General features: G+C 66.7%; 223 protein-coding genes, 3 tRNA genes and 2 riboswitches. Of the genes, 94 read left to right on the top strand and 132 right to left on the bottom strand.

Features of this window, described 5'->3' with window-relative positions:
• Nucleotides 1-55: 55 nt before the first annotated feature.
• The 6 genes from KW843_RS08425 to KW843_RS08400 all read right to left on the bottom strand — a co-directional run bounded on the left by KW843_RS08425 (nt 56) and on the right by KW843_RS08400 (nt 5,265).
• Nucleotides 56-328, bottom strand: coding sequence for a helix-turn-helix transcriptional regulator (locus KW843_RS08425; protein WP_218294691.1), 273 nt, complete (start codon nt 326-328; stop codon nt 56-58).
• On the bottom strand, nt 325-1,260 hold the full coding sequence (epsC, locus tag KW843_RS08420; protein WP_218294690.1) for a serine O-acetyltransferase EpsC: 936 nt from the start codon (nt 1,258-1,260) through the stop codon (nt 325-327). The genes KW843_RS08425 and epsC overlap by 4 nt, the downstream gene beginning before the upstream one ends.
• A gap of 50 nt (nt 1,261-1,310) precedes the next feature.
• Nucleotides 1,311-1,802: a rhodanese-like domain-containing protein gene (locus KW843_RS08415; protein ID WP_218294689.1), complete on the bottom strand. Its 492-nt coding sequence runs from the start codon at nt 1,800-1,802 to the stop codon at nt 1,311-1,313.
• 141 nt (nt 1,803-1,943) lie between these two features.
• The gene (solA, locus tag KW843_RS08410) at nt 1,944-3,152 is read right to left on the bottom strand and encodes an N-methyl-L-tryptophan oxidase (protein WP_218294688.1); all 1,209 of its coding nucleotides are present in this window, start codon (nt 3,150-3,152) and stop codon (nt 1,944-1,946) included.
• A 123-nt stretch (nt 3,153-3,275) separates the two neighbouring features.
• The gene (locus KW843_RS08405) at nt 3,276-4,073 is read right to left on the bottom strand and encodes a MetQ/NlpA family ABC transporter substrate-binding protein (RefSeq protein ID WP_218294687.1); all 798 of its coding nucleotides are present in this window, start codon (nt 4,071-4,073) and stop codon (nt 3,276-3,278) included.
• 103 nt (nt 4,074-4,176) lie between these two features.
• On the bottom strand, nt 4,177-5,265 hold the full coding sequence (locus KW843_RS08400) for a DUF6817 domain-containing protein (protein WP_218294686.1): 1,089 nt from the start codon (nt 5,263-5,265) through the stop codon (nt 4,177-4,179).
• Between the two features lie 270 nt (nt 5,266-5,535).
• On the opposite strand from KW843_RS08400, the gene KW843_RS08395 reads away from it, so the two are divergent.
• The 3 genes from KW843_RS08395 to KW843_RS08385 all read left to right on the top strand — a co-directional run bounded on the left by KW843_RS08395 (nt 5,536) and on the right by KW843_RS08385 (nt 7,124).
• Complete coding sequence (locus tag KW843_RS08395) at nt 5,536-6,153, top strand: helix-turn-helix domain-containing protein (RefSeq protein WP_218294685.1); 618 nt, start codon at nt 5,536-5,538, stop codon at nt 6,151-6,153.
• Nucleotides 6,150-6,698 (top strand): GNAT family N-acetyltransferase, encoded by a 549-nt coding sequence (locus KW843_RS08390; protein WP_218294684.1) that lies wholly within the window; start codon nt 6,150-6,152, stop codon nt 6,696-6,698. The genes KW843_RS08395 and KW843_RS08390 overlap by 4 nt, the downstream gene beginning before the upstream one ends.
• A gap of 117 nt (nt 6,699-6,815) precedes the next feature.
• A complete protein-coding gene (locus tag KW843_RS08385) occupies nt 6,816-7,124 on the top strand; it encodes a hypothetical protein (RefSeq protein ID WP_218294683.1) in 309 nt (102 codons plus the stop codon).
• A gap of 108 nt (nt 7,125-7,232) precedes the next feature.
• On the opposite strand, the gene KW843_RS08380 is transcribed toward KW843_RS08385, so the two are convergent.
• The gene (locus KW843_RS08380) at nt 7,233-8,138 is read right to left on the bottom strand and encodes a LysR family transcriptional regulator (RefSeq protein WP_218294682.1); all 906 of its coding nucleotides are present in this window, start codon (nt 8,136-8,138) and stop codon (nt 7,233-7,235) included.
• Between the two features lie 126 nt (nt 8,139-8,264).
• Here KW843_RS08380 and KW843_RS08375 point away from each other — a divergent pair, with 126 nt between their 5' ends.
• The gene (locus tag KW843_RS08375; protein WP_218294681.1) at nt 8,265-9,107 is read left to right on the top strand and encodes an EamA family transporter; all 843 of its coding nucleotides are present in this window, start codon (nt 8,265-8,267) and stop codon (nt 9,105-9,107) included.
• A 24-nt stretch (nt 9,108-9,131) separates the two neighbouring features.
• Here the strand turns inward: KW843_RS08375 and KW843_RS08370 are convergent, their stop codons facing one another.
• Together KW843_RS08370 and KW843_RS08365 are read right to left on the bottom strand one after the other, a co-directional pair.
• Nucleotides 9,132-9,761 (bottom strand): DUF1566 domain-containing protein, encoded by a 630-nt coding sequence (locus tag KW843_RS08370; RefSeq protein WP_218294680.1) that lies wholly within the window; start codon nt 9,759-9,761, stop codon nt 9,132-9,134.
• A 91-nt stretch (nt 9,762-9,852) separates the two neighbouring features.
• Nucleotides 9,853-10,833 (bottom strand): LysR substrate-binding domain-containing protein, encoded by a 981-nt coding sequence (locus tag KW843_RS08365; RefSeq protein WP_218294679.1) that lies wholly within the window; start codon nt 10,831-10,833, stop codon nt 9,853-9,855.
• A 105-nt stretch (nt 10,834-10,938) separates the two neighbouring features.
• Between KW843_RS08365 and KW843_RS08360 the strand changes: the two genes are divergently transcribed.
• On the top strand, nt 10,939-12,030 hold the full coding sequence (locus KW843_RS08360) for a tartrate dehydrogenase (protein WP_218294678.1): 1,092 nt from the start codon (nt 10,939-10,941) through the stop codon (nt 12,028-12,030).
• Between the two features lie 142 nt (nt 12,031-12,172).
• Nucleotides 12,173-13,138 (top strand): tripartite tricarboxylate transporter substrate binding protein, encoded by a 966-nt coding sequence (locus tag KW843_RS08355; RefSeq protein WP_218295295.1) that lies wholly within the window; start codon nt 12,173-12,175, stop codon nt 13,136-13,138.
• 123 nt (nt 13,139-13,261) lie between these two features.
• Here the strand turns inward: KW843_RS08355 and KW843_RS08350 are convergent, their stop codons facing one another.
• Entirely contained in the window at nt 13,262-13,927 is a 666-nt protein-coding gene (locus tag KW843_RS08350; protein WP_218294677.1) for a methionine ABC transporter permease, read from the bottom strand.
• 15 nt (nt 13,928-13,942) lie between these two features.
• Nucleotides 13,943-14,998, bottom strand: coding sequence for a methionine ABC transporter ATP-binding protein (locus KW843_RS08345; protein WP_218294676.1), 1,056 nt, complete (start codon nt 14,996-14,998; stop codon nt 13,943-13,945).
• 292 nt (nt 14,999-15,290) lie between these two features.
• Between KW843_RS08345 and KW843_RS08340 the strand changes: the two genes are divergently transcribed.
• The 3 genes from KW843_RS08340 to arsB are packed head-to-tail and all read left to right on the top strand — an operon-like array spanning nt 15,291 to nt 17,276.
• Nucleotides 15,291-15,617, top strand: coding sequence for a helix-turn-helix transcriptional regulator (locus KW843_RS08340; RefSeq protein WP_218294675.1), 327 nt, complete (start codon nt 15,291-15,293; stop codon nt 15,615-15,617).
• A gap of 42 nt (nt 15,618-15,659) precedes the next feature.
• Nucleotides 15,660-16,151 (top strand): ArsI/CadI family heavy metal resistance metalloenzyme, encoded by a 492-nt coding sequence (locus tag KW843_RS08335; protein WP_218294674.1) that lies wholly within the window; start codon nt 15,660-15,662, stop codon nt 16,149-16,151.
• Between the two features lie 60 nt (nt 16,152-16,211).
• Complete coding sequence (arsB, locus tag KW843_RS08330; RefSeq protein ID WP_218294673.1) at nt 16,212-17,276, top strand: ACR3 family arsenite efflux transporter; 1,065 nt, start codon at nt 16,212-16,214, stop codon at nt 17,274-17,276.
• A 36-nt stretch (nt 17,277-17,312) separates the two neighbouring features.
• On the opposite strand, the gene KW843_RS08325 is transcribed toward arsB, so the two are convergent.
• The 6 genes from KW843_RS08325 to KW843_RS08300 form a co-directional block, all read right to left on the bottom strand.
• Nucleotides 17,313-19,379, bottom strand: a complete 2,067-nt coding sequence (locus KW843_RS08325; RefSeq protein WP_218294672.1) for a PAS domain-containing sensor histidine kinase — start codon at nt 19,377-19,379, stop codon at nt 17,313-17,315.
• 97 nt (nt 19,380-19,476) lie between these two features.
• Nucleotides 19,477-20,682: an MFS transporter gene (locus tag KW843_RS08320; RefSeq protein ID WP_255591468.1), complete on the bottom strand. Its 1,206-nt coding sequence runs from the start codon at nt 20,680-20,682 to the stop codon at nt 19,477-19,479.
• Nucleotides 20,683-20,869: 187 nt separating this feature from the next.
• Nucleotides 20,870-21,823 (bottom strand): ABC transporter substrate-binding protein, encoded by a 954-nt coding sequence (locus KW843_RS08315; RefSeq protein WP_218294671.1) that lies wholly within the window; start codon nt 21,821-21,823, stop codon nt 20,870-20,872.
• A gap of 190 nt (nt 21,824-22,013) precedes the next feature.
• Nucleotides 22,014-23,066 carry an NAD(P)-dependent oxidoreductase gene (locus tag KW843_RS08310; protein WP_218294670.1) on the bottom strand — a complete coding sequence of 351 codons (1,053 nt, stop codon included), beginning with the start codon at nt 23,064-23,066 and terminating at the stop codon, nt 22,014-22,016.
• A complete protein-coding gene (locus tag KW843_RS08305; protein WP_218294669.1) occupies nt 23,063-24,217 on the bottom strand; it encodes an acyl-CoA dehydrogenase family protein in 1,155 nt (384 codons plus the stop codon). Before KW843_RS08305 ends, KW843_RS08310 begins: the two co-directional genes overlap by 4 nt.
• Nucleotides 24,214-25,035 carry a class II aldolase/adducin family protein gene (locus KW843_RS08300; RefSeq protein WP_218294668.1) on the bottom strand — a complete coding sequence of 274 codons (822 nt, stop codon included), beginning with the start codon at nt 25,033-25,035 and terminating at the stop codon, nt 24,214-24,216. The genes KW843_RS08305 and KW843_RS08300 overlap by 4 nt, the downstream gene beginning before the upstream one ends.
• Before the next feature lie 784 nt (nt 25,036-25,819).
• Between KW843_RS08300 and KW843_RS08295 the strand changes: the two genes are divergently transcribed.
• The 3 genes from KW843_RS08295 to KW843_RS08285 all read left to right on the top strand — a co-directional run bounded on the left by KW843_RS08295 (nt 25,820) and on the right by KW843_RS08285 (nt 28,685).
• On the top strand, nt 25,820-26,503 hold the full coding sequence (locus KW843_RS08295) for a 2OG-Fe(II) oxygenase (protein WP_218294667.1): 684 nt from the start codon (nt 25,820-25,822) through the stop codon (nt 26,501-26,503).
• Between the two features lie 114 nt (nt 26,504-26,617).
• On the top strand, nt 26,618-27,436 hold the full coding sequence (locus tag KW843_RS08290) for an ABC transporter permease (protein WP_218294666.1): 819 nt from the start codon (nt 26,618-26,620) through the stop codon (nt 27,434-27,436).
• Entirely contained in the window at nt 27,426-28,685 is a 1,260-nt protein-coding gene (locus KW843_RS08285; RefSeq protein WP_218294665.1) for an ABC transporter ATP-binding protein, read from the top strand. Before KW843_RS08290 ends, KW843_RS08285 begins: the two co-directional genes overlap by 11 nt.
• Nucleotides 28,686-28,708: 23 nt before the next feature.
• Here KW843_RS08285 and KW843_RS08280 read toward each other — a convergent pair whose 3' ends face one another.
• Nucleotides 28,709-29,632 carry a bifunctional 2-polyprenyl-6-hydroxyphenol methylase/3-demethylubiquinol 3-O-methyltransferase UbiG gene (locus KW843_RS08280; protein ID WP_218294664.1) on the bottom strand — a complete coding sequence of 308 codons (924 nt, stop codon included), beginning with the start codon at nt 29,630-29,632 and terminating at the stop codon, nt 28,709-28,711.
• Nucleotides 29,629-31,005, bottom strand: a complete 1,377-nt coding sequence (locus KW843_RS26990) for a glycosyltransferase (protein ID WP_370627854.1) — start codon at nt 31,003-31,005, stop codon at nt 29,629-29,631. Before KW843_RS26990 ends, KW843_RS08280 begins: the two co-directional genes overlap by 4 nt.
• 308 nt (nt 31,006-31,313) lie before the next feature.
• Here KW843_RS26990 and KW843_RS26985 point away from each other — a divergent pair, with 308 nt between their 5' ends.
• Nucleotides 31,314-31,604, top strand: coding sequence for a cyclase family protein (locus KW843_RS26985; RefSeq protein WP_370627845.1), 291 nt, complete (start codon nt 31,314-31,316; stop codon nt 31,602-31,604).
• 365 nt (nt 31,605-31,969) lie between these two features.
• Here KW843_RS26985 and KW843_RS08265 read toward each other — a convergent pair whose 3' ends face one another.
• The 4 genes from KW843_RS08265 to wecB are packed head-to-tail and all read right to left on the bottom strand — an operon-like array spanning nt 31,970 to nt 37,084.
• Complete coding sequence (locus KW843_RS08265) at nt 31,970-33,457, bottom strand: polysaccharide pyruvyl transferase family protein (RefSeq protein WP_218294661.1); 1,488 nt, start codon at nt 33,455-33,457, stop codon at nt 31,970-31,972.
• Nucleotides 33,458-33,475: 18 nt separating this feature from the next.
• Nucleotides 33,476-34,636 carry a glycosyltransferase family 1 protein gene (locus KW843_RS08260; RefSeq protein ID WP_218294660.1) on the bottom strand — a complete coding sequence of 387 codons (1,161 nt, stop codon included), beginning with the start codon at nt 34,634-34,636 and terminating at the stop codon, nt 33,476-33,478.
• Nucleotides 34,637-34,638: 2 nt separating this feature from the next.
• A complete protein-coding gene (locus KW843_RS08255; protein ID WP_218294659.1) occupies nt 34,639-35,964 on the bottom strand; it encodes a glycosyltransferase in 1,326 nt (441 codons plus the stop codon).
• A complete protein-coding gene (wecB, locus tag KW843_RS08250; protein WP_218294658.1) occupies nt 35,939-37,084 on the bottom strand; it encodes a non-hydrolyzing UDP-N-acetylglucosamine 2-epimerase in 1,146 nt (381 codons plus the stop codon). The genes KW843_RS08255 and wecB overlap by 26 nt, the downstream gene beginning before the upstream one ends.
• A gap of 477 nt (nt 37,085-37,561) precedes the next feature.
• Here wecB and KW843_RS08245 point away from each other — a divergent pair, with 477 nt between their 5' ends.
• Both KW843_RS08245 and KW843_RS08240 read left to right on the top strand, forming a co-directional pair.
• Nucleotides 37,562-38,584, top strand: coding sequence for an ABC transporter substrate-binding protein (locus KW843_RS08245; protein ID WP_218294657.1), 1,023 nt, complete (start codon nt 37,562-37,564; stop codon nt 38,582-38,584).
• A 100-nt stretch (nt 38,585-38,684) separates the two neighbouring features.
• On the top strand, nt 38,685-39,284 hold the full coding sequence (locus KW843_RS08240) for a molybdopterin-dependent oxidoreductase (protein WP_218294656.1): 600 nt from the start codon (nt 38,685-38,687) through the stop codon (nt 39,282-39,284).
• Between the two features lie 118 nt (nt 39,285-39,402).
• Here KW843_RS08240 and KW843_RS08235 read toward each other — a convergent pair whose 3' ends face one another.
• Complete coding sequence (locus tag KW843_RS08235) at nt 39,403-40,641, bottom strand: MFS transporter (RefSeq protein WP_218294655.1); 1,239 nt, start codon at nt 40,639-40,641, stop codon at nt 39,403-39,405.
• 97 nt (nt 40,642-40,738) lie between these two features.
• On the opposite strand from KW843_RS08235, the gene KW843_RS08230 reads away from it, so the two are divergent.
• Nucleotides 40,739-41,686 (top strand): LysR family transcriptional regulator, encoded by a 948-nt coding sequence (locus KW843_RS08230; protein WP_218294654.1) that lies wholly within the window; start codon nt 40,739-40,741, stop codon nt 41,684-41,686.
• A 146-nt stretch (nt 41,687-41,832) separates the two neighbouring features.
• On the opposite strand, the gene KW843_RS08225 is transcribed toward KW843_RS08230, so the two are convergent.
• The 3 genes from KW843_RS08225 to KW843_RS08215 form a co-directional block, all read right to left on the bottom strand.
• Entirely contained in the window at nt 41,833-42,390 is a 558-nt protein-coding gene (locus KW843_RS08225; protein WP_218294653.1) for a dihydrofolate reductase family protein, read from the bottom strand.
• 286 nt (nt 42,391-42,676) lie between these two features.
• Nucleotides 42,677-43,744 carry an ABC transporter substrate-binding protein gene (locus KW843_RS08220; RefSeq protein ID WP_218294652.1) on the bottom strand — a complete coding sequence of 356 codons (1,068 nt, stop codon included), beginning with the start codon at nt 43,742-43,744 and terminating at the stop codon, nt 42,677-42,679.
• On the bottom strand, nt 43,744-44,850 hold the full coding sequence (locus tag KW843_RS08215) for an LLM class flavin-dependent oxidoreductase (protein ID WP_218294651.1): 1,107 nt from the start codon (nt 44,848-44,850) through the stop codon (nt 43,744-43,746). The genes KW843_RS08220 and KW843_RS08215 overlap by 1 nt, the downstream gene beginning before the upstream one ends.
• Nucleotides 44,851-45,051: 201 nt before the next feature.
• Between KW843_RS08215 and KW843_RS08210 the strand changes: the two genes are divergently transcribed.
• From KW843_RS08210 to KW843_RS08175, 8 genes are all read left to right on the top strand, one after another.
• Nucleotides 45,052-46,056 carry a LysR substrate-binding domain-containing protein gene (locus KW843_RS08210; protein WP_218294650.1) on the top strand — a complete coding sequence of 335 codons (1,005 nt, stop codon included), beginning with the start codon at nt 45,052-45,054 and terminating at the stop codon, nt 46,054-46,056.
• 11 nt (nt 46,057-46,067) lie between these two features.
• Nucleotides 46,068-46,565, top strand: coding sequence for a GrpB family protein (locus KW843_RS08205; protein WP_218294649.1), 498 nt, complete (start codon nt 46,068-46,070; stop codon nt 46,563-46,565).
• 39 nt (nt 46,566-46,604) lie between these two features.
• Nucleotides 46,605-47,033 (top strand): DUF1801 domain-containing protein, encoded by a 429-nt coding sequence (locus KW843_RS08200; protein WP_218294648.1) that lies wholly within the window; start codon nt 46,605-46,607, stop codon nt 47,031-47,033.
• A 128-nt stretch (nt 47,034-47,161) separates the two neighbouring features.
• Entirely contained in the window at nt 47,162-48,778 is a 1,617-nt protein-coding gene (locus KW843_RS08195) for an AMP-binding protein (RefSeq protein WP_370628464.1), read from the top strand.
• 132 nt (nt 48,779-48,910) lie between these two features.
• On the top strand, nt 48,911-50,128 hold the full coding sequence (locus KW843_RS08190; protein ID WP_218294647.1) for an acyl-CoA dehydrogenase family protein: 1,218 nt from the start codon (nt 48,911-48,913) through the stop codon (nt 50,126-50,128).
• 129 nt (nt 50,129-50,257) lie between these two features.
• Nucleotides 50,258-51,250, top strand: a complete 993-nt coding sequence (locus KW843_RS08185; RefSeq protein WP_218294646.1) for a tripartite tricarboxylate transporter substrate binding protein — start codon at nt 50,258-50,260, stop codon at nt 51,248-51,250.
• Between the two features lie 308 nt (nt 51,251-51,558).
• A complete protein-coding gene (locus KW843_RS08180) occupies nt 51,559-51,927 on the top strand; it encodes a hypothetical protein (protein ID WP_218294645.1) in 369 nt (122 codons plus the stop codon).
• A 186-nt stretch (nt 51,928-52,113) separates the two neighbouring features.
• On the top strand, nt 52,114-52,503 hold the full coding sequence (locus KW843_RS08175) for a VOC family protein (RefSeq protein WP_218294644.1): 390 nt from the start codon (nt 52,114-52,116) through the stop codon (nt 52,501-52,503).
• 121 nt (nt 52,504-52,624) lie between these two features.
• Here KW843_RS08175 and KW843_RS26915 read toward each other — a convergent pair whose 3' ends face one another.
• The 4 genes from KW843_RS26915 to KW843_RS08155 form a co-directional block, all read right to left on the bottom strand.
• A complete protein-coding gene (locus KW843_RS26915) occupies nt 52,625-53,794 on the bottom strand; it encodes a cytochrome c (protein ID WP_218294643.1) in 1,170 nt (389 codons plus the stop codon).
• A gap of 9 nt (nt 53,795-53,803) precedes the next feature.
• Nucleotides 53,804-54,607, bottom strand: coding sequence for an ABC transporter ATP-binding protein (locus KW843_RS08165; protein ID WP_218294642.1), 804 nt, complete (start codon nt 54,605-54,607; stop codon nt 53,804-53,806).
• Nucleotides 54,601-55,686, bottom strand: coding sequence for an ABC transporter permease (locus tag KW843_RS08160; RefSeq protein WP_218294641.1), 1,086 nt, complete (start codon nt 55,684-55,686; stop codon nt 54,601-54,603). The genes KW843_RS08165 and KW843_RS08160 overlap by 7 nt, the downstream gene beginning before the upstream one ends.
• Before the next feature lie 192 nt (nt 55,687-55,878).
• Nucleotides 55,879-56,907, bottom strand: a complete 1,029-nt coding sequence (locus KW843_RS08155) for an ABC transporter substrate-binding protein (protein WP_218294640.1) — start codon at nt 56,905-56,907, stop codon at nt 55,879-55,881.
• A gap of 161 nt (nt 56,908-57,068) precedes the next feature.
• Here KW843_RS08155 and KW843_RS08150 point away from each other — a divergent pair, with 161 nt between their 5' ends.
• Both KW843_RS08150 and KW843_RS08145 read left to right on the top strand, forming a co-directional pair.
• On the top strand, nt 57,069-57,734 hold the full coding sequence (locus KW843_RS08150) for a cysteine dioxygenase (protein ID WP_218294639.1): 666 nt from the start codon (nt 57,069-57,071) through the stop codon (nt 57,732-57,734).
• Nucleotides 57,735-57,765: 31 nt separating this feature from the next.
• On the top strand, nt 57,766-59,370 hold the full coding sequence (locus KW843_RS08145; protein ID WP_218294638.1) for a rhodanese homology domain-containing protein: 1,605 nt from the start codon (nt 57,766-57,768) through the stop codon (nt 59,368-59,370).
• 94 nt (nt 59,371-59,464) lie between these two features.
• Here KW843_RS08145 and KW843_RS08140 read toward each other — a convergent pair whose 3' ends face one another.
• Nucleotides 59,465-60,391 (bottom strand): aldose 1-epimerase, encoded by a 927-nt coding sequence (locus KW843_RS08140; RefSeq protein WP_218294637.1) that lies wholly within the window; start codon nt 60,389-60,391, stop codon nt 59,465-59,467.
• A 22-nt stretch (nt 60,392-60,413) separates the two neighbouring features.
• Nucleotides 60,414-61,343: an SMP-30/gluconolactonase/LRE family protein gene (locus tag KW843_RS08135; protein ID WP_218295292.1), complete on the bottom strand. Its 930-nt coding sequence runs from the start codon at nt 61,341-61,343 to the stop codon at nt 60,414-60,416.
• Between the two features lie 131 nt (nt 61,344-61,474).
• Here KW843_RS08135 and KW843_RS08130 point away from each other — a divergent pair, with 131 nt between their 5' ends.
• Entirely contained in the window at nt 61,475-62,272 is a 798-nt protein-coding gene (locus KW843_RS08130) for an SDR family NAD(P)-dependent oxidoreductase (protein ID WP_218294636.1), read from the top strand.
• 175 nt (nt 62,273-62,447) lie between these two features.
• Here KW843_RS08130 and KW843_RS08125 read toward each other — a convergent pair whose 3' ends face one another.
• Nucleotides 62,448-63,410 carry a LysR substrate-binding domain-containing protein gene (locus tag KW843_RS08125; RefSeq protein ID WP_218294635.1) on the bottom strand — a complete coding sequence of 321 codons (963 nt, stop codon included), beginning with the start codon at nt 63,408-63,410 and terminating at the stop codon, nt 62,448-62,450.
• A 118-nt stretch (nt 63,411-63,528) separates the two neighbouring features.
• Between KW843_RS08125 and KW843_RS08120 the strand changes: the two genes are divergently transcribed.
• From KW843_RS08120 to KW843_RS08045, 16 genes are all read left to right on the top strand, one after another.
• Nucleotides 63,529-64,983, top strand: coding sequence for an aldehyde dehydrogenase family protein (locus KW843_RS08120; protein ID WP_218294634.1), 1,455 nt, complete (start codon nt 63,529-63,531; stop codon nt 64,981-64,983).
• A 76-nt stretch (nt 64,984-65,059) separates the two neighbouring features.
• Complete coding sequence (locus tag KW843_RS08115) at nt 65,060-66,025, top strand: ABC transporter substrate-binding protein (RefSeq protein WP_218294633.1); 966 nt, start codon at nt 65,060-65,062, stop codon at nt 66,023-66,025.
• Nucleotides 66,026-66,183: 158 nt separating this feature from the next.
• Complete coding sequence (chvE, locus tag KW843_RS08110) at nt 66,184-67,254, top strand: multiple monosaccharide ABC transporter substrate-binding protein (protein ID WP_218294632.1); 1,071 nt, start codon at nt 66,184-66,186, stop codon at nt 67,252-67,254.
• Nucleotides 67,255-67,363: 109 nt separating this feature from the next.
• Nucleotides 67,364-69,001 (top strand): multiple monosaccharide ABC transporter ATP-binding protein, encoded by a 1,638-nt coding sequence (gene mmsA, locus KW843_RS08105; RefSeq protein WP_218294631.1) that lies wholly within the window; start codon nt 67,364-67,366, stop codon nt 68,999-69,001.
• 5 nt (nt 69,002-69,006) lie between these two features.
• Nucleotides 69,007-70,236, top strand: a complete 1,230-nt coding sequence (mmsB, locus tag KW843_RS08100) for a multiple monosaccharide ABC transporter permease (protein ID WP_255594643.1) — start codon at nt 69,007-69,009, stop codon at nt 70,234-70,236.
• Nucleotides 70,237-70,241: 5 nt separating this feature from the next.
• Nucleotides 70,242-71,777: a sugar ABC transporter ATP-binding protein gene (locus KW843_RS08095; protein WP_218294630.1), complete on the top strand. Its 1,536-nt coding sequence runs from the start codon at nt 70,242-70,244 to the stop codon at nt 71,775-71,777.
• Nucleotides 71,770-72,822, top strand: a complete 1,053-nt coding sequence (locus KW843_RS08090) for an ABC transporter permease (protein WP_218294629.1) — start codon at nt 71,770-71,772, stop codon at nt 72,820-72,822. Before KW843_RS08095 ends, KW843_RS08090 begins: the two co-directional genes overlap by 8 nt.
• A gap of 74 nt (nt 72,823-72,896) precedes the next feature.
• The gene (gene yjfF, locus KW843_RS08085; RefSeq protein ID WP_218295290.1) at nt 72,897-73,862 is read left to right on the top strand and encodes a galactofuranose ABC transporter, permease protein YjfF; all 966 of its coding nucleotides are present in this window, start codon (nt 72,897-72,899) and stop codon (nt 73,860-73,862) included.
• Nucleotides 73,863-73,897: 35 nt separating this feature from the next.
• A complete protein-coding gene (locus KW843_RS08080) occupies nt 73,898-75,631 on the top strand; it encodes an IlvD/Edd family dehydratase (RefSeq protein ID WP_218294628.1) in 1,734 nt (577 codons plus the stop codon).
• A gap of 109 nt (nt 75,632-75,740) precedes the next feature.
• Nucleotides 75,741-76,679 (top strand): dihydrodipicolinate synthase family protein, encoded by a 939-nt coding sequence (locus KW843_RS08075; RefSeq protein WP_218294627.1) that lies wholly within the window; start codon nt 75,741-75,743, stop codon nt 76,677-76,679.
• Nucleotides 76,680-76,686: 7 nt separating this feature from the next.
• Complete coding sequence (locus KW843_RS08070) at nt 76,687-77,733, top strand: 2-dehydro-3-deoxygalactonokinase (protein WP_218294626.1); 1,047 nt, start codon at nt 76,687-76,689, stop codon at nt 77,731-77,733.
• Nucleotides 77,730-78,419, top strand: a complete 690-nt coding sequence (locus KW843_RS08065) for a 2-dehydro-3-deoxy-6-phosphogalactonate aldolase (protein WP_218294625.1) — start codon at nt 77,730-77,732, stop codon at nt 78,417-78,419. The genes KW843_RS08070 and KW843_RS08065 overlap by 4 nt, the downstream gene beginning before the upstream one ends.
• Nucleotides 78,416-79,564 carry a galactonate dehydratase gene (dgoD, locus tag KW843_RS08060; protein WP_218294624.1) on the top strand — a complete coding sequence of 383 codons (1,149 nt, stop codon included), beginning with the start codon at nt 78,416-78,418 and terminating at the stop codon, nt 79,562-79,564. The genes KW843_RS08065 and dgoD overlap by 4 nt, the downstream gene beginning before the upstream one ends.
• A gap of 96 nt (nt 79,565-79,660) precedes the next feature.
• Nucleotides 79,661-80,482, top strand: a complete 822-nt coding sequence (locus tag KW843_RS08055; RefSeq protein ID WP_218294623.1) for a hypothetical protein — start codon at nt 79,661-79,663, stop codon at nt 80,480-80,482.
• Nucleotides 80,479-82,836 carry an ATP-dependent DNA helicase gene (locus KW843_RS08050; protein ID WP_218294622.1) on the top strand — a complete coding sequence of 786 codons (2,358 nt, stop codon included), beginning with the start codon at nt 80,479-80,481 and terminating at the stop codon, nt 82,834-82,836. The genes KW843_RS08055 and KW843_RS08050 overlap by 4 nt, the downstream gene beginning before the upstream one ends.
• A gap of 71 nt (nt 82,837-82,907) precedes the next feature.
• Nucleotides 82,908-83,444, top strand: a complete 537-nt coding sequence (locus tag KW843_RS08045; protein ID WP_218294621.1) for a hypothetical protein — start codon at nt 82,908-82,910, stop codon at nt 83,442-83,444.
• Nucleotides 83,445-83,481: 37 nt separating this feature from the next.
• Here the strand turns inward: KW843_RS08045 and KW843_RS08040 are convergent, their stop codons facing one another.
• From KW843_RS08040 to KW843_RS07965, 16 genes are all read right to left on the bottom strand, one after another.
• Nucleotides 83,482-84,447: a CysB family HTH-type transcriptional regulator gene (locus KW843_RS08040; protein ID WP_218294620.1), complete on the bottom strand. Its 966-nt coding sequence runs from the start codon at nt 84,445-84,447 to the stop codon at nt 83,482-83,484.
• A 215-nt stretch (nt 84,448-84,662) separates the two neighbouring features.
• Nucleotides 84,663-84,878 (bottom strand): molybdopterin-binding protein, encoded by a 216-nt coding sequence (locus tag KW843_RS08035; RefSeq protein WP_056168199.1) that lies wholly within the window; start codon nt 84,876-84,878, stop codon nt 84,663-84,665.
• A gap of 351 nt (nt 84,879-85,229) precedes the next feature.
• Nucleotides 85,230-85,937, bottom strand: coding sequence for an SDR family oxidoreductase (locus tag KW843_RS08030; RefSeq protein WP_218294619.1), 708 nt, complete (start codon nt 85,935-85,937; stop codon nt 85,230-85,232).
• 89 nt (nt 85,938-86,026) lie between these two features.
• Nucleotides 86,027-87,028, bottom strand: a complete 1,002-nt coding sequence (locus tag KW843_RS08025; RefSeq protein ID WP_218294618.1) for an NADP-dependent oxidoreductase — start codon at nt 87,026-87,028, stop codon at nt 86,027-86,029.
• Nucleotides 87,029-87,134: 106 nt separating this feature from the next.
• A complete protein-coding gene (locus tag KW843_RS08020) occupies nt 87,135-87,791 on the bottom strand; it encodes a TetR/AcrR family transcriptional regulator (protein WP_218294617.1) in 657 nt (218 codons plus the stop codon).
• A gap of 234 nt (nt 87,792-88,025) precedes the next feature.
• Nucleotides 88,026-88,241, bottom strand: coding sequence for a molybdopterin-binding protein (locus tag KW843_RS08015; RefSeq protein ID WP_007857120.1), 216 nt, complete (start codon nt 88,239-88,241; stop codon nt 88,026-88,028).
• 91 nt (nt 88,242-88,332) lie between these two features.
• A complete protein-coding gene (locus tag KW843_RS08010) occupies nt 88,333-89,142 on the bottom strand; it encodes an ATP-binding cassette domain-containing protein (RefSeq protein WP_218294616.1) in 810 nt (269 codons plus the stop codon).
• A 4-nt stretch (nt 89,143-89,146) separates the two neighbouring features.
• A complete protein-coding gene (locus KW843_RS08005; protein ID WP_218294615.1) occupies nt 89,147-90,118 on the bottom strand; it encodes an aliphatic sulfonate ABC transporter substrate-binding protein in 972 nt (323 codons plus the stop codon).
• A gap of 186 nt (nt 90,119-90,304) precedes the next feature.
• On the bottom strand, nt 90,305-91,171 hold the full coding sequence (gene ssuC / locus KW843_RS08000) for an aliphatic sulfonate ABC transporter permease SsuC (RefSeq protein ID WP_218294614.1): 867 nt from the start codon (nt 91,169-91,171) through the stop codon (nt 90,305-90,307).
• Entirely contained in the window at nt 91,168-91,542 is a 375-nt protein-coding gene (locus KW843_RS07995) for a VOC family protein (RefSeq protein WP_218294613.1), read from the bottom strand. The genes ssuC and KW843_RS07995 overlap by 4 nt, the downstream gene beginning before the upstream one ends.
• Before the next feature lie 23 nt (nt 91,543-91,565).
• Nucleotides 91,566-92,729: an FMNH2-dependent alkanesulfonate monooxygenase gene (gene ssuD / locus KW843_RS07990; protein WP_218294612.1), complete on the bottom strand. Its 1,164-nt coding sequence runs from the start codon at nt 92,727-92,729 to the stop codon at nt 91,566-91,568.
• 26 nt (nt 92,730-92,755) lie between these two features.
• On the bottom strand, nt 92,756-92,977 hold the full coding sequence (locus KW843_RS07985; protein ID WP_218294611.1) for a hypothetical protein: 222 nt from the start codon (nt 92,975-92,977) through the stop codon (nt 92,756-92,758).
• A 172-nt stretch (nt 92,978-93,149) separates the two neighbouring features.
• On the bottom strand, nt 93,150-94,106 hold the full coding sequence (locus KW843_RS07980; RefSeq protein ID WP_218294610.1) for a sulfonate ABC transporter substrate-binding protein: 957 nt from the start codon (nt 94,104-94,106) through the stop codon (nt 93,150-93,152).
• Nucleotides 94,107-94,149: 43 nt separating this feature from the next.
• Nucleotides 94,150-95,106: a sulfonate ABC transporter substrate-binding protein gene (locus tag KW843_RS07975; RefSeq protein WP_218295289.1), complete on the bottom strand. Its 957-nt coding sequence runs from the start codon at nt 95,104-95,106 to the stop codon at nt 94,150-94,152.
• A gap of 255 nt (nt 95,107-95,361) precedes the next feature.
• Nucleotides 95,362-95,952, bottom strand: a complete 591-nt coding sequence (gene ssuE / locus KW843_RS07970) for an NADPH-dependent FMN reductase (RefSeq protein ID WP_218294609.1) — start codon at nt 95,950-95,952, stop codon at nt 95,362-95,364.
• Between the two features lie 113 nt (nt 95,953-96,065).
• A complete protein-coding gene (locus tag KW843_RS07965; RefSeq protein WP_255594640.1) occupies nt 96,066-97,091 on the bottom strand; it encodes a sulfate ABC transporter substrate-binding protein in 1,026 nt (341 codons plus the stop codon).
• Nucleotides 97,092-97,257: 166 nt separating this feature from the next.
• Between KW843_RS07965 and KW843_RS07960 the strand changes: the two genes are divergently transcribed.
• From KW843_RS07960 to KW843_RS07900, 13 genes are all read left to right on the top strand, one after another.
• Complete coding sequence (locus KW843_RS07960) at nt 97,258-97,533, top strand: oxidative damage protection protein (RefSeq protein WP_218294608.1); 276 nt, start codon at nt 97,258-97,260, stop codon at nt 97,531-97,533.
• A gap of 270 nt (nt 97,534-97,803) precedes the next feature.
• On the top strand, nt 97,804-99,717 hold the full coding sequence (mnmC, locus tag KW843_RS07955) for an FAD-dependent 5-carboxymethylaminomethyl-2-thiouridine(34) oxidoreductase MnmC (RefSeq protein WP_218295287.1): 1,914 nt from the start codon (nt 97,804-97,806) through the stop codon (nt 99,715-99,717).
• A gap of 146 nt (nt 99,718-99,863) precedes the next feature.
• Nucleotides 99,864-100,667 (top strand): sulfite exporter TauE/SafE family protein, encoded by an 804-nt coding sequence (locus KW843_RS07950; RefSeq protein ID WP_218294607.1) that lies wholly within the window; start codon nt 99,864-99,866, stop codon nt 100,665-100,667.
• 10 nt (nt 100,668-100,677) lie between these two features.
• Nucleotides 100,678-102,465 (top strand): nitrite/sulfite reductase, encoded by a 1,788-nt coding sequence (locus KW843_RS07945; RefSeq protein WP_218294606.1) that lies wholly within the window; start codon nt 100,678-100,680, stop codon nt 102,463-102,465.
• A 29-nt stretch (nt 102,466-102,494) separates the two neighbouring features.
• A complete protein-coding gene (locus tag KW843_RS07940) occupies nt 102,495-102,884 on the top strand; it encodes a DUF934 domain-containing protein (RefSeq protein WP_218294605.1) in 390 nt (129 codons plus the stop codon).
• 43 nt (nt 102,885-102,927) lie between these two features.
• Nucleotides 102,928-103,551 (top strand): phosphoadenosine phosphosulfate reductase family protein, encoded by a 624-nt coding sequence (locus KW843_RS07935; protein WP_218294604.1) that lies wholly within the window; start codon nt 102,928-102,930, stop codon nt 103,549-103,551.
• 169 nt (nt 103,552-103,720) lie between these two features.
• Nucleotides 103,721-104,689, top strand: a complete 969-nt coding sequence (gene cysD / locus KW843_RS07930; protein ID WP_218294603.1) for a sulfate adenylyltransferase subunit CysD — start codon at nt 103,721-103,723, stop codon at nt 104,687-104,689.
• Nucleotides 104,689-106,056 (top strand): sulfate adenylyltransferase subunit 1, encoded by a 1,368-nt coding sequence (locus tag KW843_RS07925; protein ID WP_218294602.1) that lies wholly within the window; start codon nt 104,689-104,691, stop codon nt 106,054-106,056. The genes cysD and KW843_RS07925 overlap by 1 nt, the downstream gene beginning before the upstream one ends.
• A 114-nt stretch (nt 106,057-106,170) precedes the next feature.
• Nucleotides 106,171-106,500 carry a ferredoxin FdxA gene (gene fdxA / locus KW843_RS07920; protein WP_055393870.1) on the top strand — a complete coding sequence of 110 codons (330 nt, stop codon included), beginning with the start codon at nt 106,171-106,173 and terminating at the stop codon, nt 106,498-106,500.
• A 124-nt stretch (nt 106,501-106,624) separates the two neighbouring features.
• On the top strand, nt 106,625-107,680 hold the full coding sequence (locus tag KW843_RS07915; protein ID WP_218294601.1) for an NAD(P)/FAD-dependent oxidoreductase: 1,056 nt from the start codon (nt 106,625-106,627) through the stop codon (nt 107,678-107,680).
• 130 nt (nt 107,681-107,810) lie between these two features.
• The gene (locus KW843_RS07910) at nt 107,811-108,170 is read left to right on the top strand and encodes a nuclear transport factor 2 family protein (RefSeq protein WP_218294600.1); all 360 of its coding nucleotides are present in this window, start codon (nt 107,811-107,813) and stop codon (nt 108,168-108,170) included.
• Between the two features lie 12 nt (nt 108,171-108,182).
• Nucleotides 108,183-109,064: a helix-turn-helix domain-containing protein gene (locus KW843_RS07905; protein WP_218294599.1), complete on the top strand. Its 882-nt coding sequence runs from the start codon at nt 108,183-108,185 to the stop codon at nt 109,062-109,064.
• A 36-nt stretch (nt 109,065-109,100) separates the two neighbouring features.
• A riboswitch (TPP riboswitch) is annotated at nt 109,101-109,205 on the top strand.
• A 72-nt stretch (nt 109,206-109,277) separates the two neighbouring features.
• Nucleotides 109,278-110,558 carry a cytosine permease gene (locus KW843_RS07900; RefSeq protein ID WP_218294598.1) on the top strand — a complete coding sequence of 427 codons (1,281 nt, stop codon included), beginning with the start codon at nt 109,278-109,280 and terminating at the stop codon, nt 110,556-110,558.
• 68 nt (nt 110,559-110,626) lie between these two features.
• Here the strand turns inward: KW843_RS07900 and thiD are convergent, their stop codons facing one another.
• Nucleotides 110,627-111,475: a bifunctional hydroxymethylpyrimidine kinase/phosphomethylpyrimidine kinase gene (gene thiD, locus KW843_RS07895; protein ID WP_218294597.1), complete on the bottom strand. Its 849-nt coding sequence runs from the start codon at nt 111,473-111,475 to the stop codon at nt 110,627-110,629.
• A gap of 68 nt (nt 111,476-111,543) precedes the next feature.
• Nucleotides 111,544-111,707: riboswitch (TPP riboswitch) on the top strand.
• Nucleotides 111,708-111,761: 54 nt separating this feature from the next.
• Here thiD and KW843_RS07890 point away from each other — a divergent pair.
• The 4 genes from KW843_RS07890 (at nt 111,762) to thiE (ending at nt 114,871) form a co-directional block, all read left to right on the top strand.
• The gene (locus tag KW843_RS07890; protein WP_218294596.1) at nt 111,762-112,886 is read left to right on the top strand and encodes an FAD-dependent oxidoreductase; all 1,125 of its coding nucleotides are present in this window, start codon (nt 111,762-111,764) and stop codon (nt 112,884-112,886) included.
• The gene (thiS, locus tag KW843_RS07885) at nt 112,883-113,080 is read left to right on the top strand and encodes a sulfur carrier protein ThiS (RefSeq protein ID WP_057272784.1); all 198 of its coding nucleotides are present in this window, start codon (nt 112,883-112,885) and stop codon (nt 113,078-113,080) included. The genes KW843_RS07890 and thiS overlap by 4 nt, the downstream gene beginning before the upstream one ends.
• Before the next feature lie 83 nt (nt 113,081-113,163).
• Complete coding sequence (locus tag KW843_RS07880; protein ID WP_218294595.1) at nt 113,164-113,976, top strand: thiazole synthase; 813 nt, start codon at nt 113,164-113,166, stop codon at nt 113,974-113,976.
• Nucleotides 113,969-114,871, top strand: coding sequence for a thiamine phosphate synthase (gene thiE, locus KW843_RS07875; RefSeq protein ID WP_218294594.1), 903 nt, complete (start codon nt 113,969-113,971; stop codon nt 114,869-114,871). Before KW843_RS07880 ends, thiE begins: the two co-directional genes overlap by 8 nt.
• Before the next feature lie 39 nt (nt 114,872-114,910).
• On the opposite strand, the gene KW843_RS07870 is transcribed toward thiE, so the two are convergent.
• A complete protein-coding gene (locus KW843_RS07870; RefSeq protein ID WP_370628461.1) occupies nt 114,911-117,112 on the bottom strand; it encodes a hypothetical protein in 2,202 nt (733 codons plus the stop codon).
• Between the two features lie 72 nt (nt 117,113-117,184).
• Here KW843_RS07870 and KW843_RS07865 point away from each other — a divergent pair, with 72 nt between their 5' ends.
• The 5 genes from KW843_RS07865 (at nt 117,185) to KW843_RS07845 (ending at nt 122,955) form a co-directional block, all read left to right on the top strand.
• Nucleotides 117,185-118,705 (top strand): 3-hydroxyacyl-CoA dehydrogenase, encoded by a 1,521-nt coding sequence (locus KW843_RS07865; RefSeq protein WP_218294593.1) that lies wholly within the window; start codon nt 117,185-117,187, stop codon nt 118,703-118,705.
• A gap of 140 nt (nt 118,706-118,845) precedes the next feature.
• Complete coding sequence (locus KW843_RS07860; protein WP_218294592.1) at nt 118,846-119,625, top strand: oxepin-CoA hydrolase, alternative type; 780 nt, start codon at nt 118,846-118,848, stop codon at nt 119,623-119,625.
• 193 nt (nt 119,626-119,818) lie between these two features.
• Nucleotides 119,819-120,538, top strand: coding sequence for a Crp/Fnr family transcriptional regulator (locus KW843_RS07855; RefSeq protein WP_218294591.1), 720 nt, complete (start codon nt 119,819-119,821; stop codon nt 120,536-120,538).
• Nucleotides 120,539-120,561: 23 nt separating this feature from the next.
• On the top strand, nt 120,562-121,647 hold the full coding sequence (locus KW843_RS07850; RefSeq protein WP_218294590.1) for a phosphotransferase: 1,086 nt from the start codon (nt 120,562-120,564) through the stop codon (nt 121,645-121,647).
• Nucleotides 121,648-121,680: 33 nt separating this feature from the next.
• Nucleotides 121,681-122,955, top strand: coding sequence for an acyl-CoA dehydrogenase family protein (locus KW843_RS07845; protein ID WP_218294589.1), 1,275 nt, complete (start codon nt 121,681-121,683; stop codon nt 122,953-122,955).
• 241 nt (nt 122,956-123,196) lie between these two features.
• Here the strand turns inward: KW843_RS07845 and KW843_RS07840 are convergent, their stop codons facing one another.
• Nucleotides 123,197-123,928: a hypothetical protein gene (locus KW843_RS07840; protein ID WP_218294588.1), complete on the bottom strand. Its 732-nt coding sequence runs from the start codon at nt 123,926-123,928 to the stop codon at nt 123,197-123,199.
• Between the two features lie 228 nt (nt 123,929-124,156).
• Between KW843_RS07840 and KW843_RS07835 the strand changes: the two genes are divergently transcribed.
• Nucleotides 124,157-124,798, top strand: coding sequence for a hypothetical protein (locus tag KW843_RS07835; RefSeq protein WP_218294587.1), 642 nt, complete (start codon nt 124,157-124,159; stop codon nt 124,796-124,798).
• 77 nt (nt 124,799-124,875) lie between these two features.
• Here the strand turns inward: KW843_RS07835 and KW843_RS07830 are convergent, their stop codons facing one another.
• From KW843_RS07830 to KW843_RS07820, 3 genes are all read right to left on the bottom strand, one after another.
• Entirely contained in the window at nt 124,876-125,889 is a 1,014-nt protein-coding gene (locus KW843_RS07830; protein ID WP_218294586.1) for an asparaginase, read from the bottom strand.
• A gap of 23 nt (nt 125,890-125,912) precedes the next feature.
• Nucleotides 125,913-128,495, bottom strand: coding sequence for a penicillin acylase family protein (locus tag KW843_RS07825; protein WP_218294585.1), 2,583 nt, complete (start codon nt 128,493-128,495; stop codon nt 125,913-125,915).
• 118 nt (nt 128,496-128,613) lie between these two features.
• Nucleotides 128,614-129,543, bottom strand: a complete 930-nt coding sequence (locus KW843_RS07820) for an adenylate/guanylate cyclase domain-containing protein (protein ID WP_218294584.1) — start codon at nt 129,541-129,543, stop codon at nt 128,614-128,616.
• A gap of 347 nt (nt 129,544-129,890) precedes the next feature.
• Between KW843_RS07820 and KW843_RS07815 the strand changes: the two genes are divergently transcribed.
• A complete protein-coding gene (locus tag KW843_RS07815) occupies nt 129,891-130,259 on the top strand; it encodes a hypothetical protein (protein WP_255594638.1) in 369 nt (122 codons plus the stop codon).
• Between the two features lie 111 nt (nt 130,260-130,370).
• Here the strand turns inward: KW843_RS07815 and KW843_RS07810 are convergent, their stop codons facing one another.
• The 5 genes from KW843_RS07810 to KW843_RS07790 form a co-directional block, all read right to left on the bottom strand.
• Nucleotides 130,371-131,369 carry an LD-carboxypeptidase gene (locus tag KW843_RS07810; RefSeq protein ID WP_218294583.1) on the bottom strand — a complete coding sequence of 333 codons (999 nt, stop codon included), beginning with the start codon at nt 131,367-131,369 and terminating at the stop codon, nt 130,371-130,373.
• Between the two features lie 58 nt (nt 131,370-131,427).
• On the bottom strand, nt 131,428-132,843 hold the full coding sequence (gene tadA / locus KW843_RS07805; RefSeq protein WP_218294582.1) for a tRNA adenosine(34) deaminase TadA: 1,416 nt from the start codon (nt 132,841-132,843) through the stop codon (nt 131,428-131,430).
• 59 nt (nt 132,844-132,902) lie between these two features.
• Entirely contained in the window at nt 132,903-133,157 is a 255-nt protein-coding gene (locus KW843_RS07800) for a hypothetical protein (protein WP_218294581.1), read from the bottom strand.
• Between the two features lie 161 nt (nt 133,158-133,318).
• A complete protein-coding gene (locus KW843_RS07795; protein ID WP_370627839.1) occupies nt 133,319-134,491 on the bottom strand; it encodes a branched-chain amino acid ABC transporter substrate-binding protein in 1,173 nt (390 codons plus the stop codon).
• 207 nt (nt 134,492-134,698) lie between these two features.
• On the bottom strand, nt 134,699-135,373 hold the full coding sequence (locus KW843_RS07790; RefSeq protein WP_218294580.1) for a hypothetical protein: 675 nt from the start codon (nt 135,371-135,373) through the stop codon (nt 134,699-134,701).
• A gap of 206 nt (nt 135,374-135,579) precedes the next feature.
• Here KW843_RS07790 and KW843_RS07785 point away from each other — a divergent pair, with 206 nt between their 5' ends.
• From KW843_RS07785 to KW843_RS07770, 4 genes are all read left to right on the top strand, one after another.
• Nucleotides 135,580-137,583 carry a U32 family peptidase gene (locus KW843_RS07785; RefSeq protein ID WP_218294579.1) on the top strand — a complete coding sequence of 668 codons (2,004 nt, stop codon included), beginning with the start codon at nt 135,580-135,582 and terminating at the stop codon, nt 137,581-137,583.
• Between the two features lie 55 nt (nt 137,584-137,638).
• A complete protein-coding gene (locus KW843_RS07780; protein ID WP_218294578.1) occupies nt 137,639-140,332 on the top strand; it encodes a cation-translocating P-type ATPase in 2,694 nt (897 codons plus the stop codon).
• A 168-nt stretch (nt 140,333-140,500) separates the two neighbouring features.
• On the top strand, nt 140,501-141,784 hold the full coding sequence (locus tag KW843_RS07775; protein ID WP_218294577.1) for an O-acetylhomoserine aminocarboxypropyltransferase/cysteine synthase family protein: 1,284 nt from the start codon (nt 140,501-140,503) through the stop codon (nt 141,782-141,784).
• Nucleotides 141,785-141,869: 85 nt separating this feature from the next.
• The gene (locus KW843_RS07770; protein WP_218294576.1) at nt 141,870-142,319 is read left to right on the top strand and encodes an energy transducer TonB; all 450 of its coding nucleotides are present in this window, start codon (nt 141,870-141,872) and stop codon (nt 142,317-142,319) included.
• 27 nt (nt 142,320-142,346) lie between these two features.
• Here the strand turns inward: KW843_RS07770 and egtB are convergent, their stop codons facing one another.
• Together egtB and egtD are read right to left on the bottom strand one after the other, a co-directional pair.
• Nucleotides 142,347-143,582, bottom strand: coding sequence for an ergothioneine biosynthesis protein EgtB (gene egtB, locus KW843_RS07765; protein WP_218294575.1), 1,236 nt, complete (start codon nt 143,580-143,582; stop codon nt 142,347-142,349).
• A gap of 8 nt (nt 143,583-143,590) precedes the next feature.
• Nucleotides 143,591-144,511 (bottom strand): L-histidine N(alpha)-methyltransferase, encoded by a 921-nt coding sequence (egtD, locus tag KW843_RS07760; protein ID WP_218294574.1) that lies wholly within the window; start codon nt 144,509-144,511, stop codon nt 143,591-143,593.
• 327 nt (nt 144,512-144,838) lie between these two features.
• On the opposite strand from egtD, the gene KW843_RS07755 reads away from it, so the two are divergent.
• Complete coding sequence (locus KW843_RS07755; RefSeq protein ID WP_218294573.1) at nt 144,839-145,087, top strand: DUF1272 domain-containing protein; 249 nt, start codon at nt 144,839-144,841, stop codon at nt 145,085-145,087.
• Nucleotides 145,084-145,716 carry a LysE family translocator gene (locus KW843_RS07750; RefSeq protein WP_218294572.1) on the top strand — a complete coding sequence of 211 codons (633 nt, stop codon included), beginning with the start codon at nt 145,084-145,086 and terminating at the stop codon, nt 145,714-145,716. The genes KW843_RS07755 and KW843_RS07750 overlap by 4 nt, the downstream gene beginning before the upstream one ends.
• Before the next feature lie 125 nt (nt 145,717-145,841).
• On the opposite strand, the gene KW843_RS07745 is transcribed toward KW843_RS07750, so the two are convergent.
• A complete protein-coding gene (locus KW843_RS07745) occupies nt 145,842-146,432 on the bottom strand; it encodes an OmpW family protein (RefSeq protein WP_218294571.1) in 591 nt (196 codons plus the stop codon).
• 136 nt (nt 146,433-146,568) lie between these two features.
• On the bottom strand, nt 146,569-147,558 hold the full coding sequence (locus KW843_RS07740; RefSeq protein ID WP_218294570.1) for a DUF808 domain-containing protein: 990 nt from the start codon (nt 147,556-147,558) through the stop codon (nt 146,569-146,571).
• A gap of 248 nt (nt 147,559-147,806) precedes the next feature.
• Here KW843_RS07740 and KW843_RS07735 point away from each other — a divergent pair, with 248 nt between their 5' ends.
• Nucleotides 147,807-148,496 carry a methyltransferase gene (locus tag KW843_RS07735; RefSeq protein ID WP_218294569.1) on the top strand — a complete coding sequence of 230 codons (690 nt, stop codon included), beginning with the start codon at nt 147,807-147,809 and terminating at the stop codon, nt 148,494-148,496.
• Nucleotides 148,497-148,700: 204 nt separating this feature from the next.
• Here KW843_RS07735 and purL read toward each other — a convergent pair whose 3' ends face one another.
• Nucleotides 148,701-152,708, bottom strand: a complete 4,008-nt coding sequence (gene purL, locus KW843_RS07730) for a phosphoribosylformylglycinamidine synthase (RefSeq protein ID WP_218294568.1) — start codon at nt 152,706-152,708, stop codon at nt 148,701-148,703.
• Between the two features lie 159 nt (nt 152,709-152,867).
• Between purL and map the strand changes: the two genes are divergently transcribed.
• From map to KW843_RS07715, 3 genes are all read left to right on the top strand, one after another.
• Nucleotides 152,868-153,683, top strand: coding sequence for a type I methionyl aminopeptidase (gene map / locus KW843_RS07725; protein ID WP_218294567.1), 816 nt, complete (start codon nt 152,868-152,870; stop codon nt 153,681-153,683).
• A 99-nt stretch (nt 153,684-153,782) separates the two neighbouring features.
• On the top strand, nt 153,783-156,374 hold the full coding sequence (locus KW843_RS07720; RefSeq protein WP_218294566.1) for a [protein-PII] uridylyltransferase: 2,592 nt from the start codon (nt 153,783-153,785) through the stop codon (nt 156,372-156,374).
• Nucleotides 156,375-156,693: 319 nt separating this feature from the next.
• Nucleotides 156,694-157,131, top strand: a complete 438-nt coding sequence (locus KW843_RS07715) for a universal stress protein (protein ID WP_218294565.1) — start codon at nt 156,694-156,696, stop codon at nt 157,129-157,131.
• 27 nt (nt 157,132-157,158) lie between these two features.
• Here KW843_RS07715 and def read toward each other — a convergent pair whose 3' ends face one another.
• Nucleotides 157,159-157,698, bottom strand: coding sequence for a peptide deformylase (gene def, locus KW843_RS07710; RefSeq protein ID WP_218294564.1), 540 nt, complete (start codon nt 157,696-157,698; stop codon nt 157,159-157,161).
• A 101-nt stretch (nt 157,699-157,799) separates the two neighbouring features.
• Between def and KW843_RS07705 the strand changes: the two genes are divergently transcribed.
• From KW843_RS07705 to KW843_RS07695, 3 genes are all read left to right on the top strand, one after another.
• Nucleotides 157,800-158,222: a YbaN family protein gene (locus KW843_RS07705; RefSeq protein WP_218294563.1), complete on the top strand. Its 423-nt coding sequence runs from the start codon at nt 157,800-157,802 to the stop codon at nt 158,220-158,222.
• A 125-nt stretch (nt 158,223-158,347) separates the two neighbouring features.
• Nucleotides 158,348-158,423, top strand: a tRNA-Asn gene (locus KW843_RS07700).
• A gap of 51 nt (nt 158,424-158,474) precedes the next feature.
• Nucleotides 158,475-158,550, top strand: a tRNA-Asn gene (locus tag KW843_RS07695).
• Here KW843_RS07695 and KW843_RS26980 read toward each other — a convergent pair.
• The 30 genes from KW843_RS26980 to KW843_RS07535 form a co-directional block, all read right to left on the bottom strand.
• On the bottom strand, nt 158,509-160,077 hold the full coding sequence (locus tag KW843_RS26980; protein ID WP_370628489.1) for a recombinase family protein: 1,569 nt from the start codon (nt 160,075-160,077) through the stop codon (nt 158,509-158,511). The genes KW843_RS07695 and KW843_RS26980 overlap by 42 nt on opposite strands.
• Nucleotides 160,074-160,589 (bottom strand): hypothetical protein, encoded by a 516-nt coding sequence (locus tag KW843_RS07675; RefSeq protein ID WP_218294562.1) that lies wholly within the window; start codon nt 160,587-160,589, stop codon nt 160,074-160,076. Before KW843_RS07675 ends, KW843_RS26980 begins: the two co-directional genes overlap by 4 nt.
• Before the next feature lie 246 nt (nt 160,590-160,835).
• A complete protein-coding gene (locus tag KW843_RS07670; RefSeq protein ID WP_218294561.1) occupies nt 160,836-161,873 on the bottom strand; it encodes a tyrosine-type recombinase/integrase in 1,038 nt (345 codons plus the stop codon).
• A gap of 636 nt (nt 161,874-162,509) precedes the next feature.
• Nucleotides 162,510-165,401, bottom strand: a complete 2,892-nt coding sequence (locus KW843_RS07665; RefSeq protein WP_218294560.1) for a toprim domain-containing protein — start codon at nt 165,399-165,401, stop codon at nt 162,510-162,512.
• A 46-nt stretch (nt 165,402-165,447) separates the two neighbouring features.
• Complete coding sequence (locus tag KW843_RS07660; RefSeq protein WP_218294559.1) at nt 165,448-165,777, bottom strand: DUF4406 domain-containing protein; 330 nt, start codon at nt 165,775-165,777, stop codon at nt 165,448-165,450.
• A complete protein-coding gene (locus KW843_RS07655; protein ID WP_218294558.1) occupies nt 165,774-165,974 on the bottom strand; it encodes a hypothetical protein in 201 nt (66 codons plus the stop codon). Before KW843_RS07655 ends, KW843_RS07660 begins: the two co-directional genes overlap by 4 nt.
• Nucleotides 165,968-166,225, bottom strand: coding sequence for a hypothetical protein (locus KW843_RS07650; protein WP_218294557.1), 258 nt, complete (start codon nt 166,223-166,225; stop codon nt 165,968-165,970). Before KW843_RS07650 ends, KW843_RS07655 begins: the two co-directional genes overlap by 7 nt.
• Entirely contained in the window at nt 166,222-166,461 is a 240-nt protein-coding gene (locus KW843_RS07645; RefSeq protein ID WP_218294556.1) for a hypothetical protein, read from the bottom strand. Before KW843_RS07645 ends, KW843_RS07650 begins: the two co-directional genes overlap by 4 nt.
• On the bottom strand, nt 166,461-166,937 hold the full coding sequence (locus KW843_RS07640) for a hypothetical protein (protein WP_218294555.1): 477 nt from the start codon (nt 166,935-166,937) through the stop codon (nt 166,461-166,463). Before KW843_RS07640 ends, KW843_RS07645 begins: the two co-directional genes overlap by 1 nt.
• On the bottom strand, nt 166,934-167,302 hold the full coding sequence (locus KW843_RS07635) for a hypothetical protein (RefSeq protein ID WP_218294554.1): 369 nt from the start codon (nt 167,300-167,302) through the stop codon (nt 166,934-166,936). Before KW843_RS07635 ends, KW843_RS07640 begins: the two co-directional genes overlap by 4 nt.
• The gene (locus KW843_RS07630) at nt 167,299-167,718 is read right to left on the bottom strand and encodes a hypothetical protein (RefSeq protein WP_218294553.1); all 420 of its coding nucleotides are present in this window, start codon (nt 167,716-167,718) and stop codon (nt 167,299-167,301) included. Before KW843_RS07630 ends, KW843_RS07635 begins: the two co-directional genes overlap by 4 nt.
• The gene (locus tag KW843_RS07625; protein ID WP_218294552.1) at nt 167,715-167,936 is read right to left on the bottom strand and encodes a hypothetical protein; all 222 of its coding nucleotides are present in this window, start codon (nt 167,934-167,936) and stop codon (nt 167,715-167,717) included. The genes KW843_RS07630 and KW843_RS07625 overlap by 4 nt, the downstream gene beginning before the upstream one ends.
• Entirely contained in the window at nt 167,933-168,181 is a 249-nt protein-coding gene (locus KW843_RS07620) for a hypothetical protein (RefSeq protein ID WP_218294551.1), read from the bottom strand. Before KW843_RS07620 ends, KW843_RS07625 begins: the two co-directional genes overlap by 4 nt.
• On the bottom strand, nt 168,178-169,974 hold the full coding sequence (locus KW843_RS07615; protein WP_218294550.1) for a DNA cytosine methyltransferase: 1,797 nt from the start codon (nt 169,972-169,974) through the stop codon (nt 168,178-168,180). The genes KW843_RS07620 and KW843_RS07615 overlap by 4 nt, the downstream gene beginning before the upstream one ends.
• Nucleotides 169,971-170,549, bottom strand: a complete 579-nt coding sequence (locus KW843_RS07610; protein ID WP_218294549.1) for a hypothetical protein — start codon at nt 170,547-170,549, stop codon at nt 169,971-169,973. The genes KW843_RS07615 and KW843_RS07610 overlap by 4 nt, the downstream gene beginning before the upstream one ends.
• Nucleotides 170,546-171,172: a DnaJ domain-containing protein gene (locus KW843_RS07605; protein ID WP_218294548.1), complete on the bottom strand. Its 627-nt coding sequence runs from the start codon at nt 171,170-171,172 to the stop codon at nt 170,546-170,548. The genes KW843_RS07610 and KW843_RS07605 overlap by 4 nt, the downstream gene beginning before the upstream one ends.
• The gene (locus KW843_RS07600; RefSeq protein ID WP_218294547.1) at nt 171,172-171,423 is read right to left on the bottom strand and encodes a hypothetical protein; all 252 of its coding nucleotides are present in this window, start codon (nt 171,421-171,423) and stop codon (nt 171,172-171,174) included. The genes KW843_RS07605 and KW843_RS07600 overlap by 1 nt, the downstream gene beginning before the upstream one ends.
• Nucleotides 171,423-171,731 (bottom strand): hypothetical protein, encoded by a 309-nt coding sequence (locus KW843_RS07595; RefSeq protein WP_218294546.1) that lies wholly within the window; start codon nt 171,729-171,731, stop codon nt 171,423-171,425. Before KW843_RS07595 ends, KW843_RS07600 begins: the two co-directional genes overlap by 1 nt.
• A 4-nt stretch (nt 171,732-171,735) precedes the next feature.
• Nucleotides 171,736-172,035: a hypothetical protein gene (locus KW843_RS07590; RefSeq protein ID WP_218294545.1), complete on the bottom strand. Its 300-nt coding sequence runs from the start codon at nt 172,033-172,035 to the stop codon at nt 171,736-171,738.
• A complete protein-coding gene (locus KW843_RS07585) occupies nt 172,028-172,480 on the bottom strand; it encodes a hypothetical protein (RefSeq protein ID WP_218294544.1) in 453 nt (150 codons plus the stop codon). The genes KW843_RS07590 and KW843_RS07585 overlap by 8 nt, the downstream gene beginning before the upstream one ends.
• A complete protein-coding gene (locus KW843_RS07580) occupies nt 172,477-172,686 on the bottom strand; it encodes a hypothetical protein (RefSeq protein ID WP_218294543.1) in 210 nt (69 codons plus the stop codon). Before KW843_RS07580 ends, KW843_RS07585 begins: the two co-directional genes overlap by 4 nt.
• The gene (locus tag KW843_RS07575; RefSeq protein WP_218294542.1) at nt 172,683-172,904 is read right to left on the bottom strand and encodes a hypothetical protein; all 222 of its coding nucleotides are present in this window, start codon (nt 172,902-172,904) and stop codon (nt 172,683-172,685) included. Before KW843_RS07575 ends, KW843_RS07580 begins: the two co-directional genes overlap by 4 nt.
• A complete protein-coding gene (locus tag KW843_RS07570) occupies nt 172,901-173,056 on the bottom strand; it encodes a hypothetical protein (RefSeq protein WP_218294541.1) in 156 nt (51 codons plus the stop codon). Before KW843_RS07570 ends, KW843_RS07575 begins: the two co-directional genes overlap by 4 nt.
• Nucleotides 173,038-173,382, bottom strand: coding sequence for a hypothetical protein (locus tag KW843_RS07565; RefSeq protein ID WP_218294540.1), 345 nt, complete (start codon nt 173,380-173,382; stop codon nt 173,038-173,040). Before KW843_RS07565 ends, KW843_RS07570 begins: the two co-directional genes overlap by 19 nt.
• Complete coding sequence (locus KW843_RS07560; protein WP_218294539.1) at nt 173,379-173,837, bottom strand: hypothetical protein; 459 nt, start codon at nt 173,835-173,837, stop codon at nt 173,379-173,381. The genes KW843_RS07565 and KW843_RS07560 overlap by 4 nt, the downstream gene beginning before the upstream one ends.
• The gene (locus KW843_RS07555) at nt 173,834-174,502 is read right to left on the bottom strand and encodes a tyrosine-type recombinase/integrase (protein ID WP_218294538.1); all 669 of its coding nucleotides are present in this window, start codon (nt 174,500-174,502) and stop codon (nt 173,834-173,836) included. The genes KW843_RS07560 and KW843_RS07555 overlap by 4 nt, the downstream gene beginning before the upstream one ends.
• Nucleotides 174,503-174,649: 147 nt before the next feature.
• The gene (locus KW843_RS07550) at nt 174,650-174,865 is read right to left on the bottom strand and encodes a hypothetical protein (protein WP_218294537.1); all 216 of its coding nucleotides are present in this window, start codon (nt 174,863-174,865) and stop codon (nt 174,650-174,652) included.
• 152 nt (nt 174,866-175,017) lie between these two features.
• Nucleotides 175,018-175,479, bottom strand: coding sequence for a phage regulatory CII family protein (locus KW843_RS07545; protein WP_218294536.1), 462 nt, complete (start codon nt 175,477-175,479; stop codon nt 175,018-175,020).
• Between the two features lie 22 nt (nt 175,480-175,501).
• Nucleotides 175,502-175,750: an Arc family DNA-binding protein gene (locus KW843_RS07540; RefSeq protein ID WP_218294535.1), complete on the bottom strand. Its 249-nt coding sequence runs from the start codon at nt 175,748-175,750 to the stop codon at nt 175,502-175,504.
• Nucleotides 175,747-175,917 carry a type II toxin-antitoxin system HicB family antitoxin gene (locus tag KW843_RS07535; protein ID WP_218294534.1) on the bottom strand — a complete coding sequence of 57 codons (171 nt, stop codon included), beginning with the start codon at nt 175,915-175,917 and terminating at the stop codon, nt 175,747-175,749. Before KW843_RS07535 ends, KW843_RS07540 begins: the two co-directional genes overlap by 4 nt.
• Before the next feature lie 105 nt (nt 175,918-176,022).
• Here KW843_RS07535 and KW843_RS07530 point away from each other — a divergent pair, with 105 nt between their 5' ends.
• Nucleotides 176,023-176,370: an Arc family DNA-binding protein gene (locus KW843_RS07530; protein WP_218294533.1), complete on the top strand. Its 348-nt coding sequence runs from the start codon at nt 176,023-176,025 to the stop codon at nt 176,368-176,370.
• Nucleotides 176,371-176,379: 9 nt separating this feature from the next.
• Here the strand turns inward: KW843_RS07530 and KW843_RS07525 are convergent, their stop codons facing one another.
• Complete coding sequence (locus tag KW843_RS07525) at nt 176,380-176,970, bottom strand: hypothetical protein (protein ID WP_218294532.1); 591 nt, start codon at nt 176,968-176,970, stop codon at nt 176,380-176,382.
• Between the two features lie 109 nt (nt 176,971-177,079).
• Between KW843_RS07525 and KW843_RS07520 the strand changes: the two genes are divergently transcribed.
• The 3 genes from KW843_RS07520 (at nt 177,080) to KW843_RS26725 (ending at nt 179,790) form a co-directional block, all read left to right on the top strand.
• Complete coding sequence (locus KW843_RS07520) at nt 177,080-177,520, top strand: LexA family transcriptional regulator (protein WP_218294531.1); 441 nt, start codon at nt 177,080-177,082, stop codon at nt 177,518-177,520.
• A 28-nt stretch (nt 177,521-177,548) separates the two neighbouring features.
• A complete protein-coding gene (locus KW843_RS07515; protein ID WP_218294530.1) occupies nt 177,549-178,847 on the top strand; it encodes a Y-family DNA polymerase in 1,299 nt (432 codons plus the stop codon).
• Nucleotides 178,848-179,661: 814 nt separating this feature from the next.
• The gene (locus tag KW843_RS26725) at nt 179,662-179,790 is read left to right on the top strand and encodes a hypothetical protein (protein WP_255594637.1); all 129 of its coding nucleotides are present in this window, start codon (nt 179,662-179,664) and stop codon (nt 179,788-179,790) included.
• A 59-nt stretch (nt 179,791-179,849) separates the two neighbouring features.
• On the opposite strand, the gene KW843_RS07510 is transcribed toward KW843_RS26725, so the two are convergent.
• The 26 genes from KW843_RS07510 to KW843_RS07385 form a co-directional block, all read right to left on the bottom strand.
• Nucleotides 179,850-181,004 (bottom strand): glycoside hydrolase family 104 protein, encoded by a 1,155-nt coding sequence (locus KW843_RS07510; protein ID WP_255594636.1) that lies wholly within the window; start codon nt 181,002-181,004, stop codon nt 179,850-179,852.
• A gap of 1 nt (nt 181,005) precedes the next feature.
• Nucleotides 181,006-181,356, bottom strand: a complete 351-nt coding sequence (locus tag KW843_RS07505; protein ID WP_218294529.1) for a hypothetical protein — start codon at nt 181,354-181,356, stop codon at nt 181,006-181,008.
• On the bottom strand, nt 181,343-181,810 hold the full coding sequence (locus tag KW843_RS07500) for a hypothetical protein (RefSeq protein ID WP_218294528.1): 468 nt from the start codon (nt 181,808-181,810) through the stop codon (nt 181,343-181,345). Before KW843_RS07500 ends, KW843_RS07505 begins: the two co-directional genes overlap by 14 nt.
• A gap of 8 nt (nt 181,811-181,818) precedes the next feature.
• Complete coding sequence (locus KW843_RS07495) at nt 181,819-182,295, bottom strand: hypothetical protein (RefSeq protein WP_218294527.1); 477 nt, start codon at nt 182,293-182,295, stop codon at nt 181,819-181,821.
• Entirely contained in the window at nt 182,295-182,738 is a 444-nt protein-coding gene (locus KW843_RS07490) for a hypothetical protein (protein ID WP_218294526.1), read from the bottom strand. The genes KW843_RS07495 and KW843_RS07490 overlap by 1 nt, the downstream gene beginning before the upstream one ends.
• On the bottom strand, nt 182,735-183,979 hold the full coding sequence (locus tag KW843_RS07485) for a hypothetical protein (protein WP_218294525.1): 1,245 nt from the start codon (nt 183,977-183,979) through the stop codon (nt 182,735-182,737). The genes KW843_RS07490 and KW843_RS07485 overlap by 4 nt, the downstream gene beginning before the upstream one ends.
• Complete coding sequence (locus tag KW843_RS07480; protein ID WP_218294524.1) at nt 183,976-184,890, bottom strand: carbohydrate-binding protein; 915 nt, start codon at nt 184,888-184,890, stop codon at nt 183,976-183,978. The genes KW843_RS07485 and KW843_RS07480 overlap by 4 nt, the downstream gene beginning before the upstream one ends.
• Entirely contained in the window at nt 184,887-189,323 is a 4,437-nt protein-coding gene (locus tag KW843_RS07475) for a phage tail length tape measure family protein (protein WP_218294523.1), read from the bottom strand. Before KW843_RS07475 ends, KW843_RS07480 begins: the two co-directional genes overlap by 4 nt.
• Entirely contained in the window at nt 189,323-189,694 is a 372-nt protein-coding gene (locus KW843_RS07470) for a DUF1799 domain-containing protein (protein ID WP_218294522.1), read from the bottom strand. The genes KW843_RS07475 and KW843_RS07470 overlap by 1 nt, the downstream gene beginning before the upstream one ends.
• 59 nt (nt 189,695-189,753) lie before the next feature.
• Nucleotides 189,754-190,080 carry a phage tail assembly chaperone gene (locus KW843_RS07465; RefSeq protein WP_218294521.1) on the bottom strand — a complete coding sequence of 109 codons (327 nt, stop codon included), beginning with the start codon at nt 190,078-190,080 and terminating at the stop codon, nt 189,754-189,756.
• 62 nt (nt 190,081-190,142) lie between these two features.
• A complete protein-coding gene (locus KW843_RS07460) occupies nt 190,143-191,078 on the bottom strand; it encodes a phage tail tube protein (protein ID WP_218294520.1) in 936 nt (311 codons plus the stop codon).
• A gap of 40 nt (nt 191,079-191,118) precedes the next feature.
• Nucleotides 191,119-191,328: a hypothetical protein gene (locus KW843_RS07455; RefSeq protein ID WP_218294519.1), complete on the bottom strand. Its 210-nt coding sequence runs from the start codon at nt 191,326-191,328 to the stop codon at nt 191,119-191,121.
• Between the two features lie 24 nt (nt 191,329-191,352).
• Nucleotides 191,353-191,784, bottom strand: a complete 432-nt coding sequence (locus tag KW843_RS07450) for a hypothetical protein (protein WP_218294518.1) — start codon at nt 191,782-191,784, stop codon at nt 191,353-191,355.
• Nucleotides 191,781-192,323 (bottom strand): hypothetical protein, encoded by a 543-nt coding sequence (locus KW843_RS07445; RefSeq protein WP_218294517.1) that lies wholly within the window; start codon nt 192,321-192,323, stop codon nt 191,781-191,783. Before KW843_RS07445 ends, KW843_RS07450 begins: the two co-directional genes overlap by 4 nt.
• 2 nt (nt 192,324-192,325) lie before the next feature.
• Nucleotides 192,326-192,946: a hypothetical protein gene (locus tag KW843_RS07440; RefSeq protein WP_218294516.1), complete on the bottom strand. Its 621-nt coding sequence runs from the start codon at nt 192,944-192,946 to the stop codon at nt 192,326-192,328.
• A 13-nt stretch (nt 192,947-192,959) separates the two neighbouring features.
• The gene (locus KW843_RS07435) at nt 192,960-193,505 is read right to left on the bottom strand and encodes a hypothetical protein (protein ID WP_218294515.1); all 546 of its coding nucleotides are present in this window, start codon (nt 193,503-193,505) and stop codon (nt 192,960-192,962) included.
• 73 nt (nt 193,506-193,578) lie between these two features.
• Nucleotides 193,579-196,248: a phage protease gene (locus KW843_RS07430; protein WP_218294514.1), complete on the bottom strand. Its 2,670-nt coding sequence runs from the start codon at nt 196,246-196,248 to the stop codon at nt 193,579-193,581.
• Between the two features lie 156 nt (nt 196,249-196,404).
• Complete coding sequence (locus KW843_RS07425; RefSeq protein ID WP_218294513.1) at nt 196,405-196,764, bottom strand: hypothetical protein; 360 nt, start codon at nt 196,762-196,764, stop codon at nt 196,405-196,407.
• Between the two features lie 32 nt (nt 196,765-196,796).
• Nucleotides 196,797-197,150, bottom strand: coding sequence for a hypothetical protein (locus tag KW843_RS07420; protein ID WP_218294512.1), 354 nt, complete (start codon nt 197,148-197,150; stop codon nt 196,797-196,799).
• Nucleotides 197,151-197,157: 7 nt separating this feature from the next.
• Complete coding sequence (locus KW843_RS07415) at nt 197,158-197,358, bottom strand: DUF4926 domain-containing protein (protein WP_218294511.1); 201 nt, start codon at nt 197,356-197,358, stop codon at nt 197,158-197,160.
• Between the two features lie 9 nt (nt 197,359-197,367).
• On the bottom strand, nt 197,368-198,828 hold the full coding sequence (locus KW843_RS07410; protein WP_218294510.1) for a DUF6883 domain-containing protein: 1,461 nt from the start codon (nt 198,826-198,828) through the stop codon (nt 197,368-197,370).
• 20 nt (nt 198,829-198,848) lie between these two features.
• Nucleotides 198,849-198,956 (bottom strand) — tRNA-OTHER (locus tag KW843_RS07405).
• Nucleotides 198,957-198,967: 11 nt separating this feature from the next.
• Nucleotides 198,968-200,377, bottom strand: coding sequence for a hypothetical protein (locus tag KW843_RS07400; protein WP_218294509.1), 1,410 nt, complete (start codon nt 200,375-200,377; stop codon nt 198,968-198,970).
• 11 nt (nt 200,378-200,388) lie between these two features.
• Complete coding sequence (locus KW843_RS07395) at nt 200,389-202,059, bottom strand: NDRG family protein (RefSeq protein ID WP_218294508.1); 1,671 nt, start codon at nt 202,057-202,059, stop codon at nt 200,389-200,391.
• A 4-nt stretch (nt 202,060-202,063) separates the two neighbouring features.
• On the bottom strand, nt 202,064-202,939 hold the full coding sequence (locus KW843_RS07390; protein ID WP_218294507.1) for a hypothetical protein: 876 nt from the start codon (nt 202,937-202,939) through the stop codon (nt 202,064-202,066).
• Between the two features lie 158 nt (nt 202,940-203,097).
• A complete protein-coding gene (locus tag KW843_RS07385) occupies nt 203,098-203,607 on the bottom strand; it encodes a hypothetical protein (RefSeq protein WP_218294506.1) in 510 nt (169 codons plus the stop codon).
• A 406-nt stretch (nt 203,608-204,013) separates the two neighbouring features.
• Between KW843_RS07385 and aat the strand changes: the two genes are divergently transcribed.
• From aat to KW843_RS07370, 3 genes are read left to right on the top strand one after another with little or no spacing between them, the layout of a single operon-like run.
• Entirely contained in the window at nt 204,014-204,769 is a 756-nt protein-coding gene (gene aat / locus KW843_RS07380; protein ID WP_218294505.1) for a leucyl/phenylalanyl-tRNA--protein transferase, read from the top strand.
• Nucleotides 204,766-205,524 carry an arginyltransferase gene (locus tag KW843_RS07375; protein ID WP_218294504.1) on the top strand — a complete coding sequence of 253 codons (759 nt, stop codon included), beginning with the start codon at nt 204,766-204,768 and terminating at the stop codon, nt 205,522-205,524. Before aat ends, KW843_RS07375 begins: the two co-directional genes overlap by 4 nt.
• A gap of 56 nt (nt 205,525-205,580) precedes the next feature.
• Nucleotides 205,581-206,411: an IclR family transcriptional regulator gene (locus tag KW843_RS07370; RefSeq protein ID WP_218294503.1), complete on the top strand. Its 831-nt coding sequence runs from the start codon at nt 205,581-205,583 to the stop codon at nt 206,409-206,411.
• Nucleotides 206,412-206,565: 154 nt separating this feature from the next.
• Here KW843_RS07370 and pbpG read toward each other — a convergent pair whose 3' ends face one another.
• From pbpG to KW843_RS07340, 6 genes are all read right to left on the bottom strand, one after another.
• Entirely contained in the window at nt 206,566-207,645 is a 1,080-nt protein-coding gene (gene pbpG, locus KW843_RS07365) for a D-alanyl-D-alanine endopeptidase (RefSeq protein WP_218294502.1), read from the bottom strand.
• A 116-nt stretch (nt 207,646-207,761) separates the two neighbouring features.
• Nucleotides 207,762-209,300: a 2-isopropylmalate synthase gene (locus tag KW843_RS07360; protein WP_218294501.1), complete on the bottom strand. Its 1,539-nt coding sequence runs from the start codon at nt 209,298-209,300 to the stop codon at nt 207,762-207,764.
• 209 nt (nt 209,301-209,509) lie between these two features.
• On the bottom strand, nt 209,510-210,343 hold the full coding sequence (gene pssA, locus KW843_RS07355) for a CDP-diacylglycerol--serine O-phosphatidyltransferase (RefSeq protein ID WP_218294500.1): 834 nt from the start codon (nt 210,341-210,343) through the stop codon (nt 209,510-209,512).
• 273 nt (nt 210,344-210,616) lie between these two features.
• A complete protein-coding gene (ilvC, locus tag KW843_RS07350; RefSeq protein WP_218294499.1) occupies nt 210,617-211,633 on the bottom strand; it encodes a ketol-acid reductoisomerase in 1,017 nt (338 codons plus the stop codon).
• Nucleotides 211,634-211,712: 79 nt separating this feature from the next.
• Nucleotides 211,713-212,204 (bottom strand): acetolactate synthase small subunit, encoded by a 492-nt coding sequence (ilvN, locus tag KW843_RS07345; RefSeq protein WP_218294498.1) that lies wholly within the window; start codon nt 212,202-212,204, stop codon nt 211,713-211,715.
• Nucleotides 212,205-212,347: 143 nt separating this feature from the next.
• Entirely contained in the window at nt 212,348-214,141 is a 1,794-nt protein-coding gene (locus KW843_RS07340; protein ID WP_218294497.1) for an acetolactate synthase 3 catalytic subunit, read from the bottom strand.
• A 294-nt stretch (nt 214,142-214,435) separates the two neighbouring features.
• On the opposite strand from KW843_RS07340, the gene KW843_RS07335 reads away from it, so the two are divergent.
• Genes KW843_RS07335 through KW843_RS07310 form a run of 6 tightly spaced genes read left to right on the top strand, consistent with a single transcriptional unit; the run spans nt 214,436 to nt 218,034 of the window.
• Entirely contained in the window at nt 214,436-215,005 is a 570-nt protein-coding gene (locus KW843_RS07335; protein WP_218294496.1) for an RNA polymerase sigma factor, read from the top strand.
• Nucleotides 215,002-215,460 (top strand): DUF3619 family protein, encoded by a 459-nt coding sequence (locus KW843_RS07330; protein WP_218294495.1) that lies wholly within the window; start codon nt 215,002-215,004, stop codon nt 215,458-215,460. The genes KW843_RS07335 and KW843_RS07330 overlap by 4 nt, the downstream gene beginning before the upstream one ends.
• Before the next feature lie 20 nt (nt 215,461-215,480).
• Nucleotides 215,481-216,371, top strand: a complete 891-nt coding sequence (locus KW843_RS07325) for a DUF3106 domain-containing protein (protein ID WP_218294494.1) — start codon at nt 215,481-215,483, stop codon at nt 216,369-216,371.
• 52 nt (nt 216,372-216,423) lie between these two features.
• Nucleotides 216,424-216,978, top strand: coding sequence for an RDD family protein (locus KW843_RS07320; protein ID WP_218294493.1), 555 nt, complete (start codon nt 216,424-216,426; stop codon nt 216,976-216,978).
• 59 nt (nt 216,979-217,037) lie between these two features.
• The gene (locus KW843_RS07315; RefSeq protein WP_218294492.1) at nt 217,038-217,448 is read left to right on the top strand and encodes a diacylglycerol kinase; all 411 of its coding nucleotides are present in this window, start codon (nt 217,038-217,040) and stop codon (nt 217,446-217,448) included.
• On the top strand, nt 217,441-218,034 hold the full coding sequence (locus KW843_RS07310; protein ID WP_218294491.1) for a TIGR00730 family Rossman fold protein: 594 nt from the start codon (nt 217,441-217,443) through the stop codon (nt 218,032-218,034). The genes KW843_RS07315 and KW843_RS07310 overlap by 8 nt, the downstream gene beginning before the upstream one ends.
• Before the next feature lie 178 nt (nt 218,035-218,212).
• Here the strand turns inward: KW843_RS07310 and KW843_RS07305 are convergent, their stop codons facing one another.
• Both KW843_RS07305 and KW843_RS07300 read right to left on the bottom strand, forming a co-directional pair.
• The gene (locus tag KW843_RS07305) at nt 218,213-218,551 is read right to left on the bottom strand and encodes a P-II family nitrogen regulator (RefSeq protein ID WP_218294490.1); all 339 of its coding nucleotides are present in this window, start codon (nt 218,549-218,551) and stop codon (nt 218,213-218,215) included.
• Between the two features lie 55 nt (nt 218,552-218,606).
• The gene (locus KW843_RS07300) at nt 218,607-220,265 is read right to left on the bottom strand and encodes an NAD+ synthase (protein WP_218294489.1); all 1,659 of its coding nucleotides are present in this window, start codon (nt 220,263-220,265) and stop codon (nt 218,607-218,609) included.
• An 80-nt stretch (nt 220,266-220,345) separates the two neighbouring features.
• On the opposite strand from KW843_RS07300, the gene KW843_RS07295 reads away from it, so the two are divergent.
• Nucleotides 220,346-221,605, top strand: a complete 1,260-nt coding sequence (locus KW843_RS07295; protein ID WP_218294488.1) for a GNAT family N-acetyltransferase — start codon at nt 220,346-220,348, stop codon at nt 221,603-221,605.
• Nucleotides 221,606-221,819 lie beyond the last annotated feature (214 nt).

The raw sequence follows: 221,819 nt of genomic DNA, 5'->3' as shown, positions 1-221,819 counted from the left end.
AAAGGTGGGATGAGAGAAAAACTCCCAGCCAGTTTCCGACGGAGGCCTCAGTGCTTCAACATGCTATAGCCGCCAATCGCGTGCCATTGAGCGCATTCGCATCGCTCAATGCGTCGCAGTGCCCGAGCAGCGTGGCGCTGCGCACGCCGAAGGCCTGGGAGAGCTTGTCGATGGTGACCAGCGAGGCAATGGCGCGGCCCCGCTCGATCTCGCCCACATAGGAGCGGTTCAGGTCGGCATGCTCGGCCAGTTGCTCCTGCGACCAGCCGCGCGCCTCGCGCAGGCGCCGCACGGCCGTGCCGAAACTGCGTACCAGCACCTCACTCATGCCACGCCCACCCTGGGTTCGTCGCCGTCGTGGTGCCCGTTGTGGCGCGACAGGGCCTGGGTCACGTTGCCGCCCGCGGGCACGTCGTGCGTGATCCACACATTGCCGCCAATGGTGGCGCCGCGCCCCAGCGTCACCCGGCCCAGCACGGTGGCGCCGGCGTAGATGACCACGTCGTCCTCCACCACCGGGTGGCGTGGCTGGCCCTTCTGCAAGTGCCCATCCTCGTCCGTGGGAAAGCGCTTGGCGCCCAGCGTGACGGCCTGGTAGACACGCACGCGCTCGCCGATCACCGCGGTCTCGCCGATCACGACGCCCGTGCCGTGGTCGATGAAAAAGCCCGCGCCGATCTGCGCGCCGGGGTGGATGTCGATGCCGGTCTGCGCATGGGCCTGCTCGGCCACGATGCGCGCCAGCAGCGGCAGCTCCAGCTGGTACAGCGTGTGCGCCAGGCGGTGGTGGATCATGGCCAGGATGCCGGGGTAGCACAGCAGCACCTCGTCCACGCTGCGCGCGGCCGGATCGCCGTGGTAGGCGGCCAGCACGTCGCTGTCGAGCAGGCTGCGGATCTCGGGCAGCGAGGTGGCGAAGCTGCGGGCCGTCTGCACGGCGCGCTTTTCGATGTTCTGCTCTTCCACCGGCTGGTGGCGCAGCACATAACGCAACTCCAGCCGGATCTGCGCCAGCAGCGCATGCAAGGCGGCGTCCAGCGTGTGGCCGACGTAGAAGTCCTCGCTCTCCTGGCGCAGGTCGGGTGGGCCCAGGCGCATGGGAAACAGCACGCCCTTGAGCTTGTCGACGATATCGGCCAGCGCGTCGCGCGATGGGAACTCGCGCCCGCCCGGCTCCTGGGAGCGCTTTTGCAGGCTGCGCCAGTCGCGGCGCACGGCGTGCAGGGACTGCACGATGGGTTCGATGTTGAAGACGGCCATGGGGAAAGGGAAGCTGTGGTTCAGTCGTGGAGGCGGGCCGTGCCCCGGGGCTAGTCCTGGATCCAGGGAAGGTTGTGAAAGCGCCAGCCATCGGCATGGCCGCGCTGCTTGTGGCCATCGATCTCGCCCTCGAAGCCTTCGAGCACGTTGAAGACGCGGGTGAAGCCGGCCTTGGCCGCCGCCTCGGCCGCCAGGGCCGAGCGCTTGCCGCTGCGGCACAGCAGCAGCGCCGTGGCCTCCTTGCCGCCGTGGCTGGCCAGGCGGGCCTCCAGCTCGCGCACGAAGCGCGGGTTGCGCTGCAGGGCGGTGCCCGTGGCCCAGGGCACGTGCAGGCTGTCCGGCACCTGGCCGACGAACTTCAGCTCTTCGGCCGAGCGCACGTCCACCAGCACGGCATCGCCGGCCAGGACGAGTTTCCACGCCACGGTGGGCGCAACGCCGCCCGCATAGGGCAGGCCGGACGCCAGTGCGACCGAGCGGGCAGATTCCAATTCGTGTGCGAGCACAGCGTCCTGGGTGTCCTGGATGGCGGATGAAAGCATGGCAGGGGTCCTTGAGGCTAGGGTTTCGCAGCCCTCATGGGCGGGGCTGCCGTGAACAATGTGTTCACTCTAGAACCCTTCTCATAAAACCCAAAAGAATAAAATTTGGTTTCTATAAAACCAAAACATCCTTGAGTTTGTTCAGGCAAACCCTGTGGCTGCCAACCCGTGCAGGGCATGGCCAAAGGGCCGCAGATCCAGGCGCTCCGGCAGGTCCAGCACCTGCTGCGCCAGGGCCTCTCCCACGGCGGCCGAGTGCTTGAAGCCATGGCCCGAGCAGGCGGAGGCCACGTGCACGCCTGGCCAGCCGGGCAGCCGGTCGACGACGAAGCCGTGGTCGGGAGTCACGGTGTACAGGCAGGCGCGGGCGTCGGTGCAGCGGGCGGCCGGGGCATCAAAGCGCGGCAGCACGTGGCGCTGCAGCATGCTGTGCTTCTCGGCATCGGCCACGGTGCGGTCCACGGTGTCCGGGGTGGTGGTCTCCAGGTACTGCGCGGTGGCCACCTTGAAGGCCGGCGCGCCCGCATCCGCGATCGGGAACCCATAGATCGAGTCGTCCGGTCCGTCGCGAAAGGTCCAGATGAAGACCGGAAACACCCCGGGCTCGAACGAGGGCCTGGCGGCCCCCACGTCGAACCAGAACATCACCTGGCGGTACACCGCCAGCCGGGGTGCCCAGGCATGCCGCAGCTCCTCGCCCAGCAGGCCCGGGAGCCAGGGGCCCGCAGCCAGCACCACCTGCCCGGCGCTGTGGCGGCCCTGCGTGGTGTCCACCCGCAGGTGCCCGCCTTCGCGCGCGAGGCCGGTCACGCGCACCCCTGTCTGCACCGTGGCGCCATGCACCTGGGCCTGTTGCAACTGGGCGCTGATGGCGGCCTCGGGCCGCACGAAGCCGGCGTCGCGCTCCCAGTAGGCGAATTCGTGGTCGTTGAGCTGGAACTGCGGGTAGCGCCGGCGCAGGTCGGCATGGTCCAGCACCTCGTGGTCTATGCCATGGCGGCGCGCGATCTCGATGGTGTTGTGCACGAAGTCCAGGCGGCGTCCCTGGTGCAGCGGCGCGCCATCGCGCGGCCCGAGCACCAGGCCGTGGGTGCGGGTGTAGATGGGCTGGCCGGTCGCGGCCTCCAGTTCGCGCCAGATCTCGTGCGAGCGGCGCACCAGGGGCACGTATTCGTCGCCCTCGCCCACCGCCAGCCGGGTGATGCGGGTCTGGCCGTGCGAGGAGCCCAGGCTGTGCGGCGGCTGGAACTGGTCCAGCCCGAGCACCCTGGCCCCGCGCCGCGCCAGCTGGTACAGCGTGGCGCAGCCCACGGCCCCGAGGCCGACGACGATACTGTCGAAATGTGCCATGCAACGATCCGATGATCAGCACCGGCAGCAGGTGGCCGGGCGGCACCATGGCGCCGCGCAGGGTGCGGCACGCCCGCGGACAAGCCGTCCCGAGGCCCGTTCAGGCACCGGCAGCTGGAAGCATCAGAAGCCTGGCAGCACCGAACCCTTGAACTCGGTCTGGATGAACTTGCGCACTTCTTCCGAGTGGTAGGCCTTCACGAGCTTGGCCACCCAGGGCTTGTCCTTGTCGGCTTCGCGCACGGCGATCAGGTTGACGTAGGGGCTCTTGGCGTTCTCTTGCGCAATCGCATCCTTGCCCGGGTTCAGGCCGGCGGAGAGCGCGAAGTTCGTGTTGATGGCCGAGGCGTCCAGATCATCCAGCGAGCGGGGCAGTTGGGCGGCATCGAGTTCCACGAACTTGAGCTTCTTGGGATTGCTCACCACGTCCAGCGGCGTGGCCTTCAGGTCGGCGCCGTCACGCAGCTTGATCAGGCCCTTGTCCTGCAGCACCAGCAGCACGCGGCCGCCGTTCGTGGGGTCGTTGGGAATGCCGAACTTGGCGCCTTCCTTCAGGTCTTCGAGCTTCTTGACCTTCTTGGAATACAGGCCGATCGGGAAATTGACGGTATAGCCCACGGGCACCAGCTTGTAGCCACGGTCCTTGACCTGGGCATCCAGGTAGGGCTTGTGCTGGTAGCTGTTGGCATCGAGGTCGCCGGCCGACAGCGCGGCATTGGGCTGCACGTAGTCGCTGAACTCGACGACCTGGATCTTGAGGCCGTCCTTCTCGGCGACCTTCTTGACCACTTCGAAGATCTGCGCATGGGGACCGCCCGTCACGCCGATCTTCAGGGGCTTGTCCTGCGCCAGGGCGCCGGTCGAAAAGCCGGCGGCGAGGGCCAGGGCGAGAGTGGTTTGCAGCAGCGAGCGCTTGTTCACGGAAGACACCTTTCGTTAAGAGATGCAGGCATCCTAGGGTTTCCCCGATAAAACAGGAACGAATAAGTTTTTATGTTCTTACAATTAATATGAATAACGTTTGTCACCCTCGCAGCGCGACGTTGTTGAGCTTGTCCAGCCGCTCGGGCCAGGTGCCCTCCACCGTCGCGCCCTGAAGCAGGATGCGCGTCCAGGCCACCCAGGCGTCCCACTGCACCCGCTTGTCCCACGAATTCCCCCAGGCGCTGAACAGCTGCAGCGCGCTGTCCGCCGCCGCCCTGGCGTCCTGCCTGCGGCCCGCCGACAGATACAGCTGCGCCAGCACCATCTGCGGCTCGCCCACCCAGGGGTTGTGACGGACCGCGCTTTCCAGCACCCCGGTGGCCACGTCCAGGTCCACCAGCGGCTGGTCCTGCTGGATCACCGACCAGTACAGCGAGGCGGCCGCCGCCTCGTCCGCCGCCGCCAGCGGCTGCGTGCAATGGGCAAACACGGGCGGCGTGGGCAGCAGGCCCTGGAGGCCCGGGTGCTGCAGCGCCAGGCCCAGGCCGTTGATCTGCGAGACCATGCGTCCGCTCGGCCGCATCGGCCCGGGCCACAGCGACGCGGCCCAGTGCACCGGCTGGGGACGGTGCTGCACCGCGGGGAAGCGCGAAAAGATGTCGTCCTGCCAGCTGAACCACTGCTCGATGGTGTCGGCCATGCTCACGATGATGAACGCCGCCACCTCGTAGGGCGTGAGCACGTGGCGCACGCCGTCCTTCTCCAGCGCCAGGCTGCCATCGGGCTCCAGCTGCCCGGCCAGCACGCGCTGCACGAACTGCGTGCGCGACTGCGTGCAGAACAGGTAGACCAGGTGCTCGGCCGATTCGCCCGCGATCTCGCGCACGCGCGCACGCTCCCGGGCGGGGTCGAACTTCACCAGGTCCACGAAGGCATTGCCATACACGCTGTGCAGCAGCCCCAGAAGGCGCACATCGCGCGGCTGCCGCCACACGGTGAGCGAGCGCGCCACGCCCACCAGATGGTGGCGGAAGGTGCCCGCCTTGTGCCAGTCCTGCCCCACGTTGCGTGCGAGCACCGTGGGCAGCGCGGGCGCGAGGTCGGCGTCACGCGCCAGCCATTCTTCATCCAGCAGCGGCTGGGCACGGGCAAACAGGTCGGGGTCGAGCGTGTGAAAAGGCAGCGTCATGGTCTGAATGTCTCCGGCGGTTGTTCTGGCAGATCGAAATGCAAAGTACACACAGTATCAGCGCGGCTGGCGCGGGCCGCCAAGGCCACGTGGGTGCATCAACTCGATAAAAATGGCTGCAGCGCTTTCTGGATATACGCTTCAAGCTATCAAAACAGAAGCAAAAAGTCTCCCATATGACGCATCCCCATCCTGCGACACGCTCCTATCCGCGAGCTTGCCGCCACCAATTTCCAGTTTTATGGAATAAATTTCCATTAAACTGCCACCATGGACATCAACCACCGCATCGCCCGCCGGTTGCGCGAGCTGCGCGACACCCGGGGCTACTCACTGGACACGCTGGCCGAGCGCAGCGGCGTGAGCCGCTCCAACATCTCGCTGATCGAACGCGGCCAGAGCAGCCCCACGGCCGCCGTGCTGGACAAACTGGCCGTCGGGCTGAGCGTGGCACTCGCCTCCTTCTTCGAGGACGGCACCGATGGCGAGGGCGAGGCCCTGCCCTCGCCCCTGATCCGGGCCGCCGACCAGCCCCGCTGGCAGGACCCGGCCTCGGGCTATGTGCGCCGCCGGCTGTCGCCGCCCGCGCCCTCGCCGCTGCAGCTGGTGGAGGTGGAGTTTCCGCCCGGCCAGCGCGTCGCCCTCGACTCGGCCGTGCACGATGCCGACATCCACCAGCAGGTCTGGCTGGTGGAAGGCCGCATGGACCTGACCGTGGGCACCACCACCTGGGCGCTGGGCGCGGGGGACTGCCTGGCCATGCAGCTCAACCAGCCCATCGTGTTCCACAACCCGGGCACGCGGCCCGCGCGCTACCTGGTGGCGCTCACCACGCTGGGCCTGCCGCCTGCCCGCTTCGCATCCCCCACCCCGAGGAGAAAACCATGACCACCGACACACGGGCCCCTTCGCCCGCCGTCACCATCCGGCGCCTGGGCGCCCGCGAGGCGGCCGCGAGCGTGCCGGCGCTGGCCGACGTGCTGATCGACTGCGTGCAAGGTGGGGCGTCGGTGAGCTTCATGTGGCCGCTGCCGCGCGACAAGGCCCTCGCGTTCTGGAGCGGCGTGGCCGACGGCGTGGCCCGCAACGAACGCGTGCTGCTGGTGGCCGAGGCCCCGGGAGGCCACATCGTGGGGACCGTGCAGCTCGTCACCGCCATGCCCGACAACCAGCCCCACCGCGCCGACGTGGCCAAGATGCTGGTGCACCGCCAGGCCCGCCGCCGGGGCATCGCCCAGCAGCTCATGGCCGCCGTGGACGACGCAGCGCGCGCCGAGGGCAAGACCGTGCTCGTGCTCGACACCGTGACCGGCGGCGACGCCGAGCGCCTGTACGAGCGCGCCGGCTGGCAGCGCGTGGGCATGGTGCCCGACTATGCGCTGATGCCGGACGGCGCGTTCTGCGGCACCACGTTCTTCTGCAAGCGGATCTGACTTTTCCCCGGTCCCTCCAGGGGCAGCGCCCCCCGGCACCCGCCCCGGACCAACCCGCATGCAGCGCACTCGATAAAACTGTATATTTATACAGTCAATCATTTACGGAGAAGCGCCATGGAAGTTCTTGAATCCACTTACGCGGTCGCCCTGCGCGACTACCCTGAAGAGCTGCCACCCCGGGAGCGCATGGCCGCCGAGGCACGCTATGCCAGGGAGCTCGAAAAACAGCTCGGCGGCCCCGCGCAGGTCGCCGCGGCCCTGGACACCATGTCCAGCCTGGAAGAATCGCCGCCCGAGATCGTGTCGGCCGGTGACCTCGCCTTGATCAAGCAATGGGGCAAAGCCAGCGTCGCCGCGCGGCAGGCGGGGTTTCGCGACCTGGGGGAAGGAGACGGCGCGTACTTCGAGGTCCGGCTGCTGTAAGCCTCTTTCGGGGGCCCATTGCCTTGCCTTGCCCTGCCCCTGCCTGGACGGACCAGGGGCCGGGAATGAGGGAGGCGGCAAGGCGCGGTAGCGCGCAGCCAGTGCCCGTCACGGCACGGCCAGGGACTCCAGTGCCGCCCACACCGCCAGGATGGCCGTGTCGTGCACCTGCGACGCCCGCCGCGCCAGCCCCAGCTCCCGCCACAGCGGCGGGCTCAGCGGGCGCACCTGCAGGCCCGCGTTGTCCTGCTCCACATCGCCGCCCGCCACCCCGGGCTGCTCCAGCGGCAGCACCGCCACGCCATGGCCGGCGCCCACCAGGCTGCGCAGTGCCAGCGGGTGGTTCAGCTCCATGCGGGGGCGGGGGTTCAGGCCGGCCTGCGCGAACCAGCCGGCGATGAGCCGGTACATCTGCGTGGCCGGTCCGAAGGACATCCAGCGCTGGCCGGCCAGCCACTGTGGCGTGGCCTGCGCCGGCGCATCCCACGCGGGCGGAATCAGCGCCACCATGGGGTCCGTGCGCCAGGGGCGCACCTGCACGTCGCCGCCGGCGGCCTGCGGCATCGCGACGATGGCCAGATCCAGCGTGCCCGCGCCGAGCCGGGCCATGGCCTCGGCGGAGCTGAGCACATCCAGCTTCACATCCACGCCCGGGCTTTGACGGGCCAGCCGCTCCAGCAGGCGGGGCAGCAAGCCCGCGCTCACGCCCGCCGTGGTGGCAAGGCGCACCAGGCCTTCCAGCCCCTGCGCGCGCCGGCGCACCTGCTCCACCACCTCGTCGGCCCCGGCCAGCAGGCGGCGCCCCCCCGCCACGAGCGCCTCGCCAGCCGGCGTCAGGCTGGCCTGGCGCCGGCCGCGCACCACCAGCGCGGCGCCCAGCCGCGACTCCAGTTCACTGATGTGCAGGCTGACCGTCGGTGGCGCCAGGTGCAGGGCCTGGGCCGCGGCGGCCAGCGTGCCCAGGTCGGCGATGGCAACAAGGGTCTGGACCTGGTCCAGGTTGAGGTTTCGCATCAGGAATCCTGAATTCAATAGTCACTGAATTCAACTTTACAGATGTCTGGCTGAAAAACATCATTCGCCCATCAAAAAAACTGGCCCCCTGCGCGCACTCACTCTGCCCCCGGGACCTCCATCGCCATGCTCACCAACGACGTCTTCCTCATCGTGCTGCTGTCGGCCGCGCTCAACGCGGGCTGGAACAGCGCCATCAAGCTGGGCGGCAACCGCATCACCGCCATGGCGATCACCACGCTCATGGGCAGCGGTCTGTCCCTGCTGGCGCTGCCATGGGTCAACCTGCCGGCCGCGGCCAGCTGGCCGCTGCTCGCGCTGTCCGTCGCGGTGCACACGGCCTACCACTTCGCCTTGCCCATTGCCTACAACCACGGCGACATGGGGCAGGTCTACCCCATCGCCCGGGGCTCGGCGCCGCTGCTGGTGGTGGCGGGGGCGGCCGTGTTCGCGGGGGAATGGCCAGGGGCCGGGGCGCAGTGGGGCGTTGCCTGCCTGTGCGCGGGCGTGTTGTCGCTGGCGCTCGTGCGGGGTGGCGGCACGCAGCGCCGGGCCGTGGGGTATGCGCTGCTGACCGGGGTGCTGATCGCCGCCTACACGGTGGTGGATGCGCTGGGGGCACGTCAGGCGGGGTCGGCCATCGGCTTCGCGGTGGTGCTCACGCTGGGCGACGGCATCGCCACGGCGCTCATCGTTCTGTGGTGGAAAGGGCCCCGCGCCTTCCGGGTCGACCCGCCCATGCTCTGGCGCTGCGCCGCGGCCGGCACGATGCAGATGGGCGCCTACTGGATCGCCGTCTGGGCCCTGGCGCGCGCGCCCATGGGCGCCGTGTCGGCCCTGCGCGAGACCAGCGTGCTGCTGGTGGCGCTGATTTCCACCTGGATGCTCAAGGAGCCCCTGGGCGCGGCGCGCATGGCTTCGGCCGCACTGGTGTGCGCGGGGCTGCTGATGGTGCGGCTCTCGTCCTGAAGGCCGTGCGAGCGGCCAGGGCAGCTACTGCGGCGCTTCGGCCTCGCCGAGCGGGCGCACCAGCCGCACCGGCAGCTTGCTGGCGCGGGCCACGTCGCCGCGCGCCTCGCCGGTGGACAGGTTCACCGCCCAGCCATTGATCGCCCCCATCTGGGCCGCCGCGTCGCCGGAACGCCCCTGCATGACAGTGTTGTAGTTGTACGGGTTGCCCCGTTGCGCGGCCACATTGGCCGTGGCGGACCAGTGCCACTGCGCGGGGGCCGCCGGAAACAGCGCGGCGTTCAGGCCCGGGGGACTGGCCGTGCGGTCGATGAGCCGCTGCAGCTCCGGCGCACGCGGCAGGCGCCAGGCCACGCCCTCTGCCTTCCAGCGGTCGCTGGCCAGCGCCGCGGCTTCGGCGCGGTCCAGCAACCGTGGCTTGCCGGTGCAGGTGCCGGTCTGGCGGCTCCATTGCATGCCCTCGGCGCAGCGCGGCCAGGCAAGCCGGGCGCGCAGGTCCAGGACCACCGCGCCATCCTTCGACAGCGCCCAGTCGGTGGCGGCCAAGGGCTCGGCCGCCCGCGCGGGCCAGGGGGCGGCACAGGCCGTGGCGAAGGCCAGTGTGCCGCCCAGCAAGGCGGCGGGATGAAGGTGTGGGCGGGACGGTGTGGTCATGTGCTGGAGGGGGGGCGACGCGGCCACGGTGGGCGTGGGCCGCGATGGACCACAGCCTAACCGCATGGCCCGCCCCGCGCCCCGCGCCAGATCAAGAAACCTTCGCGGTGCGCCTGCCCGCCTGCGGCCCCGCATCCGGTGCCACGCCCGCCAGCGCGCCCGACCGCGCCAGCGCCTGCGCCAGGAAGGTGACGAAGGTCTGCACCCGCGTGGAAAACTGGTGGCGCTGCGGATAGACCGCATAGACGTCGGCCGCGGGCGTCTGGTACTGCGGCAGCACGGGCTCCAGCAGGCCCTGCGCCAGGTGCCGGTTCACGTCCCACTCCGCCCGCATCACGATGCCGTGGCCCTGCAGCGCCCACAGCACGGCGATCTCGCCGTCGTTGGTGGTCAGGTTGCCCGTGATCTTGATCGACTCGGTGTGCGCCTTGCTCCCGCGCCCGGTGGTCAGGCGCCACAAGCCGTAGGCCTCGTCACCCTGGCGGATGCCGATGCACCGGTGCTCCATCAGGTCGCGCGGCACGCGCGGCCTGCCGTGGCGGTCCAGGTACGCCGGGGCCGCGCACAACACGCGCCGGTTGGGCGCGATGCGCCGCGCGATCACGCGGCCGTCGGGCGGCTCGCCAAAACGCACGCACACGTCGTAGGCGTCGTCGGTGATCGGCGGCGGGTGCACCGACAGCTGCAGCTGCACGTCCACCTCGGGGTACAGCCGCACGAAGTCGGAGATGGCCGGCGCGATGTGCATGCGCCCGAAGCCCAGCGTGGCGTTCACGCGCAGCAGGCCCTTGGGGCTGGCCCGGGACTGCACGATGAGTTCATCGAGCGCATCGATCTCGCGCAGGATGCGGCGCGCGTGCTCCAGCAGCAGTTCGCCCTCGGGCGTGAGGCTCATGCGCCGCGTGGAGCGGTTCACCAGCACCACGCCCAGGCGCCGCTCCATCTGCGCCAGGTGCTTGCTCACGGCGGCGGTGGACACGCCCATTTCGCGCCCCGCCGCGCTCAGGCTGGGGCTGGCGGCCAGGGTGGAGAAAAAGCCCAGTTCGGCGGGCTGGATGGTGCTGGAGCTCATGCATCCATGTTAACCCAGGGTTAACGATGGATTCACTTTCAGGGCATTTCCTGTGCGCACGGCGGCCTAAAGTCCAGCCATCCATCACCGTTCTTTGCACACCCCATGACCACCTACCAAATCGCCACCATTCCCGGAGACGGCATCGGCAAGGAAGTGATTCCCGCAGGCCAGCGCGTGCTGGAAGCCCTGTCCGCCCAGCACCCCGGCCTGCAGTTCGCGTTCGAGAATTTCGGCTGGGGCGGCGACTGGTACCGCGCCCACGGCGCGATGATGCCGGCCGATGGCCTGGACGCCCTGCGCGGCAAGGACGCCATCCTGTTCGGTTCGGCCGGCGACCCGGACATCCCCGACCACATCACGCTGTGGGGCCTGCGCCTGAAGATCTGCCAGGGGTTCGACCAGTACGCCAACGTGCGGCCCACGCGCATCCTGCCGGGCATCGACGCGCCGCTCAAGCGCTGCACGCCCCAGGACCTGGACTGGGTCATCGTGCGCGAAAACTCCGAGGGTGAATACTCCGGCGTCGGCGGCCGCGTGCACCAGGGCCACCCCATCGAGGCCGCCACCGATGTCTCCATCATGACCCGCGTGGGCGTGGAGCGCATCCTGCGTTTTGCCTTCCGCCTGGCCCGATCGCGCCCCCGCAAGCAACTCACCGTCATCACCAAGAGCAACGCGCAGCGCCATGCCATGGTGATGTGGGACGAGATCGCCGCGCAGGTGGCTACCGAGTTCCCCGATGTGCAATGGGACAAGGAACTGGTGGACGCCGCCACGGCCCGCATGGTCAACCGCCCCGCCACGCTGGACACCATCGTCGCGACCAACCTGCACGCCGACATCCTCTCGGACCTGGCCGCGGCGCTGGCCGGCAGCCTGGGCATCGCGCCCACCGGCAACATCGACCCCGAGCGCCGCTACCCCAGCATGTTCGAGCCCATCCACGGCTCGGCGTTCGACATCATGGGCAAGGGCCTGGCCAACCCCATCGGCACCTTCTGGTCGGTGGTGATGCTGCTGGAGCACTTGGGCGAGGCCGAGGCGGCCCGCGCCGTGATGCAGGCCATCGAGCAGGTCACCGCCAACCCCGCCCTGCACACCCGCGATCTGGGCGGCACGGCCACCACGGCGCAGGTGACCGATGCCGTGTGCGCGCTCATCAGCAGCGCACCGGCCGCGCGCAAAGCCGCCTGACCGCACTTGCCCCCGGCGGGCAGAACAACAAGGCCACAAAGGCCATGCACCCGCCGCACAACCACCCTTTCGGAGACAAACCATGCGCCGCCCTACCCCCCATCCCACCTGCATCGCCCAGCCGCTGCGCCGCCCCTACCTGATGGCCCTGGCGGCGGTCGCCGTAGCCGCCTGCCTGCTGCCCGGCACAAAGGCCCACGCGCAGGGCCCGGCCTGGCCCGCCAAGCCCGTCACCATCGTCGTGCCGTTCGCGGCCGGGGGCACCACCGACGTGCTGGCGCGCGCACTGGGCGAAAAGCTGGGCGTGGCACTGGGCCAGCCGGTCATCGTGGAAAACCGGGGCGGCGCGGGCGCCACCATTGGCGCCGACTACGTGGCCAAGGCACCTGCCGACGGCCACACGCTGCTGATGGGCGCGGTGCACCACACCATCGCCACCAGCGTGTACAAGAAGCTCGGCTACGACTTCCAGAAGAGCTTCGCGCCCATCACCACCGTGGCGCTCGTGCCCAATGTGCTTGCCGTGAGCGCCGCCACGCCCGCCAGGGACGTGAAGGAACTCGTGGCCCTGGTGAAGGCCGCGCCCGACAAGTTCTCGTACGGCTCCAACGGCGCGGGCACCGCGCAGCACCTGATCGGCACGCAGTTCGCCACGGCCATCGGCCAGCCGCTGCTGCACGTGCCCTACAAGGGCAGCGGGCCATTGACCACCGACCTGCTGGGCGGCCAGGTATCGATGTCGTTCGACACCGTGACGCCCGTGCTGCCGCACATCAAGGCCGGCAAGCTGCGCGCGCTGGCCGTGACCACGGCCAGGCGGTCGTCCGCGCTGCCCGACGTGCCCACCCTGCAGGAGAGCGGCTTCGCGGGCTTCGACATCGGCACCTGGTTCGGCGTGCTCGCGCCCGTGCGCACGCCGCCCGAGGTCGTGGAACGGCTCAACGCCGAAATGGTCAAGGTGATCCAGTCGGCCGACTTCAGGAAGCGCATGCTGGACATCGGCGCCGAGCCCGTCGGCAACACCCCGGCGCAGATGGCCCAGCAGATCGCCAGCGACACGGCGCGTTTTGCCAGGCTGGTGGCGGACCACCGGATCTCTGCGGAATGAAGCATCCGGCGGCGGGCACAGCCCCGCACCAAACTTGCAGCAAAAAACAGCCACAAGCGCTTTACCATCAAGCGCCAATAGCTATCGATTATATAGCAATCAACAGGCGACTGGTGCCTGGGGTCAGCGGTGGCTGAGCCTGCGCACCGCCCAGTCGCCCAGGCTCTGCACGGCCTGTACGAAGAAGATCAGCACCAGCACCACGGCCAGCATGATCTCGGGCAGGAAGCGCTGGTAGCCGTAGCGGATGCCCAGGTCGCCCAGGCCGCCGCCGCCGATGGCGCCGGCCATGGCCGAGTAGCCCGTGAGACTCACGAAGGTGATGGTCAGGCCCGCCACGATGCCGGGCAGCGCCTCGGGCAGCAGCACCTTCCACACGATCTGGCTGGTGGTCGCGCCCATGGCCTGGGCGGCTTCCACGAGGCCGTGGTCCACCTCGCGCAGCGCGGCCTCCACCAGGCGCGCCACGAACGGGGCGGCGGCGATGGTCAGCGGCACCACGGCCGCGGCCGTGCCGATGGACGAGCCGGTGATGAAGCGCGTGAACGGGATGATGGCCACGAGCAGGATGATGAAGGGCGTGGAGCGCACGGCGTTGACCAGCCAGCCCACGAGCTTGTTGACGGGCCCGTTTTCGAGCACGCCGCCCTGGTCGGTGAGGCGCAGGAACACGCCCAGCGGCACGCCCAGCAGGCCGCCGACCAGGCCGGAGATGCCGACCATGACCAGCGTTTCCCACAGCGACGATGCGAAGAGGTCCAGCATGGCCGGGGTGAAGTTGTCGAACATGTTTTTTTCCCTTCCTCAAGCCGGTACGGCCACTTCTTCGACGGCGACGCCACTGGCGCGCAGGTGCGCCACGGCGCCACGCAGGCGGTCGGCCTCGCCGCTGGCATAGACGGCCAGCGAGCCGAAGGTCTCGTCCTGGATCTCGTCCACCTGGCCGTGCAGGATGCTCATGTCCACGCCGAACTGGCGGATGAGCTGCGACAGGATGGGCTGGTACGCGCTGTCACCTGCGTACGACAGGCGCAGCAGCTGGCCCGTGCGGTCCGGTGCCGTGGCAGCGAGCTGAACTGCGAGCGTGCGCACATGGCCGAGCACGCTGGCGGGCAGCTCCTGCGGCAGGATCTCGTCGATCAGGCTCTTGGTGATGGGTTGCTGCGGGCGCGTGAAGACATCCAGCACGCGGCCCTGCTCCACGATGCGGCCGGCCTCGATCACGGCCACGCGGTCGGCCACCTGCTTGATGACCTGCATCTGGTGCGTGATGAGCACCACCGTGAGGCCCAGCTCCCGGTTCACCTGGCGCAGCAGGTCGAGGATGGAGCGCGTGGTCTCGGGGTCGAGCGCGGACGTGGCTTCATCCGAGAGCAGCACCTTGGGGCGGCTGGCCAGCGCGCGCGCAATGCCCACGCGCTGCTTCTGCCCGCCGCTGATCTGCGCCGGGTAGCGTTGGGCCAGGGCCGACAGGCCCACCAGCTCCAGCAGCGGGTTCACGCGCTCGCGGATGGCGGCCTTGTCCATGCCGGCCAGCTCCAGCGGCAGGGCCGCGTTGTCGAACACCGTGCGCGAGGACAGCAGGTTGAAATGCTGGAAGACCATGCCGATCTCGCGGCGGGCATCGCGCAGCTGGGCGTCGCCCAGCTGGGTCAGGTCGCGGCCATTGACGATGACCTGGCCCGTGGTGGGGCGGTTGAGCAGGTTGATGACGCGCACCAGCGAGCTCTTGCCCGCGCCGCTCTTGCCGATGATGCCGAACACTTCGCCCGGCGTGATGTGAAGGTCGATGCCCTTGAGAGCCTCGACCGGGCCTTGTGAGCCCTGGTAGGTTTGGGTGATACCCCGTAAGTCGATCATGAAAAAGCAGTGGCGCGTCACAGGACATGCCGATGGTCCGTGGCGCGCGGTGAGGAATGGGATGCGGGACTGTATCGGCGAATCGTAAGTTCACAAACGATTGAAAAATCGGGTGATTAGATCCACAGGTTATGAAGACCGTGATAGGTTCACCTTCATAGCTCCTAATTGCATAGCATCTGGCGCAATACCATCCAGCGCGATTCGCCAATTTTCCTGTTTTTTCATGAAGGCTTGAAAACGATCTCTCAAGAACGCTTCTATATTTCAACTTTTGTTGTAATATCGAATCATGCAAGAACCCGACGTCATCCGATCCCTCGCCGCCCTGGCCCAGGAAGTGCGCCTGCGCGTGTTCCGCGCACTGGTGGTGGCCGGCCAGGACGGACTCACGCCCGGGGCGCTGTCCGAACAGCTGGGCATTGCGCCCAACACGCTGTCGTTCCACCTCAAGGAGCTGACCCACGCGGGCCTGGTGAGCCAGGAGCGCCAGGGCCGCAACCTGATCTACCGCGCATCGTTTGCCACCATGAACGAACTGCTGGCCTACCTGACCGAGAACTGCTGCCAGGGCGCCGCCTGCCTGCCCGGCACCGCCACCGCCGCCTGCGATTGCTGACCCACAACCCACGCCACGGCCCACGGCCTAAAGGAAGCCACCATGAAGCGATTCCACGTCCACCTGCATGTCGATGACCTCGCCAAGAGCATCGCGTTCTATTCCCGGCTGTTCGCGGCCGGCCCCGCGCGCGTGGAGGCCGACTACGCCAAATGGATGCTCGAAGACCCGCGCGTGAACTTCGCCATCTCCACCCGCGGCGACAAGCCCGGCGTGGACCACCTGGGTTTCCAGGTGGACGAGGCCGGCGAACTGGCCGAGCTGAAGGCGCGCGCCCAGGGCGCCGACATGGCCCTGCTGGACGAAGGCGCCACCACCTGCTGCTATGCCCGCAGCGACAAGCACTGGATCACCGACCCGCAGGGCGTGGCGTGGGAACACTTCCACACGCTGGGCAACATTCCCGTGTTCAACGAAGCCGCGGCCCAGCCCGCCCAGGCCGCCTGCTGCCCCACGGGCGCGCCCTCAATCCCCGAGCCGGGCCGGGCCGCCTGCTGCGGCCCCACGGCCACCAACCCCAACAAGTGCTGCTGACCCGAACGGGGCCCACGCCGAGAACCCCTGCCCGCGAACTGCCCGCGCACTGTCATCCCCATGCACCCCAAAAACCCTTCACAGTCCGCCCCGGCCGCCGGCATGGCGGTGTTCGAGCGCTACCTCACCGTGTGGGTGCTGCTGTGCATCGTGGCGGGCATTGCGCTCGGCCAATGGCTGCCGGGCGCGGCCCGCGCGGTGGGTGCGCTGGAGGTGGCGCGTGTCAACCTGCCGGTGGGCCTGCTCATCTGGGTCATGATCATCCCCATGCTGCTGAAGGTGGACTTCGGCGCGCTGGCGGGTGTGCGGCAGCACCTGCGGGGCATTGGCGTGACGCTGTTCGTCAACTGGCTGGTCAAGCCGTTTTCGATGGCCCTGCTGGGCTGGCTGTTCATCCGCCACTGGTTTGCCCCCTGGCTGCCCGCCGAGCAGATCGACAGCTACATCGCCGGGCTGATCCTGCTGGCGGCCGCGCCCTGCACGGCCATGGTGTTCGTGTGGAGCCGGCTCACGGGCGGAGACCCGCTGTTCACGCTGTCGCAGGTGGCGCTCAACGACAGCATCATGGTCGTGGCGTTCGCGCCGCTGGTGGGCTTTTTGCTGGGCCTGTCGGCCATTGCCGTGCCGTGGGACACGCTGCTTGCCTCGGTGGTGCTGTACATCCTGATCCCGGTGGCGATCGCGCAGTGGCTGCGCAGGCGGCTTCTGCGCCGGGGCGAAGCGGCCTTCCAGGCAGCCATGGCGCGCACCGGCCCGTGGTCCATCGCCGCGCTGCTGGCCACCCTCGTGCTGCTGTTCGCGTTCCAGGGCGAGGCCATCCTGCGGCAGCCCCTGGTGATCGCCCTGCTGGCCGTGCCGATCCTGATCCAGGTGCTGTTCAACTCCGCGCTGGCCTACGGCCTGAACCGCGCCGTGGGCGAAAAACACAGCATCGCCTGCCCGTCGGCGCTGATCGGCGCATCCAACTTCTTCGAGCTGGCCGTGGCCGCCGCCATCAGCCTGTTCGGACTGCACTCGGGCGCGGCGCTGGCCACCGTGGTGGGTGTCCTGGTCGAAGTGCCGGTGATGCTGCTGGTGGTGCACGCCGTCAACCGCAGCAAGGGCTGGTATGAAGCCGGTATCTGACGGCCCGCGCGCGGCAGGCCGTCCCGGCGATGGCCCTCAGGCGTCTCGCGGGCCGTGCCCCATCACCGCGTTGACCTTGCCCACCAGGGTCTGGGCATCGAAGGGCTTGACCAGCAGCTCCATCTGCGCGCCGAGGAACTGCGGCGTCATGGCCGCCTGCTCGGCATAGCCCGTCATCAGGATGACCTTGATGGACGGAAACTTCTCGCGCGCATAGTCGGCCACCTGGCGGCCGTTGGGGCCGGGCAGGCCCACGTCGGACACCAGCAGGTCAAAGTGCACCGCCCCCGAGAGCAGGGCCATGGCGGCGCTGCCGGTGGCGGCCTCCATCACGTGGAAACCCATGTCACGCAGCAGTTCCACGGCCAGCGTGCGCACCGTGTCGTCGTCTTCCACCACCAGGGTGGAATCGGGGCGGCGCGCGCTGGAGAGATTGGCCACCGGCTCGGGCAGCTCGGCCATCGCCTCGTGCTGCGACCGCATGAAATACAGCGCCACGCTGGTGCCCAGCCCCACGGCGCTGTCCAGCACCGCAAGGCCGCCGGACTGGCGCATGAAGCCGTAGATCATCGACAGCCCCAGCCCCGTGCCCTGCCCCAGCGGCTTGGTGGTGAAGAACGGATCGAAGGCGCGCGCGATCACATCGCCCGTCATGCCGGTGCCCGTGTCCCGCACCGTCACGCGCACGTAGTCGCCCGGCTCCAGCCCCGGCGTGGCCTGCGCGGTGGCGGCGTCGGCATGCACGTTGTCGGCCGCGATGTACAGCGCACCGCCGCCCGGCATGGCATCGCGCGCATTGATCGCCAGGTTGACCACCGCGCTCTCAAACTGGTGGGCATCGGTCAGCGCGGGCCACAGATCCTGCGGCAGGTGCAGCTGCAGCGCGATGTTCTCGCCGCACGTCGTCTTGAGCATGGACTCCAGCCCGCCCAGCGAGGACACCAGGTCCACGGGCCGGGAATCCAGCGGCTGGCGGCGCGAGAACGCCAGCAGGCGCTGCGTGAGCGACGCCGCCCGCTTGGCCGCCGCCAGGCCCGACTCGATGTAGCGTCCCACCTCGTCATGGCGCCCCTGGGCAATGCGCTGCCGGATGAGCTGCAGCGGCAGCACGATGCCCTGCAGCATGTTGTTGAAGTCGTGGGCGATGCCGCCGGTGAGCTGGCCCACGGCCTCCATCTTCTGGCTCTGGCGCAAAAGCTCCTCGGCGTTGCTGAGCGCCTCCTTGCGCAGGTGCTCCTCGGTGGTGTCGCGGCCCACGGCCTGGATGAAGCCCTCGCTGGGCACGGCGGTCCAGGCGATCCACCGCTCGCCGCCGTCGCGATGGCGGTAGCGCGCGGTGATCTGGCGGCGCGTGGGCTCGGTGGCCAGCAGGGCCATTTCGTCCTGCACCTGCGCCATGTCGTGCCCATGGGCGAAGGCCGCCAGCGGATGGCCCACGGTCTCGGCCTCCGACCAGCCCAGCGTCGCGGTCCAGGCGGGATTCACGGCGGTGATGGTGCCGTCCAAGCGGGCCACCAGCAGCACGTCGTCCGAGAGCTGCCACAGCCGGTTGCGGTCGGCCGTGCGCTGCGCCACCTGCTGCTCCAGCGACGCCGCCACATCGCGCCACTGGCGCAGCGCGTTGAACTTGCTGGTGGTCTCGATCACGGTGTCCAGCATGCCCACCACCGCGCCGTGCTCGTCGCGCACCGGGCTGTAGCAGAACGTGAAATAGGCCTGCTCGGGGTGGCCGTAGCGGTTGACCTCCAGCGGGAAATCCTCGATGAACGTGGCTTCGCCGGCATAGGCGCGCTCGGCGATGGGACCGATGGTGGGCCAGGCCTCGCTCCACACATCCTTGAACGAGCGCCCGAGCGCCTCGGGCTTGTTGCCCAGTATCAAGCGGAACGCATCGTTGTAGATGGTGGTGAACTGCGCCCCCCAGACCAGGCATGACGGAAAGCGCGACGCGAGCAGGGCCTCGACGCAGTAGCGCAGCGTGGCGGGCCATGCCTGCATGGGCCCCAGCGCGCTGCCCGCCCAGTCGTAGCGGCGCACCTTCTCGCTCATGGCGCCCTCGGCGCGGGGAAATGGCAGCACGGTGGCGGGCGGGGAATCGTTCATGGTGGATGGGGCGCGGCAGCAGCAGGGGCTGGCGCCCAGGCACAAAGTGCATGCAGTCTACAGGCGAAGCGCCACCGCTTCGCGAACCCCGGCACCCTCAGGCACCCGCGACGGCGCCGCGCCGCTGCACCCGGCGCGACACCAGGAAACCCAGCACGAAGATCCCCAGCGCCGCCACCGAGAACACGGGCGGCAGCCACCCCCGGTCCACGCTGAACGCCACGGCGAGCACCCCGAGGGACTGGCCCAGGAACAGCAGGCACGCAAACAGCGTAACCGCCGTGCCGCGCGCCTGCGGCGCCATCTGCGTGGCCTGCACCTGCAGCGTGTTGTGCAGCATGTAGAAACCGATGCCCGCCAGGAAACACCCGAGCACCGCCCACGCCACCCACGGCGCCCAGGCCAGCAGCAGCAGGCCGCTGGCGATCAGGGAGGCCCCGGCAAGCGCCAGCCCCTGTTCGCCGAGCGCGGCCAGCCACCGGCGGGCGAACATGCTGTAGAGGAGCCCGCCCACGCCATAGAGCACCATCGCGCCACCAGCCGCCGAGGCCGACAGGCCGAAACCGTCGACCAGGCGCGCGGGCACGAAGGCCAGCGTGCCAAAGGCCAGCGCCCCCTCGATGGACACCACCGCGAGCACCCAGCGCACGCGCGGCATGCGCAGCAGGTTCCGGGTGCTGGCCAGGTAGGCCGCCAGCGAGAACCCGGCCCCCGGCTCCTGCGCGCCCGCGGGGTGCGCCGCTGCGGCCCCGCCGGCCCGCAGGCGGCGCAGCAGCAGCACCGCCGCCGTCATGAACAACACCGAGAGCACGGCGAACGCGCCACGCCAGCCCAGGGTTTCGGTGGCAAAGCCGCCAAACCACTGGCCGGCCATCATCCCCGTGACGGTGGCCACCATGAGGCGCGCCAGCGTCTCCTGCCGCTGCCCATAGTCCACCTCGTCACCGATCCAGGCCATGGACAGCGGAATGATCCCCGCCGCCGCCGCCCCCATGGCCGCACGCGCGACCACCAGCACGGTGAAGCTGGGCGCCAGCGCGGTGGCCGCGCTGAACACCGCGCAGGCCGACGTGGCGCCAATGATCACCTGCAGCTTGCCCAGCCGGTCCCCCAGCGGTCCGTAGACGAGTTGCAGCACGCCATAGGCCACCGCGAAGGCCGCCACCACGGCGGAGGCATCGCCCGTGGTGACATGGAACTCATGGGACAGGGACACCAGCATGGGGTCGCACACGCGCATGGACGCCATGCTGCAGAAAGCTGCCAGGCTGATGAGCCGCAGCATCGTCGAAGAAGAGGTCATATGACCCGATTGTGGGGCGGCGCGCGCCACGGTGCAGGCACACCCGCCAATGGCCCGCAAACCGCCGCGCGGCCCTTCGCCGCCGGCCGCCCGGTGGTTCGGACGAATTCACCGGCCAGCACCGGCCCGCGCGGCATCCGCGCCCAGGGGGCGCCGGACCTGCCCGACAGACACGCCTGCGCGGGCCTCAGCCCTTGGCCAGGTTGAAGCTGGTGTCGAAGGTGCCCCGCACATCCAGCCGCTGCTTGATCAGGCCGGCCGCCAGGTAGAAGTCGGCCGTCTTCTGCTGGTCCGCCAGCACCTGGGCGTCGATGTCCTGCCAGCGCGTGGCGCGGCGCTCGAACTGCAGTTGCGCCGCGTCGGCCGGGATGCCGATGATGCGGGCGAGCGACTGGCCGAACGGCTTGGCGTTCTGGTAGGACCACACCTGGGCGCGCGCCACGCGCTCCTTGAAGTCCTGCAGCACGGCGCGCTTTTCGGCCAGCGCCGCGTCGGTGGCGGCCAGGAAGGACAGGCCCGTCCACAAACCCCGGCCGCTGACCAGCACGCGCGCATGACCGCTGGTTTCGGCCAGCGCGGTGTAGGGCTCCCACGTGGCCCAGGCGTCCACCGAACCCTGCGTGAGCGCGAGCTTGGCGTCGGGCGGCGGGATGAAGCGCAGTTGCACGTCGTCGGCCTTGAGTCCGGCGGATTCGAGCACCTTGAGCGTGACGAAGTGGCCGATGGAGCCGCGGTTGGTGGCGATGCTCTTGCCCTTGAGGTCGGCAGCCGTCTTGAGCGGCGAGTGGGGCGCCACCAGCACGGCGGTGCCGTACGCATCCGACCGGCTGGCCGCAAAGGCCTTGACCCGGCTGCCCGCCGCCAGGGTGAACAGCAGCGGCGCATCGCCGATGGGCCCGAAATCCACGGCGTTGGCGTTGAGCGCCTCAGCCAGTGGCGCCGCGGCCGGAAACTCGCTCCACTTGATGTCGTAGGGCAGGTTCTTCAGTTCGCCCGCAGCGTCGAGCAGGGCCTGCAGCCCGCCCTTCTGGTCGCCCGCACGCAGCAACACGCGCTGCTGGGCATGGGTGAGCACGGGCGAGAGGAACGAACTGGCAGCAACGGAAGCGGTCAGCAGATGGTGGAATTGGCGGCGCAGCATGGTGGTGGGGTGTGAAAGGGGGTTGGCACTGTCGAAGGGACTCTGGCTTCCATTGCATCACCCGGCCCGCGCTCCACCAACGAAGCCTTGCGACCATCCATATGCGGTTTTCGCATGCTGGGCACTGGTCGCGTGCGGGCACCCTCCCCCGCCCGTGCCTTTGCAGCTACAACCCGGCGTGCGCTTGGGGTCAGTACCCGCGCGCCCCGTCCACCACGTCTTCCAGCGGCTCCCCCGCCACATGGCGCGCCAGATTGGCCACGAACTTGTGGGCCGTCAGCTGCGCCGCGCCCTGCGCCGCCCATGACACATGGGGCGTGATCCGCACGCGCGGGTGGCTGTACAGCGGGTGGCCGTCGGGCAGCGGCTCGGGGTCGGTCACGTCCAGCGTGGCGCCGGACAGGCGCCCGCTGTCCAGCCCATGCAGCAGCGCCTGCGGGTCCACCAGCGCACCGCGTGCAATGTTCACCAGGTGCAGCCCGGACCTGGCGTGCGCCAGGGTGGCGGCGTTGATGAGGTGGTAGGTCTGCGCGGTGATCGGCAGGGCCAGCACCAGGTGGTCCGAGGCCGCGAGCAGCTTCTCGATGGAGGGGGCGGTGCGCACACCATCGTCGCCCGGAACCTCCGCCCCGCCCCGGCGCAACACCGTCACCTGCATTCCGAATGCCCGCGCCAGCCGCGCCACCTCGCGCCCGATGGCGCCGTGGCCCGCGATGCCCAGCGCCCGCCCCTGCAGCGTGCCGGGCAGTTGCTGGTCCACCCGCGCAAAGGTCTCGCGCCACGGGCCGGCGCCCGACACCTGCAGCATGTCCCATGTGCGCTGGTGCGTCAGCAGCGCGGTCATCACGTATTCGGCAATGGGCACGGCCGCCACGCCCCGCGAGCAGGTCACCTGCGGCACCTGCAGCAGCCAGGGCGGAAAGAAGTCGATGCCGGCCGACGCCACCTGCACCCATTTCAACCGCCCGGGCCAGCCTGCGGGTGCGGTGGCCGGCGCATGGCGCCAGCCGTTGCGCGGGCCGGTGAAGAGGATGTCCACGTCTGCGGCGCGATCCCAGGCGGGCACGTCGGTGTCGTCGCCCGCCAGCACCACGGGCAGGCCCGCGACCTCCAGCAGCGCATCGGCCTCGGGGCCTGCCTGGTTCAGAACGATCCAGCGGTCGGCAGCTGCGTTGGCAACAACGTCGTCACCTGCATCGACAGTGTCTCTGCGAGGGTCGTGCGCAGCCAGCACCGCGCTCATGCGGCCCCCACGGCCAGCGCCCGGCGGCCCGCTGCGACGTAGGCGCTGTCGTCCTGTGGCGTGTGCACGCGGCCGCACAGCACGTCGCGCAGGTGGCGCTCCAGCGGGTTCTTGCGGGCCAGGCCGTGGTTGCTGGTCAGCTCCAGCGCGGCCTGCACGGCCTCGATGGCGTTGCGCGTGGTCAGGGCCTTCACCAGGCCGCTGTCCACGGTGGGCACCAGCGTGCCGGCATCGAGGTCGTGGGCCAGGCTGGCGATCAGGCGGTCGTTGGTGAGCAGCAGGCCTTCGATGCGGCCCACGGCCTCTTGCGCGCGGGGCAAGGTCGCCAGCGGCGCGCCCAGGCTGGCGGGCACGCGCTCGCGCAGGAACTGCACCAGCCAGTCGCGCGCGGCGCGTGCCACGCCGGTGTACAGCGCGGCCAGCATCACCGTCATCTCGGCCTGCATGGCGGGCTCGCCGCGCGCCCAGTCCTGCGGCAGACGCAGGTCCAGCGCGTGCGCGTGGGGTATCAGCACATCATGCAGGTGCACATCGTGGCTGCCGCTGGCGCGCAGGCCCAGGTGGTCCCAGGTCTCCGCGATGCGAATACCGGGCAGCCCCGCCCGCACCAGGAAGGCGCCCGTGCGCGGCGTGGCCTCGTCCGTGCGGGCCCACACCACGTACCAGCGCAGGATGGGCGCGCCGGTGGAATACACCTTGTGCCCGCTGATACGCCAGCCCTCGGCCGTGTGCCGCGCCACCGTGGCCGGCAGGCCGCCGCGCGCGGGCGATCCCAGCTCGGGCTCCACGCGCAGTGCGTTGATCAGCGACACCTCATGCACCGACTCATTCACCAGTTGCTGCGCCAGCGCCGGCGGCCAGGGCGAGCCGGGGCGGCCCATGCCGCGCTGCTGGATGTACTGCATGGTCAGCACCAGCGCCGTGGCCGGGCAGCCCTGGCCGATGGCGCCGACCACCTCGGCCAGCTGCGCGGCCGACGCGCCCTGCCCGCCCAGCGACCGCGGCGCGGCCAGGGCCAGCAGGCCGGCCTGCTGCAGCTCGGCGAAGTTGGCGTGCGGAAAGCTCCCGTCTCGGTCGTGCGCCGCGGCGCGCGCACCGAACTCCGCCGCCAGCGCGCGTGCGGCCTGCCCCCAGGTCAGTGGCGCATTCACTGCAGCACCTCGGGCTGGTCGCGCACGATGATGTCGAACAGGCTCTTGAACGCGAACTGCGCACCGCCCGGCCCGCCGATCTGCGCATGCGTGCGCAGCGCGATCTCGTGCGGGATGGGCTTGGGGGTGCCGGCGGCTTCGGCCAGCAGCTGGGCCTGGCAGGCGTTCTCCAGGGCGATGTACCACCACGCGGCAGCCTCCACCGACGGGCCCGCCGTCAGGATGCCGTGGTTCTGCAGGATCACCGCCTTTTGCGCGCCCAGGGCTTCGCCGATGCGAAAACCCTCATCGGTCTCCAGCACCACGCCGGTGAAGTCGTCGAACAGCGCGTGGTCTTCATAGAAGATGCACGAGTCCTGCGTGAGCGCATCGAGCTTGCGGCCCAGCGACGACCAGGCCTTGCCGTAGGTCGAATGCGTGTGCGCTGCGGCCACGATGTCGGGCCGCGTCTCGTGCAGCGCGGCGTGGATGGCGAATGCCGCGCGGTTCAGCGGGCCCTGGCCCACCACGATCTCGCCGGCAGCGTTCACGAGCAGCAGGTCGGACACCTTGATCTGCGAGAAATGCACGCCGAGCGGGTTCACCCAGAAGTGGTCAGTCCACTCCGGGTCGCGCGCGGTGATGTGGCCGGCCAGCCCGTAGTTGAAGCCCTGCTGCGCAAACAGCCGGAAGGCCACGGCCAGCGTCTCTTGCCGGTGGCGACGCTCGGCCTCGACCGTGGGGCGGGCCGCCGGGGCGTCGAACCAGTCCTTGCGCCGGGGCTGGGCGTTGGGGACAAGAGTGTGAATGGCAGGAGTGGGTGTGAGGACTGCAGACATGGGCAATGGCTTTCGGAAGCGGAGAGGGTTGGCAAAAGCAAGAGGCGGAAGAACGCAGCCACCTTAGAAGTCCCCTCCTGCTTCGCCAACGAAGAAATCCGCGTGACCACATGCGGTTTTTGCATGCCCCACAGGAACGTTGTCCAACTCTATCGCCAGCGTAGCGCCAGAGCCCTTTCGTTCTGCGGTGGACCAGCCTTGCTGGGCAATGGACTGCGATTGCCAATGGTGGCGCCCAGGCGCGATGCCACGGGGGATGGGCGGCGCGGTTATGCCCCACACGCGCCAACTCTTTCGATGAGCGCCGACTTACACGGATTGGGCGCTCTGACGTCAGGCTCCCGCCGCGTACCAAGGCCGTGCTTCGGACATCTGTGACTGGAGGGCGCCGGGATGGATGTGCGCACGGAACCGCTTAGCGCAGTCCCACCCATCCGGCGAACGAAAACCCGTGGAAATCCGGAGCGATTCAGCTGGCGGGTCAAAATGGCTCGACCTGAGCCCGTCAATCAAGCATGTCCATGGCCGCGTTCGCCTCTCATCCTCTCCTGAATGATCACAGCGCGGCAACAGCGGCACGCTTGATAGGGTCGGGGCACGGACAACGCCCCCTACTGAAAAATCCGGCGAGAAGGCCTTCACACAACCGTCGCACCGTGCGAATCTGCGGCCTCGGACGGGCGGCGAAGCGAAGTGCATACTGTTTCGACCGCGCGAAAAAACTCTCTTCTCCACGTTGTCAACGCTTCACCAACCTTCTCTTTTCATCATCAGTTATCAGACCATGATCGATTTTTCAAAAATTAGGGAATGTCGCATGAACACTCAGCCTTTTAGATGGGCTGAAATATCGAATCTCTATTCACAGGCCGATTGCGCTGCGCTTTCCGAAACCTATCCTCACGATCACTTCCGGACCATTGAGGCTTATGGAGGAGAGAAAGATTACCGGTATGACGCCCGTTCTCTGATTCCAATGGGCGAGCAAACCATATCGCATGCCGAATTCCTGAGTCTTCCATGGCAGCAACTGGCAAAAGACCTGCTTTCCACTGAATACCGGATGGCGATGTCGTCAATCACCGGCCTTGACTTGACTAGCCTTCCGATGGAGGCGCATGTGTACCACTATGGCCGTGGCGGGCTTCTCGGCCCCCATCGCGATCTTCCTGAAAAAATGGTTACCCATGTCTTTTATTTCAACCACAAGTGGCACCCCACGGACGGAGGTTGCCTCGCCATCCTCAATTCTTCCGATGCAAAAGACATTGCCGCCTTGGTGAATCCGGTCATCGGGAATTCAGCCACCTTTGTGAGGTCAGACAATTCCTGGCATGAGGTGACACGGGTTTCAGAGCGAGCCAGCCAATCCCGGCGGAGCGTGACTGTGACGTTTTATCAGCCTGGATCCGTCAGTTCAATGTGGCCCGCAGGCGTGGAGATGGAATTGCACGACTACGCAGCTTGACCTGCTTTCTCGCTCAATGCACAGTCATCTCTGGTTTCGCTAGTTTTCAATGAAGCATTGACGACAATCACCGGGACGCGGTTTTAACGCCAAGTTCGCAACCATTGGCAATACATGACCAGGCAGTCATTTTTTTATCTCGTCAATCTATTTATTCCCTGGACACACAGGGAACTTATCTTCTCATTAATTCAAAGAGAAATCCATTCCCGCTATCGAGGTTCTACTATTGGATTGATTTGGTCAATAATCAATCCTGCATTTACCCTTGCCGTCTACACGCTCGTATTCACAAAGGTATTTACAATTCGCTGGCCTGGGGGGAAGGAATCACCCATCGAATTTGCATTGCTTATTTTTATTGGCATGACAGTTTTCAATCTATTCTCGGAGTGCGTGCTCCGCGCACCAGCATTGATTGTCACCAATACAAACTACGTCAAGAAAATAAAATTCCCCCTTGAAGCCCTGCCCTGGATAAGCTTGGGTGTGGGCATTTTTCACATGCTTGTCAGTTCTGCCGTATGGTTGGCCTTCTATGGATTGACGATGGGAGCACCACCTGCATCCTGCATTATTTTTCCGGTCATTTTACTTCCTCTACTCCTCTGCATACTCGGGCTCTCCTGGATCCTCAGTGCTCTCGGTGTATATTTTCGGGATATTACTCATATTATTTCAGCGCTATTGCTGCCACTCATGTTCTTGACGCCCGTCTTTTACCCGACAAGCGCCCTGCCTCCGGAGTTGCATCAGGCGATGGGAATGAACCCCTTGGCGCAAGTGATTGAAAATGCACGCATGGTAATTTTTTGGGGAGGCATACCAAATTTTATTGAATGGGGAGAATCGGTTATTTTCTCCACTATCTTTGCAATATCGAGCCTCTGCTTATTTCAGAAAAGTCGCGAGGGATTTTCTGATGTCCTCTGAATTCGCCATTGAAGTCGAAAAAATCAGCAAATGCTATCAAATTTATGACAAGCCGCAAGACCGCCTACTGCAAATGCTACCTTTCGCTGGGCAGCAGCGGTTTCGCGAATTTTGGGCACTGAAAGATATCTCATTTCGCGTCCGCAAAGGGGAAGCCCTCGGTATCATTGGCCGAAACGGAAGTGGAAAATCCACCCTTCTTCAACTGATCTGCCATACACTTCGCGCCACGTCGGGGCAGGTTCTGGCTCACGGGAAAATCGCTGCTTTGTTGGAACTGGGTTCAGGGTTCAACCCAGAATTCACCGGCCGTGAAAATGTCTATCTTAATGGAGCACTGCTTGGATTGAAGCGGGCAGAAATAGATGCTCGCTTTGATGAAATAGCCGATTTTGCCAATATCGGGGATTTCATCGATCAGCCAACCAAGACATATTCGAGTGGAATGCTCGTACGCCTGGCATTTTCGGTATCCGTCTGCGTAGAACCCGACATACTGGTCGTCGACGAAGCTCTTGCCGTCGGTGACGCGTCTTTTCAATTCAAATGCCTGGGACGGCTAGAAAAGCTGGCAGAAAAAGGGACGACTCTGCTGTTTGTATCTCATGACATGAGCATGGTCAAGAGATTTTGCAACACCGCAATTTATCTCACCGAAGGAATGTTAAAGGCATCTGGAACCCCGGAGACAATATCCGAAATGTATTTGCTGGATATGCGAGATGAACAACGCCGGTGGGCCAGCGGCGGGAAGACATCGGTCGCTAGAAAAAAAGAACTGAACGAAGCCCGCATCGCATTTGGGACAGAAGAAGGTGAAATTATTTCAGCTAGGTTCACCAATACCGAGAGTCACTACTCATCATTTGCCTACGGTGAGACAATTGATATTGCCATCGGGTATAGGGTCAGCAAATCTGTTTTACTGCCGAACATCAGCATTACCATCCAGGAAGCCCGGCTGCTCGTGGTTGGCGGAAAAAACTTCGACCTCCCTTCCGCCAATGTGGAAAGCGATTGGCGAGAGGGAACCATTACTTTCCACTTTCCAGCGATCCTGGCGGCCGGTCGATATCACGTCACCATCAAGCTGATGAATGGCCGCACCGAAGAGACCTCGCTGCTGATTGACAAACAAGTAGGTATCTTGAGTTTTGACACAGTAGCTCACGGAAGCAATTCATTTCTTGGTATCGTCGATTTAGGAATCGAAGCAAGCACCCCGGTATCCAATACCCCTGACGAATGAAATTCTGCATCACCCTCATTCCGCTACGGAACCCGCACGACCCCAACCGCAAAATCAGTCGCAAAAAATTGATTTTCCAATAGCGTGTCTTCAATATCAAACAGCATCTGCAGCAGTGCCATTGAGCGTGAGTCAGTTTCTACAAAATTACCTGCGATTCCGTGCAGGGCGAATTGCAAAATGTTGCCCCCACAAGAATTAAATGCATGTTCAACAAAGTAATCAGACAGAACCGCACGGATATCTTGTGATCGAATTGCCTCGGAAGGGTCCACCCTGATCACGTCTGCTGGATCAGGAAGCTGAACCTTCAACTGTACTTTCCCAAAATGTTCCGGCTGAAATGATCGACGATATTCCGGAGGCAACAATCGGAATGCATTTTCAATGACCTCACGCTGGCGTTCTGAGAAAGCGAAGTGGTTCGCCCCAACATACTCATTAAAAAATACCCATCCCCCAGGCTTCAGGGCGACCCGAACCGACTCACAAACCGATTCCAGTTGCTTGATATGATGCAAGGAGCCATTAAACCAGACCGCATCGTAAATACTCTCGCCCAGCGGGGTTTCCTGAACATTCTGTACGTGATAGTTGATATTGGAAGCACCAATCAAATGCGCTTCCTTCCGGGCGATATCAATGGCACCGGATGCGATATCAATTGCGTCGCACTCGGAAAATGCATTCAGCCGAAAAAGGTCGCGCTCCAAGGTACCGCTGCCACAGCCAATGCTCAGCATTCTGGCCGAGGATGTCGAGCGGCGCAGGAATTCGCCCAGACAGTATTCCACCCACCAGCGATGATCTGTTCCCCTACAGGCAAGCCGCTGAAAACGCTGCTGAACAGCCGGTACAGCGAGCCAATAGACTTGGGGTGAAAAAGCATCTGAACTCGCCACATTCTTCGACCAATGGGCGGCGGTAATTTCGTCATCGGATTTCATTCCGTCTCCTGCCGATTGCGGTTGTGCGTGTGTGGCTTCCAAGCGCCCCATTTGCCTTCAAAGTAAGCCTGGTTTCTATCCCAGAGGGCCTGATACTCCCCTGTTTCAATCAATTTCCCAAACGATGCCTGCCCGTAATGATGAACAAAGGAATCTTCCGCGCACACTGTGCGATAGCCGGCAACGTGCATTCTTCGGCTGTAGTCATCATCCTCAAACATCCCAAGACCGAACATCTCATCCAGCGCTCCAATTTCATTGAAAACATCGCGCCGCATTGCCACGCAAAACATTGCAAGCATCGAGATGTCGAAATGGCGTCCAGCATGCGCAAGGGTATAGCGAGAAGCAAAGTCATGCATCTGTTCCAGGTTGAGGTAGTTTGTATCTATCTTTGCCTCATTTCCGATTGAATTGGTGACGGGCCCGACCATGCCTATATTCTCGTTCTGCAAGTGCCGAAGCATTGCTTCCAGCCAATCATTGGTGACCACAGTATCATTATTAAGCAATACGATATACTCCCCCTCTGCCAACGCAATTCCCTGATTATTCGCCGCTGCGAAACCTCTGTTGCTATTATTAATAACCACTTTTACCGTTGCGTGCTGGATCTGCATCTGTCGCAACATGTCTCCTGTACCATCAGAAGAAGCATTATCAACAACAATTACCTCATAGTTGGGATAAGTGGTCCGGGAAAATATGCTTTCGATACATTGTTTTGTGAGTTCGACGTTGTTATAGCTCACGATCACAATTGAGCACCTTCCATATAGCGCCTTGATGGCCTCATCGGTCGCAAGGTAGCGATGCCGCCAATCATTCTCTTTAGCCAGACCAATTCTTCGGCTCTTTAAATCCGGGTTACTCTCGGCCAAAGCTGTTTCAATTTTTTCAAGAAAATCCTCAAACTCAGAGGCGAAGTACACATAATCTTGATATATAGCCATTTCCTCAAGTGGCACGCTCACAACAGGCTTCCCCGCGCTCATGAATTCGTAGAATTTCACCGGATCGACCGCATGCGTAACCTTGTTCAACTTGAATGGAATAAGGCATACATCAAAGCCATGGAGATAGCGAGGCATGTCTTCATAAGGCTTTCGACCCGTGAGATGCACGTTGGGCATCCTGTCAAGCCCAGCCATATCTTTAACAAAACAATCGCCGACTAGCACAAAACTCCAATTGGGGCGATTTTCTGCCAAGAAACGCAGCAGGGAGAAATCTATCCAAGGAGCCAAGGCGCCGTAGAATCCAATAACTGGTGTTCCCAAGTGAGCAAGCAAGCCATTTTCCACACATCGGTCTGCAAAAAAATCATAGTCCACCGCATTTCGGACAAGGAGGCATTTTGTATTTTTTTGCATCCATTTTTTTTCCAGAATGGATGCCGTGACCGTTACCAAATCTGCATTTTTAACCAGTATTTCTTCTTCCTCTACAAGTTGCACTCCAATATCTGGAAAATCAGCCCATTCATCCATGCAATCATATTGCACACGCCAGGAACGTGATTTCTGCAGATCAATGGACAACGCCGTCCAGTAAGACAGATGAACAACAACCAAGGCTGCCCTTATTTCCGCATCAAGCGCCAAGCGGGAAAATGACTCGTTCCCAGCCCTTCGATTGGAAGGCGACATTCGCTCCGAATAGAAATCCTCATATTCATTAAATGCAAGGCTCACTTCGAATATTTTTTCGGCTACCTGCCTCAACTCATAGGGAGCGCCGCGCGCAGGCATTTTTGAGCGGACAATATAAAATACACGGTGACCATGGCCAGCAAATTGAGACATCATCTGCTGTGGTCTTTGATACCGGGCAGACCACTCGATATTGGCAAAACAAACAATATCAATTTTCCCATTGCATACCTTACCGAGCAGTGGCATGGCTGGTGCATGCTGGGATGGAACTCCCTGCAACTGATTGTTTATCGATTCCGCATGCAGCCTTCTTTTAAGGCGCCTTGGCAAAAGCATATTGCCAAGCGTACGGGCCAGCGTCGAACGGTCGGCCAGCAGATATATAAGATCGACAAGCAGATATTTCAGGCTTTTGCGACGCCACTCCGACGTCATCCTCGCGGCGTCAACCTCTTTTTTTAGCCAATCAATGGCAATGTCTCGAGACGCAATTGTCTCCTTGCCGAGGATCAACTCCCGTTCAAGTTGCTGCATAGTCTGCCGCATTGCAGCTATTTCGTCATAGCACGCGCAACCGGGGAAGCATTCGCAGCCCCCATTGCTGGTGGTGCGCACGGAATTCGCGGAGGAATTTTCCTGCGGCTCTGAATATGTCTTCATGAGAAAATAGTGTTAATTTGCTTCAGATAGACAAACCTTGCACCCAGCGCCACGCACTGCGCAAGGGAGCAGTCATTCTCCAGGAAATGGATTCCTGCATTTCAAGCAGCCTTTTTTCAAGCTCGAGCGACCTCTCCGATGCGTCGATCAACTGCGTTTTTGCTGCATCAAGCAAATTTTTGCTGTCGCTCAAACGAGCCTCAAAATCTTGCAGTTCCCCGGGGGATTCTGACCTGGTGGCTCCAGCCTGTCGAGATTCACGTTCAAGAATGCCAGGCAGTGACATCCAAAAAGCATTCATGACGACCATGGAATCGGTCTTGCCACTCCGAACCATATCGGCAACATGATCCCAGTAATTTTCCAGCACATCATTTGCCTCGATGGCCAACTGCGAAGGTTCTTTTCGGCCAATCCGCTGAGACAGCCATTCGGGATCCTCGCAGCCTGCCGGCGGCAGCGGATGCACGGAGCTGTATTTGGAAAGTGCCGTGAATTTTCCTTGGGAAAGATCACTGGAACTGAACACCGGAATACCACACGACAATGCTGTGATCGCAAGATGATAGCTGTGCCCCACAACAGCCTCGGATCCGCTGATCAATGATGCCAGGGCCATTGGCGACGGCCATTCACCGAGACAGAAAGTACCTGGGAGATCAGCATCGATGAACGATTCGTGGTCACAAAGCACGGGGCCAAGGCGGAGGAGAAGGAAACTAAGGTTCGGCAGCTCAACTCGAAATTTCTTGACATAATCAGTAAATCGCTCGAGATTTTGAGTCGCTTGAATAACTATGTAGGGCGTCTTGAGGCCTAAGTACTTGAGGATTGCATCTGCCTCATCGGTTCCGGAATGAGACTTCAAACAGCGTCTAATTGAAAATGCTGTATCAGGCATCACATGCACACGCTGCGGGTCAACAAATGGCATGAGCGCGGTTTTCGAGGGCTCGTCTCGTACTGCAATATGAGTACTGCACTCCAGAGCCAGAGAAAGTAGCGGATGGCTCCAGCTTGGTATATCGTTGCAGTGCATGCCCGGTGCATTCCATATCACCGGAACACCATGTTGTGCACCAAGCAATGCCGGGGTCAGCCAGTATCCTGTGGGATGTTGAATCCACGCTACCGGCGGCTCATATCCAGGGGCGATGAATTTATCAAAACGTACAATAAAACCGCCGCCTATCAGGATTGCATCAAGACCACTGGCCATGCGGGGCAGGTCCGCAAGTGATTCCACCCCATATGGCCAATCCTGCGAAGATTTGGCGTGATAAGAGAAGGGGACGAGTTCAATATTCCCGAGCCTTTGAGAAAGCTCCAGTTCAGCAATGATCGGAAAAAGCAGATCACCATAATTTTGAACATCAAACGTGCCAAAGATGCCAATGCGCCAGGAACGTTGATTTTTCATTGCATTGGAATCGCTTGTATTCATTTCTCGCGTTTGCAAAAACTGCTGACGAGGTAAACCATCACAGTCAACCAGACCAATATTATTCATCATCGATAGATCAGAGATCTAGGGTACTCCATCACGACCCGGACTCATACTTCTCTGCACTTGGTTTTCATGCGCGCTTTCTAGGATCTTCAGCGTCGCCAATCCCGCTCGCTCCCACGAAAAACTCGAAGAGTGCCTGAGTGCATGCTCGCTGAGTTCCTGTCTCAAGTCTTCGTTGGTGATGAGTCTGGCGAGTCCGTCAGCAATTGAATCCACATTGAGGGGATCTACGAGTACACCTCCTCGCCCAACCACTTCTGGAAATGCTGACGATACGGAAGCCAGCACCGGGGTTCCAAATGACATTGCTTCCGCTACCGGCAAACAAAAGCCCTCCAGAAGAGACGGCGCAGCCAAGCATTGCGCATGCCGATACAGTGTTGACAGAACCTGATCATCAACATTTTGCAGGATGACCACCTTGTCCCTGATCCCCAGGGCTTCAATATCATTCTTCACGGAATTTCGGCCCCAGCTCGCAGCCCCCACCAGCACCAAAAGAATTTTGGCCTTCGTACGGTCGATCATGCGTTGAAAAGCCTGCAGCAATCTTGCCAAATTCTTTCGGGGCTCGAAGCTGCCCACAAACAGTACATATGGCCTTTCAATACCCAAGCTCCTTAAATGAACGAGCGGCAATGGGGGTGGCATATGCGCCCCGCCTTCGGTTGCAACTGACACTTTTTTCCGGACCGATTCCCCAAAATACCGTTTGATATCCTCCGCCGTTGATTCCGAGATCGCGATGATCTGTTGAGCGGCCGCAAGGCTTCGAGGCATGAAGAAGCGGTCCAGGCAGTACGTGACGCGGCGCATTGTTTCTGGCTGCTTCAGCCAGCAAAGATCATGAACGGTCACTGTTGTGGCTGTTTTTCGTGGTAACGACCACGGCAATCTATGCGCGGGACTCCAGTAGACATCGGGCTGATCAATGCTCCCCCAAATGACTTGCGAGAAGAACAGACTGGCGATCCTTCCGACATCACGGGGAAAGTAATCGGATCGACAAGTCACATTCGGCAGCTGGACATAATGAGCCGCTGGACAAACCCTTCCATAGAGCAACCAGTGATGCCGGCCTTGACTCTGCTCAATCATCAACGGCAGCAGGCATTTTATGTACCTCGCAATACCTGAACCGGGTATTTCAAGCATGCTGATGTCCACGGCTATGCGCATAGCTACATTTCCTTTTTCTTTTTTTGTTCCGAATCATCTGCCAATCCGGTATTTTTTGAGGTTTCTAAAATTCTATGGATCACCTCCTTGTAATGAATTGCTCTCTTGCTCCACGCAAACTCGGCAATGGCACTCTCATTCCGCAAAAACATCGATTCCAGGGCCCCGCCCAACCAGCACGCATGAATTTCGCGAAGGGTACGCTCAATTGAAGCTGCATTGTTCTGGATAACCCATCCCGCGCAGACTCGCATGATCAGCGCTCCGGCCTCATCCGTGGCCGCACTGGAAATATGCAATATAGGAGTGCCTGCACCAAGATATTCATAAATCTTTCCTGGAATCTGGAACGGCTGGCTATTGCCAATGCTAAGCAGCACATTGCAATTCTGCTGTGCCCAAATGCATTTCCCATGATCGGCAACCCCATGAAATTTGATGCCTGGAATACCGTCGAACAGTGATTGATACGCAACGTGATTTCCGTAAAATTCGACTGAGATATCCAAATCACGAAGCGATCGCAACGCTATTGCCAGCTCGGCGGGCGAACGGAAATCTGCGTAAAAATTCCCGGTATATACAAGGCGTAGAGACTTCGATCGATCGCGGTTTTCAATAAATTCACTATTTTTGCTTGGAAACCCCTGCGCGATGCATGTGAATTTTCCGTCAACATCATGCAGGTCATGGCGCTTTCTCAAAAGATCAACAACAGCCGTTGTCGTCACCACCATCGCATCAGCATGGGTGATAATTTTTGCCTCAAAGGCCAGATCAATTCGCTGACGCCAGCGCGGCGTATAAGGAGCAACGACCGGGTCAGCAAGATCGATGATGAGTGGAATTCGAAAGATCCGTTTGGCCAGGAGGCCGAGAAGAAGGTCGGCCCCGGGCTCATGGGAAGCCACGATTGCACTGAATTTCGTCGTTCTGAGCAAGTGAATCAAACGCAAAGATGCGGTGGGTACCCATTCGGTACGCAGATCAGGAAATATGATCTGATCGAGTGCACGACGCCCCCAGCGATGCATTTTTAGCCAAATGGAGTCACCGCCAATGGGGCCCACAACACCAGCACCTTGTGATCGCCTGGATATATATAAATAGGCACTCTGCGAAAAGCCAACATACGGCCCAGGCCAAACCCGGTGGATGATCACTCCAGGCGCAAAATCCTGGTGAAAGGGTGGCAATGCGGGCATATCGGGACAAAGTACATGCACTTCTACGCCGAGCCTTGCCAGTTCATTCGCCAGATAGAACCATCGTAGTGACTGTGCTGAGACGATGGGAGGAAACTCATAGGCGATCAGAAGAATGCGCATAGCTACTTTTGGTCAATGCCTCTTGCAATATATCCACAATTCTTGCGGATGCACGGCCATCGCCGTAAGGGGAGTTTCGCGATGAAAATGATTGATAGAGAGCATCATCATCAAGCAGCTGCAACGATGAGTTGACAATGGAGTCAAAATCACACCCTACCAGCTTCGTCACCCCAGCGTCTATGCCTTCGGGTCTTTCAGTTTCATTGCGCAAAACAAGCACAGGCTTTCCCAATGATGGCGCCTCTTCCTGGACTCCACCAGAGTCAGTCAGTATGAAAAATGCAGATTTCATGGCCGCAACGAAATCCACATAATCAAGCGGCGGGACAAGGTGAATCCTAGGATGATCCGAAAGATATTCATATGCTGCATTTTTTATGGCAGGATTCGGGTGAACCGGAAAGAGAATAAAGATGTCATTCCGCACATCAGCCAGATGTCTTGCCGCTCGGCATATTTCAAAAAAAGGTTCCCCGATATTCTCCCTTCTATGTGCGGTAAACAGTATCATTCTGGATTTTTTAAATTCCGATGATACCGGTGATGGACAAAGATCTGCAGTATAGAGCAATGCATCAACAACCGTATTACCAGTTACATGAATGGTATCGGCGGCTTTTCCTTCCTCAATGAGATTATTTCGAGCAATATCCGTTGGTGCAAAATGCCACCGAGCCATATTTCCAACCACAACACGGTTCATTTCTTCTGGAAATGGATTGTCATAGTCCCTGGTTCGCAAGCCCGCCTCCACGTGCGCAAATGGAATGCGAAGATAGAATGCAGCAAGCGCTGCAGCCATTACGGATGTTGTGTCCCCTTGCCCAATCACAATATCCGGTTTTTCAGCCTGAAAACAACGATCCAGTTCACCAAGCAACCGAATCGTCAGTTTCGACAGGCTTTGGTTTGGCGCCATCACCTCACAAATGATATCTGGAGCCAGCGAAAAATGAGAAAGCATCTTCTCGACCAGAACAGGATGCTGTCCTGTCGAAACAATTCGCACTGATGCCCAGCTGGTGCTACGCAATGCGATAATCAGCGGTGCCATTTTAATGGCCTCTGGCCTGGTGCCAACTACGCAAATTATTTTTATTCTGTTGGACAAGTACATTACAAAAGGATGAAGCTGCGAAAAATAACAACGAGGCCGTTGCCAGCCACGCTCTTGATCGGATTAATCTCTATCGGAGAAATTCTCGTCTTTCGTTAATGCCCTGTATTTCTCACGCACATTAAAGTGGGAGTGAAAAAACACGAAGCCCCGGCTCCCCGGGACGGAGAGCTGCAGGATATTGCTACAACGCCAGCGGCCATCCATCGTACGCCCAGACCCCTTTGGACGCAGCCCGTCAATTTCATTGGCATCGCACCAGGATGCTTCTGGTTACCGGTGCCCCGTGCGCACTCCTCTGCGGGGACGGAGGCTCCGGTTCATTGGGGCATCCGCAGTTTCGCGGAAGCCTGTTTGCCGGGGACCCTTGCGGGTGCCGCATTTAGCGCATATCGATGCTACGCAATGGTCTTTGCGCAGCCGTAGCGCTTGTCGGAACCTCGCGGCCTGTCCCATTGCTCCACGAACCTGCCCGCCATGCCCCACACACCCCAACCCCTGAACCGCCGCCAACTCATCCAGGCCGGCCTGGGCGCCGCCGCCTGGGTCGCCACGGCGGGCGTGCCCGCGCTGGCCACGCCACCCGCACCCGACCTCTCCAAGGTGACCCTGCGCATCGGCACCTACAAGGGCCTGTGGCGCGCCCTCATCGCCGCGTCCGGCCAGGGCCACACGCCCTACCGCATCGAATGGCGCGAGCTGAACAACGGCGTGCTGCACATCGAGGCCCTGAACGGCGACGCGCTGGACCTGGGCTCGGGCAGCGAGATCCCGGCCCTGTTCGCCGCGCGCCAGAAGGCGCAGGTGCGCTTCATCGCGGTGGTGCGCGAAGACCTCCACAACCAGGTCACGCTGGCCCGCAAGGACGCGCCCGTCCAGCGCATCGCGGACCTCAAGGGCAAGCGCGTGGGCTACGTGCGCGCAACCACCTCGCACTACTACCTGAGCCGGCAACTGGCCGAGGCGGGCCTGTCGTTCGCCGACATCAGCGCCATCAACCTCACGCCGGCCGATGGGCTGTCGGCCTTCGACCGGGGCGACCTGGATGCCTGGGCCATCTACGGCTACAACGGCCAGCTGGCGCGGCTGCGCTATGGCGCACGCGTGCTCAAGACGGGCCAGGGGTATCTGTCGGGCAACTTCCCCATCTACGCCAACCCGCGCGCGGTGGAAGACCCGGCCCGCCACGCCGCCATCAGCGACTACCTGCAGCGCCTGCGCCGCGCCTACCTGTGGGCCAATGGCAACTACCTCGGCTACGCCCGCGCCCAGTCCGCCGAAACCCGCGTGCCCGTGGGCGACCTGATCGAGCTGTGGAACAACCGCAGCACCGACTACGACCTGCGCCCCGTGGACGACGGCGTGGTCAAGGGCCACCAGGCCGTGGCCGACGCCTTCCTGCAGCTGGGCGTGCTGGACGGCCCCGCGCAGGTCGCGCCGCTGTGGGACCGCAGCTTCAAGAGCGTGCTGCAGCCGCCCGGGTTGGCCACGGCGGGCTGAGGCAATGCACCGGCCGGCATCCGGCCGGCCGGTCATTTTTTGCGTGGCACCAGCCCGCCTTGCGCTTACCATGCGCCCCTCAACCACAACGAGGAGCATGATGAACAAGCAAAAGCGCCATTTCGTCGCGGCCAGCATGGGACTGGCAGGGCTGTGGACCGCCACCGGCAGCAGCCACGCGGCCCCGCCCGCCGCCGCCGGCAACCCCGCGCTGCTGACCATCAGCGGCGCCATCACCAAGCCCAACCGTGGCGCGCTGGACCCCACCATCGACCAGATGATGGGCAAGCATGGCATCCAGTTCACCCAGGCGCACGCGTTCGACGCCGCCGCCCTGCAGCGCATGGCGGCCGTCACCATCAAACCCACGCTGGAGTACGACGCCAAGCCCCACACACTCAAAGGCCCCCTGCTCACCACCGTGCTCGCGGCAGCGGGCGTGGCGGCGGGCAGCCCGGTGCAGCTGGTGCTGCGCGCGGTGGACGGCTACAACGTCACCATCAGCATGGCCGATGCGCAGGCCTACCGCATGATCGTCGCCACCCACATCGACGGCCAGCCCATGGCCCTGGGCGGCCTGGGCCCCCAGTGGGCCGTGTACGACGCCGATGTGCTGCCCGCGTTCAAGGACAAGCCGGTGAAAGAGCGCTTTGGCCTGTGCCCCTGGGGGCTCTACCACATCGAGGTGAAAAAGGCCTGAGTCAGCCTGCCGGATGACGCAGCCCCAAGAAAAAGAAAAAGAGCGGCCCGATGGCCGCTCTTTTTTTCATAGCTGCCAGCGCTTGTCCAACAAGCGCAAGGGGCCATTTTCACTCCAATCAGGGTGCCCTCCCCACCATCCGAGCCCCCAGGGCCGCCAGCGACCCCACGGTGGCCAGCGCCACCACCCCCAGCCAGCCCCACTGCGCCAGCACCAGGCTGCCCAGCGCCGCGCCGGCCGACATGCCGATGAACATGCCCGTGAACAGCAGCGCATTGAGCCGGCTGCGCGCGGCGGGGTCGATGCCGTACACGATGGTCTGGTGCGCCACCAGCGTGGCCTGCACGCCAAAGTCAAAACCGATGGCACTGGCCACGATCAACGCGAGCTGCGCCTGTGCCGGTAGCAGCGGCGCCAGCGCCATCACGGCAAACGATGCGGCCGCCAGCCCGGCGCCATAGCGGGTCACGACCTCGGGCCCGCGCTTGTCGGCCAGGCGCCCCGCCAGGGGCGCGGCCAATGCGCCCGCCGCCCCGGCCAGGCCAAACGCACCCGCCGCCGCCGTGCCCAGGTGGAACTGGCTGTGCAGCATCACCGCCAGCGTGGACCAGAAGGCGCTGAAGCCCACGGCCAGCAGGCCCTGCGCCCAGGCCGCGCGGCGCAGCGCCGCGTGCTGGCGCCACAGTGCCACCATCGAGCCGATCAACGCCCCATAGCCCAGCTGCGTGGTGGGCGCGAAACGCGGCAGCCCGCGCCACACGGCCACCGTCAGCAGCGCAATGGCCACCGCCGCCGCCACATACACCGTGCGCCAGCCCCACTGCTGCGCCACGAAGCCGCTGACCACGCGCGACAGCAAGATGCCCAGCAGCAGCCCGGTCATCACGATGCCCACCATGCGCCCGCGCTGCGCGGCCGGGACCAGCGTGGCGGCGGCGGGCACCACGTCCTGCGCCACCGTGGCCGCCAGGCCCACGGCCAGGCTGGCCGCCAGCAGCGCGCCCATGCCGGGCGCCAGGCCGCTCAGCAGCAGGGCCAGCATCAGCGCGATGGACTTGATGACGATGATGCGGCGCCGGTCATACCGGTCGCCCAGCGGGGCCAGCAGCAGAATGCCCAGCGCATACCCCAGCTGGGTGAGCGTGGGCACCAGGCCCACCACGCGGCTGTCGGCCTGCATGTCGGGCCCCAGCACGCCCAGCATGGGCTGGCTGTAGTACAGCGACGCCACGCTCAGCCCCGCCGTGGTGGCCAGCAGCAGCAAGAGCGGCGCGCTCACCGCGCCCTCGGCAGGCGGCCGCGCCGGGGCCGTGCCGGCGGCAGGGCTTGTTGCATGCACATTTTGAATGGAAGACATCTCAATACCCGCTCAACAAAAGGAATGGTGCGATTGTTCTAGCGCACCCTCCCCTTGGGTAGTGGGCCAAGCTGCAGATTTGTTATACGCTTGGCGCATGACCGTCACCCTGCCGCCCGGCGCCGACCGCATCGAGCTGATGCAGACCTTCATCCGCATCGTGGAGACCGGCAGCCTGTCTGCCGCCGCCCAGCAGCTGGGCACCAGCCAGCCCACCGTGAGCCGCCGCCTGCAGGCGCTGGAGCGCAGCCTGGGCATCAAGCTGCTGCAGCGCTCCACCCACGTGATGAAGCTGACGGAAGACGGCGAACGCTGCTTTGCCCACGCCAAGGCCCTGCTGGAAGACTGGCGCGCCATGGAAGACGACCTGCGCGGCACGGCCGACACCCCGCGCGGCACCCTGCGCGTGCTGGCACCGCACGCCTTCGGGCAAGACCAGTTCATCGCCCCGCTGATGGCCTACCTGCGCCGCTACCCCGAGGTGGACGTGGAATGGATGTTGCACGACCGCCGCCCCAACTTCATCGCCGAAGGCATCGACTGCGCCATCCAGGTCGGCGCGGTGGACGACCCCAGCGTGGTGGCCGTGCGCCTGGCCGAAGTGCCCCGCATCGTGCTCGCCTCCCCGGCCCTCATGGCCGGGCGCCCCACGCCCGAGCATGCGCAGGACCTGCAGCGGCTGCCCTGGCTGGCGCTCAGCACCTTCTACCGGCGCGACGTGACGCTGGTGCACGAGCCCAGCGGGGAGGCCCACACCTTCGGCATCACACCGCGCCTGGCCACCGACAGCCTGTATGCCCTGCGCAGCGCCGCGCTGGCCGGACTGGGGGCATGCATTTCATCGGCGTGGATCGTGGACAACGATGTGCGGCAGGGGCATTTGCTGCACCTGGTGCCCACATGGCACGCCGCGCCGCTGCCGGTGTACCTGGTGTACCTGGTGTACCCCTACGCGCGGTTCTATCCGGCGCGGTTGCGGTTGTTCCTGGAGGCGATGCGGGGCGCGATGCCCGGGCTGGTGGGAATGCGGGCGGTGGCGGGCTGAGCGCAAGATGCAAGACGCGTCCCGGTCAGGGGCTGCCGGTGGCTTTTTTTGGCGGCGCCGCCGCAACGCCCGCCTCACCGGCGGGCCGCGCAGCGCAGACCCGTCCAAGGGCTGCACGCCGTGAGGCGGCAGGGCCCCTCCCGGCCTCAGCGCGCGCGCCGGTAGTGCATGGCGACCGCGCCGCAGCGCAGCGGCCTCGCCGAGATCAACGCGAGCCGCCGCGTACCGGGCAGCCCGCTCTCGTACAGGGTTGGGCCGTGGCCGGAGATCCTGGGATGGACGAGCAATTGGTACTCGTCGATCAGATCCAGCCGGTCCAGCTCGGTCGCGAGCTTGCCGCTACCGAGAAGTACGCCGTCTGGGGTCGCGTCCTTGAGCTGCTGCACGCCCGTGCGCAGGTCGCCGGCGATGTGGTGGCTGCGGGTCCACGGGAAGTCCTTTCGCGTCGAGGACACCACGTACTTCGGCTTGGCCTCCAGCTTGACCGCCCACTCGCGCACCGCCGCCGGCGCCTCCGCGTCGCCACGCGCCACCGCTGGCCAGTAGCTCTCCATCATCTCGTAGGTCACGCGGCCCCACAGCATCGCCCCGTTCTCGTCCATGAGGCGGGTGAAGAAGGCGTGTGTCTCCTCGTCGGCGATTCCTTCCTGGTGGTCGACGCAACCGTCCAGGGTGACGTTGATGCTGAAGGTCAAGAGTCCCATGGTGTCCTCCGTGCGAGATACACAACGAGCCGCTCGCCGCCTGGCTCCCGTGCACGAGCCCCTTCGCGAGGCGCGCCCCGTGCCGGCTGGCGGCTGGCCGTGAAGCCGCGCCACGAAGCGGCGTTGGCTGGAATGAATTGTCAGGCCTCGTGCGCTAGTTCGGCCCGGATCTCCTCACGGCCGAAAGAAAAAGAGCGGCACATCGTCCGCTCTCGTTTCAATAGCACCCAGCGCTTGACCAGAAAGCGCCAGGGCCATTTTTCATTCAAAACAGAGAATCCACTGCTCACACGGCCCCTCGCCAAACCTGCATATCCGTGATCGCCGCCACATCCACCCGCACCGGCAGGATCCCATCCCGCGCGGAACGGTCCGCCACCGTCTGCAGCGCCGTGACATCCGCCTGCGTCACGGGCCGGGCCGCGATGGCCGCGCGCCCGGTGATGATGCGCGAGGCGTCGATGGGCAGGCGCGTGAGCTGGGTGTAGACCTGCGCATACGCCTCGCGGTGGGCCAGGGCCCAGTCGCCGGCGCGGGCCAGGCGGTCCAGGTACTGCACGATGGCGGCGCGCTTGGCCGGGTCGGCCAGGGCGGCCTCGGTGGCGGTGATGAAGCCCAGGGCGGTGTTGATGCCGCGCCCGTCGCGCAGGATGCGGCCGCCCTGCTGCAGGGCGATGGTGTAGTAGGGGTCGAAGATCGCCCAGGCGTCGATCTGCCGGGAGGCGAAGGCGGCGGCTGCGTCGGTGGGCAGCACGAACTTGACCGTGACCTCCTCGCGCTTGACGCCCGCCTCTTCCAGCGCGCCGTACAGCTGGTATTGCGAGATGCTGCCGCGCGCGGACGAGACGATGACGGTTCTGCCCCGCAGGTCGGCCACCTTGCCCAGCGGCGAGTCGCCCTGCACCACGATGCCCAGCGAGTCGGGCTGGCCGACGCGGGTGGCCACGATCTTGAGCGGCGTCTTGCCCACCGCGGCCGCCAGCACGGGCAGGTCGCCGGCCATGGCGGTGTCCACCGCGCCGCTGCGGTGCGCTTCAAACAGCGGCGCCGCGCCCTGGAAGTTGGCCCAGCGCCAGGCAAACGGTGCGCCCTCCAGCGTGCGGGCGGCTTCGAACAGGGCACGCAATCCACCGGCCTGGTCGCCCAGCACCAGCGATGCCGCAGGTGCCTGCGCCTGGGCGCGAGCGGCGGAGCCCGGGCCCAGGATGCCGGTGGCGCCCACCGACAGGGCCGCCGCCTGCTGCAGCCACTGGCGGCGCGATGCGCCGGGGCGGCTGCGGTGGCCGGCGCTGCCCCTGTCGTCGCTGCCGATGCCGGGGCGGTTGCCCTCGGCGTGGTCGATGCGGCCACTCATCAGGCTGCCTTGCGCAGGGTTTGCGCGGCATGCTCGCCGTCGCGTTCAGCCACTTTGGCGCGCACCAGGGGCAGCAGCTCGCGGCCGTAGTCGATGGCATCCACCAGCGGGTCGAAGCCCCGGATGAGGAAGGTGGTGATGCCCAGGTCGTAGTACTTGAGCAGCGCGTCGGCCACCTGCTCGGGCGTGCCGACCAGGGAGGTGGAGTTGGACCGCCCGCCAATCTCGCGCGCGATGGCCGTCCACAGGCGTTCGTCCACGCGGTCGCCCTTGGCCGCATCGGCCAGCAGGCGCTGCGCGCCTTCGCTTTGCTGCGGTCCCACGCCGCGTGCATAGCCCTGCTGCACGCGCAGGCGGCGGGTGTCGTCCAGGATGCGCTCGGCCTTGGCCCAGGCCTCGTCCTCGGTCTTGCCCAGGATGGGACGGAACGAGATGCTGAAATCCACATGGCGGCCGTGCAAGGTGGCCTCGGCGCGCACGCGGCGCACCAGGTCGCCGGCCTGGGCCAGCGATTCGCCCCACAGCGCGTACACGTCGGCATGCTTGCCGGCCACCTGCAAGGCGGGGGCCGATGCGCCGCCAAAGTAGATGGGCACGCGCTGGCCCTGCAGCGGCTTCACCTCGGACACGGCACCCTTGGCGCGGTAGTAAGTGCCTTCGTGGTCGAAGGGCTTGTCCTCGGCCCACACGCGGCGCAGGATGCCGAGGTATTCGTCGGTGCGCGCATAGCGCTCGTCGTGACCGAGGAAGTCGCCGTCGCGCTGCTGGTCTTCGTCCGAGCCGCCGCTGATGTAGTGCACCGCCAGGCGGCCGCCGGTGTAGTGGTCCAGCGTGGCCAGCTGGCGCGCGGCCAGCGTGGGCGCCACGAAGCCGGGGCGGTGGGCCAGCAGCAGGCCGATCTTCTGCGTGACCGAGGCCGCGTAGGTGGCGGTGAGCAGCGTGTCGGGGCTCGATGAGCTGGCGGGCACCAGGATGCGGTCGAAGCCCGCGTGCTCGTGCGCCTGGGCGAACACGCGCACATAGGCGGGGTCCACCGCCGGGCCACGGCGGGGAATGGTTTCTGACACTTCGTTCGGCTGGATCATGCCGATGAACTGGACGGGCATAGCGGGCTCCTGCGGGATAAGCGGTTGGGGGATGGGGTTGAAGGGCATGATCCGCGCGCGGAGCCCGCGCCCCAACGAAGAAAAACGCGTTTGCAAACTCGCCCTCCGCATACCCCCGGCCCGGGATGGCGGGCAGGTTAGAGTTGCGTGCGATTCATCCGCCGACCACCCTCCTTCCTCCCCCAGATTCCGCCCTGCCCCATGGACCTGCGCGCGCTCCGCTACTTCATCGCCGTGCTGGAAGCCGGCAGCCTCTCGCGCGCGGCGGGCACGCTGTACATCGCCCAGCCCGCGCTCACCGCGCAGATCAAGAAGCTCGAGGGCGAGCTGGGCGCGCGGCTGTTCGAGCGCTCGCACGCCGGCGTCACGCCCACGCCCGCCGGGCAGCAGCTGTACGAAGACGCCCGCCGCCTGCTGAGCGACGCCGCCGCGATGCGCGAGCGCATCCAGCGCCTGCCGCAGGGGCCCGAGGGCTCGGCGACGATCGCGGTGCCGTTCCTGCTCTCGTCGCTGATCATGGGCCCGCTGCTGGCGCACCTGAAGGAGTCGCACCCGCGCATCCGCGTCTTTGTCCTGGACGACCTGAGCCTGATGGTGAAAAAGGCGATGCTCGACCGCCGCGCGGACATCGGCATCCTGGTGGACGCGGCGCAGGTGGAGGGCCTGCACTGCCGCCCGCTGGTGCGCGAGGCCATGTATTTTTGCGGGCACGACCCCGGCGGCGCCGTGCGGGCGCTGCTGCGCAAGCCACCGGGTGCCGACGCCATCGCCGCCACTACCGGCACCGTTGCGGGCGCGGCGGCCGCCACCGCGCGCCCCACCATCGACTTCGCCGACGCCGCCGCGCAGCCCCTGGTGCTGCAGTCGCGCCGCTACTCCATCCGCCAGCGGGTGGAAGAAGCCGCCGCCGCGCGCGGCGTGGCCCTGAACATCGCCCACGAACACGACTCCGCCCGCGTGATCCGGTCGCTGTACGCGTGCGGGGGCGGCTTCACCTTCACGCCCGCCTGCGCGCTGGGCGACGCGCCTGCCGCCGGCCCCGACTGGATGGTGGCCCGCGTGGTCAACCCCGAGCTGACGCGCAGCTATACCCTGGCCACCACCGCCGACCGCGAGGTGGACGGCGTGATGCAGGTGGTGATGGAGGCGCTGATCGCGGTGGTGCTGGAACTGGTGGTGTCGGGGAAGTGGGAGGCGGTGGTGTGAGGATGCCCAGGGTGACATTGCTCGAATCCGCGCAGTACCAGGACCAGGCAGCAGCCACCTTCGCGGCGGTGGCCGCTGAAGTCGCCAGGCTTGTGCCCCACGCCATCATCGAACACATCGGTGCCTCGTCCATCCCAGGCGCCATCTCCAAGGGCGACCTGGACATCTGCTTGCTGGTACCGGCGCAGGACCACGCACGCAGTGTCGAAGCCCTGGAAGCTGCGGGCTACGTGGCCAAGGCCGGCACGCTGCGCACGCCCGCGCTGTGCATGCTTTTGTCAGCCGACACCACCATGGACGTTGCACTGCAGGTGGTAGCGCGTGGCTCGGAGTTCGAGTTCTTTCTGCATTTTCGCGATGCCTTGCGCGCCGACCCTGCGCTGGTAACCCAGTACAACCAGCTCAAACAGCGGTTCGCATCCGATGGGATGGACCGATACCGCGACGAGAAAGCGCGGTTCATCAAGGCGGTGCTGCAGGCCGCAGGAACATCCTGCGCTGCAGATTGATCGCACGCCTTCCCGAAAAACCAGCCGCAGGAGACACGCATGCCATCCACCAGCACCACAAACAACCAGCCCGCCTCCACCCTCATCGACCAGCGCATCGCCGACCTCGCCGACTGGCGCGGCCGCGCGCTGGCCCGCATGCGCCAGCTCATCCACGAGGCCGCGCCCGGCGTGGTGGAGGAATGGAAGTGGATGGGCACGCCCGTGTGGTCGCTGGGCGGCATCCTGTGCACCGGCGAGAGCTACAAGGCGTCGGTGAAGCTCACCTTCCTCAAGGGGGCCTCGCTGCCCGACCCGGCCCGGCTCTTCAACGCCAGCCTGGACGGCAACGCGCGGCGGGCCATCGACATCCATGAAGGCGATGAGGTGGATGCCGATGCCTTCAAGGCGCTCATCCGCGCTGCGGTGGAGCTCAATGCCGCCAGGCCCGCCGGCAGAAAGCCCGCCGCCCGCGCCAAGGCGAAATAGTGTTCCCAGGGTGGTGGCCGGCAGCAAGGCCATCAATTCATCTGATACCTCCCCATCAGCAATCGGTATTTCCCTGATACCCCCGTCTTCTGGAACAGTGGCCCCATGCCCCGCGCTCGACGGGGCCGGTGTTTCAGGAGACAGCCATTACCACCCCCTCCCCCCTCCCTCCCCGCGCGGTCGCCAACGTGGGCGCGCTTGTCGCCAGGAGCGCCCGGACGCACGCCCGGCGCGTGGCCGTGAAGAGCCCCGCGCGCAGCGTCACCTATGCCGAGCTGGAGCAGCGCTCCAACCGCCTGGCCAACGCCCTGCTCGGCCTGGGCCTGGCGCGCGGCGACCGCGTGGGCATCTACCTGCCCAACTGCGTGGAAATCGTCGAGATCGAGATCGCCTGCTACAAGGCCGGGCTCGTCAAGGCACCCTTCAACGCACGGCTGTCGCCCGCCGAAGTGGGCGCCGTGGCGGCCAACAGCGATGCCGCCCTCATCGTCACCACGGCCGAGCGGGCCGAGGCCATCCGCCCGCACGTGGAGCAGGCACTGCAGGGCGGCATGCCTCGCCTGCTGCTGCTCGATGGCGCAGGTGCCGCAAGCTACGAGGCCGCACTGGCGCAGGCCAGCGATGCCTTCAGTCCCGTGCAGGTGCACGAGCACGAGGTGGCCGTGCTGCACTACACCTCGGGCTCGTCGGGCGTGCTCAAGGCGGCCATGCAGACCTTTGGCAACCGGCTGGCGCAGCTGCGCAAGTTCCTCACGCGCTCGGACGGACAGCAGCCCGGGCACATCCTGGGGCTGGTGGGGCCGATCACGCACGCATCGGGCATGCAGATCGTGCCCGCGCTGTGCCAGGGCGTGACCATCCGCCTGTTCAACGGCTTCGAGCCCGCGCGCTTCATCGCCGACATGCGCGCCGACCGCGTGACGCACACCTTCATGGTGCCCACCATGATCAACATGCTGCTGGCCGAGCTGGAGGGCCAGTACCGCCCCCTGCCGGACCTGCTGCGCCTGGGCTATGGCGCCGCCCCCATGGCGCCCGCGCGCATCCTGAAGGCCATGGACGTGTTCGGCCCCATCCTGCAGCAAGGCTATGGCGCGGGCGAGACGACCTCGGGTGTCTGTGGCCTGTCGGTGGAAGACCATCTGTTTGCCCGCGCCGCGCGGCCCGAGCGCCTGGCATCGTGCGGGCGGCCGTTCCTGGAATGCGACGTGCAGATCCTGGGCGACGACGGCCGGCCCGTGGCCACGGGCGAGATCGGCGAGATCGTGGTGCGCGGCGACGACGTCTTCGCGGGCTACTGGCGCGCGCCCGAGCTCACGGCCGAGGTGCTCAAGGACGGTGCGTACCACACGGGCGACCTGGCCCGCATGGACGACGAAGGCTTTGTCTACATCGTGGACCGCAAGAAGGACATGGTGATCAGCGGCGGCTTCAACGTGTACCCCTCCGAGGTGGAAGCGGTGCTGTACCAGCACGACGCGATCGCCGATGCCTGCGTGTTCGCCGTGCCCGACGACAAGTGGGGCGAGGCCGTGGCCGCGCACGTGGTGCTCAAGCCCGGCCGCACGGCGGGCGACGAGGTCAGCGCCGCCATCGACGCCTTCTGCGCCCAGCACCTGGGCGGCTTCAAGCGGCCCCGGCGCATCGAGTTCGTGCCCACGCTGCCCAAGAACCCCAACGGCAAGGTCATGCGCCGCGCGGTGCAGGCGCCGTACTGGGAAGGCCGGGGCCGCATGGTGAACTAGAGAGCGGCATCCCCCCGAGGCGCCGCGCGCCCTGGCGCGTCCGCCAGAGGCGGCCCTCGCCCCGCGTCCGCGGCACCGGGCCGCGCCAGTTTCCACATCCAGTCGGCACCACAACCGACAAGGAATCTCGACATGAACAACCACGACATCACCTCCCCCATCCCCGCGCCACTGTTTCCGGGCGTGCCGTTCGAAGGCTCGCCGCAGGCGGCCGAGCTGATCACCCGCATCAACGAGTACCTGCACGGCGAGCTGGCCGCGCTGGCGCGCGAGCATGGCATCGACCACGAGAACAGCCCCGGCAAGGCGCTGCTGCGCCAGGTGTGGAAACGTTCGCACGCGCTGGGCTTCTACGGCATGACGCTGCCTCCGCAGATGGGCGGCCTGGGCCTGTCGGTGCTGGACCATGTGCTCGTGAAGGAAGCGATCTATGCCAGCGGCTCGCCCTTCGCGCCGCATGTGTTCGGCGAGCTGAGCGGCCCGCCGCGCGTGGGCGCGCTGGCGCGCGTCGCCACGCCGTTCCAGCTGCAGAACTTCATCCTGCCCGTGGCGCAGGCCGACATGGCGATCTGCTTTGCGCTGACCGAGGCCGAGGCGGGCTCGGATGCGGGCAACGTGCAGACCCGCGCCGTGAAGGATGGCGACCACTACGTGCTCACCGGCGAGAAGCGCTTCATCTCGGGCTCGCCCTTTGCCGACTATGCGGTGCTGATGGCCTCCACCGCCACCGATCCGGCGCAGCGCGAGGTGTCCGCGTTCTTCGTGGACCTGCATGCGCCCGGCGTGCGCGTGCAGGCGGGCTACAAGACCATGGCGGGCCAGACGAGCACGGGCAACATCGCCCTGGACGGCGCGCGCGTGCCGGCCACCCACCTCATCGGCGAGCCGGGCCGGGGCCTGGCGCTGGCGCTGGGCCGCATCACCGTGAACCGGCTGCTGCACTGCCCCGCCATGCTGGGCCTGGCCCAGGTGGCGCTGCGCGATGCGCGCGACTACGCGCAGCAGCGCCAGCAGTTCGGCCGCGCCATCGGGCAGTTCCAGGCCATTCAGCACATGCTGGCCGACATGGCGACCGACTGGGCCGCCGCGCGCGGGCTGATGCTGGCCACCGCCCGGCAGATCGATGCGGGCGGCGATCCGCGCGCGCAGGCTGCGATGGCCAAGCTGTTCTGCTCGGAAGCAGCGTTCCGCATTGCCGACCGCGCGGTGCAGATCCACGGCGGCGAAGGCATCGTGCAGGGCCGGCGCGTGGAATTCCTGTTCCGCATGCTGCGCATGTACCGGGTGCTCACGGGCACGAGCGAGATCCAGCGCAACACCATCGCCAAGGAATTGCTGGCAGCCCCCTGAGCGGCTGCGCCGCCGCTGCGGCGCGCAGGCCCCGGCCCGGGCCAGGCCAGTTGCTCCGGTCCGCCATACCGCCACAACGGTGCCCCAGTGCGCGAGCGCACCCACCCGACAATCACAAGGAGACAAGACATGACAACCCATTCCCCATCCTCCCCGCGCCGCCGCGCCCTGCTGGCCGCCAGCCTGCTGCCGCTGCTGGCGGGCACGCCCGCCCTGGCCTCCGACCCCTGGCCCCGCCGCGCCATCAAGTGGGTGGTGCCCTATCTGGCCGGCACGGGGCCCGACACCACGGCCCGCATCGTGGCCGAGGCCGTGTCCAAGGAACTGGGCCAGCCCGTGGTCATCGAGAACCGTGGCGGCGTGGGCGGCAACCTGGGCGCGCGGCAGGTGGCCAAGGCCGCGCCGGACGGCTACACCTGGATCTACTCGGGCTCACCCATGGCGGCCAGCATGCGCATGTACAAGGCGCCCGGGTATGACGTGCTCAAGGACTTCCGCCACGTGATCGGGCTCACCAGTTCCGACACCACGGTGATCGTGCACGCGAGCTCCGACATCCGCACGCTGGAGCAACTGCTCACCCGCATGCGCGCTCAGCCGGGCAAGATCGACTACGCGTCGGGCGGCATCGGCACCCCGTCGCACCTGGGGGTGGAGATGCTGCTGAGCGTGGCCCAGGCCGAAGCCACCCACGTGCCCTACAAGGGCGCCTCGGAGATCGTGAATGCCGTGATGGGCCAGCAGGTGACTTTCGGCGCCCCCATCACCTCGGTGGCGTACGCCAACATCCAGGCTGGAAAATTGCGGGCCCTGGCCGTGACCGGCCCCCGGCGCAACCCCAAGCTGCCGGGCGTGCCCACGCTGGCGGAGCTGCAGGTGCCCGGCGTGGAGCTGACGTCGTGGGGCGGTGTCTCGGTGCCCACCGGCACGCCCGACGCCATCGTCGCGCGCGTGCGCTCCGCCCTCGATGCCGCGCTCAGGCAGCCCGCCGTCGTGAGCGCGCTGGAAGAACAGGGCGGCCAGGTCTTCGTGCAGGACAGCGAGGCCTTCACACGCGCTTTCGGCAAGGAAATAGCGTTCACGGAAACCATGATGAAGAGGGCGCGGCTGGAGCCCATGTAGCGGCGGCCGGCCGTTTCTCGCCAACGCTTCTCCTTTTATAGCAACTACCGCTGGATGGATGGTCGGCAGCGGCACTTTTCATACCCGAACCCTGGCTGCGGCGCGGCCGCCGTGCGTTCGCACCCTTGCGCCACGGGCCGGCCCCGGGGCCGCCCGCTCCTTGACCCCCGTCAAGCAGGCCCGCGCCACGGGCATTTGTCCGACAGGCGGCCGATTCCTTGGATGGCGGGCAGCGCGCCCGCCCCGTCCAAGAATGAATGCAGCGAGTGACATTGCTCGCCTGCCCGCAACACGACAAGGAGAGCCCCATGAACACCCTCTCGAATCCCGTGGCCGAGGAAAAACCCATCGACCCCGACCTGGCCGCGCAGGCCGTGCCCGGCCACGGCGTCCCCTCGCAGGACCCCGACCCCGCCGCGCAACATACCCTGAGCCCGAGTGAATCCGAGCGCGAGTCCAAATCCGCCCTGATGGGGGGCGGCATGATGGCCGGAGCCGCCGCCGGTGCGGCCGTGGGCGTGGCGGTGGCCGGGCCCGTGGGCGTGTTCGTGGGCGGCACGGCAGGCGCCATTGCCGGCGCCCTCGGCGGCGCGGCCGTGGGCCAGGTGGTCGAACCCGAAGCGCCCAAGGAGCCCGCGGACGAGGCCGCCGAGCCGGGATACATAGAGAAGCCCTAGCTTTCTCGCCGCCCGTGGCCCGCCATTCCCTGTACAAAGCCCGCCCCCGCGGGCTTTTGTGCTTCGGGGTGGCGCGGTGGCGGCGCCAAGCCGTACCGTGGAGAATCCGGCCCACAGGCCGCCGGAATCCAGGGAGGTTCCGGCCCGGCAGCCCCTCCCCCCCACGAAAACCGCGAGGAAGAACCCATGCAAATCACGCTCTCCAGCCTGTTCGTCGAAGACCAGGACCACGCCCTGCACTTCTACACCACGGTCCTTGGCTTCGAGAAGAAGCATGACATTCCCATGGGCACCTTCCGCTGGCTCACCGTGACATCGCCGGAAGGCGCCACGGGCGTCGAGCTGGTGCTGGAGCCCATGGCCTTCGCGCCCGCGCGGGTCTACCAGAAGGCCTTGTTCGAGGCGGGTATTCCGGCCACCGCGTTCATGACCCATGACATCGATGCGGAGTTCCGCAGGCTTTCGGAGCGGGGCGTGGCGTTCCGTGGCACGCCCCTGGCCATGGGGCCCATCAAGGCGGTGCTGTTCGAGGACACGTGCGGCAATCTCATCAACCTGGTCCAGCCGGGAGCGTGAGCCACCGAGGCCGGGGCGAAATGCTATCTCATTGATAGCTATCAGCGCTTGTCCAGCGGCGCTAAAAGCCGTTTTCATTCATTTCCGGGCCCTGGCCCCACGGCGGCCCAAGGCCCGGTGCTCAGTGGGGAAAGCCTCCTCGCACAAGGCGCACCGGCTCGGCGTCCATGCGGCGTATGAGCGCCTGCAGGCCATCCACCGGCGCCGTGGCGGCCCCGACCGGCGGCGCGGGCGCGGCGGTGGCCCGGCAGACCAGGTCGTCCTCGGACCACGCGGCCTTGCCGGGCTGGCCCCGCGCACGCAGCCAGCCCGCGCGGTCCACGATCAGCTGGTAGCCCGGCAGTTCGGCGGCAGACACGCCCAGCACCAGGGCCAGCGCCTGCTCCACGGCGCGTTTGTGCTGCGGATCGCCCTGCGGCTGGCACTCGGCATCGGCGCCCGCCGGCAAGGCGCCCGCCACCAGGGTGACCAGGCGCGGGTCATCGGCCACCAGCGGCACGCCCGGGCCCGCCACGGCCACACGCACGCGCTGGCCCACCAGGTCCCGGCTCTGGCGGGCCCGGCCATGGCGGCACTGCACGGCCATGCCGGGCAGGCGCACGGGCCGATCCCAGGTGCCGGCCTCGCGCAGCATCTGCCCTGCGGCATGGGCCTGCAGATAGTCCAGCACGTCCCAGATCTCTTCGTCGCGCAGCGCGCTGCCCACGCCCGGCATGGTCTGCACGCCAGCGCGGTTGTGCATGCCCTCGCGCACACGCCAGAACAGCTCGCCGTCGAGCCGCTTCCACAGCAGCGTGCCGTTCAGGTTGGGCGGCCACTGGGCCAGCTGCGGGGCATCGGGGCCTTCGCCCCGGCCATCGGCGCCGTGGCAGCGCACGCAGTGCTGCTGGTAGACAGCCTGGCCGCGCACGATGCCCCCGGCAGCGAAACCGGTGGGCGACTGGTGCAGGCTGGTGGGCACGGCGGGCGCGAGCAGCAGGTGCGCCTGGGGCCAGGGGGCAAACACCAGCAATGCGGCCGCCAAGGCGATCAGCCACGGGCGCGCGCGCTGGAAGGGCAGCGACACCGCCAGGGCCAGCAGCGCGGCCCCCGCGCACAGCAGGGACAGCAGCACCTGCCGCGCGTGGCCCGCGTCCACCGCCAGCATCTCGGCCGCAATGCGGTGCCCCCACGGCCATGCGGGCTGGCCATGGACTTCCGGCGCCAGGCCCAGCGCATGCAGCACCGCGCGCAGGCCCTGCTGCGCGGCGAGCAGGCCTTCGAGCAGGCCGTTCAGCAGATCCGGCGACAACCCGCTGGCCTACCAGCTCGCACCCAGGCCCAGCAACGCCAGGGCCTCGTGGCGCAGGGCCGCAAGGCGCGGGTCGCCGCGGTGGCGCGGGTAGGGCAAATCGTTCACCAGCACCTGCTGGATGCGCGCGGGCCGGTCGGAGAACACCACCACGCGCTGGGCCATGAAGAGCGCCTCTTCCACATCGTGCGTGACCAGCAGGGCCGAGAAACCCGTGCGCTGCCACAGGTCCACGAGCTCGGTCTGCATGGTCAGGCGCGTGAGCGAGTCGAGCTTGCCCAGCGGCTCGTCGAGCACCAGGAGGCTCGGGTCGTTGACCAACGCGCGGGCCAATGCTACGCGCTGCGCCATGCCGCCCGACAGCTGGTGCGGAAAGGCCTTGGCAAAGTCCTGCAAGCCGACCAGGCGCAGCGCTTCGTCCACCCGGTGGCGCTGCTGGCGCAGGATGCCGCGCGCCTGCAGGCCCAGGGCCACGTTGTCCCACACGGTGCGCCAGGGAAACAGCGTGGGGTCCTGGAAGACCACGATGCGCGAGGGATCGGGGTCGGTGATGGGCGCGCCGTCCTGCAGCAGCTCGCCCGTGGTCGCGGGCTCCAGCCCCGCCACCAGGCGCAGCAGCGTGCTCTTGCCGCAGCCGCTGGGCCCTAGCAGGGCCACGAACTCGCCGGGGGCGATGGACAGGTCCAGCTCGTCGATCACGTGCAGCGGGCCGGCGGGCAGGTCGAACCAGTGACTCACATTGCGCACGTCGATACGTGCGCCCGTCACCTTGGCTCCCACACCCGCTTCAGGGGCGGTCGCGGTGCTCACCATTTCACCACCCCCTTCTGCCACGACAGCACCCGGTCGCGCAGCACGAACAGCAAGGTGATCACGCCCGAGAACAGCAGCGCCATCACGATCAGCGCGGCGTACATGTTGGGGTACGCCGCCCAGCCCTGGGCCCAGGTCAGGTACCAGCCCAGGCCGGCCTTCACGCCCAGCATCTCGGCCACCACCAGGGTGGAGAACGCCGCGCCCAGGCCCATGAACAGGCCCACGAAGACCTGCGGCAGGGCCGCCGGGATGGCCACGCGCAGCACCAGGAACCAGGGCGACGCGCCCATGGTGCGCGCCACGTCGTAGTAGTTCTTGTGCACGCCCGCCACGCCCGACCAGGTGAGGATGGCGACCGGGAAGGCCGTGCCCAGCGCGATCAGGAAGATCGCCGTCGACCAGCTGGACGGAAAGAAATAAAAGCTCACCGGCAGCAGCGCCGTGGTGGGCACGGGGCCCAGGATGCGCAGCACCGGGTGGATCCAGTAGCTGGCCTGGCGCGACCAGCCGATGAGCACGCCCGTGGTGAAACCTGCCGCCGCGCCGATGGCGATGCCCAGCCCCAGCAGGCGGACCGATGCGCCCGCGCTTTCCAGCAGGCGCGCCCAGTCGGTGGCGTAGACCTCCACCAGGCTTTGCGGCGGTGCGAAGAACGGGGGCGGCAAGGTGCCCAGCTTGGCGGTGAACACCTCCCACACCGTGAGGCCGGCGGCGATGGCCACCAGCCAGGGGCCGGTCCGCCGCACCTTGTGGCCCACGGGCCCCAGCGCGCCCGCAACGAACGCCAGCACCGCCAGAAGCACTGCCACGGCACCGGCACCGATGGCGAATTCTTCGGTGAACGCCCACTCGCTGAAGCCTGCCGGCTTGTTGGGCCACAGGTAGGTCAGCAGGCCCAGCGCCGCCCAGGCGGCGGCGGCCAACAGGCCCGTCCGCCAGAAGGCGGGAATGGGCCGGGCCGCGCCGAATGCGGCGGGCGCGGCCACCCTCGCGGGAGGCGCCGCGGGGCGTCGCGCCCGGGGCGCCTCGGCCACGGAATTGGGCGCTGGCAGGATATGGTCGGCAACGGTGCTCATGGCAAACTCCGGTGAATGTCAGCTCGTGTGGCGATGCGCATCGCCCACAACCCGTGAAACTGGCGCGCCCACAGCCAGTGCGCCCGCGCAAGGGCCACCGCACCGCGCCGAGCTGGGGGCGTCCTCCTCCCGCATTGCGCGGCAATGCGAGAGAGGGGTGAAGGCGCGAAGCGACTCAGGGAATGCGTCACTTCAGGCCAGCACGTCGGCATGCACGTGGGCGGCGAAACGTGCGGGATCGGTGGAGGGCTTGAGCACCCCCACCAGCTTGAAGTCGCGCGCGTAGAACTCGATCTCCTGGCGCAGCGCCGTGCCCACGGGGTGGCTGCGGTGCGTGAGCGTGCCCAGCACGGCGCGCAGGTCGTCCTGCGGCACCTTGGAGTAAGGGCTGAAGATGCGCGCCGTCTCGTTCGGGTTGTCGGCCACGAAGTCCGAGGCCTCGATGATGGCGCGCGTGAGGGCCGCGGCCGTGCCCTTGTCGTTGCGTACCAGGGCGCCGCTCACGCCGAGCACGCAGCAGGTCTTGGCCGCGTACTCGCCCGAGAGGTTGGAGGCCAGGTCCACCAGACCCTTGGTGCGGCGCTGGATCAGCAGCAGGTTGGGGTCGCCGTCGGCAATGGCCTGGGCCTCGCCCTTTTCCACGGCCAGGCCCAGCATGTCGCCGGGGAACTGGCGCCATGTCACGTCCTTTTCGGGGTTCAGGCCGGCCTTGGTGAGCAGCACCGAGAAGAAGTTCTTGCCCGGGCTGTTGAGGTCCGACACAGCAATGGTCTTGCCCTTGAGCTTTTGCAGGCTGGTCACGCCCGCCGCTTCGTAGCCCACCAGGCGCGAGCAGCCGCCGTGCGAGCTGCCCACCAGCTTCACGTCGAAGCCCGACTCCAGCGGCTTGATCCAGCGGTGCACCATGCCCAGGCCGGCGTCGGCCTTGGAGGTGGCGATGGTCTCCAGCAGCTGGTCGGTGGAACCGGCGAAGTTGACCAGCTCGACCTTGAGGCCGTGCTTTTCGAAGATGCCACGCTCGATCGCCACCGGGGCGGCCGACAGGCAGATGGCATTGGCGTTCCACGCCAGCTTCACCTCGCGCAGCTTGCCGGCGGCCAGCACGTGGCTGCCCACCACGCCCGAGGCGCCCACCACCGTGGCCGCGCCCGTGGCCCGCAGCAACTGCCGGCGCGACCAGCGCGCTTCTCCCCCACCCAGAATCTGACCCTTGTTGTTCATGCCCTGCACCTTTTGTGTGAAAAAGACAAAATGGCCGCGCATCCGCAGCCCGCTGACCGCATTGCATGCGCACGGGCACCAAAAGAGAACGAAGAAAAACGGAGATGCATATGCAAAAGATTCCACACACCCCCGCGCCGGACACTGGTGCAATACAGCGCATGAATGCCCTCGCCCCCATGGCCCTGCCGCAGCCCGCCTCGTGCGCGACACCAACGTCCACAGCGCCCGACACCGCCCGCCTGCGCCACTTCGTGCAGCAACTGGCCGCGCTGGTGGAAAGTACGCCGCCGGAGCCAGAATTGCTGGCGCGCGGCGGCGCCCTGCTGGGCGCCCTGGTGGCCCACGACGACTGGCTGCCGGCCGCGTTTGCGCAGCCGAACCCCGACCGCTACCAGCAGTACCTGCTGCATGCCGATGCGCTGGGCCGCTTCTCGGTGGTGAGCTTTGTGTGGGGCCCGGGCCAGGCCACGCCCATCCACGACCACACGGTGTGGGGCCTGATCGGCATGCTGCGCGGCGCCGAAGATTCGCAGGCATTCGCCCGCACCGCCGATGGGCGCTGGGCGCCAGAGGGCGCACCGCACCGGCTGCGGCCCGGCGATGTCGATGCCGTGTCGCCCACCATCGGCGACGTGCACCGGGTGAGCAATGCGTGGGAGGGCCAGACCTCCATCAGCATCCACGTGTATGGCGCCAACATCGGCGCCGTGCAACGCAGCGTGTACCTGGAAGACGGCACGGCCAAGCCCTTCATCTCGGGCTACAGCAACGCGACGCTTCCGAACATCTGGGACCTGTCCCGCAGCCCGGCGCCCTCGGCCTGAACCTGTTTTCCAAGACCCGTACGATTTCCCCATGACTGCTTCCACCATTCCAGAGACTTCCGTCCTCCAGGTCCGCGAGGCCCTGCTCGCCCGCGAGGAAATCGCCCTGCTCGACGTGCGCGAGGAAGACCCCTATGCCCAGGGCCACCCGCTGTTCGCCGCCAACCTGCCGGCCAGCAAGATCGAGCTGGAAGCCTTCGCGCGCATTCCCCGCCGCGACACCCTCATCGTGGTCTACGACGATGGCGAGGGCCTGGCCGAACCCGCGGCACGCACGCTCCAGCAGCTGGGCTACACCCGTGTGACCCTGCTGGCGCGCGGCCTGCAGGGCTGGCGCGATGCCGGGGGCGAGCTGTTCATCGACGTGAACGTGCCCAGCAAGTCCTTCGGCGAGCTGGTGGAGGCCGAGCGCCACACGCCCTCGCTGGCGGCTGAAGAAGTGCAGGCGCTCATCGACGCCCGGGCCGACGTGGTGGTACTGGACGCGCGCCGCTACGACGAGTACCACACCATGAACATCCCCACCGGCGTGAGCGTGCCCGGCGCCGAGCTGGTGCTGCGCGCGCAGGCGCTCGCGCCCAACCCGGCCACGCAGATCATCGTGAACTGCGCGGGCCGCACGCGCAGCATCATCGGCACGCAGTCGCTGGTGAACGCGGGCATCCCCAACCCCGTGGCCGCGCTGCGCAACGGCACCATCGGCTGGCTGCTGGCCGGGCAGACGCTGGAACGCGGCGCCAGCCGACGCTTCGACCCCGCCGTGCACATCGACCGCAATCAGGCACCGCAACAGGCGCGCAACGTGGCCGACCGGGCCCGCGTGCAGCGCGCCCAGGCCGGCGACCTGGCCCGCTTCGCGGCCGAGGCCGGCCGCACCACCTACCTGCTGGACGTGCGCACGCCCGAGGAGTTCGCGGCCGGCCACCTGCCCGGCTTTCGCAACACCCCCGGCGGCCAGCTGGTGCAGGAGACCGACCACACGGCCGCCGTGCGCGGCGCGCGCCTGGTGCTGGTGGACGACGACGGCGTGCGCGCCAACATGAGCGCATCGTGGCTGGCCCAGATGGGCTGGGAAGTGTGGGTGCTCGACGGCGCGCAGCCGGCGGATTTCAGCGAGACCGGCGCCGTGGCCAACACCGTGCCCGAACCCGAAGGCCCCATCGCCTGGGCCACCCCCGCCCACCTGGCGGCCTGGCTGCAAGACGGCGGCGCCGACCACACGGCCGTGCTGGACCTGACCACCAGCGCCAACTACACGCTGCGCCACATCCCCGGCGCGTGGTTCGTGATCCGCTCACAGCTCGCGCAGGCCGTGCAGTCCATCCCGCGCGCGCAGCGCTATGTGCTCACCTGCGGCAGCAGCCTGCTGGCCCGCTATGCCGCGCAGGACCTGGCCCGCCTGACGGGTGGTGCCGAGGTGGTGGTGCTGGAGGGTGGCACGCTGGCCTGGATCGCCCAGGGCCTGCCGCTGGAGCATGGCGAGACGCGCCTGGCCTCGCCGCGCATCGACCGCTACCGCCGCCCGTACGAAGGCACCGACAGCCCGCGCGAGGCGATGCAGGCCTACCTGGACTGGGAGTTCGGGCTGGTGGAACAACTGGGGCGCGACGGCACCCACGGGTTCCGGGTGATCTGATTCACTATCGATTTAATAGCTGCCAGCGCATGATTCACTAGCGCTACCGGCTGATTTAGCTACAAACCCACTTCTGGGGCGCCCGCCGGGGCGCTCACAACGCCCCGTACCGCCACGACACGTTCATCGCCAGCACCTCGCCCTGCGCCAAGCTGCGCAGGCCGGGCTGGCCCGGTTGGTGGAAAGCATCGATGGGCTGGGTGATGGGCTCAAAGCAGAACGCCGGGCCCTGCGGCGGGCGGTACACCAGGCAGTAGTGGTGGGCCGCGCCGCCGTCCTTGTCAAAGTCTGGCATGTGGGCGGTAAGGCGCAGCCCGCGCTCGGGCCAGTCGATCTGCGCGGTGCCACCCCAGCCGGTGTAGGCGTTGTCGATCAGGCCGCCGTTGGCGGGAGCGCCGCTGTTCAAGTCCCAGCCAGGCGGAAACTGCTGCGTGTGCTCCGTGGGCAAAGGGTCGTCGCCACACAGCCACACGCCCTGCACCGGCGCCGTGATGCGCGTGCCGGGCGTGCGCGGAAACCAGGGGTGCAGGCCCAGGCCGTAGGGCAGCGGCTGTGCGCCCAGGTGCCGCACCTGTACCGACTGGTCCAGGCCGCCCTCCACCAGCCGGAAGGTCTGCACGCACTCGTACTCGTAGGGGTTGCCGTCAAAGCGCTCGGAGCGCAGCTGCATCTGCAGCGTGTCGGGCGCGGGCTGGGTCATCTCCCAGGGCTGCAGCCAGCCATCGCCGTGGATGGGGTACGGCTCGCCAGCGCGGTTGGGCCGCACGGGATGGAACTGCCCGGCGTGCGTGAAGCCGCCGCCGCTGATGCGGTTGGACCAGGGCACCATGGCGAAGGAGGCCATCTTGTACAGATCGGGCGTGGCCCCGTCCCAGGGGCGCCAGAGGTCAATCCGGCCGCCGGGCTGCCGGGGGTCGTCGATCTGCCAGGCGGCCACGCTGCCGCCCAGCGAGGGGACCAGCCCCAGGTGCTGGCCCGCGTGGCTCAACCAGGTGATGGGGTGGGTGGTGGAATCGTTCATGCACGTGCTTTCATGAAGGAGGTCAGCCACCGAACAGATGGGCGGGCACGCCGGGGCTGTCGATCTCGATGGCAAACACGCTGCCGGCCAGCGGCTGTGCAGCGAGCTGCTCGGGCGTGAGGCCGACCCGCGCGGTGGTGATGAACAGCGTGCGCAGGTCCGCGCCCCCAAAGGCGCAGGTGGTGACCTGGCTCGCGGGCAGCACCACACGGCCCAGTTCCTCGGCCGTCTCGGGGTCGTGGCAGGTCACGCAGTGGCCGCCCCAGTGGGCGATCCAGAGGCGGCCCAGGGCGTCCGTGGTCATGCCGTCGGGCAGGCCGTCCTCGGCACTGAAGCGTTTCCACACCTGCTTGTGCGACACGGTGCCTGCGGCCGCATCGAAGTCGTAGCGCCAGGTGATGGAGCTGAGCGTATCGTTGAAGTACAGGCACTGTCGGCCCTCCACCAGGGCCCAGGTGGGCCCGTTGGTCACCACGAAGCCCTCGTCATGGCGCGTGCAGCGGCCGTCGGGGTCGTAGCGGTAGAGCGCGCCGGTGGGCAGCTGGCAATCAAAGTCCATGCTGCCGCCCCAGAAGCGGCCCTGCGCGTCGCACTTGCCGTCATTGAAGCGGTTGCCCGGCAGCTCGGCCGCGGGCTGGTGCAGGTAGTGCGGGGCGCTGTCGGTGGCCGGGTCGAACAGCGCGAAGCCGCGCCGCAGGGTGATGATGAGGCCGGGCGCGTCCCGGCGCTCGGCCAGGGCCGAGATCTCTTCGTCGAAGCGCCACTGCCCGCGCTCCCCCGTGGCCGGGTCCCACCGGTACAGGCGGCAGCCCAGGATGTCCAGCCAATACACCACCTGCTCACGCACGGACCATACAAGCCCCTCCCCCAGCTGCGCATCGGCTTCGACCACGCAGCGCAGGGGCCCCGTGGGGCTGGGGACGGGAAATCGCGACGCAGCGGACGCTGCCATGGGACTCTGGTTGCTCAAAGCTTGTCTCCTGTTTGTTGTTTACCTGCCTGCCTCTTGACGCCGGGCATCTTATCAACGTCAATTGATGCATGGAATGATTATTTTTGGAATTTTTCGATATACAAATTGCAATGACAACTGATATCCATATCCCCTCCCAGCCCGCCACGCTCGCCCACTTTCCCAGCCTGCAAGGCCGATCGGTCTTCGTCACGGGCGGGGGCAGCGGCATCGGCGCGGCCATCGTCGCGGCGTTCGCCGAACAGGGTGCGCGCGTGGCCTTCGTGGACGTGGCGCGCGAAGCCAGCGAGGCGCTGGCCCAGCAGATCGCCGACGCGGGCCATGCCCGACCCTGGTGGCAGGTGTGCGACGTGCGCGACATCGCCGCGCTGCAGGCGGCCATTGCCCAGGCCGCCGCCGCCCAGGGCGACTTCTCGGTGCTGGTCAACAACGTGGCCAGCGACGACCGCCACACGCTGGAATCCGTGACGCCCGACTACTACGACGAGCGCATGGCCATCAACGAGCGCCCCGCCTTCTTCGCCATCCAGGCCGTGGTGCCCGGCATGCGCCGCCTGGGCGCGGGCTCGGTGGTCAACCTGGGCTCCACGGGCTGGCAGGGCAAGGGCGCGGGCTACCCCTGCTATGCCATTGCCAAGTCGTCGGTGAACGGGCTCACGCGGGGCCTGGCGCGCACGCTCGGCCAGGACCGCATCCGCATCAACACCGTGTCGCCCGGCTGGGTGATGACCGAGCGCCAGATCAAGCTCTGGCTCGACGCGGAGGGCGAGAAGGAACTGGCGCGCAACCAGTGCCTGCCCGACAAGCTGCGCCCGCACGACATCGCGCGCATGGTGCTGTTCCTGGCGTCCGACGATGCCGCGATGTGCACCGCGCAGGAATTCAAGGTCGACGCCGGCTGGGTGTGATTCGGACCATCCCCCTGAGTCGCTTCGCGCCTTCCCCCTTCTCTCGAATGGCTGCGCCATTCGGGAAGGGGGACACCGCCAGCGCGGCGGGGCGGCCCTTGCGCGGCGGTCCTGGCCTATGCCGCGCCAGTATCGAGCGGCACCGACAAGCACAAGCTCCGACAGGGAAGCACGCTCAGTCTCCCGCTTCCAGCCGGCGCCCGTACTGCACCAGGCTGGTCTGCTTGAGCGCTTTCATCATCACCTTGGCGGCGGGCGACAGCAGGCGGTCGCTGCGGGTGATGATGCCGAAGGCGTCCATATGGCAGGGCATGGCCAGCGGCAGGATCGACACCATGCCGTGCGATGCGTAGTAGTGCGCCACGTCGGCCCCCACCACGGCGATCATGTCGCTTTGCTGCAGCATGCGCGTCATGAACAGCAGGGCCGCGGTCTCCACCACGTTGACCGGCGGCGCCAGCCCCTCCTGCTGGAACATCAGGTCGAAGCGGTGCCGCAGCACGCTGCCCGCGGGCGGCACGATCCAGCCCGCGGCCAGCACGTCACGCAGGGCCAGGCCCGGCACACCCAGCAGGGGGTGGCCCGGGCGGGTCATGGCGCAGACCAGTTCCTCGCTCAGCGGCTCGTAGCGCAGGTTGGCCTTGTCGTGCTCCTCGAACAGCCGGCCCACCAGGATGTCGAGCTTGCCCTGCTCGAGCCGGTCCATCAGCACCGGGCTGGTCTCGATATCGAGCGAGATGCGCAGGCTCGGGTGCTCCTGCTTGACCAGGGCCACGGCTGCTGGCAGCAGGCTCAGCCCCGGCGAGGTGATGGCGCCGATGCCCACCTGGCCGAAATGACCGGTCTTGAGCGCCGCCAGCTCGACATGCGCCTGGTTCAGGCTGGCCAGCGCCATGCGCGCGTGGCGGATCATGGTCTCGCCATACCAGGTGGGGCGCATGCCGCGCGGCAGGCGCTCGAACAGCGAAACCTCCAGCACATCCTCCAGGTCCTTGAGCAGCTTGGAGGCCGCCGGCTGGGTCATGCTGAGCACCTGGGCCGCGCGGTGGATGTTGCCCTCCTCGGCCAGGGCCACCAGCAAGAGCAGCTGGCGCGTCTTCAGGCGTGCGCGGATGAACCAGTGGTTGTAGGTGCTCATGGGGTTTTCCAGAATGCGTGGACGTATATGTATTTTGTCAAAAAAACTATTAGATTGATATCTAAATCGATCTTAGACTTTGCCGCACATCCGCACCAAGGTTCTTTCCCAGGTTCCCATGAAACTCGGCGACACACAGCAGCTCACCCCCCGGCACCTCATCAATGGGCGCTGGGAGATCGGCACCACCACCGGGGTGAGCACCAATCCCTCCGACACCCGTGAAGTGGTGGCCGAGTACGCCCGGGCCGACCGCAACCAGACCGAGCGCGCCATCCGCGCCGCCGCCGACGCCCTGCCCCACTGGAGCCAGAGCAGCCCCCAGCGCCGCGCCGACGTGCTCGACCTGATCGGCAGCGAACTGCTGGCGCGCAAGGATGCCCTGGGCACCCTGCTGGCCCGCGAGGAAGGCAAGACCCTGCCCGAGGCCGTGGCCGAGGTGGCCCGCGCCGGCCAGATCTTCAAGTTCTTTGCCGGCGAGGCGCTGCGCATCCCGGGCGAGCTCATGGCGTCGGTGCGCCAGGGCGTGCAGGTGGACGTGACCCGCGAGCCCGTGGGCGTGGTCGGCATCATCGCGCCCTGGAACTTCCCGTTCGCGATCCCGGCCTGGAAGATCGCCCCCGCCCTGGCCTATGGCAACACGGTGGTGTTCAAGCCCGCCGAGCTGGTGGCCGCCTGCGGCTGGGCCCTGGCCGAGATCATCAGCCGCTGCGGCCTGCCGGCCGGCGTGTTCAACCTGCTCATGGGCAGTGGCCGCGAGGTCGGGCAGACCCTGGTGGACCACCCGCTGGTGAATGCGATCAGCTTTACGGGATCGGTCGATACCGGAGACCGTATCCTCAAGTCGGCCACGGCACGCCGCGCCAAGGTGCAGCTGGAGATGGGCGGCAAGAACCCGCTGGTGGTGCTGGCCGACGCCGACATGGACCAGGCCATCGACTGCGCGCTGCAGGGCTCGTACTTCTCCACCGGCCAGCGCTGCACGGCTTCGAGCCGGTTGATCGTGGAATCGGGCGTGCACGACGCTTTCGTAGACCGGCTGCGCCAGCGGCTCGTGGCCCTGAAGGTGGGCCACGCGCTGGAGCGCGGCACCGAGATGGGCCCGGTGGCCGATGCCGGCCAGCTGGAGCAGAACCTCTCTTATGTGGAAATCGCCCGGAGCGAGGGTGCCCAGCATGTCTGGGGCGGCGAGCGCCTAGAACGCGCCACGCCCGGCCACTACATGGCCCCCGCCCTGTTCCTGGCCCGGCCCGAGCACCGCATCGCCCGCGAGGAAATCTTCGGCCCCGTGGCCTGCGTGCTGCGCGCCGATGACTACGAGCATGCGCTGGCCCTGGCCAACGACACGCCCTATGGCCTGTGCGCGGGCATCTGCACTACCTCGCTCAAGCACGCCATGCATTTCAAGCGCAATGCCGTGGTCGGCATGACCATGGTCAACCTGCCCACGGCGGGCGTGGACTTCCACGTGCCCTTCGGCGGGCGCAAGGATTCGAGCCACGGCCCGCGCGAGCAGGGCCGCCACGCCGCCGAGTTCTACACCACCGTCAAGACCGGCTACATGCTCGCCTGAATCGCCCGCCTTCTTTCCCGCAGTGCATTTCTTTCTTCCACAACAGCGTCAACAACAGACAGACAGGAGACAAATGATGAAACTGAACCGCCGGACCCTCGTATCCGCCCTTGCCTGCGCCCCCGTGGCCGGGCTGCTCCCGGGCGCCGCCTGGGCCCAGAAGCCCATCGTGCTGGGCTTCAGCCAGGTGGGTGCCGAGAGCGAGTGGCGCACCGCCAACACCGAGTCGATCAAGTCCGCGGCCAAGGAGGCCGGCATCGAGCTCAAGTTCTCCGACGCCCAGCAAAAGCAGGAGAACCAGATCAAGGCCATCCGCTCCTTCATCGCGCAGAAGGTGGATGTGATCGCCTTCTCGCCCGTGGTCGAGTCGGGCTGGGAGAACGTGCTGCGCGAAGCCAAGGCCGCCAATATCCCGGTGGTGCTGACCGACCGCTCGGTCAACGTCAAGGACCAGTCACTGTACGTGACCTTCATGGGCTCGGACTTCGTGGAAGAAGGCCGCAAGGCCGGCCGCTGGCTGGTGGACAAGATGAAGGACCAGAAGGGCGACATCAACATCGTCGAGCTGCAGGGCACCGTGGGCTCGGCCCCGGCCATCGACCGCAAGAAGGGCTTTGAGGAAATCGTCAAGGCCGACCCCAAGTTCAAGATCCTGCGCTCGCAGACCGGTGACTTCACGCGCGCCAAGGGCAAGGAGGTGATGGAAGCCTTCCTCAAGGCCGAGGGCAAGAAGATCAACGTGCTCTACGCACACAACGACGACATGGCCATCGGCGCGATCCAGGCCATCGAGGAAGCCGGCCTCAAGCCCGCCAAGGACATCACCATCATCTCCATCGACGCGGTCAAGGGCGCCTTCGAGGCCATGATCGCCGGCAAGCTCAACGTGAGCGTGGAATGCAGCCCCCTGCTGGGCCCGCAGCTGATGACGGCCGTGAAGGACATCAAGGCCGGCAAGGCGGTGCAAAAGCGCATCGTGACCGAGGAAGGCATCTTCCCGATGGAAGTGGCCGCCGCCGAGTTCCCCAAGCGCAAATATTGAGGCCCCCTGCGTCGCTGCGCGCATTCCCCCTCAGGGGATGCCGCCAGCGCGGCGGGGCGGCCCTTGCGCGGCGGCACTGGCCTGGAGCGCGCCAGTTTCACAGATAGCGGACATGGCATAGGCCAACATCAAAAAACATAGAACCTGGAGACAGATAAATGAAGCGCAAAATTTTCAAGGCCGTGCTGGCCACCGTGGCGCTGGCCGCCGTGGGCGCGACCCCACTGGTCCATGCCCAGGACAAGGGCAGCATCGGCATCTCGATGCCCACCAAGTCCTCGTCGCGCTGGATCGCCGATGGCGACAACATGGTCAAGGTGCTCAAGGAGCGCGGCTACAAGACCGATCTGCAGTACGCGGACGACGACATCCCGAACCAGCTCGCGCAGATCGAGAACATGATCACCAAGGGCGCCAAGGTGCTGGTGATCGCCTCCATCGACGGCACCACGCTCTCGCGCGTGCTGCAGAACGCGGCCGACAAGGGCGTGAAGGTCATCGCGTATGACCGGCTGATCAAGGGCTCGAAGAACGTGGACTACTACGCCACGTTCGACAACTTCCAGGTCGGCGTGCTGCAGGCCACGTCCATCGTGGACAAGCTGGGCCTGAAGCAGGGCAAGGGCCCGTTCAACATCGAACTCTTCGGCGGCTCGCCCGACGACAACAACGCCTTCTTCTTCTACGACGGCGCGATGAGCGTGCTGCAACCGTACATCGACAGCGGCAAGCTGGTGGTGCGCAGCAAGCAGACGGGCATGAACAAGGTGGGCACCCTGCGCTGGGACGGCTCGGTCGCCCAGGCGCGCATGGACAACCTGCTGTCGGCCTACTACGGCAAGGACAAGGTGCATGCCGTGCTCTCCCCCTACGACGGCCTGTCCATCGGCATCCTGTCGTCCTTGAAGGGCGTGGGCTACTGCACCGCCCAGCAACCCTGCCCCGTGGTCAGCGGGCAGGACGCCGAGGTGCCATCGGTCAAGTCCATCCTGAAGGGCGAGCAGTCCTCCACCGTGTTCAAGGACACGCGCGAATTGGCCAAGGTGGCCGCCAACATGGTGGACGCCACGCTGTCGGGCAAGCAGCCGGAGATCAACGACACCAAGACCTACAACAACGGCGTGAAGGTGGTGCCCTCGTACCTGCTCAAGCCCGTGTCGGTGGATGCCTCCAACTGGAACGCGGTGCTGGTGGGCAGCGGGTACTACAAGGAATCACAAATCAAGTAGGCATGCCAGGCTTCGGCACGTAGAGCCGCCGTCCGCCTGGCACCTCTGGTGCCTAGCGGACGGCATGCAACCGGGACGGGCCCGCAGCCCGCCAAAAGACTGAGAGACCATGCTTCTTGAAATGCGGGACATCCGCAAAACCTTCCCCGGGGTGGTGGCGCTGAACCAGGTGAACCTGCGCGTCCAGGCCGGGGAGATCCATGCCATCGTCGGCGAAAACGGGGCGGGCAAATCCACGCTGATGAAGGTGCTGTCGGGTGTCTACCCACACGGCAGCTACAGCGGTCAGATCCTGTTCGACGGGCAGGAGCGTCAGTTCTCCGGCATCCGCGACAGCGAGCACCTGGGCATCATCATCATTCACCAGGAGTTGGCGCTGGTACCGCTGCTCTCGATCGCCGAAAACATCTTCCTGGGCAACGAGACCGCGCGCCACGGCGTCATCGACTGGATGGCCGCGCACAGCCGCGCACAGGCGCTGCTGCACAAGGTGGGTCTGCGCGAATCGCCCGACACACCGGTGGGCCAGCTGGGCGTGGGCAAGCAGCAGCTGGTGGAGATTGCCAAGGCGCTGTCGCGCAAGGTGCGCCTGCTGATCCTGGACGAGCCCACTGCCAGCCTCAACGAGAACGACAGCCAGGCCCTGCTGGACCTGCTGCTGGAGCTGAAAGCCCAGGGCATCACCTGCATCCTGATCTCGCACAAGCTCAACGAGATCTCGCGGGTGGCCGATGCCATCACCGTGCTGCGCGACGGCAGCACCGTGCAGATGCTGGACTGCCGCGGAGGCCCGGTGAGCGAGGACCGTGTGATCCAGGCCATGGTGGGCCGCGAGATGAGCGATCGCTACCCCCAGCGCCAGCCGCAGATCGGCGGCATCGTTTTTGAAGTGCGCGACTGGCGTGCCCACCACCCTCAGCACGGCGACCGCGAGCACCTCAAGGGGATCGACCTGAACGTGCGGCGCGGCGAGATCGTCGGTATTGCGGGACTGATGGGCGCGGGCCGGACCGAGCTGGCCATGAGCATCTTTGGCCGGTCCTGGGGCCAGCGCATCAGCGGCGAGGTGCGGCTGCACGGCAAGGCCATCGATGTGGGCACCGTGGAAAAGGCCGTGCGCCACGGCCTGGCCTATGTGACCGAAGACCGCAAGGGCAATGGCCTGGTGCTGAACGAAGACATCCAGTTCAACACCTCCCTGGCGCATCTGGAAGGCGTTTCGTTCGCCACCGTGATCGACAGCGGCCGCGAGCACCGGGTGGCGCAGGACTACCGCGAGAAGCTGCGCATCCGCTGCTCGGGGGTGGACCAGAAGACGCTGAACCTTTCGGGCGGCAACCAGCAGAAGGTGGTGCTGGGCAAATGGCTCTTCACCAACCCCGAGGTGCTTATCCTGGACGAGCCCACGCGCGGCATCGACGTGGGCGCCAAGTACGAGATCTACACCCTCATCGCCCAGCTGGCGGCCGAGGGCAAGTGCGTGATCGTGATCTCTTCCGAAATGCCCGAGCTGCTGGGCATCACGGACCGCATCTACGTGATGAACGAGGGCCGCTTTGTGGCCGAGATGCCCACCGCCGAAGCCTCCCAGGAAAAGATCATGCGTGCAATAGTCAATGCCCCCCCTGAGTCGCTTCGCGCCTTCCCCCTCAAGGGGGACGCCGCCAGCGCGGCGGGGCGGCCCTTGCGCGGCGGCTCTGGCATGGGCAGCGCCGGTCTCAATGGCAGCGGACAACGCAACGGATAACTGAAATGAGCCAGATGACCCCCTCCCCCACCGCCACGCTCGCCAGCGCACCCGCCGAGGCACCGGCCCACCACGACAAGCCGCTGCTGGAGCACATCAAGCACAACTTCCGTGAGTACGGCATGCTGATCACGCTGGTGGCCATCATGGGCTTCTTCCAGTACATGACGGACGGCACGCTGATGCAGCCGCTCAACCTCACCAACCTGGTGCTGCAGAACAGCTACATCGTCATCATGGCGCTGGGCATGCTGATGGTCATCGTGGCCGGGCACATCGACCTGTCGGTGGGCTCGGTGTGTGGCTTCATCGGCGCGCTGGCAGCGGTGCTGATGGTCGAATACAACTGGCATTTCGTACCCGCCACGCTGGTGTGCCTGCTCTGCGGCGGGCTCATCGGTGCGGTGCAGGGCGGGTTCGTGGCCTTCTCGCGCATTCCGTCCTTCATCGTCACGCTGGCGGGCATGCTGGTGTTCAAGGGCCTGGCGCTGGCGCTGCTGGCAGGCCAGTCGGTGGGGCCATTCCCCTCGGCGTTCCAGATGCTCAGCTCGGGCTTCATTCCCGACCTGTTCAACGTGGAGGGGCTGCGCCTGACCTCGCTGCTGCTGGGCGCCGCCGTGGCCGCCGCCCTGGCCGTGGGCGGCCTGCGCGAACGCGCCAACCGCCTGCGGCACGGTGTGCGCGCCGAACCCGCCGGCCTGTTCATCGCGCGCACGGTGGTGTTTGGCGCCCTGCTGGTGTACTTCAGCTACCTCATGGCGTCATACAAGGGGCTGCCCAACGTGCTCATCGTGATGGCGCTGCTGATCGTGCTGTTCGACTTCGTCACCAGCCGCACCACCATTGGCCGCCGCATCTACGCCATGGGGGGCAACGAAAAGGCCGCCAGGCTTTCGGGCATCAAGACCGAGCGGCTCACGCTGTATGCCTTCATCAACATGGGCGTGCTCGCGGCCCTGGCCGGACTGGTGTTTGCAGCGCGGCTCAACACCGCCACGCCCAAGGCGGGCCTGGGTTTTGAGCTGGACGTGATTGCGGCGTGTTTCATCGGCGGCGCATCGGCCTCGGGCGGCGTGGGCAAGGTCATGGGCGCGGTCATCGGCGCCTTCGTGATGGGGGTGATGAACAACGGCATGTCCATCCTGGGCATCGGCATCGACTACCAGCAGGTCATCAAGGGCGTGGTGCTGCTCGCCGCCGTGCTGGTCGACGTCTACAACAAGAACAAGGCCTGACGCCCATGGACTCGGCCGCCGGTCACACCCTGGCTCCCGTGCTGGAGCTCACAGGCATCCACAAGCACTTCTCGGGCATCCCCGTGCTGCGCGACGTGCAGCTCAGGCTTTTCCCGGGCGAGATCCACGCCCTCATGGGCCAGAACGGCGCGGGCAAGTCCACGCTGATCAAGGTGCTCACCGGGGTGCTCGAAGCCAGCGGCGGCCAGATGCGCCTGGCCGGCCAGGCGGTGTGGCCCGATTCGCCGCTGGCAGCCCAGCGCCTGGGCATCAGCACGGTGTACCAGGAGGTCAACCTCTGCCCCAACCTGTCGGTGGCCGAGAACATCTTCGCCGGGCGCTACCCGCGCTGCGGCATCGCCCAGGGCTTTCGCATCGACTGGGCCACGCTGCACCAGCGCGCGCGCGACCTCGTGGCGCGCATCGGCCTGTCCATCGACGTCACGAGCCTGCTCTCGGACTACCCGGTTGCCGTGCAACAGCTGGTGGCCATTGCCCGCGCGCTGAGCATCGAGGCCAAGGTGCTGATCCTGGACGAGCCCACCTCCAGCCTCGACGACGACGAGGTGCAAAAGCTCTTCGAGGTGCTGCGCCGCCTGCGTGGCGAGGGCCTGTCCATCGTGTTCGTGACGCACTTTTTGAACCAGGTATACGCCGTGTCGGACCGCATCACGGTGCTGCGCAACGGCGCCTGGGTGGGCGAATGGGCGGCGGCCGACCTGCCGGCGCAGGCGCTGATCAATGCCATGCTGGGGCGCGAGCTGGCCGCGCAGTCCACCGAACCGCCTGTTTCGCCGCGGTTCGATGGCGCAAGCACTGCCCTGCTGCAGGCCGAGGGCCTGGGCCAGAGCGGCCAGTTGCAGCCCCTGGACCTCAAGGTACGGGCCGGCGAGGTGGTGGGACTGGCGGGCCTGCTGGGCTCGGGCCGCACCGAACTGGCGCGCCTGCTGTTCGGCCTGCAGGTGCCCGACCGCGGCGTGCTGCGCATCGACGGCAAGGCAGTGGCCTTCGCCAACCCCATGGACGCGATCCGCGAGGGCCTGGCCCTGTGCCCCGAGGAGCGCAAGACCGATGGCATCGTGGCCGAGCTCTCGGTGCGCGAAAACATCGCGCTGGCACTGCAGGCGCGCATGGGCATGGGGCGCTTTCTGTCGCGTGCCGAACAGACGGCGATCGCCGAGCGCTACGTCAAGCTGCTGGGCATCAAGACCAGCAGCGTGGACACGCCCATCGCGCTGCTCTCGGGCGGCAACCAGCAAAAGGCGATCCTGGCGCGCTGGATGGCCATTGAGCCGCGCCTGTTGATCCTGGACGAGCCCACACGCGGCATCGACGTGGCCGCCAAGCAGGAAATCATGGAACAGATCCTGCGCCTGGCCGAGGCCGGCATGGCCGTGGTCTTCATCTCCTCCGAAATGAGCGAGGTGGTGCGCGTGGCGCACCGCATCGTGGTGCTGCGCGACCGCCGCAAGGTCGGCGAGCTGCCCGCCGGCAGCAGCGAAGAAGCCGTGTACGAACTGATTGCCGCCGAAAATGCCTGACGCACCCACCCCTTCCCTGTTTGCCGCCGCGCTGCGCCACCGGCTCACCTGGCCATTGGTCACGCTGGCCCTGCTGCTGGCCGTGAACACGGCGTTCAACGCCAGCTTCCTGCACATCGAGTGGCGCGACGGCCACTTCTACGGCAGCCTGGTCGACATCCTCAACCGCGCGGCACCGCTGGCGCTGGTGTCGCTGGGCATGACCATGGTGATTGCCACGCGCGGCATCGACATCTCGGTGGGTGCGGTGGTGGCCATCACCGCCGCCGTGGGTGCCTGGATGATCGGCGGCTCGGTCTCCGGCACCGAAAGCCGCTTTCCCCTGCCGCTGGCAGTGGCCGGCGCCATCGGCGCGGCACTGCTGTGCGGGCTGTGGAACGGCCTGCTGGTGGCCAAGGTGGGCATGCAGCCCATCATCGCCACGCTGATCCTCATGGTGGCGGGCCGGGGCATCGCCCAGCTGATCACCGACGGGCAGATCATCACCATCTACTACGCGCCCTTCTTCTTCCTGGGCGGGGGCTACCTGCTGGGCCTGCCGTTTTCGCTGTTCGTGCTGGCCGCGGTGTTCGCCGGCCTGTACCTGGCGGTCACGCGCACGGCGCTGGGCCTGTTCATCCAGGCCGTGGGCATCAACCCGACGGCGGCGCGCGTGGCCGGCGTGCAGTCGCGCCGCCTGGTCGTCGCGGCCTACGCCTTCTGCGGCGTGTGCGCGGGCATCGCGGGCCTGCTGATCAGCTCCAACGTGAAGAGCGCGGACGCCAACAACGCCGGCCAGATGCTGGAGCTCGACGCCATCCTGGCCGTCACGCTGGGCGGCACGGCGCTGACCGGCGGGCGCTTCAGCCTGGTGGGCAGCGTGATCGGCGCGCTCATCATCCAGACGCTGACCTATGCCATCTATTCGCTGGGCGTGCCGCCCGAGATCAACCTGGTGGTCAAGGCCGTGGTGGTGTTCATCGTGATGCTGCTGCAGTCGCCCGACTTCCGCGCCCAGGTCGGCGCCCTGGTGCGCCGGCCCGCGGCCGGAGGGGCACTGTCATGAGCGGCGGACACAGCCCCACCCTGGACGTGGCGCCCGGCGCCGCCGCGCCAACCCGCGCAACCACCCCCACCCGCATGCGACTGAACCCCAAGTACCTGCCCCTGGCAGCCACCATCGCGCTGTTCGTGGCCATGGCCACGGCGGGTTCGGTGCTCTACACCGGCTTCTTCTCGGCGCAGGTGTTCCTCAACCTGCTGATCGACAACGCCTTCCTGATCATCGTTGCGGTGGGCATGACCTTCGTGATCCTCTCGGGCGGCATCGACCTGTCGGTGGGGTCGGTGGTGGCGCTGACCACCATGGTGCTGGCCAGCCTGGTGGAGTACCACCACTGGAGCCCGCTCACCGCCATCCCGCTGGTGCTGCTCATGGGCACGGTGTTCGGCTCCTTCATGGGCTTCCTGATCGAGCGCTTTCGGCTGCAGCCCTTCATCGTGACGCTGGCCGGCATGTTCCTCGCGCGCGGCCTGTGCTACCTGATCAGCATCGATTCGATCAGCATGGCCGACGAGGCGTATTCCGAGATGGCGCAGTGGCGCCTGGAACTGTGGGAGGGCGCGTCGCTCTCCCTGGGCGCACTGATCGCCATGGCGGTGCTGCTGGCCGCCATCTTCGTCGCGCACTGCACGCCGTTCGGCCGCAACGTGTATGCCGTGGGCGGCAACGAGCACTCGGCGGTGCTCATGGGCCTGCCGGTGCGCGCCACGGTGATCAGCGTGTACACGCTCTCGGGCTTCTGCTCGGCACTGGCCGGCGTGGTGTTCACCTTCTACATGCTCTCGGGCTACGGCCTGCATGCCACGGGCATGGAACTCGACGCCATCGCCGCCGTGGTCATCGGCGGCACCCTGCTCACGGGCGGCGTGGGCTATGTGGCCGGCACGCTGTTCGGTGTGCTGATGCTCGGAATCATCCAGACCCTGATTTCCTTCGACGGCACGCTCAGCTCGTGGTGGACGCGCATCGTCGTCGGCGTGCTGCTCTTCGTCTTCTGCCTGCTGCAGCGCCTGCTCACGCACCGCAGCGGCAAGCCTTCCTGAATTCCACGAATCACCTCTCCCAGAACCACAACAGCATGACCTCCTCCCCGCGCAAGCTTCGCTCCGCCGAATGGTTCGGCACCGCCGACAAGAACGGCTTCATGTACCGCAGCTGGATGAAGAACCAGGGCATCCCGGACCATGAGTTCGACGGCCGCCCCATCATCGGCATCTGCAACACCTGGTCCGAGCTGACACCGTGCAACGCGCACTTTCGCAAAATCGCCGAGCACGTCAAGCGCGGCATCTACGAGGCCGGCGGCTTTCCGGTCGAGTTCCCGGTGTTCTCCAACGGCGAATCCAACCTGCGCCCCACGGCCATGCTCACGCGCAACCTGGCCAGCATGGACGTGGAAGAAGCCATCCGCGGCAACCCCATCGACGCGGTGGTGCTGCTCGTCGGCTGCGACAAGACCACCCCCGCCCTGCTGATGGGCGCGGCCAGCTGCGACGTGCCGGCCATCGTGGTCACGGGCGGGCCCATGCTCAACGGCAAGCTCGACGGCAAGGACATCGGCTCGGGCACGGCCGTGTGGCGACTGCATGAGTCGCTGAAGGCGGGCGAGATCAACGAGCACCAGTTCTTCGCAGCCGAAGCCGGCATGTCGCGCTCGGCCGGCACCTGCAACACCATGGGCACCGCCAGCACCATGGCCTGCATGGCCGAGTCGCTGGGCACCTCGCTGCCGCACAACGCGGCCATCCCGGCCGTGGATTCGCGCCGCTATGTGCTGGCCCACATGTCGGGGCGGCGCATCGTGGAGATGGCGCACGAGGGGCTCACGCTCTCCAAGATCCTCACGCGCGAGGCCTTCGAGAACGCCATCCGCACCAATGCCGCCATCGGCGGCTCGACCAATGCCGTGATCCACCTGAAGGCCATCGCCGGGCGCATCGGCGTGCCGCTGGACCTGGAGGACTGGACACGCATCGGCCGCGGCACCCCCACGCTGGTGGACCTGCAGCCCTCGGGCCGCTTCCTGATGGAAGAGTTCTACTACGCCGGCGGCCTGCCCGCCGTGCTGCGCCGCCTGGGCGAAAACGGCCTGCTGCCGCACCCCGACGCGCTCACCGTTAACGGCAAGAGCCTGTGGGACAACGTGCGCGAGGCGCCGCAGTACAACGACGAGGTGATCCGCCCCATCGACAAGCCACTGATCGCCGATGGCGGCATCTGCATCCTGCGCGGCAACCTATCGCCACGCGGCGCGGTACTCAAGCCCTCGGCCGCCTCGCCCGAACTGCTCAAGCACCGTGGCCGCGCCGTGGTGTTCGAGAACCTGGAGCACTACAAGGAGCGCATCGTCGACGAAGACCTGGACATCGACGCCAGCTGCGTGATGGTGATGAAGAACTGCGGCCCCAAGGGCTACCCCGGCATGGCCGAGGTGGGCAACATGGGCTTGCCGCCCAAGCTGCTGCGCCAGGGCGTGAAGGACATGGTGCGCATCTCCGACGCACGCATGAGCGGCACGGCCTACGGCACCGTGGTGCTGCACGTGGCACCCGAGGCCGCCGCGGGCGGCCCGCTGGCCGCCGTGCGCGACGGCGACTACATCGAGCTCGACTGCGAGCAGGGCCGCCTGCACCTCGACATCAGCGACGAGGAACTGGCGGCACGCCTGGCCGCATTGGCGGGCACCGACAACGGCGGGCGCGGCGGCTACCAGCGCCTGTATGTGGACCATGTACTGCAGGCCGACGATGGCTGCGACTTTGACTTCCTCGTCGGCTGCCGTGGCGCCGCCGTCCCTCGCCACTCTCACTGATGCCGGCGGCTAACCAGCTCGTTGGAATGCTACATATTTTATAGCACTTAGCGCTTGATAGACAAGCGCCAGAGCCGTATTCCACTCAAATCTCCACCTTTCCTCCGCCATGCCAGCCACCCATTCCCTCCAGAACCCTCGCCACCGAGGCATCTTCCCCGTGGTGCCCACCACCTTCCACGAAGACGGCACGCTCGACCTCGACAGCCAGAAGCGCTGCCTTGACTTCATGATCGATGCCGGTGTGGACGGCGTCTGCATCCTGGCCAACTTCTCCGAGCAGTTCTCGTTATCGGACGCCGAGCGCGAAGTCATCACCCGCACATCGCTGGAGCATGTGGCAGGCCGTGTACCGGTCATCGTCACCACCACCCACTACGGCACCCGCGTGTGCGCCGAGCGCAGCCGCGCCGCGCAGGACATGGGCGCCGCCATGGTGATGATCATGCCGCCCTACCACGGCGCCACCTTCCGCGTGCCCGAGGCGCAGATCCACGAGTTCTATGCCCGCGTGTCCGATGCGATCCGCATCCCGATCATGGTGCAGGACGCGCCCGCGAGCGGCACCGTGCTGTCGGCCCCGTTCCTCGCGCGCATGGCGCAGGAGATCGAGCACCTGGCCTACTTCAAGATCGAAGTGCCCGGCGCCGCCAGCAAGCTGCGCGAGCTGATCCGCCTGGGCGGCGCGGCCATCGAAGGCCCCTGGGACGGCGAAGAGGCCATCACCCTGCTGGCCGACCTGGATGCCGGTGCCACCGGCGCGATGACGGGCGGCGCCTTCCCCGACGGCATCCGCCCCATCATCGAAGCCCACCGCCAGGGCGACATGGACCAGGCCTTCGCGCTCTACCAGCGCTGGCTGCCGCTCATCAACCACGAGAACCGCCAGGGCGGCATCCTCACCGCCAAGGCGCTCATGAAGGAAGGCGGCGTGATCGCCAGCGAGGCCGGCCGCCACCCCTTCCCGGCCATGCACCCTGAAGTACGCAGGGGCCTCATCGACATCGCGCGCCGGCTGGACCCGCTGGTGCTGCGCTGGGGCCGATAGGCACGCCATGGCCCACACCGCCAACCTCCCGGACACCCGCCTGATCGCCCTGGACTGGGGCACCAGTTCGCTGCGCGCCTTCCGCCTGGGTGCCGGCGGGCAGGTGCTGGAACAGCGCGGCCGCCCCTGGGGCATCATGAACCTGCCCCCGGCCCCCGCTGGGCAGGCCGACGCGGAGCCCGGCATGGCCTTCGAGCGCGCATTGCAGGACGCCTGCGGCGACTGGCTGGCCGCCCTGCCGTCGGCAGCCGTGCTGGCCTGCGGCATGGTGGGCAGCGCACAGGGCTGGCGCGAAGCCCGCTACATCGACACCCCCACCTCGCTGGACGACTTGGCGCGCGGGCTGGCCGTGGTGCAGCGTGGCAACGCCGCACCCTTGCACATCGTGCCCGGGCTGCTGCAGCGCTCCGGCCTGCCCAATGTGATGCGCGGCGAAGAGACGCAGGTGCTGGGCGTGCTGGCCGATGCCGCCCTGGCGGACCAAGGCCCGCTGCTCGTGGGCCTGCCGGGCACGCACAGCAAGTGGGTGGTGGCGCAGAGAGACGGCACCCGGCGCAGCATCGATCGGTTCCACACCTTCATGACGGGCGAAGTGTTTGCCGTACTGCGCGGCCACACCATCCTGGGCCGGACGATGCAGGCCCCGGCCGATCCCGACGACGCCGCATTCGCGCAAGGCCTGCAGGTGGCGCGCGGCAGCGATGCCGCCCCGGGCCTGCTGTCGCACATCTTCAGCACGCGCACGCTGGGCCTGACCGGCGCACTGCCCGCCACGGCACAGGCGGACTACCTCTCGGGCATCCTCATCGGCCACGAGATCGCCAGCCTGGCGCGCCTGCACCCGCCCACCGGCCCCGCCCCCCTCCCGCTGGTGCTGTGCGGCGAGGCCGACCTGTGCCGCCGCTACGCCATCGCCCTGCAGGCCTGTGGCTTCGCGCCGCCCACTATTGCCGCCCAAGCCACGGTCACTGGCTTGTGGCAGATCGCGCTGGCAGCCGGGCTGGTTGTCCCTGGCGCACAGCAAACACCATCCCCCAGGAGCCAAGCCGCATGAACCCCATCGACAAGAACCTCTTCAACACCATGCAGCACTGCGGCCTGATCGCCATCCTGCGCGGCGTGCAGCCCCATGAGGTGGTGGCCATTGGCCATGCGCTGTACGACGCGGGGTTTCGCATCATCGAGGTGCCGCTCAACTCCCCCGAGCCCCTGGCCAGCATCCGCGCGCTGCGCGACGCGCTGCCCGCCGACTGCCTGGTGGGCGCAGGCACGGTGCTCACGCCCGAGGCCTGTGCCGATGTGGCGGTGGCAGGCGGGCAGATCATCGTCATGCCCCACAGCGACCCCCAAGTGATCCGCACCGCACGCGCGGCCGGCATGGCGTGCGCGCCCGGCGTGGCCACGCTGACCGAGGCCTATGCCGCGCTGGCGGCGGGCGCCAACATGCTCAAGCTCTTTCCGGCCGAAGCCCTGCCCCCGCATGTGCTCAAGGCCTGGCGCGCCGTGATCACCCCGCCCATGGCGCTGGTGCCCGTGGGCGGCATCGTGCCCGAGGCCATTGCCACCTACGCGGCCGCCGGGGCCAGCGGCTTCGGCCTGGGCTCGGCCCTCTACCGTCCGGGGGACACCGCGCCCGACGTGGCTCGCCAGGCCGCGGCCTTCATGCAGGCCTGGCGCGGCGCCTACGGCGGCGCGTCCTCCGCCGCCTCTTCCATTTCCGCTTTGCATCCTGCCCCATGAAGATCACCCGACTGACCACATTCCTGGTGCCACCACGCTGGTGCTTCCTGAAAATCGAGACCGACGAAGGCATCGTCGGCTGGGGCGAGCCCGTGCTCGAAGGCCGGGCCCACACCGTGGCCGCCGCCGTCGAGGAGCTGGGCGACTACCTGATCGGCAAGGACCCGCGCCACATCGAGGACCACTGGACGGTGCTCTACCGCGGCGGCTTCTACCGCGGCGGCGGCATCCACATGAGTGCGCTGGCGGGCATCGACCAGGCGCTGTGGGACATCAAGGGCAAGGCCCTGGGCGTGCCCGTGTCCGAGCTGCTGGGCGGCTGCGTGCGCGACCGCATCAAGGTCTACAGCTGGATCGGCGGCGACCGGCCCAGCGAGACCGCCGCGGCGGCCAAGGCCGCCGTGGAGCGCGGCTTCACCGCGGTGAAGATGAACGGCACCGAGGAAATGCAGTACGTGGACAGCTTCGACAAGGTCGAGAAATGCCTACAGAACGTGGCCGCCGTGCGCGAGGCGGTGGGCCCCAATGTGGGCATCGGCGTGGACTTCCATGGCCGCGTGCACAAGCCCATGGCCAAGGTGCTGTTCAAGGAGCTCGAACCCTACCGGCTGATGTTCATCGAGGAGCCCGTGCTCAGCGAGCACTACGAGGCCCTGAAGGAGCTGGCGCACCTCTCGTCCACCCCCATCGCGCTGGGCGAGCGGCTGTACTCGCGCTGGGACTTCAAGCGCGTGCTGTCCGAGGGCTATGTGGACATCATCCAGCCCGACCCCTCGCACTCGGGCGGCATCACCGAGACGCGCAAGATCGCCACCATGGCCGAGGCCTACGACGTGGCCCTGGCCCTGCACTGCCCCCTGGGGCCGATCGCGCTGGCGGCCAACCTGCAGCTCGACGGCGTCTGCTACAACGCCTTCATCCAGGAGCAGAGCCTGGGCATCCACTACAACGCCAGCAACGACCTGCTCGACTACGTGTCCAACGGCGAGGTGTTCGCGTACGAGGACGGCATGGTGGCCATTCCCCACGGCCCGGGCCTGGGCATCGAGGTCAACGAGGCGTATGTGCGCGAACGCGCTTCCGAAGGCCACCGCTGGCGCAACCCCGTGTGGCGCCACCGCGACGGCAGCTTCGCCGAATGGTGACGGGCCGCATGCCGGCCGGGGTGTACCGAGCGTCCGGAAAGCAGGTGGCGTCCGGGCAGAACACTGTAATTACAATCAGTGTTTTATCCTTGTGCCATGACACCGCTCACCCTCACCCGCTTTCACCGCGCGCGCCTGATGCAGATCTGGCGTTCGGCGGGCTGGCCGTGCAAGGATGCGCTGGAAATCGACCTGCTGGCCGCGCAGCTGGTGGTGCTGCACACCTCGCCCGAAGGCTGCGAGACGCTGCGCCTGACCGAGGAAGGTATCCGCACCCTGGCACAGGCGCGCCAGCGTGGCGCGCGGGCGTTGAGCGCGCACGACCGCCTGGGCCAGAAGTTTGCCGGGCACCTGCTGGCCTCGGGCCGCATCGTCTGGCGTGAGCTGTCGCTGCGCGCCGTGATCGACGGGGCTGTGCCCGAAGCCCCTGCCCCCATCCCGGCCACCAGCAGCCCGCTGTGGAGCGAAGACACGCCCGCCCGCCGCACCGCAGCCAACGTCTGGCGCATGGCGCGGCCGGACCTGTTCTCGGTGCGCAATACCAGCGTGCCGGCGTACCTGCAGCCCATGGTCCACGAGATCAAGTACAGCCGCGCCGACCTGCTCTCGGACCTGCGCCATGACGCCAAGCGCCAGGCCTACCAGTGGCTGTGCGAGGAGTGCTACTACGTGTTCCCGGCCGGCATCGCCGAGGCCGGCGAGATTCCCGAGCACTTCGGCATCTGGGTGCTGCATGGCGGGCTGGACGATGGCCGCTTCGAGCTGTTGCGCCCCGCGCGCCATGCGAGCTGCACCCTGCCCTTCGCGGTGTGGATGGCCCTGTGCAAGGCCACGCCGCTGCGCGGCGAGGACGAGACGGCGCAGGCCCACCTGGGCGAGCCCGGTGCTGGCGAACTGCCTCCCGCGGACATGCCATGACCTACACCGTGGCGGTGCGCGAGCTGTGCGAGTTCACCGCCAAGCAGGGCGACCTGGACCTGCGCTTCACGCCCGCCCCCACGGCGCTGGAAGGCATGGCCGGCCATGCGGTGGCCGCCGCGCGCCGGGGCGCGGGCTACCGCGCCGAGGTGGCGCTGGCTGGCAGCTACAAGGGCCTGCGCGTGCGCGGCCGGGCCGATGGCTTCGACCCCGAGCATGGCCGGCTCGACGAGGTCAAGACCTTCAAGGGCCGGCTCGACCGCCAGCCCGCCTCGCACCGCGCGCTGCACTGGGCCCAGGCGCGCATCTACGGCTGGCTGCTGTGCGCGCAGGAAGGCCTGGCCCACATCGACCTGGCGCTGGTCTACTTCGACATCGGCAGCCAGCAGGAGACGGTGTTCACCGAACGCCATGCTGCCTCCGAGCTGCAGCGGCATTTCGAGGCGCAGTGCGAGCGCTTCATCGCCTGGGCCGAGGCGCAGGTGGCGCACCGCGCCGCGCGCGACGCGGCGCTCACGGCACTGGCCTTCCCGTTCGGCGGCTTTCGCACCGGCCAGCGCCCCCTGGCGGAAGCCGTCTACAAGGCCACCTCCGCTGGCCGCTGCCTGCTGGCCCAGGCGCCCACGGGCATCGGCAAGACCATGGGCACCCTGTTCCCGCTGCTCAAGGCGGTGCCCGCGCAGCGGCTGGACAAGGTGTTCTTCCTCGCCGCCAAGACCTCGGGGCGGCAGACGGCCCTGGACACCCTCTCGCGCCTGTGCGGCAGCGCCCCCGCCCTGCCGCTGCGCGTGCTGGAACTGGTGGCGCGCGACAAGGCCTGCGAGCACCCCGACAAGGCCTGCCACGGCGAATCCTGCCCGCTGGCCCAGGGCTTCTACGACCGCCTGCCCGCCGCACGTGCCGCCGCGCTGCAGCCATCGGACGGCGGCGCGGATCAGCGGGTGGCACTGCACCAGGCGCGCGTGCGCGAGGCCGCCCTGCAGCACCAGGTCTGCCCCTACTACCTGAGCCAGGAGCTGGCGCGCTGGGCCGACGTGGTGGTGGGCGACTACAACTACTACTTCGACATGGGCGGGCTGCTGCACGGCCTGGCCCAGGCCAATGGCTGGCGCGCGGCGCTGCTGGTGGACGAGGCGCACAACCTCGTCGAGCGAGGCCGCAAGATGTACACCGCCGAGCTGCGCCCCGCCGCGCTGGCCGAAGCCCGCCGCAGCACCACCGCCGCGCGCCATGCCCCCGTGAAGAAGGCTCTGGACAAGGTGCGCCGCTGCTGGGTGGCGCTGGACAAGGCGCAAACCGGCGGCTATGCCGTGCTGGAGGCTTTCCCCGACAAGCTGCTGGCCGCCCTGCAGCAGTGCGGCAGCACGCTCACCGAACACTTCGCCGACCAGCCGGCGCAGCCCGATCCGGCGCTGCAGGCCTTCTACTTCGATGCCCTGCACGTGGTGCGCATGGCCGAGCTGCTGGATGCGCATTCGCTGGTGGACATCACGCGGCCCGCTGCGGCCCCGGGCGGCAAGGCGCCCACGCCGGGCGAATCGCTGGTCTGCATCCGCAACGTGGTGCCCGCGCCGTTCCTGCAGCCCCGGTTGGAAGCAGCACACACCAGCACGCTCTTCTCGGCCACGCTGCAGCCCGCGCGCTACTACGCCGATTTGCTGGGGCTGCCCGCCGGGCATTGCTGGATCGATGTCGAGTCCCCGTTCCAGGCCGCGCAACTGCAGGTGCGGGTGGCACGGCACATCTCCACCCGCTACGCGGACCGGGGCGCGTCGCTGCCTCCCATCGTGGCGCTGATGGCGCGGCAGTTCCACGCGCGGCCGGGCAACTACCTCGCGTTCTTCAGCAGCTACGACTACCTGCAGCAGGCGACGGCGCTGTTTGCGCAATGCCACCCCGAGGTACCCCACTGGTGCCAGTCGCGCCGCATGCTGGAAGCGGAGCAGCGGCAGTTCCTCGATCGCTTCACCGACACCAGCCAGGGCATCGCCTTCGCGGTGCTGGGCGGCGCCTTCGCCGAGGGCATCGACCTGCCGGGCCAGCGCCTCATCGGCGCCTTCCTGGCCACGCTGGGCCTGCCCCAGGTCAACCCCGTCAACGAGCAGATCCGCCAGCGCATGCAAACCCTGTTCGGGGCGGGTTACGACTACACCTATCTTTACCCCGGCCTGCAGAAGGTGGTGCAGGCGGCCGGGCGCGTGATCCGCACCCCCACCGACGAGGGCGTGGTGCACCTGATGGACGACCGCTATGGCCGGGACGCCGTGCAAGCGCTGCTGCCAGGCTGGTGGGTGTGCGGGGCGCCCCGCCCCGCCGGGTTGAACGCCGCCCACGCGGGCAATGCAAAGACTTGATCCCGGTCAAGCCCCGGCGGCCTCCGCGCGGCTCACAATGGCCCCAGTGCATCCCGCCCGCCACACATCCCATGTCCCTCCCCTTGCGCGTCCCCCTGGTTCTGCTCCTCACCATCGCCCTGGCGGGCTGCGACAGGCCTTCGGGCTCGGGTGCCACCCCGGCAGCCCCGGCCAGCGCGGCCCAGGCGGGGTTTGACGCCATCGTCGCATCGTGCACCGGGTTCCTGGCCGGGCGCACGCCCGCCGTGCAGCGCCTGGGCGCCGGCCCATGGATCAAGCTCGGCCACAGCCCCGCCCAGGTGCAGCATGAGCTCACACGCACCGAATCCGCCATCACCCCCTATGTGGGCAAGATCGTGGTCAAGGACAACGAGGCCCGGGCCGCCGCCGCGTCGGAGGCCGACGCCCAGGCCATCACCCTCACGCCCGCCCACCTGGTGTCCAACCGCACGCACACGCTCATCTACAGCTTCGACGGCCGGCAGTGGCGGTGGAACAATGGCTCGCGCCTGACCAAGACGCCGGGGCAGGACGACGCCACGGTGGCCCTCACGCTGGCCGATGTGTCCGCGCCCGGCCAGGGCATGGCGGGCTGCCTGCCGCGCTGACGGCCGCGCCCCGTGGGCTAGTGCCGCGGGCCCCGCGTCAGCGGTCCACCGGCTCCGAAAGCTCGCCCGCCCCTTGCGCGCCTTGCTGCACGGCCTTCTCCACCGCCTCGCGCGTGAGCGTGGGCACGAAGCTCTCGATGAAGTGATAGGCGTAGCCGCGCAGCCAGGCGCCCCTGCGCAGGCCCAGCCGCGTGAGGTTGACCTCGAACAGATGGCCCGCGTCGATGAGCCGCAGGTGGCGGTCGCGCTCGGCGTCCACCGCGATCGATGCCACGATGCCCACGCCCATGCCCAGCTCCACATAGGTCTTGATCACGTCGGCGTCCATGGCCGTCAGCACGATGTCGGGCGCGATGCCTTCGCGGGCAAACGCTTCGTCGATGTGCGCGCGGCCCGTGTAGCCCAGCTCGTAGGTGATGATGGGGTGCTGCGCAAGCTGCTCCAGCGTGACCGGCGCCTGCAACTCCAGCAGCGGGTGGCCGGGCGGCACGACGATGCTGTGCGTCCAGCGGTAGCACGGCAGCGTGACCAGCGCGTCATAGCCCGCGAGCGCTTCGGTGGCGACGCCGATATCGGCCTCGCCACTGAGCAGCATCTCGGCCACCTGGCGCGGCGAGCCCTGGTGCAGGTGCAGCGACACCTGCGGAAACAGCGCACGGAAGTCGCGCACCACCTGCGGCAGCGCGTAGCGCGCCTGCGAGTGCGTGGCCGCCACCGACAGGCGGCCCTGCGCGCTGTCGCTGAAATCCTGCCCCGCGCGCTTGAGGTTGTCGGCTTCGAGCAGCAGACGCTCCACCGTGGGCAGCAGGACTGCGCCCGGCGGGGTCAGGCCCGTGAGGCGCTTGCCCGCGCGCACGAAAATCTCCACGCCCAGTTCTTCTTCCAGTTCGCGGATCTGCCGGCTCACGCCGGGTTGCGAGGTATGCAGCATGTTGGCCACCTCGGTGAGGTTGAAGCCCCGGCGCACGGCTTCGCGCACGGAGCGCAGTTGCTGAAAATTCATGGGTCCCTGTAGAGATGGATGGGCGGGGCGGCCCGCTCGGCATGGCCACCCGCGCGGAAATCGGCCCGCCGCGCGCAGACCTCGTCGCCCGGCCTGAACCGAACCGGTGCACGCGCCTCGCCGGCCTCCCTGCGCAGACAGGCGTTCGCTATATTTTCAATAGCTGCCAGCGCTTTACCAGAAAGCGCCGGCGGCCCATTTTCATCAAATCCGGATCACAGCTTGGCGATGGACACTTCGGTGGACTTGACCAGCGCCACCACGTCGGAGCCCACGACCAGGGCCAGGTCGTCCACCGAGCGGGTGGTGATGACCGACGTGACGATGCCCCAGGGGGTTTCGACATCGACTTCGGAGACGACGTCGCCGCGAATGATCTCGCGCACTTTGCCCTTGAACTGGTTGCGGACGTTGATGGCTTGGATGGACATGGAAAGGCTCCTGGAAGATGGAAAAAGAATGGGCAGGCACTTGGCGGTGGCGGGCTTCGACAACGATCCTGTCGCGCGGGGTCACCCGCTACGCACCCACAAAACTAAACAACCAGAAGCAATGTAAATCAAGTTTTTTATACGAATAAATGGTCATTACTCATAAGCTTTGACTTAGATGTGTGGGGCATGAGTTGCAGCCGCCACGGCATAAGCACGGGCCCTGGGAGTGCACCGTTGTTCGGGCCGCCCCACCCGATGGCCGCTGCAAAACGCAGCCGCCCCGCCAGACCTTTCGATCTGGCGGGGCGAATGGGAGCGGCCGGTTCAGCCGGGGAAGTCGCTGGTGTCTCAGGCGGGCTGCGGCAGGTAGCTCGGCCGCGTGGCCGTCATCGACAGCTTGACGTGCTGCGTGAGTTCATCGGCCAGCACTTCGTCCGCGCCTGCCGCCAGGCCGTCCAGCGCGCGCTGCACGATCTGCTCGGGGCTCGACTTGGGAACGTCGAAGCCGCGCGTCAGGTCGGTATCGACATAGGCCATGTGCAGCCCCAGCACCTGCGTCTTTTGCGCCGCCAGTTCGTGGCGCAGCGCGTTGGTCAGCGACCAGGCGGCGGACTTGCTGGCCGAATATGCCGCCAGCTCGCCGCCGTTGACCCACGACGCCACCGACAGCACATTGAGCAGCGCGCCGCCGCCGTTGGCCGCGAGGATGGGTGCGAACGCCTTGCTGACACGCAGCACAGAGAAGAAGTTGGTGTCGAAGAGGCGGCGCGCGACCTCTTCGCTGTCGGCGGCCAGAAAGCCCCCGGGCTGGGCGATGCCGGCGTTGTTGATCACCAGCGTCACGTCGGGCGCCGCTGCCACAGCGGCCGCTACATCGGCCGGGTTGTTGACATCCAGGCGCAGGGCCTGCACGCCGGGCTGGGGCGTGATGGTGGCGGGGTCGCGCGCACCGGCGTAGACCTTGCGTGCGCCGCGGGCGAGCAGCTCGCGCGCAAATGCCAGGCCGATGCCGCGGTTGGCACCGGTGATGAGGACGACAGCGTTTTCGATCTTCATAAAAATCTCCAGAGGGACAGGTTGAACGGATGGGAGGTTGGGTGGGGACCGGCGACGTGTGAAAAAGGGATTTGCAGCGGCCTGCTGGCTCACACCACCTTGATGACGACCTTGCCCTTGGCGCGGCCCGCTTCCACATAGGCCAGGGCATCGTTGGTGGCGCTGAACGGAAAGACTTTGTCGACCACCGGGCGGATGGCGCCCGCTTCGACAAGGCGCGTGATCTCCCGCAGCTGCGCACCGTGTGCCCGCATGAAGAGGAACGAGTAGCCCACGCCCAGCGCTTTGGCGCGCCGCCGGGTGCCCGCGCTCAGCAGGCGCATCACCAGCCGCACCAAGCCGGGCGCGCGAAGGGTCTGGCCGAATGCCGGGTCGGGCGGGCCGGAGATCGAGACGACCTGGCCGCCGGGCTTGAGCACGCGCAGCGACTTGGCCAGCGCCTTGCCGTCCTGGCTGTGCAGCACGACGTCGTAGTCGCGCAGCACCTCTTCGAAGTCCTGCGTCTTGTAGTCGATGACGACGTCGGCGCCCAGGCTTTGGACCAGCGCCGCATTGCCCGCGCTGGCCGTGGTGGCGACGGTGGCGCCCAGGTGCCTGGCCAGCTGGATGGCAAAGGTGCCCACCCCGCCGGACCCCGCCTGGATGAAGACCTTCTGGCCTTTTTTCAGCTGCGCCTTTTCCACCAGCGCCTGCCAGGCCGTGAGGCCCACCAGCGGGATCGACGCCGCCTCTTCCATCGTCAGACCCCGGGGCTTGAGCGCCAGCGAGGACTCCTTGACGGCGATGAGTTCTGCAAAGGTGCCGATGCGGAAATCGTCGGCCCGGGCGTAGACCTCGTCGCCCGGCTGGAACTGCCGCACACGCGGCCCCACGCTGACCACCACGCCCGCCACGTCATGCCCGAGGACGAGGGGCATCTTGTAGGGCAGGATGAGCTTGAACTCACCGTCGCGGATCTTCGAGTCCAGCTGGTTGATTCCCGCCGCATGCACAGAGACCAGCACCTCGTCGTCGCGCAGATCCGGGGCGGGCATATCGGCAAGCCGCAGCGCGGCCTTTTTGGCGTAGCGGTCGAAGACAAAGGCTTTCATGGGGCTTCCCGGGTGAGGGGCAAAGCGCAGAACCGTGCAGCTCGCAAGCAAATTCGCATGATGGTCATCATATGTAAAGGCAAAAAAAAGCGCGCTGCTGGGGGAGTCAGCCGGGCGCGCCGGGCGGCGTGGCAGGCGCAGAGTCTGCAGCGTGCGTCGAATTCGTCAGCTGCGTCAGGTGCTTGAGCGCGGCCTCGCGCAGGCTGTCCGACAGCGCGGGCTCGTCCACCGCGCGGGCCAGCACCAGGGCGCCCACCATGGTGGCCATGGTGACCAGCGCCTGTTCGTGAGCTGCGGGCTGCCCCCACTGCGGCGACTGGCGCGCGATGAGATCGACCATTTCCTTGATGTGCCGGGTGGCCACGCGGCGCACCTCGGGCGCCTGGCGCGATGTCTCCGAGCCCAGGGCGACCAGGGGGCAGCCCATCTCGACGCTCTCGACATGCTGGCGCGACAGATAGGCCGAGAGCATGGCGGCCAGCGCGCGGGGCGACGGCTCGCCGGCCGCGGCACCGGCCGCCAGCGCTGCGGATTCGGTGCATGCCTTGGCGGCGGCCTCGGCCAGCATGGCCTCGCGGGAGTCGAAATGCGCGTAGAAGGCGCCGTGCGTCAGGCCCGCCTCTTTCATGATGTCCGCCACGCCCGTGCCGTGGTAGCCCTGGCGCCGGATCGCGCGCGAGGCCACCGACACGATGCGCTCGTGCGTGGCCTCCTTGGCGGCGGCTCTGGAATGGGGTGTGGACTTTAGCATGATGCGCATCATACGACATATCACTCTGTGTCGCAATCCCGGCCGTCTGCGCCGCTGCTTCTGCGAGGTCCCATCCACCCAAGCCCCCTGCCCCCTCGACACCAGAGACTCAGGCCCTGCGAAAGGGCCTGAGGAGCGAAAGGCCGCCGTGACCGGCGCTGCATAGTCCATCTACAAACACTACATTTTTTATAGCGCCTTGCGCCCTACCAGCAAGCGGTAAGGGCATATTTCTCTCACATCCACTCACAGCTTGGCGATGGACACCTCGGTCGACTTGACCAGCGCGACCACGTCGGAGCCCACGACCAGCGCCAGCTCGTCCACCGAGCGCGTGGTGATGACCGACGTGACGATGCCCCAGGGGGTTTCGACATCGACTTCGGAGACGACATCGCCGCGCACGATCTCGCGGACTTTGCCCTTGAACTGGTTGCGGACGTTGATGGCTTGGATGGACATGGGGTTCTCCTTGATGGGGCCGTAGGGCGAAGAAAGGAATGACAGAAGACAAAAAAAGAAAGCAATGAAAGGCAGCAGGCGCCAGAAACGGCTACACCGCCCAGCGCAGACCATGCGCAGGCACGCCGGGCCATGGCGCTTCGTGCGCCGGCTCGCCGTCGGGCTTTTGCAGCACGCGGTCCAGGATGCGTTTTTCAATGGCGGCAAAGGCAGCGTCGCCGTGCGATCGCGGGCGTGGCAGGTCGATGCGCTGGTCGAGCGCGATCTGGCCGTCCTCGATCAGGATCACGCGGTCGGCCAGGGCCACGGCCTCCTGCACATCGTGGGTCACCAGCAGCGCGGTGAAGCCGCTGCTGCGCCACAGGCCTTCGATGAGGCGGTGCATCTCGATGCGGGTCAGCGCATCGAGCGCGCCCAGGGGCTCGTCGAGCAGCAGCAGGCGCGGGTTGTGCACCAGCGCACGGGCCAGGGCCACGCGCTGGCGCTGGCCGCCGGACAGGCGTGCTGGCCACTCGGTCAGGCGGTCACCCAGGCCCACGCGCGCCAGCACGTCGGCGGCGGCGCCGCGCCGCGCAGGCGGCAGGCCCAGGGCCACGTTGTCGGCCACTCGCTTCCAGGGCAGCAGGCGCGAGTCCTGGAACATGATGCGGGTGTCGTCGCTCAGCCCGGCCACGTCCTTGCCGTCCAGGCGGATCGCGCCGCCCGAGACGGATTCGAGCCCGGCCACCAGGCGCAGCAGCGTGCTCTTGCCGCAGCCGCTGCGGCCCACGATGGCCACGAACTGGCCGGGCTCGATGACGAGTTCGGTCTTCTTGAGCACGTCGCGGGTGCCGTAGCGCTTGTCCACGCCGCGCACTTCCAGGCGCACGCCTTGTGCGGCGGGGGTGTGGGTCTGGGTCATGGTGTCAGGCTCCGGTCTTGAACAGCGGCACGTCGAGCGCATTCACGCGCCTGGGCAGCAGCTTTTCGGCAAAGAAGGCATCGGCGATGCGTTGTTGTTCAGTCAGCGCCGCGGGCACCACGGCACGCACCTCGTAGCTGCGGCGGCTGTTGGCCAGCTCGATCACGCCCGCATCCAGCCCCCACACGGGCGCCAGCAGCGCGGCCGCGTCCTTGGGGCTTTGCTTGACCCAGACGCCAGCCTTCTGCAGCTCGTTGAAGAACACGCGCAGCACGTCGGGCCGCGCCTGGGCAAACGGGGTGCCGGCCAGGTAGTAGCGCTGGTAGGAGGCCAGGTCGCGCCCGTCGGCCAGCACCCGCACAGTGGACTGCTTTTGCACGGCAGCGAGGAACGGGTCCCACACCACCCAGGCGTCGATGGCGCCGCGCTCGAAGGCTGCGCGGCCATCCGCGGGGGTCAGGTACGCAGGCTCGATGTCCTTGAACGCGAGGCCCGACTTTTCCAGCGCGGCGATCAACAAGAAGTGCACGCCAGCGGCCTTGGCAAAACCGATCTTCTTGCCCTTGAGGTCGGCAACCGTCTTGATGGGCGAATCGGCGCGCACCACGATGGCCTGGGCGGATGGCGAAGGCGACTCCTGCGCCACGAAAGTGAGGTTGGCGCCCGCTGCCTGGGCAAACACCGGCACGGTGTCGGCCACGTCGGCGCTCACGTCGATGTTGCCCAGGTTCAGCGCTTCGAGCAGCGGCAGGCCACTGGTGAACTCGTGCCACGTCACCTTGACGTTGAGCGGCGCGAGCAGCTGCTCCAGCGTGCCGCGCGTGCGCAGGATGGTGGTGAGGGTGGAGGATTTTTGAAGTCCTATGCGCAATGTTTGCAGGGTCTCAGGCTTGCCCTGCGCGGCGGCCAGGCCGCTCGACAGCGCGGCGATGGCACCCAGCATGGTGCGCCGATGAATGTGGAAAGGGGTGGTCATGGTGGTCGATAACTTGAAATGAGGAGGAACTTGGCAACTCAGGGGCCGATGCATCGCCGCATCCCCTGCAACTGGCGCGCCCGGTGCGAGAGACGCCGCGCAAGGGCCGCCCCGCCGCCGCGCCGGTGTCGTCCCCCTTCCCCTAGCGCGCAGCACGTAGAGAGAAGGAGGAAGCCGCGCAGCTGCTCAGGGGGTTGCATAACCAGGATGCCAACGCAGCCAGTAGCGCTCCAGGCCCTTGGCGAACAGATCGGCCAGCTTGCCCAGCAGCGCGTACAGCAGGATGCCGACCAGCACGATGTCGGTCTGCAGGAACTCCCGCGCGTTCATCGTGAGGTAGCCGATACCCGCCTGCGCGGAGATGGTCTCGGCCACGATCAGGATCACCCACATCAGGCCCAGCGAGAAACGCAGGCCCACGAGGATGCTGGAGAGCGCGCCGGGCAGGATGATCTGCTTGTACAGCTGCCAGCGGCCGAGGCCATAGGTGCGCCCCATCTCGATCAGGCCTGGGTCCACGTTGCGGATGCCGTGGAAGGTGTTGAGGTAGATCGGGAAGAACACCGACACGCTGATGAGGAACAGCTTGGCCGACTCATCGATGCCGAACCACAGGATGACCAGCGGAATCAGCGCCAGCGCGGGGATGTTGCGCACCATCTGGATGGTGGAGTCGAGCAAGGTCTCGAACACGCGCACCGAGCCCGTGAGCAGGCCCAGCAGCAGGCCCAGGCCACCGCCGATCGCCAGGCCCGCGAGCGCGCGGCCCGCGCTCACCTTGACGTGGGTCCACAGCTCGCCCGACACGGTCAACGTCCAGGCGGCCTTGATCACCTCCAGGGGCGCGGGCAGCACCCGGGTGGAGAGCCATCCCTGCGACGACGCGATCTGCCACAGCACGATCAGCCCCACGGGCACGGCCCAGGGCAGCAGGCGCTGCGCAACGCTGGCAAGGAAGCGGGCCAGCGGCGCGGGCAGCAAGGGACTCTCGATCGGCAGATCGACGGAGTCGGCCACGGGCGATACCTGCAGCTCTCGGACAGTCTGTGTCATGGGTTGATTTCCGGTTCGTGGTCAGGCTCCAAGAACTCCAGCTGGTTGCCCGCCGGGTCCTTGACGTAAAAGCGCAGGTAGCCGGGCAGTGCGCGGTTTTCCACCAGCGCCAGTTCGGCCTGCAGCAGGCGGTGGCGCAGGGCCGGCAGGTCCTGCACCTCGAATGCCAGGTGCGACACTGCGGGCGCGGGCTGCCAGTGCTCGGTGGGCACCAGGTCGATGCGCTGGGTGCCCGCCGCAAAGCGCAGCGTGTTGCCCGCCTGCAGGCGCACTTCGGGCAGCCCCAGCAGGCTGGCATAGAAGCGCCGGATGGGCGCCTCGGCACCGGCCGGAAAGGCCAGCTGCACGTGGTTGATGGACTGGATGCTCATGGCGTGGCTCCTCGTCGGTGCGGTCAGCTTTGCGAAGCGCGTGGCACGAAGTCGTTGGCCACGGTTTCGCCGAACGGGCCCAGCGGATTGCCGCCGGTGAGCTTCTCGCGCACGCCCAGCGGCAGCAGCGGGAACACCAGCTCCGCAAAGCGGTAGGCTTCTTCCAGGTGCGGATAGCCCGACAGCACGAAGTGGTCGAGCCCCAGGTTCGCGTATTCGGTGATGCGGGCGGCCACCGTCTCGGGGTCGCCCACCAGGGCCGTGCCCGCGCCGCCGCGCACCAGGCCCACGCCGGCCCACAGGTTGGGGCTGATCTCGAGGTCCGCGCGGCTGCGCTTCACACCCCCGGCATGCAGCGCGGCCATGCGGCGCTGGCCTTCGGAGTCCATGCGTGCAAAGACCGACTGCGCGCGCGCCACGGTTTCGTCGTCCACATGGCTGATGAGCTCTTCGGCTGCGGCCCAGGCCTGCGCATCGGTCTCGCGCACGATGACGTGCAGGCGAATGCCGAATTTCACGGTGCGGCCGTGTTTGGCGGCACGGGCGCGCACATCGGCCACCTTCCTGGCGACTTCGGCCGGGGGCTCGCCCCAGGTGAGGTAGGTCTCGACCTGTTCGGCCGCCAGGTCGTGCGCTGCGTCGGACGAGCCGCCGAAGTACACCGGCGGGTGCGGCTCCTGCAGTGGCGGGAACAGCAGCTTGGCGCCCTTGACGGACAGGTGCTTGCCCTCGTAGTCGAAGGTCTCGCCCCGGTGGCTGCGCGTGAGGATCTCGCGCCAGATGCGGATGAACTCGGCCGACTGCTCGTAGCGCGTGGCGTGGTCCAGGAACACGCCATCGCCTTCCAGCTCAGCCCGGTCGCCACCCGTCACCAGGTTGATGAGCAGACGCCCGCCCGACAGGCGGTCGAAGGTGGCGGCCATGCGCGCGGCCAGCGCAGGCTGGTGCAGGCCGGGGCGCACCGCTACCAGGAACTTGAGCTTCTTCGTGACCGCCAGCAGGCTCGATGCGATCACCCACGGGTCTTCGCACGAACGGCCGGTGGGAATGAGCACGCCTTCGTAGCCCAGGCTGTCGGCGGCCACTGCCACCTGCTGCAGGTACTCGAGGCTGAGCTGGCGCGCGCCCCTGGCTGTGCCAAGGTAACGGCTGTCGCCGTGGGTGGGGATGAACCAGTAGATTTTCATGGTGTCGCTTTGCCGTGTGGGGGTCATCAATAGGAGAAGGCCAGGCCGTAGCCCGCCAGCGAAAAGCCGAAACGCAATGGACAGGCCCGCATGCCCCCCGCCGCCACATCGGCACGCACACCGGCATGCACACGGTTGCGGGTGCGGACCGGCCTGCGCGCCGGGGCCTTCAGGCGCCAGACGTTGGCCGTGGTGCGCAGCACGCGGCGTGCTGCGTCGTGGACAGGGTTTGCGGAAGCGGTGGGCATGTCAGGGCTCCTTGGTTTCAATTGCGGCGGACTGTGTGACGCATGGCGTTCAAAACTGGCGCGGCCCAGGCCAGTGCACCCGTGGAACTGGCTCTGCCAGGCCACCGGGTGCGTCCCCCTCCCGCAGGAGAGGGGGAAGACGCGAAGCGGCTCAGGGGGTGCACCCCGGCCTCTACCACGGCGAGCGCGCCACGTCGCGCACCTGGATGCGCTGGGGGATCAGCTTCAAGTCGAAGAAGGTGTCGGCGATCCTTTGCTGTTCGGCCAGGATCTCGGGCGTGACCGGGCCCGTGCCGTACTCGGCACGCGACGTGGACAAATCGAGCACGGGCTTGGGGATGCCGAACAGCGGGGCCAGTTCGGCCGCCAGCAGGTCGCGGTTGACCTTGGCCCAGATGTCGATCTTGTTGATCTCTTCGATGGCGATGCGCAGCACGTCGGTGTTCTTGTCGGCGTACTGCAGCGACGAGAAGTAGTAGGCGCGGTTGCCCACCACGCCGGTGGCGTCGGCCAGCAGGCGGGCGTCCAGCGTCTTTTCGGCGGCAGCGGCAAACGGGTCCCAGATCACCCAGGCGTCCACAGAGCCTTTTTCAAAAGCGGCACGCGCATCGGCGGGCGGCAGAAAGGCCACGTTCACATCGCTGTACTTCAGGCCGTGCTTTTCCAGCAGCTTGACCAGGAAGTAATGCACGTTGCTGCCCTTGTTGAGTGCAACTTTCTTGCCCTTGAGATCGGCCACGGTCTTGATGGGCGAGCCCTTGGGCAGCAGCACGCTCTCGGCCTTGGGGCGGGGCACGGTGGCGGCCACATAGGCCAGCGGGGCGCCCGCGGCCTGCGCGAAGATCGGGGGGGCTTCGCCCACGTCGCCGAAGTCGATGGAGCCGACGTTCAGTGCCTCCAGCTGCACGGGGCCGGCCGTGAACTCGGTCCATTTGATGGAGACACCCAGCGGGGTCAGACGCTTTTCGAGCGTGCCGCGGCCCTTGAGAAGGCTCAGGAAGCCCTTCTGATGGCCGATGCGGAACTCACGGGCGGGGGTTTGCGCCAACGCACCGAAGGCCGGCAGCGCGACTGCGCTGGCCGCACCCTGGACGAGGCGGCGGCGGGACAGGGAGATCGAAGTCGTCATGGTGTTCTTCTGAAGATGGATGCGTGTGCAAGGGGCCGGGGCATCAGGGCTGCGCGCCGAGCACGACGGCGTCGCTCACCTTGATGGCCTTGGGGATCAGCTTCAGCTCGAAGAACGTGTCGGCGATCTTTTGCTGGTCGGCCGCCACATCGGGCGTGATGGGCTTGACGTTGAATTCGTAGCGCTGCAGCGCCAGCTCGACCACGTCCACCGGCAGGCCTTGCAGCGGCGCGATCAGCTCTGCGGCCTGGCGCAGGTTCTTCTTGAGCCAGATGCCTTGGGCCACCGAGTCCTCGAACAGTGCCGCGATCACCTTGGGGTTCCTGGTGACGAAGTCGCGGGCGCCCAGGTAGTACTGGTAGTTGTTGACCACGCCGCCCGTGCCGTCGGCCAGCACGCGGGCGCCAGTGGCTTTCTCGGCGGCGGCCTGGAACGGGTCCCAGATCACCCAGGCATCCACGTTCTTGCTCTCGAACGCGGCGCGGCCGTCGGCCGGGGCCAGGTACACGGGCTGGATGTCGGAGAGCTTGAGGCCGTTCTTCTCGAGCTGCCTGACCAGCAGGTAGTGCACGTTGCTGCCCTTGTTGAGCGCGACCTTCTTGCCCTTGAGGTCGGCCACCGACTTGATGGACGAGTCCTTGGCCACCAGGATGGCCTCGGCGCGCGGCGCGGCGGGGTCATGCCCGAAGTAGACGAACTTGGCGCCAGCGGCCTGGCCGAAGATGGGCGGCGCCTCGCCCACATAGCCCACGTCCACGGCGCCCACGTTCAGGCCTTCCAGCAGCTGGGGGCCAGCCGGAAACTCGACCCACTTCACGCCGAAGCCCAGGGGAGCGAGCTTCTTCTCCAGCGTGCCCGCCGCTTTTTGCAGCACGAACAGGCTGGCCGACTTCTGGTAGCCAATCCGCAGCTCGCCCCTGGTCTGGGCATGCACCGGCTGCGCCAGCAGGAAGGCGGCGATCAGCACGAACGCGGTGAAGACCACGAAGCCGATGAACATGTTGCGCAGGGCGGCCAGCCCGCCGGAGGGCGGGGCATCGTGGGCGCGGTCTGAGCTGGCTGCGCCGTCGCGTGTCAGTGTGCTCATGGTGAATGTCCTTTGAATCATGAAAAAGGGGGCGTCTGAACCGGGCAGTGCTCCGCCCTGCCCACCGCTGCGGGCAGCGGGGCCATCGAAAGAGGGAAACGAGAAATGGGGGAGCCCGGCCGGGCCGCGGCACCCCACCGCTGCGGATGTGCGGGCGGGCGGGGCCCGTCAGACGCTACATCGCACCTGCGAGAAATGCACCGGCGCGAACCGCGTGGCCTGGGCAGGGAACGGGCGCAGCGTCTCGGTCACGAGCACGTTGACCGCATCGTCCAGCCGCGTGGCGATGTCGTCGTTCAGGTGGTAGGCGCCCTCGGGCGTCAGCGTGACCTGCGCATCGGTGGCATAGATGCCCGGCAGGATGCTCTTGGCACCCAGCGACTGCAGCACGGGGCGCAGCGCGTAGTCCAGCGCCAGCATGTGGTGCGGGCTGCCGCCGGTGGCCAGGGGCAGCACGATCTTGCCCTTGAGCGCCGTCTGCGGCAGCAGGTCCAGGAACACCTTGAGCACGCCGCTGTAGGCCGCCTTGTAAACCGGCGTGGCCACCACCAGCACGCTGGCCCGGGCCACCTGGTCGACAGCGCCCACCACGGTGGGATGGCCGAAGTCGGCCAGCAGCAAGGCCTGGGGCGACAGGTCGCGGATATGGATGCGGTCCACCAGCGCGCCGCGCACCGACAGGCGCTGGGCGACAGCGTCCAGCAGGGCGGCGGAGCGGGAACGCTCGGAGGGGCTGCCGGCGATGAGAAGAGCGGACATGAAATGTGTTTCCAGAGGGCGTGACTTGGCCAGCGCCACCGTGGATCCGGCTTCGCCGGGCCACGGGTGGCGCCCCTTGAGGGGAGGCGGCCGAAGGCCGCTTCGGGGTGAGCCTATTTTTTGGTGTAGATCTGGTCGAAGCTGGCGTTGTCGGCAAAGTGGTCCTTGGCCGCCTTGTCCCAGCCACCGAACGCGTCGTTGATGGTGAACAGGTTCAGCTTGGGGAACTGCTTGGCGTACTTGGCCTTGGCCTTGTCGGACACGGCGGGGCGGTAGAAGTGCTTGCCGGCGATGTCCTGGCCTTCTTCGGTGTAGAGGTACTGCAGGTAGGCCTCGGCCACGGCGCGCGTGCCCTTCTTGTCCACGTTCTTGTCCACCACCGTCACGGCGGGCTCGGCCAGGATGGAGATCGAGGGCGCGATCACGTCGAACTTGGTGCCGAATTCCTTTTCCAGCAGGTAGGCCTCGTTCTCCCAGGCGATCAGCACGTCGCCCTGGTTGCGCTGGGCGAAGGTGATGGTGGAGCCGCGCGCGCCGGTGTCCAGCACGGGCACGTTGCCGTACAGCTTGGCCACGAAGTCCTTGGCCTTGGCGTCGCTGCCCCCGTTCTTGCGCTTGGCGAACTCCCAGGCGGCCAGATAGTTCCAGCGGGCGCCGCCCGAGGTCTTGGGGTTGGGCGTGATCACGCTGATGCCGGGCTTGACGAGGTCATCCCAGTCCTTGATGCCCTTGGGGTTGCCCTGGCGCACCACCAGCACGATGGTGGAGGTGTAGGGCGAGCTGTTGTGGGGCAGGCGCTTTTGCCAGTCCTTGGGGATCCAGCCGCCGTTGGTGTGCAACGCGTCGGTGTCGCCGGCCAGCGCCAGGGTGGCCACGTCGGCGTCCAGCCCGTCGATGATGGAGCGCGCCTGCTTGCCCGAGCCGCCGTGGCTTTGCTTGACGGTCACGTCCTGGCCGGTCTTGGCTTTCCAGTGCCTGGCGAACGCCTGGTTGAAGTCCACGTACAGCTCGCGCGTCGGGTCGTACGACACATTGAGCAGCGTCACAGACTGTGCAAACGACGGCAATGCCGCCAGGGCCAAACTCCCCGCCAGGGCGGCGGCGAAGGGAAACTTGATAAAGTCGCGGCGAAAGTTCATAGGGAGCCTCTTTTTTTCGAATGCAAAACGGTGCAACTCACCGATGAAACGCATTCTGGAAGACCCTCTTCAAAACTGGAACTACTGAGATTTCAGTTCTTTATATCCAAATCATCTGAGCAGCCCTTTGCGCTGCGGCAGACTCCACCCATCAACAAGGAACCCCATGGCACGCACCGTTCAATGCATCAAGCTCGGCAAGGAAGCAGAGGGCCTCGACTTTCCGCCCTACCCCGGCGAGCTGGGCAAACGCATCTGGGAAAACGTGAGCAAGGAAGCCTGGGCAGGCTGGCTCAAGCACCAGACCATGCTGGTCAATGAAAACCGCCTCAATCTGGCCGACGCGCGTGCCCGCCAGTACCTGGCCCGCCAGATGGAAAACCATTTCTTTGGCGGTGGCGCAGACGCCGCGGCGGGATATGTCCCGCCCAGCGCGCAATGAAGCGCAGCGAAATGCAGCGCTGCAAAAAGTGGTTTCGCCAAAACCACTTTTTCGGCGATGGTGCGGATGCCGCAACGGGCTACGTCCCGCCGAGCGCATGAGCCTCCATGTCAGTTTTCCGTAGCATTGCCGACCACCCGCAGCCCATGAAACTGGCGCTGCCCGGGCGAGGTAGCCGCGGAACTGGATTTGCCAGGCCGCTGGCTGCGGCCCCCTCCCACGCGAAGCGTGAGAGAGGAGGACGGCGCGAAGCGACTCAGGGGGTGCGTCATCTCCGAGCCTGTTGACTGGCTGCCGGACGGCACCCCCTACAGCCCCCGTTTTGGTGACCGCTACCACAGTGAAAATGGCGGCCTGGACCAGGCCCGCCGCGTTTTCCTGCAGGGCTGCGGCCTGCCTGGCGCCTGGGCGGGGCAGCCGCAATGGCGCATTCTGGAAACGGGGTTCGGCTTCGGGCTGAACTTCCTGGTGACCTGGGCCGCCTGGCGGGCTGACCCCGCACGCCCCACCCTGCTGCACTTCGTGTCGACCGAGGCCTGGCCCGTGAGCGCGGCCGACCTGCTGCGCGCCACCACGGCCCACCCCGAGCTGGCCCCCTTGGCGCAGGAGCTTCATCGCCAATGGTGGGGCCTGCTGCCCGGGGTGCACCGGCTGCGGTTCGACGGAGGCCGGGTGCTGCTCACGCTGTGTGTGGGCGATACACAGACCGTGCTGCGCCAGCAGCAGCTGACGGTGGATTCCATCTACCTCGACGGTTTCAGCCCGCAGCGCAACCCCGGGATCTGGGACCTGCACACCCTGAAGGCCGTGGCACGCTGCTGCCGGCGCGGCACCCGCCTGTCCACCTGGACCATCGCGCGCGCGGTGCGCGACGCGCTCACCCAGTGCGGCTTCGCGGTGGCCCGTGTCCCGGGCGTGCCGCCCAAGCGTGACAACCTGCACGCCCAGTACGCCCCCCACTGGGAGCCGCGCACCGCCCCCCGCGCGCAGACCGAACCCGCGCTGCCCGGCGATTGCATCGTGATCGGCGGGGGCATCGCCGGCGCGGCCAGCGCGGCCAGCCTGGCGCGCCGGGGCTGGCAGGTGCGGGTGCTGGACAGCGCCGCGGAACCCGCCGCCGGGGCCTCGGGCCTGCCGGCGGGGGTGTTCGCGCCCCATGTGTCGCCGGACGACAGCGTGCTGTCGCGCCTGTCGCGCAGCGGCGTGCGCACTACCCTGCAGCAAGCCCGATGGCTGCTGCGCGAAGGCACCGACTGGTTGGCCTGCGGCGTGCTGGAGCACCGCACCGACGGCACCCCCGGGCTGGCCGCCAGCTGGGGCCAGGGGCCCGGCGTGGACTGGAGCGAGCCGGCCCCGCCGGCAACGCTGGCCGCCGCGGGCCTGGGCCGCGAAGCCACCGCGTGCTGGCACAGCCAGGGGGGCTGGATACGCCCCGCGCGCATGGCGGCCGCCCTGCTCGCGCAACCCGGCATCCACTGGCAGGGCCACTGCGAGGTGGCCCGCCTGCGGCGTGTGGAGGCCGCCGGCGCGGCGCCCGTCTGGCAGGCGCTGGACGCCCGGGGCCAGGTGCTCGCCCAGGCGCCCACCGTCGTCATTGCCGCGGGCGCGGGCAGTGCGATGCTGCTGGAACACCGATGGCCCCTGCAGCCCGTGCGCGGGCAGGTGTCCTGGGGCGAGCACCAGGCAGGCCCCGGGCCCGGGGTGCCTTTCCCCGTGAATGGCAACGGCAACCTGGTGCCCCGCTTTCCGCTGGGTGACGGCCCGTGCGGCCCGGCTGCGTGGGTGATGGGCTCCACCTTCGAGCGCGATGTGGATACCCTGCCTCCGTCCGGGGCCGACGTCCAGGCGGCCCACGCGGCCAACTGGACCAAGCTCCAGGCGCTGCTGCCCCAAACGGCCCCGGTGCTGCGCGCGGCCTTTGCCGCCGCACCGCAGGCGGCGGAGGCTGAGCCCGGCCCCCTGCACGCCTGGGCCGCCGTGCGCTGCACCGCGCCCGACCGGCTGCCGATCGTGGGTCCCGTCGACACCGAGGCGCTGCCCGGGCTCTGGGCCTGCACAGCGATGGGCGCGCGCGGGCTGACCCTGGCGCTTCTGTGCGGCGAACTGCTGGCCGCCCGCATGCAGGGAGAACCCCTGCCCATCGACACGAAACTCGCCAAAGCGCTGGGCAGCGAACGGTTGTAGCGGGCCTGTAACAGCTTCGTGACCGGGAATCACGGCGGCTTACCCCGTGGAAACCCGCGCCAATCCTTGCTTATAAGCAAATAGGCATATTGGAAGGACGAAACAATAGTTTGCATCCATAAGCGAGCATCCTACATTCGCACCCTATGCATGAATTGGTGTTTGTCTTCGCAGGCTTTGCGGTCGGGTTCATCGTGGGCCTGACCGGGGTCGGCGGCGGCTCGCTGATGACCCCCGTGCTGATCTTTTTCTTCGGCGTGAAGCCCCACCTGGCCATCGGCACCGACCTGCTGTTTGCCGCATTCACCAAGATGGGCGGCACCGTGAGCATGGCGCGCCAGCGCCTGGTGCCCTGGCGCGTGGTGGCCCAGCTGTGCGCGGGCAGCATTCCGGCCGCGCTGCTGGCGCTGTGGGCGCTCAAGGTCCTGGGCCCCGCCAGTGCCCAGGCGCAGCGGATCATGACGACCACGCTCGGTTTCGCGCTGCTGTTGACAGCCGCGGCCACGCTGTACAAGGTGGTGGCCTTCTCGCGCCAGCGCCAGGCGGCCGACCATGCCAAGCGCCAGGCCAGCGCCGAGCAATCCACCCGCCCCCGCCACTGGAGCCTGCCCGTGCTGCTGGGCGCCGTGATCGGCACGCTGGTCACCTTCACCTCGGTGGGCGCGGGCGCCATCGGCGTCACGGTGCTGCTGCTGGTCTACCCCCTGCTACCCCTGCCCCGCGTGATCGGTGCCGACATCGCCTATGCCGTGCCATTGACCCTGGTGGCGGGTCTGGGCCATGCCACGCTGGGTTCGGTGGACTGGCCTTTGCTTGCACAATTGCTGGCTGGCTCGTTGCCGGGCATCTGGCTGGGCTCGCGCCTGGTCACCCGCACCCCCGAGCGCCTGATCCGCTCCGCGCTGTCCCTCCTGCTGGCCTGGGCAGGCGCCAAATTAATAATGATCTGATTGGTCCACGATGTATCAATACACACCCTTCGACAAGACGTTCGTCAAGCAGCGCGCCCGCCAGTTCCGCGACCAGCTCAACCGCTGGCAGGCTGGCAAACTGGCCGAGGACGACTTCCGCCCCCTGCGCCTGCAAAACGGCTGGTACGTGCAGCGCTACGCCCCCATGCTGCGCGTGGCCGTGCCCTACGGCGAGATCGCCAGCCGCCAGCTGCGCGTGCTGGCCACCATCGCCCGCGAGTACGACGAGCCCGAAGCGGCCGTGTTCAAGGCCGCCATGGAAGGCCAGGGCCTGCTGGGCACCACCTTCCTGCCCAAGAACTGCGCCCACTTCACCACGCGCACCAATGTGCAGTTCAACTGGATTCCGCTGTCCAAGAGCGCCGACGTGATGGACCTGCTGGCCACCGTGGACATGCACGGCATCCAGACCAGCGGCAACTGCATCCGCAACACCACCACCGACGCACTGGCCGGCGTGGCCGTGGATGAGATCGTGGACCCGCGCCCCTACGCGGAAATCATCCGCCAGTGGACCACGCTGCACCCGGAGTTCGCGTTCCTGCCGCGCAAGTTCAAGATCGCCATCAGCGGCGCCAAGGACGACCGCGCCGCCACCGGCTGGCACGACGTGGGCCTGCACCTCGTCAAGAACGAGGCGGGGGAGATCGGCTTCAAGGTCTTCGTGGGCGGCGGCATGGGCCGCACGCCGGTGATCGGCACGGTGATCCGCGAGTTCCTGCCCTGGAACCAGGTCATGAATTACATCGAGGCCATCGTGCGCGTGTACAACGAGCACGGCCGCCGCGACAACAAATACAAGGCACGCATCAAGATCCTGGTCAAGGCCGAGGGCCAGCAGTACATCGACGACGTGGAAGAAGAGTACCGCCAGATCATGGAGATCGACGGCGGTCCGCACACCATCCCGCAGGCCGAGTTCGACCGCGTGGCGGCGTGCTTTGTGCCCCCCAGGCTGGCCGACATTGCCGACGTGGCCCCCGCAGCCTTGCAGGCGTCGCTGGACGCACAGGCGGCGGAGCATGTGATGTTTGGCCGCTGGCTCAAGCGCAACGTGCACGCGCACCAGAACCCGCAGCTGCGCGCCGTGACGCTGTCGTTCAAGCGCCCCGGCCAGTCGCCCGGCGACGCGACCAGTGACCAGCTGATCGCCGTGGCCGACCTGGTGGACAAATACTCCGCCGGCGAAGCCCGCGTGACGCACGACCAGAACGTGGTGCTGCCCTGGGTGCACGCCAGCCGCCTGTTCGAGCTGTGGCAAGAGGCCAAGGCCCTGGGCCTGGCCAGCGCCAACGTGCAGCTGCTCACCGACATGATCGCCTGCCCCGGCGGCGACTTCTGCGCGCTGGCCAACGCCCGCTCGCTGCCGATCGCCGAGGCCATCACCCAGCGCTACCAGGACCTGGACGAGCTCGACGACATCGGCGAGATCGACCTGCACATCAGCGGCTGCATCAACAGCTGCGGCCACCACCACAGCGGCCACATCGGCATCCTGGGCGTCGACAAGGACGGCAAGGAGTGGTACCAGGTCACCCTCGGCGGCTCCGACGGCTCCGACCTGTCGGGCGCCGCCGTGGCCGGCAAGGTGATCGGCCCTTCGTTCTCGGCCGCCGAAGTGCCGGACGTGATCGAAGCCGTGCTGACCACCTACCGCAGCCTGCGTGAAAGCGGCGAGACCTTCCAGAACACCGTGCGCCGCACCGGCCTGGACCCCTTCAAGGAAGCCGCCAAGACTGCCCGCCACCCCGCCAAGGAAGAGCTGGCCACGGCCTGATCGCCAGCCGCCACGCCCTGATAAGACCCATGAAAATTCTTGCCTCCCAAGACCACCAGCCGCCCGCAGAGGGCGATGCCCGCGCCGTGGCGCTGGCCAACGATGCCGATGCACTGGCCCTGCCGCTCGACGGCGTCGAGCGCGTGGACCTGCATTTCCCCAGCTTCACCGATGGCCGCGCGTTCAGCCAGGCCTTCTTGCTGCGCCGCCGCCGCGGCTTTGCGGGCGACATCCGCGCCACGGGCGACGTGCTGATCGACCAGCTGGTGCAGATGCAGCGCACGGGCTTTTCGTCGGCCGTGCTGCGCGATGGCGTGGACCCGGCCGATGCGCAGCGCCAGTTCGAGATGTTCCCCGGCTTCTACCAGGGCGACGCGGTGCACCCGCAGCCTCTCTTTGCCGACAAGGCTGCCGCCTGAGCCAGGCCGCAGCGCTGCTACGCACACCCACGAGCACTCCACCATGAGCCAATTCGATCTCGCACGCGTCAATGCCGACCTGGGCCGCAACGCCGAAGGCCTCGTCGCCTGGGCATTGGGCCTGGGCCAGAGCCCCATCGTCACCACCAACTTCCGCCCGTTCGAGGCGGTGATCCTGCACATGGTGTCCGCAGTGAACCCCGATGTGCCGGTGGTCTGGATGGACAACGGCTACAACACCGAAGCCACCTACCGCTTTGCCGACGAGGTGACGAAGCAGCTGGGCCTGAACCTCAAGATCTACCTGCCGCGCCGCTCGCGCGCGCACCGCGAGGCCGTGGAGGGCGCAACGCCTGCCCTGGACGACCCCCGCCACGCCGCGTTCACCGAAGAAGTGAAGCTCGAGCCCTTCGCCCGCGCCTTGCGCGAGACCGCGCCCAAGGTCTGGTTCACCGCGCTGCGCGCCACCGACACCGCCGTGCGCGCACAGATGGACCCGGTGAGCATCAACCCCGACGGCCTGATCAAGGTGGCGCCGCTGCTGCACTGGTCGTCCAAGGATCTGCACGAATACTGCGTCCAGCACGGCCTGCCCAACAACTTCGACTATGTGGACCCGACCAAGGGCGAAGAGAACCGCGAGTGCGGCCTGCACATCGCGCATTGACCTCGAAAATGACTCCCCCTGAGCCGCTTCGCGTCTTCCCCCTCTCTCGCTGCGCGGGAGGGGGACACGCCCGGTGGCCCGGCAAAGCCGGTTCCACGGGTGCACTGGTCTCGAGTGCGCCAGTGGCATGCGCCGCAGCCTTTGAACTGATGACCGAGAGCACCCGACCATGAACGCACGCACCGACTCAGCGCTGCTTGAGAAAAAGACCAACAACATGAGCCACCACCTGAACAATTCGCACCTCGACGCCCTGGAAGAGGAAACCATCTTCATCCTGCGCGAGGTCGCCGCCGCCTTCGAGCGCCCCACCCTGCTGTTCTCGGGCGGCAAGGATTCGCTGGTCATGCTCAAGTGCGCCGAAAAAGCGTTTGGCACCAAGGCCAGCGGCGGCGGCATTCCCTACCCGCTGCTCATGATCGACACGGGCCACAACTTCCCCGAGGTGACGGACTTCCGCGACTTCCGCGCCAAGGAGCTGGGCGCCGAACTCATCGTGCGCAGCGTCGAGGACTCGATGGCGCGCGGCACCGTGCGCCTGGCCCACCCCGGCGAATCGCGCAACGTGCACCAGTCGGTCACGCTGCTCGAAGCGATCGAGGAATTCCGCTTCGACGCGCTCATCGGCGGCGCCCGCCGCGACGAGGAAAAGGCCCGCGCCAAGGAGCGCATCTTCTCGCACCGCGACAGCTTCGGCCAGTGGCAGCCCAAGGCCCAGCGCCCCGAGCTGTGGACCCTGTTCAACACCCGCCTGCAGCCCGGCGAACACTTCCGCGTGTTCCCCATCAGCAACTGGACCGAACTCGACGTGTGGCAGTACATCGACCGCGAGAGCATCGCGCTGCCCAGCATCTACTACACGCACAAGCGACAGGTGGTGGACCGCAAGGGCCTCCTGATGCCGGTGACCGAGCTGACCCCGCCGCGCGAGGGCGAGACGGTGCAGACGCGCGACGTGCGTTTTCGCACGGTGGGCGACATCACCTGCACCGCACCGGTGGAGAGCACGGCGGCCACGGCCGCCGACATCGTGATCGAGACCCTGGCCGCCGACGTGAGCGAGCGCGGCGCGACGCGCATGGATGACAAGACCAGCGATGCCTCGATGGAAAAGCGCAAGAAAGACGGGTACTTCTGATGACCACTATGAATTCGATAGCTACTAGCGCTTATGCATCAAGCGCTGGCGGCCAAAATGACCACATTTCCGCCCTGAAGTTCATCACCTGCGGCTCGGTGGACGATGGCAAGAGCACATTGATCGGCCGCCTGCTGGTGGACAGCAAGGCCGTGCTGCAGGACCACCTTGCCGGCGTACAGCGCCAGGGCGAAACCGACCTGGCCCTGCTCACCGACGGCCTCAGCGCAGAGCGCGAGCAAGGCATCACCATCGACGTGGCCTACCGCTACTTCGCCACCGAAGAGCGCAAGTTCATCATCGGCGACGCGCCCGGCCACGAGCAGTACACCCGCAACATGGTCACGGCCGCCAGCAGCGCCGACGCGGCCGTGGTGCTGGTCGATGCCACCAAGCTCGACTGGAAGAACGCCGACCTCGCCCTGCTGCCGCAAACCCGCCGCCACAGCCTGCTGGCCCACCTGCTGCGCGTGCATTCGCTGGTGTTCGCCGTGAACAAGCTCGACGCGGTGGAAGACCCAGCGCTCGCCTGGAAGCACATCCAGGGCGCGCTGGCGGCGTTTGCCCAGGCCGCCGGCATCGCCGTGCGTGCGACGGTGCCCGTGTCGGCGCTCAAGGGCTGGAACGTGGTGGACGCCCACGCGGGCTGGTGCGGCTACGAGGGCCCCACGCTGCTGCAGGTGCTCGAAGCCCTGCCCAACACGCCCCCCGACACGGCGCTGCCCCTGGCCTTCCCGGTGCAGTGGGTCGAGAAGTTCTCGTCCTCGTCCGACACATCCCAAGGCCGCCGCGTGTTCTGGGGCCGTGTGGCCTCGGGCAATGTCACCCCCGGCACGCCGGTGCAGATCTTCCCCAGCGGCCAGCTGGCCACCGTGGCCCAGGTGCTGGACCATGCCCGCCGCCCCACCGACGTGCCCGCTGGCACCAGCGCCGGTTTCATCCTCGACCGCGAGGTGGACGTCTCGCGCGGCGACTGGATTCTGGCCGCGCCCGCGGCCACCACCGCCCCCGCCGAGGACGACTTCGACACGCCGGCCAGCGTGCCCGCATGGCCCGCCAGCCGCGAGCTGCGCACCACCGTGGCCTGGATGGACGACGAACCCCTGGTCGCCGGCCGCGTGTACTGGGCGCTGCACGGCCACCGCTGGGTCAAGGCCAAAGTGAAGGCCGTGGTGCACAAGCTCAACATCCACACGCTGGCCGAGGAAGCCGCCACGCAGCTCGACCCCAACGCCATCGGCCATGTGGACCTGCTGCTGCAGGAGCCGATCCCCGCCACAGCCTTCGGCAAGGCCCGGGTGCTCGGATCGCTGATCCTGGTGGACACCGCGAGCCACAAAACCGCTGGCGCCGTGCTGGTCAACTGATCCAGATCAGCGCCACCCCCCCAAGTCACCCCATCCGGGGAAGGGGCCCTGTAACCAAAGGTCGGTGAAAGCTTCTAAAATTGAGGGTTTTCACCGACCCACACAACCTTTGTCATGACCCACGTCGTCTCCGAAAACTGCATCAAGTGCAAGTACACCGATTGTGTGGACGTGTGCCCCGTGGACTGCTTCCGCGAAGGCCCGAACATGCTCGTCATCGATCCCGACGAGTGCATCGACTGCGCCGTCTGCATCCCTGAGTGCCCGGCCAACGCCATCTTTGCCGAAGAAGACCTGCCGGCCGACCAGATCGCCTTCATCAAGCTCAATGCCGACCTGGCCTTCGCCGACGGCTGGAAGAGCATCACCAAGCGCAAGCCCGCGCTGCCCGACGCCGACGAGTGGAACGGCAAGCCGGGCAAGGTCAACGAACTGGTCAAGTGACCTCCCTGAGTCGCTTCGCGCCATCCCCCAAGGGGGACGCCACCAGTGGCCTGGCAAAGCCAGTTCCACGGTGGCACAGGTCTTTGGCAGCGCCAGTTTCGGGCGCTGCGCGCGTGGCTTGAGCATGATTCAAGAAACCGACGCCGTCGTCATCGGCGCGGGTCCCGTGGGCCTGTTCCAGGTCTTCCAGCTGGGCCTGCAAGGCATCACCGCCCACCTGATCGACGCCCTGCCCCATGCGGGTGGCCAGTGCGTCGAGCTGTACGGCGACAAACCCATCTACGACATCCCGGGCATCCCGGTGTGCACCGGGCGCGAGCTGGCCGGTTTGCTGCTTCAGCAGATTGCGCCGTTCAAGACCCAGTGGCACCTGGGCACGCTGGTGTCCGCACTCACCGTGCAGGCCGATGGGCGCCTGCTGGTCGAAACCTCGCAAGGTGCGCAGCTGCTGGCCCGCAGCGTGTTCATTGCCGCAGGCGTGGGCGCCTTTGTGCCGCGCACGCTCAAGGTGGACGGCATCGAGCGCTTTGTGGGCACCCAGGTCCACTACCAGAACCTGCCCTCCACGGCCCACGTGGCCGGGCGCCATGTGGTCGTGCACGGCGGCGACGAGCCCGCCGTGGCCCGCGCCGTGGAACTGGCCGAACAAGGCCAGGCCGCCCGCGTGAGCCTGCTGCACCGCCGCGATGTGTTCCAGGCCCCGGATGCCCTGCTGCAGCGCCTGCAGCAACTGCGCGATGCGGGCCGCATCCACGTCGAGGCCGCGCAGATCACCGGTATCGAAACCGCTGGCGACCCGCTGACCGCCTTGCAGGTGGTGGACGCCGATGGCAGCAGCCGCGCCCTGGCGCTGGACCTGCTGGTAGCCGTGCTGGGCATCTCGCCCCGCCTCGGGCCCATTGCGGACTGGGGTTTGGCCATGGACCGCAAACAGCTGGTGGTGGACACCGAAGCCTTCCGCACCAGCGTGCCCGCCATCCACGCCGTGGGCGACATCAACACCTACCCCGGCAAACGCAAGCTCATCCTGTGCGGCTTCCACGAGGCCACGCTGGCGGCCTTTGGCGCGGCCGAGGCGCTCAAGGGCGACAAGGTGGCGCTGCAATACACCACCACGAGCCCACGGCTGCACCAGCTGCTGGGTGTGGCACCGGGATCGGCGCCGTCCGTCAGCGCGTAGTCCCGGCGGGCCAGGGCACGCATCGCTGCGTGCCAAGCCGGCCCGGCTGACAAATAAGCACAAAATGTCCAAAAGGCGCGCAAGCGCCCGGCACGATGGCGTCTCCCGTCAACACCATCAGGAGCACACCATGAGCCAACAACCCCTTCAATCCATCTGGGACACCTACACCGCGTCGTGGAAGACCGACTCGGCCGCGGACCGCACAGCCCTTTTTGCCCAGTCCCTCGACCCCGCCTGCACCTACAACGACCCACTGGCCACCGCCCAGGGCTGGGACCAATTGACGACCTACATGGACAACTTTCACAGTCAGGTCCCCGGCGGGCATTTCGTGACCCACTATTTCGCCAGCCACAACCAGCAGAGCATCGCCAAATGGAACATGGTGGATGGCAGCGGACAGGTGATCGGGGAAGGCGTGAGCTACGGCCGGTACAACGACCAGAACCGGCTCGTGGCCATGACCGGTTTCTTTGAAACCCCGTGAACGGACGCCAACGTGCTTTATCTGCGGCAAATCCAGGAGGGCATCGATTTCATCGAGGCCCATCTCGAATCCGACATCCAGCTTTCCGAGGTGGCGCGGGCCGCGGGGATGAGCCAGTGGCACTTCCAGCGGATCTTCAAGGCGCTGACCAACGAAACCCTGAAGACCTACATCCGCTCGCGCCGGTTCTCGCGGGCGCTGGAGCAGTTGACCAGCACGCGGCTGAGCGTGCTCGACATCGCACTGGCGTCCGGATACGAGACGCAGGAAAGCTTCACGCGCGCGTTTCGGGATTGCTTTCGGCTCACGCCGTCGCAGTACCGCAAGATGGGCAACCGCTCGCTGTTCGTGCGCAAGATCCGGTTTGACGAAAGCTACCTCGCGCACATTCACCACAACATCTCCCTGGCACCCGACATAAAGGAGCAGCCCGCCATGCAGCTGGTCGGGCTGCCCACGGACTACTACGGCATCGATTCCGAAAAGAACAACCTGGGCCAGAAGCTGCCGCCCCTGTGGGCGAAGTTCCTGCCCCGGCTGGGCGAGATTGCGAACACCGTGCCCGGGGTCTGCTATGGCGTCGTGGCACCGGCGGGGCCCCACACGGAAGCGCTGCGCTACCTGGCCTGCATCGAGGTGAAGGGCCCCGGCGCCTTGCCACCGGGCATGGTGGCCATGGAAATCCCCGCATCGACCTATGCGCGCTTCACCCACCGGGGCCCTGCGCAGAATGTCGATGCGACGGTGAACTACATCTACTCGAGCTGGCTGCTGTCGGCGGGCCCATCGCACACCCTGGGGCCGGATCTGGAAATCTACGGTGCCCAGTACCACCCGACGTCCGGCGACTCGGTGATGCACTACGCGATCCCCATCGCCCGCCCCGCGCCCTGAGCGCCCCACTACAATGGCCCCGCGTTCCTTCTGGAACGCCCACGCTAGGGGTGTCGGGACCGGGCCACCGGAACCGACTGAGAGAGTCCCTTTGAACCTGATTGAGATCATCCTCGCGCAGGGAAGCACGTCCGCCTCGGCACAGCCCAGAATGAAATGACTTTGGGGTGCGCTGGCGGGCCGCCCCTGCTCTGTACTGCCACGGAGCCTGCCATGTCCTCATCCCCCGCCGCGCCCGCCACCAACGAAGCGCTGGCCCCCGTCTCCCCCGACCGCCGCGTCTTCCAATGGCACGACCACGCCTCGCTCTGGTTCAGCCTGGGCGTGGGCCTGCTGGTCATGCAGGTGGGCGCCTACCTGATGCCCGCGCTGGGCACGCAAGAGGCGCTGATCGCCATCGTCTGCGGCTCCATCGTGGGCGCGGGCCTGCTGGGCTGGGTGGCCAAGCTGGGCTGCGACAGCGGCCTGGCCAGCGCCGGGCTGATGCATGCCGTCTATGGCCGCACGTTCGCCAGCCTGCCGATCGTCCTGAACATCGTGCAGCTGGTCGGCTGGGGCACGTTCGAGCTGGTGGTGATGCGCGACGCCACGGTGGCCATCGGCCAGCAGTCCGGCACCATGGCCGGCGCGCATTGGCCCGTGCTGGCCACGCTGCTGTGGGGCGGCGTGGTGATGCTGCTCATCAGCGGATCGATGGTGCAGCTGGTGCGCAAGGTGATCGCGCGCGTGGCGCTGCCGCTGGTGGTGCTGTCGCTGCTGTGGCTGTCGTGGCAGTTCCTGTCGCTGGCGCAGGCCCAGGGTTTTGAAGCGCTGTGGACGCGCAAGGGCGAAGGCGGCATGGGTGTGCTGCCCGCGCTGGACCTGGTGATCGCGATGCCCATCTCGTGGCTGCCGCTGGTGGCCGACTATGCGCGCCACGGCAAGAACGGCGGCTCCGCATTGCGCGGCACCTGGCTGGGCTATGCGCTGGCCAACATGTGGTGCTACACGCTCGGTGTGCTGGTAGCGTTGACCTTGCCGAGCAAGGACCTGGTGCAGGCCCTGCTGCTGGCCCAGGGCGGGCTGATCGCGCTGTCGCTGATCCTGATCGACGAGGTGGACAACGCCTATGGCGACACGTATTCGGGCGCGGTGTCGGCACACAGCCTGCTGCCGCGCTGGGGCGTACGCAAGTGGGGCCTGGCCATGGCTGCGGTGTGTACCGGCCTCGCGCTGGTGCTGCCCATGCACAGCCTGGAGCCATTTTTGCTGCTGCTCAGCTCGGTGTTCGTGCCGCTGTTTGGCGTGATCCTGGGGCGGCTGGCCTTTGGCGCCAACGCACCCGCGCTGCTCGCTGCGGCACGCCGGGTGAATGCGGCCCCGGTGGCGATCTGGCTGGTGGGGATTGCCGTCTACCATCTGGCCCCGCAGGTGGTGCCGGGCGCGGGCTCGGCGCTGCCGGCGCTGGCGTTCAGTTTTGTGCTGGCCTGGGCCACACGGCCACGGGTGCGTTGAATCGCTATTGAATTGTGAGCACCTAGCGCTTAATGGATAAGCGCCAGAGGCCAAAAACAATCAAACCTTTAAAGCACCAGCTGCGCCACGGGCGCATGGCCGTGGTTGAGCGGGCCATGGCCACGGCCGGTGGTCACATCGGCCCCTGCCGCGATGGCGCCCAGAATGTAGGCACGCGCGCGCTCCACCGCCTGCTGCAAGGGCAGGCCCCGCGCCAGGTGTGCCGCGATGGCCGATGACAGGGTGCAGCCCGTGCCATGCCCGTTGTGCGTGGCAATGCGTGCGGACTCCAGCCGCTGCCGCACGCCGCCGCGTGTGGCCAGGACATCCACCACCCAGTCTCCGGGCAGGTGGCCGCCCTTGAGCAGCGCCGCCGGGGCGCCCAGGGCCAGCAGCCCGTCCACCGCAGCTGCCAGCGCATCCACGCCCTCGATCGTGCGCCCCAGCAGCCAGCCGGCCTCGTCCAGGTTGGGGGTGATCACCTCGGCCAGCGGAAACAGCTCCTGCACCAGCACGTTCACGGTTTCCGCGGCGATGAGCCGGTCGCCGCTGGTGGCCACCATCACCGGGTCGAGCACCACGTGCGGCAGCTGGTAGGTGTGGATGGCATCGGCCACCACGCGCACCACTTCGGGCGAATGCAGCATGCCGATCTTGACCGCATCCACGCCAATGTCCTGCACCACGGCATCGATCTGGGCCTTGAGCATCTCGGGCGGAATGCCGTGGATGCCCGTCACGCCGCAGGTGTTCTGGGCCGTGATGGCGGTGATGGCCGTCATGCCGTAGCAGCCCAGGGCGCTGAAGGTCTTGAGGTCGGCCTGGATGCCCGCCCCGCCGCCGCTGTCGGAACCGGCGATGGAAAGCACGCGCACATAGCGGCGTGCTGCGGAGGTCGGGGGAATCAATGAAGTCATGGCAAAAATTATGGCCTATGCGTTAGCGCAAAAAGAGCTGCCACGGGTTGTGCTGTAATTGATTTTTCCGGACGAAACAGGGGTGTCCCGCGGTCGAGAACTGAACAGGTTCTTGGGTGCGCGACTGAGAAATACCCTGGGGCACCACAGAACACTGCGCACCGCGCGGCGCGTACTGGCCCCGCTACCCGATCCAGGTCATGCTGGCGTGGGGAGTTTCCAAGAGCGGCCCTGCCCCCGTTTTGTCCATGGTTGCCAGCCAACACACAGACAGACAGACGGACTTATGCCACTTCAACCCTCTTCTTTTGCCATTCTGGGCGCGGGCCTCATGGGCCGATTGCTGGCGGTGGAGCTGGCCCGCCAGGGGCACCGTGTGGACATCTATGACGCGGGCAGCCCGGCCGCCGAGCATTCGGCCGCGACCGTGGCCGCCGCCATGCTGGCGCCGCTGGCCGAATCGGCCATCACCGAGCCCGGCGTGGTGCGCATGGGCCACCATGCCCTCACCCGCTGGCCGCAGCTGCTGGCGGCGCTGGCCGAGCCCGTGTTCTTCCAGCAGGCCGGCACGCTCATTGTGTGGCACCGGCAGGACGCGGCCGAAGCCCAGCGGCTCACGCGCCAGCTGGAAGCCAACCAGCACACGGTGCCCGAGCTGCCCGCCCTGCAAAAGCTCGACGGCGCCGCGCTGGCCCAGGCGGAGCCCACCCTCGCGCAGCGCTTTGCGCAGGGGCTGTACCTGCCCGGTGAAGGCCAGCTCGACAACCGGCAGCTGCTGGCTGCCCTGGTGGTGGAAATGCAGCGGCTGTCCGTGCGCGCGCACTGGCACGCGCCCCGGTCGCCCGAGGCCTTTGCGCCCGGCGCCCCCGGCCAGCCCGACTGGGTACTGGACTGCCGCGGCCTCGGTGCCAGGGCCCAATGGCCCGCGTTGCGGGGTGTGCGGGGCGAGGTGGTGCGCATCCACGCACCGGATGTCACGCTGCAGCGCCCCACGCGGCTGGTGCACCCGCGCTACCCGATCTACATCGCGCCCAAACAAGACCATCTGTTCGTGATCGGCGCGACCGAGATCGAATCGGACGACGTCTCGCCCGCCAGCGTGCGATCGACGCTGGAGCTGCTCTCCGCCGCCTACGCCGTGCACCCCGGCTTCGCGGAAGGCCGCATCCTGGAGCTGGCCACGCAGTGCCGCCCCACGCTGCCCGACAACCTGCCCGCCATCCGCCAGCCGCGCCGGGGCGTGCTGGAGATCAATGGCCTGTACCGCCACGGCTTCATGATCGCGCCGGCGATGCTGGATGTGACGCTGGAAGTGCTGAACGCGGGACAATCGCAGCTTTCGCAACGTTTTGACCTCGCGCTGGACCTGAAACCCGCCTCCCAGTCCAGCGCGGCCGCTGCCTTCGCATGAACATCTCCATCAACCAGATCCCGCATGAACTGCCCGAAGGGGCCACCGTGGCCGATGCCGTGGCCGCCATCGCGGCACGCCCTCCGTTTGCGGTGGCCGTGAACACCCACTTTGTGCCCAACACCCGCTACGCCGCGCAGGCCCTGCAGCCCGGCGACCGCGTGGAAATCATCTCGCCCGTGACGGGGGGCTGACCCCCGGCCTTCTTTCTTGAGACAAATTGGCCCTTGGGGCTTATCCACAAAGCGCTAGCAGCTATTAAAAAGATAGTAAATTCATGACCACCTCGACGCCCCAAGACCCCCTGGTGCTGTACGGCCAACAGTTCGCCAGCCGCCTGCTGCTGGGCACCTCGCGCTACCCATCCCCTGCGGTGCTCGAAGCCGCCGTGTTGCGCGCGCAGCCCGCCATGGTCACCGCGTCATTGCGCCGCCAGGGCAGCAACCCGGCCGAAAGCGGCAGCAGCTTCTGGGAGCTGCTGCGCAAGCTCAACGTGCCCGTGCTGCCCAACACCGCCGGCTGCCACAGCGCGCAAGAGGCCATCACCACCGCGCAGATGGCGCGCGAGGTGTTCAACACACCGTGGATCAAGCTGGAGCTGATCGGCGACGACTACACGCTGCAGCCCGACACGCTGAACCTGGTGGGCGTGGCGGAACACCTCATCAAGGAAGGTTTTCAGGTGCTGCCGTACTGCACGGAAGACCTGGTGCTGTGCCAGCGGCTCGTCGATGTGGGCTGCCAGGCCGTCATGCCCTGGGCAGCGCCCATCGGCACCGGGCGTGGCCCCGTGAACCCCTATGCACTGCAGACGCTGCGCGAGCGCCTCGACGTGCCCATGCTCGTGGATGCGGGCCTGGGCCTGCCGTCGCATGCCTGCCAGGTGATGGAATGGGGCTATGACGGCGTGCTGCTGAACACCGCCGTGGCCCTGGCGCAGGACCCGGTGGCCATGGCGGGCGCGTTCGCCGACGCCGTGAATGCCGGGCGTGCCGCGCGCAAGGCCGGTGCCATGGCGGCGCAGGAGGCCGCCCAGCCCAGCACGCCCGTGCTCGGCACCCCCTTCTGGCACCACGAACAACATGCGTGACGACACCAGCGCCATGGTGCAGGCCCTTCTTGCGCACCACGCCCCCACCTTCGCGGGCTTTGGCGCCGAGCCTGTCCCGGAGCCCACGCGGCAGGAACCCGCCTACCTGGCAGCCCTGCAGGCCTGCAGCACGCTGGGCTTCATTGCCCACGACGCGGAATGCCTGGCCCAGGCCTGGATGGCGCAGAGCCTGCGCACGGGCGCCTTCCAGCCAGCCCAGTGGCCCGACGAGCCACAGGACTTTGGCCTGGTGCCCCGGCCGCGCGCCGATGCGTTCGCCCCCTGCCCGGAAAGGCTGGGCCTGTACGCCGTGCTGCCGGATGCCGGCTGGGTGGGCCGCATGGCCCGCGCGGGCGTGCCCACGGTGCAGCTGCGCTTCAAATCCGCCGACGAGCACGCGATTGCGCAGGAGGTCCACGCCGCCGTGCAGGCGGTCGAGGGCACGGGCGCCCTGCTGTTCATCAATGACCATTGGCGCGTGGCCATCCAGGCGGGCGCCTACGGCATCCACCTGGGCCAGGAAGACCTGGATGCACTGGCCCCCGACGAGCTTCGGGCGCTGCGCGCTTCGGGCCTGCGCCTGGGGGTCAGCACCCATGGCTACGCGGAAATGGTGCGCGCAGATGCCGTGGGGCCCAGCTACATTGCCATGGGTGCCGTGTTTCCCACCACCCTCAAGAAGATGGCCACCGCGCCACAGGGCGTGGGCCGGCTGGGTGCCTATGCGCGCCTGCTGCGCCACTACCCCCAGGTGGCCATTGGCGGCATCGGGGCGGAGCAGTTTGCCCAGGTGCGCGCCACGGGCGTGGGGTCCATCGCCGTCGTGCGGGCCATCGTCAATGCCTCCGACCCCGAAGCCACGGCCGCGCAGCTCATGCGCGGGATGGTGGAGTAAGGCCAGGCCCGCGGGGGCCGGAGGGCGAGCCGCCGCGGCCTAGCTGCGGTCGGCCTTCTTCTGCTCCAGCTCCAGCCGCAGCTCCACCAGGTCGTTGTCCATGCCGAAGCCCACCGCCTGGCCCGAGGACGGTGGTGCGGTCACGGGCACGGGCGGCAAATCGCTGAGCGTCAGGTGGGGCGGCTCCGAGAGATCGAGGTCCAGCGGCGCACCCCGGGTGTCAGCGTCGGGCATGGAAGGCGCGGTGGCCGCCAGTTCCTGCGGCGGCCATCCTGTGGCCGAAGGCATTTCGCCCAGATCGAACTCCAGGCTCGCGGACAGCGAATCCAGCGGCAGGCCGCCCCCCGCTGTGCTTGCCGGCGCCACGGGCGGCGCTGCCAGCACCTGCGCGTCGACACGCGGCTCGGCCAGTGGCGTGGTGCGCTTGCGGGGCGCCGGCGCGCCCCGGGCGCTTGCCGGGGTGGTCTGCGCGATGGCCAGCAGCAGCAGCAGGTCGTCGTAGGCCGCCAGATCAAACGGCTCCACCGACGCGGCGCCGTCCTGCCGGAACAGCAATTTCTCCAACAGCCCGAGCACGGACGGAGAGGTCCATTCGGCCTCGATCTCCGCCAGCGCATCGGTGTAGTGATAGAGCATGCGGCCGGTGCGGTGGAAGCCGGTAAATTCGGGTACCTGCGCATTGAACGAGCGCATGAACTGGGCGCGCAGTTGCGAGAACTCCTCCACCCGGCTCAGCGTGTGATAAAGCCGCAGAAGCTCCAGATACGCCAGGGGCGAGGTATCGCCCCGCTCGGCGATGTGCTTCTTGAGCACCTCGATGGCCTGCTGGTGCTCCCCCACCGAAATGAAGAACTCGGCCTGCTGCTGAATGTCGAAGAGCTCTTCGGGGCTGACGATGTGCAGCACGGGCTGGGGCGGTGCTGCAGCGGGGGGCGGGCTGGCCGGCAGCGGCGCGGGCGCACTCGGCACGGGGGCGGTGGCCACGAAGGCGGGCCCGGGCGCCGCGGTTGCGGTGGAAGCCACTGCCGCCGCTTCGGAAGCCGGGGATTCGCCGGATGACAGCCAGGCATCGCCCGGATGGGGCGCAAGGCCCAGGGCGGCTTCGTGCGCGGCCATTGCATCGCGCCCGCCCAGCGCCGCCACGGAATCGCGCCACGCGCGCACCGCCTTGTCGGAGGCGCTGCGCAAGCGCGTCCATGTCCACGCCGCGAGCAGCAATGCCAGCAACAGCAAGCCGCCCAGCACATACACCACCGTGGCCGGGAATCTGTCGTTCTCGGCCAGTTCCAGCTGCTGCTGCAACTGCGCCGCGCTGGCCCGGTCGCGGGCCGCCTGCGCACGCAGCGTGGCCACATCGTTCTCCAGCGCCTTGAGCCGGCCGCTGTCCTGGCGGGCATCATCCGGCTGGGCATTCAGCGCCTTCCACACGGCGGCGGCCTCGGTGCGCTGCGCGGAGGCTTGCTCCGAAGGAACGGCCAACAACCCGGGCGATGAACGCAATGCCACCGGCCGGTCCACCCAGATATCGAGCGGCTCGACCACGAGCCGGGCCTGGTCCGCCGGCCTTGCCACCTGCGCCGTGCCCTTGGCCGGGGGCAACGCGGCGCTGGCCGGGGGCCGTGCCGTGCCGCGCGCTGGCTGCCGTGCGGGCGCACTGCGGGAAACGGGCTCCGCCGCGCCGGCAGGAGGCGGTGCCGTGGCGGGCCGGATCGCGGAAGGCGATGGTGCAGAAGGTGCCGCCGCGGGTGCTGCCGGCCTGGCCGCTCGCTGGCCCGCCGCGCCCGGGGACGCACCGGGGGCTTCCGCGCCACCTTCGGGGAAAGAAGGCAGCCGCGCGACATCGATCGGCGCTGCCGACCGGGCCATCGTGACGGGAAGTTCCGCAAGAAAAGTGTAGGTGCGCGTGACCTTGCCCGTGCATCCCGCCGACAAGGTGACCAGCAACACAGGCTCATCCACCGCGATGGCCGCCTGCACCCGCACGGCCGGTGAACGCCCGCGCATGTCGGGCAGGGGCACGACACGCACCCTGGCATCGCCAACCGGCGTATCCCCCGCCTTCAGCTGCGCCGTCACACAGGAAGAGGCCACGTCCGTGCCTGGATCGGGCTGCACATCGAACGACAGATCCACCGGTGCACCCAACACCACCGTGCCTCTGCTGCCTCCCAGCGAAAGTGCCGAGGCGCCCGCAGCAACCACCCACAGACCGGTCCCAAAAATGGTGTTACGGATTTTCACAATAAATTCTGTTTTTGGCGCAGCCCATTCTTGCACATAAGTCCCACGCAACGCCACAGCCATAATGGCGCTATGAAAATTCAGTTTCCCAACATCGCAATCGTGGGCACCGGCGCCATGGGTCGGGGCATTGCACAGATCGCCGCGCAGGCCGGCAGCCAGGTTTTTCTGCTCGACGCAACCCCAGGCGCCGCCCAGGCCGCCCAGGCTGCGCTCCAAGACCAATGGAGCAAGCTGGTCGCCAAAGGGCGCATTGATGCCGATCAAGCCACGGCCCTCGCTGCGCGGCTGCACCCGGTGCAGGCAGTGGCCGATCTGGCCGCGTGTGACCTGGTGATCGAAGCCATCGTCGAGCGGCTGGATGTGAAGCAGAAGCTGTTTGCCGAACTGGAGTCCGTGGTGCGCAGCGATGCCGTGCTGGCCACCAACACCTCGTCCCTGTCCGTGACCGCGATTGGGGCGGCGCTCCAGCGCCCGCAGCGGCTGGCGGGTTTTCACTTCTTCAATCCGGTGCCGTTGATGAAGGTTGTCGAGGTCATCGCGGGCCTCAAGACCGACCCCGCGATTTGCACCGCCCTGGCGGCCTATGCCAAAGAGATGGGCCACACCCCCGTTCAGGCGCAGGACACCCCGGGTTTCATCGTGAACCACGCGGGGCGCGGCTTCGGCACGGAGGCCCTGCGCATCGTGGGCGAAGGCGTGGCCGACTTCGCCACCATCGACCGCATCCTGCGCGACCAGGTGGGTTTCAAGCTCGGCCCGTTCGAGCTGATGGACCTCACCGCGCTGGACGTGTCGCACCCGGTGATGGAATCCATCTACCGCCAGTACTACGACGAGCCGCGTTTTCGCCCCAGCGTGATCACCGCGCAGCGCCTGGCCGGCGGCGTGGTGGGCAAGAAGGTGGGAGAAGGTTTTTACCGCTACGTGGAGGGCGTGGCGCAAATCCCCGCAGAGGCACCGCCCCCGGTGGTGACCGACCTTCCCCCGGTATGGGTGTCGCCCCGCGCGGCACGGCGCGCCGAGCTGTACCAGCTGCTGAAGGACCTGGGCGCCACCATCGAAACCGGCCCATCGCCCTCGCCCCAGGCCATCACGCTCGTCGCGCCGCTGGGCTTTGACGTGACCACCGTCGCCGTGGTCGAGCGCCTGGACCCGGCCCGCACCATCGGCATCGACATGCTGATCGACGATGCCGCCACCAGGCGCCGCGTGCTGGCGACCAACCCGGCCACGCGCGTGGACATCCGCAACGCGGCGCATGCGCTGTTCGCCCGCGACGGCAAGGCGGTGAGCGTGATCCGCGACAGCGGCGGCTTCGTCACGCAGCGCGTGGTGGCCACCATCGTGAACATCGCCAGCGACATCTGCCAGCAAGGCATCTGCTCTCCCAAGGACCTGGAAACCGCCGTCACGCTGGGCCTGGGCTATCCGCTGGGGCCTTTGGCCATGGGCGACCGCTGGGGTCCCACCAACATCCTGGAAGTGCTGTTCAACATGCAGACCGTCTATGGCGACACCCGCTACCGCCCCAGCCCCTGGCTGCGCCGGCGCGGCGCGATCGGCCTGAGCCTCACGCATGTGGAGGAATGAATGAATGAATGAATGAAGGCTCCTTGCGGGGCGCGGCGGCCGCTGGCGCCGGCCGCGCGCACCGCACGGGCCCTGCTTCCAGACCGACTGCACACCCCCACGTGAACCGTCCGCAGCCCTTCACAAGGTAACCCACGCACATGCCCGCAGAACTCCAGAGCACCAGCCAGGGCCAGACCCTGATCCTGACCCTTCGCAATCCCGAACGGCGCAATGCCATCGACCCTGCGATGTACGCGGCGGGCGTGGAGGCGCTGGGCGTGGCCGAAAGCAGCCCCGACATCCGCAGCGTGGTCATCACGGGCGCGGACGGCATGTTCTGTTCGGGAGGCAACCTGCAGCGCCTGCTGGCCAACCGCCAGCAGGACCCGGAGGTGCAGGCCCAGAGCATCGAGGGGCTGCACAACTGGATCGAGACCATCCGCACCTATCCCAAGCCCGTGATCGCCGCGGTGGAGGGGGCCGCCGCCGGTGCCGGCTTCTCGCTGGCGCTGGCCTGCGACTTCATCGTGTCCGCGCGCAATGCCGTGTTCGTGATGGCCTACAGCAACGTGGCCCTGTCCCCGGACGGCGGCGCGAGCTGGAGCCTGGTGCATGCCCTGCCCCGCCAGGTGGCCACGGAGATCCTGATGTGTGGCGACCGCATTGGCGCCGAGCGCCTGCACGCGCTGGGCGTGGTCAACCGACTTGCCGAAACTGGGGGCGCACTCGATGCCGCGCTCGCCCTGGCCGAGCAGCTCAATGCGCGTGCGCCGAATGCGCTGGCCAGCATCAAGGAGCTGATCAATGAAGCACCCCATGCAAGCCTCACCCACCACCTGGGCCAGGAGCGCAGTCATTTCGTGACCAACCTGCACCATGCCAACGGCGGCGTGGGCATCACCGCGTTCCTTGAAAAGCGTGTGCCTCGCTACGAATAGCCCCGCACGCTGCCGGCGGTGACCGCACGCCGACGGCCACCACCATCCACGATGAAGCCCCTGGGATGCCGCCAAGCACCCAGGGGCTTTTGCATGGCGGGCCTGCTGCAGACACGCAGGTGACAACCCTGACGCTGCGCGAAGGTCCCTGACGCGACAATGGGCCTGTTTCCAGTCACACAAAAGACAGACCATGGACGACCCGATTCTTACTATCGAAGAACGTGAAGCGATCAACTCAGGTCGCTGGTTTTCTTCCCTCTCACCTTCACTACGCCACGACATCCTGCGATGTGCATACGTCAAACGCTTCAAGGACGGCGGCCTCATCGCCGCGCGCGGCGACCCGCCCGAGGAGTGGATTGCGTGCGCGCGCGGCGCGGTGCGGGTGAGCTCCACCTCCATCTCGGGCAAGCAGATCACGCTGACCTATGTGGAGCCGGGCATCTGGTTCGGCGACGTGGCGATCTTCGACGGGGACCGGCGCACGCACGATGCCTATGCGCACGGCGACACCACGATCCTGTGCGTGGCCAAGGCCGACTTCAGGAAGATCCTCGCGGCGCATACCGAGTTCTACGAAGCCATGCTGCGCCTGCATGCGCGGCGCATCCGCCAGCTCTACGGCCTGGTGGAAGACCTCAACACCCTGCCGCTGCGCGCGCGGCTGGCCAAGCAGCTCGTGCACCTGGTGCGCAGCTACGGCATTCCCAGCCTGTCGGACGGCAGCGAGATGCGTATCGGCCTGCAGCTGGCGCAGGAAGAACTGGCGCAGCTGCTGGGCGCATCGCGCCAGCGGGTGAACCAGGAGCTCAAGGCCATGGAGCGCGAGGACGCCATCCGCATCGAGCCGGGCGGCCTGGTGGTGCGCGATCGCGACGCCCTCATGCGCATTGCTGAAACCGACAACTGACTGACCGAACCCTCGCCCCGTCCATGAGCAACTTTGACCATTTCGTTGGCACCCGTCCCGTCTCCGACCAGCACGCGTTCGACATCGGCGCGCTGACAGCCTGGCTCACGCAGAACATGGAAGGCTTTGCCGGCCCCCTGACGGTGGAGATGTTCAAGGGTGGGCAGTCCAACCCCACCTACAAGCTCATCACCCCCGGCGCCCACTACGTGATGCGCTCCAAGCCCGGCCCCGTGGCCAGGCTGCTGCCATCGGCCCACGCCATCGAGCGCGAATTTGCGGTGATGAGCGGCCTGCATGGCACCGACGTGCCCGTGCCCCGCATGCACGTGCTGTGCGAGGACGAGTCGGTCATCGGCCGCGCCTTCTACGTGATGGAGTGCATGCAGGGCCGCGTGCTGTGGGACCAGTCGCTGCCCGGCATGTCGCCCGCCGAGCGCGGCGCCATCTACGACGAGATGAACCGCGTGATCTCTGCGCTGCACACCGTGAAGTTCGCCGACCGGGGCCTGGCCGGCTATGGCAAGCCGGGCAACTATTTCGACCGCCAGATCGGCCGCTGGAGCAAGCAGTACGTGGCCTCCATCACCCAGCCCATTCCCGAGATGGACAAGCTCATGGAATGGCTGCCCGCCCACATGCCGGCGAGCGCGCGCGATGAAGGCCACGTGTCCATCGTGCACGGCGACTACCGGCTGGACAACCTCATGTTCCACCCCACCGAGCCCCGCGTGATCGCCGTGCTCGACTGGGAGCTGTCCACCCTGGGCCACCCGCTGGCCGACTTCAGCTACCACTGCATGAGCTGGCACATCCCCGCCGCCATGGGTCGGGGCATCGCGGGACAGGACCTCGCGGCCCTGGGCATTCCCGGCGAAGACAGCTACATCCGCCGCTACTGCGAGCGCACCGGCATCGCCACGCCCGAGGCGCTGCGCGCCGACTGGAACTTCTACCTCGCCTACAACATGTTCCGCATCGCCGCCATCCTGCAGGGCATCGCCAAGCGGGTGGAGGCGGGCACCGCCTCCAGCGCGCAGGCCAAGGCCTCGGGCGACACGGCACGGCCGATGGCCGAGCTGGCCTGGTCGTTCGCGCAGCGGGGATGAGGCGCCCCACGATTACCAACGGAGAAGAAACCCATGGACTTTGACTACTCGCCCAAAACCAAGGAACTGCAGGCCAGGCTGCTCCAGTTCATGGATGACCACGTCTATCCGAACGAAGCCACCTACTCCGCCGAGCTGGCGGCCAACACGGCGGCGGGCAAGCGCTGGAGCGCGCTCAAGACCATCGAGGACCTCAAGCCCAAGGCCCAGGCGGCAGGCCTGTGGAACCTGTTCCTGCCGGTGGACAGCGCGGCGGCCTCCGGATACGACGGCGCGGGCCTGACCAACCAGGAATACGCCCCGCTGGCCGAGATCATGGGCCGCGTGCCATGGGCCAGCGAGGTGTTCAACTGCTCGGCGCCCGACACCGGCAACATGGAGACCATCGCGCGCTACGGCGATGACGCCAACAAGGCCCGCTGGCTCAAGCCGCTGCTCGAGGGCAAGATCCGCTCGGCCTTTGCCATGACCGAGCCGGCCGTGGCATCCAGCGACGCCACCAACATCGAAACGCGCATCGAGCGCCAGGGCGACGAATACGTCATCAACGGCCGCAAGTGGTGGATCTCCGGCGCGGCCGATCCACGCTGCGCGGTGTTCGTCACCATGGGCAAGACCGACCCCGATGCCCCCCGCCATTCGCAGCAGAGCATGGTGCTCGTGCCGGCGGACGCCAAGGGCATCACCGTCATTCGCCCGCTCAATGTGTTTGGCTACGACGACGCGCCCCATGGCCACGTCGAGATGACCTTCGAGAACGTGCGTGTGCCCGTCTCCAACATCCTGCTGGGCGAGGGCCGTGGCTTCGAGATCGCCCAGGGCCGCCTGGGCCCCGGGCGCATCCACCACTGCATGCGCCTCATCGGGCTGGCCGAGCGTGCGCTGGAGCTGATGTGCAAGCGCGCCTCGTCGCGCACGGCCTTCGGCAAGACCGTGGCCCAGCAGACCGTGACGCAGGAGCGCATCGCCGAGGCCCGCTGCAAGATCGACATGGCGCGCCTGCTCACGCTCAAGGCCGCCTGGCTCATGGACGTGGCCGGCAACAAGGTCGCCAAGACCGAGATCGCGATGATCAAGGTGGTGGCGCCCAGCATGGCCTGCCAGGTGATCGACTGGGCCATGCAGGTGCACGGCGGTGGCGGCATGTGCGATGACTTCCCGCTGGCCTATGCCTATGCCAATGCGCGCACGCTGCGCTTTGCCGACGGCCCCGACGAGGTGCACCGCAACGCGATCGCCAAGTGGGAGCTGGGCAAGTACGGCACCTACGGCCGCGACGCGGGCGTACCCATCACGCGCGGAGGATGAAGCTCCGCCAGAGGCGACCGCTCTTTGCTGCCGTCCCAGCGTGCGCAGGCATGCGGGGAGCCGTGGCACTCAGCCCCTCGCTCGCGTAGCACGCGGGAGGGGGACACACCCGGTGGCCTGGCGACACCAGCTCCACGGTGCACTCGCCTGGAGCGCGCCAGTTTTGCGGGGGGGGGGTGCATGCCGCACCATGAACAACGGGGCCACTGGCCCCGTTTTCGTTTGGCGGGCGCTTGCAACACTACCCGGCAATGCCCGGCTCGTCGTCCGGCCCTGCCACCGACATGGGCGGCAGGTTCTGCAGCGCGGCCTGCCCCGCCACCAGCAGCAGCTGCTTGGCATGCGCGATCTCGGCCAGGCTGCGCTGCGTGTGTTCCATGCGCAGATAGACGCGGCCCCGCGCCAGCATCAGCACCAGCGGCGATTTCGCCCGCTCGGCGCCGCCCTCGCCTTCCACCGCGTTGAGCAGCTGCGAGACCACGGGCGCATGGATCCAGCGCTGGGCCAGCTCGATGCGCTCGGACACCACGGTGAAATGCTCGCGGAACGACGCGGGCAGGCCGGGCCAGGACATTTCCTCGTACATCGAAAGCCAGCGCATTTCCTCGGGCAGGCTGCTGCTCACGGCGGTCTGCAATGTGTCCGTGATGGCGTCGTAGGCGGTGCCCTCCAGCACCTCCTGCAAGGGCCGGTTGATCACCATCACCGCGGCATCCGGGTCGGCGCCCACGTCGGCGCGGCCGCGCAGCTCCAGGCCCTGCAGATATTCGCGCGTGGGCGCGCCGCATTCCAGCCGCCAGGGGTGGCCGTGGATATCGCCGCCCAGGTCGAAATGCCCGTCGGTCGCATGCGCCACGATCGCCAGCCGCTGGCCGGCCGCCCAGCGGGATACGTCGCGGTTGGTCACCGGCCGGCCCGGGGTGGACGCGGAACTGCCGGATGCGCTGAATGCTTTGCGGAGGCGGTCGAACATTGCAGGGACGAAGCAGGAGCTTCGCAAGAGTCGCGGGTGCAGGCATTATTGAGGGCATTGGCGGGGGAAGGAAGCCCCCTGGCGGAAGCACCCTGAGCCGCCCGATGGCGCCTTCCCCCGACGGGGACGCACCCGGTGGACTGGCGAAGCCAGATCCACGGGTGCACGGGCCTCCAGCGCGCCAGTGTCGGCGGCGGTGCGTATGAGCACGCTTTTTTGGATGAAGACATGTTTTTTGTGACTGCGAACCGCCGGTTCGCGCTGACCGCCCTGGCTGCTTCTTGTGTGCTGGCCACCCTGCCCGTCGGCGCTGCGGAATTGCCCAAGGATGCCTCGCCCACGGCGCGCCGGTTGGTGCGCTGGGCCACCGACACCGCCGACCACCAGGGCCTGCCTTTTGCCGTGATCGACAAGCCCGCCGCCCGCATCCATGTGTTCTCGGCCCGGGGGCAATGGCTGGGCAGCGCGCCAGTGCTGCTGGGTGCGGCGCTGGGCGACCGGTCCGCCCCCGACATCGGCCAGCGGCCGCTGTCGCAGATCCGCCCCGAAGAGCGCACCACGCCCGCGGGCCGCTTCGTCACCGAGCCCGGGCGCAACCTCAAGGGCGACGACATCGTCTGGATCGACTACGACGCCGCCGTGTCGCTGCACCGGGTGCGCAGCGTGAGCGCCGCCGAGCGCCGCCACCAGCGCCTGGCCAGCCAGGGCGCGCAGGACAAGCGCATCAGCTACGGCTGCGTGAATGCGCCCGAGGCGTTCTACAACCAGTTCATCGCGCCGCTTTTCGGCCAGTCGCGCGGCGTGATCTATGTGCTGCCGGATACGGAGCCATTTGCTACTATTTTTGTAGCTGCCAGCGTTTACCAGTAGTGTGCTGGAGGCACTTTTTATCACAACCCGTTGAACAGGCGCCGCGCGGAGGCCCGGCTTTGCCCCGTGCCCGGTCTTCAGCCGCCGGCCGGCTCCAGCCTGAACACCGCCTTCCGCTCGCCCACCTGCAGCCCCTTGGCGTTGGCGATGCGCGCGGACCGGCGCGGGGCCAGCGCTTCGCGCTGGCGGGTGTCGAGCCAGCCGAGCTGGTCCATCACCTCCACCGCCGCCGCCACCTGCGCCACCATGTTGCCGTCCATGACCTTGAGCGCGAAGGCTTCGCCCCGGCTGCGGCTGCCCACCACCTGCACGCCGTCGGCCCCGGTCTTGGACACCCAGTCGCCCTGCCCTGCGCGCATGAAGTCCAGGTCGTGCCGTCCGGTGCCCGAGCCCAGCTCGGGCCGCGCGACCATGGCATCGGCCAGCGCGGTCAGGCTCTCGTGCAGGTCGGTATCCGGCGCGCCGCCCGCCAGCCGCGCATAGCCCCGCGCCAGGTGTGCCAGGGGCATGGCGTAGTTGGGGGCGGAGCAGCCGTCGATGCCCATGGCCAGCTGATGGGGTGCGAGCCCCACTGCCTTCGCGACATGCTCCCGGATCGCCACCTGCAGCGGATGGGCCGGGTCCAGGTGGCCGTCCAGCGGCAACCCCTGTCGCACGCAGTGCGCGACAAAACCGGCGTGTTTGCCGCTGCAGTTGTTGTGGCGCTCGTCGGGCACAAAACCTTCGGGCAACGGGCCGAGCCCCAGCTCGGCAAACAGAGGCCGGTGGCAGCCGCAGCGCAGCGCGCGGTGGTCCTGGTCCACGCTGCCCAGCATGCGGTCCACCTGCTCCACATGCATGGGTTCGCCGTTGTGGCTGGCGCACAGCAGCGCCAGCTCGCCCGGCCCCCAGCCAAGCGCCCGTGCGCCGCCCGCCTGCATGAAGGGCAGCGCCTGGAACGCCTTGATGGTGGAGCGCGTGAAGGTGACCGTGTACGGGTCGCCCACCCGCGCCAGCACCCGGCCTTCGCGGTGGGCCACGGCCACGGCGCCCCAGTGCTGGCACTCGGGCAGGCCGCCCCGGGTGACTTCGATCAACGGAACAAAACCCATGGCGTGGCTCCTCGCGGCGCGCGTCACTGCGCGGGGGTTGCGGGGGTCAGCGTCAGCGCGTGCACCCAGCGCGCGGGCTGGCGCTGCAGCGCGCGGTAGCCGGTCTCGGCCCACGTGGTGCTCATGTCGCGGTAGCGCGGCGAGAACACGAGGCCGCTCTGGCCCGTCTGGTAGATGAAGCGCGACTGCTCCAGGTCGGCCAGGTCATACACCGCGCGCAGCGAGGCCGCATGGCGGTTCACATACGGGCCCGTGGCCTCGCCCGCGTTGTACTGCCCCACGTTCACGGTGTACGCATCGCCATGCGAAGGCACGCTCACATCGAAGAAACGCGCCAGCGCGGGCACGTTGCCAAAGGGCCGGTGCACGCTGAGCGCGGGGTGCGCCGTGCCCCAGCGCCACCGGGCCGGGTCCGCCCCATAGGCTGCCTGCAGGCGGTCGAGCGCGCGGCCCAGGGCAGCGGCAGATTGCCCGGCACACGATGCGGGCTGGCACCACCAAGTGTCGTTGCGCTCCAGGATGCCTTCGAGCGCCGCGCGGTAGTCGCGCTTGCCATAGGTTGCGGTGAAGCGGTCTTCACCGATGCGCGGAATGATGAGGCCGCGCGCGAGTTCGTCCGTCCAGGCCACGAAGATCAGCGGCGCGGCCTTGCCCGCGTCCATCACGCCGTCAAAGCCTTGCAGCTCTTTCTGGGCGGCGGCCGCCAGCGCGTGTGCGGACTGCGCCTGTTGCAGGTGGGGCAGCAGGCGGCGCGTGGCCAGCGAGGTCACATCGCGGTGGATGGCCTGCATGCTGGCCGCGTCGTGTTTTTCGGTGGCCTCGATGAGCTGCGCGATGCGCTCGTAGCGGTAGGGCAAGGCCCAGTCCTGCGTGAGGAAGTGCGGGTAGTCCGGCGCCGTCACGCGCTGGTTGGCCGTGGCGATCCAGCCCCTGGCGCCTTGGGCGCCATCTGCGCTGCCTTTGCCATCGTCCTGCGGGGTTTGTTCGTAGGGCAGCCAGCCCTTCCAGTCGTAGCGCGCATCCCAGCCGGGGGACGGGGCCACGCCGCGGATGTCGTTGGCGGCATCGCGCAGCGGCACGCGCCCCGCCGCCTTGAAGCGGATGTGGCCCTGGTCGTCGGCGGCCACCACGCTCTGCATGGGCGAGTGGTAGTGCGCCAGCCCCTCGAAGAGTTCGTCCACGCTCTTGGCCTGGTTGGTCTTCAAGCCCGCCAGCACGGTCTGGTTGTCAGCGTCCAGCGCGCTCCAGCGCAGCGAGAGCACGTACTTGCCCAGGTCCAGCACCTCGGCGTGCGACTTCTGCACGTCGCTCAGCACCGGCCCATGGCGGGTGCTGCGCAGCGCCAGCTGCACGTCGGCCCCGCCCTTGACGCGGATGGTTTCGCTGCGCACCGTGAAGGGCGCCCAGCCTTCTGGCGTGCGGTACTGCGCCGCATCGGCCGGGTTGATCTGCTCCAGGTACAGGTCCTGCACGTCCGGCCCCGTGTTGGTGAAGCCCCAGGCCACGCGGTCGGTGCGCCCCAGCACCACGAATGGCAGGCCGGGCAAGGTGGCCCCCACGGCATCGATGGCGGCGATGGGCGTGCCGTCCGACGCGGTGCCGGCGGGCGCCTGCATGCCGGCGAAGTACCAGATGGCCGGGGCCGACAGCCCCAGGTGCGGGTCGTTGGCCAGCAGCGGCTTGCCGCTGACGGTGCGGGTTCCCGCCAGCACCCAGTTGTTGCTGCCCTTGCCTTCATTGGTGCCCGCGTTGCGCGTCAACTCATCGGCCCAGGCCAGCATGCCGGCGCTGATCTGCCGCGACAGCAGGCCTTCGTCCTTGCGGCTGGCTGCCCCGCTGGCCGCCGCCAGCCCGTCGGCACCGCCCGGCCCGGCCGCCGTGGAGCCCGCGCCAGCCGCGCGGTACACCCCAAGCTGCCGGTACAGCGCGGCGAGGTCGGCCGATGCGGCCGGCTTCTCGCCCGGATAGGGTGGCATCAATTGCCACAGGCGGTCGGTGTCCAGCGTCCGCGCGACCGACAGGCGCGCGAATTCCGTTCCCCAGTTGCCGCCCAGGTCCAGCGCCATCATCAGCGCCCAGCCCACGCTGTCCTCGGGCTCCCACACCGCGCCCGCCGCGCCGCCGGGCTGGACGCCGAGCACATGGAATTCGGGGGGCAGGGCCTGGGGCCGTTTCAGGTGGAACGCGTGGATGCCCTTGCTGTAGGCCTGCAAGGCCTCCTTGGCATAGGGCGGCAGGCCTGCGTACTGGCGCCGGGCCGCGCCCATGATGTCCAGAGCGCGCATCAGCTTGTCGGTTTCGAGCGTCGCGGGGCCGAAGACCTCCGACAGCTGGCCATGCATGACCCGGCGGTTGAACTCCAGCTGCCAGGTGCGCTCCTGCGCGTGCACATACCCCATCGCGAACCAGGCGTCCTGCGGCGTGCGCGCCTGGATGTGGGCCACGTCGGCCCCATCGCGCCGCACCTGCACCGCGCTGCCCAGCCCCGCCACGCCCAGTTCGCCGTCGAGTTTCGCAAAGCTCCGCTGCACATACACCGCCGCGCCCGCGCCTGCCAGCAGCGCCGCCGCCACCAGCCCCAGGGCCGTCCGCTTCATCCATGCCATCTTTGTTGTCTCCTGTTGTTGGGTGTGTCGTGTGTCCGTATCGCCCGGGCCGCGACCGGCCCGAAGGAGGTGCCCGGCGCCCGGGCAGCCCCATGGCGGAAGTCCCTCGCGCAGCCCGTCAGCGCAGGCGCACGCTGCCTCCGGCGACGTGGAAGCTCATGGTCGGCGCACTGGGCTCCGTGAAGGAAACGCCCAGCGCGATGTGCCCGGTGCCATGCAGGATGCAGGCATCGCGCCGCAGCCGCACGGGCGAATCGCTGCCCTCGAACCGCACCCAGGTTCCAAAGCTGCTCATGTCCGTCAGGACGAAGCCGCTGTTGCGCCAGTCGATGCGCGCATGCAGGCGCGAGACGCGCGGATCGTCGACGCACAGCTGGGCGTGCAGCGCCCGCCCCACCAGGACGGGGGCGTCGGACGAGGTGAAGGTGCGGTCCACGCCATGCCACGAGAACTGGATGTGCCCCAGGATCGAGTCTGCCGGCGCAAAGTTGCTGACAAGGGAAGCCTGCATGGTGAGGGAGTCGGGCGCCTCGTCCTCGCGCCACTCCACGTGGTAGAGCATCAGCAGCTCGGCCTTGCCGCGAATGTCCATCATGCCCAGCTTGCGGTACCAGACATCCGGCGCGGCCCCCGCCAGCAGCACGGTGGTCTCGGTGGCCCAGATCTCGGCCGGGCCGGCCCGCTCGCACAGCCGGGAGGCGACGTTGACGGCATCGCCATAGCAGTCGCCATCCACATCCACCACTTCGCCGCTGGCCACGCCAACGCGCACTTCCATGCGCAAGGGCTGGGGCCAGCGCTCCTGGCGGGCCTTGTGCTCGCGCAGCATGGCCGCCATGGCGGATACGGCGCTGGCGGCATCGCCAAAAACGCCCAGCACCCCGTCGCCCAGCTTCTTGACCACCCGCCCCCCGTGCGTCTGGATGGTGTCGCTGATCCATTGCGTCACCTGGGTCACCGCCTCGGTGGCGCGCTCATTACCCAGCGCTTCATACAAGGCGGTGCTGCCCGAGATGTCCGCAAAGACCATCGTCGACAGCACGCTCATGGACACCGGCCTATTGGTAACATCATGTGAATCAGTTTAGTGCAAGCGCCCTGGCGGCGCACCCATGAAAGCGTCAAGAATCGTTGCCCGGCGCCGCCAGGCGTCCGATGGTGCCACCCGGGACCTGACGGCGCCGCGGGGGTGCCCCAGGCAAAGTGAATTTCGTGGGCCCGGCGGTACATGGCGGCGGTTGCCACCCGCGATTTGCCGCCCATCCCAAAAAAATCAACAAACACGTAAAAGTTCGCAACAAACAAGGTGCGTCTGTTGTCTTTACGCAAAAACAGTAGCGCGCCCCTTGCGTGGCGCCTCGCTCCCGCTTAATTTGGCCGACCCTGTTACAAAAAATGCGTCCGCTTCCCTCCATGCGCTGGAACAAGCCCAATCTCCGCAACAATCTTCACGACCTTCTGGGCCGTGATAAGCCGTCATCGACGGCCTGGGTGCGCGACCACGGGCTGGAGGAGGTACGCCGGGCCATGCTGCAAAGCCTGGCGGGCATGAGCGGTTGCGAGGTGGCGCGCATGAACATGCGCCTGCGCTACGCCGGCGACATCGAAGCGTTGTGGTACCTGCGCACCGATCTCTTCAGTACGCTCGTGCCCTTGCGCGGCGAAACCGGGGCGCGGGGCGTGATCGACCAGGTCACTCCCCTGTTCCAGGGCCAGTTGCCACGTGCACTGCGCCCGGCCCAGCCCCCTCCCGGCAACGCCTGACCCGAGCCCCAGCCCAGGCGGACACCCGCCGCTGCGGGTGCCATGCCGCCCGGCATCCCCTGGACCCAGCGGGCAGGAATCCAGAGGCAGGCGATTGAAGGCAGCACCGAATCAGTGCTGGTGTCCCCAGTAGATCAGCGCATCCCGCCCTTCCACCGACAGCGATACCGTGCTCCCCACGGGCAGCAGCACCTTGGTCGCCACATGGCCGAAGGGCAGGTTCGTGAGCACGGGCGCCTTGATCTGCGTGCGCAGCCAGTCCACCACCGACTGCAGCTTGTAGCCCTTGTCGTGCGGCGCGAGCTTGAAGTTGGTGAACTGCCCCAGCACCACGGCCTTCTGCTGGGCCAGCACGCCGGCGTGCAGCAGCTGGGTGAGCATGCGCTCGATGCGGTAGGGGTGCTCGTGCACGTCTTCCAGGAACAGCACGCCACCCTTGATGGCCGGCAGGTACGGCGTGCCCACCAGCGAAGCCAGCACCGCCAGGTTGCCGCCCCACAGCGTGGCGCTTTTCACGTAGACATTGGGGACGGCCGGCTTGCCCGTGGCGGCGTCGGGCTTTTCATTGTTCATGCGCCAGCCCGTGCCTTCGCCATGGCCGGTCAGCAAATCGTCGAAGCAGGCCTCCATGATGTCGTCGGGCTCGCCGGCCACGCCAAAGTCGGCGCCCAGCGAAGGGCCGGCCCATGACGTGGCGCCCGTCTTGGCCAGCAGCGCGGTCTGGAAGGCGGTGAAGTCGCTCACGCCCACGAAGCGCGTGCCGCCCGCGATCGCCTTGGCCACCGCCTTGTAGCGGATGCCCGGCAGGATGCGCGACAGCCCGTAGCCGCCGCGCGAGATCAGCGCCACATCGGCGCCGCTGGCCGCGGCACGGTGGATGGCGGCCAGGCGGGTGGCGTCGTCGCCCGCGAAGCGGGTGTGCACGGCCAGGGCGTCCGCATCCACCTCGACCTCATGGCCCAGGGCCTTCAGCCGGGCGAGGCCGCGCTTGAAGGCGGCCTTGTCCTGCACGGCGCTCGACGGCGAATAGATGTAGATGTGCTTGGGGCCGTGGTCGTGGCTGCACTGGGAATGGTCGTGATCGGGATGATCGTGTGAATGGTCTTGCAAAGCGCTCAGGCCGTGAAGGGGCCTGCTCCGTCAAAAAGAGAGTCCGTCTGGCGCCATGTCAGCCGGTGGCACGGCCGGCGCCGGGAAACGAGAAGTATTCCACAGCCTGCCGCGCGATCGGCTCGCCATGCTCCTGCACGAAGTGCCCGGCGTCGGCCAGCACGGTGGGCGCGGGGCAACCGCGAATGTGGCGGTGCAGATCGTGCATGGTGGCGGGCCCGAGCACCGGGTCCTTGTCGCCAATGAACATCAGGCTCCGGCCCTGCCACCGCTGCTGCCAGAAATCACGCGCCTGGCGCGACAGCGCGGCCCCCGGCGCCTCCTCCGATGCCGGCACGCGTTCAGGAAAGGCGCGCAGCGCGGCGCGGTAGCCCTTGTCGGGGAACGGCGCGTCGTAGGCGGCACACTCCGCCCCGGCCAAGTGCGGGTTGCCGCGCGCCAGCAGGCGCCCCACGCCATACAGCGGCTTGTCGCGGCACATCGCACGCCAATCGAGGAATCCGGCGGGCAGCGGCGCATCACCCGTGGCCAGCACCGTGTTCATCACCAGCAGGCCCACAAACCGCTCGGGGCAGGCCATGGGCAGCGTCAGGCCCAGGATGCCGCCCCAGTCCTGCACCACCAGCACCACGTTGCGCAGGTCCAGCCGCCCGATGAGTTCCAGCAGCACCTGGCGGTGCCATTCGAACTGGTGCGCCGACTCTTTCTTGGGCTTGTCGCTCTTGCCAAAGCCAATCAGGTCGGGCGCGACCACGCGGTCCCCGGCCGAGAGGAACACGGGCAGCATGCGCCGGTACAGGTAGCTCCAGGCCGGGTTGCCGTGCAGGCACAGCCAGGTGCGCGGCGCGTCCTGCGGGCCTTCGTCCAGGTAGTGCAAACGCAGGCCGGCCAGGCTGGGCAGGTCGCTCAGGTAGCGCGGTGCCCAGGGGTAGCCGGGCAGATCCGCGAAGGCGGCATCGGGCGTGCGCAGGGCGTCGTCGCGCAGCGGATGGCGGGCCAGTGCCTCGGTGCGTTGTTGATGGCGGCGCTGCCGGAAGAAGCCGCTGAGCAGGCCGCCGCACTCGTCGGCCAGCACCCCGCCCCGCACCTGGGTCTGGTGGTTCAGCTCGGCATGGCCAAACAGGTTCAGCACCGAGCCCGCCGCACCCGTCTTGGGATCTGCGGCGCCGTACACCACGCGCGCCAGGCGCGCATGCAGCATGGCCCCACTGCACATGGCACACGGCTCCAGCGTGACATACAGGCTGCAGCCGTCCAACCGGTAGTTGCCCAGCCGCCGCGCCGCCGCGCGCAGGGCCACGATCTCGGCGTGGGCCGTGGGGTCGTGCCCCTCGACCGGCGCGTTGCGGCCGGTGGCGATCACCTGGCCATCCTTGACCACGATGGCCCCCACGGGCACCTCGCCGGCGCGCACGGCGACTTGCGCCTCGGCCAGGGCCAGGCGCATCCAGTGCGCGTCTTGGTCAGGAGTCATTGCTATACAAATAATAGCCACCAGCGCTTGAAGGATAAGCGCCAGCAGCCCATTTCATCCTATTTTTCATCGTCCGGGATGGGCCGCGCCTGCTGCATCAGGCCTTCCATCTGCTGCTTGACCTGCTGCTGGATCTGCTGGCTCTGGTCGCGCACCGTGGCCGGCTGCGCCGCCGAAGCCGGGGCACCGCCGGCCGGCGCTGCTGTCTGCAGCGACGGCACGGGCGTGCGGACGGCGGACAGCTGCTTTCTGGCAAGGACACCCACCACAGCCAGCGCCACCACCAGCCCGGCCAGACCCACTACAGCACGCATGAAAAGACTCCTTGGCGGGCGGGGTGCCCGGACCACAGCCGGCGGGACCGCCCTGCCCGGCTTGCTACCGGCCCGACTGTAATGGCAAACCGCCGTGGGCACCCCCATGAAAAACGGCCGCGCGGGGCGGCCGTAGCGGTGGCGGGCCGTGCCCGCGGTGCTCAGTTGAGCGCCACGCGGTTGCCGTCCTTGTAGGTGTACAGCGTCACGGCGGGCGTGGTCAGCTCGCCCTTGGCCGTGAAGGCGATGTTGGCGGTCACGCCCTTGTACTCGGTCTTGCCGATGAAGGGGATGTACACCTTGGGGTCCACCGAGTTGGCGCGCTTCATCGCATCGGCCAGCACCATGGCCGCGTCGTAGGCGTACGGGCTGTAGATCTGGAACTGGCCGGGGAACTTGGCGTCGTAGCGCTTCTTCCAGTCCGCCCCGCCCTGCATCTTGTCGACCGAGGCGCCGCCCGTGGCGCAGGTCACGTTCTTGAGCGCAGGGCTCTTGCCCGACAGCTCGGGCAGCTTCTCGGTGCACAGCGCATCGCCGCCGAAGAACTTCACGTTGCCCAGGCCCAGCTGCTCCATCTGGCGCAGCATGGGGCCGGCCTGCGCGTCCAGGCCGCCGTAGAAGATCGCGTCGGGCTTCTTGTTCTTGATGGCCGTGAGGATGGCCATGAAGTCGGTGGCCTTGTCGTTGGTGAATTCCTCGCCCACCACCTTCAGGCCCTTTTGCAGGGCGGTGGCCTTGAACACCGAGGCCACGCCCTGGCCATACGCGGTGCGGTCGTCGATGATGGCCACGCTCTTGAGCTTCAAGTGGTCGGCCGAGAACAGTGCCAGCGCCGCGCCCAACGCGTTGTCGTTGGCGATCAGGCGGTAGGTGGTCTTGTAGCCGGGCTTGGTCAGGTCCGGGTTGGTGGCGGCGGCGGTGATGTGGGGCACGCCGCACTTGTCATAGACGGCCGCCGCAGGAATGGACGTGCCCGACTGCAGGTGGCCGACCACGCCCGCCACCTTCTGGTCGCACAGCTTTTGCGCCACGGCCGTGGCCTGGCGCGGGTCGCCGGCATCGTCTTCGGCCGCCAGCTCGAACTTGATCTTCTTGCCGCCGATGACCAGGTTCTGGGCGTTCAGGTCGTCCACCGCCAGGCGCACGCCGTTCTCGGTGTCCTTGCCGATGTGGGCGATGCCGCCCGACACCGGACCCGCGTGGGCGATCTTGACGGTTTGCACCTCCTGCGCTGCGGCGGCGCCAGCAGCGGCGACACACGCGGACACAGCGGCAAACTGCACCAGGGACAGGGGGAAAGAGAGGGGACGACGCAGACGGGAAGCACGAAGCACGGTAAAAGTCTCCAGGAGTGGCAGGGGCGAGATCGGACGCACCATTTTGGGGCGGCCTGGACCGCATCCTAGCCACCCTCACTCCCTTTTTCAGGCAATTGCTATGCAGACATAGCAATTTGGTGGGGCATTAAATCGGCTAATGCCGCGACCAGCGCCACCTCCTGGCAGACTGGACCCGCTCCGCCTCCAGCCAGGGGCGGGCGCTCAGCCGGGCGCCAGTCGCAACTTGAAGTTCGTGAATGGAAGAGCGGCATTGGGCGCATCGCGCGGGACACGCTCCTCCACGCAGCCCGTGTCGTTGGGGGTAACGAAGTGGGGGCCGATGCCAGCGATGGCTGCCTTGTGTGTCCCCGTCCAGTCCCAGCCCCATCCGGCTCCTGACACTTCTCCCTCAAAAAGGACTGGGCCGTCGACCGTGATGCCCTGGTGGATCACCATGCGCATCCTGTCTGCAAATGCACCGACCCTGTATCCCGCCTGAATGTGGACCGTGATCACCGGATGCGTGACCGGGTTGTACGTAGCGCCCGATGTGTTCGCCACCGTCACCAGTCCCGGCATGGCTGTGCCATTCCATCGCTCGGCCATGATGGTGCCGTCCGAGAAAAAGATGAATCCTCTGCCTTCCGACCAAAGGTTCTCGCCATGGCGGTAAATCGGGCCGCAATGGGGGTTGTAGCTGCCCTGCCCGCCTTCGCAGTCCAGTACAAATCCCATGTGGGCGCCGCCATTCGAGAAGAACCACGAGCAATCGATGGTGCAGTGCAGGTCGCTGTGTCGCACGCCAGGCAGGCTGATCCGCGTTGGCAGGTAGTAGAAGTCGAGGTCGTTGATAGACAGTTTCAGCTGGGTGGGCTTCTTCTTGCGGGAGGTACTCATCACAGTCCTTTTCACTCGTTGACCGGCTGCGCCGGCGGGATTGGAGGGAAGTGGGTCAGCGGACACAGGCGCGGCGCAAGTGCAGCCCGCCGCGCCCTTTGTACCAGACCGAAGCGCTACAACGCCCGGTCACGCAGGTCCGTGCCCCCGTGCTCGATACCCGAGGGATGCTCCACGGCATGGCGAAACTGAAATAATCACGCCCCATGTCCCTCCTGCCCCACCAGCTCGAACTGCTCTCGCCCGCGCGCGACGCCGACATCGGCATCGAAGCCATCAACCACGGCGCCGACGCCGTCTACATCGGCGGCCCGGCCTTTGGCGCACGCGCCAGCGCGGGCAACGACATCCGCGACATCGAGCGCCTGGTGAAGCACGCGCACCGCTTCAACAGCCGCATCTTCATCACGCTCAACACCATCCTGCGCGACGACGAACTGGAGGCCGCGCGCAAAATGGCCTGGCAGGTGTACGAGGCCGGGGCCGATGCACTCATCATCCAGGACATGGGCCTGCTCGAAATCGACCTGCCGCCCATCCAGCTGCACGCCAGCACCCAGACCGACATCCGCACGCCCGAAAAGGCGCGCTTTCTGCAGGACGCGGGCCTCTCGCAGATCGTGCTGGCGCGCGAGCTCACGGTGCAGCAGATCGCCGCCGTGCACAAGGCGCTGGGGCCGGTGGATGCCCCAGGCCGCGCCAACATCGAGTTCTTCATCCACGGCGCGCTGTGCGTGGCCTACAGCGGCCAGTGCAACATCAGCCATGCGCAGACCGGCCGCAGCGCCAACCGGGGCGACTGCAGCCAGGCCTGCCGCCTGCCCTACCAGGTGACCGACGCGCAGGGCCGCTTCATCGCGCACGACAAGCACGTGCTCTCCATGAAGGACAACAACCAGAGCGACAACCTGCGCGCGCTCATCGACGCCGGCGTGCGCAGCTTCAAGATCGAAGGGCGCTACAAGGACATGGGCTATGTGAAGAACATCACCGCCCACTACCGCACGCTGATCGACGAGATCCTGGAAGAGCGCGAGGCGCAAGGTCGGCCGCTGGGCCGGTCCTCGAGCGGGCGTACCACCTTCACCTTCACGCCCGACCCGCTGCAGAACTTCAACCGCGAGTTCACCGACTACTTCGTGACCGGCCGCAAGGAAGACATCGGCGCGTTCGACACCCCCAAGAACCCGGGCCAGCCCATCGGCTGGGTGACCAAGGTAGGGCCCGACTTCGTGGAACTGGAGGTGAGCGACCCCGCCACCGTGCTGCACAACGGCGACGGCCTGTGCTACTACGACCTGCACAAGGAGCTGGTGGGCATGGCCATCAACGTGGCCGAGCCCGTGTCAGCGCGCAGCGTGGGCCAGTGGCGCGTGTACCCCAAGGACCCGATGGAAGGCTTCAAGGACCTGCGCAAGGGCACCGAGGTCAACCGAAACCGCGACATGGACTGGGTGCGCACGCTGGAGAAAAAGTCCAGCGACCGCCGCATCGGCCTGTGGGCGCACCTGAGCGAAACGCCTTGCGGCTTCAGCCTGATGCTGACCGACGAGGATGGCAACGTGGGCTGTACTGATGTGCAGCAGCCGCACCAGCCTGCCACCGATGCCGCCAAGGCCGAAGCCAGCCTGCGCGAGCAACTGGGCCGCTTCGGCGCCACCATCTTCGCGGTTCACGACATTGCGCTGCAACTGTCACAGCCCTGGTTCGTGCCCGCCTCGGTGCTCAACGCGCTGCGCCGCGATGCGCTGGCCGACCTGGAAGCAAACCGCGCGCGCAACTTCGAGCGCCTGCAGCGCGCCACGCCCATCGAGCCGCCAGCGCCCTACCCCGAGGACACGCTGAGCTTTCTGGGCAACGTGTTCAACCACAAGGCGCACGATTTTTACGTGCGCCACGGCGTCAAGGTGATCGATGCGGCCTACGAGGCGCACGAGGAAGAAGGCGAAGTCAGCCTCATGATCACCAAGCACTGCGTGCGCTTCAGCATGAGCCTCTGCCCCAAGCAGGCCAAGGGCGTGACGGGTGTGCAGGGCACCATCAAGGCCGAACCCTTGATGTTGATCAACGGCAAGGAAAAGCTGACCTTGCGCTTTGACTGCAAGCCCTGTGAAATGCACGTGGTGGGCAAGATCAAGCGCCAGGTGCTGAACCAGGTGCCGGAAGCCCCGCTCCAGTTCTACAAAGCCCGGCCGCAAGTCGCGCACTAAGGCAAGGCCGAAGAAGTCCTTGCGCGGGCGTGCGGCCCGTCTCACCGATCGCCGCATGTCCCCATCCACCGCCCCGCACCTGCACCCCACCGAGGCCGTGGCCCAGGCCCATGGCGTCAACCCTGACGCAGGCCTGCACGCCGACGAAGCCCTGCGCCGCAGCGCCATCCACGGAGCCAACGAACTGGCGGCAGGGCAAGACCGCCCCTGGTGGCGCCTGCTGGCCGACCAGTTCAAGGACTTCATGGTGCTGGTGCTGCTGGGTGCGGCCATCATCTCGGGCCTGGTGGGCGAGGTCACCGACACGCTGGTCATCCTCGTCATCGTGGTGCTCAACGCCGTCATCGGCTTTGTGCAGGCCTGGCGCGCCGACCAGGCCATGGCCGCGCTGCGCCAGCTGGCGGCGGCGCACGCCACGGTGCTGCGCAGCGGAGCCGTGCAGGTGGTGCCCGCCAGGGCGCTGGTGCCGGGTGACATCGTGCTGCTGGAGGCGGGCAACCAGATCCCGGCCGATCTGCGGCTGATCGAGATCGCGCAGCTGCAGGTGGATGAATCCGCCCTCACGGGCGAGTCCGTCACCGTGGCCAAGCAGACCGAAGCCCTGGCGGCCGAGGACGTGGGCGCCTTGGGCGACCGCACCAACATGGCCTTCAAGGGCACCACCGCCACGCATGGCCGGGCACGCGGCCTGGTGGTGGCTACCGGCATGCACACCGAGCTGGGCAAGGTGGCCACGCTGCTCGACGCGGGCGACCGCAGCACCCCGCTGCAGTTGCGCCTGGCGGCCTTTGGCAAGCGCCTGGCGATTGCGGTGCTGGGCATCTGCGCGGTGATCTTTGTGGTGGGTGTTTTGCGCGGTGAGGCACCGTTGCTGATGGCCCTCACTGCCATCAGCCTAGCCGTGGCCGCCATCCCCGAGGCCCTGCCTGCGGTGGTCACCGTGCTGCTGGCACTGGGCGCGCGCCGCATGGTGGCCGTGCATGCGCTGGTGCGGCGATTGCCCTCGGTGGAGACGCTCGGCTCGGTCACCACCATCTGCTCGGACAAGACCGGCACCCTGACGCAAAACCGCATGCATGCCGAGCTGCTGCTGGCCCACGGTGTGCGCTGGGTGCCCGGCGACCCCCTGCCCGGCCCCGCCCATGCCGAGGCCTTGCGCGCCGCCGCGCTGTGCAACGACGCCACGCTACAGGCGCGAAGCGATGGCGACGCCCCAGGCACGCAGTGGCTGGGGGACCCCACCGAAACCGCACTGGTGCTGGCAGCCCGCTCCGGCGGGATGGACAAGGCCCTGCTCGACATCGAGTTCCCTCGCGTGCAGGAGCAGCCGTTCGACTCCGACCGCAAGCGCATGACCACCTTCCACCGCGTGGCGGACGGCTACGTGGCCTATACCAAGGGCGCGCCCGAATCGGTGCTGCCCCGCTGCACCGCCCACTGGGTGCTCGAAGGCACTGCCGCCCTGGATGCCGCCGCCATGCTGGCCGCCGCGCAGCAACTCGCTGGCCAGGGCCTGCGCGTGCTGGCGCTGGCCCGGCGCGGCCACGCGCGCCTGCCCGACACCAATGACATCGACGCCGTGGAAAACCAACTGGAGCTGCTGGGCCTGATCGCCCTCATCGACCCGCCCCGCGCGGAGGCGCAGGCCGCCGTGCGCGACTGCGTCAGCGCGGGCATCACGCCGGTGATGATCACGGGCGACCACCCCGCCACCGCGCGCGCCATTGCGCACCGGCTGGGTATCGTGCGCAGTGCCGATGCCCCGGTGCTCACCGGCGCCGACCTTGCAACACTCGACGACGCCGCGCTGCGGGCGAAGGTGGAGCAGGTGCAGGTGTACGCCCGCGTGGACCCGGCGCAGAAGATCCGCATCGTCGAGGCGCTGCAGGCCCAGGGCCACTTCGTCGCCATGACGGGCGATGGCGTGAACGATGCCCCGGCGCTCAAGCGCGCCGACATCGGCGTGGCCATGGGCCAGGGCGGCACCGACGTGGCGCGCGAGGCATCGAGCCTGGTGCTGCTGGACGACAACTTCGCCACCATCGTCGCGGCCGTGCGCGAAGGCCGCCGCATCTACGACAACATCCGCAAGTTCGTGCGCTACGCGATGACGGGCAACTCGGGCGAGATCTGGACCATCTTCCTCGCGCCGCTGTTGCTGCTGCCCATTCCGTTGCTGCCCATCCACATCCTGTGGGTCAACCTGGTCACAGACGGCCTGCCCGGCCTGGCGCTGGCGGCCGAACCGGCCGAGCGCGGCATCATGCAGCGCCCGCCCCGTGCGGCGCGCGAAAGCCTGTTTGCCCATGGCATGTGGCAGCACATATTGGGCGTGGGCCTGCTCATCGGCGGGCTGTGCCTGGCGGTGCAGGCCTGGGCCCTGCACACCGGCCACGCGCACTGGCAGACCATGGTGTTCACGGTGCTCACGCTCGCGCAGATGGCGCATGTCATCGCCATCCGCTCCGAATCCGAACCCATCTGGCGCCTGGGCCTGCTGAGCAACCGCCCGCTGCTCTACGCCGTGCTGCTCACCTTTGCGCTGCAGATGGCCACCATCTACGTGCCCTGGCTCAACCCCATCTTCCGCACCGAGCCGCTGAGCCTGGGCGAGCTGGCGCTGTGCATTGGCGCCGCGCTGGTGGTACTGGTAGTGGTGGAAATCGAGAAGGCCTGGCGCCGCAGCCAGCAGGCGCGGCGCACCACCCCAGAGCCCATGGACAGCGCCATGGACGAGCCTTCTGACTGAAAGAGCCCACGGCGCACAAGAACGTCATAAGCACATAGCCAACGATTCGATGACGCCACGGGCCAGCAGTGCCAGAATGGCCCGCGCCATCGGCACATCGGCAACGCCCAGCCATGCGTGGAGCCCGGTGGTGCCACTCCCTTCCCTTCAACGAAAGAGACAGCCTTCATGAGAATCGAGACCCTGGCCGTACACGCTGGCTACAGCCCCGACCCCACCACCAAGGCCGTGGCCGTGCCCATCTACCAGACGGTGGCCTACGCGTTTGACAGCGCCCAGCATGGCGCCGACCTGTTCGATTTGAAGGTGCCGGGCAACATCTACACCCGCATCATGAACCCCACCACCGACGTGCTCGAAAAGCGCGTCGCGGCGCTCGAAGGCGGCATCGCCGCGCTGGCCGTGGCCTCGGGCATGGCGGCCATCACCTATGCCATCCAGACCATTGCCGAGGCAGGCGACAACATCGTGTCGGCCAGCACGCTGTATGGCGGCACCTACAACCTGTTTGCCCACACCCTGCCGCAGCAGGGCATCACCACCCGCTTTGCCGACCCGCGCGACCCGGCCAGCTTTGCGCAGCACATCGACGCGCGCACCAAGGCGATCTTCATCGAATCCATCGGCAACCCGCTGGGCAACGTGACCGACATCCGCGCGCTGGCCGATGTTGCCCATGCGCACGGCATTCCGCTGATCGTGGACAACACCGTGCCCAGCCCCTACCTGCTGCGCCCCATCGAGCATGGCGCCGACATCGTGGTGCATTCGCTCACCAAGTACCTGGGCGGCCACGGCAACAGCGTGGGCGGCGCCATCGTGGACAGCGGCAAGTTCCCGTGGGCCGAGCACAAGGCCCGCTTCCCACGCCTGAACGAGCCCGATGTGAGCTACCACGGCGTGGTCTACACCGAAGCCCTGGGCCCCGCCGCCTTCATCGGCCGCGCGCGCGTGGTGCCGCTGCGCAACACCGGCGCGGCCCTGTCGCCGCAAAGCGCCTTCCTGATCCTGCAGGGCATCGAGACCCTGGCCCTGCGCATGGACCGCATCTGCGAGAACACGCTGGCGCTGGCGAAGTACCTGCAAAGCCACCCCAAGGTGGAATGGGTGCGCTACGCCGGCCTGCCCGACCACCCGGACCACGCGCTGGTGCAGCGGCAATCCGGCGGCAAGGCATCCGGCATCCTGAGCTTCGGGCTCAAGAGCACCGATGCGGACCCGCGGGCTGCCGGTGCACGCTTCCTCGACGCGCTGCAGCTCTTCACCCGCCTGGTGAACATCGGCGACGCGAAATCGCTGGCCACGCACCCCGCATCGACCACGCACCGCCAGCTCAACCCCGAAGAGCTGGCCAAGGCGGGGGTGAGCGAGAGCATGGTGCGGCTGTCGGTGGGCATCGAGCACGTCGATGATCTGCAGGCCGACCTGGTGCAGGCACTCGAGGCTGTTTGAGCGTACGGCAACAGCCGACGCCAGTTGCGGGATACTGGAGGACCTGCCCCGCGAATCGCGGGGCGCTCCCTGATTCAAGATCGCCATGTCCCGCCTATCCCCTCTTGCCCCGGTCACTCTCGGCCTGCTGATTCTGGCCGGCTGCAGCTCCACATCATCCATCCCGCCGCGCGGAGTGGATGTGACCGAATCCCACGTCACCAGCTTCCGCCAGAAGGAGGACGAGCAACTGCTGCAAAAGCAGGTTTCGCCTCCGCTGGATGCGCCTTTGACGCTGCTGGAGGCACCGCTGCCGCGCTACCCGTCCTTCCTCCTGAATGACACCTCGCTCAAAGCGCGCGGCGATGTGACGGTGTCGTTCGAGATCATGCCCAGCGGGCTGGTCGGCACCGCGCGCGTGCTGTCGGGAACGGGGGAGGATGCGCTGCACAAGCCGGCGATCGATGCGGTGCGCCGCTGGAAATTTGCGCCGCTGCTGCGCAATGGGGAGCCCGCCCGCCTGGTGCTGCAGCACACCTTCCGCATGGAACCCTGAGCGCGCCAGATACCGCCGCAAAGCCGCTCATGCGTCACGAGCCAGCCGCACACCCGTGTACTGCCAGCGGGCCGTGGCCGGGAAGAAGTTGCGGTAGGTGCTGCGCGCATGCCCGGGCGGCGTGGCGCAGGAGCTGCCGCGCAGCACGTACTGGTTGACCATGAACTTGCCGTTGTACTCGCCCACGGCGCCGTCGGCCGTGCGAAAGCCTGGGTAGGCGGCGTAGCTCGACTGCGTCCATTGCCAGGCCGCGCCGAACAGCTGCTCCAGGCCATGCGCGCCAGTTGTCCCTGCGGTCTGCGCGGCATGCTCCCATTCGGCTTCCGTGGGCAGGCGTGCGCCCACCCAGCGCGCATAGGCGTCCGCTTCGTAGTACGACAGGTGCACAACCGGCATCGCGCTCTGCACGGGCCGCAGGCCCGCCAGGGTGAACTCGTGCCAGGCGCCGTCGTCCCGCCGGTGCCAGTACAAGGGGTGCCGAAGCCCCTGGGCCACGCGCCAGTCCCAGCCTTCGGCCAGCCAGTGGGCGGGGTTGTCGTAGCCCCCACCTTCCACGAAGGCCATCCATTCCGCGTTGGTCACCAGCCGCGAGGCCAGTGCGTACGGCGCCAGGTAGGCGCGGTGGCGAGGGCTTTCGTTGTCGAAGGCGAAGCCGTCTCCGCCATGGCCCACCTCCACCAGCCCGCCTTCCAGATGCCGCCAGCCCAGGGGCCTGGCCGCCGGTACGAGCGCCTGGTCGCCGACGGGCACCACGGCGGCGCCATAGGCGGGATGCACAGGGTTGCACGACAGCAGGTGCTTGATGTCCGTCACCAGCAGTTCCTGGTGCTGCTGCTCGTGCTGCAGGCCCAGCTCGATCAGCGCACACAGCGTGGCGTTCTGCAGCACGGCGGGCACCAGGCGCGCCATCCGCCGGTCCACATCGGCGCGGTAGGCCAGCACCTCGTCCAGCGGCGGGCGCGTCAGCAGCCCCCGCTGCGGGCGCGGGTGCTTGGCGCCCACGCCGTTGTAGTAGGAATTGAACAGCACGCGGAACGCGGGCTCGAAGGGCGCGAAGCCCGGCTCGTTCGGCTCGAGCACAAAGGTCTCGAAGAACCAGGTGGTGTGCGCCAGGTGCCATTTGGCCGGGCTGGCATCGGGCATGGACTGCGCGCCGCAGTCCTCGGCCGACAGCGGTGCCACCAAGGCCACGGTGTGATCCCGCACAGCGCCGTAGCGCGACAGCAGCACGGCGAGCGGGGAGCAAAAATCCATATTGGTCATACGGGCCCTCAGGGTCTGGCGTGCACCACGGCAAACCAGCCACGGTCGTCCGTCCACGCCTGGGCCTGCGAGAAGCCTGCGCGCGCCAGCATGTCGGTGAACACGTGCAGCGGGTACTTGTAGCTGTTTTCGGTGTGGATGCGTTCGCCCTGGTCGAACCTGCGCCCGCCACCGGGCCAGCGCACCTCGGAGTCAGCCATCGCTTCCAGGTGCATCTCGATGCGCGACTCGCCCGGGTTGAAGAACGCCCGGTGCCGCCACTGGTCCACATCGAAATCGCTGCCGATCAATCGATTCACATGCCGCAGCACATTGCGGTTGAAGGCGGCGGTCACGCCGGCGGCGTCGTCGTAGGCCGCCTCCAGCACCTCCACGTCCTTGGGCAGGTCGATGCCGATGAGCAGGCCGCCGTCATCGTCGATCAGCTCGCGCATGTGGGCCAGCAAATCCAGCGCGTGCGGCGGGTCGAAGTTGCCGATGGACGAGCCCGGGTAGAACACCAGCCGTCCCGTGCGCGGAATGTCCTCGGGCAGGGCCACGCCCTGGGTCATGTCGCCGCCCACGGCCCGCGCGTCCAGCCCCGGAAAATCGTCGCGCAGGCCCCGCACCGCCGCCTGCAGGAATTCCGCCGAGATATCCACGCCGACGAAGCACGCGGGCTGCACCAGCCGGCACAGCGTGCGCGCCTTCTGGCAGTTGCCAGCCCCCAGCTCCACCAGCGTGCGCCCCGTGCCCACGGCCTGCGCGATGTCGGCCGCATGCTGCTGCATGAGGGCGGTTTCGGTGCGCGTGGGGTAGTACTCGGGCAGGCGGGTGATTTCCTCGAACAGCTGCGAGCCGTGCTGGTCGTAGAAATACTTGGGGGAAATGCTCGCGGGCCGCTGGTTCAGGCCACGCGTGATGTCGTCGTTGGGGCTGGGCAAAGGCATGGGTCTTGAAACGTCTTGCGCGGCAATGCCGCTGGTTCTGTCCGACGGGGCCGTCCCGGGAGCCCAATGCCCGCCAGGCTGCCACGTACCCAGGCAAGGGCGCGAAGCCCCACCGCATCCGCCATTGTGAGCCGAGCCGATGGCGCCGTGTGTAGGCCAAATCCCCATGGCGCGCGCGGGCCTTCGGGTGCGGAAGCCGGCGGCGCAGCCGCCAGGGGCCGCCGCGGACGGGGTGTACTGCCCGGCACGGGTCCATCTGTACCTTGTGAACGGCGCGCGCCCGGCATACGCTCGCCCTTCCCACGGACTTCTCACAAGGACCCTGCCATGCTTCAGATGCGCCCCAACTGCGAATGCTGCGACAAGGACCTGCCGCCCGATGCCACCAACGCGCGCATCTGCACCTTCGAGTGCACGTTCTGCAGCGACTGCGCCGGCGCCCGGCTGGGCCACGTGTGCCCCAACTGCGGGGGCGACCTCGTGCAGCGCCCGCGCCGGCCCTCCTCCAGGCTGGCGAAATACCCCGCATCCACCGAGCGGGTGCTCAAGCCCCAGGGCTGCGGGGTGATGGCATGACGCTCGCGACCCTGCTGGTCTTCTCGCTGGTGGCCCTGGTGGCCATCGCCACGCCCGGCCCCACGGTGCTGCTGGCGCTGGCCAACGGATCGCGCTATGGCGTGCGCCGGTCGCTGCCCGGCATGCTGGGCGCCGTGGCGTCGGATTTTGTGCTGGTCGGTGCCGTGGCGCTGGGCCTGGGCGCGCTGCTGGCGGCGTCCGAGTTCTGGTTTTCGGTGGTGAAGTGGCTGGGCGCGGCCTACCTGGCCTGGCTGGGGTTGCGGCTGCTGCGCTCGCAGGGTGGGCTGGACCTGGCCGCAGCGGACGGCGCGGCCGCCGGGCCTGCGGCCACGCCGCGCGGCATCTTCACGCGCTCTTTCCTGGTCGCGGTGACCAACCCCAAGGGATACCTGTTCTGCTCGGCGCTGATGCCGCAATTCATCGATGCCAGCGCACCACAATGGCCGCAGTACGCCGCCATTGCAGCCGTGTTCGCGGGCCTGGACTTCGCCGTGATGCTGGCCTACGCCGTCATCGGGGCGCGCGCCGTCAAGCTGCTGCACCGCCGCGCGGTGCTGTGGCTGGACCGCTGCTGCGGCGGCGCGCTGCTGGCCCTGGCCGGATCGCTGGCCTTCTACCGACGGACGTAGATCCGTCATAGCCGATGAAAACTGGCGCACCGTCAACGCGAGCGCCACCGTGGATCCGGCTTTGCCGGTCCACCGCAGGCGTCCCCCTCAGGGGGAAGGCGCGAAGCGCCTCAGGGGGAGCCTGGCTAGAACCTCCAGCCCAGGCCCACGCCCACCAGCACGGGGTCTGCCTTGAAGGTGCCCAGCTTGGCGCCGCCTGCCGTCACGTCGGTCTTGATGAAGACCTTCTTCAGGTCGAAGTTGAGGTACAGATTCTTCTGCAGCGGAATGTCCACGCCCACCTGCAGCGCGGGGCCGAAGCTGTTGCGGTCAATGTCCACGCCGGCGGGCAGCTTCACGCCGGAAAAGCGCGTGTAGTTCAGGCCCGCGCCCACATAGGGCTTGAAGCCGGGTGCATCGAAGTGGTATTGCAGCAGCAGCGTGGGCGGCAGGTGCTTGAGCGAGCCGATGGCCGTGCCGGAGGCGCTCAGCGTGTGCTTTTGCGGCACGGTCAGGATCAGTTCGGCCGCGATGTTCTTGTTGAAGAAGTACGTGACATCGACTTCGGGGATGGTCTTGTCGTTGATGGTCAGGCCCAGGGGCGTGCTGTCCTTGTTGGCACTGTCCAGGTGCACGGCGCGCGCGCGGACCATCCAGGGTCCTTCAGCCTGTTGCGCCAGGGCGGCGCCGGAAGCCAGGGCGCAGAGGGCGGCTACTGCCAGCAGGTTCTTTTTCATGGTGATTTCACATCGGTTGGACGGGGACGACCCCCGTGCATCCATTGAACCGCCATGCCCCTCGACCGGCCTTGCCCTATCTCAAGCCCCTCGTATTAACCCTTAGACATACATCAAGAAAAACGGCCTGCCCTTGTCAATGCGCGGCGGATTTCCCGCGCAGGCGCTGCACCAGCGTGACGGCTGCGAGCACCAAGCCTCCCGCCACGATGCCGACCACCGCGTTGAGCAGGTTGGGCACCAGCACATGCCAGAGGGCGCCCACCGGCCATTGCGCGGCGGCCTCGCCAGCGGCATCCACCGCATGGTGCAGCGCGGGCACGCCATGCACCAGAATGCCGCCGCCCACGAGGAACATGGCGGCGGTGCCCGCCACGGACAGGCCCTTCATGAGCCACGGCGCGGCCCGCAGGATGCCCGAGCCCACCGCCCTGGCCAGGGCGCTGGCCTTGCCGTTCAGCCACAGGCCCAGGTCGTCGAGCTTGACGATGCCGGCCACCAGGCCATATACGCCGATGGTCATGATGACCGCGATGCCCGACAGCACGGTGACCTGCTGCACAAACGGCGCCGACGCCACGGTCCCCAGCGTGATGGCGATGATCTCTGCCGACAGGATGAAGTCGGTGCGCACCGCGCCCTTGATCTTGTCCTTCTCGAACGCCACCAGGTCCACCGCGGGGTTGGCATTGGCCAGCACATGGCTTTCATGCTCGGCGGCGTCTTCGTGGGGGGCGTGCAGCAGCTTGTGGGCCACTTTTTCAAAGCCTTCAAAGCACAGGAAGGCACCGCCAATCATGAGCAGCGGCGTCACGGCCCAGGGCGCGAACGCGCTGATCAGCAAGGCCGCGGGCACCAGGATCACCTTGTTGATGAACGACCCCTTGGCCACGGCCCACACCACCGGAATCTCGCGCTCGGCGCGCACCCCCGTGACCTGCTGGGCATTGAGGGCCAGGTCGTCGCCCAACACGCCGGCCGTCTTCTGGGCGGCCACCTTCGTCATGACCGAGACGTCGTCCGCCATGGCCGCGCTCTTCTTGGCGGCCACCTTGGTCATCAGGGCCACGTCGTCGAGGATGGTGGCGATGTCGTCCAACAGGGCAAGCAGGCTGCCAGAGGCCATGGGAAGTCCTTGAGATAGCAATGGAAAAGGCGGCATGCGTGCCGCCGCGCGTGGGCTGGACTATAGCAACGCACAGTCTTCGTTTGCGCCCGCCCCCCGGCCCCGGGAGCCTTTTGCGCAGGCCGTCGCCGTGCCCTCCTCGCGGCCCGCCACGGGGGCTGCGGCGCGCAAGGCGCATACTCGCGCCCTCACCCACCACTTTGGGGTCCCCGGGGCTTGTCCCCCTGCACGGGCTTCACGCCCATGCCATGCCCGGCTACCTGACCAAGCAAGAAGACATCGCCATCACCGGCGCGGCAGACCTGATCATCCGCTCGCTCCTGGACAAGCAGCAGTTTTCCGACCCGGAGGGTGCCGCCGAAGCGCTGGGCATCTCTTCCGCCGCCTGGCCGCTGTTCGGCCTGCTGTGGCCATCGGGGGCCCAGCTGGCGCACCGCATGGCCAGCCGCCCCCTGCGAAGCGGCGAGCGCGTGCTGGAGATCGGCTGCGGCCTGGCCCTGGCCAGCCTGGTGTGCCACCGGCGCGGCGTGGACGTGACCGCCAGCGACTGCCACCCCCTGGCATCGGCCTTCCTGCTGGAGAACGTGCGGCTCAACGGCATGTCGCCGCTCAAGTACCGCACCGGGCAATGGGGAGCCGACTTGACCGACACCTGCGCCGATGTGCAAGGCCGGTTCGACCTCATCATGGGCAGCGACGTCCTGTACGAGCGCGACGCACGAGGCAGCCTGGCCAACTTCCTCGACCGCCATGCGGCCGAAAGCGCGCAGATCTGGATCGTGGACCCCAACCGCGGCAACCGCTCCGCCTTCAGCAAGCAGATGGCCGCGCTGCGTTTTGACGTGGTGGAAGAGCGCCTGGACCACCCCGCGCTGGCCGATGTTCCGGCGTACAAAGGGCGGCTGCTGGTGTATCAGCGCGCCCCTGCAGTGGCCTGAGCAGGACTTGCCGGGCAGCCCGGCGCGACAGCGCCGCCAGCAGCCCGCCGGGCCCGCGCAGCCCAAACGCCCGTGCAGCCGTGCAAGGGCCGCCAAGCTGCGTATGCGGCGCTTTGCGGGCGTGCACCGGCTGCGCCCCTTCCCGCAGGGCAAGCCATTGAGAGAAGGGGGAAGGCGCGAAGCGACTCCGCAGGATGTGCTACGTCACCCCACCCACTTGCGGGCATTGCGCCAGATGCGCATCCAGGGACTGAGTTCGCTGCGGTCGCCCGAGGTCCAGCTCATCTGCACGTTGCGGAACACGCGCTCGGGGTGCGGCATGATGGCCGTGAAACGGCCGTCCGCCGTGGTCACGCCGGTCATGCCACCCGTGCTGCCGTTCGGGTTGAACGGGTATTGCTCGGTGGGCGCGCCGTAGTTGTCCACGAAACGCATCGCGGCGATGGCCGCGCCGGCGTTGCCGCGGTACTTGAAGTTGGCATAGCCCTCGCCGTGCGCCACGGCGATCGGCAGGCGGCTGCCCGCCATGCCCGCGAAGAACAGGCTGGGAGACTCCAGCACCTCCACCATCGACAGGCGGGCCTCGAAGCGCTCGCTCTGGTTGGTGGTGAAGCGTGGCCAGTCCTGCGCGCCCGGGATGATGTCCGCCAGCTCGGCAAACATCTGGCATCCGTTGCACACCCCGAGGCCAAAGGTGTCGGTGCGGCCGAAGAAGCCCTGGAACTGCTCGGCCAGCACGGGGTTGAAGGTGATGCTGCGCGCCCAGCCGATGCCGGCCCCCAGCGTGTCGCCGTAGCTGAAGCCGCCGCAGGCGACCACGCCCTTGAAGTCTTCGAGCTTGACGCGGCCGGTCTGCAGGTCGGTCATGTGCACGTCGTAGGCCTCGAAGCCGGCCTCGGTGAAGGTGTAGGCCATCTCGATGTGCGAATTGACGCCCTGCTCGCGCAGGATCGCGACCCGGGGTTTGGCCAGGTTCAGGAACGGCGCCGCCACGTTGTCGGCCGCGTCGAACGTGAGGTGCACGTGCATCCCGGGGTCGGCGGCCGCGCCCGCGGCGGCGTGCTCGGAGTCCGCGGTCGCGGGGTTGTCGCGCTGCTGGCAGATTTTCCAGCTCACGGCATCCCACACCTGGTGCAGGTCGGTGAGCTTGGCGCTGAACACGGCCTTGGCATCGCGCCAGACCTGCAGCTCGCCCTTGCCGGCGTCGATGCCCGACGATTGCGGACGCGTCTTGCCGACAAAGTGGCTGAATCTGGACAGGCCGTGCTCGCGCAGCACCTGCATCACATCGTTGCGCTCTGCGGTGCGCACCTGCAGCAGCACGCCCAGTTCTTCGTTGAACAGGGCCTTGAGCGTGAGCTCCTCGCGGCGCGCGCTGACCTGCTGCGCCCAGTTCTTGGCATCCCCGGTCTCCATGCGGCTGTCGCTGATGCCGTCGCCTTCGGTCACGAGCATGTCCACATTGAGCGCCACGCCCACATGGCCCGCAAAGGCCATCTCGGCCGCCGCCGCCAGCAGGCCGCCGTCGCTGCGGTCGTGGTAGGCCAGGACATGGCCCTTGGCGCGCAGCGCGTTCACGGCGTTGACCAGGTTCACCAGGTCCTGCGGATCGTCCACGTCGGGCACCACGTCGCCGCTTTGTTCCAGCGTCTGGCCCAGGATGCTGCCGCCCATGCGGTTCTGGCCCTTGCCCAGATCGATCAGCACCAGGGTGGTGTCATCCTCGGTGGCATCGAGCTGGGGCGTGAGCGTGCCGCGCACGTCGGAGAGCGACGCGAACGCGCTCACGATCAGGCTCACGGGGGACGTGACCTTTTTCTTGTCGCTGCCGTCGTTCCACTGCGTGCGCATCGACAGGCTGTCCTTGCCCACGGGGATGGAGACGCCCAGCGCCGGGCACAGCTCCATGCCCACGGCCTTCACGGTCTCGTACAAGGCAGCGTCTTCGCCGGGCTCGCCACACGCGGCCATCCAGTTGGCGGACAGCTTCACACGCGGCAGCTCGATAGGCGCCGCCAGCAGGTTGGTGATGGCCTCGGCCACGGCCATGCGGCCCGATGCGGGTGCGTTGATCGCGGCCAGCGGCGTGCGCTCGCCCATGCTCATCGCCTCGCCCGCAAAGCCCTTGTAGTCGGCCAGCGTCACCGCGCAGTCCGCCACCGGCACCTGCCAGGGGCCGACCATCTGGTCGCGGTGCGACAGGCCGCCCACGGTGCGGTCGCCGATGGTGATGAGAAAACGCTTGGACGCCACCGTGGGATGGGCCAGCACGTCGATCACGGCCTTTTGCAGCGGGACGCCGGTCAGATCGATGGGCGCGAACTGGCGCTGCACCGTGGCCACGTCGCGGTGCATCTTGGGCGGCTTGCCCAGCAGCACGTTCATGGGCATGTCCACCGGCAGCTTCTGGTCGCCCGCCTCTACGGCGGTGTCCTGCAGCACCAGCTGGCGTTCCTCGGTGGCCGTGCCGATCACGGCGAAGGGGCAGCGCTCGCGCTCGCAGAACGCCTTGAACAGCGGCAGCGACTCGGGCGCGATGGCCAGCACGTAGCGCTCCTGGCTTTCGTTGCTCCAGATTTCCTTGGGCGCCATGCCCGATTCTTCGAGCGGCACGGCGCGCAGGTCGAAGCGAGCGCCACGGCCGGCGTCGTTCGTGAGCTCGGGGAAGGCGTTCGAGAGGCCGCCCGCACCCACGTCGTGGATGGCGAGGATGGGGTTGGCGGCGCCCTGCGCCCAGCAGTGGTTGATGACCTCCTGGGCGCGGCGCTCGATCTCGGGGTTGCCGCGCTGCACGGAGTCGAAGTCCAGTTCGGCGGCGTTGGTGCCACTGGCCATGGAGCTGGCGGCACTGCCGCCCATGCCGATGCGCATGCCGGGGCCGCCCAGCTGGATGAGCAGCGAGCCAGCGGGGAACTCGATCTTTGTCGTCAGGCCCGCGTCGATCACGCCCACGCCGCCGGCGATCATGATGGGCTTGTGGTAGCCGCGCTGCACGCCAACGACTTCCTGCTCGTACTCGCGGAAGTAGCCCGCCAGGTTGGGACGGCCGAATTCGTTGTTGAACGCCGCGCCACCCAGGGGCCCTTCCACCATGATCTGCAGCGGGCTGGCGATGTGCTCGGGCTTGCCGACCGTGCTGCCCCAGAGCTTGGACACGGTGAACCCCGTGAGGCCGGCCTTGGGCTTGGAGCCCCGCCCGGTGGCGCCTTCGTCGCGGATCTCGCCGCCCGCGCCGGTGGATGCGCCCGGGAAGGGAGAGATGGCGGTGGGGTGGTTGTGCGTTTCCACCTTCATCAGCACGTGCTGGGTGGCGCTACTTTTTTGATAGCTGGTAGCGCCCGCTGAATCAGCGGTAGAGGCCATTTTGGCCACGAACCGCTCGACCTCGCCGCCTTCCATGACCGAGGCGTTGTCCGAATACGCGATCACCGTGTGCTGGGGCGCCAGCTGGTGGGTGTTGCGAATCATGCCGAACAGCGATTTTTCCTGCGCCACGCCGTCGATGGTGAACTGGGCGTTGAAGATCTTGTGGCGGCAGTGTTCACTGTTGGCCTGGGCGAACATCATCAGCTCCACGTCGGTGGGGTTGCGCGCCAGGCCCGTGAAGGCGTTGACCAGGTAGTCGATCTCGTCCTCGGCCAGGGCCAGGCCGAAACGGGTGTTGGCGGCCTCCAGCGCGGCGCGGCCACCGCCGAGCACGTTGACGTGCTCCATGGGCGCGGGCTGCAGTTCGGTGAACAGCGCGGCGGCGGCGGCGCGGTCGGCCACCACGGACTCGGTCATGCGGTCGTGCAGCAGGGCGGCCACCTGGGCCAGTTGCTCGGCCGTCAGCTCGGGCGCCTTGCCCAGCAGGCCGGCCTTGAGGCTGATGCGGTATTCGGTGATGCGCTCCACGCGGCGGATGGCGATGCCGCAGTTGCGGGCGATGTCGGTCGCCTTGGACGCCCAGGGCGACAGCGTGCCCAGGCGGGGGGTGACGATGATGGCGGTGCCCTCGGCGGGGCCCGCATAGGGGTCGCCATAGGTCAGCAGGGCGGCCAGGCGCTCATGGTCGGCGGGCGTGGGGGACGCGTCGGTGGCGACAAGGTGCACGAAGCGCGCTGCAATGCCGCTGATCTTGGGGTGGATGGCCTCCAGGGCGGGTTGGAGTTGCTGGGCGCGGAAGGTGCTGAGGGCGTTGCCGCCCGCCAGCGTGGTCATGTGCAAGGTCACGGTAGCGGCCTGTTGGGTGTGAGGGGTACGGTCGAGGCGCCGACCCGGGCCCGGGCTCTGGCCTGGGCATGTGGGTGGACAGCCCGGCATTTTACCGGGCGGACCAGGGCCGCCGCCCGCCTCCAAGCAGCCGGCGAGGGGCGATGGGATAATTACGCCATGAGCATCACCATCAAAAGCGCAGAAGACATTGCCGGCATGCGCCTCGCGTGCCGCCTGGCCTCCGAAGTGCTGGACTACATCGCCCCCCACATCAAGCCCGGCATCACCACCAAGGAAATCGACCGCCTGGGTGCCGAATGCATGGCCCAGCAGGGCACCATCTCGGCCACCGTGGGCTACCAGCCGCCCGGCTACCCGCCCTACCCCGCCTCGCTGTGCACCTCGGTCAACCATGTGGTGTGCCACGGCATCCCCAACGACAAGCCGCTCAAGAAGGGCGACATCGTCAACGTGGACGTGACCGTGATCACCAAGGACGGCTGGTACGGCGACAACAGCCGCATGTACCAGATCGGCGAGTGCTCCATTGCCGCCAAGCGCCTGTGCGCGATCACCTTCGACGCCATGTGGCACGGCATCCTGCAGGTGAAGCCTGGCGCCCACCTGGGCGACGTGGGTCACGCCATCCAGAAATTCGCCGAAGGCCAGGGTTTCTCCATCGTGCGCGAGTTCTGCGGCCACGGCATCGGCCAGAAATTCCACGAAGAACCCCAGGTGCTGCACTACGGCCGCCCCGGCACGCTGGAAGAACTGGTGCCCGGCATGGTCTTCACGATCGAGCCCATGATCAACGCCGGCCGCCGCGAGGTGAAGGAGTTCGGCAACGACGGCTGGACCATCGTGACCAAGGACCACAGCCTGTCGGCGCAGTGGGAACACACCGTGCTGGTGACCGAGACGGGCTATGAGGTGATGACCCTGTCGGCCGGCTCGCCCGCGCTGCCCGCCTTCGTGACGGCCACGGCCACCTGACGGCCGGCCCGGCAACGCCTGCGCGACCGGCATTCACACTGGCTCGCACAACTCTTGCATGGCTTTTTTCATGGCACCTTATCCGCGCGCACCACGACCATGACCGAACTCCATGCCCTGCGGGACGCCTACCGCAGCGACAAAGCCGCCCTGCTCGCCGCCCTGCAGGCCACGGGCGCCTCCACGCGTGGCATCCGCGTGCTGCTGCGCAAGCTCTCCACGCTGGCCGGCGCCCTGCTGCACACGCTGTGGCAGCGGGCGCAGCTCCCAGCGGACATGGCGCTGGTGGCCGTGGGCGGCTTCGGGCGCGACCAGCTTTTCCCCTATTCGGATGTCGACGTCCTGCTGCTGATGCCCGATGGAAGCGCCCCCGAGGCTGGCAGCGAGCTGCGCACGCGGCTGGAGGGCTTCATCGGCAGCTGCTGGGATGCGGGCCTGGAGATCGGCTCCAGCGTACGCACCGTGGCCGAATGCCTGGCCGAAAGCGCGGGCGATGTCACCGTGCAGACCTCGTTGCTCGAATCGCGCCTGGTGTGCGGCAACGCGGCGCTGTTCGCCGAATTCCAGCGCCAGTACCGCCTGCAGATGAACCCGCAGGCCTTCCTGGTGGCCAAGACGCTGGAGATGCGCCAGCGCCACAACAAGTACGAGAACACGCCCTACTCGCTGGAGCCCAACTGCAAGGAGTCGCCCGGCGGGCTGCGCGACCTGCAGATGATCCTGTGGGTGGCGCAGGCCGCGGGCCTGGGCCGCAACTGGAAGGAACTGGCCGCCAGCGGCATGGCCACCGCCTTCGAGGTGCGCCAGATCGAGCGCAACGAGGCAGTGCTCTGCCTCATCCGCGCGCGCCTGCATGCAGCCGCCGGGCGGCATGAGGACCGCCTGGTGTTCGACCTGCAGACCGCCGTGGCCGAGTCCTTCGGCTACCGCTCGCAGGCGCCCGACGGCTCGCGCCTGCCCATGCGCGCCAGCGAAAGCCTGATGCGGCGCTACTACTGGGCGGCCAAGGCCGTGTCGCAGCTCAGCCAGATCCTGCTGCTGAACATCGAGGAACGCCTGAACCCCTCGACCCACGAGCCGCGCCCCATCAACGAGCGCTTCTTCGAGAAGGCCGGCCTGATCGAGGTGGCCAGCGACGACCTGTACGAGCGCGACCCGCACGCCATCCTGGAAACCTTCCTGCTCTACCAGACCACCGTGGGGCTCAAGGACCTGTCGGCGCGCACGCTGCGCGCGCTGTACAACGCACGCGGCGTGATGGACGGAGCGTTCCGCCGCGACCCGGTCAATCGCGCCAACTTCATGCGCATCCTGCAGCAGCCCTCGGGCATCACGCATGCCATGCGCCTCATGAACCAGACCTCGGTGCTCGGGCGCTACCTGTGGGTCTTCCGGGGCATCGTGGGGCAGATGCAGCACGACCTGTTCCATGTGTACACGGTCGACCAGCACATCCTCATGGTGCTGCGCAACGTGCGCCGTTTCTTCATGGCCGAGCACGCGCACGAATACCCGTTCTGCTCGCAGCTCGCGGGCGGGTGGGACAAGCCGTGGATCCTGTACGTCGCGGCGCTGTTCCACGACATCGGCAAGGGCCGCGGCGGCGACCATTCGCAGATCGGCGCCGTCGAGGTGCGGCGCTTCTGCCGCCAGCATGGCGTGGACCGCGAAGACGCCAGGCTCATCGAGTTCCTGGTCAGCGAACACCTGTCGATGAGCCGGATCGCCCAGAAGGAAGACCTCTCCGACCCGGACGTGATCGCGGCATTCGCCCAGCGCGTGGGCAACGAACGCTACCTGACCGCGCTGTACCTGCTCACGGTGGCCGATATCCGGGGCACCAGCCCCAAGGTCTGGAACGCCTGGAAGGGCAAGCTCCTCGAAGACCTGTACCGCGCCACGCTGCGCACCCTGGGTGGCCGGGCGCCGGATGCCGCCGCCGAGATCGAGGCGCGCAAGCGCGAGGCGCTGGTGCTGCTGGCCCTGAGCGCCCTGCCCTTCGAGGCCCACAAGGCCCTGTGGGCCACGCTGGATGTGAGCTACTTCATGCGCCACGAAGCGGCGGACATCGCCTGGCACACGCGCCACCTGTCGCGCCATGTGGGCACGGCCAGGCCCGTGGTGCGCGCGCGCCAGTCGCTGGCGGGCGATGGCCTGCAGGTGATGGTGTATGCCGCCGACCAGGCGGACCTGTTCGCGCGCATCTGCGGCTATTTCGACCGCGCGGGCTTCAGCATCCTGGATGCGCGCGTGCACACCGCGAACAATGGCTATGCGCTCGACACCTTCCAGGTGGTGGCCTCGTCGCAGGCGGGGCACTACCGCGAACTGACCCATATGGTCGAAAGCGACCTGGTGCGCGTGATCGAGGCGGGCGGGCCGCTGCCCGAACCCACGCGCCGGCGGGTGTCGCGCCGCGTGAAGAGCTTTCCGGTCGCCCCGCGCGTCACGCTGCGCCCCGACGAAAAGGCGCAGCGCTGGCTGCTGGCCATCTCCGCCAGCGACCGTGCGGGCCTGCTGTACCTGGTGGCGCGCATCCTGGCGCAGCACCACCTGAGCGTGCAGTTGGCCAAGGTCAGCACCCTGGGCGAACGCGTCGAAGACACCTTCCTGGTCCAGGGCCCCGAACTGCAGAACAATGCACGCCAGATCGAGATCGAGACCGAACTGCTGCGCGAGCTGGCTGACTGACTAGCGGCCTGCCGCATCCCGTCTCCGGCCTCCGGGCAGGCGGTGGATCCTCACGAGAAGGCTGCGCGCCAAGATGCTATTCCATTGATAGCATCCATCGCATGCCAATCAAGCGCAGGGCGCATTTCCCCCTGTTGCCGAATGCTGAAGTGCGCCAAGGCTGGCGCTTGCCTTGCGCCCATCTTGAGCCTATAACAGCCACATGCATGTGGCGCGTTCATGGCGCCCACGGTGCCTGCCAGCCGCGTTGCGCCACCGCACCCGGGCAGGCGACCCGGCGCCCTGCCGGGACTGCCCACGCAGCCCCCAAGGAGCCAGCATGTACAAGCACATCCTGATGCCCTCCGACGGTACGGCGCTGTCGGAAGCGGCCATCCTGCGCGGCATGCGCTTTGCCCGCGAAGCCCACGCCAAGGTCACCGGCTTTTATGCCCTGCCCGAATTCCATGCACTTGCGTACCACACCGCCATGCTGGAACACACGCGCAAGAGCCAGGAAGACCAGGCCCGGGCGAGGGCCGAGGAGGTCCTGAACTACATCCGGGAGACCGCGGCACAGTACAGCGTGCCCTGCGACACCCTGACCAGCATCAGCGACCATCCGTACGAAGCCATCATCGACGCCGCGCACGCGCAGGGCTGCGACCTGATCCTGATGGCCTCGCATGGCCGCCGCGGCCTCCAGGGCATCCTGCTGGGAAGCGAGACCCTCAAGGTCCTCACGCACAGCAAGATCCCGGTGCTCGTGCACCGTTGACCCCAAAGCGGGCGCTGGTTCCGCCCGTCAGTCGTCCTCGGCGGCGCTAATGTCGGGGAAGAGCACTTCCGTGAAGCCGAACTGCGTGAAATCGCGCACCCGCATCGGGTACAGCTTGCCAACGAGGTGGTCGCACTCGTGCTGCACCACACGGGCATGAAAGCCGTCCACCGTGCGGTCTATGCGGTCGCCGTAAGGATCGAACCCCGTGTAGCGGATGCGCGCCCACCGGGGGACCTTGCCGCGCAGCCCCGGCACGGAAAGGCAGCCTTCCCAGTCCTCCTCTTCTTCATCGCCCAGCGGCGTGATGACGGGATTGAGCAGGACGGTGGGAGGAATCACCGGACGCTCGGGATAGCGCGGATTGCGTTCGCCGGAGCCAAAGATCACGAGCTGCAGATCCACGCCGATCTGCGGCGCGGCAAGCCCCGCCCCATTGACGGAGCGCATGGTGTCGAACATGTCCCGCACCAGAAGATGAAGATCGTCTGTATCGAATGCAGTCACGGGCTGGGCAACGCGCAGCAGGCGCGGATCGCCCATCTTCAGGATGGTGTGGATGGTCATCGGTGTGAAATTTCTGCGAAAGCGGCTGGCGCGCGCCAGCCTGCGGCAGCATAGCGCGTGTCGGCGCGCCGCGCAGCGGCGCGCCCATTCACAATACCGGCATGGACTCTCCTCCAGACCCGGCCTCCACCGACACGGCCCCGCCCCTGCGCCCCTTGCCATGGCCCGCCCGCTGGCTGCTGCTGGTCTTTGCCGTGGCGTGCCTGGTGATGGGCATCATCGGCGTCATCGTTCCCGGGCTGCCCACCACGGTGTTCATTCTCATGGCGGCATGGGCTGCGGCCCGCAGTTCGCCCCGGCTGTACCGCTGGCTCTGGAACCACCGCCTGTTCGGCCCGCTCTTGCGCAACTGGGCCCAGGGAGGCTGCGTGAGCCGGCGCGCCAAATGGAGCGCCACGTGCCTCATGGTGCTGAGTGGGATCGTGCTGTTTGCGACGGGCACGCGCACCTGGATCGCCGTGCTCGCCATCACCTGCATGGCGTGCGTGCTGGCCTGGCTGTGGCGCAGGCCCGAGCCGCAGTGAGCGAATGGGCAGCATCTACAGCCAGGCATGCGCCCCGCACTCCCGGCCGGGGCACCGTGCAAATCGTCGGGCACATCCGCGAAGCGGCTGGAGCCCATTTTTTATGTATATAATCTAAGTCTTGTTCCTCGATAGCTCAGTCGGTAGAGCGCCGGACTGTTAATCCGTAGGTCCCTGGTTCGAGCCCAGGTCGAGGAGCCAAGAATTTGCAGGCCCTGCATGTGTACGCGGGGCCTTTTACATACCGATCATTCCTCGATAGCTCAGTCGGTAGAGCGCCGGACTGTTAATCCGTAGGTCCCTGGTTCGAGCCCAGGTCGAGGAGCCATTTACTGGCACTGTGAACCCTGGTGCGGTTGTCCAACCGCACCAGGCATTCCGGGTGATAGTCCACCACGACTTCATTCACCCCCACCGTCACCTCCTTCACGAACGCACCCAGAAACTCGCGCAGTTTCTTGGGGTCAGTGCAATCCATGACGATGCCCCGCAGCACCTCTGCCGCATCAGCAGGATCCACGTCGTTCATGTCGCTCACGGTCACGGGCTCGTTTTCCAGATCCAGCAAACTGCCCTCCAGGGCTTTCACGCGCTCGTTCAGTTCACGTAGCCGCAGCGTGAGGTCTCCTAGGTTCGGGGCGTCTTTTCCATGCATTTCGAGGATGCCGTACAGGTTTGATCGGGCTTTCTCGGTGGCACGGAGCTCGGACACCAGCGCAGTGCGCCTGCCGTCTCGCTCTCTGGCCCACTCGCCACGACTCGCCTGGGCCTGCTCGATGATGTCGCCCATGCGTGCCGGCGTCAGCACCTGGTCAAGCAGTTCTCCCAGCATCCACTCGTCGAAAAGCTCAGTGCGCACCCGGGAGAAGCTGCACCCGCGCTTGCCCGACAAGGCATTTCTGCACCCGTAGTAGTGGTACGTCCGGCCCCGGCCAGTGCCGCTGCAGGTCTGCAGGCTCGCGCCGCACAGCCCACACCGCAACATCCCAGTGAAGGCGAAGTGGCTGCGAGGCTGGCCGCCCACGTTGGCCGGGTTCCTGTCGAATTTCATTTTTTGGACCTTCTCAAATTCTTCGGGGTCGACGAGCGCCGCGTGGCTTGGCACCTTCACCCAGTCCTCGACAGGGTTGAGAGCCCGTTTCGATGTGCGGTTGAAGATGGTCCAGCCCGCATAGGTCTGGTTTGTGAGGATGAAATGCACCGTGTTTTTCGAAAACGGTTTGCCTCGCAGCGTCAGGCCCTGAGCGTTCAGGTTCAGGGCTGTCATCTTTGCGCCACAACCCCTCAGCGACATCGAAAAAATCTGCTGCACCACGAGGGATTCAGTGGGGTGCACAGCCAGGCGCTTGCGCTTGCCATCCGCCACCGTGAGGTAGCCGAAGGGCACACGCCCCCCCAGAAAGTACCCGTCGCGCGCGGCTTTGAGCATCGAGCGGCGGGTGTCGGTGGCCACCTGCCGTGAGTACCGCTCGTCAATCACGGAACCGATGGCATCGATGAACCAGCCATCATCTGTTCGCAGGTCCACCTCTGTGCTCGAGTAAATGAGCCTCGTGCCGTATCGCCCCAGCACGCCCTTGTAGTGCCCGGCATCCAGGTGGTTGCGGGCAAAGCGGCTGGATGACCATGTGATGAAGTAGTCGATGTCCATCACCGCGCAGTAGTTCAGAGCGTCTTGAAAGGACGGGCGCCGGTCCGTGGTGCCCGAAATCCCGCCGTCCACATACACCTTGGCCACCGTCGCCCCCAGCGCCTCGGCCTTGGCCTTGCAATGCTCGATCTGACTCTCGACTGGCAGGCCGTCGTCGGCCTGCCGCTTTGTACTCACGCGGGCGTAAATGATTGCTCGTTTCATGGCTGGTTCACTGTAGTTCGAAGTTGCTTCACCAAGCGGCGTATGTGATGCAGGCTCAATTCCTCACCAATGTTGGTCCGCACTCGCGCCCGGATCTCCTGGCTGGAGCAGCCCATGGAGACGAGGGTTTCGATGAAGCGATTGCGCTGGTACCGCTGAAAGCTGGCGTAGCGGCGCAGCTTCACTTCGATCATGGATTCCGCCTCGCTGCGCAGCTCGATCGCCGAATCCAGGCGGCGCCACATCGTCATGAAGGCGTCGTAGCCAATGTCGCGCGCCACATCGAGCCACACCTGGGGCAGGCCCATGCGATCGAGTTCGCGAAATTTCGCATCCTCCCAAAGTTGGGACGGGGTGCATTCACCCAGGTACCCACCCCCCTCCCCCGGTGCGAACGATTCGCATTGCCGGGCCCCCACCCCCTGTGCAATTGATACTGATTCGCAGTTGTGATATCCATCGATCCAGTCCTGCTGCGCGCCTGCAGGTCCGGCACTGCGGGTTTCATGCATCGCGCAGCCCTCTCACCGTAGACAGGCCCAGGCCCTCCACTGCGCAGTTCGACAGAGCACGCAGCGCACCCCCCGGACGAGTTAGGCCGTTATGAGGCGAAGTTGCGGCGGAGCGCGGGACCACGCAGCGATGCCGGTTCCCGCTGACCGTGAGGGTGACACTCCCGAGTTTGTGTGTACATGATGTGCGGACGGGCATATGGATACAGGTCTAAATACCGTGGAGAAATTAAGGGGCGGGAAAGATCAGGAAGGCAGGCGCTTGAGCAGCTGGCTCACCGGCGTGCTCAGCTTGGCCAGCGGGCCGTGCTCGTCGACCAGGCGGGTCTTCTTGCGCACGCTCAGCGCTACATAGATGGCCGTGGACTTGGGGTCCGCATGTCCCATCAGATCCGACACCGACACGGTGGGCACGTCGCCCTCGGTCAGCTCGGTGCCGTACAGGTGGCGCATGGCATGGGGGTGAAGGTGCTTGATGGGTATGCCCAGCGGGGTGCCATAGGTCTGCACCAGGTCATGAACGGCCTGGCGGCTCAGGCGCCGCTCCTCGCCTCGGTAGGCGTCCTCGGACACCGTGCTATTGCGCGTCGAGACGAACAGCACCTTGTCCGGGTTGCCCCGCCGGTCCAAGGTGTTGCGGTCGATCTCGGCCAGGTCCTCATGCCCCAGGTACACCAGCAGGATTGCCTCGGCCTCCCGCGGCAGAGGCAACACCCGCTCCTTGTCGCCCTTCTCCAGCACTCGCAAATACAGCCGCGTCTTGCCGGCCAGCGTGTCCCGGTGCAGATCCCCTTCATTCAGCCGGCACAGGCCTGACACGCGCAGCCCGCAGCCCACCAGCAGATGAAGGATGGCTGAATCACGGATGCCCTTGAAGGTCCCAAGATCCGGCGCATTCATCAGCCGCTCAGCGTTGGCCAGGCTGATCACGTTCGGCAGCGGCTTGCCGGTGCGGGGGTGGCCCAGGGCCTCGGCAGCGCTGCGCTCGATATGGCCGCGCTCCAGGCACCACTGGTAGAAGCCACGGACGGCCGAGATATAGGGCTTGCGGCTGCGAGCCACCACGCCCTTCTTGTGCAGCCACAGGCCGCAGAAGAGTTCCAGCTGCTGGTGGTCCACATCTTTGATTGAGCCACGGCCCACTGTTTCCTTCACAAATTCTTGCAGCCGCTCCATGGCCAGGCGGTAGGCCTCAAGGGTGCGCGGCGCACGGTTCTGGTTCAGCCTCATAAATTCCATCCACGCATCAATCAACTGCTCGTCCGTCCACCCGTTCAGCGCCATGCGCACCTCCAGAAAACCAATGCCGAGGGGGCCACACAGGCATTTCCACCTGTGGACCGTGGAAACCACCCGCTGCCGGGCGCAAAGCCGCGCCAGTCAACGAATCCACGCCTGAAACCATCCACGGAAAACCCGTGGATGCCGCCCCCGACTTGTGGATACTTTCGGTTACAAAAAAACAGACTTGTGGATGCCCGTTTGCTTGCGTTCGCGCCTTCTCTCCTCTCTCTCTCTTCTAAAAAAAGAAGAAGAGAAGAAGAAAAGGGGCCGCGCCGCAAAAACTGCATATGTGGAGAAAACACACCGACCTGTGTAAAAAAAGAACACACCTGTGGATATTCCACAGGTCCAAATCGGGCCGCAGCCTTACAGCCATGCGGGTTTCGCCAATTTGGAAGGCCCGATCCACGGGTTTTTTGAAGTGCCCCCGGTACCCGGCATTGGTAAAAGCTATGCCCTGGCCCCCCTCCCTCTCGGGGTTTCCCCGATGTCGGCGGGGCCTTCTCGGTTGGGGGGTGCGGGGGGTGCGACAGGCGGGCGATGCCCCCGCCGCATGAATCCCAACATGCCGCTACGCGGATGGCAGGAAGCGCCTGGCGGCGCGTGTTGCCCTGGAAGGCGGGGGGTTGGCCAGCGTCATGCATCGAAAGGCCCCCTTGGTCCACCGTCATCCCCCTGGGGCCCCGCAGCAGGGTCGTACCGCTTGGGCACCACCGCGTGCAGGCCGTACTTCACCAGCTCCGACAGGGGGATGGCCACCATGTTCGACACCCGGGCGTTGCCAATGGTGCGTTCCACGGCCAGCGGCTGGCCGTCCTTGCCCTCCATCAGCACGCCGGCGGCGTGCAGCTGCTTCTTGTAGACGCGATCGCTCTTGACGGGCAGGCCGTCCCAGAACTCGCGCAGCGTCGGCGTCGAGCTGATGTGCGCCATCACGTGGGCGGTGCGCACGCACAGCACCGGGATGTCGTCGATCGAGTCGAACTCGAACGGGTACCGGAAATTGCGCTGCGCAATCTCGGTCAGCAGCTTGTCCGTGATCCAGGCCCACGGCTGGCGGTCGCTCACGCTCTCGCCGATGTGGGAATTCATCTCGGCCGTGAGGGATCCAATGAACCCGCCCTGGTGCTCAGCCAGTCCTGCGAACTCGCACAGCAGGTGCCACGCCGCGGCCACGGCCGCATAGTTGTGCACCATCCGCTGGGCGCCCGAGTCCGTGGTTGTGGCCACGCAGCTATCGGTCAGCCGCTTCACCATGTCGTCGTGCAGCCGCCGTACCCGCGCCTTTTCCTGCCTGGCCAGGAACTGCAGCCACTGCTTCACCGGGAAAACGGGCAGATCCTGCGGCATCTCCGGCCCGCGCCGGACCAGCGTCAGCTCCGAGCGCACCACCTTGCCCTGCAGGCTCTGCACAGGCACATCCTCGCCGGCGAGCAGCACCGGGGCGCACAGCAGATAGTCGATCAGCTCAGCCCCCCGCCTCGTGTGCTCGTACTGGTAGCTCTCCTGCAGGTTGTGGATGGCCTTGTTGATGATGTCCTGCTTGTTCGCGCTCATCTCGCCCCAGCCCACGGGGTGGCTGGTGTAGCTGATGCTGGTCAGCTGGCGGAACTCCGTCTGCAGGCTCTGGCGGCTGCTCATCACCATGGCGATCGCGCGCTCCAGGCGCTTCACCAGCGTGCTCTTGCCTGTGCCCTTCTCGGCCTGCATCACGAAATGCGGCCAAAAGCCCAGGAAGGCCTTCAAATGCGCGCCCAGGCCCCACACCAGCGGGATCATTGCCGCGTTGTCCTTGAACGTGCGCTGGAACTGCCCCAGCACCTCGCGCGCCTGGTCCAGCGTGCCGCTCGGGAAAACCAGGTCGCTGTACGGGCACTGCTGCCGGGCATCCGTGAAGAAGCAGTCCGGCCCCTCGTTCACCACCGGCCGCCCGTCGCGCCAGGCCAGCCCCACGAAGTTGATGGCCTCCCGCGCGCCGATGCTCGATGCACGCTCCCACACGTTCACCAGGCGGGCAAACGACGTGGGGGCATAGATGGGCCCCAGCTTCTTCCATACGTCCTGGTTGTGCAGGCGCTCGTCGTCCACCACCCGGCGCTGCAGCTGCGCGCCGTGGCGAGCCACCTGCACGGACAGGGCAAACACCGTGCGCGGGCTGTTGTCCGCATCGCCCGTCATGGTCGACGTAGGCGAAGCGATCTGCACCCGGCTCACCGCCGCGATGCGGAACCCGCAGATATCGGCGTACGAAATCTTCTCGTTCCCCTCCTCGTCCCGCTCGCTGGCCTTGATCGCCCGCGTGAAATCTGGCTCCACACGGTATTTGCCGTAGGCGTAAAAGTCATGCGTGGGCAGCCATAGCCGCTGCTTGCCCGGGCGGTACGACTTGGTGGCCAAGCCCGGAATCGCCCCCTCCTCCAGGATCTTGAGCGCGTTGGCCAGGCCCTCCACCCCGCGCAGCTGCAGCAGGTCGTTCAGGTCGTTGATCGGCTTCTCGCCATGCATCCAGCCCGACTGCTCCACCAGCATGCAGCTGATGTCCAGGCCCGTTAGGATCTCGTGCATGCGCCAGGCCGCCAGCGGGCCCGGGCAAAAGCCCTTGTGCTCGCCGCTCTCCAGCGGCTTGTGATCGTTGTCAAACGCCAGCAGCACCTGCTTGCCGCGCAGAAAAGACCAGTCGCCGCCGTCGATCGTCTGCGTGCCCCGCACCGCCAGCGCCGCCGTTCCAGGCAGCTCGCAGCTCTCCACGCTCAGGGCGTTGATCGCGCTCTCCACCACAACCACCGTGCGCGCGCTGGCCAGGCGCCTCCAGTCCAGCACCCAGGGCGCCCCCACCTTCTCGCCCTGGCTCTGCGTCTTCTGCCCGCCGTTCGCCTCCGGGTCGATGTAGCGCATGTCCACCCCCACCACCTGGCGATCGAGGCGCGAGCGCACCAGGAATGCCGCGGCCAGCCCACCGTAGCCCGGCTCCCCGGGCGAGGCACCGGGTTTGGTCCAGGTGTTCAGGCCCACCGTGCCCCGCTTGATCCCCTCCTCCACCATCTTCACGCTCAGGTGCCGCTGCCCCTCTTCCTTGCCGCACAGGTAGTTCAGCAGCAGCTCCTTCTGGTCACTCTTGGCCGCGGCCATGCACTTGTCGCCGATCCACTCGGCCAGCGTGGGCTCACGCCGGGGCATCGGCGGCCCGCCCGCCTGCGCCGGCGCAGGCACCGACATGCCATACATCTGCGCCAGCTCCTTCACAGCGTCCGGAAAGTCCAGCCCGCGCGCCCACATCACCATGTCCACAGGCCCGCCACCCTCCTCGGTGCTCCAGTCCTTCCAGCGCTTGGGCCCGCCCGTCCCCGGAACGTAGACCGACACGCTGGGCGCCTTGTCCGGGTGGTGTGGGCTGCGGAAATTTCCTGATGTGCCGCCGGGGCGCACCAGCCCCAGCCGCTCGGCCAGGTCCTCGCAATCGATCTCCGCATTCAGCTTCGCGGCGAGGTCCGGCCGCTTGCCGGCCCCCGCTGATGATGTTGTTGTCATGCTCTTTTATTGATAGCTACCCGCGCACGACTGGCGGGTGATGAACTCAAAAACTCGAAATCTGTATGGATTGCGGCGTGGGCGGCTCGTGGTACACCACGGCCAGGCCCAGTTGCACCGCCACGAAATGCTCGATGCACGCCCCCTTCGAGCGGGCCCAGCCCGGCAGCAGCGTGATGGCGTCACACGTCACCAGCTGCGCCAGCGCCATCCGCATGTAGCCCGCCCACGATCCGCAGGGGGGCGGGGGGTTCTCGGCCGGGTTCTCCACATGCCAGCCCGCGCCGCGCAGGCGCAGTGCCTCGGCGTTGAAGGCGGGGTAGTTGAAGTCCGGCAGGCCCGTCATGGGCCCGGCGATGTAGATGCGCCCGCTCATGCCCGGCCCACGGGGAACACGGTCGCCACCAAAGCCAACACCAGCGCCACGGCGGCCAAGGCGACAAGGCAGACCGTGATGCGATCAGCCGCCCGATCAGATATGGCAGGCCTGGCCATCAACACGGCCCCCACCGCGAACACTGCGGCCATGCAGGCCAGCAGCACGGGGTACAGATTCACAGTGCTGCTCACCATGGCCGGTCCTCCACGCCGTCCACGCCGATGCTCACGGGTGGGTGCGACATGCCCCAGCACGAGAACCGCACCGGGGCGCCGGCCGCGATCGCCGCACGCTCCTCCGGGCTGGGCTCCCAGTACGACCACACGGCAGGGATACCGCTGTCGAACATCACCCGGGTGATGTACAGCGGACGGCATTGCTCGATGGGCACGCCGGGCGGGGCGCCCAGCACATCGTTGTTCGAGGGGTGTTGGGTGGGTCTCATACAGCCCCCTTCGTGCCGCAGGAAAGTACATGGGCAACGTGTCTTGCATACGTTGCAACCGCTCGCCAGTAGGCGGCCATGGGCCCTTTGCGCCGTGCCCAGGCTTTGTCCGCTTCTTCATTCGCCTGGTTACGCAGGTCACGCATTACTGCTTCAATGCGCTGACGGTCTGCCGCAGGCAAAGCCTGCAGAGCCTTTCCAGCTGGCAGCTTCAGAAGGGGGTTGATGTAGCCCATCACGCACCTCCCTTCGACAACCCGCGAATCCCCTCGGCGAGCTCGGCCAGCTCGTTGCTGTAGTCCTCCCTGGCATTCGCCGTGGCGCCCCTACCGAACTCGACCGTGCCCGTATCGGGATCTATCTGTCCGAACGCAGCGTCGAAGGCATCGCGCCGCTGGTCGATCCATCGTGCAGCAGCTTCCAGCCCGGGCCGCTGGAACAACGCAACAGTCGCTCGCAGAGCATCCAGCTCGGCCAGCAGTAGTCGCACGGTGAACGGGTTGGCCGCCGCAATGAAAGCAGCGTTTTCCAGCACCTGCTGTCCCTCGCCGTCGAAGTTCTCGGTATCGGCGACGTACTGGCCCAGGTGCGGGTCCGGGTTTCCAGCCACGATGAAATCGCCCTTGCCCCATGGGGCACCCACCACGAACCACTGCTCCACCTTCGGCAGCTCTGCCAGCGCCCGGCGTAAATCTTGAAAAAAATCAGTCATGAGCAAAGTGCCTCCAGAGCAGGTACTGGCCGAACCAGGTTCGGATTGCCGTGGTGCGACATCAGCAGGCCTCTGTCGTTCAGGTATCGCAGCGCGGCCATCAGCTCGCGGTGCACGATCTCATCCTGATCCAGCGGCAACTGGTCCGGGTGCGCCCGGTACCAGTCATGCCCATCCATGCGCTCCAACCAGCACTCCGAGGACACCAGTTCCCACGATGCTTTGTCGGCTAGGGCGATCGGGCCGCACATCGAAATCACCCACGCCATCACGGCATAGGTCTCGCTGGCAAGATGCCGCGCGTCTGCGGGAGTAAGGTTGCCTTGCGAAAGGTTGAGCAGCCGTTGAAGTCGATCGGTTCTCATGCAACACCGCCTTCCTTGCCAGGCGTCGCCAGACACCCCAGGTCCTGCGCCGTCGCCAGCCGCACCGTGGACATGGCACTGCGGCACCAGTCGTGCCCCAACAGGTCAGCCGCAGCCAGGCCAGCGCGCCGCGCGCCGTTGGTGTTGGCCGCACCCACGTTCACCTGCCAGCGCTTGGGCTTGCGCAGCGTGCCCGCCTTGAACTCCACCACCCACTTCTTGTAGTCCTTGTCTGCCCAGTAGGCATTGGCCTCCGCCTGCGTCTGAATGCGCACCGGCAGCACCTTGTGGCGGCAGGCCCCATCGTGGCCGCAATAGCCGCCCATCATCACCTGCCCGCACATCGCGCCGGGCGATACCAGGCCACGTACCGCGCAGCGTGGGCGCTCTGCCCGCTCATTGTTTGATAGCGTCATATGCTTGTCCCTTCTTTGTCATAGATGGATCGCAGGTACATCTGGTACTCCACCATGTTCTCCAACAGCAGCACGCGGCCGTCATCCGCGCCCTTGAAAGGCAGGCCAGCGTTCAGGCATGCCCTGCTGTAGGCGTTCAGTGCGTCGCCTGCCTTGTCCAGGGCCTCGGCCAGCTTCATCCCGGCCTTCTTCACCTGGGCCTCTTGTTTTGGTGTCATGCAGCACCCCCCTCCTGAGTCAACTTGGCGATGAAGGCGCGCGCTTCGCTTTCCGACAGGCCTTGCCGGACCTTCATGTAGGTCACGTAGTCCTCGCGCCCGGCCTCGGTCCAAATGGCCCAGCCGGTGCCCTTGCAGTGGGGGCAGCGGGCGCGGTCGTGGTGGGTGGGGTCGTCGCAACGGTCACCAAGGCAGCACTCGGCGCAGCGCTCGCCGTTGGCCCAGGTGCGCAGCTCGGTACTCATGCAGCACCGCCTTCCCTGGCCACCGCCAGCGCAGCCACCATCGGCCGCACCCAGATCGGCGTGCTGCCCAGCACGAACGTCTCGCCATTGCGCGCCAGCAGAATGGTCTGGCCCATCACCTGCCCGATCGCCTTGGCCGACTTGCGCGGCACCGCGTTGCCGATCGCCTCGCGCCAGCGCTGATCGCTTTCGCCGTCCAGCACAAAGCGCTCGCCGCGGCTTGCGGGCCCAGCGGGCGAGAAATACTCCTCCGGGTCGATGAAGCTCTGAAGGCAAGCCAGCTCCAGCGTGGTGAAGGGCCGGTGCCAGGTGCCGTCCCGCGCCTCGATGCGACACACCAGCTTGTCGTTCGGGCTGGGCAGCGCCTCATTTCCGGTGGCAAAACCGGAAGCGGCGCGCGGATCGGCCACGCTCCACGGCCCGTTGTCATGGCACGCCGATGCGCTCACGGCCCCGGCCGGGTCGTCGTATCGCACCACGCCGTAGTGCCCGCCGGTCAGGTAGGCATCGCCCTTGCCCCGCTGCAGGTTGGGCCGGGGGTCAGCCACCACGGCCGCGCCATTGGCGTTTCCCGCGATCACCGCCCGGGTGTGCTCGCTCCAGGGCGTCACGTGGTATTTCCCATGCAGCCCTGCGGGGTCCTCCCCACCACGTGGATCCGCCACGGCCTGGCCCGTGCCATGCGCGCTGGTCACCGCCCGCGCCGCGCCCTCCCAGGCCACGATGCGGAACTCGTTCGAGTGCTTGGCTGGGCCACCATGGCGCGGGTCGGCCACGCTGTACGCGCCCTGCAGCGGCCCCGTCTGGCCAGGCACAGCGCCCGTGTGCTGGTCCCACTGCCGCACGCCCAGCGCCTGGCCATCCTTCCAGGCTGCAGAAGGCGCAAAGGCTGGATCCGCCACAGGGAAGGAGTCATGACCTGCACCGGGCACGATCAGGAAATCCCGCAGGTGCCCGTCTTCCACCGCCAGTTTGTTGAGGCTGCGCCAGTCGCTGCCCGCCTCCACAAAAGCCAGGCGCACCCACGTTTTCCACTGCAGCGAAGGCATCCGGTGCATGGGCCCGCCCACCGGGTCGCCGGGCAGCGGTACATGGCCCAGCACCTCGCCCACGCTGCGCAGCCCGCGCTTGGGCGGCTCGTACAGGAACGGCGGCACCTTGCGCACCAGCCGCGCCACCAGCAGAAAGCGGCGGCGGCTCTGCCCCAGCCCGTCGCCCAGCTCGCCGCAGTCGTGCGTCGTCTCGGCCGTGGCGTAGCCGTAGTGCTGCAGCATGCTCACGATCTGATCGAGCAGGTGCCGCCCACGGGTGGCAATGCGCGGCACGTTCTCGAACACGATCAGCCCGGGCAAGTCGTCGCCAAAGGCCTCCAGCATCAGCCACACCCCGCGCAGCGTCAGCTCGTTCAGGGCCTGGTACTTCAGGGTGCTGGCATGCAGCGCAGGCAGCAGGCCAGAGAAGCCCTTGCACGGCGCCGACAGAAAGATGATGTCCGGGAACCGCCACTGCGCCGCGGCGCGCACCGTGTCGGCCGTCGCTTCGCGCCAGCCCTCGGGCGGCATGTGCCCGTGCCAGGCCAGGTACTGCTCCAGGCTGAACAGATCCACGCAGGCCTGCGTCACACCGTTGAGGGTGTAGAAGTCCCGGCACGCCCGGGCGTCCACGTCGATGCCGCCCAGCAGCACCATGCGGCCCTTGATGGTGCCGATTGTCGGGTCCGCATCCTTGAACCCCGCCGCGCCGCTGCCGGAGCCGCCGAACAGGTGGAAGTGGGTAACTTCTTGCGGCGTCATGCGGCACCGCCCTTCGCAGCCAATGCCGCCATGTGGGCATCGATGGCCTCCCCGACAGTTGGATACTCGCTGTCGATGCCTTCGGCAATCCAATGAGGCGGCAGTTCCACGGGTGAAACCTGCTGCCACTCAGTAGGGAAACCGTGCTTCTCTCCGTGGCGCCAACGCGCAGCATCGCGGCGCAGGTCCGAATCTTCAGATGCCACACTGCCGAGCCGCAGGCTCAAAAGCACCAGGCACTCGCCGCCGTAGCAATCCCTGAAATGCTCTGCAATGGTCGGGTGGCCAAAGCCATCAGAACCCGTCCCGGTGCCCGTCAACGCCCACCGCGCATCAATGGGGTTTCGGAACACCACACCCTCGCCGCAGGGCGCGACCACCGCCCAAAAATCGCCAGGCAGGTGCTCCAACTCTGCGTGAACGGATGCCGCCCTAGTAGGGACCGGCACAACGTCCACCTTTTGACCGTAGAAGTCGCCGGTGGCCCTCACCGCGTCACGTATCGCTTGGCGCGCCGCCGCAGCCTTCATGCCCTTGATCGCAGGCACGGAAACAATGAACTCCCGGCTGCTCATGCCACCCCCCATTTCTTCAATCCAGCATCGCGGGCCGTGTTGATCTGCGCCATCAGCGCTTCGCTGCCCCCCTGGCGGTCCGGGTGCACCCTGGCCGCCAGCGCACGATGCGCACGGCGAATCGCCTCCACGTCGGCATCAGGCTCCAGGCCCAGCACAGTCCACCAGTCCCGCTGGCCGGCCGCCGGCGCCGGCAGCGCCGCAAACCCCGTGAAAGCGCGATCGAGGATGGCCGCACCACCGTGCCGCTCGATCGAGCGCATCGCCTCCAGCGTGGCGGCCACGGCGGCCAGGTTGTCCTGCACCTCGTCGTAGCGGTCCACCGCCATGCAGCGCATCGGCTCCTTTGCCGACTTCTGCCAGTACACACACACGCCGGGGTCGCCAGGGCGCCCCTGGTTGCTGCGTGGCAGGCCGTCCAGCCGCGTCTGCAGGTTGGTCGACACGATCACATCGTCCTGGTGCACGCCCAGGCGCTCCAGCTCGTCCAGCACACGCTGCACGCCGTCGAACACCGTGAGGGACTTGCCCTGGCTCTTGAAGGTGGCGCGCTTGCGCTGGTAGCTGGGCATGCGCTTCCAGCCCTCGGGCCAGGTCAGGGGGTAACGTGTGGGTGATGCCATCACAGGCCTCCTTTCAGCAGCGCGCTGCGCTTGTCCGCGCTGGCCTGCCCTGCATCGCGTCCCTCCACGGAGATCGAGCCATACACCCGGGGCGCCAGCGGCGCATTCAGGCAACCCTTGCGGTCCAGCACACGGGGCAGCGAGCCCGGCAGCTTGGCCGGTACCTGGCCAGCCTTGGCCACCACAGGCACCGCGCTGGGCATGTCCACCCCACGCGGGCGCACGCTCTGAAAGGCATTGAGCACGGTCATCAGTGCACCGCCTTTCCTGCTGGGTGCACATGCGCCTCACACTTGGCGCCCAGCACATCCGAAGCCATGCGCTTGCAGTTGTCGAGCTGCGCGAGGATCTCCTCAACGCTCAGGTCCTGAGCAAAGTGCCCCACCGTGCCTGCCAGCATCCCCAGCAGCAGGTCCAGCATGGCGCCCTTGGACACGTTCTGGTCGCGCATCGGATCAACCACCAGGCGCAGCAGCTGCCGCGCGGCCTCGATCCCCATTTCACTGGCGGTGCAGCTGTTGGAAACAATGCGCACCTGCCCTTCAATTTGAAAGCTCATACATTCACTCCCCATCGGCCGCGGGCACCGTCACCAGGTGCTCCAGCTGCCATTCAGATTTGTTGCCGCCCCCAGCGGGGCGGGAAACCACCAAGCCCAGCGCTTCCATCTCGGCCAGGTGGGACCACTTCACGCCGGCCTGACGCTGCAGCCGGTCGGTGCTCAACCACTCCCCGGGCTTCAAGTCGCCCAGCACCTGCATCACCGCGGCGCGCTGCATCGACACGCGGATACCCTTGCGCGCCTTCGCCAGCAGTCCCTCGGCCCGGCGGCAGCGCACCTGCCAGTACTCCAGATCACGCATTGCCCTGCCCTCCAAGGCCCGCCAGCAGGCCGGTTTTGCAAAACCCCACCAGCGCCTGCGCCTGGGCGAGTGCTTCGCCCGGCGAACCACACACCGGCAGCTCCATCTGGTAAGTCACCACCGCGCCGCCCAGCTCGGGCCGGCGCTCGGCCACGCCCATCACCACCTGCTCGCCGCCCTCGGCCTGCTGCGTTGCCGCAGACACCGCCCGGACGAGGGTGGGATCTGCCGCCAGCTGCAGCCGCGCCGCGCGCACCTGCGGCCCGCCGCACAGCCGGTACCCGGCGAACTTCCTGAACTCGGCGTGGCCCTCGATCACCAGATCCGCCAGCACGTCGTCCAGGGCGGGCTGGCAGGTGGTCAGGCGGTTCAGGGCTGCGCGGTCCACCCACTTGCCCTGCGCCAGCAGCACCCGCAGCACCCTGGTGCGCAGCGCCGTGCTCATGCGGGTACCCGGCCAGCGCCGTCCAGCGCGCGCAGGCGCTGGCCTTTCAGCCACTCGGGCGAACCTGGGGGAAAGGACACCAGCAGCACGCACACGCACTGCTCGCCCATGAAAAGCCGCGTCTCCTGCTGCAGCACACCGCCCACCCAGCGAAGGGGGCCGGCCTCCACGCGCTCGGCGGCCAGCGAGATAAATGCCTGCGTCATGGCCGTGTTCCTCCACCCCCGCGCCGGGGGCGCGCACGCCGCTCCCGCTGGGCCGCGATGGCACCCTCCGCACGGGCAAGCAGCATCTCCACCTGCGCGGCATTGGCGCCCCGCTGCACCCGCCCGGTGAGCCAGACCAGGCCCGAGATGGCCAGCAGGCCCAGCCCCTGCAGCGCGGCCAGCACCTTCCACGCACCCCACCAGATCCGCGCCTTCATGGCAGCGGCCCCACGCGCACGGCGGCCAGCGCCAGCGCCTGCCCGTACAGCTGCTCCATCCAGGCCTGGGCCTGGGCGGTGCTGGCCGCCGGCACGGTGCGCTGGTGGCGCTGCAGGTCGGGGCCGATGTGCGTCACTTTGAAGAACGACATACCGGCCCCCTCCCCTCGATACCCGCCTGCACGGCGTCCGCGCAGTCGGCAGCGGCGATCAGCGCGGCAGCCAGCACGCGCGCCTGGTCCGGATGCATGCGGGCCGCCAGGGTGAACGGGTCCTGCACCGACTCCACCATCACGTGGGCCTTGCCCTGCAGGTAGCGCGGATGCCTCACGCTGTGCGCGGCCATGTGGCCGACGATGGTGGAACCGGTGAGCGAATGGCGCGGGGCCAGCTGCGCGGAGATGCCATGCGGCACCCAGTGCATGCCGTCACGGTCGATAGAGGGGCGCTTGGCCTGGGGTTGGAGAACGGCGCTCATCGTGCAAGCCTCCGGCGCAACTCCTCGACCTCGGCCTTCTTGGCCCGGCCCTTCAAGCCCATGTCGTAGGCCCAGCACTCCATGCGGCTCTGCACGGTGGGGTCATCCAGAAGAGCCGCCAGCACCACGTGCACCTCGGCCCGGCAGTAGCTGGCGTCCATGTGCAGCACCGTCATCGCCATTGCCAGGTTCTTGCCATCCAGGCGGCGCAGATCGGTCAAGTCGAAGGGAAACCGTCCGCCGTTGTAGATACCCAGCAGCAGCCGCGCCACCGTGCCGCCGCCGCCCGTGTCCCACAGTCGGCGCGCCACATTGAAAAGCCCGCGCACAGCCTCCAGCTCTTCCTCGTCAAACTGCCCAAGCAAGCGGCGGTTCTCCGCTGCGCGACGGGCCGCCAGCATCTCGGCTGGGTTCAACATCGTCGTTTCAGATGGGTTGGTCAGAAGGTCGTTCATGCGGCAACTCCCTGCGCCACCTTCCGCGCCACCTTCTTCGGCACACGCCCGCCGTCCACCAGCTGCAGCTCGCGCTCGAACTCCTCGCGACTCATATCCAGGTAAATGCCGGTGCTCTTGAGGCTGGAGTGGTTCAGCGCGATCTGCGCCACCTTCAGCGGGTTGTTGCCACGGCTGCGGCGCATGATGTTCATGCCCCGTGTGTGGCGCAGCCAGTGCGGGCTGATCCGCGCGTCCAGCTGCGCATGCACTGCCCACTGCTTCAGCCGCGCCTCGTAGCTGCGCACGCTCAGCGCCCCGGCAATCCCGGCCACATCCCGGCCCCACACCAGAGGCTGGCCCTCTGCCGGCACCACGCACCCGGCGCCCAGTTCGTTGCTCAGCTTCACCAGCGCTTCCAGGTGTGTGCGCAGGCGCGCCGTCACCAGGTACTCATTGCAGCGGCGCCCGCCCTTGCAGTACTCCTTCGGGCTCACCAGCCAGCCCAGGGCCAGCGCCTGCTGCACCATCGGAACGGTGAGGCGGCTGAACTCCTGAATGCGCATGCCCGTGAGGATCAGCGCGCCGATCCAGTGGTAGTCCCGCTGCGCCAGCGGGTCGTTGACCTTGGACACCCCAAGCATCAGCCGTGACTGCTCTAACTCGGTCAGATATCGTTTTTGCATTTGCAAACTCCATGGACTTTTCTTGTGTTTCGGTGTGCTCGAAATCCATTGCGGTACCGGCGCACACCACACCGGCCCACACCAGGGCACCCACCACCCCCGAAGGGGAAGTGCCTGCCCAAGCCAAAAATCTGTTGATCGCGCCCATCACCGGCGCCCCCTTCCGCGTGGCACCTCATGGCGCAGCCCGTGTGCCACCGTCAGCTCCAGCAGGCGGCGGGTAACGGGGTCACGCACCGCTTCCTCGTAGCTCTTGGCGCGGTGCCACCGCGACCACTGCGCCTCGAAAAGCGCGCGCATTCGTGCCTCGGGGGCCTGCAGCGGCAGGTCCATGGGCAGGGTTTGTTGAAGAGGGGATGCCATCGGTACGCCTCCTTTGAAGGGCCTCGAGCAGTTCCACGCCAAACAGCGTTGCCAGCGCGGTGCCCGCGGCGGGCCCCTGCCCTGGCGGCAGGCGGTGCACCACGGCGCGCACCACGGGCGCCGGGGTTTTCTTGGGTGTGGGGGCGGCGGGCTTATTCATCGACCAGGCCCTCCAGGCGCTGCAGGAAGTCCAGCACCGCGTTGACCACATCGAACGCCTCCGCGCGCACGGCCATGTAGTCCTCACGGCAAAAGCGCTTGTCGGCGTAGCCGTTGCGCAAGGCCTGCGCCATCTGGCCCTTCTCGCTGCTCACGCGCAGCAGCAGCTCCAGCACCGCCTCGTCGCTCACGGGGCCCGGGCGCAGGTCGATGGTTGCGCGGTCAAACAGCCGGTTCAGGCTCTCCAGGATTCGCGGGTCCTGGGTTTCGCGTGTGATCGCGATCACGTCGCGCAGCGTGGGCTGGTGGTGGCTCTCCACGTCGGCGTCGGCCTTGTTCCACAGCACGCCGGTCTTCATGCCCAGCCGCTCGGCCAGGTCCTTCACGCCGTAGGCGGTCACCACCGCCCGGAACGCCTCGAACGGGCTCACGGGCACTTCGTGTTTGGGTGTCATGGGTGGGCGTGGCATGCGGGCCTCACTTGGAAGACCGATGCGCAGCACGCACGATGGCGCCATGCTCATCAATCGATTCGCCCACGGTGGACGCCTCCAGGCGCGCACACATTTCCGCGCTCAAGGAACGGAAGTTCGCCTTCGCGCACGCCTCCAAGTGATCCCGCAGCACCACCGGCATGCGCAGCGTTGTCGGATCGGCCATGTCCGTCCGAGCACGCAGCCCGCCCTTGCGGCGTTGCATCTGTACCGCGAGTTCTCGGGCGCTCATGCCTGTGCCCTCGCGCGGGGTTTACCCAGGCTCTGGGCAAGTTGCACACACAGCTCAGCCGAGCGCGTGCGGTTCTCATTGCGTGCCTTCGCATCCAGCCGCTTGAGCAGCGGCTCAGGCATGGTGACGAGCACCTTCTTACTGGTCGACTTGCTGGCTTTGGTCATCTTTGGATATCCATTGATATACGTTGGGATAGCCAACTATATCCATGGACATCCAAAAATGCAACTACTTACGCGACCTCGCTCAATCCCCGGATAATTCGCGCCGTGACTACCCTGCAAACTGAGGCTTCCCAGGAAAAGAAAAGGCCGCCCAGGTTCCTGCTGGCGATGCCGGAGGACGTGCGCGTGGCCATAGAACGGGCAGCGTTCTCTCATGGCCGCACCGTGACGGCCGAGATCAATTTGAGGCTCAAGGCCAGCTTGGAGAAGTCGGGTGGCGCAACGCAGAGCCCCAACGTGTACGCGGGTACGAGCTGGGCCCCCCCCGTGATACCTTCAGGCAATGAGAAAGACCCGGCCAGCACCCTCTCGGGCACCGACCAGGCCATGCTGGAAGTGTTTCGGGGTCTGCCCCCAGAGAAGCAACTGGCTCTGCTGAGTCTGTTTCGTTAGCGCTGCGCGCTACTCTCGCACCTGGTTCTGCATGTCGAACAGGTGATGCTTCACAGCGATTTCCCCCAGGTGTCGGACTAGTACGTCGTCACCAAGAGCTGATGCGGTTTCCTGCTTTGCAAAGAAGTCGGTGAAACGCGCCATCACAGCGCAGAAGAACAGGGTCTGATTGTTCTGCGGGTAGCCAATAGCGCCATTCATTCCTACGCGGGCCATCACTTGCAGATGGCCACCATGCGTGTAGTCGTGGAAGTGTTTGATGACTGTGTTGTAGATCTTTTGAAAGTTGAGAAAGCGAGGGCCAACGGCGCACAAACCGTTGAGCAATGAGTCCTTTCGGAAAGCCCGCCCATCGTCACCTGTTTCCGCGTACTTCACACACCAATCGTCTGGCGCGCAGTGCCAGATCCATGCACCTCTGGCTGCTGCCTCGATTTGTGGCCGCAGCAACGCAATCGCCGACGATTGAACACCCCGTTGCAGTAGCAAAAAGATTCCCTGTGTGTGTTCCTGGGCCAATTGCAAACTGCTCAAAGCTAGCGACGCTTTGACCCCGCCAGGCCCTTGCTTGCCAAGCAATGCAGCATCGGACGCCTGCATCCATTCCTCTAGGTGTTCGATAGCCTTCTGAACCGATGCCTCTGGAATCACTTTGCGCCCCCCGTTTTTGACCTCAGGAGATTCTGCCCCCAGCAGATATACTGTACATATGAACAGTATTTCATTGCCCGACCACCCAGTACCGGCCGCGAGCTTTCCGCTTGCGCTGCCCCTGGCCAACGGGCGGGTATGTGCTGGCTTCCCCTCCCCGGCCGAAGACTTCGGCGCCACCCGGCTGGACCTGACCGCCAAGCTGATCAAGCACCCGCAGGCCACGTACATCATGGGCGTGTCGGGGTTCTCGATGAAGGACGCGGGCATCGATGACGGCGATCTGATCGTGATCGACAGGGCCGTGAAGCCCGCCAACGGCCAGATCGTGCTGGCCATCGTGGACGGCGAGTTCACCGTGAAGTACCTCTCGCTGCGCGCCGGCCGCGTGCGGCTCAAGGCCGCGAACCCCACGTTTCCGGACATCGTGCCGCGTGATGGCCAGACCATCGAGGTCTGGGGGGTTGTCACCTCGTGCGTGAAGCTCTTCGTCCACTGAACCGGGGCGCCGCGAGTGCTGGCACATCATGTACGCCCTGGTCGATGGGAACAATTTCTACGTCTCGTGTGAGCGCGTCTTTCGGCCGTCGCTCGTGGGGCGCCCGGTCGTAGTCCTGAGCAACAACGACGGGTGCGCCGTGGCGCGCAGCAATGAGGCAAAGGCGCTGGGCATCAAGATGGGGGCGCCCTGGTTCCAGATCCGTCACTTCGAGGCCAGCGAAGGCCTGGTGGCGCTGAGCGCGAACTTCGTGCTGTACGGCGACATGAGCGACCGCATGATGAGCCTTGCGGCAGGCCTGGGCCCCAGCCAGGAGATCTACAGCATCGACGAGAGCTTTATCGGGCTCGATGGCGTGCGCGGAGATCTCACAAAACGCAGCCACGCCATCCGCAGCCGCATCCTGCAGTGGGTGGGCATCCCCTGCGGCATCGGCATCGCCCAGACAAAGACCCTCGCCAAGCTGGCGAACCACATTGCGAAGACCGCCGAGCGCAAGCCCGGTAGCTACCCTGCCGACCTGGCCCAGGTGTGCAACCTGGCCGCCCTGCCCGCGCAGGATCTTGACGACGTGCTCGCGGCCACGCTGGTTGAGGATGTATGGGGCGTGGGCCGCAAGATCGCCGCGCAGTTGCACGAGGGTGGCGTGCACACAGTGCTGGACCTCGCCCGCATGGACCCCGCCACCGTGCGCCGGCGCTGGAGCGTTGTGCTCGAGCGCACGGTGCGCGAGCTGCAGGGCATGCAGTGCATCGACCTGGACGACGCACCCGCCCCCAAAAAAGAGATTGCATGCACCAGGTCATTCGGCCACGCCGTGACGGACCTGCCCCCGCTGGTGGAAGCCGTCAGCGAGTTCGCAAGCCGCGCTGCAGAGAAGCTGCGCAAGCAAGGGAGCCTGGCCAGCCAGATCCTTGTGTTCGTCCACACCTCCCCCTTCCGTCCGGGCCCGCGCCTGAACCGGTCGGTGGTGGTCCCCCTGCGCAGGCCTACCGCCGACACCGCCGAGCTGGTGGCCGCCGCGGCAAGCGGCATGCGCCAGATCTACGCGCCAGGCTTCAAGCTGGCCAAGGCCGGCGTGATCCTGCTGGACCTGATGCCGGGCAGCATGCTGCAGCACGAGCTGGACCTCGAAGAGGAAGACTGCCGGGACAGGTCGCGGCTGATGGTGGCGCTGGATGCTTTGAATGGACGCTACGGCAAGGGCACCGTGCACGCGGCCAGCACCGGGGCCACGAACAAGGCGAAGGAATGGGGGATGAAGCAGGAGAGGCGCACGCCGCAGTACACGACGCGGTGGGAAGACGTGCCGATCGCGAGGGCCTAGGCACCCGTGCCTACACCATGCAAGCCCACCAGGTGCGAGGCGAATCGTCCACAAAACCGGCTGAATTCTGACGCTGCACCAACCCGCTGATCTACTGGATGCGCAAAAAACCTGCTGGATTGCGGCACTAAAAAACTGCAGCAGACTGGAGCGGCATTAGCTTCATGTGTTTTATTGCCAGTAGTTGGCAGCAAAAACTAACCGTTAGTATTATTCACTCCAAATCACGGAACATCATTTCAGTTCACGCTGCTTCACTGAATCAATAATAATATCGATGCACTGAACGGCATTAGTGAATAGCAGTTTTTACTTGTGCGTTGTTTCGTGCGACTGGAAAGCACCGACATTTGTACAGGCGTCTGGTTGCGTAAGATCTGGCCCCACTCATAGGGGCACCCCATTGCAGTAGCACCTCAGCACTAGCGACATGGCAGTAGCGTCCATAGCAGCGGCGCCGCAATGCCAGCTTCCCGGCACCACACTTCAAACAGTTTCAATAATACTGTCGGAGCCCTTTGCACCCACTTTTTTTAGGTAGGGTGTAGATTTTCTCCGAACGCGGCATATAATCCCCGACCATAGATACCGGGGCCTACCGGCTCCACCGACCAATAGAACCAAGAAAGGAGGAAAAAATGTGATGCGTAAATCTGAACGCCAAAGAAAAACGCCCCAATCAGCTGCAACTGAATGAGGCGTTTGAGGCAAAGGGCCCTTGCCCTCCACCGTCGTTGTCTATCACGACAGCCGTAGTTTACGGCGCGCCGGTGGTTCGGGCAAGGTTCGTCAACCTTGTTTAAAGGAGAAGCATATGAAGATGTACTTCTGCGATACACCGGGACCCATCAATGAGGCCCCCCGGAGCAACAAGAGGAAAAGCAAGGTCAAGCTGGTGCACGACCACTGCCGCACCCTCCCGGGCCACGAACTGGAAATCTGACCCCTGCTTGAAGCCGCCTCGCCCACACAGCGAGGCGGTTTTTTTTCGGGGGTGGCCGGTCACACCCCGGGCAGCTTCGCCGCCCCGGCCCCAAGCTCCGTCTTACGCTGGCTGCTGAAGCTGGTGCCCAGCCAGTAGGCGCCCACCACGCCCAGCAGCGCCAGGATGGCCGTCACGATCTGGGTGCGCAGCGTGGCGTCGTAGGCCTCAGAGTGCACGAACAGCATGTCGATAACGATCAACACGGGCAGCAGCAGAAAGCCCATCGAGATCCAGAACGCCGGGTTGTGCCAGAACCCCTGGCCGCCGGGCTGGGCGTAAACCGCATTGGCCGCGCGCGCCGCGGCGATGCCGCCGCCCACCTCCTCCAGCTTGAACCAGTTGGCCTCGATCGCGCCGCGCACCAGCGCCGCGGCGTCGGGGTCCGCCTGAATGGTCTCCAGCAGCTCCTGCTCATTGCGGGCGCCGATGGCCTCCTTGGCGGCGGCCACCACGATCTCGGCGGCCTTGATGTTGCGCTCGGACGTTTCCGAGCCCGACGAGAAAAGGCGGCCCAGCTTGGGCACCAGGTCAATCAGGGATGGCAGCACTGCAGCGACAAAGGGGGCCATGGGTTGCTCCTTGGGTTGGGGTGTGATGGTGTCGGCGGCCAGCGCAGCCGGGTTGATGAAGTCGGCAACGGTTGCCGCAGCCTCGGGCGCGGCGGGCGCAAATGTCCCGCCGTGCGCCTCATACTCCTGCCGCGCCCGGGCCATGGTCACCACGGGCTGGCCGTATGGGCTGCCGGGCAGGCTTGCCCACTCGCGGTTGCACTTGCGCACCGCATCCTCGAAGCGCCCGGCAACCACGTCGTCCAGAGCCTTGCGCCCTTTGATGAGGGCTACAGCGCCCAGGTCCTGGTTCGTGGGCGAGAAGTCGGCAAACCCGTATTGCTTGACCAGGCCGTCCCACGTGCGAGCCAGAAACTGGTACGCGCCGGCCGCCGTGCTTGTGATCGGGTTGCCCCCCAGCTTGCGCGTGATGGCCCGGCGCGGGTGGTCGGCAAAGTCGTCGGCCGTGCCGGGTGCTCCGTCCAGGCCGGCCAGGTGGCCACCGCCGAACATCACGCGGTAGCCGTCATCGCCCGCCGTGCCTTCGCCGTGCCGAAGCATGCGCAAGAAGGCTTGCACATTCGGGTTGGCCAGGTGGTGCATCAGTTCGATTGGATCTGCCATGTCACACCGCCGCACTGAAAAGAAACTTGGCCAGCTTTGCCAGCGCGCTCCACCCGCCGATGGCATAGAACAGCCCGCCCAGCAGCATGAAGAGCGCGCCCTTGCGGGCCAGCCCCACGATGCCCCCCATCACCACGCGGCCCGCGTGCTCGGTGGCCTGGCGCTGCAGCGCGGTCAGCCCCGCCGCAATCACGCGCGCGGCCATGTCCTCGGTCACGGCGCTCTTGATGCCTTCGGCCACCGCCTGCTGAAACAGCAGCGTCATGTAGTCGATGGTCTCCTGTGTCAGCCGCACCTCTGCGGGCTTGCGCCGGTCGGGCCCGGCGAATTCGTTTTCGTCATGCGAAGGCATGGCCTATCCCTCCTGTAATCGTGGTGCTGGGCTGCGGGTACATCGTGAGCACCAGCGCGGCCGCGCCGTTGGGCCCATAGCGCCAGGGCTCTTGCCAGCGCAGCGCGGCGCCCAGCGCTTCGCTGCAGAACCAGCCCGTTTCGCTGTCGTCGATCCATGGCAGCACGAACCGCACATTGCCGATCAGGTCGTAGGGCGCGCCCTGGTTGCGCTCGAACCAGTCCCGGGCATAGGGCTCAAGATGGTCGGGCAGATCCAGGAAGTCCCAGTGCGCGGGATCGAAGTCGATGCGCTTGAGCCGCACACCGCCGTCGATGTACGAGGCAGATCCGCAGACGCCATCTTTGAAAACGATTTCACAATGGCTGTATGGGCCGTGGTCGATCACCTGCACCGCCCGGCTGTAGATGCCCTGCATGCCTGGGCGCGTGGCTTTGTAGAACGCGGCTTGCATTGCGTCGCTCAGGAAAAGTAGAGCTTGCGCAACGCAAGGTTTTCAACCGGCAGCACGGGCGCGGTCAGGATGTCCTCCTGCAGCGCGGCGGTGACCGCGGGCACCACGCTGCCCACGTACTGCAGGCCCAGGAACACATCCTCCCGCTGCAGGTCGATCCATTTGCGCACCTGCAGGTCAGCGAGGATGGCGCGCACACCCGGGTCGTCGCTGGTCAGCACCGACATCTTCGCCAGCTCAAAGCGGTCAAAGAAGGGGCCGATATCAATCAACCACTCCCATGCCGGCGGAACGTAGGGAGTGGGAGGCGGATCCACGAACACGGGCTGGCCCGCCGCTGCGCTGGCGCTTGCGTCGTAGATCTTGCCGAGCACAGACTCGTGCAAGCCAGAGATCTCGATGATGTTCGGCCCTTCAATAGCGCCGGTGGTTTCGGACACAGAGGTGACAAATCCCGCATCATTGGTTTGTGCGTAGAAGGGCATCAGTAAAACTCCACGAGTTGATAGCGACCGCGCACACCACTGGCGGAAGCGGCGGTGTGTATGGATGCCGTGATGGTTGTTGCGTTCGTCAGATCCAGCTCGGGGATCACAGCGATAGAGCCGGTTGCAATGCCAAGGCCGCCCGCCGGCAGCAAGAGATATCTGCTGGTGTTGACCGCCGAGACGGTGACAGTCGCAGATGTCGAACCGTTCGGGATCGTGATCAAGCCTTTCTGAATCGACTTGATGCCACGCCCGCCAAACGGTTTGTAGTTTGTCGGATCTGATGCCGGGTCGGTGGCGCCCGGCGCGGCGGCCGTCACGCGCACGTATTGCTGGTAGTTGTCTGCAGGGCTCTGCACGACGGCACCCGGCTGGTACACGCGGCCGGACACCCAGGGTTTTGCAGCGCCGCTCCCCAAGATTTGCGAGAGTGAGTTCATTGGACGGCCCTCCAGATGCCGTTGAGCAGTTGGAAATCCATAGAGCCAGTCGAGAAGTCGAGCAAGGTGGGGCCCGTTGAGCCCTCAAGCTGTCTGCCATTGGGGTCGATGACGTTGTAGTCAATGCCGTTGCCGACATGGACGGACACGAACGAGTTCTCGATGCTCGTGTCGGGGAAGATCAGACGTTGAGCAGGGATCTGTCCCGCAGTTCTGGTGCCTGGTGCTGCCAGGGATTGGATGTAGCTGGTAGGCGCCGCGCCCGATTCAATTTGCGCGCCCCACGCCAAGATGGTTTGCCCGACAACCCCGCTGTTGGGGGTGAGGAGCATGATCATCGTGGTCTTGCTTGCAGATGCGTCGCGAAGCACCTTGTAGCCCAGTCGCCACCACCCGGCACCGTAGTATTCGGCGATGTACTGCCCAGCGTATGCGCCCCCTGAGATCACCTGCGTATCAAAGTCAAAAAGCAATGGGGACTGGGTGTTTCCTGGGTAGTAAAGGTCGATCTTTGCCTTGCTCGATGTCCCCTTCTTCAAAAACACACTGCAGTAGTAGTCAGCCACCGCGCTGGCGGCAACAGCTATGGATGTGTACACGCCCGCCGACGCGCCGGTGGCTGTGATCGTGTCGGCGAGCAAATCGCCATCCGGGCCAATGGCCGTATTGGCAGCGACGGTCGCATTGCTCTTCGTCCAGGCCGCGTTGTCGAACTGCTCAGAGTAGATAAGCAAGTTGGTACCAGCGCCCTCGGCAGCCGTGCGTTGCAGGCTGTACCGGCCGCCATTCTGCGCAAGCAGCGTTGCCGTGGTCACCGGCTCGAAGGGCACCATTGCATTCACAAGCGTCCAGTTCGCGGGGTCCGCGCTGGGGTCGATCACCGTGGCGCTGCTTGCCGTGGTCTTGCGGTACAGCCTTTGATTGACAGGGCTGGAAACCACCACATCCTTGGCATACACACCGGCGACCCACGGGGCAGCGCCGGCGTAGTTGGCCACCAGCGCGGTGTTGATATCCACCGCGAGTTTGTTGGCGTCCACCTCTATCGCCGCAGCGTGCGTATGTGCTGCCAGCGCATTGACAGCGGCGGCCTGGGCGTTTTGTGCCAGCCGGAAAGGGTTCCATCCGGCGAGGTGGTTGAAGGCCACCGTAGGAAAGTCTTCCACCGGCGTCGACGCCTCGGGCGCGGGTGGCAGCGGGTCGATGGGTACCGGTTCCGGGGGGAGTGGTCCAATGCTCATTTTGTGATTCCCAAGAGTTGGATTTGCAAGGTGGACTCCATGCCGTTATCAAGCTGTATTTCGTGGTTGCGGAACGAGCCAAAGATCACGAGCGCTTCGAAGCGACGCGCGGCGATGAACAAACACAGCTCTGCGTCGATGTCGCTCAGGTAGTACAGGAGCGGGTCCACCTCGTCGTTGTTGATCTCAAGCTCGAAGCTGGAGCGTTTGGCCGACGGCAGTTTGAGAAGGTCGAAGTCGCCGAAGTCGTTCTCTTCATTCCGGCTATAAATCTTTCGTCCAACGCGTGCACCCCACTTCACGCCAAAGCCCCAGGTACGCTGTTGCCCGAAGGCGAGCAGTCCGATGGACAAGTCTGGACCGCCCACAAGGTCCACATGCAATAACGCATTGGGGTAGGAGGGCAAGTCGTCAAAGATGACAATGCGAGAGCCGCCGATGCGCTCCCCAAAATAAAACTCCCACCAGTTCGAGCGCACCATGCGCGCCGCTGGGGAAATCGTCACGTCACGCACCAGCCCGTGGTCGGGATCGATGATGCGCACACGGATCGAAAAGCAATTCACCAGGCCCAGTGCCGCCACCATGGGCACCGCCGCGCCGGGCTTGAACACGTAGCTGATCGTGTTGGCTTGGGCAGTCACGCTGCTGTTCTTGGCGTCGAAGAGGCGCCAGCGGTTCGTGGCACGCACGCGAACCCAGATATTGGGATTCGTTGCCGGGTCCTTGCCCGTGGCACCTTCAAGCGTGTTCTCGTACACAGAATGGGTCGCATCCAGGCGCACCCGCGTCTTTGCCGGGTATGGTGTGGCGGGGTTGTATGCCGGGTGGTCGTTCTCCGGCACGTTGGACGACACCAGCATGGCGTCCGTCACAACCATCCGCCGCATGATGATCAGGCCTTCGCTCATGCGGGCACCCCGGTTTTTTGTTGTGCCATCGCCACCAGCTCTTCCACGTTTTCGACGGCTTCAAGAATGCGCGCACGCAGGCCTTGCTCGTGCCCCTGGTTCAGGCTTCGGTTCTTCACGAACTGGCCAAAGTCAGAGCGAAGGCCCCGGAACTCCGCCAGCAGCTCCTGCAGCGCGCCATCGCCAGGCGACAGCCCCTGCAGATGGGGCGCGAAGCCCACCACGGGGTTCGGATTCGCGGCCGGGTTGTACGCCTTGGGCACGATGGCCTCGCCCTCGTGGATGAGCGCAAGCATGTCCCTGGGAACATAGTTGGTGCCGACATCGAACGCGGGCACGTCCAAGCCCAGCTTCGAAAGCGTTGTCGTGAGGCTGTTGGCAAGCCACCCGCGCATCAGCGCAATGTCGACTGCGCTGGTGGCCGTCTTCTCAGCGGCGGACTCGATGTCCTTGCTCAGTGAGGGCAGCAGCTCCAGCGCGTTCTTGTCCCCGGCGCGGGCTTTCGCGGTCTCCGTGGCGAACTTCGCCATCAATGCTTCCTGGCTGGCGCTGGAGTTCTCGGTCATCAGGCCCCGCAGCCGCTTCACCTCGTCCTCGATCGCATCGCCCAGGGATTCGAGGGCATCGGTGAGATCGTCGGCTGCACCTGCCGGGCCGTTGAAAGAGCCTGGGCTTTTGAAATCAGATCCGCCGCCGCTGGCGGATGCGCCACCGCTGGCCTGGTAGGCGACACCGGCCACGCCCCCCACCAGCCCGCTGATGTCGGTAATCATCCCTTGCACCGCCGGGTCCTTCAACACCTCGGCCCAGGCTGCCAGGCTCACGCGGGCCTGTTCGATGGCTGTGTTCACCATCTGGCCCACGGCAACGCCCCCGCCCACCATGGCCCCTGCCGCGCCCGCGCCACCAGCGGCCACCGCGCCACCTGCTGCCGCGCCGCCACCCGCCACAGCCCCCCCGCCTGCGGCACCACCTGCGGCCATGGCGCCCCCGCCCGCAGCGCCACCCGAGGCAAGGGCGCCGCCCGATGCCGTGGCGCCCGCGATCAGCCCGTCCACCATGGGCTGGATGGCGCCCATGATCATGGACGACAGCCCCGTCGTCATCGCGTCGTTGATGTTCGAATAGATCATCTCTTCGAACGATTCGCTCGCCATCTGGGCCGCTTCCTCGGCGCTGTTTGCGTTCTCGATCGCGTTGTCGAGGATGCCCTTGATCGCGTCGGCCGTGATCCCGAACGTGTCCACCATGGCCGTCGTGGTACCTGCCAGCGCATCGCCCATGCCGCCGGACGCCTCTGCGACATCGGCGAAAGCATCGCTCAGGCCGAGCAGTGCAGCAGCCGTCTCGGCGCCCTCATCGCCCAGGGCAATCTGCGCTTCCACCAGCTCACGGAACTCGCGCGTGGTCTCGGGCATCTCGACGCCCAGCTTCTCAAACTCGGCTTCGAGCTTGCTGGCCTGCATGGCAAGGCGTTCATCGTCCGAGTAGTAGCGGTTTGCAAACGCCTGCATGTTGGCCGCCAGCGGCCCCGCACCACCCGAGGCCTCGGCCAGCTTCGCAATGGCGGAGTCGGCCATGTCGGCAAAGGCCGGCATGAGCTTGCCGAAGTCCACGAACACCGCCTTGGCGGCGTTGATCTGCTCCACCGTGGCGGCGAGCTGCTCCAGGCTGACGCCATCGCCCAGCGCCTCGATCATGGGCTTGGCCCAGTCGTCGACCACATTCACCAGCTCGTCCTGCACATCGGCCGCCACGGCGGCAAGGTACTCTTCACGCCCCTGGGCACCGTCCGCAAACTCCTTGGGCGCCCACTTGCTGGTGCGGTCCAGGTCCCAGTTCACGATGGTGTCTTCCAGCTTGGTGATCAGCAGCGCGCCCCACGCGCCGTCTTCGCTGGTGTCGTCGGCAAAGGCCGTCGCGGCCTTGTAGCCGGCTTCCTTGCCGAACGTGGTCGCAGTGCTGTCCAGCATCGTCACGATGCCCTTGGCCATGGCACCCGTGAAGTCCTGCGTCTGCTTGCTGTAGTCCACCGCGCCAAAGCCCGTGCCAAAGGCCCCGTGCGCGGTGCTGTGCTCCATGCCGCCCCGGGCGCTGTACTGGGAAGAGGAGCCGGTGTGGAAGGTCCCGCTGTCGTCCATCCCGCCAAAAAGGCTCAGCGCGGCCAGGGCCAGGCCCACATAGGGAATCGCGGCGCCAATCGACGCCCCCAGCCCAGCGCCTGCGGCAGACCCACCACCCGCAAGGGCGGCGCCGCTGGCAGCCGCCGCGCTGCTGCCAGCGCCCAGGCCCAGCGATGCCCCCAGCGCCGCATTGCCCGCTGTCTGCCCGAAGAGCGCGCCGACGCCCGAGCCCACCCAGCCAGCTGCCGACGTGCCCATGCCCCAGAGGTTGCTGACGGCGTTGGCACCATTGGCCAGGCCGCCCAGGCCGACGCCCCCGCCCGCGCCGCCACCACCGCCAAAGATGCCGCCAAGAATGCCGTTGATGCCAGCGGCGACGGGCGACATGATGGCGCTGATCGTCGGCCGCAGCACCAGCGTCTTGAACAGGTTTTTTACCGTGTCGACCAGGTTCTGCGCGCCGTCCTTGCCAGCCTCGAAACCGCGCATCAGCGAGTCGGTCAGCGTCTGCTCGATGCGCTCTGCCGCGCGCTGCCCCTCCACGGCCACTTTGTCGGCCTCCTTGGCCAGCTCGGCCTGGGCATCGATGCCCGCCTGTTTGGCCGCCCCGTCCCGTTTGGCCTTGGCCAGATCCCGGTAGGCCTGGGCCTGCTGTTTCAGCAGGTCGTACCGCTGCTCATCCAGGTTCTTGTCCATCTGCTGGATGGCCTGCAGCTCCAGGTCCGTTGCCAGCATCTCCAGCTTGGCCGCGTCCAGGTCGGCAATGGCCTCCTTGGTCAGGCCCAGGCGGGCGTTCTGCTCCTCCTGTGCGGTGACAGCGGCGCGGGCCTTCTCGATCGCGGCCTGCGTGGACGCCAGGTCCTTGTCCCGGGCCTTTGCCAGCTCGAGCGTTGCTTTTTCGGCAGCTGTGGTGGCCTTGGCCTGGTCATCCATCAACTTCCTGGCCATGGGCTGCTTGGCGATCAGGGCCTCTACCAGCTCGATGTACCGCTCCTCGGAGAGATTGCCCTTCTCGCGTGCGCTTTGCAGCTCGGTCAGCTTCTGCTGGTAGTCCGAGGTGAGACCGGAGAGGTTCGCGATGGAAGCCGCTTCACGCTCGGCCTCGCTGAGCCCGGTTTTCCCCCCGGCCCTGCCTGCCTTCTCCGCATACTTCTCGCGGGCGGCATTCACCAGCTGCTCGCGCTCGGCCGCGCTGGCGCCAGCGCGGTCAGCCAGGGCATTGGCCTTGGCGACTTCCTGCGCCAGCTTCACCTGCTTGCTGGCCGACTGCTCCAGCGCCTGGGCCAGGTCGATGCGGGCGGCGTCCTGCGCGGCCAGCTCGCGCTTGGTTTGCGCGGCCCTATCGTCAAGCTTCGCCGTCTCGCGCAATGTCTGCTGCAGCGCCTGGGCGGCGGCAAGCTGGCCGTCGAGATCCCCGGTGGCCAGGCCTCGCTCCTTGCGGCCGTCAATCTGCTTCTGTAGCGACGCCACCTGGCTGTCGTTGCGCTCTCGCTGCTGGGCCAGTGTGTCCGGCCGTCCGATGCCCACCATGGCGTCCCAGGCTTCTTTCGCCAGGTCGCGCACGCTGCGCCAGCTGCGCTCCAGAATGCCGAGGCTCTGCTCAATTTTTGCCGCACGATCACGCAGGGCGTCGGCCAGCGCGTTCTGAGCCACTGATGCAGCGGTTTCCTTGTCGCCCAGGTCATCTGCCGCCTTGATCTGGGCGTAGGTGGATGCCGTGAGGTAGTGCATCGACTCGTTCAGGCGCAGGCTGGCCTTCACGGGTTCATCACCCAGGGAGGAAAAGAGCTTGGCCGTCTCCGATACGGATTGGCCTGCGGCCCGTTCCATCTCGATGGCGGCGAGACTGACCTTTTCCAGGTTCTCGCGGGCCACTTCGCCCGATGCCGTCATTGCGGTCAGCGTGGCGGCGGCGTTGGCCTGGGTTCCCACCACACCGTCGATGCTGCGCGCCATGTCCCCCAGCTGCCCGCTGGTCACGGCGGCGGCGTTGCCCGAGAGGATGATGGCCTTCTCGTAGCCGAGGGTTTCCTGATGAGCTTGGTGATACGCAACACCCACGGCAAGAGCAGCAGCAGCGGCAGCCGCTGCCGCCGGGCCCAGCACCGTGAGGGCGCGCGATGCCGCGTTGACGGCGGCGGACTGCCCGCCCACAACCTCCTGCACGGCATCGGCAATGCCGCGCGTGCCGCCCTCGATGCGGGTGGCGGCGTCCTGCGTATCTGCCACGGCCTGATTCAGGTCGGCCTTGTACTGCCCGCGCTCGAGCAGCATCTTGACCGCCAGTATCAGTTTCCCGTTTACGCTCATCACGCCCTCTTGTTCGGTCTGCGTTTCAACGCCACTTCCCTGTCCGCCTGCAGCACCGCCAGCTCGATCGACTGCAAGTCTTCCGCCCAGGCCTGCAGCTGCTGGCCGGAGATGCCGCGTATGCGCGCCACGGACTCCACCCCCGTAAAGTTCATGCCCACCCGCACCGCGGGGCCAAGGCCTCCGGACACGTAGTTCCACTGGGTTTGCGCGGCCAAAAAAAACAGCCAGAGCTCCCAGTTTTCCTCCCACACCTCGAACTCCACGCCCTGCACCGATTTCTCTGCAGAGCCGCGCTCCTGGCGGACCTTCTCCACGTCGGCATCCGTGGCGCCAAAGGCCCGCATCCCGGCTTCGAGGGCGGGGTCCACCACCAGCGCGGTGCGCTTGGGCCCCTCCCACGCCCCCACCCAGGCGCGCGCGGCCTCGGTTAGTTTTTTGTTTTGTTCCCGCTCGCGGCGCGGTAGAAAGCCAAGGCGATGTGGTACGGCGCGGAGGCGATCGCCAGCACGGCTTCCAGCGTTTCCGGTGTGAAGGCAACGGGCTGCTTGGTGTCGTCGTCGGTCATCTCCCAGCCGATCAGGCGGTCGCGCACCACGTCGATGTCCTGCATTTCGCGAATGCCTTTCAGCTCCTCGAAACTCGTGGGCTTGAAATGCCCCGTGAAGGTGTTGTTGTCGAAGCTGCCCTTGTCGTTGGGCACGGGGAACGACACGGGGACCTTGAAGAACTCACGCTTTTTGAAACTGACAGACATGGCGATCTCGCTATGAAGGGTTGGAAATTTCGGGGTTGGGGGTGGCGCGGCGCACGCGCCGGTCAGGTGAAGGTCAGCACGAGCTCGTCGTTGCCCGCGTCCGGCATCACGGCAAAGTTGGCGCTCAGCATGGCCGTCTTGTCTTCGTCGGAAAGCGAGGGCTCCTGGTTGAACTGCAGCTTGGGCGCGTCGATCGTCACGATGTTTCCGGCCGTGACGCCGTGCACGATCTGCAGCGGCATCAAGGTGCCCTTGAGCACGTCGTTTGCCCAGTCCTTGGTGGCCACGTCCGTCATCTCGAACACCGCGCTGGCGGTGGGATTGCGGTCCGGGCTGCGCACGCCGGCGTCGTTGATCCAGTTGCGCCAGCTCAGTTGGTTGGCCAGGTCGATGCTGAAGGACTTGGTAACCAGGTCCAGGCCCGCGATCGTGAAGGTGGCCGTGTTGCTGTCGCCCACCGTCAGCGGTTGCTGGAAGCCGGTGAACAGGATGCCCGCCGGGAAAGGCTGGTCTTCCACGGGGTGGAACTTGCCGATGTAGTTGAACTTCATCACCGGGATTTCCTCGGCGTTGAGCGAGAGGTTCACGGAGCCCTTGGCGTCCGTCATCTTCATCAGCACGCCGTCCATGTAGCAGAACAGCGTGATGTAGTCCCCCACCACGCCGTGCGGCTGGTACACGGCGCTGGTGGCGGCAGTGAGGGTCTCGCTCATGTCGCAGCCCTTGAGCAGCGTGCCGAACTTGGGCGCAGTGCCCGCCGCTCCGGATCCGGCAAGCTCCACCTCGAATTCGAACACCCGGTGCTCGCTGGTGAACAGCGCGCCCTGGTTGCCCTTGGAGCCACGGATCAGGTTGCGCTCCACGAACTTGCCCTTGATGGGCTGGGGCGTGAGGCCCCGGCACAGGATGGCGTGCGTGCCGGGCACCGGTGCAGCGGGTGTGCCCTTGGCGACTTGCTTCATGGCCAGCAGCACCATGTTGCTCATGTTCATGCTCATGATCGTTCCTTTGAAGTGGTGGGGTCAGCGGGCGGCCGGTTCAGCCTGCGGCGTTGCGCTGGGCGCGGGGCAGCGCCGGTTGTGTGGCCTCTTCCACGCGGCGGCGCACACCGGTGTAGGGGTCGCGCTCGAAGCTGCCGGCCTGCCCTGTGAACTCGTCGGGCGGCCAGCCGCCCACAGGCACGGCCATGGGCGTGCGCTCATCTGTGCCCTTGTCGGCCGCGTCTTGTTTTTTGGGGGTGGTTGCCATGGCAATGCCTTTCAAAAATGGTGATCAGGGCCGCACGTCCAGCTCGATGACGATCCAGCCCCAGGGGAAATCCAGCTGCCGGCTTTGGCGAAAGCTCTTGGGCAGGGCCGAATCAAAGGGCCTTGGCAGGCCTGGCGCCTTCACCCAGGCCAGCACGTCGGCCAGCACGGCAAGCTCTGCGGCTTCCACGTCCACAGGGGCCGAGCCCTCGGGCACCCGCACGAAAGCCACCACGCCCAGCGCCGCGTGGCCCAGCTGCCCCTCGCGCCCCCGGTAGTTGGCAAACTGCCCGCCGCCGCCGTTCACAAGGCAGACAACGCCCCGGGCCAGTGCGTCCTGGTCGGCGTTGAGGGGGTCAAGCACCAGGCTGCGCTGCACGATGCGCAGCGGCATGGCCGCCTGCATGCTGGCCTGAATGCCGTCAAGGGCTGCATCAAAGGAGTGCTGACCGATCACGCCGCGCCTCCACTGCCGGTGGTGGCCAGGTAGCGCCGTGCGGCAAGCTCCAGCCGAGCCGGGAACGAGCGTTCCATCATGTCCAGCGTGGGCGCGGCGAAGGGGTGCGCCTTGATGCCGTGGTGCCGCACGTGCCAGGCCAGGCCCTGGTAGCGGTCGCGCAGCTCCAGGTTCTCGTGCACGGCCTTCATGCTCGTGCGGCGCGCGCGCCGGCGGCCGGCGAACACCTTGGTGGCCAGCCACTGCACGATGTCGGCGGCGGCGGGGTCCTCCCACCGGGGCAGGCCCTTGCCCGGCGCGCGGCCTTCTTCCACGGCCGGGGCGTATTCCACCCCCGGGCCGATGTCCCATTCGAAGTCGGAGATCTTGTCTGCCCGGATCGAGTTGGTCAGCGTGCTGCGCCACTTGGGCGCGGTGCGCTTCATAAAGTTGACGGCCTCCTGCGCCAGGCGGGACAGCTCGTCCACCAGGGAATTGAGCAAGCCCTCGCCATCCGAGCGCAGGGCGATCGTGATTTCACGCACGTTGGTGGTGGCCATGGTCAGCGCGCCTCACGAAACTCGGACATCAGCACGGAGAACAGTGCGGACGGCGTGCCATTGCGGGGCATGCTGGTGTAGCCGTCGCGCATCTGCTGCGGCTTGTTCACGTTGCGCAGGGCCAGCTCGCGCATGGCTTCGGACTGGGCCCGCAGCAGCAGCAGGCCCCGGTCCGCCGGGTTCACGGTGGTGCCCCCGGGCGCCTCGCTCAGCACGTGCTGGCCGAAGTACCAGAAGCGGAACTCGTCACCCCACACAAAAATCTGCCGGGGCGTGGGCGCCGTGGAGAACTCCAGCCACCACGCCACGCCGTCCCACTGCGCTGCAACGCGCGGCGCGGGGCCGGGGTAGTCGGGCGCCCAGGGCTTGGGGGTGATCGCCGGGTCAGCCCACATGTGGGTTTTGAGCGCGGCGAAGTCCCCCGCGGTGACGGCGTAGCGTGGCTGGAACGGGAACAAACCCACGCTGCCGGGCTTGGTGATGGGGCGCTTGGCCTGCATGTCCACCGCGGCCACCTTGAGCAAACGCACAAAGTCAGCGTCCGCGGGCGCGCGAAACGAATCCTTGGCGTCGTTGAGCGACGCCTTGAAATCAGCCACCAGCGCGGACAGCAGCATGGACATGCGGGGCGCTCTTTCAGGCCTGCGGCTGCGTGCCGTCCAGGGCCGCGCGCTGCTCGTCCGACAGCGCGGCCAGCAGCTCGGGGGCCATGCGGGCGCGCTGCTCGGGCGTCAGCGTGGAAAGCTGCGCGGGCGTCAGGGCGGAGATCTGCTCGCCCACGGCGGCAAGCTGCTCGGGTGTGAGGCCGAGAAGCTGCTCCAGGTACAGGGCGTCCGCTTCGGCCTGCAACTGCAGATCCGCCCGGCGGATGGTCTCGGCGTCCAGCGCGGCAACCAGGGAGGAACGCGGCTTCGCCTGGGCCTTCTCGCCCTCCAGCAGCAGGCTCAATGCCTCCTGCTTGAGGGTGCCCAGCTCGGCCAGGATGTCCTTCACTGGCTTGGCGCGCAATGCTTCCACCAGTTCAGCGAGGGTGGGCAAGGCATCGGCGGGTGCAACGGCCAGCACCTGGTGCTCCGGTGGCAGCAGGGCCATGTCGATGTCCCGGCCGGTACCGGGCGGGATCATCTTGCCGCCCACGTAGATCGGGGCGTTGGTGTTGTTCTCGATGTGTTTCGTTGGCATGGTGTGCTCCTGCCCCGGGCCTGCACCCCCCGGCAGCAGCCGGGGGTCTTTCAGATGCCGGGGGTGGGGGTTGTCAGGCGGCCCGTGCCACGCGCCCCGTGGCGCTGTAAACGATGATCGAGGTCAGGCTGTTCTTCAGCGGCGTGGGCGTGTGGCTCACGATCCACTGCGTGCCAAAGCCTTCCTGCTGGTCGGTGAACAGGCCTGCGGCGTTGCGCACCTGCTCGGGCGGGTTCATCGAGAACGCCTTGCACATGCGGAACCGACTGTTGCCACGCTGGCCCACCATGATTCGGGTGTCCCCCATCACAAGGCCAGGCGCAGAAGGGTTGAAAGTCGGGAGGTTCTTGGTGAAGCCCACGCTGCCATCGGCAGACAATCCCGTCCCCACGCGCTGCCCGTTGGCCTGGAAGCTCTCCGCCGTCGTCAAAGCGTTGTCCAAAGCGCCGCTCATCAAGGTGAAGTTGGACGTATAGAACCGGTCGTTGTTGATCACCACCTTGCGGTTGCCAATCTCGGTCAGCAGGCGGTCGTACCGTTCCTTTACCGTCTCTCCGCCCACGGCGTCCGAGTTCCACACGGAGCGGTTCGTGGCGCGGGAGCCCGCCACCGTCAGCACCTTTCCGGCGGCAGGCACCTGCACCACACCCGCCTGGTTCACCAGGCGGAACTCGCCCAGGTTCCAGTCCATTACGTAGTAGATGCCGGCGGGCAGCGCGGAGCCATCGGAGGGCAGCGCGTACTCAGTGCGCACGGTGCCGTCGTAGGTGAGCACCAGCGGATTGGTAGGGTTGCCCACCGGGTTGCCCTTGAGGTCGTAGGGCTGGCGGGGGCGCACCACGGGGAACGCGGAGGTGACGAACACAGCGTTGGCGCCGTTGCACTGGGCCGTCAGCGTGTCATTGAAGGCCACGGCCCCCGACTCGTCGGCGCTGAACACCAGTTCATTGAAGTTGATCGCCTCGGTGTCCTCACCCACGATGCGGATGATGTTGCGGATGTTCTCCGCCACGGGGTCGAAGTCGATGGGCGATGCGCTCATGAGCAGGCGCAATTCGCTCGACACCAGATAGGCCAGCTTCTGCGGAAGGGGACGGGCCTCTTCCGAGGTCTGGATCACGCCGGCCCGGCGGATGCCCTGCCCTTCATAGCGGCGCAGCGCATTCACGCCCGCTGCAGCGGTATCGCGGTAGCTGAACGGTACCGTGATCACGTTGGCCAGGGGGGCCGTGCCCACGTCCATAAAGCCCAGGCTGGTCAGGTTGTACAGCGCCTCGCGCAGCACGGTGCGCTCGGCCACCGCGGGCACTGCCACATCGCTGATCGAGCCGGTACCGCCCGCCAGCATCTTGTGCTCTGCGTCCAAACGAGCACCGTTCTCCGCGTCGAACTGGGCCAGTGCCTTCTCGGCGAAGTCCTTGTTGGCGGCCAGCAGCTTGCCGCCGGTCTTCTCGAAGCGGCGCGTTTCGGACATGCCTTCGAAGCCCAGGCGCTTGTCAATGGTGGCCTGCAGGCTCTTGATGGAGTTGCTGCTGTCCACGGAAATACGGGCATCGCCCGGGATGTGCACATAGCCCAGCCCCTGCAGCTTGGCCTGGGCGCTGAGCGCCTTCACGTGGTCGAGCTGGATCTGGGCCAGGCCTTTTACCTGCTCGTCGGTCGATTCGGCGGTGATCAGCGGCGAGGCCTTGTCCACCAGGGACTTCAGGGCGGTGTCGTCCAGCTCCTTGTGGCCGTCCTTGATGGTGTCGGACAGCAGCTTGACCTTGGTGGCCAGGGTGGTCTGCGCCAGCTTCTTGGCGTCGTCCGCAGCCTTCATGGCCAGCTTCACGGCCTCGTTCACGTCCATTGCGGGTTGCGCCAGCGTGATCGTCACGGCCTGGGCGGAACCTGGGTTTGCCGCGGCCAATGCCCTGAGCTGGCTGCTCACGGCATCGCCGCTGGCCTTCCAGCTCTCCAGCACGGAAAGCAGCTTCACGCTGTCGGTGCCGGCCGCATCGAACTGCTTCTTGGCCTCGGCCAGCAGCTTCACGATCACGTCATCAGACAGGCCCAGCGTCTTGTAGTGGGCGCGCAATTGCTCGATATGGTTCATGTCCTGCTCCTGCAGTTCTTTGAGAAGTTGGGGGGAGATCGCCACGCGCACCGGGGCGTCGTGGTCGTTGTCGTCTTGGGAAAGCTGCTTGGGGTCGATGCCATCCAGGCGGCTGATCACCGGCCGGTTGGTCAGGCCCGCGCCCAGCAGCACGCAGCCGTGCTGCTGCTTTTGTTCGTTGTCCTGCCACGCCTCGTGGTACTCCGCGCTCAGGTAGGTGAAGCCCTTCTCCTTGACGGAGCGCACGCCAAACGGGGTCCACTCCACCAGCGCGCGCAGGCGCCCGTCCTCCACGGACAGGCGCAGCACTTTTGCCGCGGCCCCGTCGTCGGGCTTGTGGGCCACGTCGATGAACACGTCCTGGCCCAGCACGCGGTTATCGAAGTTGCCCACCATCTGGGCCAGCATGGCGTGGGTGATCTCGAAGTCGCCGTACCGTGGATCGTGGAACTGCCCGACGCGGGTCAGCGTGATCCAGGAGGTTTTCGCCCCGTCCGAGAGCTGGATGCTCTGCGACAGAAACCGCACCCGGTCCGGGGTGCCTGTTTCATGGCCCAGGCGAATGTGGCGCCCCGCAACCGGGGCGCTGCAAGCCGACATGGCCGACACGGCCAGGGCTGCAAGTGCGACGAGTGAATAGCGCTTCATGATGCCTCTTCGCGGAGTTGTCCGCGATAGGCATCTTCAAGGCTTCAGAGGTGCAAAAAAAGGGGGTAAAAAGCCCTGCGCGGGCTTTATTGGCAAGCGATGGCAGCTATTTTTTTTGAAGCTGCACGAGATGCGAGAGGTTGGGGCGGGCGGGCGCTATTTTGCGAGGAATTCGCAGGTGGAGCCCAACACGTAGCGGAGCTCTTCAATATCAGCAGCTTCATCCCGAGGGCGGCCCGCAGACGAGCAGCCAATGGTCAACCAGTTGAGCTTCTTGCCCTTAAATTTGACCGTCAAGCCCTCCTGAGTCTGCACCCTGACGAACTGGTGAAGCGCGCCCGAGTCACCCGCCAGCAAAAGGCGCTGGGCGCTGTCGGCATCGTGGTCTTTATGGGTACTGTCCACACGGATGAAGATCCTGGACGTATTCAATCCACGGCCAGGATCTGGCAAGAATTTTTCCAAGGGGCCCATGAGCTTCTCCATCTGAGGGATGGAAAACAGTGTATGCGCCATGGGCCAAACAGCCAGTGCATTCCGCACAGAATCTATGCGGAAGACATGCCCTTTATTTCGGCCAGCTTGCCCGCAAGGACACGGCGCACGGCCTGTGCCACGCTGCCATCCGGGTAGATCAGCTCCATGCCCTGCGCCTGTCGCAACCGCGAGAGCACATCGGGAAGGGCATCTCCTGTCAGCTCGCTCAGTGCCTGCACATCCACCGCCACGCAATCCCACAGGCCGCCGATGTCGCTGCGCTCCGGCCAGTCATTGAAACGGCGCACCAGGCTGGGCCGCCAGCACATCACATAGCGCCGCAGCGGCTTGTCATCCAGCACAACCATCGCCCGCCAGTCCTCAAAGCGCTCCTTCACCCGTTCCAGGGCGGAATCGAAGTCCATGGCGGTTTCAGCCGGCGGTGGCCGCCACTGGTTCGAGGGCGCCGGGCGGCAGCGGGATCTCGGCAAGGGTCTGCCCGTCCTTGTCGCAGAACTCCACCAGGCATTGCCCGTCGCGGAACACCTCCAGCACCACGCCGACAGCGCCCACGGCCAGGCCCGCGCCGGGCTGCGCTTGCTTGAGTGCTACGGTTTCTAGAGCATGGAACATGGCGGGCAATCAGGATCTGGTCTTGTCGATCTTCACATAGGCGGATGTGAGACGCGGAACCTGGCCACCAGGTTCCACGATCCAGCCGGTGCGCACGATAGCACTGCCTTTGGGTCCTGTCAGCGGGAGGTCCACGCTGTACTGCACGCCGTACTGCGTGGTTTGGCGCACCGTGGCCGGGGCCAGGGGCAGCGCGGCGTGGATGGCCTCGGCCAGATCCTGCGAGTTTTCGCGCGTATAGCCCAGGGCCGAGGCAAACACCCGTGCCTTGTTCTTGCCCACCGGGTGGTCGGTGTTGAGCACGTAGCCTGTGAGCTTGTCGGAGGGCAGCACGGCATGGGCGAAGTTGGGCAGCGCATCGGGGTTTGGCAAAGGCTCGGCTGCACGGTCCGCCAGGCGGTCAAGCCGCGCGCGCACCGCGCGCAGGGGTGATCGCACCATGCCCGTGGTGAGCAGGCCTTTGTCGAAGTAGGTCGCCTTGGTCTGGCCCAGCGCGCCAGCGCGTACCAGCGGCGCAAGCCTGCCCAGCGCCTGCAGCGTGGTCTCCTGCCCGGCCTGGTCGGCGGCGGTCACCTCGTCGGCGAACACCATCACCACGAAGCTCAGGGTGTTCGGGTGCGCTGGCCAGGGGCACCGCTCGCGGTCGGGGTACACGCCCTGCCCCAGGCCGTGCAGGTTCTGGGCGGCCAGCAGGTCGCAGATGTCGGGCCGGGGGTGCTCAGGGCTCAGCAAAAAGCGCCAGCCCGCGAACCCCGGGGTACCCTCCCCAGCGGCCATGTAGGCCTCGCCGTGGGCGCGGTTGATCTCGGTGCGGAACACCCGCTCCACCTGCGCGAAGGCGCCGGTGCTGCGGTCGGTGAGGGTGTCCGCCACCTTGGCCAGCGCACCCGCCTTGCCAGCCGCGATGCGGGCCAGCAGGTCGCCAGGCACCTTGTCCCCCTGGAGCATGAAGTCCTGGGCCGCGCGCGCGGCGCTCTTGCCCATCACCACGGCCTGGCCGATGGCACGCACCAGCACCTCGCGTGCGCCCTGGTCCACGCGCCACAGCCGGCCCGACAGGGCAAGCCCATCGGCCAGGGTGAATTCGCGCACGAAACGCACCGCCGCCTGGTGGATGCGCATGGCCGCGCTGCTCTCCAGCACGGCCTGTTCGCCGCCCACGGCCGCCACGCCCTGGGCGGTATAGGGGCGCACCCCCAGCTCGGCGGCGCGCTCGATCGCCTGCTCGATCACGGCGTTGCGCGCATCGGCCAGGCCGTGGATCACCGCCTCGATCTGGGCCAGCAGCTCGCGCAGCCGGTACTCCGGCACCTCCTGCTGGGCATCCACCGCCGCGGCGATGCGCTGGCGCACGTCATCCGCCGCGCGCCCGTACAGCACCAGCAGATCCTCGATGCCGCGGCGGTCGAGCTCCTGCATGGCGTGCCGGGCCTGGCGGCTGGCGCGGCGGATGGCGGCGGCCTGCTTCATGCCCAGCGCACTCGATAGGTTGGAGTTGTCGGAGAGATTCGAACTCTCGGAGTACGGCGGATCGGCTCACGTGCGCCCCGCAATACCTGTTGCATCGCGTCACCCTTAAACCACTCAGGCACGACAACACCTCTTTCCATCATGCACGCCCTTTCCCGCCGTTGCCCCCGGCCTGGCTTACCGCCGTGGAGCTTTCGCCCTTGGGGGCGTTGCCCGGCGTCACGTTTACCCGCGGCATGCCCTGGCCGCGCCCGGCCGCCTGCGGTGCGGGCGGATAGGGGTCGTTTCGTTCGGCCTGCTCGATGCGCTTGTTGCGCACATAGTCGGGGTCCAGGCCCATGTCGGCGAACACCATGTCTTCAGGCATGCCCAGGGCCATGTACTTCAGCGCCAGGTCGGCCACCTGGTTCGGCGTTTCTGTGCGCCGCTGGGCAAAGCGCAGGGTGAACTCGTCCACCCCGGGGTCGATCCCTTTGAAAAGCAGGTGGATCCGGAAGGCCACCGCGTAGCTGGCGGCCATGGCGTCCTGCAGGCCGTCCACCTCGTCGTAGTAGCTGCGCTTGAGGTCTTCCAGGATGTCGCGCGCCATCTCGCCCGTGTAGCCGAACAGGCCCTTGGGCGCTGGGCTCCCCGCGTAGAAGGTGTCCAGCAGGTGCACCACGTCGCCAATATCGCCCAGAGTGGTATCACCCTGCACTGCGGACACGCTGCCCTTGCGGTTCAGGTAGTAGTCGGTGGTGATGGAGCCCTGCTCTCCCTCCACCTGCTGGCGGTACTTCGCCAGGTCATCGTCTTCGGCGCCTTCAAGTACGTGGGCCATGCGCAGCGGTGCCCGCATGCGCCGGCGCAGCACCAGGTCCTCCTCGGTCATCGTGAGTTTCAGCCAGACGTGGGCGCAGGCATCCAGGAACGGGCGGCCCATGCTGCCCATGTCGTCGAAGTTGTCGGGGTCCAGCCGCGCCACCGCCATCTGCCACGCGGCCCAGCTGGCCAGGGTGGTGCCGGTCAACACGTCGCGCTGCTCCCACGCCGCGGCGGGGTTCTTGAACCGGCCGCCCATGTCGGTGATGGGCATCAGCGTGTCGCTGGGCATGCGGATGGCGGCCACCACGTCCTGCCGGTCGTTCAGCACCAGCTGCAGGGGCAGATTGCCCTCCATCACGAAGCCGCGCGCGTCGCTCTTGAGCTTTTCGGCCATCTCAAGCTGCAGGCGGCCTTGCATCGAGCGCCACTCGCGCTTGAGAGTTTCGCTGCTGGCCTTCTCGTTCACCTGCAGCACCAGGCCGCCCCGGATGCAGTCGCGCGCCAGGCGGTTGTGGATCTGCTTGACCCGGCCGTCCTTGCGGTCCATCTCGCGCATCTGCCGCACCATGGCCCGGCGCTCGGTGTCGAGCCACATGCTGCGGTACATGCGCGACATGGCGTCGTCGCTGGCCAGCCGGTCGCCCCGCTCGCCGGCGAGCCGGTTGCCAGCCGGAAAGAATTCTTTCCACATGGTGGACATCAAGGCCACGGCTGCGGTGGGGAGGGTGGAGAGTCGTTTGAACATGGAATGTCCTTTCAAGCCGGCACAAGCACGCCGCCGCCGCTGGGGCGCCAGTGCTGGCCGAAGGAGTGAACGGCGTCGGCGAGCCGCGCCAGCACGGAAGGCAGGCCCAGCAGCTGCTCGCGGGTTTGCTTGCGGCTTTGGATGACGGTGGGCGCATCGGCCATCCCCCGGGTAAGCAGCGCGTATACGGCGGCGCAGGCGGCATCGAAAAGGTCGTCGCCCGTCTTGCGGTCGACCATGGAGAAGCTGCTGTAGCTGGCCTGGGTGGGGGTCGCTTTCATGTTGCCCATCTGGCGCACGAAGGCCAGCCACTCCTCGGGCTCCTTGTCGTTGGCCATGTCCACGTAGGGGAAGGCGGCGCGGTTGTTGTGGAACACCTCGCGCAGGGCGCTGGCCATGATGTGCTTGGTCATCCCTTCGAAGCGCATGGGGGCGAAGGCCCACTGGCTCCAGGCGCTGGCATTGCTTTGGCCGTCCTCCACCACTGCCCGGTTCACGTGGGTGAGGCCCTTGCGGTACAGCACGTCGTTGACGCCGGTCATCATCCCCACGCCGTAGGCGTCGCCGATAGCGTAGTCCGGGCGGAAGTAGTCCCAGATCGACACCAGATCCTCGGCAAGGGTGGTATCGCTCACGCCGGGCTGCCAGATCTTCACGTAGGGGAAGGTGGCCCAGTTGCCAATCTGCTCGCAGATCACCAGGGCGCTCTTCGAGGCGGCGGGGTCTTCACCATGGCCGGTGTGGTCGTAGCCCAGGCTGATCAGGCCGCGCCGCTTATACCGTTCGCCCGGCATCGGGCATGCGCGCTGCAGGCCCGCCTCGAGCCCGAGGGCGCTGGCGCGGCGCAGGTGCTCTTCCCAGATCCAGTTGCGCGCACGGATGTTTTTGCACAAGAACTGCCGTATGTACTCCTCGGGCGGCAGCTGCTTTTGCATGCTCTTGGCCCAGTTGGCATCCACCATGCCCAGGGCCACGCCCAGGTGCACGTCCACGGTGGGCAGGGTGTGGTACTCCCCCGTGTCGATCAGCCGTTGCAGCACGTCGGCGCCCTTGTACACGCCGCTGATGCGAATGGTGGGCTTGAACTCCACCCCCGTGCGATCGACGCCCAGGCGGCGCGCGGCGCCCAGCATGGGCAGGAAGCGCGACAGCAACCGGTCCTGCGGCATGTCGTCGGTTTCCTCGAGGCTGGCCATGGTGATCGAATCGCCGTCGATCTGGCTCATGATCCCGTAAGCACTGGCCTTGCTGCCGTTGGCGAACTGGAACGCCGTGTCCTTGAGCTGCGGGCGGCCCTGTTTGTATGAGATGAACGCGGACAGGATCTCGCTGCGCCGCACACCGTCGATCAGGTAGTCCAGGTTGTTCTGGCTCTGCTGCATGCGCGGCGCCACGATGCCCAGCTCCTGCATGGGCGTGGTGGCCAGGCCCTCCAGGTGGTACATCTCCTTCACGGCCGTCTTGCCCGTACGGCGGCATGAAAAGTCCACCGTGTTCGGGTGCTCGTCCATCTCCTGCATCTTCAGCAGCTGTATGGGGTCGAGCTCCACGTTGTGCACGTGCTTGTGCCACAGGGCATGCGGCTTGAGGCCGGTCGAGGGGTCGGGCAGCGCAAAGCGCATGATCTCGCGCTCGGCCACGATGCTGCTCTTGGCCCGCTGGGCCGCGCTGGAGCGTGCCATGGCGCTACTTGTCCCCGCTGCGCGCCTGGTGCTCCAGCAGCACCGGGTCTTCCTTGGTGGCCTTCTGGGCCTGCTGGATCAGCAAGCGAGCGTTCTCTGTCGCCTCCACCATGCGCTGGCCGAACGCCGACAGGGTTTCCTTGGAGGATTCATCGAGCTGCAGCTTGCCCAGGTTGCGCTCGGCGTCCTCGTCGGTGGCCTTCACCGTCATGCCCAGGTCGCTCATGCTCAGGCCCAGGCGGGTGATCAGCTCGGTCAGCGGCTTGAAAGCCGGGTTGCTCGAGTAGTTGTAGATGTAGCGCTTTTGGCCATCATCGCCCGTGTAGGTCAGCGTCACGGGGTTGCCATCGCGGTCCAGTTCCACCTTGGGCGCCTTGATCAGCACACCCAGGCCCAGCACCTCCTGAATGCACATCTGCAGCGTGGCCATCAGGGCGGCATGCATGTCTGCATGCAGGGCTGTCAGCACCTTGGGATCGCGCTGCTCGAACGCAGCCATGTGCAGCATGAAGGTCTCGGTCTGCTTCACGCACGCGGGCTGCTGATTGCACCAGTCCCGGTCCACATCGCAGCGCGCGCAAAACGAATAGCCGCCGGCCTTTGCCGGGAAGTACTTCGCCGTGCGCGCCGAGGCGCCATGCTTCATCGCGTTGAAGCGCGTGCGCAGGGTCTCGTGGGGTGTTGGATGGCCAGCGATGTTGGCAGCGCTCGCCGCCAGCCCCTCGGGCGTCTTGGGGCCAGTGGAATGCTGGTGCGCCTTCAGTAGCGCCCGCTCCCAGGCCGCCTGCGGCTGGTTCTCGGCGCCGCAATGCGGGCAGTGGGCGAAGTACTTGAACGGGTGGTGCGGCTGGTCGGGGTCATCCTCGACAAGATCAGGCACACCCTCGAACGCCTTGCGGCAGTCGCCGCAGCGGAAATTGACAGAGGGGATTCGCGCGGACCAGTCCTTGGGCATGCTGGCATGTTGCCGTCCAAGTTAGGTGCAAGAAAAGGGGGTAAAACGGCCTAGAGACTGTACCGCGTGCTATAGATTTGAGACTAGTTAAACCGCGCTTTCACAGCCTCAATATCTGCTCGTTCATATCCCTCACAGGCCACCAGCCATTCGTCTCGGAAACTTGCGCTTCCATCATCGAGCGTCACTGTCGACAACATCACGATGAAGCGACTGAAGCCGGTGTACCCACCAAGAGAGTTTTTGGCGTTCACCTCGCCGCAAAAGTAGAGATCACGGCTGGTTTTCAAGTTCTTGAATCTAGCCGAATCGGGATCCTTCAACGCATTGAGTACGGTCCGCTTTCCTTCGGCCATCACCTTGCGCGCGTCCGCTGGATTGGATTTGAAAGGGCGAGGTTTGAGGGGGGGCGGCGCTGGCTTGGCTGGCTCCGCTGCATCAAGCAAGCAGGTCATGAGCTGTGCTTGTCGATTCGATGACGAAGTTGCCCCGATCTCTGCCTCACAGTCTTCAACTGACTTCCCGGCATGGGCAAATTGCAAAGGGGAAAACATAGCGGCCGCGATCACTGCACCCACAAGTCGAATCAGCATTCGCCCCCCTTAAAACCACCAAGCCCGACATGATCTCTTAGTCACTGCGACTTTATCGCAAATTCCGCAGCGACTCCCAGAAAAAAGGGGCCAGCGGTAAGGCTGGCCCCGAAGGTCTGAGAAGATCCATGGAGACACGCTCGCAAAAGCGTCAACGCACCTTCCCACTTCAGGCGGCTATGGTCAATAGAACATCTCGGTTTGCAGCTGTGAACCTCTCGGGGCGTGGAATGGTCAGGCTGACGATTCTGAGTGAGCCCATGATGGGGAGCCACTCAGAAAGCCCACCATGCCCACGCATGGTGGGCTTTTTTGTCGCCGGCTTCATCTGCGCCGCGCACGCCCGGGTTGCCGGACAATAAGTCAGTCTCTTTGTCGTTGTTGTTGTTTACCCGCGCACCATCCCATGCCCCCGCAATTGCCCTGGCTGGAACCCGAAGACCGTTTGCCGCATCCCGCGACCGCATGGGGACCGCAGGACCCCGCACCCGGGCTCCTGGCGGCAGGTGGCGCGCTGGCGGTGGCGCAGTTGCGGGCGGCATACGCCCAGGGCACCTTTCCCTGGTACGGCCCGGGGCAGCCCATCCTGTGGTGGGCCCCCGATCCCCGCATGGTGCTGCCCACCGCGGAGTTCAGGCTGCACCGCTCCCTGCGCAGGACGCTGCAGGCATTCCGCACCGATGCAGCCTGCCAGATCCGCGTGGACCATGCTTTCCGGGAAGTCATCACGGCCTGCGCCACCAAGGAACGCGATGGCCAAGTGGGCACCTGGATCGTGCCCGAGATGATCGAAGCCTACATCCGCCTCCATGCGGCAGGGTATGCCCACAGCGTCGAGACCTGGGTTGAAGGACGGCTGGTGGGCGGCCTGTACTGCGTGGCCCTCGGCCAGGCAGTGTTCGGCGAATCGATGTTCGCCCACGCCACGGACGCATCGAAGATCGCGCTCGCGGCCCTGGTGGGCCTGTGCCGCCACCACGGCGTTGCGATGATCGACTGCCAGCAGAACACGCGCCACCTCGCCTCCCTGGGAGCCCGGGAGATTCCCCGCGCGCAGTTCCTGGCCGAGATCCAGAAGACCCAGCACCTTCCGCCACCGCCCTGGGCCTTCGACCCCGTATACTGGAACGGGCTGCTGCCCTCCACCGTGTCCACGGCATGACGCAACTCAACGACCTTCCACTGCAAACCCTGCAGTTCTATGCGACAGCCCCCTACCCCTGCAGCTACCTGCCGGACAGACAGGCTCGGTCGCAGGTGGCCACGCCCAGCCACCTGATTCAGAGCGACGTGTATTCCGACCTCGTCGCCAAGGGGTTCCGGCGCAGCGGCATGTTCACCTACCGTCCCTACTGCGATGGCTGCCAGGCCTGCACTCCGCTGCGCGTGCTCGTGAATGAGTTCCAACCCGATCGAAGCCAGCGGCGAGCGACCGTTCGACATGGCGGCCTGCAGGCGCGCGTGCTGCGCCTGTGCTTCGTGCCCGAGCACTACCAGCTCTACCTGCGCTACCAGAATGGCCGCCACGCGGGCGGCGGCATGGACCATGACAGCATCGACCAGTACACCCAGTTCCTGCTGCAAAGCCGGGTGAATTCGCGCCTCGTGGAGTTCCGCGAAACGGATGCCAGCGGCGAGCCCGGCGCGCTCAAGATGGTGTCCATCCTGGATGTGCTCGACGACGGGCTTTCCGCGGTCTACACCTTCTACGAGCCCGAGCCCCACTGCAGCTACGGTACCTACAACGTGATGTGGCAGATCGCGCAGGCGCGCTCCCTGGGGCTCCCCCATGTCTATCTGGGCTACTGGATCGAAGCCAGCCCCAAGATGAACTACAAGGCCCGCTTTCACCCCCACGAAGTCCGCACCGATGGCGCGTGGCACCGCGCCGGCCGCCATGCGGAACAAGGCGCCTGAATGCAGGATTGAATTTCACAAGATAAAATGCTGCGGCCCTCATTGCATCGCCGCCCATGAAAAAAATCGATCCCAGCATTCCTGCCAAACCCAGCGTTCAGGTGCTTGAACGCATGTTTACGCTGATCGATGTGCTGGCGTCGCGCGAGGAGGCGATCTCCCTCAAGGAAATCAGCGAGAAGACGGGGCTGCACCCCTCCACCACGCACCGCATCCTGAACGACCTCACGATCGGCCGCTTCGTGGACCGGCCGGAATCCGGCAGCTACCGGCTGGGCATGCGCCTGCTGGAACTGGGCAACCTCGTCAAGGCGCGCCTGAGCGTGCGCGATGCCGCCCTGACGCCCATGCGCAACCTGCACAAGCTGATCCAGCAACCGGTCAATCTGAGCATGCGGCAGGGGGATGAGATTGTCTACGTGGAGCGCGCCTACAGCGAGCGCTCGGGCATGCAGGTGGTACGCGCCATCGGCGGGCGCGCCCCCCTGCACCTGACATCGACGGGCAAGCTCTTCCTGGCCCTGGACGATCCCCAGCGCGTGCGGGCCTACGCCACGCGCACCGGGCTGGCGGGACACACGCGCAACAGCATCACCCAGCTGCCCAACCTTGAGCGCGAACTCGCCAAGGCACGGCAGTACGGGATTGCCCGCGACAACGAGGAACTGGAGCTGGGCGTGCGCTGCATGGCCGCCGGCGTCTATGACGACCAGGGCAAGCTGGTGGCGGGTCTGTCGATATCGGCCCCGGCGGACCGGCTGGACGAAGGGTGGCTGCCCAAATTGCAAGCCACGGCCAACGAGATCTCGCTCGCGCTGGGCCACGTACCCACCAGCACCGAGGCATCGGCATCCAGCGAAGCCGGCTTGCGCGCAGGCCTTCGCTGAGCGGCGCACCACGACCCCAGGAGCCACCGCGCATGAAATGAAAAAGCCGACACAGGCGGGCAATGCCTGGTCGGCCCATGGATGATCAATGCGCTTCGATGGCACCACGGCCCCGGCGGGGCCGCTGGCGCGGGAAGCTAGCTGCCGCTATCGGCTAGCCATTGCTTCCGGCCCGGGCCTGCAACGGGGTCGCCAGGGATGGCATCGACTCCACCCAGTGGCGCACGCGCTCCGCATCCCCCAGCCGGCTGAACTTGCCCGCGGAATCCAGAAACACCATGATGAGCTTGCGCCCGGCGATCTGCGTCTGCATCACAAGGCAGCGGCCCGCCTCGGAGATATAGCCCGTCTTTTGCAGTCCGATATCCCAGGTGGGGTTCTTTACCAGCCCGTTGGTATTGTTGTACTGCAGCGTTCTCGGGCCCACGGCCACCTCATAGCCCGGAGACGTGGACAGCTCGCGCAGCAAGGGATCGCTGTGCGCCACATTCACCAAGGTGGCCAGGTCCCGGGCGCTGGACTGGTTGCGGCTGGACAGCCCCGTGGGCTCCACATAGCGGGTGTCGGTCATGCCCAGCAAACGGGCCTTGGCGTTCATCTGCGCCACGAAAGCCTCCAGGCCACCAGGGTAGGTACGGCCCAGCGCATGCGCAGCCCGGTTCTCGCTGGACATGAGGGCCAGATGCAGCATCTCGCCCCGGGTCAGCGTGGAACCCACCGTCAGGCGCGAGCGGCTGCCCTTTTCCGTATCGACGTCGTCCTGCGTGATGGTGATCGGTTCATCCATCGGCAGCTTGGCCTGGGAAATGAGCATCCCGGTCATAAGCTTGGTCAGGGACGCGATGGGCAGCACCGCATGGTCATTCTTGCTCAGCAGGACCTCGTGCGTGTCCTGGTCGATGACCAGGGCCACACTCGACTTCAGATCCAATGGATCGTTGACCTCGTGCAGGCCCGCCATCTGCCCGAAGGACTGCTTGGCCGGCACGAACGCCACGCGGGTGGCTGCCTTGGAGGTCTTGGCCGTCACGCGCACGGCCCTGGTGGAGGCAGCAGCCACCTTGCGGGGCGCAACGCCCCGTTTGGCAGTGGCCGTGCTGATCTGCTGTTTTTTGTCCGAGGCTTTCTTGCGCTCGCCTGCGTGCGCGGCCGGGGCAGCCAGGACGGCGCTCACGGCGACAACGCTCAAAATTTGAAAGAAACGGCTCACTGCGGCGCGGTGGCGATGGTGCATCAAAGTGCTCCAAACGGTAATAGGTGTTGAGCAGTGTACAGAATCAAAAAAAGTCGCGCAAGATCAATGCCTTGCGCGACTTTCCGAGAAAGTGAATGAAATTATAAATTGTTCATTCAACCTTGTGCAGCCACCCGGTCAGCTTTACTTTGTAACTTGTTCAGCGCGCTGAGGTATGCCTTGGCCGAAGCCACCACGATGTCCGGATCCGCGCCCACGCCATTGACCACGCGGCCGCTGTTTTGCAGGCGCACCGTGACCTCGCCCTGGCTCTCGGTCGAGCCGCTGATGGCATTGACCGAGTACAGCACCATCTCCGCCCCGCTCTTGACGTGCGATTCAATGGCCTTGAGCGAGGCGTCCACGGGGCCGTTGCCTTCGGATTCGCCGCGCACTTCATGGCCGTCGACCGTGAAGACGATGCGCGCGCGCGGGTGCTCACCCGTTTCGCTCTGCTGAAAAAGGGAGACAAAGCCGTACTGCTCCTTCTCGCTGGTCACGCTCTCGTCGCTGACCAGCGCCAGGATGTCCTCATCGAAGATTTCGCTCTTGCGGTCCGCCAGCTCCTTGAAGCGGGTGAACGCCGTATTGACCTCGGTTTCGCTCTCCAGGCTCACGCCCAGTTCCTGCAGGCGCTGCTTGAAGGCATTGCGGCCGCTCAGCTTGCCCAGCACGATCTTGTTGGCGCTCCAGCCCACGTCCTCGGCACGCATGATCTCGTAGGTGTCGCGCGCCTTGAGCACGCCATCCTGGTGGATGCCCGAGGCATGTGCGAACGCGTTGGCGCCCACCACGGCCTTGTTGGGCTGCACCACGAAACCGGTGGTCTGGCTGACCATGCGGCTGGCAGCCACGATGTGCTGCGTGTCGATGTTGAGGTCGAGGTTGAAATAGTCCCGGCGGGTCTTGACCGCCATCACCACCTCTTCGAGCGAGCAGTTGCCCGCGCGCTCGCCCAGGCCGTTGATCGTGCACTCCACCTGGCGCGCACCGCCGATCTTCACGCCAGCGAGCGAGTTGGCCACCGCCATGCCCAGGTCGTTGTGGCAGTGCACGGACCAGACGGCCTTGTCGCTGTTGGGGATGCGCTCGCGCAGCGTCTTGATGAAGTTGCCATAGAGCTCGGGGATGGCGTAGCCCACGGTGTCGGGCACGTTGATGGTGGTGGCGCCCTCCGCGATCACGGCCTCCAGCACGCGGCACAGGAAATCGGGATCGCTGCGGTAGCCATCCTCGGGGCTGAACTCGATGTCGGCCACCAGGTTGCGGGCGAAACGCACCGACTGCTTGGCCTGCTCCAGCACCTGCTCGGGCGTCATGCGCAGCTTCTTCTCCATGTGCAGCGGGCTCGTGGCGATGAAGGTATGGATGCGCGCGCTGTTGGCGCCCGCCAGGGCCTCCGCCGCGCGCGCGATGTCGCGGTCGTTGGCGCGCGACAGCGAGCAGATGGTCGATTCCCTGATCGCATTGGCGATGGACTGCACGGCTTCGAAGTCGCCGTTGGAACTGGCCGCGAAACCGGCTTCGATCACGTCCACCTTCAGGCGCTCAAGCTGGCGCGCGATGCGCAGCTTCTCGTCCTTGGTCATCGAGGCGCCGGGGGATTGCTCGCCATCGCGCAAGGTGGTGTCGAAAATGATCAGTTTGTCAGCCATGTTGTTCTCCTGGTATCGGTGGGTGGGGTTCCCGCAACGTCAAAAATCTGGCGCCCAAAACAAAAGGCCCGCTGCGGGTGCATACGGGCCTGTGTGGAAAAAGTGTGCGCGTGCGCTTACTGTCTCCGCCCGTGGGGAGGTAGCAGTAGGGCCAGTGCAAACGTGTTCATGCGATGCAATGTAGCACAAGTCACGACCCGCCGCCGTGGTCACTTGTGGAGTCCACGCTCATCGGGTTCATCGGTCGACGTGCTGATCACGCTGCTGTGCTGGCCCTTGGCCTTGCGCCAGGCATAGACGCCGTAGCCGCTCAGCCCATAGCAGACGAACACGCCGAAAAGCACGATGGGGGGATGGATGTTGATGACCGCGATGCCCAGCGCTATCAGCACGATGGCGGCAAAGGGCACGCTCTTCTTCATCTGCACGTCCTTGAAGCTGTAGAACGGCACGTTGGTCACCATGGTGAGTCCCGCATACAGCGTGAAGGCGAACATGACCCAGGTGGTCTGCGTCCAGGTCAGCCACAGGTCTTCTCCCGGATGCACCCCCAGCTCCGTCATGAGCCAGATGAAGCCGGCCACCAGGGCGGCGGCGGCTGGCGAAGGCAGTCCCTGGAAGTAGCGCTTGTCCACCACGCTGGTATTCACATTGAAGCGCGCAAGGCGCAAGGCCGCGCAGGCGCAGTACACGAACGCGGCGATCCAGCCCCAGCGGCCCAGGCCCTGGAGCGACCACTCATAGGCGATCAGCGCGGGCGCCGCTCCAAACGAGACCATGTCGGACAGCGAATCCATCTGCTCGCCAAACGCGCTCTGCGTATTGGTCATGCGCGCCACGCGCCCGTCCAGGCTGTCCAGCACCATGGCGCAGAAGACGCCCACCGCCGCCATGTCGAACCGGCCGTTCATGGCCATCACGATCGAATAGAAACCACCGAACAGGGCCGCCAGCGTGAACAGGTTGGGCAGGATGTAGATGCCTTTGCGCCGCTTGCGCACCATCACACCGGGGTTGTCGGTGGATTCATTGCCGTCATGCATCAAATAGACCTCCAGCGCTTGCCTGTATTGCGCAAGCTGCTATTAAATTTATAGTTTTCAACCCTGACCCACGGAACAGGCGGCGCGCCGCACGCGCAAAAGGCGAAGGCCGCAGTGTAGCGCCTGCCAACATGGCGTCCCGCCAAAGGAAGCGCCCCAGCCCCCGGCGCAGGTGAGCGCGCTCCCAAGTAGCGGGCGGGCTTTGCGCCAGGAGGTGGCCCGGCAACAAAAAAGGCCACTGTGAAGTGGCCTTTTCGTGCTTCGCACAGGAGATCAGTTGCGGGTCTGGTCGACCAGCTTGTTCTTGGCGATCCAGGGCATCATGGCGCGCAGCTTGCCGCCCACCACTTCGATGCTGTGGTCGGCGGTGTTGCGGCGGCGGGCCGTCATGCTCGGGTAGTTCAGGCGGCCTTCCTGGATGAACATCTTGGCGTAGTCGCCGTTCTGGATGCGCTTCAAGGCATTGCGCATGGCGGCGCGCGACTGCTCGTTGATCACTTCGGGGCCGGTCACGTACTCGCCGTACTCGGCGTTGTTCGAGATCGAGTAGTTCATGTTGGCGATGCCGCCTTCGTAGATCAGGTCCACGATGAGCTTGAGTTCGTGCAGGCATTCGAAGTAGGCCATCTCGGGGGCATAGCCGGCTTCGACCAGGGTTTCATAGCCCATCTTGATCAGCTCGACGGCGCCGCCGCACAGCACGGCCTGCTCGCCGAACAGGTCGGTCTCGGTTTCTTCCTTGAAGTTGGTCTCGATGATGCCGGCCTTGCCGCCACCATTGGCCATGGCGTACGACAGGGCCAGGTCGCGGGCCTTGCCGGACTTGTCCTGGTGCACGGCCACCAGGTGGGGCACGCCGCCGCCCTGGGTGTAGGTGTTGCGCACGGTGTGGCCAGGGGCCTTGGGAGCGACCATCCACACGTCCAGGTCGGCACGGGGCACGACCTGGTTGTAGTGCACGTTGAAGCCGTGGGCAAAGGCCAGCGAGGCGCCCTGCTTGATGTTCGGGGCCACGTTGTTGGTGTAGACCTCGGCGATCTGCTCGTCGGGCAGCAGGATCATGACCACGTCGGCGGCCTTGACGGCGTCGTTCACTTCCATCACGTTCAGGCCGGCCTTGCCAACCTTGTCCCACGAGGCACCGCCCTTGCGCAGGCCGACCACCACCTTCACGCCGCTGTCGTTCAGGTTCTGTGCATGGGCGTGGCCCTGCGAGCCGTAGCCGATGATGGCAACGGTCTTGCCCTTGATCAGGCTCAGGTCACAGTCTTTGTCGTAGAAAACTTTCATGGGTTGCTCCGGTTGAAATGCGTTGTTCGGGTTGAAAAATAAAACGGGGTATTGTCCTGGAAAGCGCTCAGGCGCCTTTTCAGACACGCAGGATGCGTTCGCCTCGGCCGATGCCGCTGGCACCGGTGCGCACGGTTTCCAGGATGGCCGTGCGGTCGATGGCCTGCAGGAAGGCATCGTTCTTTCCCTGGTCGCCGGTGAGCTCGATGGTGTAGCTCTTCTCGGTCACGTCGATGATGCGGCCACGGAAGATGTCGGCCATGCGCTTCATCTCCTCGCGCTCCTTGCCCACGGCGCGCACCTTCACCATCATGAGCTCGCGCTCGGTGTAGGCGCCTTCGGTGAGGTCGACCACCTTGACCACCTCGATGAGGCGGTTCAGGTGCTTGGTGATCTGCTCGATCACGTCGTCGGAGCCCGTGGTCTGGATCGTCATGCGCGAGAGCGATGGATCCTCGGTGGGCGCCACGGTGAGCGATTCGATGTTGTAGCCACGGGCGGAGAACAGGCCCACCACGCGCGAGAGCGCGCCGGGTTCGTTTTCCAGCAGAACGGCAATGATGTGTTTCATGATGAAGAGATTCCTCTTTTCGCTGCCCTCCCCCGTGCACGGTAATGCACGGGCTTGGCAGGCAATAGATTCGTCAAAAAGTGATAGCTATCAAATTGATAGCTGCTTGCGCTTGCCAATCAAGCGCTGGAGCCCGATTTTGCTTAAAGGTCTTCCGACCCCAGCAGCATTTCGGTGATGCCCTTGCCGGCCTGCACCATCGGGAACACGTTCTCGGTGGGGTCGGTGCGGAAGTCCATGAACACCGTGCGGTCCTTGAGCTTGCGGGCTTCGCGCAGCGCGGGCTCCACGTCCTTGGGATGCTCGATGAGCATGCCCACATGGCCGTAGGCCTCGGCCAGCTTCACGAAGTTGGGCAGCGCGTCCATGTAGCTGTGGCTGTAGCGGCCGGAGTACTCGATTTCCTGCCACTGCCGCACCATGCCCAGGTAGCGGTTGTTCAGCGAGCAGATCTTGATCGGCGTGTTGTACTGCAGGCAGGTCGACAGCTCCTGGATGTTCATCTGCACCGAGCCTTCGCCCGTGATGCAGAAGACCTCGGAGTCCGGCTTGGCCAGCTTGATGCCCATGGCGTAGGGAATGCCCACGCCCATGGTGCCCAGGCCGCCCGAATTGATCCAGCGGCGCGGCTCGTCGAAACGGTAGTACTGCGCGGCCCACATCTGGTGCTGGCCCACGTCGGACGTGATGTAGGTGTCCGCATCCTTGGTCATGTTCCACAGCGTCTCGACCACATACTGTGGCTTGATGACGTCGCTGCTGCCCATGCTGTACTTGAGGCAATCGCGCTTGCGCCAGCCTTCGATGGTGTCCCACCAGGCGGCCAGAGCACCCGCGTCAGGGCGCGTGCTGCTCTCGCGGATCATGGAGATCAGCTCGGTGAGCACGTCCTTCACGTCGCCGACGATCGGGATGTCCACCTTCACGCGCTTGGAGATGCTCGACGGGTCGATGTCCACGTGGATGATCTTGCGGTCGTTCTGCGCGAAATGCTTGGGGTTGCCGATCACGCGGTCGTCGAAGCGCGCGCCCACGGCCAGCAGCACGTCGCAGTTCTGCATCGCGTTGTTGGCCTCGATGGTGCCGTGCATGCCCAGCATGCCCAGGAACTTGCGGTCCGACGCGGGATAGGCGCCCAGGCCCATCAGCGTGTTGGTGACCGGATAGCCCAGCATGTCCACCAGCGTGCGCAGCTCATTGGTGGCATTGCCCAGCAGCACGCCGCCGCCGGTGTAGATGTAGGGGCGCTTGGCAGCCAGCAGCAACTGCAGCGCCTTGCGGATCTGGCCGCCGTGGCCCTTGCGCACGGGGTTGTACGAGCGCATTTCCACCGACTGCGGGTAGCCGCTGTAGGGCACCTTCTTGAACGAAACGTCCTTGGGCACGTCCACCACCACGGGGCCGGGGCGGCCGGTGCGGGCGATGTGGAAGGCCTTCTTCATCGTCATGGCCAGATCGCGCGGGTCCTTGACGAGGAAGTTGTGCTTGACGATGGGGCGGGTGATACCGACCGTGTCGCACTCCTGGAAGGCGTCCAGCCCGATGGCGGGCGTGGGCACCTGGCCGGAGATGATCACCATGGGGATCGAATCCATGTACGCCGTGGCGATGCCGGTGACCGCATTGGTCAGGCCGGGGCCCGAAGTGACCAGGGCCACGCCGACTTCGCCGGTGGCGCGCGCATAGCCGTCGGCGGCGTGCACGGCGGCCTGTTCGTGGCGCACCAGCACGTGCTGGATGGTGTCTTGCTTGTAGAGCGCGTCGTAGATATAGAGGACGGCGCCGCCAGGATAGCCCCAGATGTACTGGACGTTCTCGGCCTGGAGCGACTTGATGAGGATCTCGGAACCCATGAGGTCCTGCGAGCCGGAATTGGGAGAAGCATTGCCCTGCGTGGCAGCGGCAGCTGAAGTGAGTTCAGCCTTGGAGATTTCCATGATCGATCAACCTTTGTGAATTTCTCTGACGAAAAACCTTGGGTGCCCCTCGCACGCGCTCTTGTGAAGCCAGCTTGGAACTTGAGGCCAAGGACATGGGCGGGATGATTGCCGCGCCGGACCGTGACCCGTTTGCCTTTTGAATTGCAGCAGCGATTATCGCACTGCAACACATGTAAAACCGCAGGCAGCCTAAAAAAACCCCGGCGGATGCGATAATCAAAGGCTCCACGTGCCGGATAGCCACATTTTTGCGCTCTCACCGGCACCGATCCCCTCCCGGGCTGACCCGTCTTGGCAACCGAACAAGAACTCTCCGACTTCCTCAAAAGTGTAGAAAAGCGCGCTTTCAAGCGTTCGGTCTACCACGTTCGCAATGAGGAAGCGGCGCTCGACATCGTGCAGGACAGCATGCTCAAGCTGGCGGAGCACTACGGCGACAAGCCGGCGGCGGAGCTGCCCATGCTGTACCAGCGGATCCTGTCCAACTGCACCCTGGACTGGTTCCGGCGCCAGAAGACCCGCAATGCACTGTTTTCGAGCATGAGCGACTTCGAGGGCCCCGGCGAAGATGGCATGGATTTTGATCTGCTGGAGGCGTATTCAGGACCGGATGGTGGAGAACGGGCGGAGAGCGCCGAGGATCTGACCCGCCGGGCGCAGATCTTCCACGGTATCGAGGCTGAAATCGCCGAGCTTCCGCCACGTCAACGGGAAGCGTTCCTCATGCGTTACTGGGAAGAAATGGATGTTGCAGAAACGGCGGCCGCCATGGGCTGCTCCGAAGGCAGTGTCAAGACGCACTGTTTTCGTGCCATACAAACCCTCAGCAAGGCACTGAAGGCCAAAGGAATCGAGCCATGAACACTGTACAGACCCCATCGACACAGGCAGAAGCTGCGGCAGAGCGCTTTGCGCTGCGCGTCGCGTCGCGGTTGTCCAGCGGCACCGCCGAATTGCCTTATGACATTTCCGAGCGGCTGCGCGCCTCGCGCGTGCAGGCGCTGGCCAAGCGCAAGAAAGACATCGTGCCGGTGCGCCTGGCGGCCCCTGCGGCCGTCATCCACGGCGCGGGCGGCAGCGCCACGCTGGGCCGCGGCGGCAGTGAAGGCGGTGGCTGGTGGAGTGCGCTGGTTTCCGCCGTTCCCCTGATGGCCCTGGTGGTGGGCCTGGTCGTGATCAACATTGCCCAGGACGAAAGCAGTGCCAATGACGTGGCCGAGGTGGATGCCGCGCTGCTGACCGATGATCTGCCACCCGCAGCCTACGCAGACCCGGGCTTCGTACAATTTCTCAAGACCTCCGCGCAGCCGAACTGAGCTGCCCGACACCGTACTGCATGCACCCAAGCCCTTCTGACGCTTCCCCCGCCCTGCCAGCCTTCGTGCTGGCTTTGGCGCTCTTGGGTGTGCTCGCGGCGGTGGGTGGCCAGGTGCTGGTGCAGATGCGCATGGCACCCGGCACCCTGCTGCCCGCCGGCGCGGAAGCGGCCGTGGCCAGCCCCAACAACGCGCGCTCGCCCACGCGCCATGGCACCTCGATGGTGCCGCAGGTCGAGACCGGTCCGGGCTGGGAGACCTTGACCACGCCCCAGAAGCTGGCGCTGTACCCGCTCGCGGAGCGTTGGGCGCTGATCAGCGAGGCGCAAAAACGCCGCTGGCTCGCGCTGGCGGCCAATTTCTCCGCGCTCCCCGAGGAAGAACAGGCCAAGTTCCACGACCGCATGGCGGACTGGGCCAGCCTGAGTGCCCAGCAGCGCAACCAGGCCCGGTTGAACTACGCGGTCACCAATCGCCTCGCCCCCGACGACAAGCGCGCCCAGTGGGAGGCCTACCTGGCCCTGTCCGAGGAAGAAAAACGCGCCCTGGCGGCCCGTGCGGCGCCCAAGCCCAAGGGCGCCGCCACGGCGCTGCGGCCCGTGTCGCCCAAGAAACTGGCCCAGGTGCCAGCGGCCACGCAGGCCAACCCCAGCCGTCCGAATGCGCCCAAGATCCCCCCCGTGCTGGACCACAGCCTCCCGCGCGTGGCAGCGCCGGTGACGCCCGCGGCGCCACCCGCATCGGGCGTGCCCACGCAGAATCCGGCCTCCACGGTGGTGGAGACCGCGCCCATCTCGGTGCCCGTGGCGGTTCCGGCGGCGCTGGCACCGCTGGGCGCAGGCTCCGGGGAAGCACCCGCCGCCCCGGCTCCCATCGTCACACCCGACAATTCCGGCCTGTATCCTCAGTAGACCGCCGGCCGGCCTTTCCCGCCTTGCTCCTGCCTCGCTTTCGCCCCCTGGAATGACCGCCTCCCCTCCCGCCCGCACGCCGCCGGCCGCCCCCTCCTCCCCTGCGCCTTCAGCCGCCGGCATCGGCGCGACGACGCCCAACCTGTGGCGCCGCATGGCGTGCTGGCTGTACGAGGGCATGCTGATGTTCGGGGTGGTCTTCATCGCAGGCTACCTGTTCGGCACCCTGAGCCAGACCCGCCACGCGCTGGACAACCGGCATGCCCTGCAGGCCTTCCTGTTCGTGGTGTTTGGCATCTATTTCACCTGGTTCTGGGCCAAGGGCCAGACCCTGGCCCAGAAGACCTGGCTCATCCGCGTGGTGGACACCGCAGGGCGCCCCATCACCCAGGCGCGCGCCCTGCTGCGCTACCTGCTCAGCTGGGTCTGGTTCCTGCCGCCGCTGGCCGCCTACCTGTTCGGCGTGCCCGCCCTCGAGGTGCTGGTGCTGCTGTTCGGCTGGGTCGCCATCTGGGCCATCCTGAGCCGGTTTCATCCCCAGCGGCAGTTCTGGCATGACGCGCTGGCCGGCACCCGCCTGGTGCACTTCGAGCTGCCAAAAAAGTAGCCCCCCGCCACCCCTTCGCCGTGCCAGCTGTCACGCGGGTGCGAGACAATGCCCGGACCATGTCCCTATCTCCGCCGCAGCCCGTCGCGCCCGCCAACCCCCAGAAAGCCCGCTCGGGCCTGAACCGCATCTGGCACGCCGCCGGCTATTCGCTGGAAGGCCTGCGCGCGGGCTGGAACGAAAAGGCGTTCCGCCAGGAGGCCATTGCCGCCATGGTGCTGCTGCCCCTGTCGCTGTGGCTGGGGCGCAGCTGGGTGGAGGTGGCGCTGCTGGCAGGCTCCGTGGTGATCGTGATGATCGTGGAGCTGCTCAACACTGGCATCGAGACCGCCATCGACCGCATCGGCCCCGAATGGCACGACCTTTCAAAACGCGCCAAGGACATGGGCAGCGCCGCCGTGCTGCTGGCGCTGCTGCTGTGCATGGGCATCTGGGGCGCGGCTGTTTTTCAGAGGATCTTCCATGGTTGAACCGGCATTTTCAGTGTGTGTGTACTGCGGCTCGCGCCCTGGCGAGAACCCGGCCTTCGCCCAGGCCGCCAAGGCCGTGGGCCAGTGGATCGGCCAACGTGGCGGGCAGCTGGTGTATGGCGGTGGGCGCAGCGGGCTGATGGGCACGGTGGCCGAGGCCACCCGCGTGGCGGGCGGGCGCGTGGTGGGCGTGATTCCGCAGGCGCTGGTGGACAAGGAGCTGGCCAACCGCCTGTGCGACGAGCTTCACATCGTGCAGACCATGCACGAGCGCAAGGCGATGATGGCCGAGCGCAGCGACGCCTTCCTGGCCCTGCCCGGCGGCATCGGCACCTTCGAAGAGCTGTTCGAGGTGTGGACCTGGCGCCAGCTGGGCTACCACGACAAGCCGCTGGGCCTGCTCAATGTCGCGGGCTACTACGACGCGCTGATGGGCTTCCTGGACCACAGCGTGGCCAGCGGCTTCATGGGCGAATGGCAGATGGGACTGCTGCATGCGTCCGCCGACGCCGATGCGCTGCTGCGCACGCTGGTACAGTCCGCCGGCCCTGGTCAGGCGCCGGTGCCGCTGCGTGCCGTGATCTGACGGCCGGGCCGCGCGGGTACGGGGTCACCCCCGCATCGCGCTGCCGGCAGCCACACAACAAAACAAAAGCGAAAGGGGCGGTTTTCCGCCCCTTTCGCTTTGTGCCTTGTCCTTGTGTGTCTTGCGTGCCTTTTCCTTGCGGGAGCCCGTGCGGCCCCGGCCAGGCGGGCGCGGCCCCTCAGACTGCGGCGTCGTCCAGGTCGCCGGTGCGGATGCGCACCACGCGCTCCACCGAGGTGACGAAGATCTTGCCGTCGCCGATCTTGCCCGTGCGCGCGACGCTCACGATGGCATCCACGCAGCGGTCCACGTCTTCGCTCTTCACGACGACCTCGACCTTCACCTTGGGCAGGAAGTCCACCACGTATTCAGCGCCCCGGTACAGCTCGGTGTGGCCCTTCTGGCGGCCAAAGCCCTTCACCTCGGTCACGGTGAGGCCGGTCACGCCACATTCAGCCAGGGCTTCGCGGACTTCTTCGAGCTTGAAGGGCTTGATGACGGCGGTGATCATTTTCATGGCGGGTCTCCTGGAGGATGTAAAAAATGGGGGCTGAAAGCGCAGCGCGGAAGCGTCACGCCCTGAATTTGCTGGTGATAGGGTAACGCCAGTCCTTGCCGAAGCTGCGGCGCGTGACGCGAATCCCTACGGGAGCCTGGCGGCGCTTGTACTCGTTGAGCTTGATGAGGCGCGTCACACGCTCCACATCGGCGCGCGCAAAACCGCTGGCGATGATGGACTCGATGGGCTCATCGTTCTCCATGTAGCGCGCCACGATGGCGTCCAGCACTTCGTAGGGCGGCAGGCTGTCCTGGTCTTTCTGGTCGGGGCGTAGCTCGGCGCTGGGCGGGCGGGTGATGATGCGCTCGGGAATGGGACTGGCGCCCGTGCCGTACGGATCGTTGGCGTTGCGCCAGCGCGCCAGGTCGAACACCCGTGTCTTGGCCACGTCCTTGATCACCGCGAAGCCACCCGCCATGTCGCCATACAGCGTGCAGTAGCCCGTGGACATCTCGCTCTTGTTGCCCGTGGTGAGCACGATGGCGCCGAACTTGTTGGACAGCGCCATGAGCAGCGTGCCCCGGATGCGCGCCTGCAGGTTTTCCTCGGTGGTGTCCTCGGCCAGTCCCGCGAAGTCGCTCGCCAGCGCGGCCTCGAAGGCCTCGAACTGCGGCTTGATGGAGATCTCGTCGTAGCGCACGCCCAGGCGGGCAGCCATGTCGCGCGCATCGATCCAGCTGATGTCGGCCGTGTAGGGCGACGGCATCATCACCGTGCGCACCTTGTCGGCGCCCAGCGCGTCCACGGCAATGGCCAGCACCAGGGCCGAGTCGATGCCGCCCGAGAGCCCCAGCAGCGCGCCCGGAAATCCGTTCTTGCCCACATAGTCCCGCACCCCCAGCACCAGGGCGTCCCACAGGTCCGCCTCCAGGCTTTTCTCCGGCGCGATGTCTGCTTCAATTTTGATAGCATCCTGCGCTTGCTGGACTTGCGCGAAGACCAGTTTTTCTTCAAACCCAGGACCACGACCAGCCACCGAGCCGTCGGCGTTGAGCGCGAAAGAGCGGCCCTCGAACACCACCTCGTCCTGCCCGCCCACCAGGTGGGCGTACACCAGCGGCAGGCCGGTCTCGGCCACGCGTTCGCGCATGGTCTGCTCGCGTTCGGCGCTCTTGCCCAGGTGGAAGGGCGATGCATTGATGACCGCCAGCAGCTGCGCGCCCGCGGCCGCCGCATCGTGCGCCGGCGCGGCGAACCAGGCGTCCTCGCAGACCAGCAGGCCCACCCGCACGCCCTCCACCTCGAACACGCAGGGCGCGCTGCCCGCCACGAAGTAGCGGCGCTCGTCGAACACCTGGTAGTTGGGCAGCTCGCGCTTGGCGTAGGTCTGCTCGATGCGGCCCTCGCGCAGCACGCTGGCGGCATTGAGGCAGGCGCTGAACGCAGGCGCATCGGGCGACACCGCCTGCGGATGGCCCAGCACGATGGCCAGGCCTTTCAACCCTGCCGTCTCGCGGGCCACGGTTTTCACGGCATCATCGCAGGCCGCGATGAAGGCCGGGCGCAGGAACAGGTCTTCGGCGGCATAGCCACAGATGGCGAGTTCGGGCGTGAGCAGCAGCCGGGCACCCCGGGCATGGGCTTCGCGGGCCGCGGCAATGATCTTCTGCGCGTTCTGGGGCATGTCGCCCACGACAAAGTTGAGCTGCGCAGTGCAAATGGAGAGCGTCATGGAACTGGAATCGGCCCCTGCGGCCAGGTTGAATACCGCCACTGCGGACCCGCGGCACCGGGGGTGGAGCGGGGGATCGCATGGCTGAAGCCGCCATTATCGCCCGCGTACTCGCATCCCCGCTCGACGTCGGGGCCGACGCCTGGAACGCCCTGCTCGCCCGGCAAAGCCACCCCACGCCCTTCATGCGGCACGAATACCTGGCCGCCCTGCACGAAAGCGGCAGCGCCACGCCACGCACCGGCTGGGCCCCCCGGTTCATGACCCTGTGGGAGGACGGCACGCTGATCGCGGCCTGCCCCCTGTACCTCAAGAGCCATTCGTACGGCGAGTATGTGTTCGACTGGGCGTGGGCCAGCGCGTATGAGCAGCACGGCGTGCCGTACTACCCCAAGGCCGTCGTGGCCGTGCCTTTCACGCCGGTGCCCGGTACGCGCCTGATGGCGCGCGACGAGGCCACGCGCGCGCTGCTGGTGCAGGCCGTGTGCCAGTGGTGCGGGGAGGAAAACGTCTCTTCCGTGCATGTGCTGTTTGCCAGCGACGACGACGCGCGGACCTGCGCGGGGCGCGACCTGATGCTGCGGCACACCGTGCAATTCCACTGGAAGAACCAGGCTCCCGCGCCCGGCGGCGGGGACGGCTACCGCAGCTTCGACGAATTCCTCGCCAGCCTGTCCCAGGAAAAACGCAAGAAGATCCGCCAGGAACGCCGCCGCGTGGCCGATGCGGGCGTTACGTTCCGGTGGGCGCGCGGCACGGACATCCCGCAGGCGGACTGGGATTTCTTCTACCGCTGCTACGAGCGCACCTACCTCGAGCACGGCAACCCGCCCTACCTCACGCGCGACTTCTTCGCGCGCATGGCCGCGCAGCTGCCCGGCGCCTGGCTGCTTTTCATCGCCGAACGCAACGGGCGGCCCATTGCCAGCAGTCTGATAGCTGTCGGCGCGGATTCATCAAGCGCCAGCGGCCCAAACGCCCATGAACCCGTGGCGTATGGCCGCTACTGGGGGGCGCTGGAGCGCGTGGACTGCCTGCATTTCGAGGCCTGCTACTACCAGCCCCTGCAGTGGTGCATCGAACACGGCGCGCGGCGCTTTGAGGGCGGTGCCCAGGGTGAACACAAGATGGCCCGCGCGCTGCTGCCGGTGCAGGCCACCAGTGCCCACTGGCTGGCGCACCCGGCCTTCGCCGAAGCGGTGGAGCGGTTCCTGGCGCGCGAAAGCGAAGGCGTCCAGCACTACCTGGACGAACTGCAGGAGCGCAGCCCGTTCAGGCAGGCGCCGCCGGGGGCTGAGGCCAGGGCCGCCTTGGCTCCGCACGGCGCCGGCACGGGCTGAGGGGCCACAGCCCCGTCTCCTTCCGGCCCCTCCCCCTTCCAGCCCGGGCGCCTGTCAGAAGCTCTCCCAGTCATCCTCCGCGCCCGCCGCCACGGGCTGCGGTGCGGGGGCCTTCGGCCTGGCCGCCGCGATGGAAGGTGGCCGCGCGGCGGGGGCCGCCTTGCCGCCGGCGGGGCGCATCGCGGCACCCGCCGCCCGCAGGGCGGGCCGGGGC

The sequence above is a fragment of the Acidovorax sp. sif1233 genome (assembly GCF_019218755.1).
Taxonomy (GTDB): domain Bacteria; phylum Pseudomonadota; class Gammaproteobacteria; order Burkholderiales; family Burkholderiaceae_C; genus Acidovorax.
The sequence above is the reverse complement of the archived record's forward strand: the minus strand, read 5'-3'. Positions and strand labels throughout refer to the sequence as shown.

Bases quoted from the DNA above. Each gene is read 5' to 3' on its own strand.
- KW843_RS08425 (WP_218294691.1), bottom strand. From the start codon at position 328: ATGAGTGAGGTGCTGGTACGCAGTTTCGGCACGGCCGTGCGGCGCCTG.
- epsC (WP_218294690.1), bottom strand. From the start codon at position 1,260: ATGGCCGTCTTCAACATCGAACCCATCGTGCAGTCCCTGCACGCCGTG.
- KW843_RS08415 (WP_218294689.1), bottom strand. From the start codon at position 1,802: ATGCTTTCATCCGCCATCCAGGACACCCAGGACGCTGTGCTCGCACAC.
- solA (WP_218294688.1), bottom strand. From the start codon at position 3,152: ATGGCACATTTCGACAGTATCGTCGTCGGCCTCGGGGCCGTGGGCTGC.
- KW843_RS08400 (WP_218294686.1), bottom strand. From the start codon at position 5,265: ATGACGCTGCCTTTTCACACGCTCGACCCCGACCTGTTTGCCCGTGCC.
- KW843_RS08395 (WP_218294685.1), top strand. From the start codon at position 5,536: ATGGACATCAACCACCGCATCGCCCGCCGGTTGCGCGAGCTGCGCGAC.
- KW843_RS08390 (WP_218294684.1), top strand. From the start codon at position 6,150: ATGACCACCGACACACGGGCCCCTTCGCCCGCCGTCACCATCCGGCGC.
- KW843_RS08385 (WP_218294683.1), top strand. From the start codon at position 6,816: ATGGAAGTTCTTGAATCCACTTACGCGGTCGCCCTGCGCGACTACCCT.
- KW843_RS08380 (WP_218294682.1), bottom strand. From the start codon at position 8,138: ATGCGAAACCTCAACCTGGACCAGGTCCAGACCCTTGTTGCCATCGCC.
- KW843_RS08375 (WP_218294681.1), top strand. From the start codon at position 8,265: ATGCTCACCAACGACGTCTTCCTCATCGTGCTGCTGTCGGCCGCGCTC.
- KW843_RS08370 (WP_218294680.1), bottom strand. From the start codon at position 9,761: ATGACCACACCGTCCCGCCCACACCTTCATCCCGCCGCCTTGCTGGGC.
- KW843_RS08365 (WP_218294679.1), bottom strand. From the start codon at position 10,833: ATGAGCTCCAGCACCATCCAGCCCGCCGAACTGGGCTTTTTCTCCACC.
- KW843_RS08360 (WP_218294678.1), top strand. From the start codon at position 10,939: ATGACCACCTACCAAATCGCCACCATTCCCGGAGACGGCATCGGCAAG.
- KW843_RS08355 (WP_218295295.1), top strand. From the start codon at position 12,173: ATGGCCCTGGCGGCGGTCGCCGTAGCCGCCTGCCTGCTGCCCGGCACA.
- KW843_RS08350 (WP_218294677.1), bottom strand. From the start codon at position 13,927: ATGTTCGACAACTTCACCCCGGCCATGCTGGACCTCTTCGCATCGTCG.
- KW843_RS08345 (WP_218294676.1), bottom strand. From the start codon at position 14,998: ATGATCGACTTACGGGGTATCACCCAAACCTACCAGGGCTCACAAGGC.
- KW843_RS08340 (WP_218294675.1), top strand. From the start codon at position 15,291: ATGCAAGAACCCGACGTCATCCGATCCCTCGCCGCCCTGGCCCAGGAA.
- KW843_RS08335 (WP_218294674.1), top strand. From the start codon at position 15,660: ATGAAGCGATTCCACGTCCACCTGCATGTCGATGACCTCGCCAAGAGC.
- arsB (WP_218294673.1), top strand. From the start codon at position 16,212: ATGCACCCCAAAAACCCTTCACAGTCCGCCCCGGCCGCCGGCATGGCG.
- KW843_RS08325 (WP_218294672.1), bottom strand. From the start codon at position 19,379: ATGAACGATTCCCCGCCCGCCACCGTGCTGCCATTTCCCCGCGCCGAG.
- KW843_RS08320 (WP_255591468.1), bottom strand. From the start codon at position 20,682: ATGACCTCTTCTTCGACGATGCTGCGGCTCATCAGCCTGGCAGCTTTC.
- KW843_RS08315 (WP_218294671.1), bottom strand. From the start codon at position 21,823: ATGCTGCGCCGCCAATTCCACCATCTGCTGACCGCTTCCGTTGCTGCC.
- KW843_RS08310 (WP_218294670.1), bottom strand. From the start codon at position 23,066: ATGAGCGCGGTGCTGGCTGCGCACGACCCTCGCAGAGACACTGTCGAT.
- KW843_RS08300 (WP_218294668.1), bottom strand. From the start codon at position 25,035: ATGTCTGCAGTCCTCACACCCACTCCTGCCATTCACACTCTTGTCCCC.
- KW843_RS08295 (WP_218294667.1), top strand. From the start codon at position 25,820: ATGATCGATTTTTCAAAAATTAGGGAATGTCGCATGAACACTCAGCCT.
- KW843_RS08290 (WP_218294666.1), top strand. From the start codon at position 26,618: ATGACCAGGCAGTCATTTTTTTATCTCGTCAATCTATTTATTCCCTGG.
- KW843_RS08285 (WP_218294665.1), top strand. From the start codon at position 27,426: ATGTCCTCTGAATTCGCCATTGAAGTCGAAAAAATCAGCAAATGCTAT.
- KW843_RS08280 (WP_218294664.1), bottom strand. From the start codon at position 29,632: ATGAAATCCGATGACGAAATTACCGCCGCCCATTGGTCGAAGAATGTG.
- KW843_RS26990 (WP_370627854.1), bottom strand. From the start codon at position 31,005: ATGCAAAAAAATACAAAATGCCTCCTTGTCCGAAATGCGGTGGACTAT.
- KW843_RS26985 (WP_370627845.1), top strand. From the start codon at position 31,314: ATGCAAGGCTCACTTCGAATATTTTTTCGGCTACCTGCCTCAACTCAT.
- KW843_RS08265 (WP_218294661.1), bottom strand. From the start codon at position 33,457: ATGAATAATATTGGTCTGGTTGACTGTGATGGTTTACCTCGTCAGCAG.
- KW843_RS08260 (WP_218294660.1), bottom strand. From the start codon at position 34,636: ATGCGCATAGCCGTGGACATCAGCATGCTTGAAATACCCGGTTCAGGT.
- KW843_RS08255 (WP_218294659.1), bottom strand. From the start codon at position 35,964: ATGCGCATTCTTCTGATCGCCTATGAGTTTCCTCCCATCGTCTCAGCA.
- wecB (WP_218294658.1), bottom strand. From the start codon at position 37,084: ATGTACTTGTCCAACAGAATAAAAATAATTTGCGTAGTTGGCACCAGG.
- KW843_RS08245 (WP_218294657.1), top strand. From the start codon at position 37,562: ATGCCCCACACACCCCAACCCCTGAACCGCCGCCAACTCATCCAGGCC.
- KW843_RS08240 (WP_218294656.1), top strand. From the start codon at position 38,685: ATGAACAAGCAAAAGCGCCATTTCGTCGCGGCCAGCATGGGACTGGCA.
- KW843_RS08235 (WP_218294655.1), bottom strand. From the start codon at position 40,641: ATGTCTTCCATTCAAAATGTGCATGCAACAAGCCCTGCCGCCGGCACG.
- KW843_RS08230 (WP_218294654.1), top strand. From the start codon at position 40,739: ATGACCGTCACCCTGCCGCCCGGCGCCGACCGCATCGAGCTGATGCAG.
- KW843_RS08225 (WP_218294653.1), bottom strand. From the start codon at position 42,390: ATGGGACTCTTGACCTTCAGCATCAACGTCACCCTGGACGGTTGCGTC.
- KW843_RS08220 (WP_218294652.1), bottom strand. From the start codon at position 43,744: ATGAGTGGCCGCATCGACCACGCCGAGGGCAACCGCCCCGGCATCGGC.
- KW843_RS08215 (WP_218294651.1), bottom strand. From the start codon at position 44,850: ATGCCCGTCCAGTTCATCGGCATGATCCAGCCGAACGAAGTGTCAGAA.
- KW843_RS08210 (WP_218294650.1), top strand. From the start codon at position 45,052: ATGGACCTGCGCGCGCTCCGCTACTTCATCGCCGTGCTGGAAGCCGGC.
- KW843_RS08200 (WP_218294648.1), top strand. From the start codon at position 46,605: ATGCCATCCACCAGCACCACAAACAACCAGCCCGCCTCCACCCTCATC.
- KW843_RS08190 (WP_218294647.1), top strand. From the start codon at position 48,911: ATGAACAACCACGACATCACCTCCCCCATCCCCGCGCCACTGTTTCCG.
- KW843_RS08185 (WP_218294646.1), top strand. From the start codon at position 50,258: ATGACAACCCATTCCCCATCCTCCCCGCGCCGCCGCGCCCTGCTGGCC.
- KW843_RS08180 (WP_218294645.1), top strand. From the start codon at position 51,559: ATGAACACCCTCTCGAATCCCGTGGCCGAGGAAAAACCCATCGACCCC.
- KW843_RS08175 (WP_218294644.1), top strand. From the start codon at position 52,114: ATGCAAATCACGCTCTCCAGCCTGTTCGTCGAAGACCAGGACCACGCC.
- KW843_RS08165 (WP_218294642.1), bottom strand. From the start codon at position 54,607: ATGGTGAGCACCGCGACCGCCCCTGAAGCGGGTGTGGGAGCCAAGGTG.
- KW843_RS08160 (WP_218294641.1), bottom strand. From the start codon at position 55,686: ATGAGCACCGTTGCCGACCATATCCTGCCAGCGCCCAATTCCGTGGCC.
- KW843_RS08155 (WP_218294640.1), bottom strand. From the start codon at position 56,907: ATGAACAACAAGGGTCAGATTCTGGGTGGGGGAGAAGCGCGCTGGTCG.
- KW843_RS08150 (WP_218294639.1), top strand. From the start codon at position 57,069: ATGAATGCCCTCGCCCCCATGGCCCTGCCGCAGCCCGCCTCGTGCGCG.
- KW843_RS08145 (WP_218294638.1), top strand. From the start codon at position 57,766: ATGACTGCTTCCACCATTCCAGAGACTTCCGTCCTCCAGGTCCGCGAG.
- KW843_RS08140 (WP_218294637.1), bottom strand. From the start codon at position 60,391: ATGAACGATTCCACCACCCACCCCATCACCTGGTTGAGCCACGCGGGC.
- KW843_RS08135 (WP_218295292.1), bottom strand. From the start codon at position 61,343: ATGGCAGCGTCCGCTGCGTCGCGATTTCCCGTCCCCAGCCCCACGGGG.
- KW843_RS08130 (WP_218294636.1), top strand. From the start codon at position 61,475: ATGACAACTGATATCCATATCCCCTCCCAGCCCGCCACGCTCGCCCAC.
- KW843_RS08125 (WP_218294635.1), bottom strand. From the start codon at position 63,410: ATGAGCACCTACAACCACTGGTTCATCCGCGCACGCCTGAAGACGCGC.
- KW843_RS08120 (WP_218294634.1), top strand. From the start codon at position 63,529: ATGAAACTCGGCGACACACAGCAGCTCACCCCCCGGCACCTCATCAAT.
- KW843_RS08115 (WP_218294633.1), top strand. From the start codon at position 65,060: ATGAAACTGAACCGCCGGACCCTCGTATCCGCCCTTGCCTGCGCCCCC.
- chvE (WP_218294632.1), top strand. From the start codon at position 66,184: ATGAAGCGCAAAATTTTCAAGGCCGTGCTGGCCACCGTGGCGCTGGCC.
- mmsA (WP_218294631.1), top strand. From the start codon at position 67,364: ATGCTTCTTGAAATGCGGGACATCCGCAAAACCTTCCCCGGGGTGGTG.
- mmsB (WP_255594643.1), top strand. From the start codon at position 69,007: ATGAGCCAGATGACCCCCTCCCCCACCGCCACGCTCGCCAGCGCACCC.
- KW843_RS08095 (WP_218294630.1), top strand. From the start codon at position 70,242: ATGGACTCGGCCGCCGGTCACACCCTGGCTCCCGTGCTGGAGCTCACA.
- KW843_RS08090 (WP_218294629.1), top strand. From the start codon at position 71,770: ATGCCTGACGCACCCACCCCTTCCCTGTTTGCCGCCGCGCTGCGCCAC.
- yjfF (WP_218295290.1), top strand. From the start codon at position 72,897: ATGCGACTGAACCCCAAGTACCTGCCCCTGGCAGCCACCATCGCGCTG.
- KW843_RS08080 (WP_218294628.1), top strand. From the start codon at position 73,898: ATGACCTCCTCCCCGCGCAAGCTTCGCTCCGCCGAATGGTTCGGCACC.
- KW843_RS08075 (WP_218294627.1), top strand. From the start codon at position 75,741: ATGCCAGCCACCCATTCCCTCCAGAACCCTCGCCACCGAGGCATCTTC.
- KW843_RS08070 (WP_218294626.1), top strand. From the start codon at position 76,687: ATGGCCCACACCGCCAACCTCCCGGACACCCGCCTGATCGCCCTGGAC.
- KW843_RS08065 (WP_218294625.1), top strand. From the start codon at position 77,730: ATGAACCCCATCGACAAGAACCTCTTCAACACCATGCAGCACTGCGGC.
- dgoD (WP_218294624.1), top strand. From the start codon at position 78,416: ATGAAGATCACCCGACTGACCACATTCCTGGTGCCACCACGCTGGTGC.
- KW843_RS08055 (WP_218294623.1), top strand. From the start codon at position 79,661: ATGACACCGCTCACCCTCACCCGCTTTCACCGCGCGCGCCTGATGCAG.
- KW843_RS08050 (WP_218294622.1), top strand. From the start codon at position 80,479: ATGACCTACACCGTGGCGGTGCGCGAGCTGTGCGAGTTCACCGCCAAG.
- KW843_RS08045 (WP_218294621.1), top strand. From the start codon at position 82,908: ATGTCCCTCCCCTTGCGCGTCCCCCTGGTTCTGCTCCTCACCATCGCC.
- KW843_RS08040 (WP_218294620.1), bottom strand. From the start codon at position 84,447: ATGAATTTTCAGCAACTGCGCTCCGTGCGCGAAGCCGTGCGCCGGGGC.
- KW843_RS08035 (WP_056168199.1), bottom strand. From the start codon at position 84,878: ATGTCCATCCAAGCCATCAACGTCCGCAACCAGTTCAAGGGCAAAGTG.
- KW843_RS08030 (WP_218294619.1), bottom strand. From the start codon at position 85,937: ATGAAGATCGAAAACGCTGTCGTCCTCATCACCGGTGCCAACCGCGGC.
- KW843_RS08025 (WP_218294618.1), bottom strand. From the start codon at position 87,028: ATGAAAGCCTTTGTCTTCGACCGCTACGCCAAAAAGGCCGCGCTGCGG.
- KW843_RS08020 (WP_218294617.1), bottom strand. From the start codon at position 87,791: ATGATGCGCATCATGCTAAAGTCCACACCCCATTCCAGAGCCGCCGCC.
- KW843_RS08015 (WP_007857120.1), bottom strand. From the start codon at position 88,241: ATGTCCATCCAAGCCATCAACGTCCGCAACCAGTTCAAGGGCAAAGTC.
- KW843_RS08010 (WP_218294616.1), bottom strand. From the start codon at position 89,142: ATGACCCAGACCCACACCCCCGCCGCACAAGGCGTGCGCCTGGAAGTG.
- KW843_RS08005 (WP_218294615.1), bottom strand. From the start codon at position 90,118: ATGACCACCCCTTTCCACATTCATCGGCGCACCATGCTGGGTGCCATC.
- ssuC (WP_218294614.1), bottom strand. From the start codon at position 91,171: ATGACACAGACTGTCCGAGAGCTGCAGGTATCGCCCGTGGCCGACTCC.
- KW843_RS07995 (WP_218294613.1), bottom strand. From the start codon at position 91,542: ATGAGCATCCAGTCCATCAACCACGTGCAGCTGGCCTTTCCGGCCGGT.
- ssuD (WP_218294612.1), bottom strand. From the start codon at position 92,729: ATGAAAATCTACTGGTTCATCCCCACCCACGGCGACAGCCGTTACCTT.
- KW843_RS07985 (WP_218294611.1), bottom strand. From the start codon at position 92,977: ATGCCCACCGCTTCCGCAAACCCTGTCCACGACGCAGCACGCCGCGTG.
- KW843_RS07980 (WP_218294610.1), bottom strand. From the start codon at position 94,106: ATGACGACTTCGATCTCCCTGTCCCGCCGCCGCCTCGTCCAGGGTGCG.
- KW843_RS07975 (WP_218295289.1), bottom strand. From the start codon at position 95,106: ATGTTCATCGGCTTCGTGGTCTTCACCGCGTTCGTGCTGATCGCCGCC.
- ssuE (WP_218294609.1), bottom strand. From the start codon at position 95,952: ATGTCCGCTCTTCTCATCGCCGGCAGCCCCTCCGAGCGTTCCCGCTCC.
- KW843_RS07965 (WP_255594640.1), bottom strand. From the start codon at position 97,091: ATGAACTTTCGCCGCGACTTTATCAAGTTTCCCTTCGCCGCCGCCCTG.
- KW843_RS07960 (WP_218294608.1), top strand. From the start codon at position 97,258: ATGGCACGCACCGTTCAATGCATCAAGCTCGGCAAGGAAGCAGAGGGC.
- KW843_RS07950 (WP_218294607.1), top strand. From the start codon at position 99,864: ATGCATGAATTGGTGTTTGTCTTCGCAGGCTTTGCGGTCGGGTTCATC.
- KW843_RS07945 (WP_218294606.1), top strand. From the start codon at position 100,678: ATGTATCAATACACACCCTTCGACAAGACGTTCGTCAAGCAGCGCGCC.
- KW843_RS07940 (WP_218294605.1), top strand. From the start codon at position 102,495: ATGAAAATTCTTGCCTCCCAAGACCACCAGCCGCCCGCAGAGGGCGAT.
- KW843_RS07935 (WP_218294604.1), top strand. From the start codon at position 102,928: ATGAGCCAATTCGATCTCGCACGCGTCAATGCCGACCTGGGCCGCAAC.
- cysD (WP_218294603.1), top strand. From the start codon at position 103,721: ATGAACGCACGCACCGACTCAGCGCTGCTTGAGAAAAAGACCAACAAC.
- KW843_RS07925 (WP_218294602.1), top strand. From the start codon at position 104,689: ATGACCACTATGAATTCGATAGCTACTAGCGCTTATGCATCAAGCGCT.
- fdxA (WP_055393870.1), top strand. From the start codon at position 106,171: ATGACCCACGTCGTCTCCGAAAACTGCATCAAGTGCAAGTACACCGAT.
- KW843_RS07915 (WP_218294601.1), top strand. From the start codon at position 106,625: ATGATTCAAGAAACCGACGCCGTCGTCATCGGCGCGGGTCCCGTGGGC.
- KW843_RS07910 (WP_218294600.1), top strand. From the start codon at position 107,811: ATGAGCCAACAACCCCTTCAATCCATCTGGGACACCTACACCGCGTCG.
- KW843_RS07900 (WP_218294598.1), top strand. From the start codon at position 109,278: ATGTCCTCATCCCCCGCCGCGCCCGCCACCAACGAAGCGCTGGCCCCC.
- thiD (WP_218294597.1), bottom strand. From the start codon at position 111,475: ATGACTTCATTGATTCCCCCGACCTCCGCAGCACGCCGCTATGTGCGC.
- KW843_RS07890 (WP_218294596.1), top strand. From the start codon at position 111,762: ATGCCACTTCAACCCTCTTCTTTTGCCATTCTGGGCGCGGGCCTCATG.
- thiS (WP_057272784.1), top strand. From the start codon at position 112,883: ATGAACATCTCCATCAACCAGATCCCGCATGAACTGCCCGAAGGGGCC.
- KW843_RS07880 (WP_218294595.1), top strand. From the start codon at position 113,164: ATGACCACCTCGACGCCCCAAGACCCCCTGGTGCTGTACGGCCAACAG.
- thiE (WP_218294594.1), top strand. From the start codon at position 113,969: ATGCGTGACGACACCAGCGCCATGGTGCAGGCCCTTCTTGCGCACCAC.
- KW843_RS07865 (WP_218294593.1), top strand. From the start codon at position 117,185: ATGAAAATTCAGTTTCCCAACATCGCAATCGTGGGCACCGGCGCCATG.
- KW843_RS07860 (WP_218294592.1), top strand. From the start codon at position 118,846: ATGCCCGCAGAACTCCAGAGCACCAGCCAGGGCCAGACCCTGATCCTG.
- KW843_RS07855 (WP_218294591.1), top strand. From the start codon at position 119,819: ATGGACGACCCGATTCTTACTATCGAAGAACGTGAAGCGATCAACTCA.
- KW843_RS07850 (WP_218294590.1), top strand. From the start codon at position 120,562: ATGAGCAACTTTGACCATTTCGTTGGCACCCGTCCCGTCTCCGACCAG.
- KW843_RS07845 (WP_218294589.1), top strand. From the start codon at position 121,681: ATGGACTTTGACTACTCGCCCAAAACCAAGGAACTGCAGGCCAGGCTG.
- KW843_RS07840 (WP_218294588.1), bottom strand. From the start codon at position 123,928: ATGTTCGACCGCCTCCGCAAAGCATTCAGCGCATCCGGCAGTTCCGCG.
- KW843_RS07835 (WP_218294587.1), top strand. From the start codon at position 124,157: ATGTTTTTTGTGACTGCGAACCGCCGGTTCGCGCTGACCGCCCTGGCT.
- KW843_RS07830 (WP_218294586.1), bottom strand. From the start codon at position 125,889: ATGGGTTTTGTTCCGTTGATCGAAGTCACCCGGGGCGGCCTGCCCGAG.
- KW843_RS07825 (WP_218294585.1), bottom strand. From the start codon at position 128,495: ATGGCATGGATGAAGCGGACGGCCCTGGGGCTGGTGGCGGCGGCGCTG.
- KW843_RS07820 (WP_218294584.1), bottom strand. From the start codon at position 129,543: ATGAGCGTGCTGTCGACGATGGTCTTTGCGGACATCTCGGGCAGCACC.
- KW843_RS07815 (WP_255594638.1), top strand. From the start codon at position 129,891: ATGCGTCCGCTTCCCTCCATGCGCTGGAACAAGCCCAATCTCCGCAAC.
- tadA (WP_218294582.1), bottom strand. From the start codon at position 132,843: ATGACTCCTGACCAAGACGCGCACTGGATGCGCCTGGCCCTGGCCGAG.
- KW843_RS07800 (WP_218294581.1), bottom strand. From the start codon at position 133,157: ATGCGTGCTGTAGTGGGTCTGGCCGGGCTGGTGGTGGCGCTGGCTGTG.
- KW843_RS07790 (WP_218294580.1), bottom strand. From the start codon at position 135,373: ATGAGTACCTCCCGCAAGAAGAAGCCCACCCAGCTGAAACTGTCTATC.
- KW843_RS07785 (WP_218294579.1), top strand. From the start codon at position 135,580: ATGTCCCTCCTGCCCCACCAGCTCGAACTGCTCTCGCCCGCGCGCGAC.
- KW843_RS07780 (WP_218294578.1), top strand. From the start codon at position 137,639: ATGTCCCCATCCACCGCCCCGCACCTGCACCCCACCGAGGCCGTGGCC.
- KW843_RS07775 (WP_218294577.1), top strand. From the start codon at position 140,501: ATGAGAATCGAGACCCTGGCCGTACACGCTGGCTACAGCCCCGACCCC.
- KW843_RS07770 (WP_218294576.1), top strand. From the start codon at position 141,870: ATGTCCCGCCTATCCCCTCTTGCCCCGGTCACTCTCGGCCTGCTGATT.
- egtB (WP_218294575.1), bottom strand. From the start codon at position 143,582: ATGACCAATATGGATTTTTGCTCCCCGCTCGCCGTGCTGCTGTCGCGC.
- egtD (WP_218294574.1), bottom strand. From the start codon at position 144,511: ATGCCTTTGCCCAGCCCCAACGACGACATCACGCGTGGCCTGAACCAG.
- KW843_RS07755 (WP_218294573.1), top strand. From the start codon at position 144,839: ATGCTTCAGATGCGCCCCAACTGCGAATGCTGCGACAAGGACCTGCCG.
- KW843_RS07750 (WP_218294572.1), top strand. From the start codon at position 145,084: ATGACGCTCGCGACCCTGCTGGTCTTCTCGCTGGTGGCCCTGGTGGCC.
- KW843_RS07745 (WP_218294571.1), bottom strand. From the start codon at position 146,432: ATGAAAAAGAACCTGCTGGCAGTAGCCGCCCTCTGCGCCCTGGCTTCC.
- KW843_RS07740 (WP_218294570.1), bottom strand. From the start codon at position 147,558: ATGGCCTCTGGCAGCCTGCTTGCCCTGTTGGACGACATCGCCACCATC.
- KW843_RS07735 (WP_218294569.1), top strand. From the start codon at position 147,807: ATGCCCGGCTACCTGACCAAGCAAGAAGACATCGCCATCACCGGCGCG.
- map (WP_218294567.1), top strand. From the start codon at position 152,868: ATGAGCATCACCATCAAAAGCGCAGAAGACATTGCCGGCATGCGCCTC.
- KW843_RS07720 (WP_218294566.1), top strand. From the start codon at position 153,783: ATGACCGAACTCCATGCCCTGCGGGACGCCTACCGCAGCGACAAAGCC.
- KW843_RS07715 (WP_218294565.1), top strand. From the start codon at position 156,694: ATGTACAAGCACATCCTGATGCCCTCCGACGGTACGGCGCTGTCGGAA.
- def (WP_218294564.1), bottom strand. From the start codon at position 157,698: ATGACCATCCACACCATCCTGAAGATGGGCGATCCGCGCCTGCTGCGC.
- KW843_RS07705 (WP_218294563.1), top strand. From the start codon at position 157,800: ATGGACTCTCCTCCAGACCCGGCCTCCACCGACACGGCCCCGCCCCTG.
- KW843_RS26980 (WP_370628489.1), bottom strand. From the start codon at position 160,077: ATGAAACGAGCAATCATTTACGCCCGCGTGAGTACAAAGCGGCAGGCC.
- KW843_RS07675 (WP_218294562.1), bottom strand. From the start codon at position 160,589: ATGCATGAAACCCGCAGTGCCGGACCTGCAGGCGCGCAGCAGGACTGG.
- KW843_RS07670 (WP_218294561.1), bottom strand. From the start codon at position 161,873: ATGGCGCTGAACGGGTGGACGGACGAGCAGTTGATTGATGCGTGGATG.
- KW843_RS07665 (WP_218294560.1), bottom strand. From the start codon at position 165,401: ATGACAACAACATCATCAGCGGGGGCCGGCAAGCGGCCGGACCTCGCC.
- KW843_RS07660 (WP_218294559.1), bottom strand. From the start codon at position 165,777: ATGAGCGGGCGCATCTACATCGCCGGGCCCATGACGGGCCTGCCGGAC.
- KW843_RS07655 (WP_218294558.1), bottom strand. From the start codon at position 165,974: ATGGTGAGCAGCACTGTGAATCTGTACCCCGTGCTGCTGGCCTGCATG.
- KW843_RS07650 (WP_218294557.1), bottom strand. From the start codon at position 166,225: ATGAGACCCACCCAACACCCCTCGAACAACGATGTGCTGGGCGCCCCG.
- KW843_RS07645 (WP_218294556.1), bottom strand. From the start codon at position 166,461: ATGGGCTACATCAACCCCCTTCTGAAGCTGCCAGCTGGAAAGGCTCTG.
- KW843_RS07640 (WP_218294555.1), bottom strand. From the start codon at position 166,937: ATGACTGATTTTTTTCAAGATTTACGCCGGGCGCTGGCAGAGCTGCCG.
- KW843_RS07635 (WP_218294554.1), bottom strand. From the start codon at position 167,302: ATGAGAACCGATCGACTTCAACGGCTGCTCAACCTTTCGCAAGGCAAC.
- KW843_RS07630 (WP_218294553.1), bottom strand. From the start codon at position 167,718: ATGACGCTATCAAACAATGAGCGGGCAGAGCGCCCACGCTGCGCGGTA.
- KW843_RS07625 (WP_218294552.1), bottom strand. From the start codon at position 167,936: ATGACACCAAAACAAGAGGCCCAGGTGAAGAAGGCCGGGATGAAGCTG.
- KW843_RS07620 (WP_218294551.1), bottom strand. From the start codon at position 168,181: ATGAGTACCGAGCTGCGCACCTGGGCCAACGGCGAGCGCTGCGCCGAG.
- KW843_RS07615 (WP_218294550.1), bottom strand. From the start codon at position 169,974: ATGACGCCGCAAGAAGTTACCCACTTCCACCTGTTCGGCGGCTCCGGC.
- KW843_RS07610 (WP_218294549.1), bottom strand. From the start codon at position 170,549: ATGAGCAGCCGGGAGTTCATTGTTTCCGTGCCTGCGATCAAGGGCATG.
- KW843_RS07605 (WP_218294548.1), bottom strand. From the start codon at position 171,172: ATGGCATCACCCACACGTTACCCCCTGACCTGGCCCGAGGGCTGGAAG.
- KW843_RS07600 (WP_218294547.1), bottom strand. From the start codon at position 171,423: ATGACCGTGCTCAATGCCTTTCAGAGCGTGCGCCCGCGTGGGGTGGAC.
- KW843_RS07595 (WP_218294546.1), bottom strand. From the start codon at position 171,731: ATGAGCTTTCAAATTGAAGGGCAGGTGCGCATTGTTTCCAACAGCTGC.
- KW843_RS07590 (WP_218294545.1), bottom strand. From the start codon at position 172,035: ATGCGTGATCTGGAGTACTGGCAGGTGCGCTGCCGCCGGGCCGAGGGA.
- KW843_RS07585 (WP_218294544.1), bottom strand. From the start codon at position 172,480: ATGAGCACGGCGCTGCGCACCAGGGTGCTGCGGGTGCTGCTGGCGCAG.
- KW843_RS07580 (WP_218294543.1), bottom strand. From the start codon at position 172,686: ATGACGCAGGCATTTATCTCGCTGGCCGCCGAGCGCGTGGAGGCCGGC.
- KW843_RS07575 (WP_218294542.1), bottom strand. From the start codon at position 172,904: ATGAAGGCGCGGATCTGGTGGGGTGCGTGGAAGGTGCTGGCCGCGCTG.
- KW843_RS07570 (WP_218294541.1), bottom strand. From the start codon at position 173,056: ATGTCGTTCTTCAAAGTGACGCACATCGGCCCCGACCTGCAGCGCCAC.
- KW843_RS07565 (WP_218294540.1), bottom strand. From the start codon at position 173,382: ATGAGCGCCGTTCTCCAACCCCAGGCCAAGCGCCCCTCTATCGACCGT.
- KW843_RS07560 (WP_218294539.1), bottom strand. From the start codon at position 173,837: ATGAACGACCTTCTGACCAACCCATCTGAAACGACGATGTTGAACCCA.
- KW843_RS07555 (WP_218294538.1), bottom strand. From the start codon at position 174,502: ATGCAAAAACGATATCTGACCGAGTTAGAGCAGTCACGGCTGATGCTT.
- KW843_RS07550 (WP_218294537.1), bottom strand. From the start codon at position 174,865: ATGGCATCCCCTCTTCAACAAACCCTGCCCATGGACCTGCCGCTGCAG.
- KW843_RS07545 (WP_218294536.1), bottom strand. From the start codon at position 175,479: ATGACACCCAAACACGAAGTGCCCGTGAGCCCGTTCGAGGCGTTCCGG.
- KW843_RS07540 (WP_218294535.1), bottom strand. From the start codon at position 175,750: ATGAGCGCCCGAGAACTCGCGGTACAGATGCAACGCCGCAAGGGCGGG.
- KW843_RS07535 (WP_218294534.1), bottom strand. From the start codon at position 175,917: ATGACCAAAGCCAGCAAGTCGACCAGTAAGAAGGTGCTCGTCACCATG.
- KW843_RS07525 (WP_218294532.1), bottom strand. From the start codon at position 176,970: ATGCAGGCGTCCGATGCTGCATTGCTTGGCAAGCAAGGGCCTGGCGGG.
- KW843_RS07520 (WP_218294531.1), top strand. From the start codon at position 177,080: ATGAACAGTATTTCATTGCCCGACCACCCAGTACCGGCCGCGAGCTTT.
- KW843_RS07515 (WP_218294530.1), top strand. From the start codon at position 177,549: ATGTACGCCCTGGTCGATGGGAACAATTTCTACGTCTCGTGTGAGCGC.
- KW843_RS26725 (WP_255594637.1), top strand. From the start codon at position 179,662: ATGAAGATGTACTTCTGCGATACACCGGGACCCATCAATGAGGCCCCC.
- KW843_RS07510 (WP_255594636.1), bottom strand. From the start codon at position 181,004: ATGGCAGATCCAATCGAACTGATGCACCACCTGGCCAACCCGAATGTG.
- KW843_RS07505 (WP_218294529.1), bottom strand. From the start codon at position 181,356: ATGCCTTCGCATGACGAAAACGAATTCGCCGGGCCCGACCGGCGCAAG.
- KW843_RS07500 (WP_218294528.1), bottom strand. From the start codon at position 181,810: ATGCAAGCCGCGTTCTACAAAGCCACGCGCCCAGGCATGCAGGGCATC.
- KW843_RS07495 (WP_218294527.1), bottom strand. From the start codon at position 182,295: ATGCCCTTCTACGCACAAACCAATGATGCGGGATTTGTCACCTCTGTG.
- KW843_RS07490 (WP_218294526.1), bottom strand. From the start codon at position 182,738: ATGAACTCACTCTCGCAAATCTTGGGGAGCGGCGCTGCAAAACCCTGG.
- KW843_RS07485 (WP_218294525.1), bottom strand. From the start codon at position 183,979: ATGAGCATTGGACCACTCCCCCCGGAACCGGTACCCATCGACCCGCTG.
- KW843_RS07480 (WP_218294524.1), bottom strand. From the start codon at position 184,890: ATGAGCGAAGGCCTGATCATCATGCGGCGGATGGTTGTGACGGACGCC.
- KW843_RS07475 (WP_218294523.1), bottom strand. From the start codon at position 189,323: ATGAGCGTAAACGGGAAACTGATACTGGCGGTCAAGATGCTGCTCGAG.
- KW843_RS07465 (WP_218294521.1), bottom strand. From the start codon at position 190,080: ATGTCTGTCAGTTTCAAAAAGCGTGAGTTCTTCAAGGTCCCCGTGTCG.
- KW843_RS07460 (WP_218294520.1), bottom strand. From the start codon at position 191,078: ATGAGCATGAACATGAGCAACATGGTGCTGCTGGCCATGAAGCAAGTC.
- KW843_RS07455 (WP_218294519.1), bottom strand. From the start codon at position 191,328: ATGGCAACCACCCCCAAAAAACAAGACGCGGCCGACAAGGGCACAGAT.
- KW843_RS07445 (WP_218294517.1), bottom strand. From the start codon at position 192,323: ATGGCCACCACCAACGTGCGTGAAATCACGATCGCCCTGCGCTCGGAT.
- KW843_RS07440 (WP_218294516.1), bottom strand. From the start codon at position 192,946: ATGTCCATGCTGCTGTCCGCGCTGGTGGCTGATTTCAAGGCGTCGCTC.
- KW843_RS07435 (WP_218294515.1), bottom strand. From the start codon at position 193,505: ATGCCAACGAAACACATCGAGAACAACACCAACGCCCCGATCTACGTG.
- KW843_RS07430 (WP_218294514.1), bottom strand. From the start codon at position 196,248: ATGAAGCGCTATTCACTCGTCGCACTTGCAGCCCTGGCCGTGTCGGCC.
- KW843_RS07425 (WP_218294513.1), bottom strand. From the start codon at position 196,764: ATGGCGCATACACTGTTTTCCATCCCTCAGATGGAGAAGCTCATGGGC.
- KW843_RS07420 (WP_218294512.1), bottom strand. From the start codon at position 197,150: ATGGACTTCGATTCCGCCCTGGAACGGGTGAAGGAGCGCTTTGAGGAC.
- KW843_RS07415 (WP_218294511.1), bottom strand. From the start codon at position 197,358: ATGTTCCATGCTCTAGAAACCGTAGCACTCAAGCAAGCGCAGCCCGGC.
- KW843_RS07410 (WP_218294510.1), bottom strand. From the start codon at position 198,828: ATGAAGCAGGCCGCCGCCATCCGCCGCGCCAGCCGCCAGGCCCGGCAC.
- KW843_RS07400 (WP_218294509.1), bottom strand. From the start codon at position 200,377: ATGTTCAAACGACTCTCCACCCTCCCCACCGCAGCCGTGGCCTTGATG.
- KW843_RS07395 (WP_218294508.1), bottom strand. From the start codon at position 202,059: ATGGCACGCTCCAGCGCGGCCCAGCGGGCCAAGAGCAGCATCGTGGCC.
- KW843_RS07385 (WP_218294506.1), bottom strand. From the start codon at position 203,607: ATGCTGATTCGACTTGTGGGTGCAGTGATCGCGGCCGCTATGTTTTCC.
- aat (WP_218294505.1), top strand. From the start codon at position 204,014: ATGCCCCCGCAATTGCCCTGGCTGGAACCCGAAGACCGTTTGCCGCAT.
- KW843_RS07375 (WP_218294504.1), top strand. From the start codon at position 204,766: ATGACGCAACTCAACGACCTTCCACTGCAAACCCTGCAGTTCTATGCG.
- KW843_RS07370 (WP_218294503.1), top strand. From the start codon at position 205,581: ATGAAAAAAATCGATCCCAGCATTCCTGCCAAACCCAGCGTTCAGGTG.
- pbpG (WP_218294502.1), bottom strand. From the start codon at position 207,645: ATGCACCATCGCCACCGCGCCGCAGTGAGCCGTTTCTTTCAAATTTTG.
- KW843_RS07360 (WP_218294501.1), bottom strand. From the start codon at position 209,300: ATGGCTGACAAACTGATCATTTTCGACACCACCTTGCGCGATGGCGAG.
- pssA (WP_218294500.1), bottom strand. From the start codon at position 210,343: ATGCATGACGGCAATGAATCCACCGACAACCCCGGTGTGATGGTGCGC.
- ilvC (WP_218294499.1), bottom strand. From the start codon at position 211,633: ATGAAAGTTTTCTACGACAAAGACTGTGACCTGAGCCTGATCAAGGGC.
- ilvN (WP_218294498.1), bottom strand. From the start codon at position 212,204: ATGAAACACATCATTGCCGTTCTGCTGGAAAACGAACCCGGCGCGCTC.
- KW843_RS07340 (WP_218294497.1), bottom strand. From the start codon at position 214,141: ATGGAAATCTCCAAGGCTGAACTCACTTCAGCTGCCGCTGCCACGCAG.
- KW843_RS07330 (WP_218294495.1), top strand. From the start codon at position 215,002: ATGAACACTGTACAGACCCCATCGACACAGGCAGAAGCTGCGGCAGAG.
- KW843_RS07325 (WP_218294494.1), top strand. From the start codon at position 215,481: ATGCACCCAAGCCCTTCTGACGCTTCCCCCGCCCTGCCAGCCTTCGTG.
- KW843_RS07320 (WP_218294493.1), top strand. From the start codon at position 216,424: ATGACCGCCTCCCCTCCCGCCCGCACGCCGCCGGCCGCCCCCTCCTCC.
- KW843_RS07315 (WP_218294492.1), top strand. From the start codon at position 217,038: ATGTCCCTATCTCCGCCGCAGCCCGTCGCGCCCGCCAACCCCCAGAAA.
- KW843_RS07310 (WP_218294491.1), top strand. From the start codon at position 217,441: ATGGTTGAACCGGCATTTTCAGTGTGTGTGTACTGCGGCTCGCGCCCT.
- KW843_RS07305 (WP_218294490.1), bottom strand. From the start codon at position 218,551: ATGAAAATGATCACCGCCGTCATCAAGCCCTTCAAGCTCGAAGAAGTC.
- KW843_RS07300 (WP_218294489.1), bottom strand. From the start codon at position 220,265: ATGACGCTCTCCATTTGCACTGCGCAGCTCAACTTTGTCGTGGGCGAC.
- KW843_RS07295 (WP_218294488.1), top strand. From the start codon at position 220,346: ATGGCTGAAGCCGCCATTATCGCCCGCGTACTCGCATCCCCGCTCGAC.